Origin of the sequence: Mastigocladopsis repens PCC 10914, assembly GCF_000315565.1 — a bacterium.
Classification (GTDB): Bacteria; Cyanobacteriota; Cyanobacteriia; order Cyanobacteriales; family Nostocaceae; genus Mastigocladopsis; species Mastigocladopsis repens.
This window is the reverse complement of sequence record NZ_JH992901.1, coordinates 1,152,126-1,382,811: the sequence shown is the minus strand read 5'-3', so window position 1 is coordinate 1,382,811 and position 230,686 is coordinate 1,152,126. Positions and strand designations below refer to the sequence as shown.

186 protein-coding genes and 8 pseudogenes (2 of these 194 only partly in view) are annotated in these 230,686 nt (G+C 43.9%); 95 read left to right on the top strand and 99 right to left on the bottom strand.

The genetic code is table 11. The features are described from left to right. From MAS10914_RS0108370 to MAS10914_RS0108355, 4 genes are all read right to left on the bottom strand, one after another. A protein-coding gene (locus MAS10914_RS0108370; RefSeq protein WP_026082418.1) for a GDP-L-fucose synthase family protein crosses the window boundary here: on the bottom strand, positions 1 to 732 show its 5' portion. The gene continues 213 nt to the left of window position 1, outside the view; only the first 732 of its 945 coding nucleotides appear in the window; the start codon lies at positions 730 to 732; its stop codon lies beyond the left edge, outside the window. Positions 733 to 755: 23 nt separating this feature from the next. After that, positions 756 to 1,835 (bottom strand): GDP-mannose 4,6-dehydratase, encoded by a 1,080-nt coding sequence (gmd, locus tag MAS10914_RS0108365; RefSeq protein WP_017315471.1) that lies wholly within the window; start codon positions 1,833 to 1,835, stop codon positions 756 to 758. A gap of 1,100 nt (positions 1,836 to 2,935) precedes the next feature. Next, positions 2,936 to 3,700 carry a sugar transferase gene (locus tag MAS10914_RS29830; protein ID WP_033365724.1) on the bottom strand — a complete coding sequence of 255 codons (765 nt, stop codon included), beginning with the start codon at positions 3,698 to 3,700 and terminating at the stop codon, positions 2,936 to 2,938. Positions 3,701 to 4,023: 323 nt separating this feature from the next. Next, positions 4,024 to 5,163: a glycosyltransferase gene (locus MAS10914_RS0108355; RefSeq protein WP_026082417.1), complete on the bottom strand. Its 1,140-nt coding sequence runs from the start codon at positions 5,161 to 5,163 to the stop codon at positions 4,024 to 4,026. Positions 5,164 to 5,421: 258 nt separating this feature from the next. Between MAS10914_RS0108355 and MAS10914_RS0108350 the strand changes: the two genes are divergently transcribed. After that, a complete protein-coding gene (locus tag MAS10914_RS0108350; RefSeq protein WP_026082416.1) occupies positions 5,422 to 6,357 on the top strand; it encodes an NAD-dependent epimerase/dehydratase family protein in 936 nt (311 codons plus the stop codon). Between the two features lie 301 nt (positions 6,358 to 6,658). Here MAS10914_RS0108350 and MAS10914_RS0108345 read toward each other — a convergent pair whose 3' ends face one another. After that, entirely contained in the window at positions 6,659 to 6,874 is a 216-nt protein-coding gene (locus MAS10914_RS0108345) for a hypothetical protein (RefSeq protein WP_017315467.1), read from the bottom strand. 33 nt (positions 6,875 to 6,907) lie between these two features. Here MAS10914_RS0108345 and MAS10914_RS0108340 point away from each other — a divergent pair, with 33 nt between their 5' ends. Both MAS10914_RS0108340 and MAS10914_RS0108335 read left to right on the top strand, forming a co-directional pair. After that, complete coding sequence (locus MAS10914_RS0108340; protein ID WP_017315466.1) at positions 6,908 to 7,213, top strand: type II toxin-antitoxin system Phd/YefM family antitoxin; 306 nt, start codon at positions 6,908 to 6,910, stop codon at positions 7,211 to 7,213. Continuing rightward, positions 7,185 to 7,502, top strand: a complete 318-nt coding sequence (locus tag MAS10914_RS0108335; RefSeq protein WP_017315465.1) for a Txe/YoeB family addiction module toxin — start codon at positions 7,185 to 7,187, stop codon at positions 7,500 to 7,502. The genes MAS10914_RS0108340 and MAS10914_RS0108335 overlap by 29 nt, the downstream gene beginning before the upstream one ends. A gap of 4 nt (positions 7,503 to 7,506) precedes the next feature. Here MAS10914_RS0108335 and pgsA read toward each other — a convergent pair whose 3' ends face one another. After that, a complete protein-coding gene (gene pgsA, locus MAS10914_RS0108330) occupies positions 7,507 to 8,052 on the bottom strand; it encodes a CDP-diacylglycerol--glycerol-3-phosphate 3-phosphatidyltransferase (protein WP_017315464.1) in 546 nt (181 codons plus the stop codon). A 117-nt stretch (positions 8,053 to 8,169) separates the two neighbouring features. On the opposite strand from pgsA, the gene MAS10914_RS0108325 reads away from it, so the two are divergent. From MAS10914_RS0108325 to MAS10914_RS0108315, 3 genes are all read left to right on the top strand, one after another. Further along, a complete protein-coding gene (locus MAS10914_RS0108325) occupies positions 8,170 to 9,606 on the top strand; it encodes an aspartate ammonia-lyase (RefSeq protein WP_017315463.1) in 1,437 nt (478 codons plus the stop codon). Positions 9,607 to 9,679: 73 nt separating this feature from the next. Next, positions 9,680 to 10,651, top strand: coding sequence for a DUF362 domain-containing protein (locus MAS10914_RS0108320; protein ID WP_017315462.1), 972 nt, complete (start codon positions 9,680 to 9,682; stop codon positions 10,649 to 10,651). 913 nt (positions 10,652 to 11,564) lie between these two features. Further along, positions 11,565 to 11,753, top strand: a complete 189-nt coding sequence (locus MAS10914_RS0108315; RefSeq protein ID WP_017315461.1) for a hypothetical protein — start codon at positions 11,565 to 11,567, stop codon at positions 11,751 to 11,753. A gap of 1,046 nt (positions 11,754 to 12,799) precedes the next feature. Here the strand turns inward: MAS10914_RS0108315 and MAS10914_RS0108300 are convergent. From MAS10914_RS0108300 to MAS10914_RS0108290, 3 genes are all read right to left on the bottom strand, one after another. Next, positions 12,800 to 13,954 (bottom strand): hypothetical protein, encoded by a 1,155-nt coding sequence (locus MAS10914_RS0108300; RefSeq protein WP_017315458.1) that lies wholly within the window; start codon positions 13,952 to 13,954, stop codon positions 12,800 to 12,802. Positions 13,955 to 14,315: 361 nt separating this feature from the next. Next, positions 14,316 to 17,732, bottom strand: a complete 3,417-nt coding sequence (locus tag MAS10914_RS0108295) for an acetate and sugar kinases/Hsc70/actin family protein (RefSeq protein ID WP_017315457.1) — start codon at positions 17,730 to 17,732, stop codon at positions 14,316 to 14,318. Positions 17,733 to 17,943: 211 nt separating this feature from the next. Further along, positions 17,944 to 20,514, bottom strand: coding sequence for a dynamin family protein (locus MAS10914_RS0108290; RefSeq protein WP_017315456.1), 2,571 nt, complete (start codon positions 20,512 to 20,514; stop codon positions 17,944 to 17,946). A 347-nt stretch (positions 20,515 to 20,861) separates the two neighbouring features. Between MAS10914_RS0108290 and MAS10914_RS0108285 the strand changes: the two genes are divergently transcribed. The 7 genes from MAS10914_RS0108285 to MAS10914_RS0108255 all read left to right on the top strand — a co-directional run bounded on the left by MAS10914_RS0108285 (position 20,862) and on the right by MAS10914_RS0108255 (position 32,913). Beyond that, positions 20,862 to 22,148 carry a purple acid phosphatase family protein gene (locus tag MAS10914_RS0108285; protein ID WP_017315455.1) on the top strand — a complete coding sequence of 429 codons (1,287 nt, stop codon included), beginning with the start codon at positions 20,862 to 20,864 and terminating at the stop codon, positions 22,146 to 22,148. A gap of 414 nt (positions 22,149 to 22,562) precedes the next feature. Further along, entirely contained in the window at positions 22,563 to 23,921 is a 1,359-nt protein-coding gene (locus MAS10914_RS0108280; RefSeq protein ID WP_017315454.1) for a response regulator, read from the top strand. A gap of 291 nt (positions 23,922 to 24,212) precedes the next feature. Then, the gene (locus MAS10914_RS0108275) at positions 24,213 to 24,605 is read left to right on the top strand and encodes a response regulator transcription factor (protein ID WP_017315453.1); all 393 of its coding nucleotides are present in this window, start codon (positions 24,213 to 24,215) and stop codon (positions 24,603 to 24,605) included. A 60-nt stretch (positions 24,606 to 24,665) separates the two neighbouring features. Beyond that, on the top strand, positions 24,666 to 25,199 hold the full coding sequence (locus MAS10914_RS0108270) for a chemotaxis protein CheW (protein ID WP_017315452.1): 534 nt from the start codon (positions 24,666 to 24,668) through the stop codon (positions 25,197 to 25,199). 81 nt (positions 25,200 to 25,280) lie between these two features. Continuing rightward, positions 25,281 to 29,399, top strand: coding sequence for a GAF domain-containing protein (locus MAS10914_RS0108265; RefSeq protein WP_156818115.1), 4,119 nt, complete (start codon positions 25,281 to 25,283; stop codon positions 29,397 to 29,399). A 98-nt stretch (positions 29,400 to 29,497) separates the two neighbouring features. After that, positions 29,498 to 32,458, top strand: coding sequence for a hybrid sensor histidine kinase/response regulator (locus MAS10914_RS0108260; protein ID WP_017315450.1), 2,961 nt, complete (start codon positions 29,498 to 29,500; stop codon positions 32,456 to 32,458). After that, positions 32,458 to 32,913: a chemotaxis protein CheW gene (locus tag MAS10914_RS0108255; RefSeq protein WP_017315449.1), complete on the top strand. Its 456-nt coding sequence runs from the start codon at positions 32,458 to 32,460 to the stop codon at positions 32,911 to 32,913. The genes MAS10914_RS0108260 and MAS10914_RS0108255 overlap by 1 nt, the downstream gene beginning before the upstream one ends. 134 nt (positions 32,914 to 33,047) lie before the next feature. On the opposite strand, the gene MAS10914_RS0108250 is transcribed toward MAS10914_RS0108255, so the two are convergent. Together MAS10914_RS0108250 and MAS10914_RS0108245 are read right to left on the bottom strand one after the other, a co-directional pair. Next, on the bottom strand, positions 33,048 to 33,293 hold the full coding sequence (locus MAS10914_RS0108250) for a peptidoglycan-binding domain-containing protein (RefSeq protein ID WP_017315448.1): 246 nt from the start codon (positions 33,291 to 33,293) through the stop codon (positions 33,048 to 33,050). A gap of 193 nt (positions 33,294 to 33,486) precedes the next feature. Next, entirely contained in the window at positions 33,487 to 34,851 is a 1,365-nt protein-coding gene (locus tag MAS10914_RS0108245; protein WP_017315447.1) for a cytochrome P450, read from the bottom strand. Positions 34,852 to 35,800: 949 nt separating this feature from the next. Between MAS10914_RS0108245 and MAS10914_RS29825 the strand changes: the two genes are divergently transcribed. Then, positions 35,801 to 36,328 (top strand): MarR family winged helix-turn-helix transcriptional regulator, encoded by a 528-nt coding sequence (locus MAS10914_RS29825; protein ID WP_017315446.1) that lies wholly within the window; start codon positions 35,801 to 35,803, stop codon positions 36,326 to 36,328. A 287-nt stretch (positions 36,329 to 36,615) separates the two neighbouring features. Here the strand turns inward: MAS10914_RS29825 and rpsU (MAS10914_RS0108235) are convergent, their stop codons facing one another. The 8 genes and pseudogenes from rpsU (MAS10914_RS0108235) to MAS10914_RS0108200 form a co-directional block, all read right to left on the bottom strand. After that, positions 36,616 to 36,807: a 30S ribosomal protein S21 gene (rpsU, locus tag MAS10914_RS0108235; RefSeq protein WP_017315445.1), complete on the bottom strand. Its 192-nt coding sequence runs from the start codon at positions 36,805 to 36,807 to the stop codon at positions 36,616 to 36,618. A 162-nt stretch (positions 36,808 to 36,969) separates the two neighbouring features. Continuing rightward, entirely contained in the window at positions 36,970 to 37,278 is a 309-nt protein-coding gene (locus MAS10914_RS0108230; RefSeq protein WP_017315444.1) for an RNA recognition motif domain-containing protein, read from the bottom strand. Between the two features lie 333 nt (positions 37,279 to 37,611). Continuing rightward, positions 37,612 to 38,073: an ArsC/Spx/MgsR family protein gene (locus MAS10914_RS0108225; RefSeq protein ID WP_017315443.1), complete on the bottom strand. Its 462-nt coding sequence runs from the start codon at positions 38,071 to 38,073 to the stop codon at positions 37,612 to 37,614. Positions 38,074 to 38,210: 137 nt separating this feature from the next. Continuing rightward, on the bottom strand, positions 38,211 to 38,822 hold the full coding sequence (locus MAS10914_RS0108220) for a cysteine dioxygenase family protein (protein ID WP_017315442.1): 612 nt from the start codon (positions 38,820 to 38,822) through the stop codon (positions 38,211 to 38,213). Positions 38,823 to 38,864: 42 nt separating this feature from the next. Further along, a pseudogene (locus tag MAS10914_RS31510) lies at positions 38,865 to 39,346 on the bottom strand (hypothetical protein). Positions 39,347 to 39,407: 61 nt separating this feature from the next. Further along, entirely contained in the window at positions 39,408 to 40,001 is a 594-nt protein-coding gene (locus tag MAS10914_RS0108210) for a cytochrome c oxidase subunit 3 (RefSeq protein ID WP_026082414.1), read from the bottom strand. Between the two features lie 132 nt (positions 40,002 to 40,133). Beyond that, positions 40,134 to 41,828 (bottom strand): cytochrome c oxidase subunit I, encoded by a 1,695-nt coding sequence (gene ctaD / locus MAS10914_RS0108205; protein WP_017315440.1) that lies wholly within the window; start codon positions 41,826 to 41,828, stop codon positions 40,134 to 40,136. A 158-nt stretch (positions 41,829 to 41,986) separates the two neighbouring features. Continuing rightward, complete coding sequence (locus MAS10914_RS0108200; RefSeq protein ID WP_017315439.1) at positions 41,987 to 42,994, bottom strand: cytochrome c oxidase subunit II; 1,008 nt, start codon at positions 42,992 to 42,994, stop codon at positions 41,987 to 41,989. A gap of 205 nt (positions 42,995 to 43,199) precedes the next feature. Between MAS10914_RS0108200 and MAS10914_RS35430 the strand changes: the two genes are divergently transcribed. Next, positions 43,200 to 43,343: a hypothetical protein gene (locus tag MAS10914_RS35430; protein WP_232224130.1), complete on the top strand. Its 144-nt coding sequence runs from the start codon at positions 43,200 to 43,202 to the stop codon at positions 43,341 to 43,343. A 541-nt stretch (positions 43,344 to 43,884) separates the two neighbouring features. On the opposite strand, the gene fdxB is transcribed toward MAS10914_RS35430, so the two are convergent. After that, positions 43,885 to 44,178: a ferredoxin III, nif-specific gene (gene fdxB, locus MAS10914_RS0108195; RefSeq protein WP_017315438.1), complete on the bottom strand. Its 294-nt coding sequence runs from the start codon at positions 44,176 to 44,178 to the stop codon at positions 43,885 to 43,887. A gap of 971 nt (positions 44,179 to 45,149) precedes the next feature. Between fdxB and MAS10914_RS0108190 the strand changes: the two genes are divergently transcribed. The 3 genes from MAS10914_RS0108190 (at position 45,150) to MAS10914_RS29815 (ending at position 54,384) form a co-directional block, all read left to right on the top strand. After that, positions 45,150 to 46,739: a helix-turn-helix domain-containing protein gene (locus tag MAS10914_RS0108190; RefSeq protein ID WP_017315437.1), complete on the top strand. Its 1,590-nt coding sequence runs from the start codon at positions 45,150 to 45,152 to the stop codon at positions 46,737 to 46,739. A gap of 165 nt (positions 46,740 to 46,904) precedes the next feature. After that, positions 46,905 to 48,209, top strand: a complete 1,305-nt coding sequence (locus MAS10914_RS0108185; protein ID WP_026082413.1) for a P-loop NTPase fold protein — start codon at positions 46,905 to 46,907, stop codon at positions 48,207 to 48,209. A gap of 34 nt (positions 48,210 to 48,243) precedes the next feature. Continuing rightward, positions 48,244 to 54,384 carry a WD40 domain-containing protein gene (locus tag MAS10914_RS29815; RefSeq protein WP_017315435.1) on the top strand — a complete coding sequence of 2,047 codons (6,141 nt, stop codon included), beginning with the start codon at positions 48,244 to 48,246 and terminating at the stop codon, positions 54,382 to 54,384. An 84-nt stretch (positions 54,385 to 54,468) separates the two neighbouring features. Here MAS10914_RS29815 and MAS10914_RS0108175 read toward each other — a convergent pair whose 3' ends face one another. From MAS10914_RS0108175 to MAS10914_RS34020, 3 genes are all read right to left on the bottom strand, one after another. Beyond that, positions 54,469 to 55,119 (bottom strand): acetoacetate decarboxylase family protein, encoded by a 651-nt coding sequence (locus MAS10914_RS0108175; protein WP_017315434.1) that lies wholly within the window; start codon positions 55,117 to 55,119, stop codon positions 54,469 to 54,471. A gap of 472 nt (positions 55,120 to 55,591) precedes the next feature. Then, a complete protein-coding gene (gene dnaK, locus MAS10914_RS0108170) occupies positions 55,592 to 57,511 on the bottom strand; it encodes a molecular chaperone DnaK (RefSeq protein WP_017315433.1) in 1,920 nt (639 codons plus the stop codon). 75 nt (positions 57,512 to 57,586) lie between these two features. Then, positions 57,587 to 57,745, bottom strand: coding sequence for a hypothetical protein (locus MAS10914_RS34020; RefSeq protein ID WP_017315432.1), 159 nt, complete (start codon positions 57,743 to 57,745; stop codon positions 57,587 to 57,589). Positions 57,746 to 57,993: 248 nt separating this feature from the next. Between MAS10914_RS34020 and dusB the strand changes: the two genes are divergently transcribed. From dusB to MAS10914_RS34015, 6 genes are all read left to right on the top strand, one after another. Next, positions 57,994 to 59,046, top strand: a complete 1,053-nt coding sequence (dusB, locus tag MAS10914_RS0108160) for a tRNA dihydrouridine synthase DusB (protein ID WP_017315430.1) — start codon at positions 57,994 to 57,996, stop codon at positions 59,044 to 59,046. Between the two features lie 213 nt (positions 59,047 to 59,259). Continuing rightward, positions 59,260 to 59,400: a DUF6888 family protein gene (locus tag MAS10914_RS36615; RefSeq protein ID WP_408605856.1), complete on the top strand. Its 141-nt coding sequence runs from the start codon at positions 59,260 to 59,262 to the stop codon at positions 59,398 to 59,400. Then, positions 59,397 to 59,621 (top strand): DUF6887 family protein, encoded by a 225-nt coding sequence (locus MAS10914_RS0108155; protein WP_017315429.1) that lies wholly within the window; start codon positions 59,397 to 59,399, stop codon positions 59,619 to 59,621. The genes MAS10914_RS36615 and MAS10914_RS0108155 overlap by 4 nt, the downstream gene beginning before the upstream one ends. A 77-nt stretch (positions 59,622 to 59,698) precedes the next feature. Further along, positions 59,699 to 59,929: a hypothetical protein gene (locus tag MAS10914_RS0108150; protein WP_017315428.1), complete on the top strand. Its 231-nt coding sequence runs from the start codon at positions 59,699 to 59,701 to the stop codon at positions 59,927 to 59,929. Beyond that, a complete protein-coding gene (locus MAS10914_RS35425; protein WP_071599807.1) occupies positions 59,926 to 60,189 on the top strand; it encodes a ParE family toxin-like protein in 264 nt (87 codons plus the stop codon). Before MAS10914_RS0108150 ends, MAS10914_RS35425 begins: the two co-directional genes overlap by 4 nt. Beyond that, entirely contained in the window at positions 60,170 to 60,379 is a 210-nt protein-coding gene (locus MAS10914_RS34015) for a hypothetical protein (RefSeq protein WP_156818114.1), read from the top strand. Before MAS10914_RS35425 ends, MAS10914_RS34015 begins: the two co-directional genes overlap by 20 nt. Before the next feature lie 34 nt (positions 60,380 to 60,413). Here MAS10914_RS34015 and MAS10914_RS0108140 read toward each other — a convergent pair. Continuing rightward, positions 60,414 to 60,620, bottom strand: a pseudogene (locus tag MAS10914_RS0108140) (tyrosine-type recombinase/integrase); the annotation flags it as partial. 40 nt (positions 60,621 to 60,660) lie between these two features. Between MAS10914_RS0108140 and MAS10914_RS0108135 the strand changes: the two are divergent. From MAS10914_RS0108135 to MAS10914_RS0108120, 4 genes and pseudogenes are all read left to right on the top strand, one after another. Continuing rightward, positions 60,661 to 61,506: a hypothetical protein gene (locus tag MAS10914_RS0108135; protein ID WP_017315425.1), complete on the top strand. Its 846-nt coding sequence runs from the start codon at positions 60,661 to 60,663 to the stop codon at positions 61,504 to 61,506. Positions 61,507 to 61,975: 469 nt separating this feature from the next. Then, positions 61,976 to 62,167 (top strand): annotated as a pseudogene (locus MAS10914_RS35420) (BrnT family toxin); the annotation flags it as partial. Next, positions 62,157 to 62,441: a hypothetical protein gene (locus tag MAS10914_RS0108125; RefSeq protein ID WP_017315423.1), complete on the top strand. Its 285-nt coding sequence runs from the start codon at positions 62,157 to 62,159 to the stop codon at positions 62,439 to 62,441. The pseudogene MAS10914_RS35420 and the gene MAS10914_RS0108125, both read left to right, overlap by 11 nt. Positions 62,442 to 62,487: 46 nt before the next feature. Beyond that, positions 62,488 to 62,697, top strand: a complete 210-nt coding sequence (locus tag MAS10914_RS0108120) for a hypothetical protein (protein ID WP_026082412.1) — start codon at positions 62,488 to 62,490, stop codon at positions 62,695 to 62,697. On the opposite strand, the gene MAS10914_RS0108115 is transcribed toward MAS10914_RS0108120, so the two are convergent. Further along, the gene (locus MAS10914_RS0108115) at positions 62,687 to 64,333 is read right to left on the bottom strand and encodes an aminotransferase class I/II-fold pyridoxal phosphate-dependent enzyme (RefSeq protein ID WP_017315421.1); all 1,647 of its coding nucleotides are present in this window, start codon (positions 64,331 to 64,333) and stop codon (positions 62,687 to 62,689) included. The genes MAS10914_RS0108120 and MAS10914_RS0108115 overlap by 11 nt on opposite strands. Positions 64,334 to 64,500: 167 nt before the next feature. Between MAS10914_RS0108115 and MAS10914_RS0108110 the strand changes: the two genes are divergently transcribed. Both MAS10914_RS0108110 and ychF read left to right on the top strand, forming a co-directional pair. Further along, a complete protein-coding gene (locus tag MAS10914_RS0108110; protein ID WP_017315420.1) occupies positions 64,501 to 64,722 on the top strand; it encodes a hypothetical protein in 222 nt (73 codons plus the stop codon). A gap of 61 nt (positions 64,723 to 64,783) precedes the next feature. Then, positions 64,784 to 65,875 (top strand): redox-regulated ATPase YchF, encoded by a 1,092-nt coding sequence (gene ychF / locus MAS10914_RS0108105; protein WP_017315419.1) that lies wholly within the window; start codon positions 64,784 to 64,786, stop codon positions 65,873 to 65,875. 301 nt (positions 65,876 to 66,176) lie between these two features. On the opposite strand, the gene lysS is transcribed toward ychF, so the two are convergent. Beyond that, positions 66,177 to 67,703: a lysine--tRNA ligase gene (lysS, locus tag MAS10914_RS0108100; protein ID WP_017315418.1), complete on the bottom strand. Its 1,527-nt coding sequence runs from the start codon at positions 67,701 to 67,703 to the stop codon at positions 66,177 to 66,179. A 316-nt stretch (positions 67,704 to 68,019) separates the two neighbouring features. Between lysS and MAS10914_RS0108095 the strand changes: the two genes are divergently transcribed. Beyond that, positions 68,020 to 68,259, top strand: a complete 240-nt coding sequence (locus tag MAS10914_RS0108095) for a DUF2283 domain-containing protein (protein WP_017315417.1) — start codon at positions 68,020 to 68,022, stop codon at positions 68,257 to 68,259. A gap of 7 nt (positions 68,260 to 68,266) precedes the next feature. Beyond that, positions 68,267 to 69,145: a phosphotransferase family protein gene (locus MAS10914_RS0108090; RefSeq protein ID WP_017315416.1), complete on the top strand. Its 879-nt coding sequence runs from the start codon at positions 68,267 to 68,269 to the stop codon at positions 69,143 to 69,145. Between the two features lie 7 nt (positions 69,146 to 69,152). On the opposite strand, the gene MAS10914_RS0108085 is transcribed toward MAS10914_RS0108090, so the two are convergent. Continuing rightward, positions 69,153 to 70,130, bottom strand: a complete 978-nt coding sequence (locus tag MAS10914_RS0108085) for a M48 family metallopeptidase (RefSeq protein ID WP_017315415.1) — start codon at positions 70,128 to 70,130, stop codon at positions 69,153 to 69,155. Positions 70,131 to 70,542: 412 nt separating this feature from the next. On the opposite strand from MAS10914_RS0108085, the gene MAS10914_RS35415 reads away from it, so the two are divergent. From MAS10914_RS35415 to MAS10914_RS0108060, 5 genes are all read left to right on the top strand, one after another. Then, entirely contained in the window at positions 70,543 to 72,321 is a 1,779-nt protein-coding gene (locus MAS10914_RS35415; protein ID WP_017315414.1) for an ATP-dependent DNA helicase, read from the top strand. Between the two features lie 612 nt (positions 72,322 to 72,933). Then, on the top strand, positions 72,934 to 73,503 hold the full coding sequence (locus MAS10914_RS29805; protein ID WP_017315413.1) for a hypothetical protein: 570 nt from the start codon (positions 72,934 to 72,936) through the stop codon (positions 73,501 to 73,503). 140 nt (positions 73,504 to 73,643) lie between these two features. After that, the gene (locus MAS10914_RS0108070) at positions 73,644 to 75,977 is read left to right on the top strand and encodes a protein phosphatase 2C domain-containing protein (protein ID WP_017315412.1); all 2,334 of its coding nucleotides are present in this window, start codon (positions 73,644 to 73,646) and stop codon (positions 75,975 to 75,977) included. A gap of 198 nt (positions 75,978 to 76,175) precedes the next feature. After that, positions 76,176 to 77,765, top strand: a complete 1,590-nt coding sequence (locus MAS10914_RS0108065; protein WP_017315411.1) for a CHAT domain-containing protein — start codon at positions 76,176 to 76,178, stop codon at positions 77,763 to 77,765. A 149-nt stretch (positions 77,766 to 77,914) separates the two neighbouring features. Then, positions 77,915 to 78,562, top strand: coding sequence for a hypothetical protein (locus MAS10914_RS0108060; protein WP_017315410.1), 648 nt, complete (start codon positions 77,915 to 77,917; stop codon positions 78,560 to 78,562). 255 nt (positions 78,563 to 78,817) lie between these two features. Here MAS10914_RS0108060 and MAS10914_RS0108055 read toward each other — a convergent pair whose 3' ends face one another. From MAS10914_RS0108055 to MAS10914_RS0108015, 7 genes are all read right to left on the bottom strand, one after another. Further along, a complete protein-coding gene (locus MAS10914_RS0108055; RefSeq protein ID WP_017315409.1) occupies positions 78,818 to 80,218 on the bottom strand; it encodes a PrsW family glutamic-type intramembrane protease in 1,401 nt (466 codons plus the stop codon). A 221-nt stretch (positions 80,219 to 80,439) separates the two neighbouring features. Continuing rightward, positions 80,440 to 81,042, bottom strand: a complete 603-nt coding sequence (locus MAS10914_RS0108050; RefSeq protein WP_017315408.1) for a DJ-1/PfpI family protein — start codon at positions 81,040 to 81,042, stop codon at positions 80,440 to 80,442. Positions 81,043 to 81,237: 195 nt separating this feature from the next. Continuing rightward, entirely contained in the window at positions 81,238 to 81,690 is a 453-nt protein-coding gene (locus tag MAS10914_RS0108045) for a nitrate reductase associated protein (protein WP_017315407.1), read from the bottom strand. A gap of 26 nt (positions 81,691 to 81,716) precedes the next feature. Next, entirely contained in the window at positions 81,717 to 82,163 is a 447-nt protein-coding gene (locus MAS10914_RS0108040) for a phosphate-starvation-inducible PsiE family protein (protein WP_017315406.1), read from the bottom strand. Positions 82,164 to 82,299: 136 nt separating this feature from the next. Then, positions 82,300 to 84,525 carry a molybdopterin oxidoreductase family protein gene (locus MAS10914_RS0108035; protein WP_017315405.1) on the bottom strand — a complete coding sequence of 742 codons (2,226 nt, stop codon included), beginning with the start codon at positions 84,523 to 84,525 and terminating at the stop codon, positions 82,300 to 82,302. A gap of 495 nt (positions 84,526 to 85,020) precedes the next feature. Then, positions 85,021 to 86,523 (bottom strand): NarK family nitrate/nitrite MFS transporter, encoded by a 1,503-nt coding sequence (locus MAS10914_RS0108025; RefSeq protein WP_017315403.1) that lies wholly within the window; start codon positions 86,521 to 86,523, stop codon positions 85,021 to 85,023. A gap of 121 nt (positions 86,524 to 86,644) precedes the next feature. Continuing rightward, the gene (locus MAS10914_RS0108015) at positions 86,645 to 88,243 is read right to left on the bottom strand and encodes a ferredoxin--nitrite reductase (protein ID WP_017315401.1); all 1,599 of its coding nucleotides are present in this window, start codon (positions 88,241 to 88,243) and stop codon (positions 86,645 to 86,647) included. A gap of 550 nt (positions 88,244 to 88,793) precedes the next feature. On the opposite strand from MAS10914_RS0108015, the gene MAS10914_RS0108010 reads away from it, so the two are divergent. From MAS10914_RS0108010 to MAS10914_RS0108000, 3 genes are all read left to right on the top strand, one after another. Further along, positions 88,794 to 90,017 carry a HEAT repeat domain-containing protein gene (locus MAS10914_RS0108010; protein ID WP_017315400.1) on the top strand — a complete coding sequence of 408 codons (1,224 nt, stop codon included), beginning with the start codon at positions 88,794 to 88,796 and terminating at the stop codon, positions 90,015 to 90,017. Positions 90,018 to 90,323: 306 nt separating this feature from the next. After that, on the top strand, positions 90,324 to 91,274 hold the full coding sequence (locus MAS10914_RS0108005) for a LysR family transcriptional regulator (RefSeq protein WP_017315399.1): 951 nt from the start codon (positions 90,324 to 90,326) through the stop codon (positions 91,272 to 91,274). A 78-nt stretch (positions 91,275 to 91,352) separates the two neighbouring features. Next, positions 91,353 to 92,444 (top strand): anthranilate phosphoribosyltransferase family protein, encoded by a 1,092-nt coding sequence (locus MAS10914_RS0108000; protein WP_033365708.1) that lies wholly within the window; start codon positions 91,353 to 91,355, stop codon positions 92,442 to 92,444. A 115-nt stretch (positions 92,445 to 92,559) separates the two neighbouring features. On the opposite strand, the gene rpsU (MAS10914_RS0107995) is transcribed toward MAS10914_RS0108000, so the two are convergent. The 12 genes and pseudogenes from rpsU (MAS10914_RS0107995) to cysS form a co-directional block, all read right to left on the bottom strand. Further along, entirely contained in the window at positions 92,560 to 92,745 is a 186-nt protein-coding gene (gene rpsU / locus MAS10914_RS0107995) for a 30S ribosomal protein S21 (protein ID WP_017315397.1), read from the bottom strand. A 252-nt stretch (positions 92,746 to 92,997) separates the two neighbouring features. Next, positions 92,998 to 93,318, bottom strand: a complete 321-nt coding sequence (locus MAS10914_RS0107990; protein ID WP_017315396.1) for an RNA recognition motif domain-containing protein — start codon at positions 93,316 to 93,318, stop codon at positions 92,998 to 93,000. Positions 93,319 to 93,701: 383 nt separating this feature from the next. Next, positions 93,702 to 94,601: an MBL fold metallo-hydrolase gene (locus MAS10914_RS0107985; RefSeq protein ID WP_017315395.1), complete on the bottom strand. Its 900-nt coding sequence runs from the start codon at positions 94,599 to 94,601 to the stop codon at positions 93,702 to 93,704. 11 nt (positions 94,602 to 94,612) lie between these two features. Further along, entirely contained in the window at positions 94,613 to 94,996 is a 384-nt protein-coding gene (gene panD / locus MAS10914_RS0107980) for an aspartate 1-decarboxylase (protein ID WP_017315394.1), read from the bottom strand. A 125-nt stretch (positions 94,997 to 95,121) separates the two neighbouring features. Continuing rightward, on the bottom strand, positions 95,122 to 95,631 hold the full coding sequence (locus tag MAS10914_RS0107975; protein WP_017315393.1) for an inorganic diphosphatase: 510 nt from the start codon (positions 95,629 to 95,631) through the stop codon (positions 95,122 to 95,124). Between the two features lie 305 nt (positions 95,632 to 95,936). Next, positions 95,937 to 96,101: pseudogene (locus tag MAS10914_RS29800) on the bottom strand (transposase); the annotation flags it as partial. A gap of 242 nt (positions 96,102 to 96,343) precedes the next feature. Next, positions 96,344 to 96,949, bottom strand: coding sequence for a Uma2 family endonuclease (locus tag MAS10914_RS0107965; RefSeq protein WP_017315390.1), 606 nt, complete (start codon positions 96,947 to 96,949; stop codon positions 96,344 to 96,346). A gap of 522 nt (positions 96,950 to 97,471) precedes the next feature. Then, positions 97,472 to 97,969, bottom strand: coding sequence for a DUF427 domain-containing protein (locus MAS10914_RS0107955; protein WP_017315389.1), 498 nt, complete (start codon positions 97,967 to 97,969; stop codon positions 97,472 to 97,474). Positions 97,970 to 98,175: 206 nt separating this feature from the next. Next, positions 98,176 to 99,522, bottom strand: coding sequence for a TldD/PmbA family protein (locus tag MAS10914_RS0107950; RefSeq protein ID WP_017315388.1), 1,347 nt, complete (start codon positions 99,520 to 99,522; stop codon positions 98,176 to 98,178). A gap of 159 nt (positions 99,523 to 99,681) precedes the next feature. Then, entirely contained in the window at positions 99,682 to 101,124 is a 1,443-nt protein-coding gene (locus MAS10914_RS0107940; protein WP_017315386.1) for a TldD/PmbA family protein, read from the bottom strand. 298 nt (positions 101,125 to 101,422) lie between these two features. After that, a complete protein-coding gene (locus tag MAS10914_RS31500; RefSeq protein WP_332248799.1) occupies positions 101,423 to 101,728 on the bottom strand; it encodes a four helix bundle protein in 306 nt (101 codons plus the stop codon). A gap of 122 nt (positions 101,729 to 101,850) precedes the next feature. After that, positions 101,851 to 103,308 carry a cysteine--tRNA ligase gene (gene cysS, locus MAS10914_RS0107930; RefSeq protein WP_017315385.1) on the bottom strand — a complete coding sequence of 486 codons (1,458 nt, stop codon included), beginning with the start codon at positions 103,306 to 103,308 and terminating at the stop codon, positions 101,851 to 101,853. A 138-nt stretch (positions 103,309 to 103,446) separates the two neighbouring features. On the opposite strand from cysS, the gene MAS10914_RS0107925 reads away from it, so the two are divergent. From MAS10914_RS0107925 to MAS10914_RS0107910, 4 genes are all read left to right on the top strand, one after another. Next, entirely contained in the window at positions 103,447 to 104,577 is a 1,131-nt protein-coding gene (locus MAS10914_RS0107925; protein WP_026082411.1) for a CobW family GTP-binding protein, read from the top strand. A gap of 57 nt (positions 104,578 to 104,634) precedes the next feature. After that, a complete protein-coding gene (gene dtd / locus MAS10914_RS0107920) occupies positions 104,635 to 105,087 on the top strand; it encodes a D-aminoacyl-tRNA deacylase (RefSeq protein WP_017315383.1) in 453 nt (150 codons plus the stop codon). A 104-nt stretch (positions 105,088 to 105,191) separates the two neighbouring features. Next, positions 105,192 to 105,530 carry a photosystem II reaction center protein Psb28 gene (gene psb28 / locus MAS10914_RS0107915; RefSeq protein ID WP_017315382.1) on the top strand — a complete coding sequence of 113 codons (339 nt, stop codon included), beginning with the start codon at positions 105,192 to 105,194 and terminating at the stop codon, positions 105,528 to 105,530. Positions 105,531 to 105,630: 100 nt separating this feature from the next. Next, positions 105,631 to 106,134, top strand: coding sequence for a MogA/MoaB family molybdenum cofactor biosynthesis protein (locus tag MAS10914_RS0107910; protein WP_017315381.1), 504 nt, complete (start codon positions 105,631 to 105,633; stop codon positions 106,132 to 106,134). A gap of 104 nt (positions 106,135 to 106,238) precedes the next feature. Here MAS10914_RS0107910 and mraY read toward each other — a convergent pair whose 3' ends face one another. Both mraY and MAS10914_RS0107900 read right to left on the bottom strand, forming a co-directional pair. Then, a complete protein-coding gene (mraY, locus tag MAS10914_RS0107905; RefSeq protein WP_017315380.1) occupies positions 106,239 to 107,342 on the bottom strand; it encodes a phospho-N-acetylmuramoyl-pentapeptide-transferase in 1,104 nt (367 codons plus the stop codon). A gap of 79 nt (positions 107,343 to 107,421) precedes the next feature. Next, a complete protein-coding gene (locus MAS10914_RS0107900) occupies positions 107,422 to 107,655 on the bottom strand; it encodes a DUF3134 domain-containing protein (RefSeq protein ID WP_017315379.1) in 234 nt (77 codons plus the stop codon). A gap of 231 nt (positions 107,656 to 107,886) precedes the next feature. Between MAS10914_RS0107900 and MAS10914_RS0107895 the strand changes: the two genes are divergently transcribed. The 5 genes from MAS10914_RS0107895 (at position 107,887) to mdh (ending at position 112,005) form a co-directional block, all read left to right on the top strand. After that, on the top strand, positions 107,887 to 108,471 hold the full coding sequence (locus tag MAS10914_RS0107895) for a PAP/fibrillin family protein (protein ID WP_017315378.1): 585 nt from the start codon (positions 107,887 to 107,889) through the stop codon (positions 108,469 to 108,471). A 539-nt stretch (positions 108,472 to 109,010) separates the two neighbouring features. Beyond that, positions 109,011 to 109,223 carry a photosystem I reaction center subunit IV gene (locus tag MAS10914_RS0107890; RefSeq protein WP_017315377.1) on the top strand — a complete coding sequence of 71 codons (213 nt, stop codon included), beginning with the start codon at positions 109,011 to 109,013 and terminating at the stop codon, positions 109,221 to 109,223. 128 nt (positions 109,224 to 109,351) lie between these two features. Beyond that, the gene (locus tag MAS10914_RS0107885) at positions 109,352 to 110,236 is read left to right on the top strand and encodes a DNA-formamidopyrimidine glycosylase (RefSeq protein ID WP_017315376.1); all 885 of its coding nucleotides are present in this window, start codon (positions 109,352 to 109,354) and stop codon (positions 110,234 to 110,236) included. A 542-nt stretch (positions 110,237 to 110,778) separates the two neighbouring features. After that, positions 110,779 to 110,994 (top strand): NAD(P)H-quinone oxidoreductase subunit O, encoded by a 216-nt coding sequence (gene ndhO, locus MAS10914_RS0107880; protein ID WP_017315375.1) that lies wholly within the window; start codon positions 110,779 to 110,781, stop codon positions 110,992 to 110,994. Positions 110,995 to 111,024: 30 nt separating this feature from the next. Then, complete coding sequence (mdh, locus tag MAS10914_RS0107875; RefSeq protein ID WP_017315374.1) at positions 111,025 to 112,005, top strand: malate dehydrogenase; 981 nt, start codon at positions 111,025 to 111,027, stop codon at positions 112,003 to 112,005. Positions 112,006 to 112,135: 130 nt separating this feature from the next. On the opposite strand, the gene MAS10914_RS0107870 is transcribed toward mdh, so the two are convergent. Together MAS10914_RS0107870 and MAS10914_RS0107865 are read right to left on the bottom strand one after the other, a co-directional pair. After that, positions 112,136 to 112,561, bottom strand: a complete 426-nt coding sequence (locus MAS10914_RS0107870; RefSeq protein ID WP_017315373.1) for a hypothetical protein — start codon at positions 112,559 to 112,561, stop codon at positions 112,136 to 112,138. 113 nt (positions 112,562 to 112,674) lie between these two features. Then, positions 112,675 to 113,175 (bottom strand): hypothetical protein, encoded by a 501-nt coding sequence (locus tag MAS10914_RS0107865; RefSeq protein ID WP_017315372.1) that lies wholly within the window; start codon positions 113,173 to 113,175, stop codon positions 112,675 to 112,677. A gap of 696 nt (positions 113,176 to 113,871) precedes the next feature. Here MAS10914_RS0107865 and MAS10914_RS0107855 point away from each other — a divergent pair. Further along, a complete protein-coding gene (locus MAS10914_RS0107855; RefSeq protein ID WP_017315370.1) occupies positions 113,872 to 114,462 on the top strand; it encodes a Uma2 family endonuclease in 591 nt (196 codons plus the stop codon). Between the two features lie 45 nt (positions 114,463 to 114,507). On the opposite strand, the gene MAS10914_RS0107850 is transcribed toward MAS10914_RS0107855, so the two are convergent. Together MAS10914_RS0107850 and MAS10914_RS0107845 are read right to left on the bottom strand one after the other, a co-directional pair. After that, a complete protein-coding gene (locus MAS10914_RS0107850) occupies positions 114,508 to 114,963 on the bottom strand; it encodes a cupin domain-containing protein (protein ID WP_033365704.1) in 456 nt (151 codons plus the stop codon). Positions 114,964 to 115,082: 119 nt separating this feature from the next. After that, entirely contained in the window at positions 115,083 to 116,675 is a 1,593-nt protein-coding gene (locus MAS10914_RS0107845) for a glucose-6-phosphate isomerase (RefSeq protein WP_017315368.1), read from the bottom strand. 316 nt (positions 116,676 to 116,991) lie between these two features. Between MAS10914_RS0107845 and MAS10914_RS0107840 the strand changes: the two genes are divergently transcribed. Genes MAS10914_RS0107840 through MAS10914_RS0107830 form a run of 3 tightly spaced genes read left to right on the top strand, consistent with a single transcriptional unit; the run spans position 116,992 to position 119,132 of the window. Continuing rightward, positions 116,992 to 118,125 carry a branched-chain amino acid ABC transporter permease gene (locus tag MAS10914_RS0107840; protein WP_017315367.1) on the top strand — a complete coding sequence of 378 codons (1,134 nt, stop codon included), beginning with the start codon at positions 116,992 to 116,994 and terminating at the stop codon, positions 118,123 to 118,125. After that, positions 118,115 to 118,900, top strand: a complete 786-nt coding sequence (locus tag MAS10914_RS0107835) for an ABC transporter ATP-binding protein (RefSeq protein WP_017315366.1) — start codon at positions 118,115 to 118,117, stop codon at positions 118,898 to 118,900. Before MAS10914_RS0107840 ends, MAS10914_RS0107835 begins: the two co-directional genes overlap by 11 nt. Before the next feature lie 49 nt (positions 118,901 to 118,949). Further along, a complete protein-coding gene (locus tag MAS10914_RS0107830; RefSeq protein ID WP_017315365.1) occupies positions 118,950 to 119,132 on the top strand; it encodes a hypothetical protein in 183 nt (60 codons plus the stop codon). A 35-nt stretch (positions 119,133 to 119,167) separates the two neighbouring features. Here the strand turns inward: MAS10914_RS0107830 and MAS10914_RS0107825 are convergent, their stop codons facing one another. The 4 genes from MAS10914_RS0107825 to glpX form a co-directional block, all read right to left on the bottom strand. Further along, positions 119,168 to 119,710: a hypothetical protein gene (locus MAS10914_RS0107825; RefSeq protein WP_232224129.1), complete on the bottom strand. Its 543-nt coding sequence runs from the start codon at positions 119,708 to 119,710 to the stop codon at positions 119,168 to 119,170. Positions 119,711 to 120,205: 495 nt separating this feature from the next. After that, positions 120,206 to 123,175, bottom strand: a complete 2,970-nt coding sequence (locus tag MAS10914_RS0107820) for a UPF0182 family protein (RefSeq protein ID WP_017315363.1) — start codon at positions 123,173 to 123,175, stop codon at positions 120,206 to 120,208. Positions 123,176 to 123,266: 91 nt separating this feature from the next. After that, entirely contained in the window at positions 123,267 to 124,556 is a 1,290-nt protein-coding gene (locus MAS10914_RS0107815) for a glutamyl-tRNA reductase (protein WP_026082410.1), read from the bottom strand. A gap of 109 nt (positions 124,557 to 124,665) precedes the next feature. Continuing rightward, positions 124,666 to 125,703, bottom strand: a complete 1,038-nt coding sequence (gene glpX / locus MAS10914_RS0107810; RefSeq protein WP_017315361.1) for a class II fructose-bisphosphatase — start codon at positions 125,701 to 125,703, stop codon at positions 124,666 to 124,668. 456 nt (positions 125,704 to 126,159) lie between these two features. Between glpX and grxC the strand changes: the two genes are divergently transcribed. The 6 genes from grxC to grxD all read left to right on the top strand — a co-directional run bounded on the left by grxC (position 126,160) and on the right by grxD (position 129,861). Continuing rightward, positions 126,160 to 126,474, top strand: coding sequence for a glutaredoxin 3 (gene grxC / locus MAS10914_RS0107805; RefSeq protein ID WP_026082409.1), 315 nt, complete (start codon positions 126,160 to 126,162; stop codon positions 126,472 to 126,474). Positions 126,475 to 126,604: 130 nt separating this feature from the next. Then, positions 126,605 to 127,090 (top strand): tRNA adenosine(34) deaminase TadA, encoded by a 486-nt coding sequence (gene tadA, locus MAS10914_RS0107800; protein WP_071599806.1) that lies wholly within the window; start codon positions 126,605 to 126,607, stop codon positions 127,088 to 127,090. Positions 127,091 to 127,168: 78 nt separating this feature from the next. Further along, positions 127,169 to 127,975 (top strand): lysophospholipid acyltransferase family protein, encoded by an 807-nt coding sequence (locus MAS10914_RS0107795; RefSeq protein WP_017315358.1) that lies wholly within the window; start codon positions 127,169 to 127,171, stop codon positions 127,973 to 127,975. A gap of 252 nt (positions 127,976 to 128,227) precedes the next feature. After that, complete coding sequence (locus MAS10914_RS0107790) at positions 128,228 to 128,848, top strand: hypothetical protein (protein ID WP_017315357.1); 621 nt, start codon at positions 128,228 to 128,230, stop codon at positions 128,846 to 128,848. A 357-nt stretch (positions 128,849 to 129,205) separates the two neighbouring features. Continuing rightward, entirely contained in the window at positions 129,206 to 129,457 is a 252-nt protein-coding gene (locus MAS10914_RS0107785) for a BolA family protein (RefSeq protein ID WP_017315356.1), read from the top strand. 80 nt (positions 129,458 to 129,537) lie between these two features. After that, positions 129,538 to 129,861, top strand: coding sequence for a Grx4 family monothiol glutaredoxin (gene grxD, locus MAS10914_RS0107780; protein WP_017315355.1), 324 nt, complete (start codon positions 129,538 to 129,540; stop codon positions 129,859 to 129,861). A gap of 285 nt (positions 129,862 to 130,146) precedes the next feature. Here grxD and MAS10914_RS0107775 read toward each other — a convergent pair whose 3' ends face one another. After that, positions 130,147 to 130,389 carry a DUF6761 family protein gene (locus MAS10914_RS0107775; RefSeq protein ID WP_017315354.1) on the bottom strand — a complete coding sequence of 81 codons (243 nt, stop codon included), beginning with the start codon at positions 130,387 to 130,389 and terminating at the stop codon, positions 130,147 to 130,149. 560 nt (positions 130,390 to 130,949) lie between these two features. Here MAS10914_RS0107775 and MAS10914_RS0107770 point away from each other — a divergent pair. After that, positions 130,950 to 131,717, top strand: a complete 768-nt coding sequence (locus MAS10914_RS0107770; RefSeq protein WP_026082408.1) for a response regulator transcription factor — start codon at positions 130,950 to 130,952, stop codon at positions 131,715 to 131,717. 84 nt (positions 131,718 to 131,801) lie between these two features. Here MAS10914_RS0107770 and MAS10914_RS0107765 read toward each other — a convergent pair whose 3' ends face one another. From MAS10914_RS0107765 to MAS10914_RS0107745, 5 genes are all read right to left on the bottom strand, one after another. After that, positions 131,802 to 132,581, bottom strand: coding sequence for an ABC transporter ATP-binding protein (locus MAS10914_RS0107765; RefSeq protein WP_017315351.1), 780 nt, complete (start codon positions 132,579 to 132,581; stop codon positions 131,802 to 131,804). 150 nt (positions 132,582 to 132,731) lie between these two features. Beyond that, entirely contained in the window at positions 132,732 to 133,298 is a 567-nt protein-coding gene (locus MAS10914_RS0107760; RefSeq protein WP_017315350.1) for a hypothetical protein, read from the bottom strand. Positions 133,299 to 133,377: 79 nt separating this feature from the next. Continuing rightward, the gene (locus MAS10914_RS0107755) at positions 133,378 to 134,307 is read right to left on the bottom strand and encodes an RpnC/YadD family protein (protein ID WP_017315349.1); all 930 of its coding nucleotides are present in this window, start codon (positions 134,305 to 134,307) and stop codon (positions 133,378 to 133,380) included. Positions 134,308 to 134,317: 10 nt separating this feature from the next. Further along, positions 134,318 to 134,755 carry a DUF4079 domain-containing protein gene (locus MAS10914_RS0107750; protein WP_026082407.1) on the bottom strand — a complete coding sequence of 146 codons (438 nt, stop codon included), beginning with the start codon at positions 134,753 to 134,755 and terminating at the stop codon, positions 134,318 to 134,320. A gap of 123 nt (positions 134,756 to 134,878) precedes the next feature. Then, a complete protein-coding gene (locus tag MAS10914_RS0107745) occupies positions 134,879 to 135,271 on the bottom strand; it encodes a DUF1830 domain-containing protein (protein WP_017315347.1) in 393 nt (130 codons plus the stop codon). 535 nt (positions 135,272 to 135,806) lie between these two features. Here MAS10914_RS0107745 and MAS10914_RS0107735 point away from each other — a divergent pair. The 3 genes from MAS10914_RS0107735 (at position 135,807) to MAS10914_RS0107725 (ending at position 139,652) form a co-directional block, all read left to right on the top strand. Beyond that, positions 135,807 to 137,399 carry a photosystem II high light acclimation radical SAM protein gene (locus MAS10914_RS0107735; protein ID WP_026082406.1) on the top strand — a complete coding sequence of 531 codons (1,593 nt, stop codon included), beginning with the start codon at positions 135,807 to 135,809 and terminating at the stop codon, positions 137,397 to 137,399. Between the two features lie 93 nt (positions 137,400 to 137,492). After that, a complete protein-coding gene (locus MAS10914_RS0107730; RefSeq protein WP_017315344.1) occupies positions 137,493 to 138,890 on the top strand; it encodes a DICT sensory domain-containing protein in 1,398 nt (465 codons plus the stop codon). A gap of 123 nt (positions 138,891 to 139,013) precedes the next feature. Next, a complete protein-coding gene (locus tag MAS10914_RS0107725; protein WP_017315343.1) occupies positions 139,014 to 139,652 on the top strand; it encodes a pentapeptide repeat-containing protein in 639 nt (212 codons plus the stop codon). 213 nt (positions 139,653 to 139,865) lie between these two features. Here MAS10914_RS0107725 and MAS10914_RS0107720 read toward each other — a convergent pair whose 3' ends face one another. From MAS10914_RS0107720 to clpS, 5 genes are all read right to left on the bottom strand, one after another. After that, positions 139,866 to 140,567 carry a carbonic anhydrase gene (locus tag MAS10914_RS0107720; protein WP_017315342.1) on the bottom strand — a complete coding sequence of 234 codons (702 nt, stop codon included), beginning with the start codon at positions 140,565 to 140,567 and terminating at the stop codon, positions 139,866 to 139,868. 28 nt (positions 140,568 to 140,595) lie between these two features. Further along, positions 140,596 to 140,907: a P-II family nitrogen regulator gene (locus tag MAS10914_RS0107715; RefSeq protein ID WP_017315341.1), complete on the bottom strand. Its 312-nt coding sequence runs from the start codon at positions 140,905 to 140,907 to the stop codon at positions 140,596 to 140,598. A 4-nt stretch (positions 140,908 to 140,911) separates the two neighbouring features. After that, the gene (locus tag MAS10914_RS0107710; RefSeq protein ID WP_017315340.1) at positions 140,912 to 141,886 is read right to left on the bottom strand and encodes a sodium-dependent bicarbonate transport family permease; all 975 of its coding nucleotides are present in this window, start codon (positions 141,884 to 141,886) and stop codon (positions 140,912 to 140,914) included. Positions 141,887 to 142,286: 400 nt separating this feature from the next. Continuing rightward, the gene (locus MAS10914_RS0107705) at positions 142,287 to 143,069 is read right to left on the bottom strand and encodes a CPBP family intramembrane glutamic endopeptidase (protein WP_017315339.1); all 783 of its coding nucleotides are present in this window, start codon (positions 143,067 to 143,069) and stop codon (positions 142,287 to 142,289) included. Between the two features lie 69 nt (positions 143,070 to 143,138). Continuing rightward, positions 143,139 to 143,420: an ATP-dependent Clp protease adapter ClpS gene (gene clpS / locus MAS10914_RS0107700; protein WP_017315338.1), complete on the bottom strand. Its 282-nt coding sequence runs from the start codon at positions 143,418 to 143,420 to the stop codon at positions 143,139 to 143,141. Between the two features lie 281 nt (positions 143,421 to 143,701). Here clpS and MAS10914_RS0107695 point away from each other — a divergent pair, with 281 nt between their 5' ends. Continuing rightward, positions 143,702 to 144,058, top strand: a complete 357-nt coding sequence (locus MAS10914_RS0107695) for a hypothetical protein (protein WP_017315337.1) — start codon at positions 143,702 to 143,704, stop codon at positions 144,056 to 144,058. A 69-nt stretch (positions 144,059 to 144,127) separates the two neighbouring features. Here the strand turns inward: MAS10914_RS0107695 and MAS10914_RS0107690 are convergent. Together MAS10914_RS0107690 and MAS10914_RS0107685 are read right to left on the bottom strand one after the other, a co-directional pair. Beyond that, positions 144,128 to 144,343, bottom strand: a pseudogene (locus tag MAS10914_RS0107690) (aminotransferase class I/II-fold pyridoxal phosphate-dependent enzyme); the annotation flags it as partial. A gap of 441 nt (positions 144,344 to 144,784) precedes the next feature. After that, positions 144,785 to 144,991 (bottom strand): hypothetical protein, encoded by a 207-nt coding sequence (locus MAS10914_RS0107685; RefSeq protein ID WP_017315335.1) that lies wholly within the window; start codon positions 144,989 to 144,991, stop codon positions 144,785 to 144,787. 707 nt (positions 144,992 to 145,698) lie between these two features. On the opposite strand from MAS10914_RS0107685, the gene MAS10914_RS0107680 reads away from it, so the two are divergent. From MAS10914_RS0107680 to MAS10914_RS0107665, 4 genes are all read left to right on the top strand, one after another. Next, positions 145,699 to 146,064: an STAS domain-containing protein gene (locus tag MAS10914_RS0107680; RefSeq protein ID WP_017315334.1), complete on the top strand. Its 366-nt coding sequence runs from the start codon at positions 145,699 to 145,701 to the stop codon at positions 146,062 to 146,064. A gap of 100 nt (positions 146,065 to 146,164) precedes the next feature. Beyond that, complete coding sequence (locus MAS10914_RS0107675) at positions 146,165 to 148,927, top strand: TIGR03936 family radical SAM-associated protein (RefSeq protein WP_017315333.1); 2,763 nt, start codon at positions 146,165 to 146,167, stop codon at positions 148,925 to 148,927. A 760-nt stretch (positions 148,928 to 149,687) separates the two neighbouring features. Further along, a complete protein-coding gene (locus MAS10914_RS0107670) occupies positions 149,688 to 151,748 on the top strand; it encodes an Rne/Rng family ribonuclease (RefSeq protein WP_017315332.1) in 2,061 nt (686 codons plus the stop codon). A gap of 7 nt (positions 151,749 to 151,755) precedes the next feature. Continuing rightward, on the top strand, positions 151,756 to 152,436 hold the full coding sequence (locus MAS10914_RS0107665) for a ribonuclease HII (protein WP_017315331.1): 681 nt from the start codon (positions 151,756 to 151,758) through the stop codon (positions 152,434 to 152,436). Between the two features lie 839 nt (positions 152,437 to 153,275). Here the strand turns inward: MAS10914_RS0107665 and MAS10914_RS0107655 are convergent. Continuing rightward, on the bottom strand, positions 153,276 to 153,857 hold the full coding sequence (locus tag MAS10914_RS0107655; protein ID WP_026082404.1) for a DUF1997 domain-containing protein: 582 nt from the start codon (positions 153,855 to 153,857) through the stop codon (positions 153,276 to 153,278). Positions 153,858 to 154,038: 181 nt separating this feature from the next. Here MAS10914_RS0107655 and pheA point away from each other — a divergent pair, with 181 nt between their 5' ends. Further along, the gene (gene pheA, locus MAS10914_RS0107650; protein WP_017315328.1) at positions 154,039 to 154,932 is read left to right on the top strand and encodes a prephenate dehydratase; all 894 of its coding nucleotides are present in this window, start codon (positions 154,039 to 154,041) and stop codon (positions 154,930 to 154,932) included. 47 nt (positions 154,933 to 154,979) lie between these two features. Here the strand turns inward: pheA and MAS10914_RS0107645 are convergent, their stop codons facing one another. The 6 genes from MAS10914_RS0107645 to rpsG form a co-directional block, all read right to left on the bottom strand. After that, positions 154,980 to 155,630 carry an LON peptidase substrate-binding domain-containing protein gene (locus MAS10914_RS0107645; RefSeq protein ID WP_017315327.1) on the bottom strand — a complete coding sequence of 217 codons (651 nt, stop codon included), beginning with the start codon at positions 155,628 to 155,630 and terminating at the stop codon, positions 154,980 to 154,982. 330 nt (positions 155,631 to 155,960) lie between these two features. After that, complete coding sequence (locus MAS10914_RS0107640) at positions 155,961 to 156,209, bottom strand: hypothetical protein (RefSeq protein WP_017315326.1); 249 nt, start codon at positions 156,207 to 156,209, stop codon at positions 155,961 to 155,963. 161 nt (positions 156,210 to 156,370) lie between these two features. After that, complete coding sequence (gene rpsJ, locus MAS10914_RS0107635; RefSeq protein WP_010998474.1) at positions 156,371 to 156,688, bottom strand: 30S ribosomal protein S10; 318 nt, start codon at positions 156,686 to 156,688, stop codon at positions 156,371 to 156,373. A 188-nt stretch (positions 156,689 to 156,876) separates the two neighbouring features. After that, positions 156,877 to 158,106: an elongation factor Tu gene (gene tuf, locus MAS10914_RS0107630; RefSeq protein ID WP_017315325.1), complete on the bottom strand. Its 1,230-nt coding sequence runs from the start codon at positions 158,104 to 158,106 to the stop codon at positions 156,877 to 156,879. Between the two features lie 22 nt (positions 158,107 to 158,128). Next, on the bottom strand, positions 158,129 to 160,207 hold the full coding sequence (gene fusA / locus MAS10914_RS0107625) for an elongation factor G (protein WP_017315324.1): 2,079 nt from the start codon (positions 160,205 to 160,207) through the stop codon (positions 158,129 to 158,131). Positions 160,208 to 160,370: 163 nt separating this feature from the next. Then, complete coding sequence (rpsG, locus tag MAS10914_RS0107620; protein ID WP_017315323.1) at positions 160,371 to 160,841, bottom strand: 30S ribosomal protein S7; 471 nt, start codon at positions 160,839 to 160,841, stop codon at positions 160,371 to 160,373. A gap of 26 nt (positions 160,842 to 160,867) precedes the next feature. On the opposite strand from rpsG, the gene MAS10914_RS35410 reads away from it, so the two are divergent. Then, positions 160,868 to 161,104 (top strand): hypothetical protein, encoded by a 237-nt coding sequence (locus MAS10914_RS35410; RefSeq protein WP_232224128.1) that lies wholly within the window; start codon positions 160,868 to 160,870, stop codon positions 161,102 to 161,104. A gap of 328 nt (positions 161,105 to 161,432) precedes the next feature. Here MAS10914_RS35410 and rpsL read toward each other — a convergent pair whose 3' ends face one another. The 5 genes from rpsL to MAS10914_RS33995 form a co-directional block, all read right to left on the bottom strand. After that, positions 161,433 to 161,813 (bottom strand): 30S ribosomal protein S12, encoded by a 381-nt coding sequence (gene rpsL, locus MAS10914_RS0107615; RefSeq protein ID WP_017315322.1) that lies wholly within the window; start codon positions 161,811 to 161,813, stop codon positions 161,433 to 161,435. A 184-nt stretch (positions 161,814 to 161,997) separates the two neighbouring features. Then, complete coding sequence (locus MAS10914_RS0107610) at positions 161,998 to 162,360, bottom strand: HesB/IscA family protein (RefSeq protein WP_017315321.1); 363 nt, start codon at positions 162,358 to 162,360, stop codon at positions 161,998 to 162,000. 242 nt (positions 162,361 to 162,602) lie between these two features. Beyond that, the gene (locus MAS10914_RS0107605) at positions 162,603 to 163,034 is read right to left on the bottom strand and encodes a phosphomannose isomerase type II C-terminal cupin domain (protein ID WP_017315320.1); all 432 of its coding nucleotides are present in this window, start codon (positions 163,032 to 163,034) and stop codon (positions 162,603 to 162,605) included. Positions 163,035 to 163,292: 258 nt separating this feature from the next. Beyond that, positions 163,293 to 165,287, bottom strand: a complete 1,995-nt coding sequence (locus tag MAS10914_RS29780; protein WP_017315319.1) for a phosphodiester glycosidase family protein — start codon at positions 165,285 to 165,287, stop codon at positions 163,293 to 163,295. 175 nt (positions 165,288 to 165,462) lie between these two features. After that, entirely contained in the window at positions 165,463 to 165,672 is a 210-nt protein-coding gene (locus MAS10914_RS33995; protein WP_156818112.1) for a hypothetical protein, read from the bottom strand. Positions 165,673 to 166,382: 710 nt separating this feature from the next. On the opposite strand from MAS10914_RS33995, the gene gltB reads away from it, so the two are divergent. Beyond that, positions 166,383 to 171,101, top strand: a complete 4,719-nt coding sequence (gltB, locus tag MAS10914_RS0107595; RefSeq protein ID WP_017315318.1) for a glutamate synthase large subunit — start codon at positions 166,383 to 166,385, stop codon at positions 171,099 to 171,101. 326 nt (positions 171,102 to 171,427) lie between these two features. On the opposite strand, the gene MAS10914_RS0107590 is transcribed toward gltB, so the two are convergent. After that, complete coding sequence (locus MAS10914_RS0107590) at positions 171,428 to 172,342, bottom strand: polysaccharide deacetylase family protein (protein ID WP_026082403.1); 915 nt, start codon at positions 172,340 to 172,342, stop codon at positions 171,428 to 171,430. Positions 172,343 to 173,286: 944 nt separating this feature from the next. On the opposite strand from MAS10914_RS0107590, the pseudogene MAS10914_RS0107585 reads away from it, so the two are divergent. The 4 genes and pseudogenes from MAS10914_RS0107585 to MAS10914_RS29775 form a co-directional block, all read left to right on the top strand. Then, positions 173,287 to 173,454: pseudogene (locus MAS10914_RS0107585) on the top strand (IS4 family transposase); the annotation flags it as partial. Between the two features lie 141 nt (positions 173,455 to 173,595). Next, on the top strand, positions 173,596 to 174,198 hold the full coding sequence (locus MAS10914_RS0107580) for a TetR/AcrR family transcriptional regulator (RefSeq protein WP_017315315.1): 603 nt from the start codon (positions 173,596 to 173,598) through the stop codon (positions 174,196 to 174,198). Between the two features lie 13 nt (positions 174,199 to 174,211). After that, positions 174,212 to 175,768, top strand: coding sequence for an FAD-dependent monooxygenase (locus tag MAS10914_RS0107575; RefSeq protein ID WP_033365700.1), 1,557 nt, complete (start codon positions 174,212 to 174,214; stop codon positions 175,766 to 175,768). A gap of 61 nt (positions 175,769 to 175,829) precedes the next feature. After that, positions 175,830 to 176,156 (top strand): Rieske (2Fe-2S) protein, encoded by a 327-nt coding sequence (locus MAS10914_RS29775; RefSeq protein ID WP_017315313.1) that lies wholly within the window; start codon positions 175,830 to 175,832, stop codon positions 176,154 to 176,156. A 206-nt stretch (positions 176,157 to 176,362) separates the two neighbouring features. Here the strand turns inward: MAS10914_RS29775 and MAS10914_RS0107565 are convergent, their stop codons facing one another. From MAS10914_RS0107565 to MAS10914_RS0107550, 4 genes are all read right to left on the bottom strand, one after another. Then, a complete protein-coding gene (locus MAS10914_RS0107565; protein ID WP_017315312.1) occupies positions 176,363 to 177,637 on the bottom strand; it encodes a mannosyltransferase family protein in 1,275 nt (424 codons plus the stop codon). A 42-nt stretch (positions 177,638 to 177,679) separates the two neighbouring features. After that, on the bottom strand, positions 177,680 to 179,131 hold the full coding sequence (locus tag MAS10914_RS0107560; RefSeq protein ID WP_017315311.1) for an ArnT family glycosyltransferase: 1,452 nt from the start codon (positions 179,129 to 179,131) through the stop codon (positions 177,680 to 177,682). A 2-nt stretch (positions 179,132 to 179,133) separates the two neighbouring features. Next, on the bottom strand, positions 179,134 to 180,498 hold the full coding sequence (locus MAS10914_RS0107555; protein WP_051151144.1) for a DUF2079 domain-containing protein: 1,365 nt from the start codon (positions 180,496 to 180,498) through the stop codon (positions 179,134 to 179,136). A 263-nt stretch (positions 180,499 to 180,761) separates the two neighbouring features. Beyond that, positions 180,762 to 182,042 (bottom strand): mannosyltransferase family protein, encoded by a 1,281-nt coding sequence (locus MAS10914_RS0107550; RefSeq protein WP_017315309.1) that lies wholly within the window; start codon positions 182,040 to 182,042, stop codon positions 180,762 to 180,764. A 510-nt stretch (positions 182,043 to 182,552) separates the two neighbouring features. On the opposite strand from MAS10914_RS0107550, the gene MAS10914_RS0107545 reads away from it, so the two are divergent. Beyond that, positions 182,553 to 183,749: a 1-deoxy-D-xylulose-5-phosphate reductoisomerase gene (locus MAS10914_RS0107545; RefSeq protein WP_017315308.1), complete on the top strand. Its 1,197-nt coding sequence runs from the start codon at positions 182,553 to 182,555 to the stop codon at positions 183,747 to 183,749. 1,563 nt (positions 183,750 to 185,312) lie between these two features. Here the strand turns inward: MAS10914_RS0107545 and MAS10914_RS0107535 are convergent. After that, positions 185,313 to 185,813, bottom strand: coding sequence for an acyl-CoA thioesterase (locus tag MAS10914_RS0107535; protein ID WP_017315306.1), 501 nt, complete (start codon positions 185,811 to 185,813; stop codon positions 185,313 to 185,315). Between the two features lie 117 nt (positions 185,814 to 185,930). On the opposite strand from MAS10914_RS0107535, the gene MAS10914_RS0107530 reads away from it, so the two are divergent. Then, complete coding sequence (locus tag MAS10914_RS0107530; protein ID WP_017315305.1) at positions 185,931 to 188,015, top strand: CHAT domain-containing protein; 2,085 nt, start codon at positions 185,931 to 185,933, stop codon at positions 188,013 to 188,015. 223 nt (positions 188,016 to 188,238) lie between these two features. Here the strand turns inward: MAS10914_RS0107530 and MAS10914_RS0107525 are convergent, their stop codons facing one another. From MAS10914_RS0107525 to MAS10914_RS36375, 6 genes are all read right to left on the bottom strand, one after another. Then, positions 188,239 to 188,586, bottom strand: coding sequence for a DUF1815 family protein (locus tag MAS10914_RS0107525; RefSeq protein ID WP_017315304.1), 348 nt, complete (start codon positions 188,584 to 188,586; stop codon positions 188,239 to 188,241). Positions 188,587 to 189,538: 952 nt separating this feature from the next. Beyond that, positions 189,539 to 189,754 carry a DUF2839 domain-containing protein gene (locus tag MAS10914_RS0107520; protein WP_017315303.1) on the bottom strand — a complete coding sequence of 72 codons (216 nt, stop codon included), beginning with the start codon at positions 189,752 to 189,754 and terminating at the stop codon, positions 189,539 to 189,541. Between the two features lie 141 nt (positions 189,755 to 189,895). Further along, positions 189,896 to 190,321 (bottom strand): universal stress protein, encoded by a 426-nt coding sequence (locus tag MAS10914_RS0107515; protein ID WP_017315302.1) that lies wholly within the window; start codon positions 190,319 to 190,321, stop codon positions 189,896 to 189,898. A 177-nt stretch (positions 190,322 to 190,498) separates the two neighbouring features. After that, positions 190,499 to 191,800 carry a histidinol dehydrogenase gene (gene hisD / locus MAS10914_RS0107510; RefSeq protein ID WP_017315301.1) on the bottom strand — a complete coding sequence of 434 codons (1,302 nt, stop codon included), beginning with the start codon at positions 191,798 to 191,800 and terminating at the stop codon, positions 190,499 to 190,501. A gap of 763 nt (positions 191,801 to 192,563) precedes the next feature. Then, a complete protein-coding gene (locus MAS10914_RS36380) occupies positions 192,564 to 192,767 on the bottom strand; it encodes a hypothetical protein (protein ID WP_156818111.1) in 204 nt (67 codons plus the stop codon). A gap of 10 nt (positions 192,768 to 192,777) precedes the next feature. After that, positions 192,778 to 192,912 (bottom strand): hypothetical protein, encoded by a 135-nt coding sequence (locus tag MAS10914_RS36375; RefSeq protein WP_332248798.1) that lies wholly within the window; start codon positions 192,910 to 192,912, stop codon positions 192,778 to 192,780. 411 nt (positions 192,913 to 193,323) lie between these two features. On the opposite strand from MAS10914_RS36375, the gene MAS10914_RS0107500 reads away from it, so the two are divergent. Then, complete coding sequence (locus MAS10914_RS0107500; RefSeq protein WP_017315299.1) at positions 193,324 to 194,964, top strand: cellulase family glycosylhydrolase; 1,641 nt, start codon at positions 193,324 to 193,326, stop codon at positions 194,962 to 194,964. Between the two features lie 68 nt (positions 194,965 to 195,032). On the opposite strand, the gene MAS10914_RS0107495 is transcribed toward MAS10914_RS0107500, so the two are convergent. From MAS10914_RS0107495 to rpoB, 3 genes are all read right to left on the bottom strand, one after another. Beyond that, positions 195,033 to 199,118 (bottom strand): DNA-directed RNA polymerase subunit beta'', encoded by a 4,086-nt coding sequence (locus tag MAS10914_RS0107495; RefSeq protein ID WP_017315298.1) that lies wholly within the window; start codon positions 199,116 to 199,118, stop codon positions 195,033 to 195,035. Between the two features lie 109 nt (positions 199,119 to 199,227). Further along, entirely contained in the window at positions 199,228 to 201,105 is a 1,878-nt protein-coding gene (locus MAS10914_RS0107490) for a DNA-directed RNA polymerase subunit gamma (protein ID WP_017315297.1), read from the bottom strand. Between the two features lie 124 nt (positions 201,106 to 201,229). Beyond that, complete coding sequence (gene rpoB, locus MAS10914_RS0107485; protein WP_017315296.1) at positions 201,230 to 204,577, bottom strand: DNA-directed RNA polymerase subunit beta; 3,348 nt, start codon at positions 204,575 to 204,577, stop codon at positions 201,230 to 201,232. Between the two features lie 39 nt (positions 204,578 to 204,616). Between rpoB and MAS10914_RS33985 the strand changes: the two genes are divergently transcribed. After that, entirely contained in the window at positions 204,617 to 204,760 is a 144-nt protein-coding gene (locus MAS10914_RS33985) for a hypothetical protein (protein ID WP_156818110.1), read from the top strand. A gap of 573 nt (positions 204,761 to 205,333) precedes the next feature. Here the strand turns inward: MAS10914_RS33985 and MAS10914_RS0107475 are convergent. The 3 genes from MAS10914_RS0107475 to MAS10914_RS0107465 all read right to left on the bottom strand — a co-directional run bounded on the left by MAS10914_RS0107475 (position 205,334) and on the right by MAS10914_RS0107465 (position 208,004). Beyond that, entirely contained in the window at positions 205,334 to 206,119 is a 786-nt protein-coding gene (locus tag MAS10914_RS0107475) for a TatD family hydrolase (RefSeq protein ID WP_017315294.1), read from the bottom strand. Positions 206,120 to 206,196: 77 nt separating this feature from the next. Continuing rightward, the gene (rpsT, locus tag MAS10914_RS0107470) at positions 206,197 to 206,517 is read right to left on the bottom strand and encodes a 30S ribosomal protein S20 (RefSeq protein ID WP_017315293.1); all 321 of its coding nucleotides are present in this window, start codon (positions 206,515 to 206,517) and stop codon (positions 206,197 to 206,199) included. A 734-nt stretch (positions 206,518 to 207,251) separates the two neighbouring features. Next, entirely contained in the window at positions 207,252 to 208,004 is a 753-nt protein-coding gene (locus tag MAS10914_RS0107465; RefSeq protein ID WP_026082401.1) for a hypothetical protein, read from the bottom strand. Positions 208,005 to 208,219: 215 nt separating this feature from the next. Here MAS10914_RS0107465 and MAS10914_RS0107460 point away from each other — a divergent pair, with 215 nt between their 5' ends. From MAS10914_RS0107460 to MAS10914_RS0107385, 16 genes and pseudogenes are all read left to right on the top strand, one after another. After that, a complete protein-coding gene (locus tag MAS10914_RS0107460; RefSeq protein ID WP_017315291.1) occupies positions 208,220 to 210,346 on the top strand; it encodes a carbohydrate porin in 2,127 nt (708 codons plus the stop codon). Then, positions 210,343 to 212,724, top strand: a complete 2,382-nt coding sequence (locus MAS10914_RS0107455) for a tetratricopeptide repeat protein (protein WP_017315290.1) — start codon at positions 210,343 to 210,345, stop codon at positions 212,722 to 212,724. The genes MAS10914_RS0107460 and MAS10914_RS0107455 overlap by 4 nt, the downstream gene beginning before the upstream one ends. Positions 212,725 to 212,927: 203 nt before the next feature. Next, complete coding sequence (locus MAS10914_RS0107450; protein WP_017315289.1) at positions 212,928 to 214,070, top strand: glycosyl hydrolase family 8; 1,143 nt, start codon at positions 212,928 to 212,930, stop codon at positions 214,068 to 214,070. Between the two features lie 166 nt (positions 214,071 to 214,236). Beyond that, entirely contained in the window at positions 214,237 to 216,642 is a 2,406-nt protein-coding gene (locus tag MAS10914_RS0107445; RefSeq protein WP_017315288.1) for a cellulose biosynthesis cyclic di-GMP-binding regulatory protein BcsB, read from the top strand. Positions 216,643 to 216,949: 307 nt separating this feature from the next. Then, positions 216,950 to 219,544 (top strand): UDP-forming cellulose synthase catalytic subunit, encoded by a 2,595-nt coding sequence (gene bcsA / locus MAS10914_RS0107440; RefSeq protein ID WP_017315287.1) that lies wholly within the window; start codon positions 216,950 to 216,952, stop codon positions 219,542 to 219,544. A 93-nt stretch (positions 219,545 to 219,637) separates the two neighbouring features. Next, positions 219,638 to 219,873, top strand: a pseudogene (locus MAS10914_RS32670) (chloramphenicol acetyltransferase); the annotation flags it as partial. A gap of 90 nt (positions 219,874 to 219,963) precedes the next feature. Further along, positions 219,964 to 220,296 carry a hypothetical protein gene (locus MAS10914_RS0107435; RefSeq protein WP_017315286.1) on the top strand — a complete coding sequence of 111 codons (333 nt, stop codon included), beginning with the start codon at positions 219,964 to 219,966 and terminating at the stop codon, positions 220,294 to 220,296. A 67-nt stretch (positions 220,297 to 220,363) separates the two neighbouring features. Beyond that, complete coding sequence (locus MAS10914_RS0107430) at positions 220,364 to 220,909, top strand: GIY-YIG nuclease family protein (protein WP_017315285.1); 546 nt, start codon at positions 220,364 to 220,366, stop codon at positions 220,907 to 220,909. 389 nt (positions 220,910 to 221,298) lie between these two features. Further along, the gene (locus tag MAS10914_RS0107425; RefSeq protein WP_156818109.1) at positions 221,299 to 221,691 is read left to right on the top strand and encodes a hypothetical protein; all 393 of its coding nucleotides are present in this window, start codon (positions 221,299 to 221,301) and stop codon (positions 221,689 to 221,691) included. A gap of 669 nt (positions 221,692 to 222,360) precedes the next feature. Next, positions 222,361 to 222,567 (top strand): hypothetical protein, encoded by a 207-nt coding sequence (locus tag MAS10914_RS0107420; protein WP_232224127.1) that lies wholly within the window; start codon positions 222,361 to 222,363, stop codon positions 222,565 to 222,567. A 19-nt stretch (positions 222,568 to 222,586) separates the two neighbouring features. Next, positions 222,587 to 222,775, top strand: a complete 189-nt coding sequence (locus tag MAS10914_RS0107415; RefSeq protein ID WP_232224126.1) for a hypothetical protein — start codon at positions 222,587 to 222,589, stop codon at positions 222,773 to 222,775. 65 nt (positions 222,776 to 222,840) lie between these two features. After that, complete coding sequence (locus MAS10914_RS0107410) at positions 222,841 to 225,300, top strand: GH116 family glycosyl hydrolase (RefSeq protein WP_017315281.1); 2,460 nt, start codon at positions 222,841 to 222,843, stop codon at positions 225,298 to 225,300. 280 nt (positions 225,301 to 225,580) lie between these two features. Further along, complete coding sequence (locus tag MAS10914_RS0107405) at positions 225,581 to 225,802, top strand: hypothetical protein (protein WP_017315280.1); 222 nt, start codon at positions 225,581 to 225,583, stop codon at positions 225,800 to 225,802. A gap of 1,414 nt (positions 225,803 to 227,216) precedes the next feature. After that, positions 227,217 to 227,963 carry a hypothetical protein gene (locus MAS10914_RS0107400; protein WP_017315279.1) on the top strand — a complete coding sequence of 249 codons (747 nt, stop codon included), beginning with the start codon at positions 227,217 to 227,219 and terminating at the stop codon, positions 227,961 to 227,963. Positions 227,964 to 228,194: 231 nt separating this feature from the next. Beyond that, positions 228,195 to 228,664: pseudogene (locus tag MAS10914_RS31495) on the top strand (HetP family heterocyst commitment protein). A gap of 1,232 nt (positions 228,665 to 229,896) precedes the next feature. Then, positions 229,897 to 230,686, top strand: the 5' portion of a protein-coding gene (locus MAS10914_RS0107385) for a hypothetical protein (protein ID WP_017315276.1). It continues 137 nt past the right edge of the window; 790 of the gene's 927 nt are visible here — the first part of the coding sequence; the start codon lies at positions 229,897 to 229,899; the stop codon falls past the right edge of the window.

Here is a 230,686-nt window from a genome sequence, read left to right as displayed (position 1 = left end):
ACCAGTTCCTAAGTTTACGGGTTCAAGGTCGTTGTAGAGCTGAGTCCCCATGACAATACCCCGCGCCGCGTCTTCTGAATACAGAAACTCGCGGGTAGGACTACCATCGCCCCAAACTGGGAGTTTCTTTTCTCCCTTCATCTGCGCTTCATAAACTTTGCGAATGAGCGCTGGGATGACGTGAGAACTTCTGGGGTCAAAATTATCTTCCGGTCCGTATAAATTTACCGGTAGCAGGTAAATACCATTAAAGCCATATTGCTGACGGTAAGCTTGCAGTTGGACTAGAAGGGCTTTTTTTGCGATTCCGTAGGGAGCATTGGTTTCCTCTGGGTAGCCATTCCACAAATCATCTTCTTTGAATGGGACTGGGGTAAACTTGGGATAGGCGCAGATAGTACCAACGCATACGAATTTTTCTACTCCAGCTTGATAGGCTACATGAATTAACTGGGTTCCCATCATCAAGTTGTCGTAGAACAATTCAGCAGGTTTCTCGCGGTTCAGACCGATACCGCCAACATGAGCTGCCAAGTGGATCACAATGTCTTGCTGATCCACTGCACGTTGGCAATTTTCCAAAACACGTAAATCGCAATCACGCGATCGCGACACCGTAATCTTATCACGATCAGCTCCAGCCTGACATAGCTGATTTATCACCTGACGCCCCAAAAAACCAGCTCCACCAGTTACGAGAATTTTTTTGTTCTTCAGTTCTAAGGCGTTCATATTTTCTTCCTCGTTGGTGTACATCACAAGTGGAGCGCACCCAGTTCTTGGCGAATCATGGCATTATCCTGCAAAACTTTCGCGACTTTACCATTTGGCGAAGTCAGTCCTAACCCTTGGAGATCAGCTTCTACCATAATGGCTACCAGCTGCTCAAATGTTACTGATGGTTTCCAACCCAACTTTTGCCGCGCCTTAGTAGAATCACCAATCAACAAGTCTACTTCAGCTGGGCGCAGATAACGCTCGTCAAACTCTACATGATCTTGCCACTTAAGATTGACATAACCAAACGCCAGATCCAGAAACTCGCGTACTGTATGAGTTTCACCAGTAGCAATGACGTAATCGTCTGGCTGCTCCTGCTGGAGCATTAACCACATTGCCCTAACGTAATCTTTGGCATAGCCCCAGTCTCGCTTGGCATCAAGATTACCCATGTAAAGTTTTTTCTGTTTGCCGGCAACGATTCTGGCAACTGCCATTGTAATCTTGCGCGTGACAAACGTTTCCCCCCGTCTAGGTGATTCGTGGTTAAAAAGTATGCCATTGCAGGCGAACATATCGTAAGATTCACGGTAATTCACCGTTTGCCAATGAGCGTAAACCTTAGCACAAGCATAAGGACTACGGGGATAAAAGGGCGTGGTTTCTTTCTGCGGGATTTGTTGTACCAAGCCATACATTTCTGAAGAACCTGCTTGGTAAAATCGTACCTGAATGCCAGTGCGATGCTGGTAGTCACGAATTGCTTCTAACAAACGTAGTGTTCCCATTCCCACGGAATCCACTGTGTATTCAGGTGAATCAAAACTAACCCGTACATGGGATTGAGCGCCCAGGTTATAAATTTCTACTGGCTGGACTTCCTCTAGAATGCGGCGCAGCGTGGTACCATCCGTCAAGTCGCCATAGTGCAGAAACAACCGCACGCCCTCTTTGTGAGGATCTTCATAAATGTGATCTATGCGGTCGGTGTTGAAAGTGGAAGTCCGGCGGATTATACCATGGACTTCATATCCTTGCTCTAGCAAAAACTCACTCAGATATGAACCATCTTGACCAGTAATACCAGTAATCAACGCTCGCTTCTTTTGCGTCATGCTCTATTTTCCCTTGTCGTTACTGAATAGATAAATACAGGCGACCTGGTACAACCTAACAGGTAATTGCTCAATTTCCAAATGGGAAACCTACGAGTCTCACTTGCAGCCTCAGCGGATTGATATAAGTAAATCTGCCGATTCGTAAGTTTACAGCAAGCCCCCCTTAACTTATCTGGATTTTTTTATCTTATTATGTAAATTTTTTTTATCTTTACCAAAACTTCATCTAATGTCAATTTTTGTTAAAACTTTATTAAGAAGTAAGAAGATTAAGCTACTACAGAACGGCAGAAATACAGCGCAACTCATCTGAATGAAGTACTAATTTATCTGTGTCCATCTGTACGGCAGTTGCTATCTCCTGCGGAGACGCTGCGCGTAAGTCCGGAGGACAGGCTGCGCCAACACGTAGTGTGCGCTTTGCGCTTACAACGGGGGGCTTCGGGGTCCCCACGGAGTGGGGTTGGGGGGAGACCCCCCTATGCCTACGGCACGCGGCTTGGGCGTTAGCGGAGCTCCTCTGAAAGAGGCACGGGTTCACAGTCCCCAGAGCGCGGGAAACCCCTATGGCTGACGCCACGCCTTACGGCGAACGGGTATGCCTGAGCCTTCGGCACAGCTGCGCCGAACGGCACGCCTGACAGCGTTGGCGTAGCCTGTCCGCAGGACTTACGCCAGTTGCCCACTGGTCACACCGCCTGCAGGGCTGATTCACCGCAACGCACGCAAGAGTCCATCTGTGGTTCATTATTTCTTTGTGTACCTCACCCAATTGCAAACCGCTGTAACTAGACAGTTAGAAATAGGTTAAAACCCTAGTACCGCTGCGCGGAAGTCAAAAGTCAAAAAGCTGATTACGTGGGCTTTTCGCTGCTTTAGAATGATAGCTTTATTTTCGCCGCGTTGTACTAGTCATGAAAACCCTAATTATGTAAGTCTTCTTCTCTCCTAACTCCTGACGAATCACTCCTAGAATTAGGTAAATATTTAGTCTCAAGTCCAGAGTCAAACCACGGCTTGGCAACAATTGGTAATTAAAAAAAATCGTAATTCATAATGACTAGTTCAATTACGAATTACGAATGACGAATTACGAATTAATATGCACCATTATTTTTGGGCATAATAACAACACCAATGGTTTTAAAAATTATCCACCAATCCAGCCAAAAATTCCTGAATTTGGCATAATGCAGGTCTATTTGAACCCGTCGAGGATATGGAATATCATTGCGTCCTGAGACTTGCCACAATCCAGTGATTCCTGGTCGAATGGTTAAAATCTGGTCTATATGACAACCATACTTGGGTAGTTCTTCTGCTACTAAAGGTCGTGGACCGACAACACTCATATCTCCTTTTAAAACATTCCAGAATTGGGGAAATTCATCCAAGCTAGTCATTCGCAAAAAACGACCAATTTTCGTAATTCGCGGGTCGTGCTTGAGTTTAAAATTTGACTCAAATTCTTGACGCAAATGAGGTGATGTTTCCATTATTTGCACTAGAATTTCGTCGGCATTGGTTACCATCGTTCGGAATTTAATACAATTAAAAGGTTTGTAATTTTTACCAACCCTTTCCTGTACATAAAAAATTGGACCTTCTGAGCTTAAAGCAATCAGCAAGACCAAAATGAAGTACACAGGGGAAAACAAAATGAGAACCGACAGCGAAAACACAATGTCGAACAGTCGCTTGGTAAACTCTCCGTTTAAAACCTGAAAAGACAAACCTTTTGGTTGAACTTTAGGCGTCTTTTTCTGTTGATCGCGTTTGAAGAAAAGCCGTGAGCGTCTGTATGTTACCGAGGTGTTTGTCTCTGAAACACCTGCCCTTTTCCAAGGTAATAGGGCAGCCACATTTCTTGCAGTTGGGCGCAAAGACACTCTATGCGATTGCACTTTACTCTGCGCTGATTGCGCGGAACGCAATGCTCTAAAGGGCAATCGCCCGATTAACGGCAACCTTGCTTCAGTTGGTTGTGCCCGTCTTTGGGACAGGCGGACGCTGCTTTTAAAACAGCGTCCAGTACCGGGCGTACTACGCGATCGCTTCCCGGAGAGGAGTGAGCTCTGGGCAGTCATCATACTCCTTAACAATCCACACCACACATAGTCCCAATCTTAAAGCCAAAAGGAGGTGCTTCTGGGGGCAAATTTCCAAAAGCCGTAAAATAAAACCATCAGTTAGGTGATAGTTTTTGTGTACACATATTTAAAAAGTCTACGTAGCGCTGTGCAAAGATTTGCGAGGAAAACTGAGCAGCATGCACTCGCGCATATTCACGATGACTTTTTCCTTGATAAAGTTCAAATTTTTCTACTGCGTCTACCAATGCCTCCTCTGTTTGCTCCTTGAAGAATAAACCAGTCCCCTGATCGCCATGTTCGCGAATATCTCGCACAGTTTCTAGAGCACCACCTGCACCATAGGCGATAACTGGAGTCCCACAAGCTTGCGCTTCTACCAACGCAATGCCAAAATCTTCACAAGCTGCATAGACAAAACCCTTGGCATTAGCCATATATTTTTTTACTACATCATTGGGTTGCCACCCGAGTATTTGGATATTGGATTTTGCGAGGCTACGAATTTTTTCCATTTCTGGTCCTGTCCCAATTACTACTAAAGGTAGTTGCAATTTATTAAAAGCCCTAATTATCAAAGATACTTGTTTATAACTAACTAACCGGGAAACAGTCAGATAAAAATCCTCTTTTTGAAGCAAAAATGGAAAACTCTCGAGATTAACTGGTGGGTAAATCACTGTTGCTTCTCTGCGATAGCAGCGCCAAATACGACGAGCAGTATGCTTTGAGTTAGCAATAAAGTAATCAACACGATTCGCTGTCAACGCATCCCACTGGCGCAAACGATGCAGTACATACCGCGTCATCCACCCAGCTAAACCACTTCCTAATTTGCTTTCCCGAAGATAATCAAAAGTTAAGTCCCAAGCATAGCGCATGGGGCTGTGACAGTAGCAAATATGCAACTGTTCAGGAGTGGTCAGAACTCCTTTAGCAACAGCGTGGGATGAAGACAAAATGATGTCATACGCCCGTAAATCTAGTTGTTCAATTGCCAGTGGCAACAAAGGCAAGTATTTTTGTACACCATTACGAGCATATGGAAATTCCTGAAGAAATGTTGTGCCAATCTTCCGCTTATATAAGTAACTTTCCGGGTTAGTGGATTCAAAGTCAATAAGGGCGTACAAATCAGCATCGACGTGGTTGAGAATTTCTCGCACAACGAGTTCTGAACCACCAGTGGCTTTAGGTGTCAGCCATTCATGAACAAGGGCACATTTCAAGGGCACAGCTAACTGTAGTTGGTAGAGAACACGCAAGGCGAGAGTTAGAGGTTGGTTAACTGAAAGTTTCGCAGAAGAAAATCGAAAACGCCCAACTCTTAGTAGAAGTAGAGGACGTAAACCTTTTCCAAGAGGTTCCAGGGAAATACCGCAACCTGATAACCTCAAAGAGGGGACTGGGTACTAGGTATTGGGTACTAGGGAATGGGTATTTTTTTCCAGATCCTAGTCCCTTCATAAGGTAACTTAAGATTGGCAATGAGTATGCGAATTCTAATTGTGGGTGGTACGCGGTTCATTGGTGTCTACCTAACCAAACTGCTGGTAGAACAAGGACATGAAGTTGTACTATTTAATCGTGGCAATCGTCCTGCACCGATTGAGGGAGTAGAACAAATCACAGGCGATCGCACTGACGCTGCCCAGTTAAAAGAAAAATTATCGAACGAAAATTTTGATGCCATTTTTGACAACAACGGACGCGAACTTTCTGATACTCAACCATTGGCAGAAATTTTTCAAGACCGCGTACAACATTTTGTATACATGAGTTCTGCTGGAGTATATCTCAAATCCGACCAAATGCCCCATGTGGAAGGGGATGCTATCGATCCAAAAAGTCGCCACTTGGGTAAGCATGAAACAGAAGCTTATCTAACGCAACAGAACTTGCCCTTTACCTCAATTCGTCCCACCTACATTTACGGTCCCCTGAACTACAACGATTTGGAAGCCTGGTTTTTTGACAGACTTGTGAGAGGTCGCCCTATTCCCATTCCTGGTAATGGTTTACACATCACTCAGTTTGGTCATGTCAAAGACTTGGCAAAGGCAATGTCTAAAGTTTTGGGCAACTCTAAGGCGGTCAACCAGATTTACAATGTGTCGGGCGATCGCTTTGTCACTTTTGATGGTTTAGCCCGCGCCTGCGCCGTTGCTGCTGGCAAATCAGCTAATGAGATAAAAATTGTGCATTACGACCCGAAAAAATTTGATTTCGGTAAGCGCAAAGCTTTTCCACTGCGCCCACAACACTTTTTTGCTTCAGTAAATAAAGCGAAAACAGAATTAAACTGGCAACCTGAGTATGACCTGATTTCTGGTTTAAAAGACTCATTAGAGAATGATTATCTTGCTTCGGGGCGAGATAAAGCAGAAGTCGATTTTTATATGGATGAAGAAATTTTGCAGTCTGTTTAATTTAGTAATCTGTCAAGGCAAGTTTGAGGGGTAAAAAAAACGAACCGCTAAGACGCCAAGTGCGCTAAGAAAGAGGAAAAGAAGAGAAGTAAACTACCCCCACCTGCCTAACGGCTGAGGTGGGAGCTTTCAGAAGCCCTAGAAATATCGAATAAGTTTAGTTGAGGGTATTGCTTCGCAATGTTTTTTATTGGTCGCAATTCATCTCACCGTTACAGGCTTCGCCTTAACGGTGAGATGAATTGCGACATCCAAGATAGAAAGGTTGATTCAGCTTGTGCAAAGTTGCTGTGACAGAGTACTAGTGGTTGATCACATCAACAATACTTGGTAAACAAATTTGCACAACTTCTCTTAAACCTCTTTCTTTGTGTACTTTGCGGTAAGCTGCGGTACGTTGCTGCGCGTCTACGTTACCCCGCAAACTTTGGTCACGAAATACCAGAGTCCAGGGTTGTTCTGAGTATTTGGAGGTGGGCAGATTGCGATCGCAGTTGCCCTTGTAGGTCATCATCATCTAAGATATGTACATAAGTCTGTACATAAACGAATGCTGTCCTACAAAATTACATCCCCAACAGATGCCAGGAATGATTTTTTTAAGTTGTTAGACCTGGTGGTGGAAAATCATCAGGTTTACATTATTAACCGTCGTGATAATGAAAATGTCGCCTTGATTTCTGAGTCAGATTTGATGAGTTTGATAGAGACAGTTTATTTATTGCGATCGCCTGCAAATGCTCGTCGGTTAATGGATGCGATGGAGGAGTCTCAGACGGGGAAGATAAAACCTCAAACGATTCAAGAACTACAGCAGGAGTTGGGGATTGACCAAGAAGAAGAAAAAGATATCTGAGTCAGATGAGATTAAACCTGTTGTAGTTAATCGAAGTCCTGGTTTTAGTTCTACATTTAAGGAAGATTTAGCTTGGTGGTTCAAGCAAGATATCCACAAAGCCTCAAAAATTTTAGATTTGATCACCGCTGTGATGCAAGATCCATTCGAGGGAATTGGTAAACCAGAGCCATTAAAATATTTGGATGCAGATACTTGGTCACGCCGAATTGATCTAGAACACCGACTTGTTTATCGAGTGGGAAACACCCAAATTGATTTTTTAGCTTGTCGGTATCACTATCAATAAGACTCTACTCTTTAGCACCTAGCGAATTATCTGAAGTATTGATACTATCTTTTTGTGGGAGAAGATAAATTAAGCCAGAAATTAAAGTTAGGAGAACAGAAACCCAGAAGGCGATTATTGAGGGTAATTGCCACACTTGGGGTAGTGGTGCAATAAGAAGTGCGATCGCTACAATTTGACTGACTGTTTTCAGTTTGCCCCAAATATTTGCTCCCGTAATTTTAGGTTGACTGACGCGCCAACCTGCGATCGCTAACTCCCGCGCCAAGATCAGAAACACTCCCCAAGCAGGAATTTGTCCTAGTTCTATCAAAGCTAGTAACGGCGCAAGCACCAGCAATTTATCAACTAAAGGGTCAAGAAACTTGCCCAAGTCGCTGATTTGGTTAAGTTTCCGTGCTAAATAGCCGTCTAACCAATCAGTCAACGAGGCGACGAGAAAAATTGTTAAACAAATCCACCTAGCTTCGGGTGTTGGGTTGTGTAAACCATACAGCAGAAATGGTATTCCCAAAAGGCGAGAGAAGGTAATCCAGTTAGGTAAGGTCATAGAGTGTGGTTAGTGGTTAGTGGTTAGTAGTACTTTTTGACCACTAACTACTAACTAATGTACAGACGCGCCATGGCACGTCTCTACAATAACTAATGACTAATTTCAAACAATATCATGACTCAACAAATAGATTCCGAAGTGAGAATAGAACGCGATTCGATGGGCGATCGCCAACTACTTAGTAGCGCTTACTACGGTATTCAAACGCTCCGAGCAACAGAAAATTTCACAATCAGCGGCATAAAGCCTTTACCTACTTACGTAGACGCTTGCGTTTATATCAAAAAAGGTACAGCAATTGTCAATGGTGAATTAGGCTGTATTCCCCAAGATATCAGTCAGGCAATTGTGCAAGCGGCTGATGAAGTGCTTGCTGGAAAGTTCCGCGACCAATTTGTGGTAGATGTCTATCAAGCTGGTGCTGGGACTTCCCACCACATGAATGTCAACGAAGTCCTGGCAAATCGCGCTTTAGAAATTCTCGGTGAAGAAAAAGGCAATTACCAGCGCGTGAGTCCCAACGACCACGTTAACTACGGGCAGTCTACCAATGATGTAATTCCAACTGCAATTCGCATTGGTGGCTTATTGGCGTTATCAAAAACACTCCATCCAGCATTAGAAAAGGCAATAGCAGTACTGGAAGAAAAAGCCGAAGAATTCAAAGATATTGTCAGATCCGGCAGAACCCATATGCAAGATGCCGTCCCTGTGCGTTTGGGTGAGAATTTTCGCGCTTGGGCGCACATCCTCACAGAACACCAAAACCGCATCTACACAGCTTCTTCTGATTTAATGGTGCTGGGTTTGGGAGGGAGTGCAGCGGGTACGGGGTTAAACACCCACCCCCAGTATCGTGGTCTTGTGGTAAAAACGATTTCAGAGTTGATTAATTTCCCTCTAGAACCTGCACCCCACCTTATGGCAGCAATGCAGAGTATGGCACCATTCGTCAATGTTTCCGGTGCTTTACGCAACCTAGCGCAAGACTTAGTCAAAATATCTCATGACTTGCGTCTGATGGATTCGGGACCAAAAACTGGCTTAAAAGAAATTCAACTGCCGCCAGTGCAACCGGGTTCCTCGATTATGCCAGGGAAGTACAACCCAGTGATGGCAGAGATGACATCAATGGTGTGTTTTCAGGTGATGGGTTACGATAGTGCGATCGCCTTTGCGGCACAAGCAGGACAATTAGAACTAAATGTGATGATGCCCCTGATTGCCTATAACCTAATTCACAGCATTGAAATTCTTGGCAATACCATTGCCGCACTCACTGAACGCTGTATCAAGGGCATTACTGCCAACCGAGAACGTTGTTTAGCATACGCTGAAGGCAGTTTAGCTTTAGTAACGGCATTAAATACCCACATTGGTTATTTGAGTGCAGCTGCTGTAGCGAAAGAATCATTAGAAACTGGCAAATCTCTACGGCAGATTGTTTTGGAACGTGGACTAATGAGTGAAGCCCAATTAGCCAAGGTGTTAAACCTGGAACAAATGAGCGCGATTGTGCCTCTAAGTATGCAAGACGGCATATCGGAATAAAGAACAAAGAAGGAAGATAGAACTAAAGAATTCTTCCTTCTTTATTTTCCTCCAATTAGTTTTTTATTTGACCATGCAAACTCAAACACCGTCTGTCAGTCTCATTCGCGCCACTTCCTACGAACGGGAAGCACTGAGGGAATCTTTAGAAACGCTGCTAGAACCTTTGGGAGGAATGGCGGCGTTTGTGAAACCAGGAAACCGCGTCCTACTCAAACCAAATCTGCTGACAGGCGCACGTCCTGGTAAAGAGTGTACAACTCGTCCGGAAGTCGTTTACGCGATCGCCCAAATGGTCATTGAAGCAGGTGGCAAGCCATTTTTGGGGGATAGTCCTGCTTTTGGTAGTGCCAAGGGAGTCGCTGTGGCAAATGGCTATCAGCCTATTTTAGAAGAACTCAATCTCCCGATCATCGAATTTCACGCTCAACGTTACCAAACCGTCAGCGAAGAGTTTGACCATCTGCTACTGTGCAAAGAGGCAATGGAAGCAGATGTAGTCATTAACTTGCCTAAGGTAAAATCTCATGCCCAGCTGGTGCTTACTTTAGGGGTCAAAAACCTGTTTGGTTGCGTTCCAGGCAAGATGAAAGCTTGGTGGCATATGGAAGCAGGAAAAGACGCGAACCGATTTGGTGAAATGTTGGTGGAAACGGCTAGGGCAATTGATCCCGACTTAACCATAACAGACGGGATCATCGGTCATGAAGGCAATGGTCCCAGTGGCGGTGAACCTCGTCCACTGGGCATTTTGGCAGCATCACCAGATGTCTTTGCCTTGGATAGGGCAATGGTGGAAATCCTCAATGTTCCACCCGAACAAGTACCCACTGTCGCTGCATCAGTGCGGCTGGGGTTAGTTGGTGAACTGGAGGCTATCCACTTTCCCCACCTGCATCCCGACTTGCTGAAAATAGATAATTGGCGGCTACCAGACAAGTTCATACCCATCGATTTTGGAATGCCCCGCGTCATTAAGTCTACCTTTAAACATCTTTACATAAGATTTATCAAGGAACCTATAAGTGCATATGCAAGGCAATAGTTGGACTCAGCGCCTCATCCTAACAATAAGTGCAAACTCTGTTACAACAATTTCAAAATGGGCAGAGTAAGCTGTAAATACCCTCCGATTGCTTAACCAGACCGCCCTAATTAAGTGGCGGTTTTTTTCATTATTTATTAACCATTAGAACCAAAGCACATTTCAATGATATATTTTCGGTTGTATTTTAGGTGTGAAGCGATTCTTTGGGTATAAGGTGTAGGAGAATTTCTCAATTTTTCTTACTAAAAAGTACATAGGACTCTTGACTTATCAATGTTTACTTGGCAAGTTATCAAATTGTTGTATCCATTGACAACAATCTTTGGGTGCAATTGCTGACGAAGAGTTCATATAACTGCTCATTTATCTGTATTTATTCTTTGTGATTCTGCTGCCAAAAAACTCATCAATAGCCTCATTGTCCCCAAATATATCAACAAGTATAATTACTTAATTTATATTTCTATTTATCTTACTTATACTTACACAGTGGCTTTTCGGTATGCATTTAAGGTATTAAACAACAAGTGATAACAGCAAAATTTTCTCTATGTAAGAGTTTTGGGATAGTGAAATGGAGGAAATCTGACCTCTATCTAGTTCCAGTATGTATAGAATATTAGATAGAAAATTGTAAAATTTAATACTATTGAACAAGTTTATTCCGAAAGCAATAATGACATTGCAAAGTAAAGCACCCAGCGAGATTAATTGCAAAGTAGAAAATTAAATGTTTAATGCCAACTTTGTATCAAGTACTCCATGTATAAAAAAAATAGTATAATTAAGTTTAAAAATGATTGATATTATTTATTGATGAGCAGTATAATCTCAATAAATAGCTAAAATAGTAACTAGACTCTCTTAAAGAGAGCCAAACTAAAATTCAGGGAACGAAATTAAATTTTCTATGCATTCAACTACCCAATCTGCTGACTCTGCCCATACATACTCCCATCGATTGGCAGAGATTGTGGGAACTGCGATCGGTCTTTTAACTCTGACACTACCCTTGTTTGTCATTGCCCACTACTCTTCAAGCAGTGTTCAAAATGACCAGCAACCCATTACCTATAATCTAAAAGCAGATGCAGATTAAACAAAAGTTGAAAAGATAATGTCTGAACAAAGAAAGTATTGAAAGCAAAAATAGAAAACAGATTTTAAGCCAAAGAGGCTGTACAGAAATAATTAGGAAGAATCCAATGTGATGTTTTGTTTTGCGTTAGAAGGAGGACTTTACATGAAGTAGAGTCGTAACGACTTGATTAAGTCTTGACCTCTCCCCGCGAGTCTTTGCGACGGGGATTCTAAACTGTTGCTACAGGGAGGGCTGATAGCGAAGCGTGGTCTTAGCCATAGCCGCTCCCTTAAGCGCAAAGCGCACGCACTCGCGTTCGCTTTTTAGTTTTGGTTTCCCAGATACCAAATCTGGTAGCAAGGGTCAAAACTTGCATACAGACCTTGACTAAGCACAAGCCTAATTGTGTCTCTACTTTGCGAAGAATATTCGCTGCACCATTTAAATCAGCATTGGTTTTCAAATAAATGAACCACATATGCACTCATTTAAACCCTGTAGAGACTAGCAAGTGCAACGTCTGGACAATGTGGTCTATTTAGATGCAAATGGCTGTAAGTTTGGCTGTTGGTATCTGCATAAATGATTGAGTTGTTTTGCCGAGTGTTGCTTTTTGTTTCTGTCCCTGGTTCCAACCAAAGACAACTATCCCAATTTGATATTTGATGCAATGTTCCACAACTTATATCTTGCACCTATCGGGATAAACTAGGAGTAAGCGAATGAAGGGGGTAAAAGCGTAACATCAATTTGAGAAAACAGATACGCAGGAAAATGCAATATAAATTACTCTAAAAGGGGTGAAATAACGTAAGAAGAGTGAAAATCAGTACTTCTGCTTGAAAACGCGATCGCTCTGCTGAGTGATTTGCGTTGCCGACGCAAAACATGAGAGAAAGGGGGGTGAAATGCATATTAATTAAGCAAGAACATGGGCTTATTTATCGCTTGCTACTACAGATCTACCTGATTGGGGAGAAGCTGCACAACTTGCATTTCAAACAATATTTCCACAATTACTTCTGTCTTTTTTGCCAAATTATCTCACGAGTGTCTATCTTGACTCAAGAAGAACGGAAAAGTACGCGACCTGGAAGTACCTCATCGTTAATTTTGGCATAAACTCGCAGACATGCAGACACTTCCCCACGTACCCCACCAATATCTATTTGTAAATCGTCCTTTGACCAGTTAAAAACATCCGCATAAGTTCCCCATAACGGACGAACTTGGACATGATAACCAGCATGGCGGGTCTTCTCAACAACTTGGTCAAGAGTGCGTCGTGCTTCTTGTTGCAGTTTACCCCACCAAGAGTAACGGTCAGCACATGGCAAATACACCAAAGAGTGAATTGCTTCATCTAAGTCAAGTCTGGCACGCAAAGCGACAGTAGGATCGGTATTATCAGTAGTTGTTTGCACTCGCCGAAAGCGGTCTATCAATGCTGTGACATACTTAGACTTTTCTTTTTCATCATTCAAAGACCTGACACCAAATCTATCTACACTCTTCAGTGCGTGGTGCAAAGATAAATCTAGTTCAATAAATTGAAGACAAATAGAAACAACCCCAGCCAACAAATCAAGTTCCCCGCCGCGTGTTTCCACCATCAATCGCTGATCAAAATCAACTTGATCTGACAAGCACAACCCAGTCGCTTTGACCTTTCCTGTCAAACCAGGGTAAATCGATTCATTGCGGGTGAAGGGTAGTGACAAGTGAGATTCCTTATCTTCCATAGCACCTACTTTACTCGCCGCTGTCAAAATATACTGTAGCCAAGCATCAGCCGCCTTCTCAGGAACACGCAGCAGCAAACGTTGTATCTCGTTCCACAAATCAGCATCATTCATGCTAACAAATTGGTAGTGACCGATGTAGTTCGATAGTTCCCGATCTGATAGCAAAACTTCACCAATTTGTTTTAGTTTGAGTTCGCTTTTGAGTTCACTGGTAACAGGTTCTAACACATCTTCCCAAGAGGAACTCTCCTCAGTAGAAAAAACAGTCTCCTCATTCAAAGACTGCTGTTGAGATACTGGTTCCAAAAGTATATCTAATTCCCTCAGCAATTCTTGACAAGCACTGCTTCCTGGGTCTGTGGTGGCTGTTTTTAAACCTTCCTGTAATTGAGTCCGTAATCCGTGCAAACCCAACCGCAGTACCCAAGCTAAATTTGAGTTTTCAATTTTTAATAACTTGCTTAGGTGCTGCATAAATCCTCCATTTCGAGTTTTAAATTAAGTTTTGAGTGGACTCTTGGTAAAAGTCCAGACTTTATGATTTTTAACCACAGATGCACACGGATAAACACAGATAAATAATAAGTAGACTTCTTGCAAAAGTCCAAAAAAAATGAATAATTAACCGCAGATAAACGCAGATGGACGAGCCAGCGCCTTGCGGAGAGAAGTTGCAAGGAGGGTGTCCCCCGTTGTGGCGACTGGCGTGCAGATGAAATCTACTTATGCAAGAAGTCTAGTGTTCATCAGTGTTTATCTGTGGTTTAACTTCAAAGGAATTTATTTATGTAAGAGATTTAGTTTTGAGTTTTAATTTAATAACTCTTAACTCTCGTCAATGTTCTCCAGAAAACGGGTCACGTTCTGCCTTAACATCATTAGGTTGCGGTTGAAGAGTGTCTCGAAAAATGCATCCCTCTTGCTTGAGACATTCTGGATTGTTTGATGTCCAATAAGGTACTTCAAATGCATGCACTCTCAGGATACCTTTTTTGTTGAGAGAGACATAATATCGGCAAGGATACTCACTTTTGACTTCTGGTTCGGGTAATTCGCCAATGAGTTCCCACTTATTAGATTTTGGATTATGAAATTGGAAGTAGAAAGTATGTTTTCCACTGGTAGGAAACGGTGGTAATTCAGCAATTAAACCCATGATTTTTGGCTGTATAGCACCATCGTCATACCGAAAAACTCTCACATCCTTGCTATAGTCTTTGTCCGCATTAAATACGACAGTATGAGCATCTGTTTTCAGAGCATTTGCCGATTCAGCGACATTAACAGCAATATCGCAAACAACCTGACTCTCCTCAGAAATCACTTCTGATGTATTTATTGCTTTTGCCGCATCAATACAGGGAATATTCACAGGAATTAAATAGTGAGGATTTCCTCTACAAAGCAGCAAATCGATATCAAGCTTTTGATTAATTTCAAACTGGACTTTGATATAATTTTTAAAATCCTCCTCACTCATTTCCAGTTTTTTTCTTAGGGCATCACCGTTATAACTTCCCCAAAGTTGAGGTTTAATATTCTCAAAATCCTGACGAATGATGTTGTTTGTTAATTGCAAACCCTGCCAACTACTGCGAAATTTCGCCATAGCATCGTCAGCTTTGAGTTGATATAGTTCTTGACCCGCCTGAAAAATTGGATCTAAATTTCCTCCAATTACCTCCCTTTTAAAAGAGCATGGCAGAAAATAAAAGAGATTTTTGACATCAATATAAAGTTGGTTCGCTCCTCTACGTAGCAATTCTTTTGACTCTTTAGGAGCAAAACCCAGTTGTCTTAGTTTCTCTGCAAAACAAGCTCCAGCAGAGGTTGCCAACTTTGTATATTCGGGTTCAAAGGTAACTCGCTCTTCATTCCAAACAAAATAGTCAGACTTGCTAAATACCCGATAAAGTTCGCGCTCAACTAATTCAAGGTTGCAGGTTTTCCCCGATAAAATCAACCAATCTACTTGCTCTTTATTGTTTGGAGAAGCCAGGGAATTGGAAGGCATGTTTCCTAAAGCATTTTCTATTAATCCTTGGGCTATTCCAACTGCTTCTCGAATCACAGGAGAGACTGCTTTTTCAAATTGCTGGACTGTGAGCGTTACACTCAACTTATCCACAACTTCACTAGATAATTCAATATCATTTTGTTGCAGAAGTTCAGATATTTTTTGCCCATCTACAATGAAGATTGGTTCAGGTGCATCTTGTTGGCGCTTTTGACCTAGTGTCATTTTGGCATTTTCCGCCTGTTCCCAAAGGGTGTAAAAGGTTTGTGCGCGAGATGACGAATATTTCCAGCGGGTGAGTAGCACTTTCTCTGCTGCATTTAGAGCATCTTTGTAAGCGTCGCCTTCGCGAATTTCTTTATCCACACAAGCCAATAGGCTACCAGGTAAGAATTTGCCGTTATCAAGGAAGCGATCGCTCAACTCTTCTGGCTGCACTTTCAACACATCTTTTGGCAAACGTTCCTCAGTCACTGCTGTCAGCAAACAATCTGCGATCGCCGCCTTCAGCAACAGGAACAACCGCAGGGTAATTAACTCCCCACCCAACTGCAAATGACCGGAAGAACCCAATAATTTAGGAGTCAGTTTATAATAGCGTCCGCCGTCGCCTCGGTCTTCCCCAGGCTCAAAGGGGTTGATTTCTTCCAGTGTGAGGCGAATCAGCGCTAAATCGGTGGTTCCGCCACCAATATCCAAAACGAGGACATTTTGCCACCATTTGTCGCCATTGTAACGGCAGCGGGTTTTGAAAGATTCAATCCCCACATTCAAATCACCACCAAATTCTCGCCACAAAAAGAAGACGGCTACCGATATCGCTTCGTCGTAAGCCATCTGCACATCGTCTATATCCAGTTGTTTCACCAGGTTCTCAATCTCGCGGCGTACAAATGGTGAGGCGATCGTTGGGTAAGTGACCACTGCACGGTAAAATTTCCCCTCAGAACACTTACCTGGATAGCGTTGGCGGTAATTCTCAGTCAACGAAATCAGTTCTGCATAAGCAGATTGAAGCAACTTGTTAACCTCAATTGTGTCCTCTTTGCCGTTAAGCGTGACTTCAAAAGAGCGTTCTTGACCAAAATAGCGCTTGGGTGAATGGAGGAACCTCCCTTCAATGTCCTCCCCATTCCCAATGGTGTCTAATCTGTGCTGTCTAGCTTGTTCACCCAAGATGACTTTCACTTTTGCTGGGTCATCTTTTGGCAAAGAAGGTTCCAATTTGACGACTTCTAACTCACTGGGAATTTCATTGAGACGACGGTCTTTGTCCAGTTCTACAGGAATCAAACTTTGCCACTCTAGGGGAGGAACCCGAAAAACCTCGTGATATATCTGATTCAAACGTTTGCTAGCAGCGCGACGAAACCAATCTAAGCGTTTGCTCAAACAAATTTCTATCTGTCGGATAGCTTCCAGCAAATCAGCACTGTCAACACCCCGAAAGAGTTGTTCCCCCAAATTGTGGCGAGCAGAATCAGGGATGGAAACAAAATCTTTGCTCAGTTCAGTTAAAAACTTTTGCCACTCCTGCTCCCAAGCATTACGACCGATACCCATGACATCATCCACGGGACGTTGATTTAACCACGCCGCCATTCGTTCCCGTAACCGTACCTCTTGCTCACTAGGTAAACTATCTGGAGTAACGATGACCTTAGGGTCGTAGAGTGTGACTGTGGAATTAGACGTGCCAAAATCGATGGCAAACCAGCCAGGATAGGTAATTTCTGGCTTCTTGCTTTCTTGAACTGGTTCTGGTTTGTAAAAAGGTCCTGGTAATGGCAATGGTAGCGTATCTCTAACTGACATTTGTATTACGGTATCTTCGATAGGTGCATAAGTCCATATATTGCACTCAGCCGTAGCGTTTTTGCTTGTAGATAAATTTGGATTGCCCGTTTCATCTGAGTCAAAATACTCTACAGTGACTTGCAAAGAGCAGTTTACACCTGCTGGTAATAGCTCATCCCACCTACACTCGGTTTGCCTTAATCGCTGTGGTGTAGAAAGTCTGAGTAGTTTATTAGTACTAAAATTGACACTTTTATAGGCAGATTGTATTCCTGTTGCCAAGTCTGCTGGCGTTCCGCTTACAGAAATATCAATTCGGGAGACATGAGGTAAGTTGAAACTATCAGTAGGTTTAATTTCAATGACTGGCAGAAGTAATAAGTTGTTGTCTTTTGCACGCAGTTGATAGCGATTTAAAAGCTCAATTTTAACAGCCATTTCATCTATTCCTTGAAATTAAATTATGGTTATTAGTTAGTGATTAATGCTTAGTGGTATTTTGGTAGACAACTAACAACTAACTAATATAACTCTTGCAAAAGTATATATTTAAAAATTAGAACCACAGATGAACACAGATAATTCATCGGTGTTTATCTGTGTTCATCTGTGGTTTAATTTTCATTTCTCTTGACTTTTGCATTCTTGTTTAATGACTAATTTCCTCTGGATAAGAAATCGTTGGAATTTGGGAAAGAGTCTCTAGCCAGGGTGGAATAGGAGTAGAGGTTTGCTCTTGTGCAGAGGCTATGTGTCTCAGTAAAGGTTCGTGTTTTGACTTTAAAAGTTCTTGCAGATTGTCTACAATTTCCTTCAAAGCTCTAGAATAAGAAGATTTTACCTGTTTAGTTAACTGGCTCACGTACTGCACAAGGTGTAATCCTGCACTAGCAGTTATTTCGTCTCGCAGCCGTAAAACGGCAATTTGGTGATTGAAGGGTCTTGGAGGAACAGGAAACTGTTTATCAGGACTCCAATCAAAGATTTGACCGTTTTGATGCTTGTCGTCCTTGCGTGCTAGAGGGAATAAACTGTCAGCATTGATAGGAGCAGCACTACCAGCGAGTCCACTGTACTGGATGATGAGGTTTTGCCATTTAATAGCGGGGTCAATAGCACGTAAAAGGTTTCTGAAAAAGCGGACTTGACTTTTCCCAAATTTTTGCTCAATTTGCTGTTCCTTTTCCGGAAGCAAAATTGGACTCAGTTTTTCGCGTTCTAGTTGTACATCAGTAGATAATTTGCTAAACAGGTCTATAACCGCTTCTGTTGTACGCTCATGGGCGATCGCTTGCATTTCCTTAATAGTATTTACAAATGCCGCATAAAAATCATCGCTTTTAGTCGGAATCGAATCGTCAACTTCATCTTCTTCAAAAAAGCTTTCACTTTTTGTGAGGGAGATTGTTCCATTTTTAGTTCTATCCAACAGCAAAGTCCACTCGCTCCAATCAAAGAAGATTTTATTAGTTAACTCATCTTTAACAACATCGCTCACCGCTATACCGTTGCGGTTCTTCAAAATGGGCTGTTTCTCTAAATCTTCTTGAAATTGTCTATAGGTAGTGACTAAATTTTCAATCGCTTCCCGTAAGGTGACAAAAGCCGGGTTTTCCTCAACTGGTATGTAAGCAGGGATTTCCTCTAGCAGATTTTTTAGGTTATTCTGCTCTTTACGCAAAGCCTCAGCAGCCCTTTGAGTGTCTTGTAAAAGTTGCTTCATACCATGCACAGCAACATGCTCTTTGAGTAATGAACGCAAAGAGCCAATACCACCATCTTCAGCATAGTGGCTCAGTTGTTTATGCAGCGTACTGGAAGGAGGTAACATTTCACTCAATTGTTGCCATTTTTTCCGCAGTTCAGACTCTTCAGGTTTATTAGGTTTGTCCAGTTCGCTTAAGAATTCCCTTGAGCAAACGTGCAAAAGAGAAGAAAGTTCTGCCAGTTTAGTCAACCCATAAAGTTGCGACAGCAGAACAATATTCTTTCTTTCCGTAGTCAAATTGTTCGCACTGGCGATGGTTAGTTTGAGAATACTGAGGCGATCAAGAACAGCTTGTTCTGAAAGAAGAATCTCATATAAAAGGTCATCCATGGCGCGTTCATCGCTGCTTGTGAGGGGAATTTGATTGAAGCGCCCTACACCTACAATAATACGATCCCTGAGGTCTTGTCCCTTATCCCGTTCCAGCATACTGCGGATTTTTGCTGCGGTTGCACCGCCAGGATATCTCCCATTCAGCAACAGCAGGATAGTTTGTACATCTGTGAGTTCCCGCAAAGATAAAAAAGCATCCCTCACGCCAGAATCAGCAGCACCCAACCCCGGAAAGTCTAAAAGAACAAATTCATTTGTCCCCTGTAAAGAAGACAAATCCCAAATTTCTTTTGAGATCTCAACTGTGATATCTATGCGGCGAATCAGCGAGAAGCTATTGAGCAAGTCTATATCTGAGGGTTGAGCTAAATTCTCCCAGCGTCTAGGAACAGGTGGCAAACCCTCAAAGCTAAGTTCTAAGATATTCATGGGTGGCTCTGCGAGCCTCAGCCCCTTGTGAGCAGTGCTATTGTCAATCTGGTAACTTTTACCGCAGATATCTTCTCCGTAAACGCTGTACGTCCGGACGAAAACAACCAGTTCCCTGAGGAGAGAACGTAGTTCCAAGCTTTGGATCTTCCATGCTTGCTCGCACCATCTCAAGATACCGTTAATATCAATTTCTCTGATGGGGTGTAAACTTTTAAGAGCAGCAAGCTGTGCTGAAGGGAGTTCTGCGGCTTTTGCTCGTTGTTGGGCTTCCTCTAACATGAAGCGCAGACACTCTTTCACCCCTTCGTAAGAAAGATATTCAACTGTAAACTTGCCAATTTTCGTTGTCTGAAAGTCCGGTTGTTGAACAAGGTGGATAGCAGTGACGTTACCTGTGGTGGGGGTTTCACTGACTGGTAAAGCATCAGCGTAGCCAATCAGACTACCTAAAAGTAAGGTTTTTCCACTACTGAATTCCCCCATGATGCCGATTTTAACTGGCGAGGATGCAAGTTGTACCGTTCTTTGGGCAGCCTGCTCTAAGAGATGGAGACTTTCATAAAGGCTGCTAGGAACCCAGCTATCTTTTGAAGGTGGATTCTGCGAAACCAACTCAAGGCTCTGGATGATGGATTCCCCGTACTCTTTGTAGCAGCGCAATTTTTCTACTGCCATGTCGCTTTTCATACAATTTCCTGATTCAGAACCAAAATGATTTTTCCTTACTCTCAGTGACCTGAAACTCTAGCTGAATGTCCGTAAATACAAGATTTATAGCATCAACCACAGCTGTCTCTTATTTTTTTTAATATCAAAGATTAAACTTTACCAATTTCAGCCATTTGTTCCTTCCTAATGACAGCACTTAGAGGAGATTAATAAAATTAATCTTCAATCTGTAGGTGGCGTTAACGAAGTATAACGCACCAAGTGTTATGGCAACTTGGCAAAAATTAATGACACAATTTCTGTAAAATATTTGTAATAATTTAATTATTCTGTTAAAAAAATTAACATCGGATAGTGTTTCACCGATGATGCTAATCAATCTTGAGGCAGACAAAGGAACTTTCCTTGAGAATCTGCAAATTGTTCGGGGTCCATATCTACAGGTTGGCACAGAGTCTAGCATAATTATCCGCTGGGCTACTGATGCTCCTGTTCAAGGTAAAGTTTGGTATGCAACAAATCCACATAGCCTTGATTCAATGGAAGAAGAAACAACGATGACCTGTGACCACACCATCAAACTTACTGGACTCACGCCAGACACAAAGTATTATTACGCAATTGGGACATCACGGGGAGTACAAGCGGGGCAGACAGAAGATGACTTTTTTGTCACTGCACCATCACAAAACCTCATGCCTGAGCAAGTGCGACCCCTACGGATTTTGGTTTTAGGGGACGCGGGACGTGGGAATGACATAGCAGCGAGCGTGCGGGATGGCTACCTGAAATTTACGGGAACTCGCCATACTGACCTTTGGCTCATGCTTGGTGACAATGCCTACGATACTGGCACTTATGAAGAGTATCAGCGGGGAATATTTGAGATGTATCCCCAACTCCTACGCAGAAGTGTCCTTTGGACTGCGTTAGGCAATCATGACGCTGGAAGTGCTGATTCTTTGTTGCAGACAGGACCATACTATGAGCTTTTCACGATGCCGACTTGCGGGGAGGCTGGAGGTGTGCCGTCTGGAACCGCAGCGTATTACTCATTTGACTATGGCAATATCCATTTCATTTGTCTTGACTCCTTTGGTTGCACTCGCACTCCTGAAGGTGCAATGTTGACTTGGCTGGCACAGGATATAGGCGCATCTCAAAAGGATTGGAAGATTGCTTTCTGGCATCACCCTCCCTATACAAAGGGGTCACACGATTCAGATACCGAGATTGAGCTGATTGAAATGAGAGAACGTGCGCTTCCCATTTTAGAAGCAGCGGGTGTAGACATTGTGTTGGGTGGTCACAGTCACTCCTACGAGCGCTCCTACCTTATTGATGGGCATTATGGCACTTCGGACACCTTTACTCAAGAAATGAAAAAGGATGGAGGAAGTGGGCGAGAAGACGAATCAACATCTTACCAAAAACCTCTTCACGCTTCCCACTCGGGGGCGGTGTATATAGTTGCAGGTACTTCTGCTCTTGCTGACGAGGTAGTTCCGCATCCAGCAATGTATACATCACTGAGTATTCCTGGGTCACTTGTCTTGGATGTACACGGCAAGAGGCTTGATGTCAAATTTATTGATTGTCAAGGAAAAATTCAGGATCATTTCACCATAAACAGAACCATCGCCTTAGCTTGATAGTTATACCAAGTTGCAGTCATATTGTTCTATTGGAAAAAATATTTATTAGGATTGCTTACCTGAAGTGCTTCTTTTTCGCGCTTTTGGGTGAAAAGCTGAGATTCTTACAAAAGAATAGGATTTTGTAAACAATTGTAAAAAATATGGCTTGATTTGCAGTTTTAACGTGGACTAGATCAACTCATTTTTTTATTTCACCTAATGTTTAATATATTGTTTACAATTATTTAAAAAACCAGTGTTTTTTAAGTAAAATTACTGGTATAAGATTGAATTACGCTTATCTACCATAAGTAAAGTAGCGAGAAGCCTTCCTGTTTAGCAATAAACACTGAAAGCTAGAGATTGGGAATAACTGGGTGCAACTTACTTAATCAAAATAGGTGACTTTTAATTAAGGGAAATTACGTAATGCAACCAGGATTTCCAAGCTTTGCGAATATTGCCGAAAGGTTAGCAATATTAAGTCAGCAACGAGCAACAGGAGAGCTTATTTTGTCATCGGGTGATAACCAGTGGCATCTGTATCTCTTTTTGGGACGTGTGTTATACGCCACAGGAGGAGTTCACCGGGTTCGGCGTTGGCACAGAGCAGTGACGCAAGATTGTCCTGACTTAAAATTTGATGCTGCGCTCCTGAAAGAGGATGAACTTTGGGAATATCGCCTCCTTGAGCAGGGTCTGAGCCAAAACCAGTTAACCCTAACGCAGGCAAAAAGCATTATTAGCAAAATTGTTCATGAAGTTTTATTTACCCTCGTAAGACATTCAGACTCAAGAAGCCTTTGGTTGCCCAAAAAACTACATCCAATTGCGCTGATAGATATCAGGCAATCGTTACAAGCATCTGTAGATTTGTGGAAGCAATGGCAAAAAATCGGTCTACGAGAGCTTTGCCCCGACATGGCACCAATTTTTAAACAACCCAATTGTGAACAAAATTTAACGACTTCTAAAACTTTCTTCAGCCTCAGCCAGCTCGTCAATGGCGAAAACACTATTTGGGACATTGCCTTACAGATGAGACAAAGTGTGACGACTATAGCAACTGTCATACAGAATTTGGCTAACGAAGGTGTTCTAGAACTATTAACCGTCCCGGATTTACCTGACCCAGCTCCTCCAGTACCGATATCCTCGCCCTCAACCCCAAAACACATCCAACCTTCGGATGCTCTTATGGGTGACACAACATTGACTGCGTCATCTCAACACTTGCCAAATCTGACAAAAACTCATCCTCGCCATAGTTTACAGTTGAGAGAGGTTGAGGAATACAATTTCGTTGATTCAGTTCAAGCTACTCAACCTCTCTCAACCTTTGATTCTCCTTCCGTGAACTTAGTTCAACCTGAAGCGACTGGCTCTTTAATAGCCTACATTGATGACAGCTACAGCGACAGGGTGACAATGGATCACATTCTTACTCAAGCAGGCTATGAGTTTCTCAATATTCAAGACCCAGTCACAGCACTACCAATATTGCTAGAGCAGAAACCAAGCCTCATCTTCTTGGACTTGGTCATGCCGATTGCCAACGGCTATGAAATCTGTTCTCAAATTCGTCGCGTGTCGGCTTTCAAAAACACTCCTGTGATTATTCTTACGAGCAATGACGGTATAGTAGACAGGGTGCGAGCAAAGATGGTTGGCTCTTCTGGCTTTTTAGCAAAGCCCATCACCCCAGATAAGGTACTAAAAATTTTACAGAGGCATCTACCAAGTCTCACGCCTGTCAAAGTTGAGAGTCTAAAAACAGTTGAAGTTTAGTTTGTAGATGAGTAGATTTCAATCAACGAGAGTCAACAAGCAGTCATATATTAATGTGAAAAAGAAATTTAACACAAAGATACTAAAGAATAGTATTCTTATCAGATGAGAATTATTCAATTTTAATGAATTGCTTGGTTAAGCCTCTTCTTTTATTGCTAATAGATAATGGAATGTCTCATAAAAAAAGCTTATAAAGGAAATATTTTTTTATAAAAAATGATTCAAAATAACGTATTTTTTAGAAGCTCACTAAATATTTGAATAGTCTTGTATTCAGGGAATATTTGTATGACTACAGTCCTTTTAGTTGAAGATAGTTTAACAGAAACTCAAGTGTTAACCCGCTATCTCAAGCAAGCAGGTATAACAGTAGTCACTGCTTTTAGCAGTGAGGAGGCACGACTAAAGCTGCAATTTCAGACACCAGATCTGGTCATTCTTGATGTGATTTTGCCGGGTCAAAGTGGGTTTGAATTGTGCCGAGAACTCAAGACCAATGCTACTACCAAACGCATTCCAGTGGTGATATGTTCAACCAAAGGAACCGAAGCTGACAAACTCTGGGGTAAGATGTTGGGAGCTGATGCTTACATTCCTAAGCCAGTAGACCAGCAACAACTGGTTCAAACAATTCAGCAATTAACTTCCGGCTTTCAACAGCAGAGTGGGCGAATCAATTAAAAATTCCATTTTTTTAATTGAGTTGTTAATTACAAATGACGAATTATCTAAAGAGAATTTATGCAGACAGATAAGAAATCTGTACTAGCAGTGACTAGTCTTGACCCACTGGGACTAGAGCCACTACCCCCAGAAACCAAACTTTCTAAATTGCTTCGCTTTCCCCTTGGAATTCAAGATATTGGTCTATTGCCTCTAGAGCAAATTACAGAAATTATCAGGGTTAATTTAACAGAAATTCTACCTGTTCCTGAAATGCCTAGTTGCATTTTGGGAATTTGCAACTGGCGGGGAGAAATGCTGTGGCTTTTAGACTTAAACCATCTTGTTGGCTATCCTCCGCTCACTGCTGCAGTATCCCCTGTAGCAATGGTGGTTACGGTCAATCAATATACTGTGGGTTTAGTAGTGCCGCAAGTTGATGATATTGAGTTACACGACTTGCAACAACTTCAAAGAGCTTCATCTGGCTTATTTCCTCCCAAACTCCTGCCTTTTGTACTAGGGGCTTTGCCGAATGGCAGTACAGTTTTAGATGTCACAGGTATTACTCGGTATCCCCTGTGGCAGATACATCGAACAGGAGTTTCTTAAAAGTCTTGGATATCATTTCATTTCGACAGCTGAAGAAACCAAATTAATCAAGATAGGGATATGATCCCCAAGGATTTAGGTATGGTCTTACAGGATTTTGAGCAAACTGAGCAAATACTCAATTCTCAGTCCCAGAATGGCAATGGGGATGCTGGTTTCAAAGGGATGGAGCCACACCAAGCTTTGGAATTAGTGACAGCCATCAAAGCAGACCTCGAACAAATAGGATATTCGGTCAAACCTGAAGCTCAACAGAAAGTTCTCCATCTCGAAAAGTGGGTTCAACACTTGCAAACAGAGTATCAGGCTAATCTAGCTGTCACTGGTGAGCAAAACTTAAAGCACGAACGGCAAAAGTTATTTACCATCGTCAATCAAATGCGCCAAGCAGCAAATATTGACGACCTGTTGAGAACTACAGTAACTGCGGTTCGTAAGCTTTTACAGGTAGACCGGGTATTGATTTACCGTTTCCAGTCAGAAAACCAGGGCACGGTACTGGCTGAATCGATGGTGTCTGGTTATACTCCCAGCTTGGGACAGTCCTTAAGCGCCATCGCCTTTTGGGCAGCTCCCTCTGGGAGCATTGCCTTTGGCGGTGAAAATCAACAGGACTATCAGCAACAGCAAGTATTAGCCTTAGATGATATCCACGAAATAGCTCTAAGTCCCTACCAACTGCAACTGCTAACACAGTTCCAAGTTAAAGCTAGCCTGAGTCTGCCGATTGTGGTAAATGGGACGGAGAATTCCCTCAACGGAAGGAACCACGTAAAAGAATCCTCGCTGTGGGGCTTGCTCGTGGTGCAGCAATGCTCTGGTTCCCGCCAATGGCAGGAAGCTGAAATCAGCCTGCTTTACCAGATTGTCACCGAACTGACTCTCATCCTACAGCCAGCAGAATTTCGCGCCCAACTACAAAAACAGGCGCTCACAGAAAAAGTCATAGCCAAAGCGATAGACAAGATCCGCCAGTCCTTGAACTTGGAGACAATTTTCAAGACCACCGCTAAAGAAGTTCGACACCACCTCATGGCTGACCGGGTAGGTGTGTTTCGCTTTTATCCTGAATCCGGCTTTGATGATGGGGAATTTGTGTCTGAAGATGTGAAATCAGGCTATAGTTCAGCGCTGGCTGCAAAGGTTCACGACCACTGCTTTGGCGAACAGTATGCCGCTCACTACGCCAAAGGACAAATTCAGGCGGTTGCTGATATCTACAATGCAAACTTAAGCGATTGCCATATCGACATTCTGTCGCAGTTTCAAGTTCGAGCCAACCTCATTGTGCCGCTCCTGAAAGGACGTGAACTGTGGGGATTGCTATGCATTCATCAATGCAGTAACTCCCGTCAATGGCAGCAGGATGAGATTGAGTTTGCCAAACAGATTGCAGATCAGTTTAGCGTGGCTCTACAGCAGGCGGAGTACCTAGAGCAGCTACGGGAGCAATCCACCCAGATGACCAAAGTCGCAGAGCGAGATCGAGCGTTAGCGATCGTCTTCGACAAGATTCGCGCCTCTTTGGACATCAACACTATTTTCAAGACGACAACTCAAGAAGTCCGAGTTCTGGTGCAAGCTGAACGTGCGGTTATCTATCGCTTCGAGCCTGATTGGAGCGGTGAGTTTGTTGCCGAATCAGTATCCAGTGGATGGAAATCTCTGATGCAGGAGCAACTCGATAATCCTATCCTACGAGAAAATATCAGCGAATGCAGTGCAAAAATCCTGGGCGCTGGAAAAACTCGTGTTGCAGACACCTATCTGCAACAAACTCAAGGGGGATCATTTTCTCCAAAAGCAAACTTTAGGGTTGTGAGCGATATTTACCAAGCAGGGTTTTCACCTTGTTACATTGAGAGCTTGGAACGGTATCAAGCAAGAGCATATGTCATTGCTCCGATTGTCAAAGGAGAGAGGCTTTGGGGTCTGTTGGCGGTATATCAAAACTCTAATCCACGTCAGTGGGAAGAAGGAGAAATCACAGTTCTGACCCAAATTAGTAATCAACTGGGCATAGCCATACAGCAAGCAGAGTATCTCAAACAACTACAGGAGCAATCCACCCAGATAGCCAAAGCTGTAGAGCGAGAACGAGCAGCAGCCAAGGTGATCGATAAGATTCGCCAGACATCAGACATTGACACTATTTTCAAGACAACAACACAAGAAGTTAGGAAACTTCTGAGCGTGGAGCGAGTGACTGTTTATAAGTTTCGTCCAGATTATTTCGGTGACTTTATTGTTGAATCGGAGTCTGCGGGATGGCCCAAATTAGTCGGCAGTGGTTGGGAAGACCCTTATTTGAACGAACACCAAGGCGGCAGATTCCGCAACAATGAACCTTTTGTTGTGGATGATATCTACAATGGCAATCTCACCGATTGCCATGTAGAAGCCCTAGAGGAATTTGGAGTCAAATCCTGCATGGTGGTTTCTATATTCCAAGGACAGAAGCTCTGGGGTTTGTTGTCAGCGTTTCAACACAGTGGAGTACGGCACTGGGAAGAGGTGGAAGTCAAGGTACTCATGCAAATTGGCTCTCAGTTAGGAGTGGCTGTGCAGCAGGCTGAGTATATTGAGGAACTGCGCGTGCAGTCACAACAGTTAGCTAAGTCGGTCGAACAGGAGACAATTTACAGTAAACTGGTCTACCGACTCGGGTTAGCTCTGATTCAAGAGAATTTTTCACTGGACAACCTGTTAAAGTTGGCTGTTCAAGAATTACGCAGACAGTTGAAGACCGACAGGGTAGGTGTTTACCGCTTTGATCCTGACTGGAGCGGTGAATTTGTGGTCGAGGATGTTGGTAGCGATTGGGTCAGAGTTGTGGGAACTGAGCTAGCTCGAGCTGAAGATACCTATCTTCAAGAAACGAAGGGCGGTCGATATCGTCGCAAAGAAACTCTCAGTATAGAGAACGTCCGAACTTCTGGGCATCAGGAATGCCACATCCAAATACTGGAACGATGGGAAACTAAGGCTTATATGATTGCTCCCATCTTCAAAGGCGACCAACTCTGGGGGCTATTAGGAGCTTATCAAAATGATGGACCGCGTTCTTGGGAGCAGATAGATGTCAACTTACTAGCTCAGGTAGGGGTACAAATCGGTCTTGCCTTACAACAAGCGGAATACTTGGAGCAACTGAGAAATCAAGCACAGCAATTGACACAAGCAAGCGCAAGGGAAAGAGCCGCCAAAGAGCAACTCCAACGAGAGGTTATTCAGTTGCTGTCGGCAGTCCAACCAGCACTGCAAGGAAACCTCACAGTCCGGGCACCCATAACAGAAGGAGAAGTGGGGACGATCGCCGACGCCTACAATATCACCCTGCAAAGCCTGCGAAAAATCGTTATGCAGGTGCAGACAGCTTCGAGGAAACTTGCTCAAACCTCTCAAGTCAGCGAATCTTCTATCGTTGGTTTATCCACCCAAGCACAGCAGCAGTTTCAGTCTTTAACTCATGCTTTGGAACAAATCCAAACCATGGTCAATTCCACAAAAGCCGTAACAACGAATGCCCAACAAGTGGAACAAGCAGTGCAGGTGGCAAACCAAACCATTCAGCAAGGAGATGCGGCGATGAACCGCACTGTGGACGGAATTCTTGACATCCGAGAGACAGTGGCGGAAACCAGTCAGCGCCTCAAGCGCTTTTCGGAATCTTCTCAGAAGGTTTCCAAAGTCGTGAATTTGATTAGCAACTTTACAACTCAAACCCAACTGCTTGCCCTAAACGCCGCAATTGAAGCAACCAGAGCCGGACAATACGGGCGCGGTTTTGCCGTTGTCGCTGATGAGGTGCGTTCTTTAGCGCGTCAGTCTGCTGAAGCAGCTACTGAAATAGAGCAGCTGGTTGAGGACATCCAAAAAGGCACAGCAGAGGTTTCCATAGCAATGGAAAATGCCATTCAGCAGGTCGCGACAGGAACAACACAGGCACACGAAGCTCGTCAGAATCTGAACGCGATTGTTGCAGCCACAACCCAAATCAGCCAGCTTGTGGACAGTATCACCCAAGCAACGCAGGTACAAAGTCAGCAGATTGAATCAGTCACGCAAACCATGACAGACGTAGCAGCGATCGCTAACCAAACCAAGGAGGATTCCATCGACATTTCCACATCCTTTAAGGAACTCCTAGCAATGGCTCAAAACCTCCAGGATAGTGTTGACCAGTTCAAGGTTGATTAAAAGGTTAGTGGTGAGTGGTTAGTGGTTAGTAGGGATGCCAATTATTAACCACTAACTACTATCTACTAACTACTAACAGCCCATTTCCCTATTCCCCCATGAGCATAGATCCAACCATTCACGAGCAAATTTACCGCTACTTTCTCCAAGAAGCGCCGGAACTGTTGCAAGTTATAGAACAAGAATTGTTCAATCTTCGAGAAGACTTTAGTGTCAATAAAGTTTATACATTGATGCGTGCTACTCATACCCTTAAAGGAGCAGCAGCCAGCATAGGTTTGGAAACGATTAAAACCCTAGCTCACTCGTTGGAGGATATTTTTAGAGCAATTTGCCGACCCGACTTGTCCATTGATGCAGAAGTTGAAGGCTTACTCTTTGAGGGTTATGAGTGTTTGCGTTTAGCCTTAACTGCTCAATTGATGGGGGAGACGGTCAATGACTTTGAGGTGCTTGACCGCACCGCTGGTATTTTTGCCCAACTGCAAGAGAAGTTAGGAAACTGTTTTGGTCAAGAAACTCACATTCCCAGTTCACAAGAATTGGGCTTTGATTTAACACAGTCCATCTTTGAAGTAGGAGTCACCCAACGGTTAGACCAGCTAGCTACAGCCATAGCCACTGGCAATCCTGAAGAGGTTGCTACTCTGCTTAGGACTAAGGCAGAGGTTTTTCTCGGTTTAGCTGAATCTTTGAATTTACCGGGATTTGGAGCTATAGCTCAAGCGGTGCTTGCTACCTTGGACAACTCTCCTGAGCAAGCGTTGGTTATTGCCCGTGTTGCTTTGGCAAATTTCCAAGAAGCACGAACAGCCGTGCTAAATGGCGATAGAAGTGAAGGCGGTCAACCATCCTCAGCATTACAACAACTTAGCGGACTACACAACAATTCATTTCAACAGCCTCAAGATGTAACAGTTGATGCTCAACAGTCGGTCACTCAAATCACACTTGACACTGAATTGCAGACCCCTAAAGGTCAAATGACCGATGAACCAGAGTCTCTGCCCCCACCTTCCCAACCTCCCATCACCTCAACTCGCTCTGTCCGGGTTAATGTTGAGCATTTAGAACAACTGAATTACTTCATTGGAGAATTGCTCACAAACCAAAATCGTGAATCACTGCAAAACGAACAACTGTGGGTGAACGTTCGAGTACTCCTCACAAAACTACAGCAGCATCAGCAGTTGCTTAACCAACTACAGGATTTGTCCACTCGCCAGTTCAGTGTCCCACAACAACGACTGTTGGTGCGTGATGAGCAAGATAATGGACGTTTCGATTCTCTAGAACTAACAAGCTACAGCGAATTCCACAATCTCACTCAGTTGCTTTTGGAAGATTCCGTGCAATTAGGAGAAGCTACCGACGCGATTGAAATGTTTGCTCGTCAGTCTCAGGAGACTTTGGAAAAACAACGTCGGTTGTTGACTCATACCCGTGACTCCTTAATGGAAGCCCGGATGTTGCCCTTGGGACAATTGTTTGGACGTTTCCCCCGCCTTCTGCGTCAGTTAGAAGTTATGCATAAAAAGGAGGTAACACTAAATTGCCGTGGAAGTGATGCCCTAGTAGATAAAGCAGTGGTTGAAAAGCTGTATGATCCTGTGCTGCATCTACTTCGCAATGCCTTTGACCACGGGATTGAATCGCCTACAATCCGGCAAAACCAGGGTAAGCAGCCAGAGAAAGGTCAGATTGAAATCTGCGCTTACCATCAAGGCAGATACTTGGTGGTTGAAGTTCGCGATGATGGTCAAGGATTAGATTTTGAAAAGATTCGCGCCAAGGCGGTAGAACGTCAACTTGTTTCGCCGGAACAGGCTAGCACTCTTAATGAAGCCCAACTGACAGATTTTATTTTTGAACCAGGCTTTTCTACAGCTTCTAGTGTCAATGACCTCTCTGGGCGAGGCATTGGTCTTGATGTGGTTCGCACTCATTTGCAAGCCATCCGAGGTTCAGTTGCAGTTGATTCTCGACCCAATCAGGGTACAACATTCAAACTCCAAATTCCCCTGAGTTTAACGATCGCCAACTTGCTGCTGTGTCAAGCTGGAGACCAAACCTATGCCTTGTTTGCTAATTCTATCGAGGAAATTCTTATTCCTACACCTGACCAAATTCGGTCTTGGGAAGGAGGCAAAGTCCTCCGGCGGGGTAAGGGTGCTTCTGTGAAACTTATTCCTCTTTACCAACTCACGAAACTCCTGAATTATTTTTCATCCATTACTCAAGGGGCTATCTTCCCATCTAAGCAATCCTCTGTTTCTAAAGAACAGGGGATGCCGGTGATTCTCATTCGTTATCAAGAGAAACTTCTTGGTCTGGAAGTAGACCAGTTGCTAGGGGACCAGGAATTGGTTATCCGTCCTTTAGGTCAAATGATTGTAGCGCCCCGCTACATCTACGGCAGCAGTATTCTGCCTGATGGTCGGCTGACGTTGGTACTTGATGCTTCAGCATTGATGGAATGTTTGTCTCAACAGCAAACCGATAATGATGGAGATTGGGCCAAGCCCAGCGCCCTAAAGGGCGCTCGCCCTTTAGTTAGTTCAACACCCCTTATCCTTAAATCCACCCTAGAGCAACCGCGATTACTAGCCCAGGCTCGTGCTGCCTTACCGGAATCACCAAATCCTGACTCTAGGGAAAGACAAAAGCTCAGTATTCTCTTGGTGGATGATTCAATTACAACACGTCAAACATTGGCTTTTACCTTACAGAAGGCTGGGTATCAGGTACTTCAAGCAAGGGATGGTTACGAGGCGTTTGAACAACTTCGATACCATACAGACATCAAGTTAGTGTTCTGTGATATCGAAATGCCACGTATGAATGGGTTTGAGTTTCTGAAAAACCGTCAGCAAGACCCTGCTTTGGTAGATATTCCTGTCGTGATGCTAACTTCCCGCAGTAGCGAAAAGCACCGTTTGCTCGCTTTGCAGTTGGGAGCCAACGCTTATATTACCAAGCCTTATTTAGAGCATATGCTGTTGGCGACACTAGCAGATGTCCTTGAGAAAAATACTGGAGTAGCTACTGGGAGAGAGTAATGCACGACGAGTTACACTTAGACATGTTTATTGTTTTTAAAATTGCAGATTATCTCCTAGCGCTCCCGATTAGCAATGTGCTGAAGGTCGTGAATTTTTCAGCTGCAAATAGCAAAAGATTAACAACAATCGGGCTAGTCCAGCTAGGCAAGTACATGATTAAAGTTTTGGATTTGCATCAACAGTTAGACTTAGGTGGTTTACCTCACGAATGTGATAACCCATCTTTTATAGTGGTTGCACACGATTCACAAGGGGAACTCTATGGTATTTCGGTGAATGAACCACCCGATATCGTGGAATTACCGCCAGAAACGATTCGGTCTTTACCAAAGTCTAGCAGTCATGGCAAACCTATTATTGAGATGGTCAGCCATGTTGCTGTCTTATCTCAGGAAGATGTTACAAAAACAATCTTTTTGCTGGATTTGAAGCGTATTGCGGAACCTGTTTGACTGAATGGACAGAGTATAGGGCGTGAGGACGTAAAGCCTTGCGCCCTTAAATCTACACCCTTTTCAAAAAGAAAAATCTCCACCACTCTGGTAAGGATAGAGAAGGTGAGATAATTCCACTTAATAAACGCCGATTATTGTCTATTAGTTAACGCCTCCCAAGTTTGATAAGCCACAACTCCTGGAGGATCATTGACAAAATCACGAGAATTTTGGAAATCTTTAACAGCATTCTCTGTGTTCTGACCAAAAATCCCGTCAACTGCAATTGAGTAGCCATGAAAGTTGTCTAAAAGCAGTTGTAAAATCTTGACAGCATCCCCTTGCGTACCTCTACTCAATCTGGGCATATTAACAGTACCTAGAGCTTGTCCTGACATAAGGTTTAATTCCTTCCATAGAAAAAGAAGATCGCATCAAAGCGTCCTTCTTAGTCTTAATAGGTATCAGTAAAATTAACTTATGTATTGTAATTAAACTTTAGACGGTTGAACTATCACCATAGCGCTCTATTGCAAAACCTTCTTTTAGATGAACGTGGTTAAAGTGTGTACACAGAGCCTGAGAGTAGTCCTACCGCTTGGTCAGCAACATTTTCAAACCTGAATTGGGTCGTAGTGTCAAGCCAGGCAAGGGCTTTACTCGATGACTAGGAGGTAATAACGTCAGCCGAAACTTTTGGGCAATTGTTGCGAGAACCAAAACGGCTTGCATCATAGCAAAATATTTGCCGATACAGCCTCGCGCTCCCCCTCCAAAAGGGAAATAGGCGAATTTAGGCAAACGTTTAACTAAGTCGTTTGCCCAGCGCTCCGGTGTGAATATCTCTGGCTCCTCAAAAAAGCGGTGGTCACGGTGTATCATCCACGGGCATAAAAGTACGCTACCACCAGCAGGCAATGGATACCCAGCAATTTCACACTCGGACACAACTGTTCGACTTAAAAACCAGGTTGGCGGATATAACCGCAAGGACTCCATGACCACCATCTCTGCGTAACGCAACTGGGGCAAATCAGCAGGAGTTGGCTTCCTGTTACCTAATGATGTCTGCAATTCTGCTGTTAACTTCGCCTCTACTTCGGGATGCTGCGACAGCAGGTACCATGTCCACGACAGCGCTATTGATACAGTTTCACTACCAGCTACCAACAGAGTCATGACCTCATCTCGCAGCTCTTTGTCAGTCATGCAGATGCCGTTAGCATCCTGAATATATAGGAACATTGAGAGTAGGTCTTCCCTGTCCCCTCCTGTGATTCGTCGCCGCTGAATTATACTGTAAACAATGGCATCCAGCCGCTGAAGCGCTTTATGAAAGTGCAGTTTAGTAGGGGTCGGGAACCAAGACAAGGGAGAGAAAAACAGGCTATCGGCTCGGTCAAAACACTTGATACTTACCTCAATGGCAGTTTCCACATCATCTTCCTTGTTCGGCATATTACCTTGAAACAGGATTTTTGTTATGGTTTCTAGAGCCAAGCGCTTCATATCCTGGTAAATATACCGAGTTTGTCCATCTTGCCATGTTGTCAGCAGGTGGGTAGTGTATGCAACCATCAGTTCTCCATAATTAGCAAACCGCTGACGGTGGAAGCTAGGTTGAATCAGTTGTCGCTGGCGATGCCAAAAGTTTCCTTCACTCGTAACTAGTCCATTGCCCACAATAAGACGGAATATATTTCCAAAGTCAGGTTTGGCAAATTTGTTGCTCTTCTTAACTAAGACCTCCTCAATGTAGTCAGGATGGTTTAAGATATAAACAAAATCTTTGAAAAGTTGCACCCTAATAATATCCCCGTAGTTGCGATTACACCTATTTAAAAAGCCCAACGGGTCGCGGTAAAGTTCAGGAAGATTGCCGAGTATCGGATACCCTTTTGGTCCTGGTGGATAGCGCACAGAAGAAGATATGGGTGTCTGTGATACAAAGCTCATAAGCTATATTCCTTTTTGGTGTTTCAGCGTAGTAGTCACATCCGGCTTGCCTTGTGCTACTAGGTCAATTGCTGGAACCAAGCCATAATCACAATCAGGACTAGGGATATACACTGCTCTGTCTTGTCACCTGTCGAGCATCTTTGAGCAGTGCTTCCACACTCGCTGTTGTGTCAGTAAGCCGACATATTCGATAGCGGACGATAGAGAGATTTTCCGATTGCTTACAGCCGTTTGCATTTAAATAGACCACATTGCAATGAAAGTGCATGCTACGTCTGGACAGGGATTTCAATTTTGGTTATGTGGTTCATTTATTTGAAAACCGCTGTAAGCAGTCAGTTGAATTGCTCTGTGTTCCCCAATGGAGTACCTGATTTCCAAAACCCATACAAAAAGTAAGTACTTCTCTTGAGATAGGGATTTAGAAATGTCATTCCCGAAGCTAGTGGGGAGCAGTGATTAGGAAAATTCCCCCTTCTGGAATCCTTAAAGCATTAATGGTAAGATACAACACCTAATAATGATTCTGGATAGCGTGTTACATCCTTTTAAAAGTTCTTAAAAGCATTGTTATCAGAACTTTATTGCAGAGTAGATACAGATATTCACAGCTTTTAGACACTTAAAGTAGACAAAAGAGCAAAGTACCAACTCCAGAAAAATATCCGTAACTTTGCAGTGAGAATTGGTAGTTGAGAACAGACTCCTAGCACTCTCTCTAGCTGCTTCCACATACCGAATACCAACAAAAAATCGAACACTTTATCAGTAGGAAATTCCACTATCTTCGATTCTTCGTGGCGTAAGGGTTCAGCTAATCTTTTTCAATGAAACGATAAGTTGCTTAACGTCTGAACAATATGCATATGATAATATTATCCTAATGTAACCTGACTAATTTCTAATAGTAAAGCAACCTGACTATTGAGTCAAGAGGAAGGTTTTTGTGCTTGATGTGCCACCTGCTATTTCTGCGGAGCAATTTGAACATTGGCGAAAAGCCAATTTTCCGCAGTTACTTCTGCGGGCTACCCGATCACTCAACGCTCGCATCACCACCGAGATGCACAAGCGCGGACATGGGCAGTTGCGTAGTTCTCACTCTGCCTTACTCGCCAATTTGGACATAGAAGGAACTTGCCTTACAGAGTTAGCTGAACAGGCAGGTATGACCAAGCAGGCTATGGGAGAGTTGTTGATGGACTTAGAAGATAAAGGGTATGTCGAACGCCGATCAGATCCCATAGACCGAAGAGCAAAGCGTATCTACTTTACTGAGATTGGCCGTCGGGGACTACTGGATGCTTGGACGATTCTGCAAGAAGTGGAGGCAGAGTTTCGGGCTGTACTCGGAACGCAAGGTTTCCAATTGCTACGTACAGCGCTGATCATGACTCTGGAGCAAACTCATTTGCAAAAGCAGTTGGATTCAGGTTTCAAAGAGAAAGAACCAGGTTCAAAGGCTTGTCCGTAGTTTTGAATAAATACTTGGAGATTTAAACCAGGTAGGTGATAATTCGGTATATGGCAAACTTGTTTCATTCCAGAAGTCTTTTGGCTCTACCTGTTTAACTGCTAAAAACCCTCTCTTCTTCGTGTAAGCGCTAGAAGGGAGGGTAGAGTTATTTTGATGATAGGCAATTCTCATAACATAGACCTGGTGGTCTGCCAAGGAAACTTTGCTGGGTTAAGTAGGGTATAGTCGCTTGAGCTTGATCCGTGCATCCGTTGTGGGAGATAGCCATTACATAATTGTCCTCACTAACGGAAACGTCTCTTATACCGCTGCTGTCTGTGTCTAGCAACTGCTTTACGCTTGTGTTTCTCCAGAGGCGTTTCAAAGTGACGATGTTTCTTCATATCTGGAAAAATTCCCGCCTTGGAAACTTCTCGCTTAAATCGACGTAAGGCTGACTCAATTCCTTCATTTTCGCCCACAATTATTTGGGTCATTCTCTATTCCTACTAAATTGACTTAATTAGTGGTTGGATATAAACAATCAAGTAAAACACGAGCAAAAAAGGGCAGACTCGTTATCTGCCCAAAATACCCGAGAGTTAAATTCTTTCTTTAGGATGAAACATTGGAGAAGGAACCTAGTCTCATCTCAAAGCTTAGTAGCGTCGAGAGAATCCTCCACTATTGTTTCCCCGTCTACCACCACCAAACGAACCTCTGTCTTCGCGGGGTTTAGCCTTATTAACCTTCAAATTACGACCCATCCACTCAGCACCGTCAAGAGCCTCAATCGCTGCTGCTTCTTCTGCATCTGTTCCCATTTCTACAAATGCGAAACCTCGCACACGACCTGTTTCTCGGTCTGTAGGCAATTGAACACTCTTAACAGTTCCATATTCGACAAAAACCTGTTTGAGGTCATCTTGCTCGACCTCGTAGGATAGATTACCAACATAAATTGACATAAAACATCTCCAGAATCAGATGGTGTAGAGAGTTAGATTCGGAGAAACGCTTGTAAAGAGTTAACAACAAACTTCATAACCGAATATAATCCTTGATACTAAGAATAACATAAATCTAAACGTGATGTTGTCAAGGTTTGGGAAAATTCCAAAAACTGCTTAAATTGAGTAATTGCGGCTTTGACGGTTGTTTAGCACAGCACTAGTGCTTTGTCAAGCTAGATTTGATGGGTTTGTAGTTGGCGCTAAGCGCGTTCGCCGTCAGGCGTGCCGCAGGCTAGACAGCGCCAACTACAAACTACACTTACCCGCCATTTTTGGATTGACAGTCTACTAGTGCTTGCACGAACCTGGCTCATGGTTGTGTTCATGCTTGTGGGAACAGGTTTGCAGATCCTGGTTCATCAGCTTTTCACTAATTTCCTTAAGAGTTGCATCCTTAGGCTTTAAGCCAATCCAAGCATCTATAAGTTCGACATCGAAACCCACCTCACGGCGATCGCCCACTTGAATCAAAGGACGGCGAATTAACAGTGGATCTCTTAGCATGAGCACCAAGGCGGTTTCAGTATCTATTTGTTCAGGAACTATCTCTCCAGATTTTATCTTTGGAGCGGTACGATTAAACCATTCAGACACAGGGCGATCGCCAAAAAATGAGCGCAAACGTTCAATAGTCCAAGGTTCAGTAAGCAGATTGTAAGCTACCACCTCATGACCTGCGGCTGTTAGTAGAGTTTTTTGCTTAGTACCACCTTTACAGCCAGGTTTTTCATAGAAAATTACTCTTGCCATTTAAGTTTCTCCGTTATTAGTTATTGTAGAGACGCGCCATGGCGCGTCTCTACATCTTTGTCTCCTCCTCATCCCCCTCATCCCCCTCATCCCCCTCATCTCCCTCATCCCCCCTCTACCCCTGCCATTTCTAGTAGTTAAAAATTCCTAGCCAAATGGCTAACGGTGTCAAACTCCAAACGCTCTTGCATACGAGTTTCGCCATAAATATTAAAAGTCACAGTTGGTTGATCACCGACTGCTTCCACGCTATGAATTGCATTGGGAGCCAAGCTAATAATATCCCCTGGAAATAACGTTAACTCTCCCGTCCGTTCAATTTTGTCCTTAAATTCTGAATTGGGTGTACGCTGCCAAAATGTATTTTTCTCCTCTCCTTTTAACACGGCTACAACACCCCAAGTCCCGTGGTTGTGAATTGTCGATGGGGTTCCTGGTGCAAATGTTACGGTTTGCACGGTAAATGGAAAACCTAACTCATCATAAAGAAGGACAACTGAGATTCCTGTTTTAGAACAAGGCTCTAAATATCGACTTTGTACCCAGTAGGAGTTAACAATCAACCGCCTGACTAGCATCCGAATTTCTGGAAGATGGCTGCTTTCATCTTCAGCATCTTTGAGAACATCTTCCACTTCAGTCAGAAATCGATAGAAGCGATAATTATCTCTCAGTAAATCCCATGCTCTTACAGATTGACAGACTTGATACTGTCCGTCTTCAGTGACAAGCCAATCCCTTCCTTTCATAAGCGTTCAACCATACAATTAATGATAAATTGAATATAGAATTCATTCTTCTTCACTGGGTCGTGTCAGAATGTCATATAAAATTGCTGCTCCAAACTGATTTTTATCATCAATTTCCTTCACTTGAGCACTTATTTGTTTAGCTTTGTCTATTTCTCCCAGCTTTGCCAAGACCAATCCAGAAGCAGCATAAGCATTTAGATAAAGTCTTATTGTTGGCTCATCTTTGCGGCTCATCAATATTGGCTTAAGTTGCTCCCAACTATCTGGAAATAGCTCTGATAATTTAATTCTATCTATAACTTTAACTGCTGTTTGCAAAGCCATTGAATAATTATTTTTATAGAAAAAAATCTATAAGCTGCTACCAAAATGTCTGTCGAATCTTCAGTTTTGGCTAAAGCTTGGTTAATATACTTTTCTGATTCTGAAGTATTGTCCCAATTTGCTGCCGCCAATATCAACAACTGTTTGATATCGTCTGGAACCTGAAACCATGAAAATCTTTCTGCATCGACTTGCATAGCAATCTCCTTAAAGGAATGGGGAATAGATTTTACTAATTTTCTATTCCCGATTCTCGATTTAAAACTTGGTGAGAACGTACAGCAGGGTGAAGAGAATAATCCAGATGATGTCTACAAAGTGCCAGTAAATTTCTGCCATTTCAATGCCAGTGTGTTTGGTGGCAGAATAATGACCAGGACGACGGGAACGCCATAACACACCCAAAATCAACAACAGCCCCACAAAAACGTGCAAACCGTGGAACCCTGTCATTAAGTAAAAGCAGTTGGAAAAGACGTTGGTAGTCAGACCGTATCCCAAAGTCATGTACTCAACCACCTGACCAAGCAAGAAAATTGCGCCCATGATTGCGGTGATTTTGTACCACTTCCGCATTCCTTGGACATCATTCTTTTTAATTGCTGTATCGCCGAAGTGAATAACGAAACTACTGGAAACCAGAATGATCGTGTTAATTGTAGGCAACAATAACTCTACTTCGGTTCCTTCTGGAGGCCAAACTTCAGCACTGCCTCGGAAGAACAAGTAAGTGGCAAAAAATCCGCCGAACATCAGAGATTCGGAAATCAGGAACACTAACAGCCCCAAGACTCGCAAATCTGGATGATGTTCTTCGTGATGAACTGGACTCGTGGTTGTCGCTATAGCCATATTGTTTATGCTTTTGATTGTTTTGTGGGACGGGCGTCGCACTGCGTGTTGCACTCCGTCGCCCGTCTTGATCAAGGGCGGGCAGGATGCCCACCCCACAAGAACGGGAGCTGTGGGCATTAACTTTCCTGACTAAGCACCTACCTCAGTTGCAGCAGATGGGGGTATTTCAGCACTATGAGCATTCAAACCGTAGTCGTAGGGACCGTGAGTGACAACGGGCAATTCTTCCCAGTTTTCAACCAGAGGTGGCGAGCTGGTTGTCCATTCTAAGGTCAAAGCATTCCAAGGATTATCACTTGCCTTGCGTCCAGCAATCCAACTCCAAAGGATGTTGATGGTGAAGGGAATCACGGACGCACCTAAGATAAATGCACCAATGGTACAAATCTCATTGAGGGTGACAAACTGCGGGTCATACATTGCAACTCGTCGAGGCATTCCTTGCAAACCCAACTCGTGCATGGGTAGGAAGGTCAGATTCGTGCCGATGAAAGTGAGGATAAAGTGAACCCGACCCCAGGTTTCCTTCAGCATCCGCCCCGTCATTTTGGGGAACCAGTGATAGATTCCGGCGTAGATGCCAAATACGGAACCGCCAAACAAGACGTAGTGGAAATGCCCCACCACATAGTAAGTGTCGTGGACGTGAACATCAAAGGGGGCTGTTCCCATTGTCACGCCGCTCAAACCACCCATGACAAACATCGACAACAAGCCAATGGCGAACAGCATGGCAGATGTGAAGCGTATTTTACCGCCCCAGAGGGTAGCAACCCAGCCGAAAATTTTCACGCCAGTGGGAACGGCAACGATCAGGGTGGAGATAGTGAAGAACATCCGCATCCAACCGGGTGTACCGCTGGTAAACATATGATGTACCCAGACGAACAAACCGACGACGCAGATTGCCAAACTAGAATAGGCGATCGCCTTATATCCAAAGATTGGCTTGCGCGCGTGAACCGGAATCACCTCGGACATGATGCCGAAGATAGGCAGAATCATCAGATAAACTGCCGGGTGGGAATAGAACCAGAACAAATGTTGGTAGATAACAACGTTACCGCCTGCATCTGGTTTAAAGAACGAGGTGCCAAAGTTGAGGTCAAACAACAGCAACACTAAGCCTGCCGCTAACACGGGTGTGGAGAGTAGTGCAAGCACGGAGGTTGCTAAGATTGCCCAACAGAACAAGGGCAATTGGTCCCATTTCATGCTGGGAACCTTCATCTTCCAGATGGTGACTACAAAGTTCACCGAACCCAAAATCGAGGAAGTTCCCACGAGGACAATGGCAAGTATCCACAGCGTTTGCGCGGTGTTAGCCGTCACCAAGCTTAACGGTGGGTAAGCCGTCCAACCAGATTGCGAACCACCGAAGAAGAAGCTAGCCCCTAGCAGCAATCCTGCGGGTGGGTTTAACCAAAAGGCGATCGCATTCAGCTTGGGGAAAGCCATATCTCTAGCGCCAATCATTAATGGCACTAGATAGTTACCAAATCCGCCAATTGCACTGGGTACGATCCACAAAAAAATCATGATCGTCCCGTGATTCGTCATGAAAGCGTTGTAGAGGTTTGGATCGAGCAAATCTGATTCTGGTGTCGCCAGTTCTGCACGTATGGCAACAGCCATGAGTCCGCCGATCAGATAAAATACAAACGCCGTCACCAGGTATTGGATGCCAATAACCTTGTGGTCAACATTAAACGTGAAGTAGTCGTACCATTTCCACGCCTGATGATGTTCTGCATGGGCAACCACCTGAGTACCAGATTGATTGTCTTCGGGTGGAGTGTTTCGTGGAAGTTCTACTTGGGTCATATTTTTGTCCTATGTTGGTTGTTAGTTGTTAGTTGATAGTTGATGGTTGTTGGTTGTTGGTTGTAGAGACGCGCCATGGCGCGTCTCTACATTTGTTAGTTGTTGGTTATTCATTACCACTAACCACTACCTACTAACCACTACCTACTAACCACTAACTACTTACTCATGACTAATGACTGGAGAGTTGCTGTGTTCACCCCCATCTCTTGGGCGTAGGGAGCAAGAAACTCTGATGTTGATAAGTCTGCTGGATTAACTGCAACAGCTTCTTTCAAATCTTGCTTTTGACCAACCCGGTTTTCAGAGAGCCAGCTTTCAAACTCTTGAGGCGTGTGGACAATGACTTGTGACCTCATTGAGCCGTGGTAGCCGCCGCACAGTTCAGCACAAACTACGGGATATGTGCCTGGTTTCGTAGCGACAAATCGTAGTTCGGTAGGTATTCCAGGAATCGCATCTTGCTTCAGCCGGAATTGTGGCACCCAGAACGAGTGAATCACATCCGTTGCAGAAAGGTTGAGTTGCACGTCAGCACCGACTGGAACGTGTAATTCTCCAGCATTCACTCCACTATCCGGGTAGTCGAACAGCCAAGCAAACTGCATCCCCGTGACGTTGACAAGCAAGTCGGCTTTTTTGCCTTCTTCTTTAGGAGTCGCGCCAATGCCGATTTTTGGAGCTGCTGCTGGTGTTGCTGTTTGTGACTCATCCGAGTCCGCATCACTCAAGGTAGCAGCAATGGCACTTCCTGGAATTTGAGCAACATGAGCTGGGGAATGAGGCATATGAGGATGACTCCCCGGCTCAAACCCTCCCATTCGGTTAAAAACATCAACACTGTAGATTCCCAAGCAGAGGACGATAATCGATGGGATAGCCGTCCAAAAAACTTCTAAGGGAAAGTTACCTTCAACATGCACGCCATCCGTGTCATCCCCACGACGGCGGCGGTACTTAACCAAAAAAATCACAATGGTTCCTTCTACCACCAAAAACAGAGCTGTGGCAATGGAGACCATAATGCTAAAAAACCCGTCTACCAAAGGCGCTTGTTGCGATGCTTGCACCGGTAATAGATTGTGGTTTTGTCCAACCCAAATGCTGACAATTGTAACTAATATCCCAGCCACTAGAGTCCATAGTGAAACAGGAATTTGTTGCATAAATACCTGCTTTGTGAAACGTCGTTAAAGGTATATTTTTCTGAGTTTTACCCCAGTACACCACATCCTGTACTCTTGATATATGCTCTAAGCAAGGAAAGAGAATAGTTGTGTCTCTTGCTCACACGGCTAATCGCTACTAGCATCCTTGGTCATGTGTTCTTTGTGATTTCTTCAGTTTTCATGACTAGTAACTAATGACCCTATGGCTGACGCCACGCCTGACGGCGTAAGTCCTGCGGACAGGCTGCGCCAACACGTAGTGTGTGCTCTGCGCTTACGGGTATCTCCTTCAAAGACGGTTGACGTATGCCGTCGGAACGCTTTACGCTTACGCCAGTTGCCGTGAGAGCGGGCTAACCCTCCTGCAGCGCTGCCTCACGAATGATGCAATTAGCGGTTGTGTTAACCAAGTTTATTTTCTATGTTTTTCCTAGAAATTGTGGGGGAATTTTAAGATGTTTTAATTCTTCTCTTCCCCATACAAATTAAAACTATCTCTCAACTCCTAGTACTTCACCACTGGAATTTTGAAGGGTGCGTAGTAAGCACTCTTCGTACTTACTACAAACTCCGCAAAGTTGATGTGGCGCACTACTAGTACAGGAGCCTTGCACTTCAAGATAAACTAGTTGCAGAGGAGGCCACTGTTAGTTCTAGCAATTGATTAGGCTACCTCAGCAGCAATTTTTAATTTGTTAATAGCTGACAATTTCAGATTTACGGATTTGTTTAGTGTGAACTTTTTGCGTTTAGTTCCTGTAACTTCAAAAATTCCCCTCTAGTTACCTTGCTACTCAAGTCAGAAGCTGCTCTGTGAATGTACAGCCGAATTCACAACTTCGTCAAACAGCGGCTTCTTTAAGCTACCTCTGAACCACCCTAAAACTCTAGTTATTTAATGCAGCATGAGTATAGCAGTTCTTGGAACAAATTCGGGCACAAGCCTCACAACCCACGCAGTTTTCTTTGTTAGCAATTGTCATGACTTTTTTTTCAATTTCATCATCATCCTCATCTTCCACAAATTCTCCTTCTTCGTTCATTGCTTTTAAGAGGAGCACATTATGCCCACATATTTTAAAGCATCTGCCACAACCGATACATTTGTCCTGGTCAATTGCCTCAACAAATTTAGGTGTCCAAGTTTTACCACCAAAAGTTAATCCTGTTATCGTTGCCATAATTTACCTTCTGCGATCGTTACACATCAGTTTGACTTTTACGCTCATCCTAACATAATCTCATTTTCCTTTTTTGGAATTTCTATTATGTTTTTGAATTCAATTAAAATTTCATGACTTCCTAAACAATCTTTGATGAATTGTTATTATTAAACTTTTAAATGCAACTTCTTACTAAGAGTAGATAAAAAATATTAGGTTAGGTAAATATTCTGGCAAAACCAGGTTGGTTAACTATTAACAATCAACTATGATTAATAGTTATTAATGAGCAGCAATAAGTAAAGATAATTAATATCCTTGGAAGGAGTAGTGAAATCTTTACAAGTTATGAGAGTTTTGTTTAAAAAAAATAATGAGCAATTAAATAATATGTAAATCTACAGAACTAAATATCCTTAACTTCTATTTATCAAAGTAGATAATATGTGCTAAGTAAGTAGGCGAGAAAAAATCAAACTATGTAAAGAAAAGTAAAGCTTGAAAACTGGCTCGTAGCAAGCGCTTACTACATACCTTTAATTATTTACGCCGACCTACTTATTTCGGCAAATTGTATAGTTTATAACTAAATGAGTATTTAAGAATTATTAATACTTTTAATAAAGTAATAAAAACATGAATAACTGTCCACGATTAACAGTTGAATAACTATTTGAATAGAATGCAAAATTTGAAAAGTTTAACTATTAAGAATAATACCTATAAAATTAGGTTTCGCTCATTAGGAACACATCAAGAGAAAGATTTATGAAATGTTAGAAAGTAAGAAATTTTAAAAATTAGGCTCGGGTGACAAGCCTTAAATAGCTTCCAATTGGATGCGCGCTCCGCATAAAGATGTTATTAAGCCGTACGATCAACATTTATTATTGCCGTCAAATAATGTGGTAGTGAGTCGTGAATCAAGAGGACACATCCACGGGAGACTTGAGCCAGACATCTCAACGATTAAAGTAGGAAAAAGCCTTATGCCTTATACAATTCCTAATAACAGTTGCGTTGGATGTGACAACTGCCGTCCCCAATGTCCTACTGGTGCAATCAAATTAGAGAACAACGAGTACTGGATCGACCCAAGTCTTTGTAACAACTGCGAAGGTTATTATCCCGAACCCCAATGTGTAGTCGTTTGTCCCACTGATTCTCCCATCCCTATGCAGGCGAAAAAGGGGAGATGTAAAGTTGATTCAAGAGATGCCACCAGCCCAGATTTATTTGCTAACGGTAAAAGCAATCCCTTTGCATCGGCAATTGTCATTTGGGAAGCTTGCAATGTCTTAGCACAGCGAACCTCCCTACCTTGGGAAATTGATGAATACGGAAAGGCGTGTTATCGCCGACAAGTTAACCAAGGGCGAGGGGCGATCGCATTTCACATCGCCAAACCAAGCAATGGAAGCAAACTTGCAACAGAATTAGGCGTTGTTGAGGAGCTTGATATCAGAGCAGCTTGTATGCATTTGATTTTCGCAGCTTATGCTACAGCTTTAGATCAGCCTTGGGAGCAGAGTTTTACCATTGACGATCGCCAAATCGAGAAATATTTGGGGCTGGAGAAACGCAAAGACCTAAGTAAACCCGCCAAGTTGGCTTTAATGAAAAACTTGGTGCAGCAAACTTGCTCGCTGATCACCTCTATTAATTGGCCCCAACAAGGTCGAATTAAAGGATTTTCAGTCCAAGGAAGCCGCTTGTGGCATTTGGTAGACATTCAGCATTACTTTCAAGAAGATGACCAAGGGTGCAAATATCTGGTTGGACTCACTTTTAAAGTGAGAGCAGGTCTATGGGCGCAGTATTTCTTAAATAAACAAGGATGTAAGGAACGAAATACATTTTATCAATATGGCAGTCTGCCTAAATCTCTATTAACGACAGTCATGAGTATTTGGCAGCAACACGAAGGAGCAGCGCGACTGATGCTGTGGTTGCTGTTTAAAACCAAAATGGGCAAAGAACAGCGCATTACAGTTCCCACCTTGCTGCGTGTTGCTTACGGTGAAGAGAAAGTTACCCTTGCTTGCAGACAAAGGGAAGACCGCAAGCGGCTGCTGCGAACCTTTGAAAACGACTTGGAAGTTCTTAATCATTATGGGATGAAACCAAGTTTCGACCCCGTGACGTACCCATCAGAGATTCAACCGTTGTGGGCGAAATTGGTCAATCTTCCCGAAGATCCAGACGATGCTTTAGAATTTTGGATAAAGGACGCTAGCGGAGACAGACGGCTGACAGATAGAGGTCCCCGTGGCAAGTGGAACATGCTGATGAATGCCCGGATTTTATCGTTTACAGTACCCCCCGAATGGGAGCAACAAAGCACTGAATCTGAAAAAAAGCAGCGAACGACAAAAAACAGAACAAAATCAAAAACCACAGCTGGATATTTGCTAGGGGAACAGATTTTGCAGGCAAGAACAAATCTTAATCTTTCCCAAAGAGAATTAGCAAAACTAGCAGGTAAAAGTCAAAGCTGGATTCGAGATTTGGAAAATGGTCGCTTAAAGGCAAAGTTAGAAGACCAAGTTGTGCTAAGGAAAGTATTGGGTATTGCTTAATTCGGCTTAATTCGCCAGCGTGTTTTTTTCCGCTTTCAATGAGTGATTAGCCCAAAAATCCCCTGCGTAGAAGAACGCAGGGGGAGTGCCAATTTAAAATTTTTTTAGAAACACGTAACAGGGCTGGTGTAGATAATAGGGATAAGCCTTGTTGCGTGGTAGTTTATGATGCTGGATTTGCAGAAGTTTTACCAAGCTTGCAACCCAAGTAAGACCTTGGTAGTGAGCAATCCCTTGGATAGGCAATATTATATTGATTTCGCCTCAGTGCGGGGTGGCAGGATAATTGAAGAATTAAGGGAAAACATTACATTTTTTTCTCCTAATGAGCCAACGTGCGAACTATTCACGGGACATATCGGCTGCGGTAAATCTACAGAACTGTTGCGGCTCAAAGCAGAATTAGAGGAACAAGGCTTTCATGTCGTTTATTTCGAGTCCAGTCAAGACTTGGAAATGGGCGATGTGGATATTTCTGATATTATGCTAGCGATCGCCCGCCGAGTTAGTGAAAGTCTTGAGCGCCAGGAAAACCTGCAACTCAACGAACCCAAAGGTTTGAAAAGTTTATTAGTGGGTATCGCTAAACTCTTTCAAGTAGAATTGGAAGTATCTGCAGAAGCATCGCTCGGTATTGCCAAGATTACAGCCAAGGCAAAAGACAGCCCAGAACTCCGCAATAAGTTAAGAGAATATCTCGGACCCCGAACCAAAGGAATTTTAGACTCAATTAACGAAGAACTGTTGCAACCAGCTGTTGAGAAACTCAAGCAACGGGGCAAAAAAGGACTGGTTGTTATTGTCGATAATCTTGACCGCGTGGAGAATTCTCAAAAACCCTGGGGACGCCCGCAACCAGAATATCTGTTTGTAGACAGGGGCGAACAGTTACGTCAACTTCAGTGTCATGTTGTTTACACTATGCCCCTGTCGTTAAGGTTCTCCAATGACATTGAAAGATTAACCCAGCGGTTTATGGTCAATCCCAAGGTACTGCCAATGGTACCTGTGTTGCAACGAAACGGTAGTGTTTCTCACGAAGGGATGTATCTACTTAAACAGATGGTACTAGCAAGAGCCTTTCCTCATATATCGGAAGAGTACCGTTTCGATTTCATTAAAGATGTTTTTGACAGTTCAGAAACTTTAGAGCGATTGTGTTGCTTCAGTGGCGGTCATGTCCGTGAGTTACTGATGTTACTTTATGATTGGATTAAAAAAGAACGTCGACTTCCCCTTTCACAGAACATCTTGGAAATTGTGGTGAAAGCACGTAGCAATCAAATGAAGTTAGCAATTACAAATAATGAGTGGGAGTTGCTGCGACAGGTGGCAAAAGATAAGAAGGTGCGGGGAGACGAAGATTATCGCAGTTTAGTTCACAGTCGGTTTGTGTATGAATATTGCGACCCTGAAGGATCTTGGTTTGATATAAACCCGATTTTGGCAGAAGCAGCATCTAACCGCTAGCTGATGAGAGTAGGGGAAGTAGGGGGAGAATTTAATGACTAATATTATGAATCAGCAGGGGCAAATCGAAAATATTGCAGCTTTTAACGAAAATTCTCTAAAAGAGTTAAATTGGGCGATTGAAAGTTCCAAAGGAGAATTTTCGCTGATTTTGGCACACTGTAATTCTGCAAGTTTGCGACGGCGACTGACACAAGAATTGCAAGCATCCTGTCGTATGGAAATCCGTGAAATAGTTCTGCAGCAGCCTGTTACAACTCTCTACACAACGATTCAAGCAGAACTGGGTAACGAGCATCCCGAAGCAATAATTGTTTCTGGCTTAGAGTCGGTGAAGGCGATTGATTCTATGTTGACGGGTGCAAACCAAGTTAGGGAAGAGTTTCGCAAAAATTTTCCCTTTCCTATAGTGTTTTGGGTAACAGATGAGGTGCTGCAAAAGCTGATTCGTTTAGCGCCTGACTTCCAAAGCTGGACAACAACAGTTGAGTTCGCCATCCCTACTGAAGATTTGATGCAATGTATTCAGCAAACGGCTGATGAAGTCTTTGCCAAAGTTTTAGAGGTAGGTGCAGGGAGATTTCTTGACAACACCGCCCTTAACCTGGGAATAGGTTCTCCACGACGTACAGAATTGGAGTTAGCACGGGTAGAACTACAAAATCGTGGTGTAACGTTACATCCAGAAATTGAAGCGAGTTTAGAGTTTGTCTTAGGTCGAGATGCTCGTGGTTCAATGGAGCAGTCTCGGCAACATTACGAGCGTAGTTTAGCTATTTTGCAGCAAGCTGCATATCAGAACAAGGGGACAGAGGAAAGAACATCTCCCCACTCTCCACTTCCAAACTTGCTAGAACGCCGAGCTTGTCTCCTCTACTGCATGGGTTTGTGGTGGCGTACTTATGCTGTATTAAATCATGTGGAGAGCGATCACGCTCGTGCTACGGCTAAAGATTATTTTCAGGAATGTATAACCGTATTTGACCAAGCTAACCGTGAGGATTTGGTAGCCAATTTTATCAACGGTTTAGGAGCAGTACTGCAACGAATGCATTGCTGGGACGAGTTAGAAGCCGTTGCTCGTAGAGCAATATCTCTGCATCAAACTTATCCGCATCCATTTAGATTAGCAAGAGCTTATGGTTTCCAGGCTGAAGTCGCACTTGCTAAATCGGCTTGGAAAGAAGCTCAAGAAGCAGCACAGCAAGCTCTGGAGATTTTGGACAGTGCAGCATCCACTGCAGAAAAATCTGTATCATCGGCAACAATTGCCGATTTGGAATGGGAGCAATCCTCTCACCGAGGCTGGTATTTATTTGCTTTAGCGAGGGCGCAGATTGCACTTGGCGACAAAAAAGAAGCGATCGCTACTTTAGAAACAGCCAAAGCACAAACCAAACCGCAGTACGACCCAGAGCTTTACATTCTGGTTTTGTGCGAGTTACGCGACTGTTACTTTCAACAAGCTGAATATCTTAAAGCATTTCATATTAAATTAGAACTGCGATCCAGCGAGCAAACTTATGGTATCCGTGCTTTTATCGGTGCGGGACGGTTGCAGCCAAAGCAACAGGTAACAAACCCCGCTTTAGTACTCGTAGAACAGCAAGAGACAGTCGCCCAAGAAATCGCTGCGACAGGAAGAGAGCAAGATATCAAGCGCTTAGTTGAGCGCGTAGCCCGCCCAGATCACAAGCTGACGATTATTTACGGACAGTCTGGTGTGGGCAAAAGTTCAATTTTACAAGCTGGCTTAATACCAGTGTTGAAAAATAGAGCAATTGGTACACGTGATGTTGTACCAGTTCTACAGCAAGTTTATCCTGATTGGATTCGGGAATTGAGCGATCGCTTGAGTGAGGCACTTCTACAAAGGCGAACTTCTGCTCAAAACTCTTCCCCACAAGACAAGCAAGCAGCAGATACAGTTAAATCCATCCTTAATCAATTACAAATAAACGCTGACAACGAACTGCTGACAGTTTTAATTTTCGACCAATTTGAAGAATTTTTCTTCGTTTACAAAGATCCAAAACAAAGACTAACTTTTTATAACTTTTTGCGCGAATGCCTAGATGTTCCCCATGCCAGAGTTATCCTGTCCTTGCGGGAAGATTACTTATATTATCTCTTAGAATGTAATGACCGCCTGACAAATTTAGAAGTTATTAACAATAATATTCTTGATAAAGATATTCTTTATTACTTAGGTAATTTCTCCAGAAAAGATGCAAAAGCATTAATTGAAAGCTTTACTCAAACAACCAAATTATTATTAGAACCTGCACTTATTGATGCATTGGTAGAAGATTTAGCTGGTGACTTTGGCGAAATCCGTCCAATTGAACTACAGGTCGTGGGGACGCAACTGCAAACAGAGAAAATTACAACCCTAGCACAATATCAAGAACATGGTCCAAAAGAAGAACTTGTAGGAAAATTTTTAGAAGAAGTCGTCAAAGATTGCGGCACGGAAAACAAGCAAATTGCCAAATTGGTCTTGTATTTGCTAACAGATGAAAACAACACTCGTCCCCTAAAAACTCGTGCTGATTTGGAATTGGAGCTAGAGGTAAAAGCTGAAACACTCGATTTAGTTTTACTAATTTTAGTGAAATCGGGGTTAGTGTTTAAAGTGCCAGCAGTTCCTGCTGACCGCTATCAACTCGTGCATGATTATTTGGTTCCGTTTGTTCGCCAGCAACAATCACAGCGCTTAATTGCGGAGTTAGAGAAGGAGAGAGAGCAACGCAAGTTGACTGAAGCGAAGCTAAATGAAGTTTTGAAACAACAACTTCTAGAGGCGCGTAGAGGATTAGTTTGGAAAGTCTCATTAGGAGTCATCGCTGGGGGATTGGCAATATTCTTGCCACTGGTGTTAATCAATCAGAACAACACCCAAATTGTCTCTATGATTACCAAATCTCAAGGACTTCTTAAGTCTAATCGAGATTTAGATGGGCTAGTAGAAGGGTTAAGGGCAGGAAAACGACTAAAGCAATGGTGGTCAATTGGCATCAACCCTGAAACTAGGATGCAAGTAGTGACTGCACTACAAGATGTTGTGTACACCATAAGAGAGCGCAATACTCTAGAAGGGGATAGGGACCAACAAAGACATAGAGATAGTATCACCCGTGTAAGTTTCAGCCATGACGGAAAAATGGTGGCTTCTGGCAGTGCTGATGGTACATTAATTATCTGGAATCAAGACGGGAGCAAAAAACTTCCAATTCTTCATGCACATGATAAGGAAATTACCAGTATAAGTTTCAGCCCAGATAGTCAGAAGGTACTTACTGGCAGTGCGGACAAAACTGTTAAACTTTGGAGTTTAGATGGCAAAGAAATTAGAACCTTTAAAGGGCATAACGAACGTATCACCAGCATTAGTTTTAGTCCTGATGGTCAGAAGGTAGTTTCTGGCTGTGACGACAGCACAATAAAACTCTGGGGTCTCAATGGCGAAATAATCAAAAGCTTCGAGAAACATCAAAAAAGCATCACCAGCCTCAGCTTCAGTCCTGATGGTAAGCAAATTGCTTCTGCTAGTACAGACGGTACCGTAAAGCTTTGGAGTTTAGACGGCAAAGAAATCACAATTTGGAATGATCGCAACGAATTATTTAGTAGCGTTAGTTTCAGTCCCGACGGTCAAACCATCGCTGCAACAGGTTTAAATGGATCATCCCTCAAACTCTGGGGACGTAATGGCTCTTTGTTAAAAACCATTCCTACTTCTTATTCGGGCGAGCAGACGAGTTTCAGCCGTGACAGTCAGAGTATTGCCTGGGCTGGTTTAGTAGAAAGATTCTCGGTGGAAGATCAGGAAAGTACTATAAGTGTAAAACTCTCTAGGATGGATACGGGAGACATAACCACCTTGAAACTCCCAGGACATAAGAATAGAGTCATCAGCTTTAGTTTCAGCCCAGATCTTCATATGCTTGCCTCTGGCAGTGAGGATAAAACAGTGAAACTCTGGAATCTGGAAAAGAGGAGGAATTTCAAAATCCTCAATGACAGACAGCAAATAACTAATGTAAGTTTAAGTCCAAATAATCAGATAGTTGCAACTGTCACCAAAGTTAATGAATATCAGGATGACAAGAAGGTACAAATTTGGCAGCGTGACGGCACTTTGGTGACAACCCTGCCCGGACATAATTCAGCAGTTACTTTAAGTCCCAATAGTCAGATGTTAGTTTCCGCTAGTCAAGAGAGCAAAGTGCAACTCTGGCGGCAGGATGGCACTTTTCTCAAAACTCTTCAGGGGGAGGTTATCCGGGGGAGTTTTAGCTCTGATGGGCAAACCATTGCTTTAGTAAAGAACGACAACAGCATAGAATTATGGACAAGAAATGGCAAGCAGATCTCAACTCTCAAAGGACATAAAGATAAAATCTCTCAGATCATTTTTAGCCTTAGTGGAGAGACTGTTGCTACAGTCAGTCAGGATGGAATTATCAAACTTTGGCGACGAAATGGAAGCTTGATAACCTCCTTGAAAGGCGATGGAAATGAGAACTATGGAAATCAATTCCTTGATATTGGTTTTAGTCCTAATGGAGAAATACTTGCTCTTACTGACAGTTATGGAAGTCAAACTATAAAATTTCTGCGGCGCGACGGTAAAGTCATAAAGACTGTTCAGTCTGAAAATGGTATGTCAGTCGATTTCAGCCCAGACCGTGAGCTATTAACGATTAGCAAAAATGATTTTGGTGATACAAAAAAAGTAGTAGAACTTTGGCGTATTGATGGCACTTTCATCACAAAGCTTCAATCTCAAGGCGAGAATTACTCCACTTATACAAGTTACTTAGAAAAGACTTATTTCACACCTGATAGCCAAACAATAGTCTCTTTCAACAAAGGTAGGGTACAATTTTGGAGACGTGATGGTTCTCCAATTTCAACGCTTGATAAAAACGTAAGAGCTTTTAGTTCTGATTTCCAAACTTTAGTCACTATTGAAGGGAATAACAAGATAAAACTCTGGAAGCCAGATGGTACCATAATCAGAACTATTAAAGTTAAAAGCGAAAAAGCATATTTGGGAGATAACTATAATTATGCTGATTTCAGCTTTAGCCCAGACGGTAAAACCTTAGCTATCCAAACAAATCAAGATACTGTAGAACTTTGGCGAACTGATGGTACTTTTCTCAAAATGTTCTCAAATCTTAGTGATCGAGAAATTGAGCGGTTCAGTCACTTTTCCAATTTACAACACATGAGTTTTAGCTCAGATAGTCAAACCCTCGCCATTCGTACAGGTGAAAATGAGGTGCAATTCTGGAGAATTGATGGAAAGAAAAGCCTAACATTATCGTTGCAAAAAACTCTCAAGGGACGAAACAATTGGATTAAAGATGTTAGTTATATTCCTAAAAGCCAGATAATAACAATTGTTGAGGGTGATGATACAGTAAAACTTTGGCAGTTGCCTCATGAACTAGATAGGAAAGCACACCTTTTAAAGACTTTTCAAGGACATGGCAATCAGGTAATGAGTTTAAGTGTCAGCCCCAATGGTCAGATGATTGCCTCAGCAAGTAAGGACAAGACAGTGAAACTTTGGCAGCGTGATGGCAAGCTGCTTAGAACTTTTACAGGACATACAGACAAGGTTAACAGCATTAGTTTTAGTCCAAATGGTCAGCTACTTGCTTCAGCCAGTGATGACAAAACTGTCAAAATCTGGGAACCTAATGGCACAGTAATTAATACTTTTAAGGAGCATGTAAATGGGGTCGTGAATGTGAGTTTTAGCCGCGATGGCAAGTTGATAGCTTCTGCCAGTAAAGATAGTACAGTGAAAATCTGGACTCTGGAAGGTAAAGAAGTCAAAAACTTAAACAATGAGGAGCCTGTCACAAGTGCGAGTTTTAGTCCTGATGCTCGGTGGATTGCTTTAGCTGGTGAGAAAACAGTGAAACTTTGGAGCATTGATGGGACTTCGCCGATAACTTTCGAGCGCTTTGGTAGCCAGGATGTAAGTTTTAGTCCTGATGGCAAGAGTATTGCTGCTGCAGGTAATAACGGAGTTTCTTTGTGGGATTTTGACCTCAATGAACTTCTTAAGCACGGTTGCGATGCAGCACGTGATTATCTCAAGAATAACCCCAAGGTTCAAAAGAGCGATCGCACTCTTTGCGACGATATTAAGTAAACTACCTTGAGTATACTTACAAACAAAAAAGAGCGATCGCCTACTCGGTAATCAGCGTCAGGAAAACTCATACAGCAAACAATTTTACTGATAACTATACTCAACTGCCCTTTGTCCCACAACTTCCGGCGCACGCACTTTCAAACTCATCTGTTCGCAACGCACAGTTAACAAAGGTTGACCTAAGCCTATCGCAGAAAAAGGACTTTCACTAGGCACTTCTAACTTAGAACCAATAAACCCTATCCGCGATTCTAATTCAGCCGAGAAGTTCAGCAAATTCGTATCTTTTGCACTGAAACTAGATCCACCTAACCACTGTCGCCATGCGAAGGTTTGCTGCTTATAGTTCAGATTACACAATGTCCGATTTCCTTGGCGAACAGTGACACGTTCTCCTTTTTCCCAGGTAAAATCAGCTAATTCCTTGGGTAGCCCCCAAATCTCTCGACCACCTGCGACTGAATCAGGATTATCTACATAAATATGGGAAACCCAGCCACCGATCTTTCCCTGATAACCCACAAAGGCAGGTATGACAATCAATTCGCTGTACTCCAGCACCGAGCCATGCCCGTAATACGATAAATATACACCGCCAAGGGTTTTACCAGGAAATACAGAAATAATTTCTAATTCCCTCGGAATTAGGTGACGCACTCGGTCAATATTTATGAGATGCCCAGTTACGATCGCGTAGCCTTGAAGTGTCCAGGGAGCTTGTGGGTATGGCATTTTTCGCAAGTTTTGAATGAATAACTGAGTGTTGCTGAATCAAATTACGATTTATGTTGACATTACAAGCCCAATATAGAAAAGAGTTAGGACTAACTCACCATACTTGAGGTACAAATTACGCTTCCACACCCTTATACCAAATTGCCTTTGTTTGTCATTCTGACCGGAGCGAAGAATCTCACCAAAGACTTGGCTATACTGCGTTTTACTCAATATGAAACAATACTATTTATCCCAATTTGGTATTATATCATGTTCGCTTCATTGCCCATAATAAAACTTATTTGTAGTAAGGACTTCAGTCCTAGCTTGATCAGTAAATAGGACTAAAGTCCTCACTACGAAATTATTAGGGTTATATAACCGGACACGATATTACACCCTATCTTCACAAAAAAATTCCCACCCAAGAATCGTTTTGGATGGGGGATTTTGATTGTAGGGTGGGCAATGCCCACCAGAGCAATAACTACTTAGACTCAGTGAAATCGGCGTCAATCACATCGTCACCACTACCAGAGGAAGAAGCGCCACCACCAGAGGTGTCAGCACCACCAGCACCAGCAGCAGAACCATCGCCACCACCTGCTTGTTGATAAATATTGCTACCAACAGCAAAGAGCGCTTGTTGCAATTCTGGCATGAGCTTCTTGATCTGCTCGTCGTCTTCCTTGGAGACGGCATCGCGCAGGTCTTTCACCAAACCTTCTATCTTGGTCTTATCAGCAGCTGGGACTTTATCACCCAATTCTTGAATCTGCTTTTCGGCTTGGTATGACAAGGAGTCGGCTTGGTTCTTGCGGTCAATTTTCTCACGACGCTCTTTGTCGGCTGAGGCGTTTTTCTCCGCTTCGTTCACCATCCGCTCGACTTCGCTCTTATCGAGGGTGGAAGCGCCAGTAATACTGATAGACTGCTCCTTACCAGTACCTTTGTCCTTAGCGGTAACGTTGAGAATACCGTTGGCGTCAATATCGAAAATCACTTCGATTTGAGGGACACCGCGTGGTGCTGGGGGAATACCATCGAGACGGAAGGTACCCAAGCTCTTGTTGTCGTTTGACATCTCCCGTTCGCCTTGGAGGACGTGAATTTCCACGTTGGTTTGACCATCCACAGCGGTGGAGAAGACTTCTGACTTCTTGGTAGGAATTGTGGTGTTGCGGGGGATAATCTTGGTCATGACGCCACCCAAGGTTTCCACACCCAAGGACAGCGGTGTTACGTCTAACAGCAAGATACCAGTAACATCACCACCAAGCACACCAGCTTGAATTGCTGCACCAACTGCCACAACTTCATCGGGGTTGACGCTTTGGTTGGGGTCTTTAGCCAACACCTGCTTCACCACTTGTTGTACAGCTGGAATGCGGGTAGAACCACCAACTAATACAACTTCATCAATATCGTTCTTGCTTAATTTAGCATCGCGCAGCGCGTTCTCAACGGGAATTCGGCAGCGGTCAATTAAGTCAGAGCAGAGTTCTTCAAACTTGGCGCGAGTCAGGGTTGTATCCAGGTGCTTAGGACCATCCTGGGTAGCGGTAATAAATGGCAGGTTAATTTCCGCTTGGGTGACGCTGGAAAGCTCAATTTTCGCTTTTTCTGCGGCTTCAGTCAAACGCTGTAAAGCTTGTCTGTCTTTACGGAGGTCGATCCCTTCGTCTTTGCGGAACTGTTCAGCTAAGAAGTCAACAATCTTCTTGTCGAAGTCGTCACCACCAAGGTGGGTATCACCAGAGGTTGCTAACACTTCAAACACGCCGTCGCCAACTTCCAGAATGGATACGTCGAATGTACCACCACCAAGGTCAAACACGAGGATGGTTTCGTTGCTCTTCTTATCAAAGCCGTATGCCAAGGAAGCAGCGGTAGGTTCGTTGATAATCCGTAGGACTTCAATACCAGCAATTTTACCAGCGTCTTTGGTTGCTTGGCGCTGGGAGTCGTTGAAGTATGCAGGAACGGTGATCACCGCTTGAGTGACAGTTTCACCGATGTACTTGCTAGCATCTTCTACCAGCTTGCGAAGAACTTGTGCAGAAATTTCTTCCGGAGCAAAAGCCTTACCTGCTTGCGGACAATCAACTTTAACGTTACCGTTGCTGTCACGCACCACCTTGTAAGAAACTTCAGTCGCTTCGTGGGTAATTTCGTCGAACTTGCGTCCAATGAAACGTTTTACAGAATAAAAAGTGTTTTCGGGGTTCATCACCGCCTGGCGTTTGGCGATTTGACCAACCAAGCGATCGCCATTTTTTGCGAAGGCGACTACTGAAGGCGTTGTCCGAAAACCTTCCGCGTTGGCAATAACTGTGGGTTTACCACCTTCCATAACTGCCACGCAGGAGTTTGTCGTACCTAAGTCAATTCCAACTACTTTTGCCATTGTAGGTGCTGGCTCCGTATAACTACAAATGAATGAATGAGAGTATAAAGGGCTAAATTTTTGAACCAACTGGATTTAGAAAGCAGCCAGTTCAGCATGAATACCTTTGGTTTTACTTACTGCTGATATATATACTGAGCCTGTGTAGCCAGTCCATGAAGGGTGGTTTTCCGAACCTTGGTTAGGACGGTTATGCTGCAAAATTTTTCTTGTTTGTTCTTCTTGTTTCTTCATGGACTCAATTGCTTTCACTTTCTTTGTCTAATGTATGAGAATTAATACTAGGAGTAATTCGGGTGAACCGTATCGATAATGTGGTGTTTGCCGTCTTTAGGGAATGGAGAATGGCGGCTATTGATAGCGATTGGCAAAAGAATCAGACTAAAAAATGATATTCTGGCTACATCTTTCCTATTTCTAATCCCTAGTCGCTAATCCCCTGAGTACAATAGAAAAGCTTATGTGCCTCGACGACATGATATATGCTTACGCTGTCTCCTGATCTAAAAGCTAGACTTTCGACTCCTCTAAAAATTGGTTCTTTTGAGGTGAAAAGTCGGGTTCTCCAGTCGCCTTTGTCTGGGGTGACGGATATGGTATTTCGTCGGCTGGTGCGTCGTTATGCACCTGAGTCGATGATGTACACGGAGATGGTGAATGCAACAGGGTTGCATTATGTGAAGCAGTTGCCCAAAATCATGGAGGTAGACCGTAACGAGCGACCAATTAGTATTCAGTTGTTTGACTGTCGCCCTGATTTTCTGGCAGAAGCAGCGGTAAAGGCGGTTGAGGAAGGGGCTGATACCGTTGATATTAATATGGGTTGTCCGGTAAATAAAATTACCAAGAATGGTGGTGGCTCTTCGCTATTGCGTCAGCCAGAAGTTGCTGAGGCAATAGTTAGGGAAGTGGTGAAGGCGGTTGATGTCCCTGTAACCGTTAAAACCCGTATTGGTTGGAACGACAAGGAAATTACCATTCTCGACTTTGCCAAGCGAATGCAGGATGCGGGGGCGCAAATGATTACCGTGCATGGACGTACTCGCGCCCAAGGGTACAATGGCAATGCCCGCTGGGAATGGATTGCCCGCGTTAAGGAAATTCTTGAGATTCCAGTGATTGGTAATGGAGATATTTTCTCGGTTGAGGCGGCGGTAAAGTGTTTGGAACAAACTGGCGCGGATGGGATCATGTGTTCGCGCGGGACTTTGGGTTATCCGTTTTTGGTGGGAGAAGTTGATTACTTCTTGAAAACAGGAGAACAGTTACCGCCACCAACTCCAATTCAGCTTTTGGAATGTGCGAAGGAACATTTACAAGCTTTGTATGAATACAAGGGTGATAGAGGTGTGCGTCAAGCACGTAAGCACATGACTTGGTATGCAAAAGGTTTCGCTGGTGCTGCTGATTTACGTGGAAAGTTGAGCGTGATTGAAACTGTGCAGCAAGGTATAGATTTGATTGATCGGGCGATCGCACTGTTGGCGAATGGGTATGAACTCGTCGAAGAAAATCAGTTGGCGATCGCCCAGTAAATGATGGGATGGGGGGTGCGATTCACCTGCGCTCACGCTACGCTAACCCATCATGGGTCAACTGGACATTTGGAACGACTCAAAAGAATGGGTCTTGAAGCCAACAGACTCCGAGAGAAATAGGCTGCGGAAGGTGCTATACTCTGCGCTCCGGAGAGGTAATGAGGAGGGAGAATTATTCCTACGCCGGAACAAAAGACGCAGTGCTTTATTTTGTGCTGCTGGTTTACTAAGCTTTACTTGCCCATTAATGTGGTTCGTATAGATCAGCGAACAGGGAATGTGTTCTTCTTAGCAGGTGAGGAGAATATCATTGAGATATATCCGAATGGCAGATGGAGGTATGTGCAATGAGCAAACCTAACTTTCAGGCAATGAGTCAAAAAGATTTACATGCCTATGTTTTAGCTCATCGTGATGATCAAGAAGCATTTTATGCGTATGTGGACAAGTTACATGCAGAGGCTAACTGGGTTGAAATGCCACCTTTACAGTCTTTAGAGGACTTGGAAAACTATCCTGAATTTCTTGAGCGTGTTCGCAATGGTTCGGAACCACAAGATAATGCCGTCTAACAATCGCGTTGGTTGAACAGTTAGGCGACAATTGGTGCTAGCTTTAAAAACAGAATGTCGCATCAAAGCAGCACACTATGTCGTCCCCAGCAATCACTACAGTAGTAAAGATGATGGAGTCTTTACCTGTTGATGTACAGGATCAAGTTGCAGAGCACCTTCGAGAGTACATCAATGAGTTACAAGATGAAATTCAATGGAGCAAATCCTTCGAGAGAACGCAGCAAAAACTTGTAGCTGCTGCACAACGCGCCAAACAAGAAATTGCTGAGGGGAAAGCGACTACACTGGACTACGACCAGTTATGAAGTCCGCCGTGCTTCCCTCATTTTGGGTTGAATATCGGCGTTTCAGTGATGATGTCAGACAAAGTGCCAGGAAAGCTTATCGGTTATGGGCACAGAATCCATTTCATCCATCTTTGCATTTCAAGTGTATCAATAGCCAGGAAGATATTTGGTCTGTGAGAGTAACGCGGGGTTATCGAGCACTTGGAGTACTAGAAAGTGATACAGTCACATGGTTTTGGATCGGTAGCCACGACGATTATGAGCGCTTCTTCTCGTAAGTTGGCAGTAGCCCAACACTTCACTGCATCGGAACGCCTGGTGAAGGTGTCGGCTGTGTCCTTTGAGGTTGTCCACCGTCCGGTGAGAGCCACCGTTATGCCGCAAGGCGAGCAGTGGGGGCAATTATTTGAGAAGGCAGTGTGTAGAGCGATTGGGCACAGCCCAGTGCCGGAGGCAATCGCCCAATAAGGGATGCGATTGGGTGCGATGGGGCGGAGCCACGCTACGCTAACGCATCATAGGTCAAGTGGACTGCGATCGTCTCTACACCAAGGTTTAGAACATGGGTATAAATCATTATGGTTTTCATCTCCTTATACCCCAGCAACTCTTGCATTATGCGGATGTCATAGCCATTTTGTCGCAAAATTGTCGCAAAACTGTGGCGAAACGTGTAACAACTTACCCGTTTTTCCATCTTCGCCGCCCGAAACGCCTGTTTCTATGACTTTTATAAACCAGAGGTATGTATGTCGGAAGTGAGATTAGAAATCTCCTATGAACAGACAAGATCTTTAGTAATTGAAGCATTAGGGTCTTCTGGCGGGGGACAAGTAACAAGTCTCCACTCCAACATTGCAAGGTTAGTTGTTGAAAAAGGTATTGCACCAAACCCTGATGCAAACTCACGAACTAGTTACATCAATCGCTCATATGAACTTCCTCAAAAGTATAAAACTTGGATTGAAGATATTATTTGGGACTTAATAATGGAGGGTTTGGTTTGCCCCGGACGAGGAGATGGACTCAACGAGGGTTTACCTTGGTATCACATTTCAGAGTATGGAAAGACTGTTCTTAGAAGTCAACCGCCGCAGCCCTATGATCCAGATGGTTACTTGGCTAGAGTGCAGGCTATACCCAACATTGAAAGCATCATACTTGCTTATTTGGAGGAGAGCTTAAAAACCTTCCGAATTCACTGTCTTCTGTCATCTGTTATCACGTTAGGATGTGCTTCTGAAAAGGCTATCTTACTCTTGATTGACACTTGCGAGAATGCAATATCAAATCCTACAGACAAAGCTGATTTTGCAAAAAAGACAGATACTATCTCGATTAAAAGAAAACATGATGAATTTCAAAACCTCCTAAAGACTAAAATCATTTCAGCTTTGCCATACGACATTAAGGATAACTTAGATAACTACTTGACTGGTCTTTTCTCCATCATTAGGAGTCACAGAAATGATGCAGGTCATCCGACAGGGAAAGTCATACAAAGAGAGCATCTCTACTCATACTTGGTAGTTTTTCCTTCATATCTAGAAAAGGTCTACAGTCTCATAGATTGGCTTAGTAAAAACACTATCTAGATATGCTTGCAAAATTTCAGCAGCCTAACATCTCATTGGAGCGGACGGACGAAAGCCTCTGGTGCGGTTGCAAAGGTTATCTGCCGCCGCTGATCTTAGCCGTGAGGCTGCTCTTAGTCCTCTGTGGGGGCAGCGCTTCGAGGTTGTCTATGGGAAGCTTAGTACACGTTACCATAAGAGGGGGTTCGCAATTCGCCTCAGGGATGAACCATAGTCGAGAGTTGTCAACATTTTGATTTCCGACCCCTATTAATGACGAGTTGTACTTAGTGTGAACTTGGCGCTGCAAGCTCTGCCTTAGGTATAGACTGATTTAAATACGTATTGACAATGTAAATACATCCTGCCTACACTTGAAGGTATGGACGTGTATTTTGTGCTAAACAGCATTACCTTTGTTTGGAATGAGGAGAAAGCTCGAAACAATCCTAGCAAGCACGATGGGATCACATTCTAGCAAGCTGCAGAAGCCTTCTTTGATCCGTTTCTAGTTGTGGTCGATGCCAGTCGCAACGATGAAGCACGAGATGCGATTATCGGGATGGATAGACGATGGAATCTGCTATACGTTGTTCACATTGAATTTGACGACGAAGACGTGATTCCGATTATTTCGGCTCGTAAAGCAACACGCCAGGAACGTGAATACTATGAAAGCTGAAACATTGAAAAAGCGATTAGATAAAAATCGTCCTATGACCACGGTTACTATTCGCATTCCTGAAGATGTGATAGAGGATCTAAAACAATTAGCCCCGTTACTCGGATTTTCGGGGTATCAACCATTGATTCGAGCGTACATTGGTCAGGGACTTCGAGCAGATATTGAGCGATTGGAGAGCGACACTGTTTCTGCATTAGTTGCAAGTCTAAAACGTCACGGTGTAACTGATGAAGTGATTCATGAAGCCCTTAGCGAAATCACACATAAGTAAGTAGTTCAACTTGTTATCGTAGTCAGCCGCCCAACACTAGATGGATATGTTAAAAAAACTTTGGGCTACCGTTCGGCAAGGAAAAATTGAACTGCTGGAATCAGGGGAACTACCTGAAGGAACAAGAGTGCTGGTAACACTTCTTCCTGATCATGAAGCTGAGTTTTGGCTTCAATCCAGCCAAACATCACTTGATGCAGTTTGGGATAACGCCGAGGATGATGTTTATGCCCAACAGACTAAAGTTAGACTTTGACAACCTTGAGTGTCTTTAAGCTAGTATCCGCACAACCGCTGATAAATCCACCCATGATCTGAATCTGTTGCAAGTATTCTAAAGCAGCCTGGGTAATGATTTCACCGGGCATCAACACAGGAATTCCCGGAGGATAAGGACAAAGGATTTCAGCACAAATGCGTTCCGTAGTTTCTTGGATGGGTAACGTTTCTGTTGCAGCGAAAAAAGCTTCACGGGGCGATATACGCACAGAATTTTCCATCATAAAAAGATTATCCCATAAAACCTTACTTCTTTTTTCCCCTATCTCCACAGAAGCTTTCGAGTTTGAAGGTGAGGTCATCGCCAACTTGCTAAAAGCTTGCACCAGCTGCTCAATATCCTCCTGGGTGTTGCCCAGACTAATGATAAAAGTGAGATGTTGTAGCGAAGCAAATTCTGCTGTTACACCTAGCTGTTGGTCGAGAATTTCTTCGGCGGCAAATCCAGTCAAACCTAAGCCCGAAACGGTGACGGTTAATCGTGTTTTGTCTAAAGCAAACCTTTCCCCAACCCCTCCAGCAACAAAAGCTGCTCCTTGTCCCTCTGCTTGTAGGAGGGGGTTAGGGGGAGGTGGGGAGGGGCTAAAATATTCCCCCTTCCCTATTAGGGGGTTAGGGGGGGTTAGGTTTGTTGAGCTAGGGAAGATATCCAAAACCGATAACCCAGGAATTTGGCTAATCCGGGTTCTTGCCTCATCTGCTAGTTGCAATGTGCGCGACATCAACTCTTTGCCGTGCAGTGCCATCTGTTGACGTGCTGCATCGAGGGAAGCTAGAAGTAAATAACTGGGACTGGTAGATTGGACGAGCTGCAATGCTTTACTGATGCGATCGCCTTTGGTGGCATCGCCTAGCGTGTGCCTTGCCCAATCGCCATCTATCCTGTCACCTTGAACGTGCAGCATTGACGCTTGAGTTAATGCTCCCAGTGTTTTATGTATGGATTGTACGGATAAATCAGCACCTGCGGCTAACGCTGGGGTGGGTAGTTCGGGATGAAAGGCGAAGTGTGCGCCGTGTGCTTCGTCTACAAGCAACGGAATATTGTATTGATGGGCAAGGGAGGCGATCGCCTTTACATCTCCACAAACACCGTAATATGTGGGGTAAACCATAAACACTGCTTTCGCATCGGGATGGTGTTCCAATGCTGCTTGTACGGCGTTGGGAGTTATACTGTGAGCAATATCTAAAACTGGGTCATATTCTGGATTCACAAAAATTGGGATAGCGCCAGAGAGAATTAAGCCTGCGATCGCTGAGGAATGGACATTGCGAGGCAAAATAATTTTATCTCCACTGCCACAGGTAGCGAGAATTGCCGCCTCAATTCCACACGTGGAACCATTGACAAGAAACCAAGTTTGTGAAGCGCCAAAGGCTTCCGCTGCTAATTGCTGCGCTTGTTGGATAACGCTTTCGGGTGCAAAGAGGTTGTCTAATTCTGCTAATTCTGGTATATCGGCGCGGAATGTAGCTTTGCCAAAAAAATCAGCCAAGGATTGAGAAATTCCTTGTCCTCTCTTGTGTCCTGGGGTGTAAAAAGCAGCATGAGGACGTTCTGCACAAGCTTTTAAGGTGTCTAATAAGGGTGTTTGATTTTGATTGAGCATTTTGAGGATGCCTTACGGATGTAACGGATAGTTTATCTCGCGTTTCTACGGTTAACTGATCCGTTAAATCTGTTATTTCATCTATTGCAAATAGCCATATGGGGAGATGTCGGCAGCGTCTGTTGTCATCTAGCTTGGAAAAGTCGCATGATTTAAGTAGACTTACCATGATTTATCCCAGTCCTGGTCCTTTACCTGAGCCACAGATTCCAAATCCTGATCCATCACCGACACCAAGCATTCCCCAACCTATACCAGGACCTGTACCGGAACCCGTACCATCTCCCGTTCCCGAACCAGTTCCAACACCAGTACCAGAACCTGTACCGAGTCCCATTCCCCAGACAGTTCCAGCACCAATTCCTCAAACAGTTCCTGGACCTGTTTGAAACTCTTTGCAGGTAGTCTTAAGATAACGTTTGGTACAAACTCCAAAATTTCAAATTTAAAATGCTACGAGCCGGAATTGTCGGACTCCCTAACGTTGGAAAATCTACTTTGTTTAATGCCTTGGTTGCTAACGCCAAGGCAGAAGCAGCCAATTTTCCTTTTTGCACGATTGAACCGAATGTCGGCGTTGTCTCTGTGCCGGATGAGCGGTTAAATGTTTTAGCAAAGATTTCCTCCGCGAAACAAATTGTTCCGGCGCGTGTTGAGTTTGTAGATATTGCCGGTTTAGTCAAAGGTGCTAGTCAAGGTGAAGGACTAGGTAATCAATTTTTGTCCCACATCCGGGAAGTTGATGCAATTGTTCATGTGGTGCGTTGTTTTGAGAATGATGATATTATCCACGTTGCCGGTTCAGTTGATCCAGCACGAGATATTGAAATCATCAATTTAGAGCTTGGTTTAGCCGATTTGTCACAAATTGAACGGCGGATAGAACGTACCCGCAAACAAGCTCGTACTAGTAAAGAAGGACAAATTGAATTAGCATTACTAGAAAAATTAGCTGCTGCATTAAATGAAGGTCAATCAGTTAGGCAAGTGAGTTTGACCGAAGAAGAAGCAGAGATTATTAAACCACTAGAACTGCTGACTCTTAAGCCAATTATCTATGCTGCTAACGTGTCAGAAGATGATTTAGCAACAGGTAATGAATTTGTGGAAAAAGTGCGGCAAATTGCATCTAATGAAAATGCACAAGTTGTCATTGTTTCTGCACAGGTTGAAGCAGAGTTAATTGAATTACCAGAAGAAGAAAGAACTGAGTTTTTAGCTTCTTTAGGTGTAGAAGAAGGCGGTTTAAAATCGTTAATTCGTGCTACTTACACTCTGTTAGGGTTGCGTACTTATTTCACAACTGGTGAAAAAGAAACCCGCGCTTGGACTATTCACGCTGGGATGTCCGCACCACAAGCAGCAGGAGTAATTCACACTGATTTTGAACGCGGATTTATTCGGGCTGAGACAGTTGCTTATAATGATTTAGTAACAGCTGGTTCGATGAATGGTGCGAAGGAAAAAGGGTTAGTTCGCAGTGAAGGAAAAGATTACGTTGTGCAAGAAGGCGATGTAATGCTGTTCCGATTTAATGTGTAATGTAACCGAAATTCTCATCAGAAACCTGGTTTTTTAAAGAGACCGGGTTTCTTAGTGGGTTTTAAGATTTAACTCCATGAATACCCAAGAAGGGTGATATTTTTCAGGAATTTCACTTTCAGCATAAGGGGCGCTCTCCTGAAATCTAAGGCTATGATAAAGCGCCTGTGCTTCCTTTGCAAAAGGGGCTGTGTCTAAGCGGATTCTTGAATAACCTATTTCGCCAGCTTCACGAATAATAGCTTGACCAATTAACCTGGTTAAGATAGTGCGTTAGGCTTCGCCCTAACGCAGCGTATGATTATGTAGTCGATTCCGGGGATGATTCGGATTTTTCAGGTTTGAGTAGTGGGAATGCGATCGCATCACGAATACTCGCGCAGTCTGTTAACAACATCACCAACCTGTCAATCCCAATACCTAACCCACCTGTGGGAGGCATACCATATTCCAACGCTGTCAAGAAGTCTTCATCCACCCCCTGCGCTTCCAAATCACCAGCAGCTTTTCTTGCAGCTTGGGCTTCCAAACGTTGACGCTGATCAATAGGATCGGTTAATTCTGAGAAACTGTTGGCAGTTTCCCGCCCTACAACATATAACTCAAATCGCTCCACCAAACCAGGCTGAGAACGGTGCGGTTTTGCCAGTGGCGAAATTTCCACTGGAAAATCGGTGACAAAAGTAGGCTGAATTAAGTTTTCCTCTACCTTTTGCTCAAACGCTTCATTCAGCAGCCTGCCAATTGAGGGACAACCTTCGATACCTTCCAAACCTGCATTTTTACAGGCTGCTTTTGCCTCTTCTAGAGTTTGGAACGAGTTGAGATCTAAACCTGTATATTCCTTCACCAAATCGTGCATTGTCACACGTCGCCAAGGGGGAGTTAAATCGATTGGCGTGCCTTGATAGGTGATTTGTAGCGTGGCGAGAACCTCTTGGGCGACGGTAGTAATAATACCCTCCGTCAACGCCATCATGTCGTTGTAATCGGCATAAGCTTGGTAAATTTCAATTGAGGTAAATTCGGGGTTATGACGGGTAGAAATTCCCTCATTGCGGAAAATCCGTCCCAGTTCAAACACCTTTTCAAACCCACCCACAATCAAGCGCTTAAGATGGAGTTCTGTCGCAATTCGTAAATACAACTCTATCTCTAGAGTGTTGTGGTAAGTGACGAATGGACGGGCATCTGCACCCCCCGCTTCTGCTAGGAGAACGGGAGTTTCAATTTCAATAAAACCACGCTCTTCCAGGTAACGACGAATACCAGCCGTGATTTGAGCGCGACGGCGGAATGTTTGCCGGACTTCAGGGTTCACTATCAAGTCAACATAACGCTGACGGTATCTTTTAGCAACATCCGTCAACCCATGCCATTTGTCGGGTAAGGGCAACAGGGATTTCGTTAAGATAGTATATTTTTTAACAAAAACAGATAACTCGCCCTTTTCAGTCCGTTTGATTGTCCCCTTTGCACCCAAGATGTCGCCAACATCTGTAAGTTGCTTCAGGTGGTTAAAAGCATCAGCATCAACATCTGACATGCTTTCTTGAATGCGGTTTTTTTCCAGATAAAGCTGAATTGTGCCGGTTTCATCTTCCAAGGTGAAGAAAGCCAGTTTACCGAAAACGCGACGCGCCATGATGCGTCCAGCAATGGTTACTTCCAAATCAACTTCTTCACCATTGGGCAATTCGGCAAATTTTTCCTGCAATTGAGCTGCGTGATGGGTGGACTCCCAATGGTAGGCGTAGGGGTTGATTCCCAATTGCCTCAGTTGTTCTACTTTTTCCAGCCGCGTAGCACGGATATCTTCTTCCGACATGATTGACGAACTAAATAGGGCAAGACTTCATTATTGTATGTAATTGTAAGAGTAGCTGTAGCTTTGTCAGACGACAACCTAAAAACTAACAATACTACATTCGATTAATATTGATTTTCGCTCTTTTCCTTCAACACGAAATAAGCCAGCAAGCGAATGACTGTGTCTGTGGATTTTTAAGAATCTATCATCAAAAGGCGGTTTTACTGTTGTAGAGCGTACAAAGTTACGTTAGCATTCACTGCTATAAACAGCAGCATAGGCTCTTGGTAGCTGACCTCATCAAGAAAATGCAGCAAGAGAAATTAGAAATTATATGCATGCAAAGTTACAGTTTGAATATGATCGCTCTGCTGACACCCTGTATATCAACAAGCTTCCCCCGTACCCAGAGCAAGAACCGGCAGAAATTGAGTATGGTGTGATTGCTCGTCTAAACCCTAATACCGGTGAAATTGAAAATCTAGAAATTCTGTTCTTTTCCAAAAGGCTATCCGAGGAACCCCTTTTGGAACTGCCACTGATAGCAGATTTTCACTTTGCACCAACTACATAATCTATCGATGAATTGCCAGGAACTTTATCTACAAAGCCTTGTTGATACCTATCCTCACTTTCCGCTTTGCTCAGTCCGGTTCAACAACTCTGGTCAAAACAATGATGTTCTTATCATTAACGAAACGTTTATATTTCGTTTTCCTAAGCACACCCATGCCGTCAAACAACTCGAAATTGAAACCGCTATCCTCTGCGAACTCCAAAATTACATTACACTAGAGATCCCCAACCCGAGTTTCAAGAATTTAGAATCCCTTACGGTGGGTCAAACGTTTATTGGCTACCAAATGATTTCAGGGGAACCACTTTGGCACAAAACGCTCGTCCTAATTCAGGATGACAAAACTCTTGATGGTCTAGCAGCCCAATTAGCCAATTTCCTGAAAGAATTACACAGCGTACCGATAAGAAAAGCGCTCGCTCGTGAACTACCTCTTTATGATCAGCATAGTCAGTGGGCTGACTTGTACGCTCGCATCCAAGAAAAGCTCTTTCCTCATATGCGTCACCAGGCAAAGGATTGGGTAGTTAGTCATTTTGAAACATTCTTGAGCAATCTAGGTCATTTTAAATATGAGCCGATTCTCAAGCATGGCGATTTTGGTACAAGCAATATTCTATTTGATCCAAAGACTCAGAGCATTAGCGGTGTTGTCGATTTTGGTGAGGCTGGTCTTGGCGATCCAGCCTATGATTTTGCAGGTATCCTCAGTGGATATGGCGAGTCTTTTCTGCGACGGTTTTACAAAACTTACCCGGAAATTGAGTCTTTCTGGGAGCGCATCTGGTTTTACAAAGGAACCTTTGCTCTACTAGAGGCATTATTTGGGATTGAAAATAATGACAAAGAAGCATTCTCGAGCGGTATCGACGCTTACGTGTAATAAATCCCTACTCAGACTCAGACCTTCTTATCCGATCCATTTCCCTTTGCAATTCTTCAATTTGGCGGCGCAAAGCTTCTACTTCTTCATTTTGGGCGGTCTGTGTCTGTGCTTCTACATTGACTGCTCCCGCAGCGGTTGCTCGCTGATAATTGCCTCTCTTGATTTGCTGATATTCGTCTGATTCTGCCCACTGCCGCAGGTAGTGGATGCGTTCCACGGCGAAAGGATGACTGAGCATTGTACCCTGAGCGCCATTGTAAATCAAGAATTTATATATTTGGTTCAGTCCATCTGCATCAAGTGCCTGATAGTCTTCTGACTGACGGATAAACTCTTGCAAACTGCATTCGTTGGCATATTTGATACTTCCTCCCGAAACTTTCATCATAGAAGTCATTACAGGGTTTAAATCATCCATCACCAACAACGCGGCTCGGTCTGCTGATAACTCGGCTTTACGCCGCCATTCATAAAAAGCGTAAATTAAACCTTGAGTGACAAAATTACCTATGCCGAAGGTCAATTCCCCGATGGCAGAAGCAGCACTCATCGCCCACATCGCCATTTGAATTAAAATAGTATGACCACATTTAATATGCCCCAGTTCATGGGCTAGCACCGCCCTAATTTCGGCTTCGTTTAGCAAGTCTAATATCCCTGTGTTTATGACTATATAAGGATGCTCTTGCCCCAGCGCGTAGCTATTTGCCAGGGGATTTTGCACTAAGAACAGTGCAGGTTCTGGGTAAATATCCAAATCCCGTACACATTCGCGAAACATTTGGTAAATAGTGGAATATTGGCGTGGCCCAACTTGGATGGTGTTACCCATTAGATAGACTAACTGCGGGCGTTCTACAAAAAATTCCACAAATTTACGGGCGATAAAATCAAATCCTGGCAAACTGCGTAAGGCAAGTTCTGCTTGGCGATCTAGAGGATGCCTGAAGGCTTCGCTGGAAATTCCTGTGTAAGTTGGCATAATTCAGGGTATTTCGTTAGTAGTTAGTGGCTCACCCGAAGGGTCTTGGGGTTTCCCCCCCCATGAGCAACTGGTGAGACAGCCCTGTAAGCCCTATGTCCGCAGGACTTACGTGTTAGCGTGGCATGAAGTGCCATAGGAGGATCCCTTCGGGTATCTCCTCCCCAGAGGCTGCCCCTATGCCTACGGCACGCTTTGCGCTTACGCCAGAGCAGGCACGAGGGAAACCCTCCTACAGTACTGGCTCCTCCCCAGGGGACTGCTCACCCAAAGGGTTAGTCGTTAGTGGTTGATGGTTAGTGCTTAATATAACAATCAACAACTAACACTTAACAACTAACACAAGAAACTAACAACATAATAGAAGTGGGGCTATTACTGTAAAAAATTATTTTGTATGGGATAAGAGCGTGTGATTGAAGCAGAAGTTCATTTGTCACTACATAACTTCCTGCGATCGCAGGCGGGTTTCCCTTCCTGGCCACATCATTTAACGATGGCAAGGTTGGTAGCTCGTGCTTTGCGCCTAGAGCGTAGCGCCCTGATTCAAGTAGGAGCGGCTTCCGGCTATCAAGGGCGGTATCGCACCAGCTTTGTGGCATCGGCATTGATGTGGCGCGGTCCTGTAATTATTGTTGCTCCCCAAGCCGTACAGCAACGACTGGCAAAAGTGGAAATACCCCACCTACAGCAGTGGTTGCAAGTCAACAAAGCAATTAGAACAGGTGACGCTTGGCCTGGTGGTGAATTCCAAGGACTCCTCCTGGTATCTCCAGAAGCTTGGTTAAAAGCGCAACTTGCGTCTTGCGAGAATTTCCCTAGTGGGATTCCCACAATTATTGATGGGGTGGACGATTTGGAAGATTGGGTGCGTCATCAGCTCACTGTGACCTTAGAAGCAGATGATTGGGAGGAACTCATGCTTGCGTGCCCAAACCAAGCTGAGGTTATACGTTCTACACGGGTGCAACTCACTCACGAACTGTTCAAGCATCCTGCAAATCCCTATGAGTGTTATCTGATTTCTCAAGCAGAAGAAGAAATTTTGCTCCGTCTGTATTCGGCTATAGATAGATCCAGCCTACCCGATGCTTGGAAAAAGTTCTGGCAGCAATTTCAACACAGACGTGAAATTCCCCATCTCCCCATCTCCCCATTGCCCCCCAACCCCAACACTAATCCTCTCAAGTCGACACCGCCCACGCAGTTGGCTCCTCCGTGGGAACCCTTAGCCCCCCCTTCGGGTGTCTCCTCCCCAGAGGCTGCGCCAACACACTCGCCCGGGTCGGGAAACCCTCCCGCAGCACCGCAGTTTCTACATGAGGGAAACCCGCCTCCGAACTACTCGCTGTCTCACCATCTCCCCATCTCCCCATCCCTGCTATGGGCAACTATTGCCCGTCGTCAAGGTTTATTTTCTTTGCACTGTACCCCCATTGAATTAGGAAAAATACTATCGCCAATATGGAGTCGCCAACCTGTGGTGTTCATTGGCAATGCCTTAGAACCGGAAACTGAAGCTCCCCTATTCCGCCAGCGCTTAGGGTTGGACGACGACTTGACTTGCGTCAAGTTTTCCTCTGATAGCCAAACAGAAGCGATTCAATTATATGTACCGTATCAGTTACCCCTACCCAACACGCCAGAGTTTCAACCAGCATTTATTCACAAAGTTCTGACGCTGGTGTGCTTAAGCGCTACATCACCAGGATTGACAGTTGTACTCGTGGGAGATGTACCGCTGAAATCCCAGGTGGGGACAACTCTTGCTTCTGAGTTTGGTTCACGGGTGCAGGTGGAAAAAACTTGTTTGGATGAAAATGGTATTTTGGTGAGCGGTTGGGAATTTTGGCGCGAGCATCAAAAGGTTTTGCCTGCTCCCCAGCTTTTGGTTATCGCGACTTTACCCCTACCATCTCTAGAAAATCCCTTAGTGGCAGGTAGGGTGGCACACTACAAACGCTTGCATCAGGATTGGTTCCGTTTGTACTTGTTGCCAATGGCTCTGAATGAATTGCAAAGAGCGATCGCTCCGTTGCGAGAAAGTAAAGGCATTGTTGCTTTGCTCGATAGCCGTGTCATTATCCGTAGCTACGGTGCTCAAGTTTTGACTGCCCTCAGTCCCTTGGCACGCATTAACTACCTCGATCCCAATCTGTTTTCTTCTGCCAGAGAAGACGATTCCGCATAACAATGCTTTAAGGTGGTTTAGTCTTCGTATTTTATTTCAAATTGGTATCACCTGAAATTCCTGCAAAATGTAGGATAAAAGCGCCGAAAAAACTGGTGATTTAAAACACAGTTTCTTATACAGAAGGCATTGAACCGGGAAAGTAAGAAGAACAAACAGATGCAGAATGCAGAACACAGAATATCCCCACGGATTCCATCCGGAGGATTTAACAACAAAAGAATTTTTTGTTCTCTCGCGTTTAAATTCCGCAGCATAGGACCGCAACTCTTAACCAGAACTCCACAACCTCTACTCAAATTCACCCTTCAAAATTCTGACTACTGAGTTCTGAGTTCTGAGTACTTTTTCGGTGATTAAGCTTTTACAAAGTTGTCTTGAATTTTTGCTTGATGAATGAATTTTTTGTAAAGTACTCTCTCCTCTAACTGTTTCCCTATACCGTATTTGCGAGTACATTTAGTGCGTCTCATTGCTTGCCTGGGAAAGGTTTCAACAAAATTAGGGAGGAGTCAAAGAACTGAAATCCCAGAGAAATGATGAGCCTAAATGAGGGGATTGACTAATAATTTTACACGCATTTATAATGCTAAATAGCGTGTAAAACTATTGATGAAACAAGTCATTATTATCAAGCTAAAATTAGATTGCACTTCAAAGCAAAAACAATTGCTAGGGAGTGCAAATTTAGCATATAGAGATGGCTTGAATTATACCTCAGTACGGGCATTTGAGATGCGAAAAACCTCAAATGCTCACCAACTGCAACAAGCAATTTATTACGAGTTGCGCTCCAGATGTAACCTGGCATCGCAAATGGCTTGTAATATCCCCCGCCAAGTAACACGCGCCAGGAAAAATGCTCTTCACCAGAAACATTATAAAGACCTAAACCAGCCACCTAAATACGTTACTCGCACCTGTAGCCGCAAGGACGGCAGAGATTTTTCATTTCTTCATGAAAAAGTCAGCGCTATTACCTTGAAAGGTCGGATCAAGGTAAATTACCTAGGAGACTTAAAGCATATTGAGTTAATCAGCTCCACAAAAGCTGATATTGCTAGAGCCACAAGACGGTTAAAAGCTGATATGAAGCACTGGATTGCGAAACAAAATGTAACACCTCACTTCTGGCGGTGGGCTGTAGATTCAAGCCCCTGTTCTGCGATAGAAGTGGAGTAATTGATAACTCTTAGTATCTTAAGTTTCGTTCGCAAGTTAAAATCGTGATCCAAAATTGGATATATCAGATATGAGCGGTCAAGAGTGCCGCTGCCAATGCTGTTGAAAAAAATGCCAATCTGCCGATCAGTGCGAAGATTATGGAAAATGACGCGGCGACGCTCTACTGTCCAAATGAACTTTGTCAAGCTCCAAACCCGCTTACACACAAGTTCTGCCAGCGATGCTCCACACCCCTACCAAAACGTTTCCTTTGGGCTGTGGCAGATGGGCAGAACCTGGCTAACTCGGGAGAATTATTAGGCGATCGCTATTTGGTCATCAGCAAGGCGCTGCTTTTAGATACCAAGCCTGGTTTATTACCCCAAACGCCAGATGTAGAGCATTTACAGGCAATCAAACCTTATTTGCGGCTATTTCCCTACCGCTTGCATGTACCGCAAGTGTATGGAGTGTTACCTCTGGTTAACGGCATCTCTAAGAAAGAAATATTACTTTTAGAAAAACCTCCGCTTTGTGTCCTGGATAGTACAACTTCTTTAGAAGTGCAGCTCGAGAGTGAGTTAACCACTGCTTGGTCGAGGGCAACATCAATGCGGCAACTCAACTGGCTGTGGCAGATGGCTCATTTGTGGCAACCTCTAGTAAGTGAAGGCGTAGCCTCGAGCTTACTTAACCCAGAGTTAGTCAGGGTAGAAGGATCGTTGGTACGCTTGTTGGAATTACGTTATGACAATCAAACTTCCCCTGGGTTCCCCCAACTTGGGAAATTTTGGCAGCAGTTACAACCAGAAGCCAAAGGGGCAATCGCCGAATTTTTGAGTGAAATTTGCCGTTCTCTGATGGCGGGAGAGATAAATTCTGGGGAGCAACTTGTTGCAGTTTTAGATAAAGGGTTGGCAGAAGTCGGGCAATCGCAAACACCCACGATCAAAATTGCTACCAAGAGCGATACCGGACCTAGTCGCCAACGTAATGAAGATGCTTGTTATCCCCCGAGTGGCAGCGTTATCAGCAAACCACCTCAGCCTACAGTTCTAGCTATCGTTTGTGACGGCATTGGCGGACACGAGGGAGGCAATGTCGCATCAAATTTAGCCATTGAAACCATCCAGCAGCAGCTGAATGACCTGACACAATTGCCCTCTGACGATAGAGACCCAGCAATTCTACTTGGGGACTTAGAAAGGGCAGCCGCATCTGCTAACGACAAAATCAGCCAGCGCAACGACAACGAACATCGGCAGGGGCGTCAACGCATGGGCACAACCCTAGTCATGGCATTGCCCATTGCCCACCAAATGTACATTGCCCACGTTGGTGATAGTCGTGCTTACTGGATTACACGCCACGGCTGCTATCAAGTGACTATAGATGACGATGTTGCCTCCCGCGAGGTACGGTTGGGCTATGCCACATACCGGGATGCAGTACAACAGGGAGCATCTGGGTCTTTGGTGCAAGCATTGGGCATGAATGCCAGCAATTCATTGCATCCGACGGCACAACGGTTTATTCTCGACGAAGACTGCGTTTTCCTACTGTGTTCTGACGGGTTGAGTGACTTTGACCGCGTGGAGCAATATTGGGAGACAGAAATTTTACCAATCCTTACCGAGAAAACTGATGTAGCAAATGCAATAGAAACTTTATTAGAAATTGCCAATAATCAAAATGGGCACGATAATGTCACGATCGCTCTAGTACACTGCCAAGTAAAATACTCAGAACCAAAATCAACCCTCAAAACCGTCCTTAGTGACCTCTCCTCAATACAAGCAGCTTCAGCCTCTAACAGATCACCAAGAACGGCACAAGCCACACTAAACCTTCGCCAAAACCAGAAAACTCGCGTCGTCCCAACCAGCAAGCCCGCCAAAGGTCTAAACGTGCCGCTACAGCTGTTTGTGATTTTACTGCTGTTTGTGGCAAGTGGTGTAATGGGATACTTGTGGCGCCTGGGATTGCTACCTATCCCGAAATTCCCTGCTTCTTTTCCGATAGGAAGTCCTACGAACGGCGCACCATCTGCGCTGCCACCTTTGACCAGTGGTTCTCCTAGCAGTTCGGGCAATTCTGATGTGAATCCAAAACGGGTGCTTGTGGCAAACAGCGAAATAACATTCAGCAACCGTATCGCCCAAAGAGGTAGTGTTTTGCAGATTATCGACACTCCTAAAACACCAGTCGTTCCCGAACAGGCAAATCAAGAAACTTGGGTACACTTACGGGTCTGCTCAATTATAGGGGGAGCAAGTTCATCAAACTCACAAACAACTTCTTCTACAGTTAAAAAACCTTTACTCAGCCCAGGAGATGAAGTCGGAATTCCATTCTCCAAATTTCAATCATTGAATGTCCGCACAGCTGAATCAAGTGTGGCAAACCAATGTCAACCACCACAAGATACTTCTATCCCCCCTGTTGAAGAATCAGCAGCCCAGTCTAAGCCAACGTCTGTGCCTAAGGAGTGAGGTATTAAAATCGGTGACACCCGTTAGCTCAACAGCAGCACTGCGTCAAAAACTCGATAAACTGATAGAAGCCTGAAATAATACAGGTAAGTACTTTAAATAAAAAACTCGAAAGGCAAAAATTGTTGCCTTTTAAAATTTCTATTTTAAATTAATTATTTGATTTTACCTTTTGGATTAACTAAGATTAACGAATCCATGCCATCCCTTAACCTGGCGATCGCCCGTCTCGTCAACACCGGCACTGACAGTTTCGCCATTTGGGTGGTGAATGCTCCCTATCCCAGTGGCTATGTTCTGCATGATTGTGTATGGCTTCCACATCTGTCTCAAGCATGGCTTGAGTGGCAGCAAATGTTTGCTGGTCACAGCCGCTTGGATATTTCCCCAAGAGGAACCCCCAAAGAGGCAAATCCTCTGCCTCTAGATTTTGTTGTACCAACTTCCGGTCAGACAACCAGTTACAGCAGCCGTCTCATGCAATACTTGGGCATTAGCTTGTGGAGTTGGGTATTTGACGGACCAATTCTTAATAGCTTTGAACGCAGTCGTGGGATTGCTATGGGTCAGCATACACGTTTGCGCGTGCTACTGGAAATTCGTGACCCAGATCTGATTGCTCTGCCTTGGGAAATCATGCAGCGCGAACCTGGTCAATCTGCCATTTCTCTGTCGCAACACATCCTATTTAGTCGTACTACAAGTGAAGTCGAACCCCTACCGTATTTACGATCAGACCAGGCGTTAAACATACTGCTGGTTTTAGGTGAAGAGGAAAAGCAGCTGCAACTTGAACAAGAAGCCGCTATCCTAGAACAAACCCTTTCCAATGGCTCTGTTGTAGCTAACAATTACGGTGCCTGTGCACCCTGTATGGTACACACTCTCCTACAACCAACTCCACAGGAGTTGATTCAACAGCTAGAAACCAAGGCATACAACGTCTTGTTTTACGCTGGTCACGGTCAGAAAGGACCAGACGGAGGGTTACTGTTTTTGCGACCGGGTATGACCCTCAACGGGATGGAATTAGCCCAAGTTTTGACCCGTACTGGTGTGAAACTGACAGTTTTCAACGCTTGTTGGGGAGCACAGCCGGATGCTGTTCATCACCAGGCTATGGCCCACAGTAGTTTAGCAGAAGTGCTCATTCGTCAAGGTGTGCCTGCGGTTTTGGCGATGCGTGATGAAATAGCACCTCATGAAAGCCACACTTTTATTCACGCCTTTGCTGGTGCTTTGCGAAAGCGATTGCCAATTGATGAAGCTGTTGCCGAAGCAAGGCAACAACTCCTGGCACTTTACAAGTTCAATCAACCCGCTTGGACATTGCCGATTCTCTACCTACATCCAGACTACAATGGAGAAATTATCAGAAGTTTTGATGAGGGGATTACAGAACTACCAGAAACGTCTATTCCTGGGATCGCTTCAATGCTTCCTCATGCTTGTTTGCGATCGCTATTACTAGGGGGGAAAACCTGGTCATTGCGACCTGGTGTCACTCGCATTGGTCGCACGGCAGACAACGATATTGTGATTCCAGAACCTTCGGTTTCAAAACGCCACGCTGAGATATTATGTCGGAATACTCTGACAGAAGGTTCCCCTGTACGAACCTATTACCTGCAAGATTTATCCACCTACGGTACAACTTGGGTTTTGCAAGCTAATGATTGGCAACAAATCCATCGTCAGGAAGTCCCTTTACACTCCGGCATGCAGTTAAAGTTTGGTAGTACGAAAAGTCAACCTTGGGTGTTCATCATTGAACATGCCTCGGTTTAAGGTTTGTTAGAAGAATGGATTTTCCCACCTGAGCTTAACCGAATAAACCAGCAGTTTTTGGTAGAACAGCATTCTTTTTGCGGAAAAAAGATTCTGGCAGCTGTAGCTGTCAATACCGCTACTAAATAATTATTAATCGGGAGCGACACATGGCTAAGAAAACCAACGGTTCAGAAACTTCTAATTCTATACCGTCTCAAGTAGAATTAGAGCTTTTAGAGGTTCTGCTGGCAGCAGATGATGAGACATATCCTTGGAATCCTGCAGATGAAGAATCAGAAAACTATTTTGCACAAATAGAACAGCAGTTCCAGTTGGAGGATGTCCTTGATGAAGAACTGACAACACGCTCACAAGCTTTTTACAATCGCCTAGACACTCTTTGGTCTAATAATTTCAATTCAAAACACTACAAGTGTAATACAAAACCTTCTGTCTTAGCGACTCTTCAAAAAAATTTACATGCTGGTTTTCCTGCTAGTGTGCCTCAAGATTGGATAACCGCAATTGCCCAGAAAGCTGCAGAGATTTTTAGTTCAGGACAATCTAAAGGCGAGCAACTGGTTGAGTGTGTTCAATCTGTATTACCGAATTGGGAAACAGATGACCTTTTGGTAATGGCGCGTCCTTTTGCCTACGCCATGAGAAGCGGCGAACGGCAAAACGTAAATTCTGTGGTCGATAATGTTGGCAATCGTGAGTGGACAAATTTATCAGAAATCGAGAAGGCAAAAGTTAGTTTAGCAGTTGCTTATCAAGCGCTCAATCAGCTAGATAACTTTCAGGAGGAAGCCTAATAACTGCTTTGTGTTTGCTGCTTTAATTCCGTTGTGCCTGCAAGCGGCAATTTTGTTGCTTATCTCATCTCAAAATGCAGAGATTTTCTTGTTTCTCATGTAGACTTAGTGAGTCCCAAACCGAGCATCATCTATCTAAAGACATAAAAACCAAGTTGAGAGCAGCAATAATAGCCGCTTGTGGATTGAAGAATGAATGATGAATGAATCATTCGTCCTGTTATCTCCCTGATCTTCCTCATCTCCTCGCACTCTTTACTTAGGACCGAGAAAACGGGTAGCGAAATTTTGTGATCGGTTTGGTGAAAGCGCCCTAGCTTTAAGAATAGCTGCCATCAAAAAGGCGTAAGATAGCACCCCAACAATCACCAACAGCAAACCGTTGATCACTCCCGTTACGTTCCACAAAGCGTGTAGTCCGGCTGCTGTCAGATAACCAACTAGCAAAATCTGCCAACTTTTAGAAGGCTTAAGTACAGCTAACCCGATAAAATATCCCAGATATCCACTGTAAGCCATGTGTCCGGCAACAGAACCGAGAATTCGTGGAATCAGTAGTTGCAAACCCACAAGTTGACCAGTTCCTAATCCCGACTGTGCTGAAACACTTTGAGTAATAGTTGGCACATATTGTCCCAGCGTTTCTAATAGGGTAAAGCCTACAGCAGAAGCCGTTCCCAGCAGAATACCATCAAGAGGTTCGGCGACACCGATACGTTCCCGCCACGGCGAGCGTAGTCCCTTACCAATGAGAAACGCCGCGAGTACAGGTATTGCCTTCAGTAATTCCTCCATCAAGCCTGCGCCAAAAAACATTCGCATCAGCAACTCTGTGAAGGTGATAGATTCCTGTTCTGAAGGCTGGCTCCCCGGTAAGAGAACGCGAAACACAAAGATAAACAAGTCTAATACGGGAGTGAGCAAAATCACCGACGTCGCCAACGCCGACGCAAACAGCACCCACCAAGGCTTTGGCTTACCACATAACTGGTAAATAAAGTAGTAAGCAGCGGAAGCGATATAAATGGCGACAATGACTTGATTTGCTTGTGGTTGACCGACTGTAGCAAACATCAGGACCACAAAGATAACTGTGAGCATTCCCGGGATCAGGTAAGCTTTACGAGTTAAATCCTTGCCAGTAGAAATAATGGGAAACAGCTGAGTGAAGCTCAAAGAATCTGGTGGTTTTGGGGGAGGTTGATAATACGCCGAGGTTGGTGTTGGATAACTATTCGCTGGGGGAAGCGGTATAGCTGCTGCTGGGGCGATCGCAGTCGCTTGTTGATAGTTGAGTTCACACTCAAAAACAAATTGTGGACCATCATGACCCAGAGTAATGTAATCTCCGCTCATCAATTGCTGACAACCCTGCAACCGTTGTCCGTTCAAGTAGGTGCCATTGGCACTATTCAAATCACAGATTAACCAACTATCTTCCGCATCTGGGGATGAAGAGAGAGGACGAACCGCCGCATGACGACGAGAGACCATGCGGTATAACATGGCATCCAACACAAGTTGGCAGCTGGGATCACGTCCAATGACTACCTCTTGACTGGGGAGCAGCGAGTAGCTAGTTTCTGCTCCAAAAGACGCTCCAATACCAGACACTTGCCGCAGGATTGCATTCTGTCTTGCGTTTTTGCCTGTCATCAAGTTACAGGGTGTTTCTAAACTATTTCTTAAAACAATTTGGCAGTAGGACTTAACCGTAGCCACAACAGCAGAATTGCTAAATCCACTATAGCTTCAGTCACTGCTTATCAATGAGAAATTAAAAAAATCAAAATAAACCCAGAGTTTACATAATTTAAGAAAAGGCAGCTATGCTGAAGAAATATCGCTTAGGTACTTCTGCCTTGTCCTTGTCAAAACTAAAGAGCAGCAGCCATTTCCAGATGCTCAATCTTCGTGCCAAGTAGCTTGAGAAATTCTGCCAACCAAAGGGGATGAGCAGGCCACGCTGGTGCTGTTACTAAATTACCATCAACGACGACCTCATCGGCTGGGACATCCATGTAGGTGCCGCCTGCACGCCACACATCGGGACTACAGGCAGGGTAAGCAGTACACTTCTTACCTTGCAGAACATCAGCCGCAGCCAATAACTGCAAACCGTGGCAAATAGCAGCAATGGGTTTGTTTGCGTGGGCAAAGTGGCGGGTGATTTCTAGCACCTTGCTATTGAGGCGAATATATTCAGGTGCGCGTCCTCCAGGAATGACCAAGGCATCATATGTTTCTGCTTTAACCTCCGCAAGAGAGGCATTGAGAGTAAAATTGTGACCAGGTTTTTCGCTGTAAGTTTGGTCCCCTTCAAAATCGTGGACAGCAGTTCTCACTTTTTCTCCAGCTTTTTTATCCGGACAAACTGCATGAACCGTATGTCCCACCATTTGCAAAGCTTGGAAGGGAACCATTACCTCGTAGTCTTCTACATAGTCCCCAACGAGCATCAAAATTTTTTTAGCTGCCATTTTTTTTAGTCATATTAGTCATAAATTATTAGTAAATAATAATTTGTATTTGGATGTGTTAGATGTAATATCCTAAAATTTTTTTCAAATGGCAATACTTTTCGCAGTGTAAAATACTACCTAAATAAGTAGTATGAAAGAATTGTAACGTATTTAAAAGTTTTGCACTCAACCATATGTCTTACCAATGACTAATCAAAGCAAATGAAATTCCTTCAAAGCTTTGGGAAAATTTTGATTTTCATGTCCAGGACGGCTAAGTTTAATCAGGGCAAAACGTTGTAAGGGAGTTAATTCTGCCCACTGTTGAGGCGAAAGGGTGACATTAAATTCTTGGGCTTTTTCCTGAATATTGATTGGGACAGTGTTAGCATCCGCCCACGCGGGATGCGGTTCAATGGGCAGCGGGGCAGGTAGTGTACCAGTATGTTGTAGAATTAGATTCTGAAGATATTCTTTGTATGCTTGAATTTCGGCTTCCGTAGTGCAAGGTAATTGGACCAAAGCTTCACGCTCACCTATAGTCAAATGGCTCCAATCAGATAACTTTAACTTGATGCCAGAAGTATCAAGTTTGCATCTCACCTGCATAGGAATACAACGCAGGGAATCAACAAAATCCGCTTCAAATTGAAAAAACTCTACCATAGTATTCTATTTATTATTTGATATGTTTATTTATTACTAGTACGAATTATCAAATAACTAATTGATAAGGCGAGAATGGCAATTCCTAGACCAATGATATCAATCCCTGTCACTTTTTCTAAATCAAGAATAATAATTTTTCTAGCTACAGCAATTAGGGAAGTAACAATAACTAATTCAACTTGTAAAACGTGTTTTTTGAGATAACCAGTGATATTTTCTAAAATTTCTAAAGCAATTAAAATATTCAAAAATAAACCAAAAACTTTATACAATGTTATATTAAACTTCCCATATGATGTAACAAATAATTCTTTAAACAGAAAAACTGCTAAATCCGCAATTGATACCAAAATTACCAGCACCATCAAAAGAGATAGAACTTTGGAAACTATCACCTCTATATTTTCAATGAGGTGCATAAAGTTCTCATCCTTGTTGGCTTCTGTAATTCGCTTGAGTATTTTTCTCATCTGCCGCACCCCATTCTAGAGTAATCGGGACTGGGCACTGGGAACTGCCAAAGTCAAAAGTTAACAGGCAAAAGAAAGAGTTTTTTAATTTTTACTTTCCTAATCCCCATGCCCCCAATCCCTAATACCCAGCAGCTTACCATTCTAAGGGTTGCAGTTGATAATCATTAACTTTTAACTCAACAGTAACTGGCACTAACTGTACCGCACAAGCTTTTAATTCCGGTTGCCCAGAGCCAGGGCAAGATTCTGGATGAGTGAGGGCGTTGGCTTCGGCATTGTCTGCCCAAAGCGTACCCCAGTGCATTGGGACAAACACCGTACCGGGAGCAATTGCTCTTGTCACTTTTGCTGGGAACCTAGCTTTTCCCCGACGCGATCGCACTTCCACCAACTGATTTTCTGCAATTCCCAACCCAGCAGCATCACGGGGATGAATCTCAATAAACGGTTCGGGATGCAAGGAGCGAGTTTTTTCAATTCGACCGGTACGTGTCTGGGTGTGCCAATGCCCATAAAGTCGCCCATTCGTCAGGACAAAAGGATAATTAGGATCTGGTGGTTCTGCCAATCCCCGCGAGTGATATGCTGCAAAGCGAGCGCGTCCATCTGGGGTATGAAAGCGCAAATCTGTGTAAAGCCTTTTGGAGTGAGGGGGATGAGGAGGATGAGGAGGCGAAACTGCTCCCTCATCTTCCCCACCTCCCTCTTCCGGGTGGGGCCACTGAGTGGGACCTTGCGCCCGTAATTGCTCGTGACTGATACCCGTCATATTGCAAGGGCGATCGCGAGTCAGTTTGACAAACTCAGCGTAAACTTCAGATGAGTTGGCAAAGGCAAACTCTTGGACAAAACCAAGCCTGCGACCAACTTCTGCAAAGATTTCCCAATCTGCTTTAGCTTCTCCAGGAGGTTGACGAAATGCTGGACATAGCGTTACCACTCGTTCCGAATTGGTCATGACACCAGTTTTCTCACTCCATTGCGCAGCTGGTAGCAGAACGTGAGCATAAGCAGCGGTTTCTGTGGGGTAGTAGGCGTCTTGGTAGATGGTAAAAGGCGATCGCAACAACGCCCTCTTAGTCCTCTCCAAATCCGGCATACTTACAGCAGGATTCGTTGCTGCAACCCACAGTAACCCCACAGTTCCATTTTCCAGCCCAACAATCATGTCCCAAGCGGTCAGACCTGGATTGGGCGAAATTTGTCCTGGCTTAAGCCCCCAAATCTGCTCAACTTCCGCGCGGTGTTGAGGGTTTTTCACCACCCGATAACCAGGTAATAAGTGCGATAAACCTCCAGCTTCCCTTCCTCCCATAGCGTTTGGCTGACCTGTGAGGGAGAAAGGTCCTGCGCCTGGCTTGCCAATTTGTCCGGTCATCAGGTGCAGGTTAATAATAGTTCTCACCTTAGCCGTGCCTTCTGAGGATTGATTGACACCCATTGACCACAGAGAAAGCACCCGTTTAGATTGACCCCAGTACTTGGCTGCTGTTTCTAAATCTTCAATGCTGATCCCACATTGACGAGCCACCACTTCGGGAGGATAGTGGCGAATCACCTCAGCGTATGCAGGAAAATTGCTGGTACAGTCGTCCATAAACAAAGTATCTATGTAACCCCAACGCATCAACAAGTGAGCGATACCGTTCAACAAGTCGATATCTGTACCAGGACGAATGGCTAAATGGAGGTCAGCGGCTTCTGCGGTCTGTGTCCGACGGGGATCGACCACAATCATTTTGACTTTGCGGTTCTTTTTGTGGTACTTCTCCAATCTGTTGAAAAGAATCGGGTGACATTCAGCCGTATTGGTGCCAATTAAAAACGCACAGTCAGTTAACTCTAAGTCTTCATAACAGCATGGGGGACCATCCGCGCCAAAGCTTTGAATGTAGCCAGCCACAGCACTGGACATACATAAGCGCGAGTTAGCATCAAAATTATTGCTCCTCAGACACCCTTTGAGGAGTTTTTGAGCTATGTAGTAGTCTTCGGTTTGAAACTGCCCAGAACCATACATACATATGGCTTCTGGTCCAGTGGTAAAGCGCACGGTTTGAATGCGTTTGACGATGATATTAAAAGCTTCATCCCAACTGACGCGCCGAAACTCCTGATCCAAAGAGTCTCGTACCATTGGGTAGTGGAGTCTGTTTTTGTCTAACGACTCTGCGATCGTCGCGCCTTTGACGCAAATCATGCCCTGACTCGATGGATGCGCTTTGTCGCCTCTCACCCGCCAAATTGGATTTCCTTGGCTATCTCGATGAGTCGCTTTGCCTAGTTGCGCTGGCGGAGAAACTTCTAGTCCACAGCCAACACCACAGTAAGGACAGAGGGTTTTGGTAATTTCAGTCATGGTAACTGCACCATGTTCATAAATTGTTTAAATGTTTGGTTTGTAAAAGAGCCGTTCCAGCTAATTACTATGTTTTTAAACCTTGTTTATTCAGTTGATAGCACTGGCAAAATTCTGGAGATTCTGGTTGAAAAAAACTGAAACTTTAAGGTTTCAGTTTTACTTAATCTAGTTAGCTTATTGTTAACTAGTCTTTGCTAAGGTATTTCTACTTGATTAAATATTAAAATTGCTATAAAAAATGTTTTTCCTGATACAGAAGCTCATGTTTTATTATTTTATTAACCTATTTTTATGATGGGATTTATTTCAACCATTAATTATTTTTATTAAGGAAAATCACTTGTATTCAACGCGTACAAAATCATGTTTTTGGTGACTCTTCTAAAAAAGAGTAGTTTGGAATAATAAACCACAGATGAACACAGATAAACACAGATGTTTTATCTGCGTTTATCTGCGTTTATCTGCGGTTCTAATAACCCTTATTTCATTTTATTCTTCTGCTAAGATTGTGGGTTTTTGAGTTGCGGTTTCTGGCTGTTCACCTTCATAGGCAGCAGCAAATGAATCCTTTGGTTCTTTGAGGAAGAAGGCACACATAAAAGCACAAATCAGAGCGGATATACCCATTGTGGTAAACAGCATTGGTGCGTCGGTTAAGCTGAAAATTGTCAGATAAACGACAGCTCCAAAATTCCCATAAGCTCCCACATTGCCTGCAATTTGTCCGGTAGCTTCCTTTTTAATTAAGGGTACAATGCCGTAGGTTGCACCGCAACCAGCCTGAGCAAAGTAGGCAGCAAGCATAGTGACGGCAATTGCGACTGGAAGAGACCAACTGCCGTTAATATAATGTGCCATCAAATAGCTAACTCCAATGCCAGCAGAGATAATAGTCATTGTCCATTTACGGGAGCCAAATTTATCAGAAATTAAACCTCCACTGGGACGAGAAATTAAGTTTAAAAAGGGATAAGTGGCGGCAATCATCCCAGCTATCACGTGTTCTAAACCAAAAGTTTTTTCAAAAAACGCAGGCAACATGGAAACGGCAGCAAGTTCAGAACCAAAGTTAGTTACATAAGTAAATTCAAGTAAAGCAACTTGACTAAACTGATAGCGTTCGGAGGGAGCGTAAGTTTTTTTGCCAATCAGAAGTTCTTTGTTGACCTGCCAAGCTTTATATGTTTGGTAAGCAAACAATCCTGCTAACAGCACCCAAACCAGATACATTTGAGTCAGATTTAAAAAATGAATATTCTTTTGCTCCAAGCGCCAAGCTAATAAACCCAAGGCGAAAATTAAACCAAAATTCGAGACAATCATCGCCCAGAAACTTTTGACACTGGTCACTTCCAGGGCACCATTTTTCTTGGGTCGCTTGTAGACTTTGCCAGGAGGTGTGTCTTGGACGCTGTTGAAATAAATCACGCCGTAGATAGCAGCAATAATCCCTGTGAGGGCGATCGCAAACCGCCAGTTAGAAGCGCCACCAGTCATAAAGCTAGCAGCAACTGCAATTGTCGGTAGGGTAAACTCTGCCCCGAAAGCACCAAAGTTGCCCCAACCGCCATAAATGCCTTGGGCAATTCCAATCTCCTTTGGTGGAAACCATTCCGACACCATCCGAATTCCTACCACAAACCCAGCGCCAACAATTCCCATCAGCAGACGACTGATGACGAGATGGTTAAAATTCTGCGACAGCGCTGTCGCAAAACAGGGAACAGCAGTAAAAATCAGCAGTATTGAGTAGGTAATCCTCGGACCAAAACGATCTAGAAGCATACCAATGATCAGCCGCGCGGGAATTGTCAGGGCAAGGTTGCAGATGCCCAAAGTTTTAATTTGCTCAGGTGCCAGATTAAGTTGCTTGCCAATGGTTGTCGCAAAGGGAGCAAAGTTAAACCAACAAACAAAGGTGAGAAAGAAAGCAAGCCAAGAGAGATGCAAGATGCGATAGCGACCGTTGAATGAAAATAATCCTTTAAGCATTGAGCTTCCCCAAAAAATTGAAAAATTGCATAAGTAAACTCACGGGCAATGGTGCAATTGCCCAAATTGGTACTTGCCTCGTAGTAAGCGCTTGAGCGCTTACTACTAACCCATTACCCATTCAAACTGTGACTGCTTCTCGTAAGCGTGCGCCAAAATGTTCAATCAGCAGTTCGCGTAATACTGGTAGCAAGTCTTCGCAGGGAATGCCTTTAGTAACACAAATTCCCAAATGTGCGTCTTTGCCAACTTTGCCGCCCATGTAAATATCAACCCCATCGACAGCTTTACCATTTTTGCGAGCTTTGGTTCCCATCAAGCCGATATCTGCAACTTGCGGCTGTCCGCAGGAGTTAGGGCAACCGGTCCAGTGAATTCGCACAGGATGAGTGAGTTCGACTTCCGCTTCCAATGCTTTTATTATTGCCAAAGCGCGGTTTTTAGTTTCTATTAAGGCAAAGTTACAAAATTGCGCGCCTGTGCAAGAGACTAGCGCTCTTGTCAATGGGGCGGGGTTTATTGTAAACCTGTTAAGCAGAGGGTCTATTAAAAATGTTGCCAGTCGCGAGTCAGGAATGTTGGGGATCAAAAAGTTTTGCTCAACTGAGAACCGGATTTCGCCGCTACCGTAAACTTCCGCCAGACGGGCAATTTCAAACATATCCTCGGCATACAACCGACCAACAGGAACGTGCAGCCCTACGTAGTTTAATCCTGGTTGTTTTTGTTTGTATACCCCGATGTGGTCGCGTTTTTCCCAGTCGATTTCATCATGCGCTGCTGCGCTGATCAATGACTTACCAAGTTGCTTTTCGACTTCTGCGCGGAACTTTTCTATTCCCCATTCGTCAATTAACCACATCAAACGGGATTTTTGCCGATTGGCGCGTAAACCGTGGTCACGAAAAACTTCTAAAACTGCTCTGCACAAAGCGACGACATCCTCTGGAGGTACCCAAGCATTTAAGGGAATAGCCGCCTCACAGCGCTTGGCAGAAAAGAACCCACCGACGAGAACATTAAACCCAAATCGACGTGAGGAAGATTCTTTCCCCCCTTCCCCTATTCCCCCACTCCCCCTCTCCTTTTGGAAGGCGGGAACGAAAGCCAAATCGTTGATTTCTGCGTGAACTGAATTATCCCGTCCACCAGTAATCGCAATGTTAAACTTGCGTGGCAGGTTGGTAAACTCAGGGTTGCCAACACCATTGTTGGTGATCATCTCTTGAATTTGTTGCACCAACTCTCGCGTGTCGAACAATTCATCTGCATCTAACCCTGCTACTGGATCACCTGTAATGTTGCGGACATTATCCATCCCGGACTGCACGGTAGTTAAGCCAACCGCACGAAATTTATCAAAGATATTTGGTAAATCTTCTATTCGGATGCCTCGCAGTTGGATATTCTGTCTGGTAGTAATATCAGCGCAGCCGTCGTCACCGTAACGCTGCACCACTTCAGCTAGCACGCGCATTTGCTCGCAACTGAGAATACCATTAGGCATCCGCATCCGCATCATAAACTTACCCGGAGTGACTGGACGAAAAAACACGCCCACCCACTTTAGCCGATGGTCGCGGTCAGTTTCATCCATAGCCTCCCAGCCAAGAGAGGCAAATTTTTCTATCTCCGCTTTAACGGCAAGTCCATCTTTTTCTGCCTTGAATTTCTCAAACTTGTTTAAGCTGGCTGTGGTGGTAGTTGCTGGGTCTGTCATGAGCTGAACTCAATTGCAAAGTGCTAATTCCAGAAAACTTGTGCAGGTCGTTGCTCAACATCAACTTGTCACCTCATAACACCTGGTTTTTATGGGTTTATGAGGTCTATAGTAGAAAAAAAGTGTATTTTTTGGTGTTTACATACTTGCCACAGCAATCCGTTCAGAATTGTGAACTTGCCTGTTATGACTGATAGTGGATAGTGGATAGTGGGAAACAACTACCAACTAACTACTAACAGCCCAAACGCAAAATTTCACAAATGAAATGAGATTCCTGTAGGAACAATCTGTTTCTGCGCCGTTTGGATGCAGATTGTGTAATTGTTCTTTGTATCCTTACCTTAAGGTTGCAAAGCCATTTAAATCGTATATTTGGTTACGAAATTTTAGGTAAGTTGATGAAAATGTATCAAACTGATGCAATTTTTGCATAAAAATTAGCACAGAAGGGACGCAAAACGCTCTATTTCCGGGAATTGCAGTTAATTTACACAGGAAGGGCAAAATAGTTCTGGTGAAGCAAATCTAGTTGGGAATCAAATAGACTGTGAACAACATCAATCAGCTTCTAGTACAAGCGCAGGCGGCATACGATGCAGCTAATTGGTCATTGCTGATTCAATGCTTGCAACAGTTGACTCAAAAAGAGGATTCAGAACATCTGGAGATAGTTAAAAATCAAGAACATCTGCTGCAACTAGCACTCTCAGTTCTAGACGTAGGGGATTTTCAGCAACGTTGGGAAATTGCTAAGGTGTTCTCCCGCTTAGGAACTATTGCCATCCCCCCCCTGATTGATATTTTAGAAAATGAAGACGCAGACGAAGAGTTGCGCGCTTATGCAGCACGGATTTTGGGGGATTTGAAAAACCCAGATGCGATTGCGTCTTTGGTGGAATTACTGAAAACTAATGAAAGTGAGGAACTTAAGGAGATAGCCGCAGCTGCCCTGGGGCAAATGGGTACTGTTGCTATTGCCCCCCTGAGAGAACTTTTAGCAGAGGAAGAGACTCGGCTGTTAGCAACTCAAATGCTCTCCTACATTCGCCAAAAAGAAACTATCACACCTCTGTTGAGCGTAGTGCAAGATTCTCAAGTTGCTGTGCGTGCTGTAGCGATTGAAGCACTCAGCAGCTTTCATGATGACCGCGTGCAAACAGTGCTTCTTAATGCTTTGAATGATGTTGCTGCCCCAGTTAGGCGGGAAGCTGTACTTGGTTTGGGCGTTCGCCCTGACTTATGCGAAACATTAGATTTGGTGGCGAAACTGCAACCGAGGCTTTATGACATTAACCAAGACGTTTGTTGTGCTGCAGCAGTCGCCCTTTCTAGGATGGGTTGCGATGCTGCGGCACAGCAATTATTTCAGGTTTTGGTGTCGCCCAATACACCAATTCGGCTGCAACTCGAAGTTATCCGCGCTTTAAGTTGGGTAGGGACACTATCCAGCTTAGAGTATCTGCAAACAGCACTTCATCAACTACAATCACTGACTCTATGGCAGGAAATTGTGACCGTTTTGGGGCGAGTCAGCGGTTCGGTGTTAACCGACAAAGCAGCAGAAATTTTGCTAGAAATATTACCGCACAACCATCCAGCAGTTGAGATTGCCAGCATCAGAAGTGCGATCGCCCTGTCTTTGGGGCAGTTAGGGAAAATGCAAGCAATTGATGCATTAATCGAGATGTTGGCAGATCAAGATGCTCAAGTGAGGCTACACGCAAGCGCTGCACTGAGGAAATTAGCTCCCGAAAAAGAGTGGGGGGAGTAGGGGTGATGGGGATACAGCCCCTTGTCTGTTGTCTGCGTATCCTCAAGGTGACTACTTCTGTCATATGTTACATTTTATTAATTTATAGTGTTGGTTTATACGTTTTTTAAGAGAAAAATTACTACTCTTTCGTAGCAGATACGGGGAAATAAACAGTGAAACTACTTATTTTAATGCAAGAGATACACACATCATAACTGTAAAAAAAATTCTTAGCAAAAATGAGATGTAACAAACAGTACTAATTCACGATTGAAAGTACGTTAACTTAATGAAGGCCTTAAGTGTAATTCAGGCTACATCAACATGCGATTAGAGCAGTTGCAAGCCTTTCTGGCGATCTCAGAAACTGGCAGCTTTCAGCGAGCAGCACGAAAATGTGGTGTCACCCAATCGACTATCAGTCGGCAAATTCAGGCTATGGAAGGAGATTTGGGGTTGGAACTCTTTCACAGAACGAGTCAGGCAAAGCTGACATTGGCGGGTGAACGCTTGCTGCCTCGCGCTCGTAAAATTTGCCAAGAGTGGCATAGTGCTACGCAGGAAATAGCTGATTTATTGGCAGGAAAGCAGCCAGAACTTTGTGTAGCGGCGATTCACTCGCTATGTGCCTATTACCTGCCACCAGTTTTGCAAAAATTTTGTCATGATTATCCACATGTACAATTGCGGGTAACATCACTAGGTAGTGATCGGGCATTGAAAGTCCTCAAAGATGGACTAGTGGATTTGGCAATAGTGATGAATAATCGCTTCTTAACAGCTAGTAAAGAAATGATGGTAGAAGTGCTGTACGATGAACCAATAGAAGTTTTGGTTGCGAACAATCACCCGCTAGCGCAATATGAACGCATCCCTTGGTCGGAGTTAATTCGTTATCCCCAAGTTGTATTTAAGGATGGTTACGGGATGCAACGCTTGATCCAGGATAGATTTGATCGCTTAGAAGCCACACTGCAAGCGGCTTTAGAAGTCAATACCCTGGATGCTTTCCGGGGAGTTGTACGCCAAGGAGAACTTGTGGCTATGTTACCGCATTCGGCATTAGTTGAAGCACGTATTGATCCCAGCCTTGCAGTTCGTCCGTTAGCCTGCAACAATAATAGTTCTTTACCCAACAGTTCTAGTTTGACTCGCCAGGTCGTTATGGTCACGACTCAAGACCGACTTCAGATTCCTCCCATTCAACACTTTTGGCAGTTGGTTAGGGACAATGTACCACCGCTATTTCACTCTGTTGCACACTCGGCTTGTTAGCTAATTCGTCATTAGTCATTAGTCATTTGTTATAAATTATAAACTTTTGACAAAGGATAAATGACAAAGGACAAAAATATGAGCAAAGAATTTAGAGATTTATTAAAAAAGGTAGGCAGTGGTGAGCATACTGCGGAGAATTTAACTCGTGCTGAAGCAGCCACAGCAACCAAGATGATGCTGCAGGCAGAAGCAACCCCTGCCCAAATTGGCGCGTTTTTAATTGCTCACCGCATCAAACGTCCAACAGCCCAAGAGTTAGCGGGAATGTTGGATGCATACGATGAACTAGGACCAAAACTACAACCAGTCGCCAGCGAACGACCAGTGATAGTTTTAGGTGTACCTTATGATGGCAGGACTCGTACAGCACCCATCAGCCCCGTAACGGCTTTGCTCTTAGCAGCAAGTGGACAACCAGTGGTTATGCACGGTGGAGATCGTTTGCCCACAAAGTACGGAGTCCCACTGGTAGAGATTTGGCAGGGGTTAGGAGTTGATTGGACTAGACTGTCACTAGAGAAGACTCAGTGGGTGTTTGAGAACACTGGAATTGGCTTTGTTTATACTCCTCAGCATTTTCCCTTAACTAACAAGATCTGGGAGTACCGCGACCAGCTTGGCAAGCGCCCGCCCTTGGCGACAATGGAACTCATCTGGTGCCCTTATGCAGGAAATGCTCATATAGTTGCTGGGTTTGTTCATCCTCCCACAGAAGCATTGTTCCAAGGTACTGTGGCGTTGCGAGGGGTGACACAATTGACAATGGTGAAGGGGTTGGAGGGGAGCTGCGATTTACCCCGCGATCGCACTGCTATTATCGGGCTAGTCACAAGTCCAACACCGGATGAAACAGGCATTGTACCGATAGAACGGTTGCACTTAACGCCTCGTGATTATGGATTTACTACCAAGAATGTACCCCTCGCTAGCACTGAAGAAATGATTGCTGATATGCGGGGGGTATTGGATGGCAAACCCTCCGACCTCATGGAAACAGCCTTGTGGAATGGGGGGTTTTACCTGTGGCGTTGTGGAATTTGTTCTGATCTACGCAAGGGTGTAGCCAAGGCTGAGGAATTGTTAACTAGTGGTATGGTTGCTCAGAAACTGCAAGAACTTTCTCAGGCAGTAAATTCAGTGTCTAGAGCAGTGTTTCAGCCTGCATAAAAGGCTCATCTTCCTCAGCTTGTTACCAGATATCACTTCTTTTGTAGTTAATGTCAACATGACAGCCCCTTGGGGGGCATCAGAACAAAACACATAGCAAGATAGTTATCCTTATTTAGTGGAAGTGTCTCTTACGCTGCTTTGAGCGGGCGACTGCTTTGCGTTTGTGTTTTTGCAGAGGCGTTTCAAAGTGACGATGTTTCTTGAGGTCTGGAAAAATCCCCGCTTTGGAAACTTGTCGCTTAAATCGACGTAAGGCTGACTCAATTCCTTCATTTTCGCCTACAACTATTTGGGTCATTCTCTCTCCTATTAAGTTGAATTAATTGATGACTGGCATATAAACAATATTAGTAACTCGTGAGCAAAAAAGGGCAGACAAAGAGTCTGCCCTTCAGACCCCAGAGTTAAATCCTTTAGTCTAGGATTAAACACTTAAAGAAGGAGCTTGGCTGGGTACAGCAAGTCTCCTTCTCCACGGATAAATCGAGGGGATAGTCTGATAACCCAAAAAGCCTGACTCCTTTTGCCGCTACATAACTCATCTCCAAGCTTAGTAGCGTCGAGAGTATCCTCCTCCTCCTCCTCCTCTATTGTTTCCCCCCCGTCTACCACCAGACGAACCTCCCTCTGTCTTGGGCTTAGCTTTATTCACTTTAAGGTTACGACCCATCCATTCAGCGCCATCAAGAGCATCAATCGCCGCTGTTTCTTCAGCCTCTGTTCCCATTTCTACAAAGGCAAAACCTCTCTTTTGACCAGTTTCCCTGTCTATAGCTACTTGAACTCTCTTAACAGTTCCATATTCTAAAAAGACCTCTTTGAGGTCTTCTTCTTCAACATCATAAGATAGATTGCCGACAAAAATTGACATAGAACCTCTCCAGAATCAAGGGGTGTAGAGATTAGATTCGGAGAGACGACTACAACACTAGCCACACAGCCGAAAATAATTCTCACTCTTCTAAAGATAACATAGAAAACTTGATTACACTTGCAAAAGCAGGGTCAAATCTAGTAAACTTATGATAAAATCTCTACTATTATTAAATACTATTTAAACCTAAAAGTTCAATAAAGTAAGGGTTTTATCAGATCCTTTTTTGCTACTAGTGGCAGCATTGCTATATTTGCCTCAACTATGGGTGCGGTTGCTAAAAAACTGCAAGCACTAAATCAGTCCGTGAATTAGGATTCACAATTAGTTGATAGCCAGTAGTTATTATTTATTATTTATTAGAAAGAATTAACAACTAATTACACAATAGGTACAACTAAACCTTCTCGAGCTAGTAATGCTTTAGGAAAGACAGATTTAACTTCAACCTGAACTTGATCTAGAAAATCATCATGGTCATCTGGGTGATGATGAGATATGACTAACCGTTTTACTTCAACAGTTTTAGCCAAATCCACGGCTGCTTCCCAGTGGAAGTCAGGGTCATGATAATTGCGGGAAGCTGGGGGAGCATAGGTTGCATTAGCAATGAGTAAATCAACGCCTTTTGTAAATTGTGCTATGCATCCTTGATCCACTTCAGTTGCTCTGTTAGGCAAATCTGTTACATAGGCAACACTGTGCTCTTTCCAAGAGACTCGATAGCCAATTGATTTTTGATAGTGATTAATAATTGCTGTTGTAATAGTAACATCATCAATCTTCACAACCTTAGCTGATGTCAAATGATGGAAGTGCAATTGAGACTGCATCATCTGTAAAGGATAAGGGAAGTGTGGCTGGAGCATTTGGTCATACAGGCATTGTTTAATCGAAGCTCCATTTAATGCGGCTGTCCCATAAATGTGGAAGCAATTTTCGCGCATGAATGCGGGGGCAAAAAAGGGAAATCCTTGGATGCGATTTGATTGGGAGTTGGTAAAAAATAAATGGGCTTCTAACATCGGCTGTCTTTGCAGCCAACTTTTTCCAAGTAGGCGTAAGCCAGTACCTCCATCAAAAACCAAGTGTTTCCCGGCTACCTGCATCTCTACACAAGCAGTATTGCCCCCATATCGGCTGGTGTTGCTGGCTGGTGTGGGAATTAAACCCCGCACCCCCCAAAATTTCACCACAAATTCCGACCCTTGGCTAAGAAGCTGAGTGGGTTGCTCTTGAATTACGTGGCTTTGAGGAGGCAACAGCTCAAAATGTGACATATTTCTTGAGGTTAGGTCTTACTGAGCAGATCATCGTAACGCCGCACTTCTAACAGTCGGTTTTTTTCGTCCACAATGACCACAGTAGGAGAGTGTGTTTTTAACTCTTCCGCAGTGAACAGCCCATAAGACATTATAATCAAGCGATCGCCGGTAATGCCTAAACGTGCCGCCGCCCCATTTAACTCAATTGCTCCTGAATTGGCTGGAGCTGAGATTGCATAGGTGATGAAGCGCTCGCCATTGGTAACGTTCACGACATACACCTGCTCGAATGGTAAGATTCCAGCTTTATCCAACAGAAGTTGGTCTATGCTGATACTTCCTACATAGTTGATATTTGCCGCTGTGAGCGTGCAGTTGTGAATTTTTGCCAAAAGAAGCGTGCGCTGCATTGAGTTTCAGTTATCAGTCATCAGTTACCAGTCTAGACAATAACCAACTGATTACTGTTCACTGTTTACTAGCTCTAGGTAGTGAAAATGTCTCTGGTGGTTTCAGAATCTGAATCTCAGCCTTTTTAGCGACCTGCTTTAATGCACTTTTCCACTAAAGGCAAGACTTTATCAACATCCTGCCACCCAAGAATCTCTGTCACCTTTTTCTCCAAATTTTTATATGTGCGGAAAAATTCTGCTATTTCATCGAGTCGGTGTGGTGCGAGGTCTTTCAGGGATTTGACAGAGGAGTAGCGCGGATCTTTGTCAGGAACGCAAAGAATTTTCTCATCGCGATCGCCTCCGTCTATCATCTCTAGCATACCGATTGGTCTTGCTGCAATGACACACCCTGGGAAGGTTGGCTCATCAATGAGCACCATACCATCGAGCGGATCGCCATCATCTGCCAAGGTATTGGGTACAAAGCCATAGTCATATGGGTACTGTACCGATGAATAAAGTACCCGGTCTAGGGCAAAAGCTTGCAATTCTTTGTCGTATTCGTATTTGTTCTTACTCCCGCCTGGAATTTCAATCAGAACGTTAATCAGACCAGATTTAGGTTGGGCAGGAATACGGGATAAGTCCACAACAAAACTCCTCAGCTAACAGTGAATTATGGGCGCTCCATGCTTAGCTCCCCAGTGAATTTTAGGCTAAGATGGGCTGCTATATAAAACTTATACAAACGCCCTATATTATTGCATTTATCGTTCACTTCTTGCAGCTTTTGGAATTTTGGTAGCTCTCGTAATCTGCTAGGAACTGCAAATGGGGAGTTGGGGAGAGTAGGAGATAAAGGGGGACAAGGAGGACACTTGCGTGCAAACAGAAGTTGGCTTGGCGGAAGCCACCGTAAGAGGATGTTTGAAAAGTTATGAGGGCGCAAATTTTCTGCCAATCGCTTTACCATAATCCGGATCATAGCGAGGTAGATAAATGTCTGCGCTGTTTCAGGGAGTAGCTCGTAGTCTTTATTCAATCGCCGGCACCAAACTAGCCAACCGAAGGTTCGCTCCACCACCCAGCGCTTGGGCAGCAAGACAAATCCCTTGCGTTCTTTGGGTCGCACTACTACTTGCACAATCCAACTGCACAAGTCCATTACGGGGACGACCACCGGGTTTGGGGGTTGGTATCAACCCGCTAATCAGTTCAAATTGATCTAGAGTCAGGTTGCTGGGGTAAGCTTTACTCATCGCTCTCAATGGTGCTGTACCTATCTATTTACAGCTTATGCCTTGAGGGCTTTTTTTACTGCCTTACGGACTTTTCAAACATCCTCTCAGCATTTTGTAACACTCAACGAGGCAAAATGCCATCTAAGCGAAGTTGAAGACCAGGCAAAAGCGGTGAGTTAATTGGTTGATTTAATTGGTATTTTTGTTGAGTATAGGTATCTTCAACCAATTGACAGACGGTGAAGGTTGGTTGTTTGGCTTTACCAATAAATGCCACACCCCCCAATCCTCGATAATCTATAATCCAATATTCAGGAATACCTAAGAGCGCATATTCCTCAACTTTTCGAGCATAGTCGGTTTCCCAGTTGGTGCTAACAACTTCAACCACCAGTTTAATCGAGCGTCCCAGCGTAATGACAGGTTCTCGCTCCCAAAGAGGTTCACGGTGGAGAACAGTTTCATCAAGAATCACGACATCAGGACGACGAACCGTAGCAGCATCTGCAAAGGGGTAAATTAAACAAGTGCGAGGAATAAACCAGGGAAGTTGTTCTCCAACAAGGTAAATACCAATTTGGGTCGCAACTTTGCCACTCACCGTTTCGTGGGGACCTGTGGGTTCCATGTCAATGAGTTCTCCGTCTGCCAGTTCGTAGCGGGGATTATCTCGGTATTGGGTGAGAAAATCTTCAAAGGTGAGGGTTTTTGGGGAGATATATGTCATTGTGTTAATCTCCTGAAGGCATTGTTTTGATTATATTCAATCAGCAAAATGGCTCCTTGCTTTCTCAATTTGCCTAATTGCTTTCTCATTTCAGTAATTCACGCATTCATTTTTGTGTTTTCCGCAAACAAAATGGCTCCTTGCTTTCTCAATTTGCCTAATTGTTTTCTCATTTCAGTAATTCACGCATTCATTTTTGTGTTTTCCGCAAACAAAATGGCTCCTTGCTTTCTCAATTGGGCTGTCTGCTGATTCATTTCACTAAGTCATTGAGCCAATCTCCTGAACGCAGAGTTATTTTGATAATAAGTTAGAAGCAAACCACCATTGCCCCCAACGCCAAGAGCGTTAGTGGTTTGTCACAAATGATTTAGGACTGCTATAATTCCAATTTGATGAATTCGTTTAACTCATAAAATGACTGTGTGTGCGGGCAAGTAAAGAAAAAAGTATGCTGAGACTTGGCGATCGCTTCCTGCAAGAGCTACTGTCATTCTTGTCCTAAAGAAACAGGCTTTCACCTCACCATCCCCAAGAACCGGGAGCACCTTTGAAAGGTCCAACAATATCGCTAGTTACCCAACCACCATAAAAATTTCCTGGTTGCGGTTGCACTTTTTCTCCATCGACATAGCAAGCATCCATAACGTGAGCGTAAAAAGCGACATATTCCTTGATTGATGCAAAAGCGGGTGTGGGATCAGGATAAAACCATGCAGCATTCTGGACTTCTTTCTCACCGACACGGATTGTGTAGTAACCAGCGCGTCCCTTCCACTCACAAAAACTAGATTGTGGTGTGAGCAAGAGATACTCCATTTTGATATCCTCAGGCGGGATGTAGTAACTAGGTGGGTGGCTGGTTTCTAAAAAACGCTGGCCATGATGAGTATCTGCAAGAGTGACACCGTTAAAGATAATTTGGATATGTTTGTTGGTCTCCTCAAGCCGAGGCGGACGGGGATAGTCCCACACTGATTCTTGTCCGGGAGCAGGTTCAATGCGTTGAGGTCTAAACATTTTGGATTTTATGATTAGATTTAGAACCACAGATGCACACAGATTAACACAGATGATTTATCTGTGTGCATCTGTGTGCATCTGTGGTTTCATTATTACTTTTGTAAATAAGTAATTCCACATAATTCTTATACAGAAAGGAGGTTTTCAAATCACCTTTTCTCTTAATAACCGGGTTTCTCAAAAGAAGCCTTTGCGTAGTCTCACTACAATGTATAAGTAAAATCTTCTACCAACATACCAGGAACCATACTGCCTCCTAGTTGGCGACTATCGTAAGTTCCTACTTCAGGGACGAATTCTTGGAAATTTGTCAAATCTACGAGATTTTCTCCCCAAAACCGATAAAGACTTTCATCAAAACGCAAATTTTCAATAGGGGCGAGAATTTCGCCACCTTCCACCCAAAAACAGGCATAACGAGTCATACCTGTAATTCGACCAGTGGGGCGATCGCTCCAATTCAAGTAATGTAAATTAGATACATACAATCCTGTCTTTAAACTAGGAAGAATTTCCTCAAGTTTTAAATGACCCGGACTCACTTCTGGCACACGTAAAGCCTCATAACCATTAGCGCCGTTAGCAGTTTTTTGATATTCCTTAGCAGTGCGAGAATTGACTAGGGTATTTACCAAAACTCCCTTTTCTATGACGGGTAATTCTGGTGCAGCCATTTCTCCCAATTCATTAAATCGCGGCACCAACCCTCGTTGAAAGTTTTCTTTCACATTAAATGCGCTAGACAACTGCTTTTCGTTGCGCCACAGTAAAGCTAAAGCACTGCCGCCTTGTTGTAAATCAGCTTCACTCACTCCTCCCCAAGAAAGCATAACCAATAAATCAGCAACTGCTGCTGGTGCAAAGTAAGTTTTGTACTGACCGCGTGGTAATTCTTTGACAGGACGAGAAAGTAATTTTAGTTGTCTTTTCGCATCGTTGATTTTGGCTGCATAAGCTTCATGATTCCAATCACTACCAGCAAAAGTTCCTTTAACGGCTTGTCCTTCGGTCGTGAATATAGAATAGTCCAATGTAAAAGTATCAGTACTAAACCAATGCTTTTGACCACTGGAATCGGCATAAGCTTTAATGACAACTCCTCCAGCGTATATACCCGCAAAATCTAATTCTGCAACTAGTTCCAGCACCTTTGGCACGACCATTTCATTAGCCAATAAATTCCCCAAATGAACTTCTCGACTAGTATTGGTTGCTGATGGTAATACCAAATATCGATCTATGGGTAACTGGGGAAGTTCGTCACGTAGTTCTTGCAAAGCTTTATATGCCAAGAGCCAATCTACTTGGCAATTTCCAGTAAATGGAAACTGCTGAGAACTACTGCGCTGATTTTGCATCAAAGTCAGTTCAATCCAACCATCAGCGACACAACCTGTTTGTCGCACCTTGGCATGATTGAAACGAGTAAATTGACTGCGCTCACTGCTGAGTTTTACAGTGAATTGTTCACTTTCTTCTTTCTTATCCAGCAGAGTTTCAATGAGTTGGTTAAAGCTGACTTCTAAGGCAGATAGTTCTTCGTGTTGCATGGGCATTACAAATGGTGGGGGAGTGGGGAGTGGGGGAGTGGGGGAGTGGGGGAGTGGGGGAGTGGAGGAGTGGAGGAGTGGGGAAAGTCAATGAAGAATGACTCACTCTTTAAGCTTGGTTTTTATTAATTACTGCATACTTAATCTCCCCCCTCCTGTTCAACTCCCGCCGCCAAAAACTTCGACATTACCAAATACACAAACGGGTGAACCATGTCCTACCCATATCGCTTGGTTTGGTTCTCCTTTACCACAATAAGGAGTCCCATACATTTCCCAAGTCGATGAGTTCCCTACTTGTACTAAGCTGTGCCAAAACTCTGGAGTCGTGGCTCTATAGTTGGGATTGCGGAGGGTTTTGGTAAGTTTGCCGTTTTCAATCAATTTAGCGTACTCGCAACCAAACTGAAATTTATAGCGGCGATCGTCAATTGACCAGGAACGATTGGATTCCATGTAAACACCGTGTTCTAGACCAGCAATGATTTCCTCAAACGAGGCTTCTCCTGGCTCTAAATTCAAGTTCGCCATCCGGTCGATGGCTGGTCGATTCCAAGAGCAAGCACGGGCACAGGCGACTCCTGGTACACCTGCTCTTGCTTGGCTTTCCAGACTGCCCAAACCTCGCATGAGAACACCTTCTTTGATTAAATACTCGCGCGTTGCCACAGCACCTGTATCATCAAAGCCATAGCTAGCAAATTCACCAGGCACGGTGGGGTCAAAGGTAATATTCATCATAGGAGAACCATACACCAAAGTGCCGAAATCACTCTTATTGACAAAGCTACCTCCGGCGTAATTGCGTTCATCTCCCAAAATGCGGTCAATTTCTACAGGATGCCCAACGCTTTCGTGGATTTGCAGCATCATCTGGTCTGGGGCTAAGACCAAAGGAGTGCGCGTTTTTGGGCATTCTTCTGCTGTTAACAGTTCTATCGCTTGTTCGCCAATTTGCTGTACCCGAAGCCCCAAGTCCGCTTCTTGGAAAAGTTCGAGTCCGCCTTGGTAACAGTTTGCTTGCCAGCCGTTGTTGCTACGTTGCTGGACAATCGCCCCATCTTGTGAAGTAGCACCGTAATGAGTGCCAAAAAACATGAATTTTTGATAAACCTCAGAGCCGTTGCTGCTGACAAACCAAGTTTCCCTTTCGCTGAGACTGGCAAGAGCTGTGGTTTGTACAATCTGGTCAGAGACTTTTAGGGTCTGGCAAATGCGGACAAGTAAATCGTTGATTTCTCCCGGACTGAGAGCATCTAACGATTCGAGAAACGGGGATGTATACTGACCGATAACTTTAGGGCGCTCTCTGGCTGCTTGAAACGGATATATCCACCACTCACTGGCAACGAGTGCTTGTTTATACGCAGTTTTAGCAGCAGATTGCAGGTCTTGTACTTGCAGGGAATTGGTAGCTGCATACCCTATACAGCCGTTGACCATGACTTCCAGCATGGCTCCTATAGTAGAGGATTTGCTGTTGCTTTGAGGTATACCGTCACGAACATGACGGTTATAAGAAGTCTCTTTGACGACTCTAATACCGAGCCAATCAGCAGGTAGATTTATTTGAGCAATAGCCTTGGTGAGTTCAGACCACATAACAATTCAAAATTCACGCATTCAAAGTTCAAAATTCAAGAAATTACCAACAAAGAACTCAGTAGTCAGAATATTAAACGCGCTCTTCGAGCATGAATTAAGAGTTCTGGTCTTGAGTCTTGGTATAGCGCCCCCGGATTTATCCTTTGGAGACCAAGAAAGTCTTTCCTTATTAAATCAAGCGGATTCTATCCGTGGGGATATTCTGATTACTGTGTTCTGTGTTCTGCGTTCTTCTTAATTTTGATGGTTTTGTTTGGTTTTAACGGCGATGGCAGCAATTATCCGAATTAACTCGTTAATTTCCCCTAGAACAGATAATAAACGACTTTCTGGCATGAATCTCAGTCGCCATCAAAAGTCTTATCCAGTATCTGGTTTCTTTTGCTTCTTTTAAAGCAATTTCTAGCTTGTTAACAAAATCTGCTGTACTCTGTGCCGATTGGGATTCTTCAACATTTGCCCCAATTGATGTTCCAGACTTTATTAACTGTTTGGATAGTGTTTGTGCCACTCCCGGACTTTCATCTAATACCTTGCATTTAACGATACGGACAGCAAACTCAAACGTCCTATCTGTAATTGCTTTATTTGGACTCGTCATTTTGTACTTTGTTATTCATTTTGTTCGCGTAGTGTGCCCGCAGGGCATACTTTGAATTTTATGCCTCCTGCGGAGGAGCTGCGAATTGCGCGTAGCGTGTCCGTAGGAGATATTTTGAATTTTTAGTTGCGGTGCCATCTGGTGCCTTCACGACTATCAATGAGGGTAATACCTTGTGCTTGTAGTTCGTCACGAACGCGATCGGCTTCAGCAAAATTCTTCGCTTTACGCGCATCCTGCCTTTTGTGAATCAACGCTTCTATTTCCGCATCGCTTATACCGCTACTTTCGGGTGTTTCCACTTCCATCTTGGCTTCTAAACCCAGAACTTGAGCTAATGTAACAAGAGTCTGCCACTGCAACAGTAACTCATTGGGCGGTACCTCAGTTTTTCCCTCATGCACTAGGAGATTTCCCTCACGACGCAGTTCTTTGGCTAATTCAAACAGGACTGCTAAACCACCGGGGAAATTAAAGTCATCATTGACAGCTTCTTGGAAGCGCTCAATGTATGATGCAAAGAATTTTTCTCCATTCCCCTTGTCCTCTATTTCCCAACCCAGTTGTTTACCGTACTGTTCACCGAAGAGCAAACCTTCTTTGATTGTTTGCCAGCCGTTTGTTGCTGCGGCGATCGCTTCATCGGTAAAATCAATTGGCTTGCGGTAATGCGCTTGCAGGACAAACAACCGTAGCGCCACTGGGTCAACTCCTCGATCCAGTAATTCGCGAATCGTGATAAAGTTGCCCAAAGACTTGGACATTTTTTCCCCATCCACCTTCACCATGCCGTTGTGCATCCAGTAATGCGCCAATGGTTGTCCCGTCACAGCTTCTGACTGAGCGATTTCATTTTCATGATGGGGGAAAATTAAGTCAGCACCTCCAGCGTGAATATCAATTGTCTCACCCAGGCGATCGCGCACCATTGCGGAGCATTCAATATGCCACCCCGGACGACCTTCACCCCAAGGTGATTCCCACGCGGGTTCTCCCGGTTTTGCTGCTTTCCACAATGCAAAGTCAAATGGGTCTTTCTTCTTCTGATACTCTGGATCGTCCACATTCACCCGCTCACTGGCTCCGGCTTGCATATCTTCTAATTTGCGTCCGGAAAGTTTACCATATTCACGGAATTGGTGGACTGCGTAGTAAACATCGCCCTGAGCAGGGTAAGCGAAGCCTTTATTTTCCAACTCATGAATGAGCCGCACAATGCCATTCATCGTGTGAGTCGCACGAGGATACTCATCGGCATCTTTAATTCCAAGCCGCCTCATATCCTCAAAATATGCTTGAATAAAGCGCTCAGAGACAGCCTCCATTGATGAGTTTTCTTGCCGCGCTCGGTTGAGAATCTTGTCATCAATATCGGTAAAATTTTGGATGAAGCGCACTTCATAGTTGAGAAATTGGAGGTATCGACGCACGACATCCCAAACAATGCAAGCTCTGGCATGACCCAAATGACAGTAGTCGTACACTGTCACGCCGCAGTAATACATCTTAACTTTTCCGGATTCGACGGTTTTAAAGGGTTCCTGACGACGGGTGAGTGTATTGTAAACAGTTAGGGTCATAACCAAGTGATACTGCTGAAATAGAGATACGTAATAATAGGGGAGGTTAGCTGGGATGAAATACCAGCATCCCTATGCTAGTGTTTTCTGTACTCTATGCGCTACATTCTTCTACTTTGACTTTTTCACAGCATCGCTATGCAAGCAGTTAGTTCCGAATCAAAATCAATGGATGCGCCGAAACACGGATTACCAGTAACAATTATTACTGGATTTCTCGGTAGCGGTAAGACGACTTTACTTAATCATATCCTGACCAATCAGCAGGGACTGAAAACCGCTGTTTTAGTGAATGAATTTGGTGAAATAGGCATCGATAACGAGTTAATTATCTCCACTGACGATAATAACAGTATGGTGGAGTTGAGTAACGGTTGTATCTGCTGCACTATAAATAGTGATTTGGTCGATGCCGTTTACAAAGTTTTGGAACGCCAAGACAAAATAGATTATCTCGTTGTGGAAACAACTGGACTGGCAGATCCCCTACCAGTTGCTCTCACATTTCTTGGCACAGAGTTACGCGATTTAACTCGTCTGGATTCAATTATTACTGTCGTAGACGCGGCAAATTATAGCCTGGATTTATTCAATTCCCAGGCGGCTTATAGCCAAATTGCCTATGGTGATGTGATTCTGCTGAACAAAACGGATTTAGTTTCTCAAGCAGAGTTAGAGACGCTGGAAGCAAAAATTCGGGAAGTTAAGGAAGGAGCGAGAATTATTCGCACCGCAAGGTCTCAAGTCCCACTCCCCTTAATTCTCAGCGTCGGTCTATTTGAGACAGACAAGTATTTTGATGATGTTACCGATGAGCATGGTCATGACCATCACCATGATGAGCATGACCATGAACATGAACACCATCATCACGACCATGACCACTCTGAATGTGGTCATGACCACGAGCACGAACATCACCATCACCATCATTCTGACCATTTAGAAAATGATGGTTTTACTTCATTGTCTTTCCAAAGTGACAAACCTTTTGCTATTAGGAAGTTTCAACATTTCTTAGATAACCAACTCCCTGAGACTATCTTCCGCGCTAAAGGGATTATGTGGTTTGATGAAAGTCCTAAACGTCATATTTTCCACCTTTGCGGTAAACGTTTTACTTTGGATGATGATGAGTGGAAAGGTGAGAAGAAAAACCAGTTGGTGCTAATAGGTCAAAATCTCGATCATGAGACTTTGCTAAAACAACTGGAAAACTGCGTCTGTCTTCCTTCGACCACTCGCGGTCAAGGTTTTGGGAAAAAATGAAGTGTAAAGGATGAAGGATAAAGTATACATAACACTTCATCCTTTATCCTTTTATATATGCGCGTCATTATCCAGAGAGTCAAATTATCTCAAGTGAGTGTTAACGGTGAAATTGTCGGCAAAATTGGACGGGGACTAAACTTGCTCGTCGGTATTGCTGATACTGATACCAATGCTGAACTTGACTGGATGGTGCGTAAGTGTCTGGAATTGCGACTGTTTCCCGATGAGGAAGGAGGCGACCGTTGGCAAAAATCTGTACAAGAAATTGGCGGCGAGTTGCTGGTCGTGAGTCAGTTCACGCTTTACGGCGACTGTCGCAAAGGTCGCCGTCCCTCCTTTGACCGTTCAGCAGCCCCTCAAGCAGCAGAAGATTTGTATAACCGCTTTGTTGGCAAGTTAAGGGAAAGTGGTTTGCGAGTGGAAACAGGTCAATTTGGGGCAATGATGCAAGTCTTTATTGAGAATGACGGTCCTGTTACTTTGTTACTAGAGCGAGAAACAATATAAGGGTTTATACGGAAAGTAAAAATATCGGCAGCAGCTAGACTGCTAAGTACTAAATGGTGAGAAAATATTAAATTAACCATAACAAAAGTTTAAATTCACTTATCATGGCTCAAATTCAGTTTTCCAGAGGTCTGAGCGAAGAAGTTATTCCAGACGTGCGCCTGACGCGATCGCGCAGTGGTGATAGCGCAACAGCGACGTTTATCTTCCAAAATCCCAAGGCTTTGAGTAACGACAATACCGAAGAAATCACCGGGATGTACTTGATTGACGAAGAAGGGGAAATTGTTACCCGTGAAGTTAAGGGGAAATTTGTCAACGGCAAACCAGAAGCATTAGAAGCAGTTTATCTAATGAAATCCAAAGAAGAGTGGGAGCGCTTTATGCGGTTTATGGAGCGTTATGCTGAAGAAAATGGTCTGGAATTTAGTAAATCAGAATAAACAGTCATTGGTCATCGGTTAGTGGTTAGTAGTTAGTAGTTAGTAGGACAACCAACAACTAACAACTAACAACTAACAAAAGACAAACAAAAGTTTACCTATGACGCACATACCTCACCCAGACTCCCCAGCCATAACAGTAACTTGTGCTGTCGTAACCGTTAGCGATACACGTTCCCCAGAAACAGACAAAAGTGGTCAGCTTATTCAAGAATTACTCTGCAATGCTAACCATTCAGTAGAAGCTTACACAATTGTCAAAGATGAACCCATGCAGATTCACGAGCAGATGGAACTGCTGGGTAAACACCCAAGCCTGGATGTTCTGATTTTCAATGGTGGCACAGGTATTGCGTCGAGGGATACCACCTATGATACTATTGAAAACTTGCTAGAAAAAATCCTGCCTGGGTTTGGTGAGCTATTCCGCTTTTTAAGTTATCAAGAAATTGGTTCGCGAGCTATTGCATCTCGCGCTGTTGCTGGTGTTTATCAACAGAAACTCATCTTTTCCCTTCCTGGTTCTAGCAATGCTGTACGACTGGCTATGGAAAAACTAATTTTGCCAGAACTTGTTCATTTAGTGGGACAATTGCGTAAGTGAGTAAAGACGTAATGCCTCACTCCTTATACAAAATTTAGTCATAAAAAACAACCCCCTCTAGTTGAGGAGGTGATTATTATTTATTCAGTTAATTCCTGAAATCATCACAACCGACCAATCGTCAAACTGATAACAGCTAAAATTGTACTAACTACATAGAACACAGCAACGACTTGCAGTTCTGACCAGCCAGAAAGTTCTAGATGATGGTGTAACGGTGCCATCTTGAACAAACGCTTGCCTTTGCCATCAGGACCTTTGGTAGCTTTGTAGTAGCTAACCTGTGCCATCACGGAAAGGGTTTCTACGAAGAAGATTCCACTGAGAATGAACAGTGCTACTAGGCTATTAGTTAGCAGTCCCACTGCAGCTAAAGCCCCTCCCAACGCCAAGGAACCAGTATCTCCCATGAAAACACGGGCTGGATTCCGGTTATGAGCTAGGAATCCTAAACAACTGCCACTCATACAAGCACAAAAAACCATCAATCCAGCCGAGGAGGGTGCAATCAAGGCACCTAATGCTAGCAGTGCGATCGCCACCGTTCCTGCTGCCAAGCCATCAATACCATCAGTCAGATTAGTGGCGTTACTTTCTGCCACTAATACGAAACCAGCTAGAGGCCAGAAAAGTAACCCCAAGGGTAGAGAAAAACCCAAGGGCAAAGCAATAGTTGTAATATTAAAAGGCTGATGAAAAAGCAGCCACAGACAGAATGCTACCGCAAAACTGATTTGTAAAGCTAATTTTATCCGAGGAGATATACCTTTATTAGACTTGCGGCGCAGAATTTGCCAGTCATCTATCCAGCCAATGAATCCGTAGCTTAATGTCAAAGTAGAAACGGCGAGCACATCTGTCGCAAAGTGAGACCATACACAGGCAGCTATCACTGCCACAGGGACAAAGAAAATGCCCCCCATGGTTGGGGTTCCTGCTTTTTTCAGATGGGCTTGAGGACCATCCTCACGGATAATTTGTCCGGTTTTCAATGCTTGCAGCATTGGTACTGCCCAGAAGCCAGCGGCGGCTGAAGCCAGCGCGCAGAATAAAAATGGCAAGGTGAGCGACATACCTTGCCAAGGCAATCTATTCGCTGCCCAATCTAACATCAGTGCTGATACACCCAGACCTACACCCAGTAGAGAGACCAGACCTATGCCATTAATAGTGCTTAATCCTTGGTCAGGAGATAATTTTGCGTCCACAGAAACTTCCCTTCACTCCACACTTGCAAAACTAAACAATTTGGACTATCTATGCCAATATACCTTCAGCCAGAATTAGTTACTCCTCATCTGGAGGGGCATCATCATCGAAGTCATATTCGCCAATTCCATCCTCAGCACTTAAAAATTCCGATATTTCTTCTTCCTCGTCAGCCAAATCAGGCTCATGAACATCACGGGCTATCAGACGACCGCTAGATTTCAACCAGTCCAGTAGGGAGGACTCTTGCTTTAATGGAATGACAGATGCTCGATGGAGACGGGGGACTTCACGCAATGGAGAATTTAGCATATCTTACCAAGACAATATAAGGGAACAGTTACTAGACACTTAGAGTCTATCACTTGATACAGCACGATTTACTTGTTAATTCAACTCTTTCAATCAAAAATCCGACAATTTTTATTTATTTTATTTATTTATTTAATTGAGTAGGCAAAACCTCAAAGCTAATTAGTTATTTGTATGGGGCTATACAGGGATTATTTTTCTTAATACTGGTATTTTAGAGGTGACATGATCATGTTAGAAAAAGCCAATCTTTTAGAAGCAATTGCTGGTAAAAATCGTGGATTACTAGCAACTGAGCAGGACAGACAAGGTATTTTGGTAGCAATTGCAAATTTGGAAGATATAAATCCTACACCGCGCCCAATTGAATCTACACATTTGCTAAATGGCAATTGGCGACTCATTTATACCACTAGTAAGGCTCTATTAAATCTTGATAACCTACCCTTCTACAAACTTGGTCAAATTTATCAGTATATCCGCGTAGAAAATAATAGCGTTTATAACATAGCTGAGATTTATGGGTTACCTTTTGTTGAAGGTATAGTCAGCGTTGCTGCAAAATTTGAGCCAGTTTCAGGTCGGCGCGTCAACGTTAAATTTGAGCGGTCAATTATCAGCTTACAACGTTTAATAGGTTACGACTCTCCAGAGAGTTTTATCCAACAAATTGAAGTCGGTCAAAAACTCACTGCAATTGATTTTCCTTTAAATAGTAATGAACAACAAGGCTGGTTGGATATCACGTATATAGATGACAATTTGCGTATTGGAAGAGGTAACGAGGGGAGCGTGTTTGTCTTGACAAAAGCATAATATTCTCCCAAAAAAGTGCTTGCGACCAATGAGGTTATGCGATCCCAATAACTTTGTCAAGAAGGTTTTACATCTTTTTTGAAGAATCTGAAATGAGGAATAGGTCACAGGTCGTAGGTGGGAGTTAAATGTACTCTATACCTTATTCCCTGTAACCATCCCTAGCACCTGATAACCAATCCCCTGGGTTTTAGGTTCTGCACCCTGTGAGTAACCTATTCCCTCTTTACTCCGAATGACGAAAATTGACTGTGTAAGTTCCCTCCCAAAGCAACTGCCTTAACTTAATTGCCAACCCAATACTTCTCTGATAAGACCGCCCACAGGGCTTGCCTGCGTAGCTAGGCTGGCTTAGTATGTGTGCCCATAAACTCCCCGCCATGGCCAGGTGATGGCTACCCTTAACCGAGAAGTATTAATTGCCAACCCCTCAGCAAGATAAATAACTTAACAAAGCCTCTTGGTGAGACCTCCTGGTTGTAGAGTGAAATCAATTAGCCTTATATATTGGCAATTGATAACTCAAAGGGAAGAAACTCATGGTTCAACGTGGTTCTAAAGTACGTATTCTCCGCCGGGAATCCTACTGGTATCAGGATTTAGGAACCGTAGCGTCTATTGATCAAAGCGGTATCAAATACCCAGTCATTGTCCGTTTTAACAAGGTAAATTACGCTGGCGTCAACACCAATAACTTTGGTCTGGAAGAACTAATAGAGGTTGAACCTCCAACGGCAAAGGCGAAGAAGTAGCAGGCTCACGCCAGATATGATAGGGGGATGAGGAAGATGAAGAAGATGAGGCGAATGAGGAAGTTATCCCCCTCATCAGGCTTATCTTTCTCTTTCTATCTCCCCCATCTGCTTATCTCCCATAAAAGATGCCTGAACTGCCTGAAGTTGAAACAGTCCGACGGGGTTTGAATCAATTGACCCTTAACCAGGAAATTACGGGTGGGGATGTGCTGCTTCATCGCACAGTCGCCTACCCGTTTTCACCAGAAGAGTTTTTAACTGGAATCAAAGGGAATGCCATCCTAACTTGGCATCGTCGCGGCAAATATCTCCTAGCCGAACTCAAGAAAGTAGGGGAAATAGGGGAAATGGAGGGAGAAAAGACTCCCCTGACTCCAGAAGCTGGCTGGCTGGGTGTTCATCTGCGAATGACAGGTCAACTCCTGTGGCTACATCCAGATGAATCGTTACACAAGCACACCCGAGTCAGATTATTTTTTGGAGATGAACGCGAATTACGCTTTGTTGACCAGCGTACCTTTGGTCAAATGTGGTGGGTTCCTCCAGGAGTTGCACTCCAAAGCATTATTACAGGTTTGGGGAAACTAGCAGTAGACCCCTTTTCACCCGAATTTACTGTCGAGTATTTAGCAAGCAAGCTGCGAAACCGTCGCCGTCCTGTAAAGACGGCTCTTTTAGATCAATCAGTGGTAGCGGGATTAGGTAATATCTATGCTGACGAAGCGCTGTTTCTCAGTGGAGTTCTGCCAGAAACCTTGGGTACAGATTTGCAGCGAGAGCAAATTGAGCGTTTGCACTCCTGTATCATTCAAGTTTTAAAAGCAAGCATTGAGGCTGGTGGGACAACTTTCAGTAATTTCCTGAATGTGAAGGGAATCAACGGTAACTACGGTCAAGTTGCCTGGGTTTACAACCGCACTGGAGAACCCTGTCGAGTTTGTGGTACGGCAATTGCACGAACTCGGTTAGCTGGACGTTCAAGTCACTATTGTGTCAATTGTCAACGATAAGCAATTTAAAAGTAAAAATAAAAAAGATTGCAACCAAATAGTGAACAGCTTAAGGTATAAAAATTAATGTACTTTTTGCTGATACCATTTTGATTTAGGATTCTAAATTGTTGATTGGCGCAGATGAAAGCAGATTCTTATCTCAAAATCATCTGCGTATATCTGCGTGCGTCTAAAGTTATCAACTTTAGATATTGAAATGGGCTATTAAGTAACTAGTAGTTTGCCAATCCAAAAATGACGGGTAAGTGTAGTTTGTAGTTGGCGCTTTAGCGCTAAAGCGCCAACTACAAACCTCACAAAGTTTGTATGGTGGACTACTAGCTGCAAATAAACGTAACTATATTGACCGGGTGTAAGGGTATAAAGGAAATTCACTATTCAAAATTCAAAATTCACAATGTGGGGGCGCATGGCACTGCGTCCCTACTCCAACTCTCAAAGAGACTTCCCGACACAGCTAGAAGGCAACTGCTTGCTCTACAAGGACTTCGAGCGAGCTAAGATCCTGAGTACAACAATTTTACTCAAGAGGGTAACTCATGGCTGTAAAAAGAGGAGATATGGTTCGCGCTATCCGCGAGAAGCTGGAAAACAGTCTAGAAGCACAAGCCAGTGACTCACGCTTTCCTTCCTATTTATTTGAAACCAAGGGCGAAATTGTAGACATCAAAGGTGATTATGCCCTTGTGAAGTTCGGGAAAGTGCCAACACCAAATATGTGGTTACGTCTGGATCAACTTGAAGAATTTAAATAACATTCAACCATTAGCAGAGGCGCTGCAATTATGAGCTATTCCCCTTCCTCCCCAAATATGTGTCATTCACCCCGTGTCACCGTTATCGGTGCTGGTAAGGTTGGTAGTACCTTAGCGCAACGCATTGCCGAAAAAAATTTGGCAGATGTCGTATTGCTTGATATTGTCGAGGGTATGCCCCGAGGACTGGCGCTGGATTTGATGGAGGCAAGGGGAATTGAACTACACAATCGTCGAATTATCGGTACAAACGACTATGCTGACACATCTAGTTCTGATGTAGTCGTCATTACGGCAGGGTTTCCCCGCAAACCCGGCATGACTCGGGATGATTTGCTCCTGACAAATGCAAAGATTGTGGTGGAAGCCGCAAAAAAAGCAATTGCTTATTCTCCCGATGCTATATATATAGTTGTCACAAATCCCTTGGATGTGATGACTTATTTAGCATGGCAAGCCACAGGATTACCATGCGATCGCATTATGGGTATGGCTGGCGTGTTAGACTCAGCACGTTTAGAAACCTTTATTGCGATGGAATTGGGGGCTTGTCCTCAAGATGTCAACGCGATGGTACTGGGTAGCCACGGAGATTTAATGGTGCCCTTACCGCGTTATGCGACTGTCAATGGTGTTCCGATTACAGAATTGCTGGATGTACCCACAATTGAGCGATTGGTACAACGTACCCGTAACGGTGGTGCAGAAATTGTGCAACTGATGCAGACAGGTAGTGCTTTTTTTGCTCCCGCTTCTTCTACTTGCGTGATGGTGGAATCAATATTGCTGAATCAGTCGCGCCTGTTGCCAGTGGCGGCGTATCTTCAAGGAGAATATGGTTTAAACGATATTTTTATTGGTGTTCCCTGTCGCTTAGGACGTGGTGGAATTGAGAAAGTGGTGGAATTGAAACTCTCTGAAGCAGAAAAAAATGCTTTGCATACTTGCGCGCGAGAAGTACGTAAGAATCTTGACAGAGCAAAGGAAATTTTTGCTGGTGTCAGTAGGTGATATTATTTCCTTATAATTACCCATAACTAACAAAAAGACTCATTGCCTCATTCTCCCGGAAAGGGGGGATGAGGAACGAGTCTGCGTTTTGCTACGCTGTCATTAATAAAGATTTGTTTTTCCGCTTTAACTAGCGGTAATCTTGATCTGCCGGGTCGCCGTATGGGTCTTCACTAGCTGGACGGACGTTGCCAAACTGCCCGTATTCATTAGCCGGGTCGCCGTATGGGTCTTGGCTAGCTGGGATGGCGTTTCCGTAGTAATTTTGGTCAGCGGGGTCGCCGTATGGGTCTTGGCTAGCTGGGATGGCGTTTCCGTAGTAATCTTGGTCAGCGGGGTCGCCGTATGGATCTTGACTTGCTGGAATAGCGTTACCGTAGTAATTTTGGTCAGCAGGGTCGCCGTATGGGTCTTGGCTGGCTGGAATAGCGTTACCGTAGTAATTTTGGTCAGCGGGGTCGCCGTATGGGTCTTGGCTAGCTGGACTTACCTCGCGGTCATCTTCGTTTGACCCAACAAACAAATCCTTTGCCTTTCGCAAAAAGTCGTCTACCATGACTTATCTCCTTATTATTTACGTGGTTAATTGTGCCGTTGTCGTTTCTGTCGTTTTGGATTCCCTGTCTTTTGTAGGCGACTATGTTTTATTCTGACCAAGCGGCTTTTTGTTTAATATGTCGGCGCTTCTTGTGGAGCGATGTCAGTTAAGGTGCGACCAGTGCTACGCCCGTTATAACCTTGAAAATCCTGATACCGTTGTGCTTCTGACTCTGGAACTCGAATTCCTTCAGATGGAGGTGTTACCCAGTGAGGGCGACCTTGAGCATCGCGGTAGTATACACGCCCGTTCTTAGAAAGATAATACTTACCCTGCGCTCCCTCTCCTTGAGCATTCTTTCGCTGGTTGTAGAGATAGTATAGAGCAGCGGCTCCCACCAAGGTTATTCCTATTTTCTGCCCCGTAGACAATCCCCTCTTAGCTTGTTGGGGTTGGTTTGCGGGGGCTGGATTATTCACATTTCTACCAACTGTATCATCAACAGGTGGCGGTGGCGCAGCAGTTTGGGAACCTCCACCACAACTACTCAGCATCGGTAGTGTTAGTAATGCCGAAAGAAAAACCGCTACCGGAAGCGGAGCTTTTTTACGCTTTGGAGATATCGTGTTCATTGTGTTTCCTCATCACCCTGCCTTTGCTAGATGCCGTGCTGTTGTAATTAACAACAGTGAGGGAATTGCTGTGATTTTTCATAGAACAGAAATAACCTAGCCGTCCTTTGACATCAGCACAGGAAGACCATTTGATTGCAATGATGATGCAATTTCTCAAGTTATTCATCTTGCCTTTGAGGGAATCTGCATTCATCCTCAAGAAATATGCGGTTAATTTAGTAACAATACTTTTCTTGTATTTACTGAAATATGAGCTTAATCAAAAAATTTGGTGAAGCGTTAGGAGTAGCGATCGCATTCTCTAAAAGCAAATAATTATGTAAACCCTTTAGTCAAATTGGCTTTTGGCGTTACTTTATATACAGATACAAGAGCTTAACTGGTTGGCGATCGCACTCAGTTGTTTGTTTCACCCACCTATGTTTAGATTTATCCAAGATTGGTTCCTACCACTGCTATTAATTCAGAGTGGCTAGCATTACAGCAATTCAAAGAAGAAATTTTAAACATATATCTCTTCCTTGTATTATTAGATGAGCGCCAAGCAGGTCGAATCCCAGCATGGAAAGGCATTCGGATTGTTAGGGAAAGAATTGAAGATTAACAACATAAATTTTATTTTTACAAATACAGAATTAAGTTCCCTCTCTCCTTAGCGAAAATATTCTTATAGTAAAAACGCTCCCACAAATCATGCAAACCTACCAAGAACAGCGAAACTACTCTCCAGAAGAATATTTACAACTAGAAGAAACCGCAGAGTCCAAAAGTGAGTATATTGACGGTCTAATCATCCCTATGGCTGGTGGAACGACGAATCATAACCGGATAGCGCTCAATGTCAGTACTGAATTAAATTTTGCTTTTAAACACCAAAATTTTGAAGTTTTCATGGGTGATGTGCGTTTGTGGATACCCCAGAAGCGAATGTACACCTACCCAGATGTGATGGTGATAGCTGGTGAACCGGAATATGACAATAATCGCACTGATACAATTACTAACCCTATAGTGATTATTGAAGTTTTGTCAGATTCAACCGCTGGTTATGACAGAGAGGGAAAATTTCATGCTTATAAGACAATTCCTTCATTAGCGGAATATGTCTTGATTGACCAAACTCGGATCAATATTGAGCAATATTTTAAAACGGCAAAAAAGCGATGGTCTATTTCTGAATATGATGAAGAAGATGAAAGTATTACTTTCGCCTCAATACCGTTTCAAATATCTCTAGCAGATGTGTACAATAAAGTAAAATTCCCAAAGATACAAAAAAATTAGGGTGAGCTATTTGCTCACCCTGAACAGTAAACTAACCTCAACAATTTATACTGGTGTCGCGCCATAAGTCGTTGTTTCTTCCAAACTTCTCAACGCTGCTTTTGCTGCTTCTAAGTCATAAGGAAATGGTCTTCCACAAGTGACATAATCTCGTTCTTGGGGAGGTCTATGACGAAGCACAGCATTTACCACAACACATGGTTCTGAACGCAAATTAATGACACCATGTAAGACTCCTGGCGGAATTTTGACGACGACTGGATGGTCTTCGCTTAAAGGAATATACTGGTATTGCTTATTAAGTAAAGTGACAAGTACAAACCGCCCCTTCACAACGAGTATTTGATCAGTTTGCGATTTGTGTACAAATAAATCATCCACTGTATTGGGTGGAATTTGCACCAGCATTGTTTCATGACTGGTTTGAGGTGTGAAGAACTCACTCATCCCACCCTTAATTGACTCTAATTGACGGATTTCGATTCCCCTAAATTGATTCATAACGATAGCCGAAAAGAGCATCTTAGATTGAAGTTGTCTCTCCAATCTAAGATGCTCAAAATTAAATTTTTGTGGCTTGTGCAACAAAAATTACACAAAATGTGGTAGAGAGGCTAAATTTACGAAGTAGCGATAGAAACCTTTAAACTGCTGGGTTCTCCAAGATTTCCTTGCAGCACCACTCCCCGCTGATTTGCGTGTAAATGACGCAAAATCTTGTAAATTGCCTCAATTTGCTCTGTTGCGCCTGCTTTTTGAGCAACTTGCTCTAGGGAAAGGGCTGTTTTTTCTGTTTGCAAAACTTCCACAACTCGTTTTTGCAAATCAAGAATGACAGCGGCGGCTTTTTTACCAGCTTCTACACCTGGTTGATGGTAGGCGTTAATGTTAACTAAGCTGGCATAAAAACCTACAGCGCGCTCGTATAAAGCAATTAACGCTCCCACTGTGCGGGCATTAACTTGGGGAATCGTCACAGTAATCGAGTCACGCTGGTTTTCATAAAGTGCTTGTCGGGTTCCTTGGAGAAAACCAGAGAGATAATCGCCTGCTGTGATTCCAGGCTCAATTTCTGTAGATGGACCGTTGCGGTCTTCCAAAACTTCAATGAAGGTGGCAAAGAAATTTGGCACACCCTCGCGCAACTGCTGGACGTAAGCGTGTTGATCCGTTGAGCCTTTGTTACCATAAACAGCAATACCTTGGTAAACGGTGTTGCCTTCTAGGTCTTTCTCCTTACCCAAGGATTCCATCACCAGCTGTTGCAAATACCGACTGAATAAAAGTAGGCTGTCCTTGTAAGGTAAAACAACCATATCTTTTTCACCCCGTCCATTGCCAGCATAATACCAGGACAAGGCTAACAATGCGGCCGGGTTCTGTTTAATATCAGGTACGCGAGTGGCATCATCCATCTCTTTGGCACCCTCAAGCATAGGGAGAATCTCGATGCCTTGCAATGCTGCTGGTAACAACCCCACAGCAGATAACTCTGAAGTGCGTCCTCCCACCCAGTCGAACATGGGAAATCTTGCCAGCCAACCTTCAGATTTTGCTTGTTCGTCCAGCTTACTCCCTGGCATGGTAATGGCGATCGCATAGTGAGCAAAGTCCAAATTCTGTCCGGCGTAAGCCTTTTTGACTTCAATCATGCCATTACGCGGTTCTGGCGTTCCCCCAGACTTGGAGATAACCAAGACCAAAGTGCTGGCAAGTTTGTTTCTCAAATGAGTCAAAATGCGGTCAATTCCTGCTGGATCACTATTGTCAATAAAGTGAATTGCTAAAGGTGGGAAGTCTGGGGCTAAAGCTTCAGCAACAAATTGTGGACCCAAAGCAGAACCACCAATACCAATGGAAATAATATCGGTGAAGCGAGGAGCTTTTGGGGTGTGAATTGCACCTGTGTGGATTTTTTCGGCAAATACTTCGATTTGCTCTATACTATCAACAATTTCTTGTGTGAGTTCTGGCGTGGGAGCTAAATCGGGATTTCGTAGCCAGTAGTGTCCAACCATGCGGTTTTCATCCGGGTTGGCGATCGCACCCTTCTCAAGTTCCGCCATATCCGCAAAAGCTTTTTCAAACTTCGGCTGTACCTTCTCTATGAAGGCATCATCAAATCGCATCCGGCTCACATCGAGGTATAGTCCCAATCCTTCATGGAAATATATCCATTGCTGGTATCTTTGCCAAAGTGCCGTAGCGTCCATAGGGAAATCTCAAGTAAAGTGATTTTCAAAAACAAGTTTAAGCCAAGGTGCAGCTTTCCCGTGTCTACCTTATACAGTTTTAAGTGTTGGCTGAATTCTTCACCCTAAACATCTAGCATAGGTATGACCTCGCTGACGCTCAAATTCAAAATTCAAGATTATTTATGGAGAGCTAAAAAAGATTCCAGCGCTACAGGAGGTGACACACTTAGTGCGTAAGTGCAGCGTGCCTTAAGCTTATGGCGAATAAAGTTGACACGCAACAATTTTACAATGGGACGAGAAGACACAGGGAATAACTTATAACTAATTACTTATGGTTGAATATCTCATTTTCTTAACGATTTCTACCGCAATTTTTGCTCTGTTCGGTCTGGGACTAAACTTGCAGTGGGGCTTTACGGGCTTGATTAACTTTGGTCATGTTGCCTTTATGACGCTGGGCGCGTACACCACTGTTTTGTTAAGTTTAAAAGGTCTTCCCCTGTTGCTGTCAGCACTGATTGGGGCAGTTGTCGCAGCGTTGTTGGGCTTGGCAATTGGTTTCTCGACTTTGCGCTTGCGGGAAGATTACCTGGCAATTGTGACCATCGGCGTTGGTGAACTGATTCGTCTTGTTGTGAATAACCAGGATTTACCTGTTGGTAACGAGTGGAGGGCTGGGGCGTTTGGTGTGCAAAGTTATCCCATACCCCTAGCAACTCTTGTGCCCAATCTGTTTATCAAACTTTTGCTGATTGGTGTGTTGACACTACTTGCTGCTATCACTTTATGGCAGTTGTGGCACTGGATTCGAGCTTCTCAGGTATCAGATGTTGCTAATTCCCAGAAGAAAGTAGGTGACAAGCAACAATTCATCTCACGCCTAGTTATAGGAGTTTTGTTGGCACTATTAATAGTGGCTATTTACATATCTGGCGTTATCGCCTTATATGACTACAACCCGACAGCGGGTTTAATGCTGTTGTCACTCATCGCATTAGCTTTTGTCTTCTGGCGGCTGGAAATTTTAGTGCGATCGCCTTGGGGTCGAGTTCTCAAAGCCATCCGCGAAGACGAAGAAGTTCCCAAGGCATTAGGAAAAAATGTCTTTTGGTATAAACTACAATCGCTGATGCTAGGTGGTGCGATCGCAGGAATTGCAGGTGCTCTCATCGCATGGCAACTTTCCGCAATTTACCCAAATAATTTTGAGCCACAGGAGACTTTCAACGCTTGGATTATCGTGATTTTAGGCGGTTCTGGTAATAATCTCGGTACAATCTTGGGAGCAATAATTTACTTTATTTACTACGAAGGGACGCGCAACTTGGACAAAATTATCCCTCTAGATTCAGACCGTTTAAGTGCATTGCGGATCATGATCATAGGTTTGATTTTGATGGTACTGATGATTTGGCGTCCTCAAGGGATCTTAGGGAAAAAGGAGGAACTCACCCTTGGAAAATAACAAGTCATCCCAATTTCCTCTACTGTCTGCAAGTGGACTTTGCAAAAACTTTGGTGGTATCAAGGCAGTAGATAGCGCCGAAATTCAAGTGTTAAGTGGTAGCATTACAGGCTTGATTGGTCCTAATGGTGCAGGCAAAACGACATTATTTAACTTATTATCAAACTTTATCCGTCCAGACAAAGGACGGGTGACGTTCGATGGCGAACCCATACAGAACTTGCAACCATACCAAATTGCCCAGATGGGAATGGTACGTACCTTTCAAGTTGCCCGAACTCTGTCGCGGTTGTCGGTGATGGAAAATATGCTGCTAGCAGCACAAAAACAAACAGGCGAGAACTTTTGGCACGTACAATTCCAACAACACAAAATCACTCAGGAAGAAAAAGAACTCCGAGAACGGGCGTTGTTGCTGTTAGAGTCGGTGGGATTGGCGCACAAAGCATATGATTACGCTGGAGGGTTATCTGGTGGACAGCGTAAGCTGCTGGAGATGGGACGGGCGCTTATGACCGACCCCAAATTAATTTTGTTAGATGAACCAGCCGCTGGGGTAAATCCCAGACTGATTGATGAGATATGCGATCGCATTACCGCTTGGAATAGGAATGGTATGACATTTCTGATCATCGAGCATAATATGGATGTGATCATGTCGTTATGCAATCAAGTTTGGGTGCTAGCCGAAGGGCGAAATCTGGCTGACGGAACCCCAGAAGAAATTCAGCGCAATTCAAAAGTTTTAGAAGCTTATCTGGGGAAGTCAGAGTAGAGGTGACAAATTTTTCAAGGGTAAAACTCGCGTGCAAGCTAGGTGATCAGTGGCTGCGTTAGTATCGCCTTTTTTTCAGCAAGCTGTAGTGGTTGAGCCACTACGAATGGCGTATATAGCAATACGCTTGCTGATAAGATTGTTTGTTGGTGCAATTGCCTCTGTAGAGACGTTGCAGTGGAACGTCTCTACACCCATAGGATGGGCACAAAAACCTTTACTTGAACGCTAGTGAATTACAAAGGAAGCTGCGGGGCATCATTTAGCTCAAGCATCAGTAGCAGAAGCCTGTTTACCATACTTTTGAGTTAATCCCAAAGCAGATTGAGCTGAAGGGAATGTAGAAGTCGCTGTTTGCACAGATAATTGATTCACTGTTATCGGTTGAGACTCATATTCTGTATTAGTAATGACCAGTGGTTTGGTAATGACTTGAGAAATTGTGGGTTCATTTCCACTGTTAGTGGATACGGGTGGCGCAGTCTCTGTAGCAAAATTTGCATTTGCACCAGATGTGGTTACTTGAGTTTCGATCTGATCTTCCTCTAGAAACCATCTCAGTTGAGAAAGCATCGGATTGGATGGTGAAAGCTTAATCGCCTGAATTTGAGAATCTTTTTCTTCTAACAGCTTTTGGAGGTTGGACAACTGCTTGTCTAACTTAGAAGATTGATGTAAAGATTGTTGCCATCCCCACAGTACTGCACCCGAAAGTCCTAGTCCTAGACTGAATGCTGCTCCCACTCCGGGAGAAACAATATCCTTGATTTCGCCATAGAAAATTTCTTGACCCTCGACTTGGATCTTCATAGGCTTAGACCCTTGCAGGGCTAAGAGCAACATAAATGAAGCAAAGAGTGTACCCGATATCACTACGGTCGGCAGTAAGATTTTTTTGAGCATAACGAAAACCTACTGGTATCCAGTGTAAAGACAACTTAGATAATCAAAGAGCTGCACCCTTGCTCAAAGACTTTATCTGCTGCCTGAAAAATTTAAAAATCCCAAGTAAGGGCAACAGTAAGATGTGGATTATACTGACTTTCTCATCCAAAGTTAGTAAATTAGTTGAATACTTGTTTGTATATTTTTGATGAATTACACACGAATTTTATAAAGTTTTTGTATTTTTTGTTTTGTCAATCCTAGAAAATACTGATTTTTAGTGGATTAGAACTCTTTTGTAACTAATGCTAAATACGGAGATCATTCTTTAAGGCTGCGTGATAATACGCAATTGCCTTGACTCGTTTCAATTCACCGCATCCCACGCGCGTACGAGTGTCCTTTGTCCAATGCAATTATTTACTGCACTGGACGCACAATTGCGGGTGTTGTAGGTCGATTTTGCTGGAAGATTGCAGCCAATGCTTGTTCCAAAGTTTCTGCCATGACAATGCGGTTATTGTAGGCAACAATAACCCTAACAAACGTTGGCAGGCTATTTTGTTCAGCTTCTATATAGAGGGGTTCGACGTACAGAAGGGAACGTTCAATGGGAATCACCAACAGATTTCCTTGAATTGCCCTTGAACCTTGACGGTTCCACAGAGAAATTTGCTGGGAAATAAGTGGATCTTGGTTAATCAAAGCTTCAATTTGTTCTGTGCCATAAACCAACTGCTGCTTAGGAAACTCATAAAGCAACAACTTGCCGTATTCTTGCCCATCAGAACGCGCCGCTAACCAAGCAATTAAATTTGCGCGTTGTACAGGCGTAAAGGGAAGTAGTAAGATGAACTCTTCTGATTGTGCTTGAGGTAGTTTCAAAATCAGGTAGTAAGGCTCTACCTGCTGCTGTTTACTACCGTAAATCTCGTTAGGGATTTGCCACAAGTCTTCCCGGTTGTAAAAAACCTGTGAATCTGTCATGTGATATGTGAGCAATCGCTCAGATTGGATACGGAAAAGGTCTTGTGGATACCGGATATGGCTACGCAGAGCAACTGGCATATCGTCTAACGGTTGTAGCAAGTTGGGGAAGATAGCCCCTAAAGTATGAAGAATTGGGTCTATTGGATCGGCAATATAGAAATTGACAGTGCCATTGTAGGCATCAATGACAACTTTGACAGAATTACGGATATAATTAAATCCATGTTTACCTGGGTCAGAATACGGGTAGCGATCGCTTGTAGTGTAAGCATCAATAATCCAGTAAAGATAAGTGTTTTCACCTTTGATATCTGTTTGTCCCCCATCTGCTGCAACTAAGTAGGGGTCGCTATCGTATCGTAAAAAAGGAGCGATCGCTTGCACTCGTTCTTTGATATTGCGGCGATACAACAGCTTTGTTTGCGGTGTAAAATTACGCGTCAGCAGCATCTGCCAATCTCTCAGATACTCGGCAAACAGCAAGCGCCGCCACATAGCACCAATGAAAATGCCTCCGCGTCCATCGTAGACGTTATAGACATTATCATTACTGCTGGGATAGTCTAATTCTTGGGTTTTTGTCCCCGTCATCACATAAGTGTTGGTAATTTCCCCATAGTAAATACGCGGTTGACCAATGGGAATACTTGAGCGAACTGATTCATTCGATATCTGCACCGAACCCTGATGACTCGTGTCATCAACTCCAATATTTTGGACGTAGTAATAAGGTAATCCGCCTGGGGCTACAACATTCACGGGACTGAGTGTAAAGCCATAGCCGTGAGTATAGATCAGATGTTTGTTGACCCACGTCTGTGCTTGTTGGGGAACGTCGCCATAGTCTAGTTCCCGCGCTGCTATGATTGTTTGTTGCTTTTCAGTGCTGTTTTCTTGTTTCAGGGTGTAGCGGTCAATGTCAGCACCGGGAAATTTGTAGTAAGGTCTAATTTGTTGCAACTGGCGGTTGCTTTCTAGAAGGGGGCGTGTATCCCACAACCGAATATTGCGAATTGTGAGGTTATTTTCTTGCAAATCAGCCGCAGTCAGTTGACCTCGCGGGTCAAAAGTTCTCGCTTCTATGGCGTTTAAATTAAATCCTTTTCTTGTAAGGGCGATGGTACGCTCAAGGTAGGGGCGTTCGCGAGTTAACTCATTTGGTTGCACGACTAAGCGTTGTACAACTATTGGTAAGATTTCGCCAGAAACCGCCGCCACTGCTATATATAATCCCAACGCGTAAATCAGTTGGGGTGGATAAGGACTTGGTTTGAAACTTGTTTTTCTTGCTCTTGACAAAACAATCATTCGCAGTAGCAAGTAAACTGCCATCGCCACTGCCAAAAGGCTCAATCCGGTATATATTGGCAACAGCACCTTAACATCGGTGTAGCTAGCACCATAGATAACGCCACGGGTGGAATACAACAGTTCGTAGCGTGCATTCCAATAATGCAGGGCAATACTCAACATGAACAAGCTACTTAAGGCGTTTAAGTGGAGTCGTTGCGGTACAGAAAACCCGGCAAATCTTCCCTCACTCAGACTATTTGCCGAATACAGGTAAATGAGGGCTACTGCAGCGACGCTAAAGAGAAACAGCCCTACTATCCAAAATGCCAATAATTCCCAAATCGGCAGGGAGAATACATAAAAGCTAATATCTCGGTGAAATAGAGGATCGGTTTGGTTAAAACTTGTGGCATGGAAATACTGTAAGACTTGATCCCAGTGTGCTGACAATAGAAAACCCAGCAGCAAACAGATCAGTAGTGCGATCGCTCTTAAGCAAAACTCATGATGAATTAAAATTGCAATTGTCAACACCAGCAGTAAACCCAACTGCACAATGGGGAAGGCAATCTGCTGGATTTGTATTTGCTGCAAAACCTGCTGTACCCAAGCTGGCAAAGGCAACGGCGTGCTAGGTAGTTGAATATTTGGACGCCACAAATTTAAGGCTTGCTGACCATAGTAAATAAGTATCAACCCTGTCAGCGCACTCAATACTATCACTATTGGCAACAGCAAATGCAATCTCAGTGCTGAGTCCTGAGTACTAAGTACGACGGAGGATGAGAGGACTTGGGGTTTTCTTTGAGGAGATGGAGAAAATAGAACATTCGCAGAAGTTCTCCCCATCTCCCCATCTCCTTGTTGGGGATACTTCAGCCTAGAGGCGACAATAAAATTGCTTAATAAAAAACCGACTGAGGTGAAGAAGACAAGTGCCCATACCCCTAGTTGCGTCAAGACGCGTAACCAAAATTCTCGTAAATATCCAACTTCACCAAACCAAAACACTTCTGCTGCTAAGTGGCTTGTTAAATCAAAAAACAGCCATAACCCCAACAGCAAAACAAGCGGTCGAAAAATGTGGTTTCCTAACCGGAGTGACATAACAATTGCTTGTTAGTGGATAGTAGATAGTAGTTAGTGGTTGACAACTACCAACTACCAACTACCAACCAACCCCCAATCTAAAATCCGTTTAACTATACTGTTCACCACCTACATCTAGGTTAAACAACATTTGCAGAGTCTGCATACAGTGACGTCTTGCCTCAACATCTTGCTGAGCTCGCAGTTGTACCATAGGGTCATGTAAAATTTTGTTAACAATTCCCCGTGTTAAGGCTTCGATAACTTCTTGATGTTTTTCGGCAAATTCTGAACCCAATCTTGACAAAGCTTTTTCTAGTTCTTGTTCGCGGATAGTTTCAACTTTGTTCCGCAAACAGCTAATAGTCGTGACAGTTTCGAGCGATCGCCACCAAACATCGAAAGCTTCCACCTCCTCTTCTAAGAGTTTCTCTGCTTCCTGTGCCATTTTACGGCGGCTCTCTTGGTTTTGCGCGACCACTGCCTTTAAGTCATCCACATTAAACGCCTGCACGTTTGTCAGTGCATTTACATCGGCATGAACATTGCGCGGTACAGAAATATCAATCAACATCAAAGCTTGGCTAGGTTCTAAAACCATCTCCAATTTAGCGCGGTCAATAATCGGCTCAGTCGCTGATGTACTTGTAAACACTAAATCACTTTCGGCAATCACTGAAACCATTTCTGATAGCAGACACGTTCTTATGGATTGTTCGGGGAACTGCTTGACCAATTCCTCCGCCCGTGCGAGAGAACGATTTAAGATACAAATTTTTTCAGTGCCTTTAGATACTAAGTGTTGTACGAGCAACCGCGACATTTTGCCAGCACCCAGAATGACCACACGACATGCCGCTAAATTTGCCAATTTCATCTGCGCCAACTCCACAGCAGCAGAACTGATAGAGACTGCACCAGTGCCAATGCTGGTTTCAGTTCGTACCCGCTTACCCGCTGTAATGGCTTGTTTAAATAAGCGATTCAAAACCGTTTTAATACCGTTGTATTGCTGTCCCAATTTGTGAGTATTCTTCACCTGAGCCAGAATTTGACCTTCTCCGAGTACGAGGCTATCTAAACCAGCGGCAACACGCATCAAGTGCATGACAGCATCTTGATGTAGCAAAACAAACAAATGTTGCCGCAAAGAGGTGACTGGCAACTTACTGTGTTCTGAAAGAAATTGGGTAACTTCTCGGATTCCCTGTTCGGTTTCGTGAGTAACAACGTAAATTTCCAGACGGTTACAAGTGCTCAGTATTGCGACTTCTTCAATATGAGGATAGCCAAGCAGGTGCGCGATCGCGCCTTCGGTTTGTGGTTCTGGAATACTCAGTTTTTCCCGAACTTCGACTGGGGCTGTTTTATGGCTTAACCCCACCACAGCTATATGCATATTTGTCATTTTTATCAGTCGTTTATTATTTGTCCTAAGCCTTTAGTCATCATTCGTTAGCCAATGACTAATGTACAGACGCGCCATGGCGCGTCTGTACAACTAATGACTACCGCAATTGCAGAATCTTCGGCTCATCAAACAAATGAATTGTATCGACAAATCGAGCAGTTCGCGATTGACTGGAAATCACTAAACTTTGAGTTCTTGCGCCGCCGTTAAAGAAGCGGACACCTTCCATCAAAGTTCCGGGGGTGATGCCACAAGCTGCGAACAGCACTGTCTCGCCAGAAGCCAGTTCCTCGGCATTGTAAACTCGGTCTGGTTCTGTAATGCCCATTTCGTTGAGCCGTGCGATGTTGCCTTCTTTGCTTTCCCCAATCAGACCTGTTTTCACTACTTCTGGATCGTAGATCAACTGCCCCTGGAAGTGTCCACCCAAAGCACGGAGAGCAGCAGCAGAAATAACACCTTCGGGTGCAGCACCAATTCCCATGAGTGCGTGGATGTTGGTACCAGCAAAGGCACAGGAAATAGCAGCAGAAACGTCACCATCGCTAATTAGTCGCACTCTAGCGCCTGCTTGCCGGATTTCCTGAATCAACTCTTTGTGGCGGGGACGATCCATAACCACGACCACCAATTCTTCCACGGCGCGCCCTAAGCACTCAGAGAGAATCTTGAGGTTTTGAGTGGGAGTTTTGTTAATATCAACATGACCGCGTGCTGGGGGTGGAGCCGCGAGCTTTCTCATGTAAAAGTCAGGCGCAGCAAATAAACCGCCTTTTTGAGAAATTGCCAACACTGCCATTGATCCATTTTGACCGTATGCCACCAGGTTAGTACCTTCGCATGGGTCAACAGCGATGTCAATTTCAATTAATTCATCGGGGTTGCAGTAGTTTTTGGCATCTGGTTGGGTACAGATACCGACTTCTTCCCCAATGTAGAGCATGGGAGCTTCGTCTCGTTCGCCTTCGCCGATAACGATGCGACCACGCATATAAATTTTGTTCATCCGTTCCCGCATGGCTTCTACAGCCACTTGGTCAGCCGTATTTTTTTCACCTTTTCCCATCCAGCGGGAAGAGGCAATGGCGGCTTGCTCAACAACCTCAATAATTTCTAACCCAAGTGTATTTTCCACAAACTCTGCCCTCTCAATTGCTTGATTTCGCGTCGTTCCAGAAACCTGTTTCAGTCTTCAAGTCTACCAAAGGGCGGATACCTATGGAAAATAGTCTCTACTTGCGTATATGTTAAGTTTTGCTTCTAATGTCCGGTGTAGGCGCATTATGTACAACTCATACTTTAATTTTTCACTGCCCCTAAAGCTTTCAGCGTCGCAAGAGTCGCTTGGGTTAAACCTGTAACACCAGTAATATTCATGCCCTCGTAGAGTCATCAATTATCATCGTTTTTTCACAACGACCTGTAAGGATGAAATTTTTCTGGCAAAAATACAACAACTCAAATCCTCGGTTAGAACGCACAGCGACGATTTTTTTAGCACTCAAGGGCGATGACTTCCTGCCGTCTCTCTCTAAACAGTCATGAACTAGGCTAGAGACAGATGAAAACGATTCATAAGAAAAAAAGCATGATGTTGAATTTTTTGAACTCCCTATTCAATCGCCATCCACAGCGCATAAAAGCCGCCGTTGAAATCTACACCTGGCAAACATGCCCTTATTGCATTCGTGCCAAAATGCTGTTGTGGTGGAAAGGCGTGAAATTCAATGAATACAAAATTGATGGTAACGAAGCAGCCAGAGCGAAGATGGCAGAACGTGCCAACGGACGGCGCACAGTTCCGCAGATTTTTATTAACAACCAACACATCGGCGGTTGTGATGACCTTTATCAGCTAGATTCGCAAGGTCAGTTAGATCCCCTCCTCGCTCAACCTGTTGTTTAGAAAAAGGAACAAGGGGACGCGGGGACAGGGGCAAAGAGAACACGCAGACGCAAAGACGTGAAGACAGTTTGATCCACCCCATGATCCCACCTCCCTATCTCCCCTTGTCCTCTTTGTTACGACTAAAAAAATGCCCATTGAGTACCCGGAATATCTTATACATCGGCAATGGATGAGTTACGCCTTAGACTTGGCACAAGTTGCGGGCGATGCGGATGAAGTCCCCGTGGGCGCTGTTATTATTGATTCATCTGGAAGTTTGATTGCAGAAGGAGAAAACAGAAAAGAACGCGACAATGACCCTATAGCTCACGCGGAAATTATTGCTATCAGAGCAGCCGCTCAAAGGTTACAAACTTGGCGTCTTAACCAATGCACCCTTTACGTTACTTTGGAACCGTGCCCAATGTGTGCGGGCGCTATTGTACAGGCGCGTATAGGACTTTTAGTCTATGGGGTGGACGATCCCAAAACTGGTGCAATTCGTACTGTCGCCAATATCCCTGATAGTGCTGCTTCCAATCACCGCCTGCGAGTCATTGGCGGTATTTTAGAGTCTGCCTGTCGTCAGCAATTGCAAGCTTGGTTTACTCATCGGCGACATATCTCTAACTAACGGACAGAGGGAAAAGTGTCCAGTTGGTGCTACACAAGTCAGGGAAGAAAATCTACGGTGTATTTAACAGAGTTTTGAATGTATTCAACCCAACAGCCAGCAGCCACCGTCATGATTGAGTTTAACTCTTCCTCCGATACTTCTTGTGATAATCCTGCTACGACGCCAGCAAATGCTAAGGTGGCTCACATTACTACCTCTCGGATTTCTCCTTGGTTAAGCCATGTGGCATATTTCTTGGGCGGTCACTTTCTTCTACCGTTATTCTTTGGGGACATTAGAGTCACTGGACAAGAAAACCTTCCCAATACTGGTCCTATTATCCTTGCGCCCACCCATCGGGCGCGTTGGGATCCTTTGCTCTTAGCATACGCAACTGGTCGGTGTGCGACGGGACGAGATTTGCGATTTATGGTAACCATCACTGAGTGCCAAGGGTTGCAAGGCTGGTTTGTCCGACGCTTAGGAGGCTTTTCTGTAGATCCTCAACAACCTTCAATCACGACTCTTCGTCATAGTGTTGAACTCCTTGAACATGGGGAAACTTTAGTTATTTACCCAGAGGGTGGCATTTTTCGCGATGGAAAAGTTCACCCATTAAAGCCTGGAATAGCTCGTCTGGCTTTGAGTACGGAATTCAGTCATCCTGGATTAGGTATAAAAATCATACCTGTCAGCATTAATTACAGCCAACAATTACCTGCATGGGGTACTGATGTGAGTATTCATATTGGACACCCAATAGAAGTCGCAGATTACACTAGAGGAGCTTTGAAACACAATGCTAAGCGTCTTACGACTGACTTAACAATGGCTCTCCAAAAATTAAGCCATCACGAATCAAAAGTCAGTTGTCGAGCATTTGCAGAAATGCCCAATTCTTGATTTGTCCTTTGTCTTTGTCATCGCTCATGACTAAATACCTAAAGTCGATTCCCTGGTATTGAGTCGCCCTAAGTCTTGTGATGCCAAATCAATAACCCACAATTGCTAGTGCCTCGCTGATATGGGTTTAATCGATTTTCACTTTAAAATCAGGGAAACTTAATATACGGCTGTTTGGTCAAAGTTCAAAACAGAGTTAAGATACCCGAAGTTTCTATAACTGTTTTTTAGTGATCCTTACTAAATGACCTCATGAACTTGTCTGCAACCGTTCCCATATTTCGCTTCACTTCTTTAGCAGTAATAGCAGCCCTCAGTCTGCTCTCACCTGTCAATGCTCAGGTAAATCTACCAAGTGGCTCTAGCCAACCACAACCTATTGATCCCAACGATCCAAATAACCTCCGTCCAACAGGACAAAATAATAGCCTTTTGAGCCTTGAGGGGGGGAAGCGTTTAATGACAGAGGCTGGTAATGCAGTTTCTTCCCAAAACTATGATGCAGCTGCAAAGAAACTTCAAGAAGCCCGAACCGTTTTTAATCAGCTCTCTAATTTCTATCAAGAGCTGAACTCTAGCTTTTCTGGAATTGACAATAGAGTTGCTGATACCCAGCGGAAAAAGGCATTAGAAACTGCCCAAATGCGGGATGAAGCCACCTACCAGCTAGCATTAGTACATAGAGCGCAAAATAAGCCTGAATTAGCAGTACCATTGCTCATTCAAATAGTTAAGAGCCAAAACCCAACACGGGATTTAGGTAAAAAAGCTTATCAGCAGTTGTTGGAGTTGGGCTTTGTTGATGCTCCGTTTCCTAAAGGGGGTAGCAGCGCCTCTTCCCCCTCTCCCTCTTCCCCCTCCCAGAAGAAATAATCAAATTACCTCTGTTCTCACCTCCTCACCTCCTCACCTCCTCACCTCCTCACCTCCTCACCTCCTCACCTCCCCATTCAGTTGAATGGTAGAATGAGAATACTATCGATGGTGGGGACTCTTGATATTTGAATCCCTATTAAGGTTTGAAGTAGATGTGGTCAACTGTTACACATTGAATTTGTGTGATATTAGCAGCTAAGATGTCTACCAAAAGTAGGTTGTATAATTTTGAATTTTGTGCCTCCTGCGGAGGATGTGCGAATTGCACATAGCATACACGTAGGGCATGTTTTGAATTGCCCTGATGCGGAGGTTAAAATCCCTATTAGGGTTTGACATTATTTAGGAATTGCGATGATTAGTCCGCAGCAAGTTGAGGAAATGATCAAGGGAGAACTGCCTGACGCTCAAGTTCAAGTGCAAGACTTGACTGGAGGCGGGGACCACTATCAAGTGACAGTAGTTTCATCGCAGTTTGCAGGTAAAGGACTGGTGCAACAGCACCAGTTGGTCTATGGTGCCCTTAGGCAAGCCATGTCTAGTGAAGCGATCCATGCCTTGGCACTAAAAACCTATACTCCCGAATCTTGGCAAAATAGTCATTAGTTATCAGTAAAGACTAATGACTAAGGGCAAAAGACAATATCAGCAATTAGACTAAGAGCAAATCAGGAAACAAAAAGACGATGACCCCAGAACTCAAAGAGCAACTTGATAATTTGATGCAGCAAAACAAGATTTTGGTGTTTATGAAGGGAACCAAGTTAATGCCCATGTGTGGTTTCTCCAACAACGTCGTGCAAATACTAAATACCTTGGGAGTTCCCTTCGAGACGGTTAATATTTTGGATGACGCCGAACTCCGCCAAGGAATTAAAGAATATTCCAACTGGCCAACAATTCCCCAAGTGTATATAAACGGTCAATTTGTTGGGGGTTCAGATATCTTAATTGAACTGTACCAGAAAGGCGAATTGCAGCAAATGGTGGAAGTTGCACTGGCTTCATGAAGTTAAGCTTCTCATAATTAGCAGTTAGCTTTCAGCAAAAACAATCCTAAAGATCCAGCGTTGCAGGAGGGTTTCCTTCTAGCAACGCTGGTCTTACTGAGATTTAAGTGATGAGTGTGCTAATGAGTCAGCACACTCATTACTTATGACTCGTTGTTCAGGACTACTTAGCTGTAATTGTAAAGAAATATATCCAAATTGCCAGACCACTGGTATGCAGATAATTATATATGTTATGATCATCTGCGTTGCTGTGGGGATACTATTTAGAACTGAGAACAGGTTTTAATAGTAATCCGGTTGTGGTTGCGTCATCGTAAAGTTAGAAACATCGTGCAAGTAGCGATTAGCCTCCTCTTCTAAGCGATGAATCAGATACGGTTCAATGGCGTTACCGTGTCGCAGTGCGGCTATATAGCCGTCCAAATACATCCGCATATCATCGGTACGATAGCCGCGATTCCATAACTCGACGAAGGCGTCCGTTAATCTTTGGTAATAGCGGATGGTTTGTGTGTCTTGGAGCATAACTGCTGGCAGAAAACTGTTTGGAATAGAGAATGGTAATTTATCGAAGCTCAGATGTGAAGTCTCACTTTCAGTTTGGCATTAACTAAAAGAAGATATCTCCCCCAAAGGGAAATCTCACGAGCAGCTAAAGACTATCTCGATCCTATTCCAGAAAAGTGGGAATATGATTATCAAGTAAGCTATTGTTATAATTATTTCAACCAATAGCCAGTCTACCGTGAGGGGTGTAGGTATCAATCTATCCAACACTATCGAATCTGCTTGCACCATAAAGCTGAAAAACTCTTTTGGTAACGGTTAGCTTGTTTGGTGACACTTTTTTGGTCAATAGCACCCCTTTTTGAGCAGGATATTTCATCAAAAACATTTTCACTTAGTCTAACAAAAATTTAAGAATATTACTAACTTGGCTTTGGGCAAGGCACGAATTAAACACCTTGCCAGTATTGGTATTAGTAAATATGAAGCCAATAGCAATTGAAGTAACAAGGATTACAAAACCTAAGACATAGGCTTTGTTACTTTGAAAGTCATGCACGCTAAGGGGTCTTGCCACCGTGGGTTCGGTTTGTATTGAAATCATTGAGGGAAATCCCCATCTGAGGTCATTGCTTGGCTGGCACTTGCAACAACTGGACTATCGGGTGCATCAAGCTGCAAGTATCTATCAAGCTAGAGAAGTGTTTTTAAGCCATCAACCAACACTGGTCATTCTTGATGCTGATTTACCTGATGGTGATGGCATTGAGTTCTGCCGTTGGTTGCATCGTCAGCAACAGCCTTTAATCTTAATGCTATCTGCTCGGAGTAATGAAGCTGATATCGTCGCTGGTTTGAAAGCGGGAGCAGATGACTACCTCAGCAAACCTTTTGGGATGCAAGAGTTTCTTGCACGGGTTGAGGCAATTATTCGCCGTAAGCGCACACCCGTTGCACCTGCTTACTTGGATTATGGCGCTCTGCAAATTGATTTAGTACAGCGACGCGTTCGCTTCCAAGGAGAGTTTATTGACTTAACACCACAGGAATTCAGTTTACTATACGTTTTAGCACAAGCTGGAGGAGTGCCTTTGAGTAGGTCTGAACTACTACGCCGTGCTTGGCCCGATGCCATAGACAACCCACGTACCATTGATACCCATGTACTATCATTGCGGAAAAAAGTTGAATTAGATCCGCGCCAACCTAGTTTGATTCAAACTATCCGCAATGTAGGATACCGATTTAACACAGAAATTTTAAATGCTAATCTTCCAGATTTACCACCAAAGTTACCTAAACAGAGGTTCACCAATCAACGCTCAACGATTAGTACTCAGAGGTAAGGGGAATGGGTAGTGGTTAGTGGGTAGTGGATAGTGGCAAAGAAAAGCTAATAACCAACAACCAATAACTAACAACTAACAACTTTAAAATCCAAATTCATCTTGCGCCTTTGCTTGCGTCAAGCTTTCTCGTAAGTTAGCCCAGCTGATCTCAGATGCTTCTTGATTGACAAGTAAGCGACCTTGCTGTAAGTACAATAACCGTGTACAAAACTTCTGGGCTAGCTCTAGCTGGTGGTTTACCATAAAAACCGTTGTTTGATAACTTTGAGCAAGCTGGTTTAAAATTTCTATAAGATTCTTAGCACTACCTGCGTCTAGGGCAGAGGTTGGCTCATCTAACAATAAAATTTTCGGTTGAATAACTAAACCACGAGCGATCGCCACGAGTTGTCGTTGACCCGCAGAAAGTTGGACCTCAGTTCGTCCAAACCATTCATCTGGAATTTGCAACTGTTCTATCGAGTGACTCACACGTTGCTCAATTGTCTGTTTGGGTAAACCACGCAAAACCAGGGGATAAGCGATCGCTTCTTTGACGGTCATTCCCAACAGCTTGGACTCTTGCAGTACCAGTGTCACTAAGGAGCGTAGCTGCAATACAGGAATTTGGCGATACTCTTGATTTTCCAGATAGATTTTACCGCTCGTAGGTGTACTTAAACGGTTCAGGAGGCGTAATAAATGAGTTTTTCCTGCACCCGATGGTCCAACAATAGCAACTCGTTCTCCCTCAAATACCTCAAAGGAAATATCCTGCAATATTGGGTGTCCCAGCGGGTTACTCTTCCCCTGAGTTTTCAGGTTGGCAAACAGGCTGACTTGTTCTAAGCGCAGTTGTGTTTTGGGGGTAAGTTTCCCCATCTGCGTGTTTTGTTGAATCTCCAAATTGAACCCTTGTATGATGATTGTCCTTAGCAACGGATAAAATAACGGATGAGTTATTCGTGCGACGACAAAAAGATAGGATAGCCGCGACTTCCGCTACAAAATCCTGTACCTGTGATATTTTTTTTAATTTATGTTACCTTGCGCTAATGCTGTGGCGATTGTCCAGCCATCAACCAACAGCAGCAACAGTGTAAAACCAAGTAAAATTAAATACATCCAAGGTTGTGCTAAAGGATAGACATCTGTGGTGTCTATGCCTGTCCTTTCTTGCACAAGTTTCACCAAACGAGCAAATCCGGCTACACGCATTGGTAGTAGATAAGCTTGTCCTTCCTTGCTCAGGAAGTAGTAAACTAGTCCTCCTTGACCCGTAGTGCGGAGTTTTAACTCTTTTACTTCAGACCAAGGTAAAGACCAGCCTTTACGAAAAAAACGCGGAACCCATTTAGGATAAGTGACCTGAATTCCTTGGTCATCTAAAATCACGCGTTCGCTCAACGCTGCATATAGGGCAATAAAACCAATAACTATGCCCACCCACAAAAGCGCTGGCGTTACGGGCGCACCTGTTACCTGAGAAAGGAAAGGTAATGGTGTGGTAAGTGCCACATATAAAGACAACAAGGTGATTCTAATTAAAGGGGAGAGACGAAAAATAGAAGACGAAGTATCGGCTGAGTTGGCTGTCACGGCTTAATCACATATTGTGTTTTCAGTAAATACTAACTAGGTATAATGAAGAGGCAATTATTATTAAAGATTATCGTTATCAATTTCTGTCAGCACCAAACCTAGTTAACAATTCTTGGCGCGATAATTCCAGCAACAAGGGGCTATATTCTTCTGGTGGTAACTGTAGTATTGTCTCAACTACTCCCAAGAGTTCTGCATCTAGAGTCCCAAATCGAACTCTTAGCAAGTTTTCCACCACTAAGCGTTGTCCTTCTTGTCGTCCTTCTTGTCGTCCTTCTTGTCGTCCTTCTTGTCGTCCTTCTTGTAAGGTAGCTTCGCGCCATTCTGAATAAGCTTGGGACAAGTTCATAATTAACTCCTGGTCATCTTCAGTTAAATTTCCCTGATTTATCAGAGTGATACGCCAACTAGCAAGCAGTTGTTGGACGTTCTGACGTAATGGGTTATTTCTTGGAAGTGCTAGTAATTCACTAACGGCTTGGCGTTGGGTTTCTCCCTTACCTAACATCCTCAGCAAAAGAGTCTCCTGTGTTAGAGGTAACTGGTTAATTGCTACTACAGATGTCCTCAACGCTTTAGCCAGAAAGTAAACTCCAGGTTGCCAATTCTCTAAATCTAATGTAGCGCCAAAATCATGAAGCAAATTTTCCGATGCAGAAGTTGCCAAAATCCATAGGCGAGGTAAATCATCTTCTGGTAAGGAAGTACTCTCACGCCTTGCTTTGCGCTGCAACTCGCCATAGTAAGAAAATAGTTTGAGGATACAATTACGTACCTCAGTTTTATTAGGTTGATTGCGAAAGGGTTCGAGCAACGAAACCCCCGTCGCAATTTTACCAAGTAACCCCATTTGCAGGTCAGCTTTGGAAGATGGCGCAGGGAAAAACAAAATATCAACTTGTCGAACTTCATCAGTTATTTCGCGACTTACTTCTACCTTCCCTAAAGGAGAAAGTAATTCTTCTAGATATTGCTTGGCGAACTGGTCGTGAGGCTGTCGGGTCATTTGTGACTCATTATGGTAAATACTTTTGTACCACACTCCAGCCTGTAAGCGATACCCAGATGAAGCCACAGAACAGGGCAATGTTAGCGCTAATATGAAGACGTCTTGCCCAAGATCGTCCCGCATTGATGAGTAATGCACTCCCACCAGACAGCAAAACTAGCACCACTACTATCAACCCAGCAATTAAGTGTGGCGAGTGTCCCAAGGAACCAAAGTGACCTAAAGTACCGATAATACCAATGAGTAGCAGAAGCAGCACTAAACTTACCATGCAACTGCCGATTAAGTAGTGAAGAGAACGCAACCAGCTAGGTCGTTCTTGCTGTAGTCTTCTGGTACGAAATATCCAAATACCCGTTACCGCCAATAGCAAATACGCTAGTAGCGATAAACCCATCGACCATGCTGCTATTTTCCACAGCCAAAGAAAAGTAGGTAGATCCATAGTAAACATTGTAGATAATATAGAGACGTGCCATGGCACGTCTCTACAGATAGATAACTAAATCTAATAAACAAAAAAGGGCTGCTGACTTCAGCAACCCTCAAACTAAGCAAAATTGTTTTTTTAATCAATGGATACTAAACCAGCGACTTGTAAAGGTTTGATGAAATCTCCGGTTGTTGTATGAATTTGCACAATTGGTTTTTTATTGATAGAGTCGATTGCTGGTTGTGAGTTTGTATCAAACTCATAAATGCTAGGTTCATTGATTGCAAGGCGATCGCACGGAATCGTATCCGATAAAATTGCACTTGCCATCATGCCGGTATGAATCTCGAGTTGAGCTTCTCTCGGAGCTTCAAACACTAACCTTTGTCCAGGAAAAACAACCCGTTCAAAGTACCAGTTGGGAATATTTGAGATGCGAGCCACCTGTATTTTGCTTGTGGCATTAACGTAGCAGCAGAACATCTTACCCGATTGCTCAGGTGGTAGAGGATCTAATATTTGAGCCATAACTGCTGAGGAGCTTTACGCCACTATTTTATATTACACCAGTCAACCTAGCACTGGCTGATCCCCAGCTGCTGTAACCCCGACTACCAACTGAAGTTTTCTATATTATTTCTATCTTAAGATATGGGTGTATATGAAAAATTTGTAAAAATCTATGCCTTTTCCGCAATTGTACATTATGGTCGGGCAAATATAATGTTCGCCGGTTCACAAAAAAATAACGAAGGGAGAAATCGAGTTGCCTTTGGTGCGCCTCTACCCCATAACCAAGATATGTGGATCATCGCTTTGCAAAGAGAGTTGATATTATTGTAAAGCTATCATCTAGAAAAAATCTTTATAATTTTATAATATTTATATCTATAAATTATGTATTTCATGGTTAAGTTGATTTAGCTATTTCCACTGCTATCAACAAAAAAACGGAGTAATCAATAATTGGCTTAAATGTCAAGTAATATTAAGATATAGGACAAAAACAAAATAAACACTTCTTTAAAAGCTATTACTCTCGCTTTCCCTTGAAAACAGCAAGATGGAAGTTAAAAGACCTGTAATGGACAACCGAATTCTCTACGTTCGCCTTCCTTGTAACCCCATCTTTCCAATTGGGGTAATTTATCTTGCAGATCACGTCCACAAGCTGTTTGATACCATAGAACAGCGGATTTTTGATTTGGGGACAGTACCACCTCTAGATTATGCTGCTGCCCTGGATAAGTGTATAGATGAATTCAAGCCCACACTACTAGTGTATTCGTGGCGGGATATTCAAATTTATGCGCCTGTTGGTGGACGTGGCGGTAACCCATTGCAATATTCCTTCGAGTTTTTCTACTCCCGCAATCCATTACTCAAGATAAAAGGGGCTATTGGTTTGTTGCGGATTGCGTCGGGATACTACGGTGAGTTGTGGCGGAATTTGGGCTTAATTAAACGGGGCATTAAACGCGCTAAACGTTATAACCCCCATGCTCGGGTGATTGTCGGTGGTGGTGCTGTCAGCGTCTTTTACGAGCAAGTGGGTAAAAGCTTACCCAAGGGAACAATTGTTTCGGTGGGAGAAGGCGAAACCCTGCTGACAAAACTTTTAAGCGCTCAAGAATTTCGCGATGAAAGGTGTTATGTCGTAGGAGAAGATAAACCACGCGATCGCCTGATTCACGAACAACCCGCTCCTCTAGAAAAAACTGCTTGCGACTACAACTATATTGAAAGCATCTGGCCGGAATTTAACTATTACCTGCAAGAACAAGACTTTTATATAGGTGTCCAAACTAAGCGTGGTTGTCCCCACAACTGCTGTTATTGCGTCTACACTGTCGTCGAAGGCAAACAAGTACGCATCAACCCAGCGGAGGAAGTCGTTGCTGAGATGCGGCAATTGTACGATCGCGGCATTCGTAACTTCTGGTTTACCGATGCCCAATTTATCCCAGCGCGAAAATTTATGAGCGATGCTGTAGAACTCTTACAGAAAATCATCGATTCTGGCATGACAGATATCCACTGGGCAGCATACATCAGAGCCGACAACCTCACACCAGAGTTGTGTGACTTGATGGCGAAAACCGGGATGAACTACTTTGAAATTGGTATTACCAGTGGTTCTCAAGAACTCGTGCGGAAAATGCGGATGGGTTACAACCTACGAACAGTTTTGCAAAACTGCCGCGACTTGAAAGCCGCTGGATTCAACGACTTAGTTTCTGTCAATTACTCATTTAACGTCATTGACGAACGTCTTGAAACCATCCGCCAAACCATAGCCTACCACCGTGAACTCGAACGCATCTTCGGTGCGGATAAAGTCGAACCTGCGATTTTCTTCATCGGTTTGCAACCCCATACCCACCTCGAAGAATACGCCTTCAAAGAAAATATTCTTAAACCAGGGTATGATCCGATGAACATTACACCTTGGACTGTCCAGAAAATGCTCTGGAACCCCGAACCCCTCGGTTCATTCTTTGGTGAAGTCTGTTTGCAAGCATGGCGACAAAACCCTAATGACTTCGGACGCGAAGTTATGAAAATTTTAGAAGAAAAGCTGGGTTGTGCCGACTTAGAAGAAGCACTTTCTTCACCCGTTGAGACGAAAGAAAAACAACTAGTAAGCGTATCATAGAAGACATGATGAGGAAGATGAAGATGTTGCTTCCTCATCGCCTTCATTTCCTCTGCGCCCTCTGCGCCTTTGCGGTTCATTTTAAGAAATCTCATGTTAGAAGGCTCAATTTTACAAAAGCTAGAAACAGCCCATCGCCATAGTAAAAGACCAATTCAATACGGCGTTTACTATAAAAACACTCTGGTTTCCCTGTGCCATGCGTTGGAAGATCACATCTTAAGTGACGACAGTACACCCTTAGTCATCACAGCCTTCCAACGGGGGAAATGGTATCTGCAAGAAGCCGAAAGATATGCAGATATCGCCAAAAAAGCCAGCCAAGTTGCTATCATGGCTTCCCCGGATACAGGCTTTGCCGAACATCCTACAAGCCAGCTGCCGAATGTGAACATAGTCGCCATAGATCCAGGCGATCCAGTGGCGCAGGAGTGGCATCTCATTATCTTATCACCCAATTACACAGCAATGGTAATTTGTCAAGAATTATCAGAAGCTGATTATGGTTCCACCGGGCTACCCGCATCAGACGTAGAGCGCAAATTCTATGGATTGTGGACATTTGAGCCAGAGTTAGTGCAAGAAACAGCTCAATTAGCAATTTCCCACATCGAAAGCTACAATTCAGAACTGGCAAAAGAACTCAAGGCACACAAAGACACCATTCAACCTCGTCTTGCCACTCCAGAAGACCTGAGTTCAGTGGTTTCCCGCGTCGTAGATTACTTGCAAACCGGGCAAGTGAATATATCCGTATCTACACAGACTCGGCATCAAGCACTAGATCGCAATTTAGTTTCTAACGAAATTCAAGCATTTTTGCGGATGGCGCAAATGATAGATGCTGCTGATATAACCAATCCAATGGCAGCAGCGGAAGTTGTGGCACTCTGTGAAATAATGGCGCAACTTTTAGATCTTCCCGCATGGCAAACGAAACGTCTACGCCTTGCAGGGTTGCTGCAACGTATAGATCCATTACAAAGAGCCGAAAGCGTTCTTTCTCCTGGGACTTCCACCCGCTACCAAGAAGATGCGCCCAGTAGTCCCTTGAGTTGTCCCTTAGTACCAGGAGCGCAAGTTTTACGAACAATGCCACGACTGCGAGCGATCGCACAAATTATTACACATCAAACCGAATGGTGGGATGGTACAGGGGAACCAGCGGGGTTAGCTGGGGATGAAATTCCCTTGGAGTCAAGAATTTTGGCATTAGTCGCCGACTTCCAGTGGCGCGTGAATCAGAAGAAAACGTCTCAGTTCAGTCGGGAGGAGATATTTGCTCAAGCTCTAGAAGAGAGTAAACAATTACAATCGTACCGCTTTGACCCCAAACTTGTAGATACACTAACTTTGTTAGTCATGGGTTTGCAACAAGGACTGGACTTACCCTTGATGTCACCCAAAGTTAGCACTGGTATGTGGCTGCTTAATAGTAGGCTAGATAGCGAAAGTAAGACTGGTGAGCAGATGAGTACTTACGGCAAATAAAGCAACGGCTAGCCTGTAGCATAACGAATGTCACGGATAAGTTATCTGTATTCACCCAGATAAATCATCCGTCACTAACTTTTACGCGAAATTTATGAATTATTTTGATTGTGTTTCAACCATATGAATATTGAAGAAATTCGCTTAGGAAAACTCAAACATCTGCCAGGAGCTTCTTTAGAAGACGAGGATTTATCAAATGCTGATTTAAGTCGCGTCAATCTTGCTGGTGCTCACCTTGTCGGCACAACTTTTACAGGTTCCAAACTCGAAGGTGGACATTTAGAAGGTGCAAATTTGATGGGAGCCAACCTTGTAGAAACCGACTTGCGAGCAAACCTGATGGGAGCAAATTTGATGCAAGCAGATTTGACGAGTGCTGACTTGCGGGGTAGCAATTTGCGTGGCGCTAACTTAATGGGAGCAAGACTGAGTGAAGTGTCGTTTGTAGGTGCTTTTTTGAGTGGTGCCAATTTGATGAATGTCAATTTACAAGGTGTTGATTTTCGAGGTGCTGACTTACGAGGTGCGAATTTGACTGGGGCTAATCTCAAAGGTGCAGACTTGAGTCGCGCAGATTTGCAAGGAGCTTTGTTGAGTGAGACTAATCTAGAAGAAGCCGACTTGCGCTCTGCAAATCTTGCTGGTGCGAATTTGACGGGTGCGAATTTACTATGTGCAGAACTAGAAGGTGCTAATTTAAGTGGCGTGAATTTAGAGCGAGCGTGTTTGGTGGGAACAGTACTTGAGATGGCTTCGTGAGGAGTGGAAAAAGCAAAAGAAGCCTTTTCCACTGTTATAATTTTTGCAGGTGAAGCAGGGAAAAAGTTGTGAGTCTACTGACAGGGTATCGTTACGCGAGCTTTTTTTGACTTTCCAAACATCCTCTTAGGCTGAAATAGCAGATGTTCTCAATCTTCAAGCAATCAATTATCGCATCTGGGTTTGAGAAGATGCGTTGTCATCTGTGTCAAATTAGGTAATGATAGTTACCCTCCCCGTATCCAAGTCATAACGACCTCCCACAATTTTCAATTTGTCGGACTGCAACCGCTCAGTTAAGAGTGGCGAGCGCTTCAACCGTTCAATTTGATAGTACACATTTGCAACCACAGCGTTTTCAACCGCATCACCCGACTGATCCTTGACCTGTTCCACGGCTGGCTTAATTGCCTTAACAAAGCTACCAATCTCACCGAGCAGCGCTTTGTTTTGTACAGCTGCAGTAACTGCCCCACATCGCTCATGACCTAGTACCATTAGCAAAGGAGTATCCAACAAGGCAACCGCATATTCAATACTGCCGATCGCCTCAGGCGTGGCAATATTTCCGGCAATCCGAACATCAAAGATGTCTCCAATGCCATAATCAAAAATAATTTCTGCGGGAACTCGTGAATCGGCACAACTCAAGATGGTTGCAAATGGATGTTGAGCTTGAGCGACTTCCTGCAACCGCCCTTGGGATTGATCAGGATGTTGAGATTGATGCTGAATAAACCGCTGATTTCCCTCCATCAGCTTTTGCAATGCGGCATCAGGACTGAGGGATTGAGGAGATCCAGGGGGCAATTCAGCAGCTTGAACCTGTTCAACTGGAGAAAGTAAATCACTAGCAGTGACCACCAAACCAAATGCCCCTGTAACTCCCAACTTCAAGAAGTCACGACGTTCCATGAAATGCTTCCTTGGGTTCATGATTTTCTCACATCGACGCGACACATTTTACGGAGCGAATCTCCATGACATCCGAGATGTAACAGGTGCCTCCAAACTTATTGAGCAGGGGTCTAATGTTTTCCACAACAGGCTTCATTTGCTCAGGCATACAGAATGCGATAATGTAAACATTATCAAGCATTGTCATGTCTAAATCTTCCGTCGTTCCTCGTAATCCTTTACCAGCAACATTTCGGATCACAACATGACCGTGTACACCTGACTTGTCTAAACTATCTAAAATTTTGCCAAGCTCAAACGAGTTGGCGATAATTTCTATCTTTTTAACCACGTGCATATTATTACCTCCACAACAAGTTAATTCCGTACAAATAGAGCGGAATTCCCACAATAATATTGAACGGAAATGTCACTGCTAGAGCAGTAGAAACATAAAGACTGGGATTCGCTTCCGGAACGGTCATCCGCATAGCTGCTGGGACAGCGATGTAAGAGGCACTGGCACACAGCACAGCAAACAAAAGTGCATCTCCCTTAGGCATACCAATAAATTTGGCAATCAGTAACCCAATGCCTGCATTGAGTATTGGAATTAGTATCGCAAACGAAATGAGGAAAAATCCGGTTTTTTGCAAGTCTTTAATTCTTCGGGCAGCAACCAATCCCATGTCCAGTAAAAAGAACGTAAGAACCCCATAAAACAACCCCTGAGTAAAGGGTTCCAAAACTTGCCAACCGTGTTCTCCAGTCAAGAATCCAATCACCAGGCTACCGACCAGGAGAAAGACTGAACTGTTCAAAAATGCCTCTTGCAACACTTCAGACCAGGCGAAGTCTCGTGGTTTTCCTTGCTCGATAGTAAATAGATTTACCAGAATGAGACCAACAATAATGGCTGGAGATTCCATCAGGGCAAGGGCTGCCACCATGTAGCCATCAAAAGCAATGCCAAGCTCAGTTAAAAAGGCACTCGCCGTGATGAAGGTGACAGCACTGATGGAGCCATAGGTTGCGGCGATCGCGGCAGCATCATAAGTATCTAACTTCAGCTTGAGAATAAAAAAGGTGTAAATTGGGACTAAACACGCCATTAACATGGCTGCAAAGAGTGTCAGAACCACTTCCTGAGTAATTCCACTTTTGATTAGTTCGACTCCCCCCTTAAACCCGATCGCAAACAGCAGATAAAGCGACAGGAGTTTGGGCACAGGTGCAGGAATTTCCAAATCGGACTTGACAAAAACGGCAGTCATCCCCAAGAAGAAAAACAGGACTGGCGGATTCAGGATGTTGGATATGATCAAACTGCCATCCATGTCCATCCCTCCTCGTGCTGATGAAAGTTAAAATTTAAAAAACTTTGCATTGTAAAAAACTTATGCAACCCTTGAATCATGAGTATCGCGTACTGTTACCTCATGTCAATTGGGTGATGATGTATCTCTAGAATTCTTAGGCACCCGAAGATACTGGAAGACGTGAAATGCACCATTATCAACTTGGAGCAGATGTCTATCATCCGGATAGACCGCAGCAAATTAGACTTCTTGAAAAAGTCAATTATCTTTAAAAATAAACCACAGATAAACACAGATGCACACCGATGAATTATCTGTGTTTATCGGTGTGCATCTGTGGTTCTATATAACAAAATATACTTTTGCAAGAGGTCTATTTAGCTCGTAGTTGCGCCCAAGCGCAACTACAAACCCATTTCTAATTCTTAACTGCTCGCCTTCTCATCGACAACGCCAGCACGCTTAAAAGTAATAGACCCATAACCCCTGCTAGTGGATTACGATCAATTCCTGTCATCCACTCGGGCACTTTTTTTGTATACGTAATTAAATCGCCCACGTTAACAATGTAATAACCCCAAATCAAACCCGCGTGGTATCCAATGGGTAAACCAAGCCTTCCCCTACGCCAACGCTTTCCCCATACCTGCGTTAACCCCAATATGACTAAGGCTGGGAATTGAGGTAGTATGTGAATAATCGCTTCTAGCGGCTTAATAAAGTGCAATGCAGCATAAGCGATCGCACTTGCCCAAAGCGCAAGACTTTGGCTGTAATCTCGTTGCAACTCATCCAGCAACCAGCCTCGGAATAATAATTCTTCAGCAAACCCAACGCCCAAGGCAACAATTAAACTCTCTAAAATCAGTTTGAGAAAAAAAACTTTAGGTTGTTGCCACACTAACCAACCTAAGCTACCTTGTAACCCAAACAAAATTAGAACTCCAATAATCCCAATAGCCAAACCGCGCAGCAGTTCTACACCATTGAGTCGCGTCAGTTCTAAGCCATAATGCCGTAGGATCTGGGGTTGATTATAAACGTGGTTGCCCCATAGTCTGAGTAGAATGATAAACTCAACATACAGCAGTACCATTGTCAAGATACTAACTAAGTTGGTATCAGACACAAGTAAATAAATTGGTGCAGCGAAAGGCAACCACAGTATCAACAAAGTAAATATAAATGCTCCCAGCCTCATAGGGGCAGGAGACTGGGACAGATGGAGGAGATTTTTTTTGAACAACGTAATCTATTGCCTAAGACCTTTTTATTCTTCAGGTTCAATTGTGCTAGTCAAACCATGATTTTTCAAGGTTTCGCAATAGAACTCGGCGTGTTCTTGAGCGCAAGTAATGACTAAGGCTAGCCCGTTGGTATGTGCTTCCATCATGATACTAACAGCCTGAGGTTGAGTGAGGTTTGGTACTGTGGTTAGTAGAACCTGCACCACATACTCCATAGGGTTGTACTCGTCATTATGGAGCAAAACGCGATATCGAGGCGCTAGCTTGCGGGATGTTGAACGCTTCTCTATGGTTTCGACAGACACGGTTTTTTGCTCTTTTCTGGCTGAATGACTACAACAGAAATTTTTGTCTAAAAATTGCTTAACACTTATTAACCCATTCTATAGCATACACCTGCAAATATGGGGGTAGTCAAAATTTTTGCTATTTTGGGCTGATGGCTGCACAGGCTTGACGAAAAATTCGCTCTTCAAAATCCAAAATTTACAACGTATAAGCACAAGGTTGCCGCGCCCCTACACCTTATCCCCTTAAAATTGAAGAACCAGTAACAATAGAGTAGTCGCCATTAAACCGCGTGACTATGGAGATGACCCCGGATTTTCAAGCAGGACAAATTGTGTCTTTAGAGCATGGCGACAGAAGGCTGTATGCAGAAGTTATTCAAGTGGTAGTTTCCCGTCAGTTGTGCTGGGTGCGTCCTTTACTGCTGGTCGCCTTCACTCAAGAAACGCCGCTCATAACTGACCTGCGAGATGCTTCTGACCTGCTTTGGTCTGTCAATTTATTTGAACCAGCCTTAGACACAGAAGTCATTAGTTTTTTGAGTCAGGTTTTGGCAAAAGAACCAAAACTTGGATATGCCTCTGTTGCCAAGCAACACCTCAATCAGTTTATTCACGAAATTTGGCAAGCACAAAAAGAAAGTTCTGAGTGCTGAGTACTTAGCACGGTAGCGAATGCCTGTATCCTTCTGCTTACAGAAAGCTACCAATTCCTCAAAAAATTCTCACGTTGCAACTGCCTCAGTAGGATTATTGGGATAGTTTATCCTTAGCAACTTAGCCTTTTGATCTACTTCTTTAGGAATATCGTTTAGGGTAGGCAAAAATTTATTTTCTGCCTTTAGGCGCATGGCATAAGGTTCAGCATCGGTAAAAATTGTAGCTGTACGGTAGACGGAATAACCTATATCTGGTATCAGGGTGTATTCTTCCACTTCAACAAAAGCAAAAAATCTAAGGAACCCTTTAGTACTTCAGTAAGATGGACAAGTATGTATTAAAGGTTTATGAATGATTTCATGTATGAGCTAGATGAGATCAGCAGGTTTTGAATTCTTCAGCTACCCCTTTACCATAGAGGGAATATTAACTCTATTGAGCAAACTGCTTCTCCTGTTTGCAGTCAATCCCATCAAATAGAGTAGGGAGGGTTTTTTATAAGGGTCTAGCAAAGTCTATGACGAGGAATACAAACTCATCCAGATGCGGAAGCACTGTCTTTACCGTTTATGCCTTGCTATGACATATAAAGTTAAGCTTACCAAAAAAATAGTCAGTAGTGATACTGTTATGAGAATTTCTGTTGCTTATCTTGAAGGTGGATTGCTTTAATCTTTACCTTAATTAACTACATTTCAGTAATTAGCCATGATGCCAAGCGTTCAGGAGCAGTAGCCTACACTTGAAACCAACTGAACGCGACCGGCGTCCATTTCTGCCATCAATAGTTCCAAAGCTTCGTAGTCAACATCAGAAATATAACCCATTTCTGTCAGTTCTGAGTTGATTTCATCTTCTATTTCTGGAGTCAACTTTTTAATGTCAAGAGCTTTTTCTACCAATAAGCGAATAGAATATTTTGTTTTCATAAAGATTACACCTGCTATATAAATAGTTATTATCCAGGGTAACATCTGGTATAAAAAGTGATCCAAATATCGCTATAGCAGTGACCAAGATCACAACCATTTGAAAACTTAGCTCACTATCGAGTCAACTGTCCGCCAAGAATGAAGGTTTAAAGAGAAGGTTGTTAGCTTGACACTTACTTAGGCAAAAATCAATTGAAATTTTAGGATAAATAAGGTTTATAAAGAAAACAAGCTATTTATAGCAGAATAAAGGCGTCAGTCGTCAGACTATCCCCTCAGTGTACGCTGCGCGTTAACGCAGTTCCGACCTAGGAGGCACAGAAGTAAAACAGGCGTTATATCTGGCTTTGAGACCGAAGTTTTGTACCTTACTCATCCGCAAACGGCTGTAAGCTAATCGTCATTCATTTTTCCAGGATGATTCGCTTGTAGTAAAGGGTTCAGCCCTAGCTCTATGCAACTTGAATGCTCATTAGCTTATTCTCTGCTTGTGCAGGGGGTTGTGGAGATTATATTTGCTTCACAAGGAAAAAATGTATATTTATACACAAATCACCCAGTGTTTGGGACAATCTTTAAACAGCAATGCTATAGCAATAAAGATTCAGCAAAGAAAACTAAGACGAATGGTCGATGTGAGAGAAAAAAGTTTATGTTCAAATACATCTAACTTTAAAGTTCAATAACTTTAATAGGATGTAACAATGCAAGCAGTACTAGACTATCCAAAAATAACTGTTATTAGTCCTCAAGGCTGCCTAAATGCCAAAAACGCTTTGGAATTTGAAACAAACTTAACAAAAGCGCTAGCACAAGATGGAATTTCTATCTTGCTGGTGAATTTAGAGTATGTAGAATCATTAGACAGTAAAGGTTTGATGGCATTAGTGTCGGCACTCAAACTGGCTCAAAAGCTGGGACGGCGCTTCAGCCTTTGCACGGTTCCACCGTCACTCAAAATTATATTTGAACTTACCCAACTAGATCAGATATTTGAGATATTTCAAGGTCAAGCCGCGTTTGAAGCTGCTTGCCTCTCCACAGAAGACGCAACACTGACCTATGCCTAAAAAAGTTTTCAACTTAAAACGAGTGACTCTCTGGAAACACCTAATCAATGCTAAGGTTGGAGGTGAGTAGCTGTAATTAAGGTAGCTAAAAGATAGCACAGTGGCTGTTGCAGTAGAAAAGTTAATCACATCGGATATTGTAAAGCCAGCTCGTTACTTAGGTAACGAGCTCCTAGCAGTTCATAAGCCTTGGGATAAGGCAGAGATCCGCTGGGTCTTAACATACCCAGAGGTGTATGAAGTGGGCGCATCCAATTTAGGGCACATTATCCTCTATAATATTTTGAATGCCCAGCCGCGCCAGTTATGCGATCGCGCTTACCTACCAGGACCAGACCTAGCAGCAAAACTACGAGCAACACAGACACCGTTGTTTGCCGTAGAGTCAAGGCGATCGCTCTGCAATTTTGACATTTTAGGCTTTAGCCTCAGTTATGAACTCGGAGCAACCAACATTCTAGAAATGTTGGACTTGGCTGGTATTCCCCTAACTTGGCGAGAACGCTTGGAGGCGGAAACAAAGGGAGCAGGGGAAGTAGGGGAAGCAGGGGGAGAAAATACTCCCTCATCTCCCCCATCCTTTTGTTACCCCTTAATTTTTGCGGGGGGACAGACGGCGACATCAAATCCTGAACCTTACGCCGACTTCTTCGACTTCTTTGCCTTAGGAGATGGCGAGGAACTACTGCCAGAAATTGGCTTAGTGTTGGAAGAAGGTAAAAAAGCTTGCCTTAGCCGTAAAGAACTGTTGCTAGACTTAGCGCAGATACCAGGCGTCTATGTTCCCCTGTTTTACGACATGGCAGAGGATGGTTCAGTTCATCCCAATCGTCCAGAAGTCCCAAAACGAATTGTGCGGAGGGTGGCGACCCCAATACCAGCGTATTCTATTGGGCTAGTGCCCTACGTGGAGCCAGTGCATGATCGGCTGAGAATCGAAATTCGTCGCGGTTGTACTCGAGGCTGTCGCTTTTGCCAACCAGGAATGCTCACTCGACCAGCGCGGGATGTGGAACCAGCGGATGTCGTGGAAGCAATAGATTCAGGAATGCGGCAAACCGGTTACAATGAGTTTTCGTTACTCTCCCTGAGCTGTTCTGATTATTTATCCCTGCCGGCAGTGGGGATGGAAATAAAAAATCGGTTAAAGGACGAAAATATTTCCCTTGCTTTACCAAGCCAACGAGTTGACAGATTTGATGAAAATATCGCCAAAATCTTGGGCGGTACGCGCCAAGGAGGACTGACCTTTGCTCCAGAAGCAGGAACCCAACGGATGCGAGATATAGTTAACAAGGGTTTGACAAACGAAGAACTGCTGCGGGGTGTAAAAACAGCTTGGGAACAAGGCTGGGACAAAATTAAACTCTATTTCATGATTGGCTTGCCAGGTGAAACCGATGCCGATGTATTAGGCATTGCGGAAACGGTCAGCTGGTTACAACGGGAGTGTCGGGGAAAAGGCAGAAGACCGCTATCATTTAACTTAACCATTTCTAACTTTACGCCCAAGCCCCATACACCTTTTCAGTGGCACTCGGTTTCCACAACTGAGTTTGAGCGCAAGCAAGAATTACTGCGGCAAGCATTCCGCCGAATCAAAGGAGTAAAGGTGAATTTCACCGATGTCCGCATTTCGGCTATGGAAGATTTTATTGGAAGAGGCGATCGCTCTCTCGCCCCAGTCGTGCGACGTGCTTGGGAATTGGGAGCAGGCATGGATTCTTGGTATGATAATGTCGAAAAGGCATTCTCAGCTTGGGGACAAGCCATTTGCGAAGCTGGCTTAGACTGGAAATACCGTCTAGTTGAGCAGGGTGAGTGGAATTTGTTTGCAACAGGAGTAGGGCAAGTAGGGCAAGTAGAGCAAGTAGGGCAAGTAGAGCAAGTAGGGCAAGTAGGGGGAGACAAGATAATCTCTTCTTCTTCCTCCAATCCCTCGACCCCCCCCTCCCTCGACGCACCTCTACCTTGGGACTACATTGACACTGGCATTGACAAAAAATGGCTCAAGGAAGACTTGCAACGTGCCCTAGAAGCAGCAACTGTACCAGATTGCTCTTTTGAAGGTTGTTCTCACTGTGGTGTCTGCGGCATAGACTTTGGTCATAATGTTGTGATTTCGCCGCCTTCTATCCCAGAATTTGCTGGTGAATTTGCCCCGAATACTACCAAGGCACAACGGCTACGCGTCTGGTTTGGTAAGCAAGGCGGTATGGCTTTGGTAGGACATCTAGATTTGATGCGCTTATTTGATAGAGCCATGCGGCGAGCAGGATTGCCAGTTTCTTTGACTGGTGGCTTTCATCCCACCCCCCGTATTTCCATTGCATATGCCTTGCCTTTAGGAGTGACTAGCAGCGGTGAAATTGTCGATTTTGAGCTAACACAGCTAGTTGATGTGGAAACTTTCCGCCAAAAACTCGCTGATACTCTGCCGTCAGACATTCCTATCTATCAGGTGGAACAGCTGGATTTAAAAGCCAGTTCTGCTAATCAAGTTCTGGAAGCTGCGGAGTATCTGATTACTGTCTCTTGTCTGGAGGAAGCTACACCTGCACAATGGCAAGACTGGATTGACGCTATCAAAGCCAAAGATGAGATTTGGTGGGAACACACAACCAAGTCAGGCAAAACTCAGTTGGTAAATCTGCGCGATCGCTTGTTTGAGTTAGAATTATTTAAGTCACCAAAACGCCCAGAGCATCAGGAATCTACAGTCATCCTGCGTTATGTAGGTAGCTGTCGTCATGACGGGGTGCTGTTGCGTCCCGAACAAATCCTGTTTATGCTAAAAGAAGTAGCAGGTACGGAATTTCATCTGCTGCAAATTCATCGGAATCGGCTAGTTTTGGGAGTTTAATTCCCAGGGGGCAATTTGCTAGTGATTGCCCTTTTGTAGCATATTTTGGGAATTGATTTTTAACAAGGTTGCGTTAGAATGAGATGAAGAGAAATTTTCTGGCGCTGCATTGAGTGAACTGATTCACTACCCTGGTACTCAGGGCGCAAAAGCAAAGGTATTAGAGTGCAACTTCTAGGGTTTTTTATCCCAGACAAACTAAGGCAGATTAAATAACACTCCCTTTCAGCTCGGCTCGTGAATCAGCAATCACCAACAACAAGCTTCGTCGGCTTCTCTGATTCTATGATTTTTAAAACTAATTTGAACGCCCAATCCACAATTAAGTAGTGCCGAGTACCGAGTACCGTAGACGCCCAAAGGGCGGTGAGACAGCGCTATGCAGGAGGGTTTCCCGCTCTCACGGCGACTGCGTTAGGACAGACCCAAAGGGCTTCCCGAAGGGTTTGTTGAGTAAAGCCTCAAGGATGAATCCAGGGGTTAGCAAACTCACAAATCAGGACTCGTAACTCAGGACTCTCCAAGGAGAGGGTATTGCATCAAAAATTAACCACGGACGGGTGATTTAATTGCTTAAATAATATGCAGCCGTTCTGGAAGAATCAGGCGTGTAAACGCAGTCGAGAGCGTAAATAGCTCCCTAGGTTTGAGCGAAGAATCGCAATTTTTACCAGCAGCGCATGGCTGGGCTTGTCGGGGCGAGAGGTATAACAAACCCCCAAGTCTGTTTATGCTGCCAGTTTTTGAGGAAAATAATTGAATGCCAAAACAAATTATCATCGCGGAACAGCATCAAATTGCTGCAGTATTTTCTGAAGACCAAATACAGGAACTTGTTGTAGCCACAGGTCATCACCAAATAGGTGATATCTACTTGGGAGTAGTGGAAAATGTACTACCAGGGATAGATGCGGCTTTTGTGAATATTGGAGATCCAGAACGGAATGGTTTTATTCATGTCACTGACTTAGGACCATTAAAGCTGAGACGCACAGCAGCAGCTATTACAGAATTATTAGCGCCCCAGCAAAAAGTCTTAGTGCAAGTGATGAAGGAGCCAACGGGTACCAAAGGACCAAGGCTCACAGGGAACATCACTTTGCCCGGACGCTATGTAGTATTGATGCCATACGGTCGGGGTGTCAATTTATCACGTCGAATTAAAAGTGAAAGTGAGCGCAACCGTTTGCGGGCGTTAGCGATTTTAATTAAACCAGCAGGAATGGGTTTACTGGTTCGCACTGAAGCAGAGGGCAAACCGGAAGAAGCAATTATCGAAGATTTAGAATCGCTGCAAAGGCAATGGGAAGCGATTCAGCAAGAAGCACAATCAACACGTCCCCCAGCGCTGCTGAATCGAGACGATGATTTTATCCAGCGCGTGCTGCGTGATATGTACGGCGCAGATGTGAATAGGATTGTGGTAGACTCCAGTACTGGTTTGAAGCGGGTGAAGCAGTACTTGCAGAACTGGAGTGGCGGGCAAACACCACAGGGGTTGTTAATCGACCATCACCGCGATCGCACTCCCATTTTAGAGTACTTCCGTATTAATGCTGCAATTAAAGAAGCCCTCAAACCAAGAGTAGACCTACCTTCTGGAGGCTACATCATTATCCAGCCGACAGAAGCATTAACAGTGATAGATGTCAACTCTGGCTCGTTTACGCGCTCGGCAACGGCGAGAGAAACTGTTTTATGGACGAACTGCGAAGCTGCAACAGAAATTGCCCGTCAGTTGCGGTTGCGGAATATTGCAGGGGTAATTGTCGTTGATTTTATTGATATGGAATCGCGGCGTGACCAACTGCATGTTCTAGAACATTTCAACAAAGCACTGAAAGCGGACAAAGCTCGTCCCCAAATTGCCCAACTTACCGAGTTGGGTTTGGTTGAACTTACCCGCAAGCGTCAAGGTCAAAATATTTACGAATTGTTTGGTAAACTTTGCCCAACGTGCGGCGGTTTAGGGCACACTGTCCATTTACCCGGAGAAACAGAAAGCCGACCGCTAGCACCTACAGAATTGCCAGAGCGCTTTGTATCCTCCTTGCCTCATAGGGAACCACGTCTGCCAGTTGCTCGACCGACTGAACAACGAGAAACCTTTGAAGGATATGGGGAAGTATATGAGAGTGACAATGACTTAACTGCCTCAAATTTGGTCAATCATCCCAGCTATCATGAAATTGGCGATAGCAGAAAGCGTCGTACCCGTCGTAGTACTCGCCTAGAGAGGGTGAATGGAGGGAATGGCAAAGATGAGCCAAGGGTTGCAGCTAACTCTCTGGCGTTTCTCCACGAGCCAGACTTGGAAATGGATGATGAGCCAGAACTTGGAGCCGCATCAGCGATACCCGCACCCAGTATTAGCAAACCTTCTTGGGGTGATAGAGCCGAGCGTGGCAAAGTGATGAAGGTAGAGCCAGTCAAGCCAGTGGTAGAACCACCAGAGATTGTGACTGTAGAAATGTCATCCGAGGAACAGGATGTCTACGCCCAGATGGGAGTTTCTCCCTTGGAGAAGTTAGGTCGGGAAGTTAAAAATCCCAAGTCTGTGATTATCAATGTCACCTTGCCTGGGTATAGTCCTGCTACAACGACTGAATCAACCTCAGAATCACCTGCCCCCCAAAGAGCAAGCAGCGTTGTTACAGTCGAGCCACCAAGCGAACCTGAGCTAGAAGTTGCAGCTGATGTACCGGATATTGCTGTGATGACGGATGAAAGTGAAGCTAGCGAAAGCTTAAGCGATAAGCGCCGCCGTCGCCGTCGCTCTTCCTCTGTGGAAACAGGTGAATCCACTGCATCAGAAAGTTAACAAACTTATGATAGAAAAGGAGCAAGCTGTCACTTCTATTGGGTCGCCAGCACTCATGAAACAGATGAGGTGGCTGGAGTTTTCCTCGCTGTCAAACATTCAAGGGCTGATAGCAGGCGTGGATGAAGTGGGGCGAGGATCTTTGTTTGGTCCTGTAGTAGCAGCAGCAGTGATCCTCCCAGATAGGGCTTTGCCAGAACTCATAGCAGCTGAAATTAGAGATAGTAAAAAGCTGTCTAGTTCTCAAAGAGTGCAGTTGCAAGCGCGAATTTGTGCCCTGGCTATAGACTGGAAAATCGGTTTTGCAACACCCGCTGAGATTGACCAGATGAATATTCTCCAAGCAACAATGCTAGCAATGAAGCGGGCTGTTCTCAAGCTAAAGGTGCAGCCTGCTTTGTGTTTAATAGATGGCAATCAGTTAGTAAAAGACTTGCTACTGCCGCAACAAACGATAGTAAAGGGGGATGAGCGCTCTGTTGCTATTGCCGCTGCTAGTATTGTTGCTAAAGTTTGGCGTGACGACCTAATACTTCGCCTCGCCTTAAAGTACCCCCTGTATGACTTGGAACGCAACAAGGGTTATGGCAGTAAGCGACATCTGATGGCACTGCAACAGTACGGACCTTCACCGTTACATCGCCAGTCCTTTCGTCCATGTCAGAATACTGTACTGAGATCCCATTGAGCGTGTTTTTAAACAAGCCAGAGAAAACAAATGTCCCAATTTGGGAAAGAGGTTAGGGGTAAGGATTCTGATGCAAATTTAATTTCTATCTTGGATGTCGCAAGAGGACTCCCGTTACAGGCTTCGCCTTAACGGTGAGATGAATTGCGACCAATAAAAAACATGGCTTCGCAATACCTTGGTGTAGTAGAATATACTTGACACCAAAAAAGTTAGGGTTAGGCAAGATTGGTGTTTCTCCACCAAACAACTCGCATCACCAAAAGGAAATACCTGATGAACAGGGGGGTCGAATGTTGTGAATCAGACAAACGATACATCAGAATAAGTATTTTGTGACTGCGGTCGGGCAGCCCGTGGTAGTAAAACAGATGCTTGTGGAGGGGAATCTGTCGGGGTCAGTGCCTGTGGGAGAGTTTTTAACTCGTTATACCACAGTGGGCTAGAAAAACCTGTTGAAGCAAGAATCTCCCTTCACAGGCTTCGCCTGTGAAGGTGAGAGTGTCAAACAGCATCCATGCAAATGGTGGCAGAAAGTGGCTTTCTCAATTTTGAATTTTCAGATTTTGAATTATGTATTGAGAGGAGTTTACATTATGTGATGCAGCTGGTTGCGTTTCTTGAAACCTGATATAACCACAGATTTATACAGGTAAACACAGATTTCTTAACGATAGAATCCCAACAAGTTCATAAAGATTCCACACGTTCGCGCCTAAGCGCAAGGACAAGCCATAAAGCCATGCATTTATGAAAGGCTATTTTACATCTGCGTGTATCTGTGTACATCTGTGGCTTAAACTCAATCATGTGTTTATCAATACTAAAGAGTATCACTATTACTCTGGATTAAGGAGCGGGATATTTTCATTATCAACTCCTGTATCTCCGGTCTGAGATATTATCCAACAGCGATAATCTACGAGAAGCTGATGCAGCAATCTTTGCTTAATTGTCAACAAAACGCTCTTGAGTAAACCATTGCCAGCTGCTTCTAAAATTGCTTTGGGCATATAGGAAAACGGTGGTGGTAACTCTACCAACACTTCTAAATCTGCTCTTCCTTTAAGAAGGGTGCTAGTAGCTTGCTGATGGGGAGACAAATACCCTTTTAAATTTAGATCAAAGCGCTGGTTAATATACTCTACACCCAAAATTTCACAACCTAGCGATCGCACACAAATTGTTCCATTTGATTCAGCCCAGACTTTCATATCTACAGTTGGTTGAATGCTAAGTGACATAAAGTTGAGAGGACGCATTTTCAAGCGAAAAACTTCCGTACTAAGGTGCTGAATACGGGTAGGATCAACTAAAGCGTTAACCAAGCGTTGGGGCTGACGCAAATAGTGCTGAATCGGAATAGGCTGCTCTGGAATAGCAATTTCAACCGATTGAGAGGCAGTAAACCGAGTATGCATGAGCATATTAAAATATGTGTTAAATAATTGTAATATCTTCTTAAGAAATTGTGTTATCAGTCATTGGTCATGAGTTATTAGTCAGATCATTTAGTCATTAGTGTGGAAAGAAGTTTATTATGTCTGATTACGAGTCAGAAAACTCAATACAAATCGAACTATCCACACAAAACTAAATTCCATGACCCTATCTATTGCACATTTAGGACCTCCTGGCACTTACGCAGAACAAGCAGCTCTTCTTTATCTCAACTGGCTTACTAAAAGTACGGGAGTTGAAGCTATCCTATGCCCTTATCCCAGCATCGCTCAGACATTGCGAGCCGTCGATAAAAGCCAGGTACATTTAGCTGTTGTGCCTGTGGAAAATTCTATTGAAGGCAGTGTAACTATGACGCTAGATACACTGTGGCAGCTAGATAGTTTACAAATTCAGTTGGCTTTGATCATACCAATCGCTCATACATTAATCTCCTGCGCTCAGAGTTTGGAGGACATCAAAATAGTTTATTCTCACCCACAAGCCCTAGCACAATGTCAGGTATGGTTGGAGCGGTTTCTCCCGAATGTACAGCTTATTCCAACGAATTCCACTACTGAAGCATTAGTGCAACTGGAGCAGGACTTAACTGTAGCCGCTATCTCATCTCAACGAGCAGCGCAACTATACAACCTGCCTATGATAGCTAGCGGTATTAACGACTATCCCGAAAACTGTACTCGCTTTTGGGTGATTAGCCAAGGTCATATGGCAGCCTCTCGTCCCACAGCTATAGAACGTGCTAGTCACACGTCCCTTGCTTTTAGTACTCCGGCTAATATACCTGGAGCGCTGGTAAAACCGCTGCAAGTGTTCGCCGCTCTAGGCATTAACCTCAGTAAAATTGAGTCTCGCCCGACAAAGCGTTCTCTGGGGGAATACCTATTTTTTCTAGATATGGAAGCAGATGCATCTGAACCACAAGTGCAATCTGCTTTAGCAGAAATATCCCCCTACACAGAGATATTAAAAATCTTTGGGAGTTACAACGTACTGCCTATCAGCGCCCTCAATGGAGGTGTGAGTGGTTCATAGTTAGTTGTTACTGAATTGATGACTACTAACTACTTACCACTCACCATTCACAACTTCTGATTAAAGGTGTCTTTGAGAACGGTACGAGCTGCCAAGTGATTGCGAGTTGAAGTGAGAATTTCTGCTTCCCGTTCTAGACGAGCAGCGGTGTCCTGCATTTCTAACAATATCTGCTGCTCTGTAGCAACACCGTATAGGTTACTTGCTACCCAGTAAGATAGCTCTATTGGTAAATCTGGCAAATCTTCTGGCAGTTCAATGTTTTGTTCAGTTAACTTGGCAGACAGACGCACGACATCTCTAAGTAGTTGTTCTACATCAGTTGCCAAAGGTCTTAAATCGTTTGCAGGGGAGTGGTCTTCGATCCATTCCACTAACCCGACTCGATATGGCTTTTCACGAACATACTTTATGAGGCGAAATCTTTGTTGACCCAATGTCAGCATCTTCATTCGGTCATCTGGTAGTCGTTGATAATGAATGACTTCCGCACAGCAGCCAACGTTAGCAATTGTGCCTCTCATCGGATCTACCATCAAGACCCCGAACCTGCGATCGCTCTCCAAAATTGTGTTCATCATTATTCGGTAGCGAAATTCAAAGATGTGCAGGGGTAAGGGTCTTGTCGGAAATAGAACTACTTCCGGTAACGGGAACAGAGGTAGTTCGCAAACTGCAATTTTAGAAGAGGATGTCATTGTTACCTTGGTATAAATTTAATCTTAAAAAGCTTTTCTTCTCTGCTTTTCCCGTACCTTTTCTACATTCTATCATCTTGTTTCAGAGCTCAAAAAAGCCTTGAGATATATTTCTTCAAGGCTTTGTCTTGATTTATACAAAATAATATCTTTTTAAGAAGAACTCAGTTATCAGAACTCAGAACTCAGAATACATCCTCACGGATCAACGAAGGGGGAAGGGATCTGGGGGGTATTTAATTCCTGTACCTATCGTTCCCTTGTTCTGTTTTCTTTCTTTGCATCAATGAATAATGGTGCTAGTATCCTTTTTGCTGTTTATCATTCTGACTACTGAGTTCTACGTTCTGAAGTTCTTTCTTTGGTCAGTTGTTGGTGAGTCAGTGCGTTGCGGGGGTCTCCCCCCAACCCTAACGCCAGTCCGCACCCTGCGGGAAGCCGCTGCGCGTCTACAACAAGTCGGGAGACCCTACGCCCGTCGCCTGCGGAGGAGCGAGTGCCGTCTTGAGGTCTCACGCCACTCCCCTCAAGTCGGGAAACCCTAACGCCCGTCGCCTGCGGAGGGAAACCCTGCTGCATAGCGCTGGCTCCTCCCGTGAGGGTTCCAGAGCAAACCGTTGTAGCAACTGACGTTGACGCAGCCTCTGCTGAGGAGATACCCGAAGGGTTGTTAGTTGTTGGTCATAAGTTGTTAGAGAGTATAACTAACCACGAATAAATAACTACTAACAAATAACTAGTTACAGCTTAACTTCGATGTCCACACCAGATGGGAGATCCAGTTTCATTAAGGCATCAATAGTTTTAGAAGAAGGCTGGTAGATGTCTATAATCCGACGATGGGTACGGGTTTCAAAATGTTCCCGTGAGTCCTTATCTACGTGAGGAGATCGCAACACACAGTAGATTTTGCGTTTTGTGGGTAAAGGAATAGGTCCTATAGCTGTAGCATTGGTGCGGTTAGCTGTGTCTACAATCTTCTCGCAAGATGTATCCAATAAGCGGCGGTCAAATGCTTGTAAGCGAATTCTAATCTTTTGCTGCTGTAGAGTTGCCATCTTAAATTTTCCAGGTTCTAATGAGTTGTAATTAGGGATTGGGAATTCGAGACTAGCGACAGGGAAAGAACTTTTTCAATCCCTAATCGCTAGTCTCCATTACTTGTATGTAGCGCGTAGATTGACGCCAAAAGAGCAGAGATGTATTATACCATCTCTGCTCCTTTTTTAGTTAAGGTGCAAAGGTGCTATTTGACGATTTTGGAAACGACACCAGCACCAATGGTACGACCGCCTTCACGAATAGCAAAGCGCATTCCTTGCTCAATAGCGATCGCGTTGATCAGTTCCACCGTCACCTTGATGCGGTCTCCGGGCATGACCATTTCCGCCTCACTGCCATCATCAGCAGTGAAGGTTTTGATGGTGCCAGTCACATCGGTTGTCCGCACGTAGAACTGAGGACGGTAGCCTGCGAAGAAGGGAGTTTTCCGACCGCCTTCTTTTTCTGTCAGGACGTACACTTCACCTTCAAATTGGGTGTGAGGGGTAATAGAACCAGGCTTAGCGATTACCATACCCCGTTCAATATCAGCTTTCTGGATACCACGCAACAGTATTCCGGCGTTATCCCCAGCCATACCTTCATCAAGGCTCTTCTTGAACATCTCGATACCAGTTACGGTAGTGCTGCGAGTGGCTTTAATGCCCACCAGTTCCACGTTATCGCCGATTTTGACTTTACCCCGCTCAATACGTCCGGTAGCTACGGTACCACGACCTGTGATCGAGAACACGTCTTCCACTGCCATCAAGAAGGGCTTATCCACATCGCGCTCAGGTGTAGGGATGAAAGAATCTACAGCATCCATCAATGCGTAGATTTTATCTACCCACTCATTCTCACCCCGCTGCGTCTTGCCGTTCTTAGTCATGACTTCCAGCGCTTGTAAACCAGAACCTGTGACAATTGGAATGTCATCACCAGGGAATTGGTAGCTAGACAGCAATTCACGTACTTCCAATTCCACCAATTCCAAAAGTTCTTCGTCGTCCACCATGTCTTGTTTGTTCAAGAAGACGACTAGGCTAGGAACACCTACCTGTCTTGCCAACAGGATGTGTTCGCGGGTTTGAGGCATTGGACCGTCAGCCGCAGAAACCACCAGAATAGCACCATCCATCTGAGCAGCGCCAGTGATCATGTTCTTCACATAGTCAGCGTGCCCAGGACAATCTACGTGAGCATAGTGCCGATTTTGGGTTTCATACTCTACGTGAGCGGTGTTGATGGTAATACCCCGTGCCTTTTCTTCCGGAGCTGCATCGATTTCATCGTACTTCCTTGCCTGCGCCTGACCAAGAGCCGCCAGGGTCATAGTGATGGCTGCCGTTAACGTGGTTTTACCGTGGTCAACGTGGCCAATAGTACCGATGTTAACGTGGGGTTTATTCCGTTCAAACTTTGCGCGTGCCATGAATGCTAATTTCCTTTTCTAATTAAGCGTTCCCTTTGCTTTTAGCTATGATTGCCTCAGCCACGTTGCGAGGCACTTCTTCATAGTTGCTAAACTCCATTGAGAAGATGCCCCGACCTTGGGTCTTCGACCGGATATCAGTAGCGTAGCCAAACATTTCTGCCAATGGGACTTTCGCAGTCACTTTAGCAAGACCCTGCTCAGATCCCATCCCCTCAATTTGCCCACGACGGGAATTGAGGTCGCCCATCACATCCCCAAGGAAGTTTTCAGGAACTTCTACCTCAACTTTCATCATAGGCTCTAACAAGACGGGTGCAGCTTTCATCACTGCTTCCTTCATCGCCATTGAGCCAGCGATTTTGAAAGCCATTTCTGAAGAGTCTACATCGTGATAAGACCCATCAACCAGCGTCGCTTTGACGTCAATGAGCGGATATCCTGCTAGAACACCTGATTCGCAGCTTTCCTTCATTCCCTGTTCTGCTGGTCCAATGTACTCTTTGGGTACGCTACCGCCAACAATCTTAGAGACGAATTCAAAGCCTGTTCCTGGTTGTCCTGGCTCCAAGTCAATCACAACGTGACCGTACTGACCTTTACCACCGCTTTGGCGGATGAATTTACCTTCAACTCTATTGACTGGCTTGCGAATTGTTTCACGATAAGCGACTTGCGGCGCACCGACATTCGCTTCCACTTTGAATTCGCGTAACATCCGGTCTACCAGAATCTCTAGGTGGAGTTCTCCCATCCCTGCAATCACGGTTTGGTTGGTTTCCGGATCGACGTGAACGCGGAAGGTTGGGTCTTCTTCCGAGAGAGATTGCAGAGCCTTGGACAGTTTGTCCATGTCGTTCTTGGTTTTGGGTTCAACCGCTACCGAGATTACAGGCTCAGGAATAAATAGGGATTCCAGAATCACTGGTGAGTTTTCATCAGTCAGTGTGTCACCTGTCAAGGTGTCTTTCAATCCCAAGGCGGCTCCCAAATCCCCAGCCCGTAGTTCATCGACATCTATCCGGTCATCTGCTTTCAAAACCACTAAACGAGAAATCCGTTCTTTCTTGTTCTTAGTGGCGTTGAGGACGTAGCTGCCCTTCTTCAGAACACCGGAATAAACACGAACAAAGGTCAGGCGACCGTAGGGGTCTGCCATAATCTTGAATGCCAGAGCCGACAACGGTTCGTTGTCGTCGGCATGGCGCTCAACAGCTTCGCCATTTGGCAGTGTACCTTGAATTGGTGGTACTTCGGTGGGTGCTGGCAGGTAATCCACCACCGCATCCAATAACAGCTGTACACCTTTGTTTTTGAATGCCGAACCGCAAAGCATTGGCACAATAGTACCTGCAACCGTGCCTTTACGTAGAGCTGTGCGGATTTCGTCTTCGGTAAGTTCCTCGCCTTCGAAGTACTTGGTCATCAGGTTATCATCGGTTTCCGCTACCGCTTCAATTAGTTTGGTGCGGTACTCTTCTACCTGAGAGCGCATATCTTCTGGGATCTCCGTTTCTTGGATATCGGTTCCCTGGTCGTTTGTGTACATATATGCACACATCTTCACTAGGTCAACGATCCCCTTGAAGTCGCTTTCACTACCAATGGGCAACTGAATTGCTATGGCATTTGTCCGCAGGCGATCGCGCACTTGCTCGTAAACTTTGTAGAAGTTGGCGCCAGTGCGATCCATCTTGTTCACAAAAACGATGCGAGGCACTTTATACCGATCTGCCTGACGCCATACTGTTTCTGTTTGCGGTTGCACGCCACCTACAGAACATAAAACTGTAATTACACCGTCTAGTACCCGCATGGAACGTTCTACTTCAATTGTGAAGTCTACGTGTCCTGGGGTATCAATAATGTTAACTTGATAATTTTTCCAACTGGTACTAATAGCAGCAGCAGTGATAGTAATTCCCCGCTCCCGCTCTTGTTCCATCCAGTCAGTTACAGCGGTTCCTTCATGGACTTCACCAATTTTATGAATTATCCCAGAGTAAAATAATATTCTCTCTGTTGTAGTTGTTTTGCCCGCATCTATATGCGCCGCAATACCAATATTGCGTACTCTCTCTAGCGGGTTTGTACGTGCCACAGCTGCCTCCTATAGTTTTTGGCTCATGATATCTTGTATATTACACTTTGTTAAGATATTATACTTTTACGGAAAACCGTCTTTTTCCAGTAAATACACGATCTATCGCTCTTCAATTACGATATATCACCCTTGTAGAGACGCGCCATGGCGCGTCTTTACATCAATAACGATAGTGAGCAAAGGCTTTGTTAGCTTCTGCCATGCGGTGCGTTTCTTCCCGCTTACGAATCGCGTTCCCGGTTTCGTTGGCAGCATCCATCAATTCATTTGCCAGCCTGCTTGCCATTGTACGACCTGGTCTTGCCCTTGAAAACTGCACCAACCAACGCATTGCTAAGGTTGTACCCCGTTCGGCACGCACTTCCATAGGGACTTGGTAGGTTGCCCCACCAACTCGACGAGCTTTGACTTCTACCAAAGGCGTGGCGTTACGCACAGCTCTTTCAAAGGTTTCCAACGGATCGCCACCAGTCCGTTCCTCAATTGTTTTCATGGCAGCATAAACAATGCGTGCGGCAAGAGATTTTTTGCCATGACGCATTATCCGCCTAATTATCATGCTGACAAGACGACTGTTATACACCGAGTCAGGCGGAACCGGACGCTTTTGAATAACACCACGACGAGACATACTTAACCTTCAGTTCTAAATTGGCAATGAGACTATATGCTATATGCTATCGAACACCAGAAGCTCTGAACGGCGAATGCCGTCGTCACACTTTCTTCAGCTGTTTCACTACAATTGCAGTTACGCTGACTGGTAAAAATTGCTACCCTCAACTAGATGAGGCGACAAAATTATATACTGTGACTGACTCTATTCATCAAACTTCCACAAGCAAGTACATAATTGCTGGGCGTGTTGATGTCATACAGTTTCGCGTACTTTGAGCTTTACATCGGCAGATACAGTTGGTCAGTCTTATTAAACTCCCTGTACCAGTTTCACGCTTAGTCTGCCTGACCGACCGATGGGTGTTACCAGAAAAATCCTCGCAGCGCTTTTATCCCGACTCTAAGCCAAGTTTTGAACAAACACAAGCTCATCCTAGAGCCGAATCCGCCTAGGAAACTTATCTGACTTAATTTCTGCAAATAGGCGCCTTAAGCTTACTTATGATGACTGTCTTTACAGAACTATAGCCAAAAGCGCTTTCACCATATAGAAGGAAGAACTAGATGCGATTAATCGGAGTTTATACGATTAATCACACCCAATCTACTGTTTAGGTTTAGGACGCTTTGTTCCATATTTGGAACGACCTTGCTTACGGTCTTTGACTCCGGCTGTATCTAAAGTGCCACGGATAATGTGGTATCTCACGCCTGGTAAGTCCTTGACACGACCGCCGCGAATCATCACAACAGAGTGTTCTTGCAAGTTATGACCAATCCCTGGAATGTAAGCTGTGACTTCAAATCCAGAGGTCAATCTTACCCTTGCTACTTTGCGTAGAGCTGAGTTTGGCTTTTTCGGTGTGGTTGTGTATACTCTGGTACAAACACCCCGACGTTGAGGGCATTGTTTTAGAGCTGGGGACTTGGTTTTCTGACGCGCTTGTTCGCGTTCGTTACGTATGAGCTGCTGTATAGTTGGCATGAGTTACAGCGCGAGAAGCTGCCTATAGTCTAAGTTTTAACAAATCCTAATTATATCTTTTTTTATGGTTTTGTGTCAAACTTTTTCGTCATTATTTTTCTTCCCCTATTCCTCCATTTCCCCCTACACTCTTCCAGGCGTATAGGCGCAAGCCTGTTTCCTTTCTACGGTTCAACACTAACCGCTATGTTCTATGAGTTGTTGAAAAGGAGTTACCACATCCACAAGTCGCATTTGCCTGGGGGTTGTAAAAACGAAAACCACCGCCCATCAAATCCTCTGAATAATCCAAAGTCATCCCGTTGATATATTGTAAGCTTTCGGCGTCTATGACGACTTGAATACCTTGAGAGTCAAAAACGAGAGCGCCCCCTTGGGGTGGCTCCTCCGCGCCATCGGCGCTCTGTAAAGCTGCATTAAAGGACATATCATAATACCACCCGGAACACCCACCAGGTTTAACAGCCAAACGAAATAAGACGTTTGGGTGCTGCTTTGATTTTAATCGTCTTATTTCATCTGCGGCAGCATGACTCAATTGAATCATAAAAGTGACAATACAATAGAAAACCCTATTCTCATATTACAAGGGGGTTAATACATGAGCGAAAAAATTAGCTAAGAAACCCGGTTCTTTGAAGAAACCGGGTTTCTCAAAAATTAGCATACTTTGGGGTACTTTCAATTCCTGCCTAATATTAGGAGGAACTTTCTATAGATATATTCAATTTTTAAATCAAAGCCGTTAAAGCAGTGCAGACGACTTTCCTAATTTCGATTTCGATAGCGTTATGATTGGTTTTTATCTTCAATACGGGCGTAGTCGTCCTGGTAGCGGACAATATCATCTTCTCCTAAGTATTCCCCATTTTGAACTTCAATCAACACTAAGGGAATCACGCCAGGATTCTCTAATCGATGAGTTGTACACTGGGGTACATAGGTTGACTGATTATTGCTCAGCAATATTTCTAGATCACCACAGACTACCTTGGCTGTACCAGAGACAACAATCCAGTGTTCGCTACGGTGGTGATGCATTTGTAAGCTGAGGCGGTGTCCGGGCTTAACTTCAATGCGCTTGATTTTATATCCACGCCCTTCTTCTAAAACAGTAAATGAACCCCAGGGGCGAAGTTCGGTTGCAGCCACACCTCTTGGGGTGATAGCTGGTGGAAGGGGCAGTGTGTTAGTTTGTGTTGCTTCTTGAAATTGAGCCATATTTACCTCATGTTGTGACACAACAAACCGTCAGTACTTTGTAACCATTAATGGAAAAAAAGGCGTGATGTTGCAACCGTGGAAATGAGCAATTCATGCCACTTTGCCAAAGATAGCAAAATCAGGCGGTGGGGTGTCATAAATAACCCATGAAACTTGTGCCTCTACACCAAGTCTTCATCAAGTCACAAGGCAACTTATTCTAAGCTTCAAAGTCAAGAGTCTAGGGTAAAATTAATTGCTCTGAACTTTTGACTTTTAATTGCGGACTTCGCGTAGACCCCCTTCAGGCGGCTTGTTGTAGGGTAGAGACAAGAAAATACCAATCCCGTTGTGAACGCGAGCAACAGTATTAGGAGAACGGTCAAGGAGTTGCCCTCCCAAGTAAAGACTGGTAGAACTGCCCCCATCCAAATTGAGAGCATTTACGCATCCCAAAAGTCGCATTAACTGGGCGTGTTCTGCTAAGGTAGGTCCTGCACCGCCAGCGCGATTATGTACAGCTGCAATCATCAGATTTCCTGTTGTCGTTGTGCAGATACCGCTACGAACAGCCTTTTGAGCGATAAAGGCATCGCTAAATTTTTCGGCTTTGGCATCTAGAACAATTTGACGATTTTGCAGTAGCAGTGGCCCTGCTCCTAAAATGTGAGGGTAACGGCTAAAATCACCAGGGGCAGTGGAACTAGTCATCCTTACAGATGAACCAACGGATAAAGCAGAGGCATTGCTCGTAGCCTTACCGCGTAATGTTAGCAGGTGGCCATCCTGTGGTATTGGAATAGCAGTTTCCCCAGCTTTATCTGCTGTTAGCTGATTGATAACCTGGTTTTTCTGTATGACAAGAATGATTTCGTTGTCAGTTAGGGGAGTATAGGTTGCTCCCCATGCAGGCGTGTAACGGGCAATACCACTCTGAACATAGCCACTATTGAGAGTCAAAATTGGCAACTGTACCTTATTGCTGCCAATCAGAGTTTCTCGTAGGTTGAGACGACCAATGTAAAATTGCCCAGAATCATTCCACGCGATCGCTCCCCGATTCAGAATCGGACTTGACAACCATTGACCATCCCGACGAATTGCACCCAGAGGTAATTGGTTATTACGGTTAAAAAAGCCACCATTAATGGCTGCAACTGCCGAGTCTTGTTGTGCCGTTTGAATCAGGGGAGCAGTACCTACTAAGGTGTTAGTCGTTGTCCAAATAGGTTTCAGTTTTATCCCGTAGCTGCGAGGATTAATTTCTAACCATACAACTGGAAAGCGTTCTTGACCTAAATTCACAAACTGCTGTCGCCAGCGTAACCCTGGTGCCCATGCAATATTTCTCTCCACCATTGCATCAGGTCGAATTTCAATGATCAGACGATTGGGGTTAGATACAGTACTAACCCGGGGAGCTAACCCTAAGGGAACGCTGAGACGAATTATTGTTTGATTATTAGCCACTTCTACTTGTTGAATCAGTGGTTCGGACGTTTGTGTCGATGGTGAGGCATTGTCCCCTAATCCTCCTACTTCCCCCTGTATTGGCGGAGTGTAGCGTTCTACCAAAACCGGGTCGGCTATTCCATCAAGGGTAATCGTCCACTCTCTATTAAGTGGCGAGGAGAGGGAGACAGACGCGGGGAGTTTTGTTAAGGAATTCTCTGTGTCCTCTGTCGTTGGAGAAAATTGGGGTTGCGGTTTTCTTACTGGTAGCCCTTGTGTGATTTGCCAGGGAGTTGGGCGATCCAAATCTAGAATAATGCGAGTGCCTACAGGTTGCTTGTCCTGATAAATATTTGTGACTTTGGTGGTAGGTGTGGTGATGATTAACGTATTTCCATTGGCTTGCATCTCCCATCTAGCTGTTTTTGCGAAATTTGTAATATCTAGATAGCGATATCCTTTTGTTAGTAAACTAGTTAAAACCAGTGGTTTAGTATGAGATGAAAACCACTGTATTGGTTGTCTCGCTGCATTGCTACTGTCTAATAAATCTACGCCAAATAATTGCCTAACTGCCCCGTCACTGAGATGAATACTCAACAAGCCTGTTTTTCCGCGTTGCTGCAACCAAGCCCCAGACAAAATGCGACCATTGAGAGAAATTTGGGTACCATAGGAAATTACCCCTAATAAAGCAGGAGGTGGAGGTGACTTTTGACTAAGAAGACCCACAGAATTCTCTGTGTTCCCTTTGTTCGCGTCTGTATGTCCCTGTGTCCCCGTGTCAGTCTCTAATAAGGACTGCGCTTTTGCATTCATACAGGTAGCTGTTAAGCATAGTACTGTCAAAAGTATGGATGACAGGAAAACCATGAGAAACCTGCTATTGCCCTTATTGACAGTATCGCTCGGGTGTTGTTGTGGGCAAAAGGTTGGTATTTCTCCCATAATTCGCAATTTACTTCTGAAAAGAATTCCTTAAGGTATTGAATAACTATTGAATAACTATTGTCGGGTGTAGGGCAAATTCTGAATGACTTAAATATACCCTTCTGGTGATGCCTCCGGCACGCCTAGAGGCACGCCAGGCAGTGGCTGCCCTCGTGTAGCGAGCAGTTCTCTTGGAGGGTAACCCTGCCGTAAGAAACTGCGCTAATGGTGTCACCACCAGACCTAGTTTTAACCAAGAAGCAGAGTGAGTCATTTGTAAAAATCAAAAAATAAGAACATGAGTTCTGAACTAGAACGGAATGTGATATTGTATATATGGGCTTTTTGTCGCTTTAAAAAAAACAAAAAAATTATCGATATAAACCTTAAAATTACGGGTGCTAACTAAGATAAGCGCTACTCAATTATGACAGCAGTCTGTTAGTTATCAAAATAGAAGTGATGAAGTTTGCCATGCTTGCTCAAAATTGCTATGCAGGTAAAGTTATTCTGGTAGCAACATAATTGACAAAGATGAGTCAATAAAAATTTAGAAAAAACTAAGGATAAATAGGATAGGAATTGTCAAATGGACATATAGTGTAATACGCTGATTTTATTGCCGAATCGGGACAATTTTAGATTTAAAAGTAGTGAAGCCATATGTTTGAGTTTTTTTCAGGTAAGCCGTTAAGGGCTAGACCTGGAAACTAGCCTTCCTTAAGGAACAGAGAATTGAGGAAATACATACCTTTAGAATCATAGACAAAAAACTGCTGAGGCAAAAGTAGTTTGTTTAACTCAGCATAAATACATAGAAAAATAACGAGAAAATTTTAACACGGGTCAAACAGCGATAAAACCCGAAGTTAAAATTTTTTTTCCCTAATTTTCAGTGATTCTGTATTTCTCCATCTCGAGATTTAGCAAAATTTTCCTAACAAGAAGTAGCAAAAATCGTAACTAAGACGTCAGGGATAGTCTATGAATAAAAAATGGATGAATCAAGAACAGAAAATGACATCATCAGATACTTCCCTAGGAAGTATCTATCCAGGACAAAGATGGCTCGTAGAGGAACGAGATGCATGTGGTGTGGGTTTTATTGCCCATCGCCAAAACTATGCTAGCCATGAAATAGTAGAAAAAGCTTTGGCTGCTTTGACCTGCTTAGAACACCGGGGTGGTTGTAGTGCAGATCAAGATTCTGGTGATGGGGCGGGAATATTGACCGCGATACCCTGGACGTTGTTCCAACAAGATTTAGCGGGGCGGGGAATACAACTTCCCACCACCGAAAATATTGTCGTGGGCATGATATTTTTACCGCAAGACAAAAGCGCAGCTCAAAAAGCGCGTGCAACTGTTGAGCAAGTCGTACAAGAGGAGAATTTGAATGTACTGGGCTGGCGAGAAGTGCCAGTACAGCCTCAATTATTGGGGGTACAAGCAAGAGACAATCAACCTCAAATTGAACAAATTTTCTTAGCCTCCCAAGACAAAAGCGGCGATGAACTCGAACGTCAACTGTATATTACCCGCCGTCGAATTGGTAAAGCTGTTCGCAATTTCCTCAACTGCAACTGGTCAGAAGACTTTTATATCTGCTCCCTGTCGAGCCGCACAATCGTTTACAAAGGCATGGTGCGATCGGCAGTCTTGGGAGACTTTTATCTCGATTTAAAAAATCCGGCATACACAAGCGCATGGGCTGTATACCACCGCCGCTTTAGTACCAATACCATGCCCAAATGGCCCTTGGCTCAACCGATGCGGCTTTTGGGTCACAACGGAGAAATCAACACCCTGTTGGGTAACATCAACTGGATGATGGCACGAGAAGCCAGTTTGAATCATCCAATCTGGGGAGAACGCATTGATGAATTGAAACCGTTTGTCTACATTGACAACAGTGACTCAGCCACCTTAGACAACGTGTTGGAGTTGCTGGTGCGTTCTGGACGCAGCCCACTGGAAGCCTTAATGATTATGGTTCCAGAAGCATACCAGAATCAGCCAGAGTTGCGTAATTCCCCTGAGATCATAGATTTCTACGAATACTACAGCGGTCTGCAAGAAGCATGGGATGGACCAGCATTGCTGGTGTTTAGTGATGGGCAAAAAGTTGGTGCAACACTAGACCGCAATGGCTTAAGACCAGCTCGTTATTGCATTACCAAGGATGACTATATTGTTGTGGCTTCTGAAGCAGGAGTGGTGAACATAGACGAAGCCAACATTCTGGAAAAAGGCAGACTTGGTCCAGGGCAAATGATTGCTGTGGATTTAGAAACAAAAGAGGTGCTGAAGAATTGGGAGATTAAACAGCGTATTGCCCAAAGCAAACCATATGGGGAATGGGTGCGCCAGCATCGCCAAGAACTCAAGCAACTCGTGAGTGATCAGTCGTTAGTCGTTAATGGTAACGGTGTCAATGGTAACGGGCATTCCACAAATAACAACCCACAACCTGCAGCTACTAACATCGACAGACAAGCCCTACTGCGGCAGCAAATTGCTTTTGGTTACACCACAGAAGACGTGGAAATGGTCATTGAGCCAATGGCAAAAGAAGGCAAAGAGGCGACTTTCTGCATGGGAGACGATATTCCTTTAGCAGTGCTGTCAGAAAAACCCCATCTGCTTTATGACTACTTCAAACAGCGCTTTGCTCAAGTAACGAACCCACCGATTGATCCCCTGAGAGAAAGCCTGGTGATGTCCTTGAAAGTAGAACTGGGTGAGCGGGGTAACTTACTGGAACCAAAGCCAGAATATGCACGTAGACTGAAACTAGATTCACCAGTGCTGCATGAGGCAGAATTGGAGGCTATCAAGCTGTCGGGATTTGCCACAGCCCAGTTGTCAACTCTGTTTGAAATAGCCGCAGGTCCAGAAGGATTAAAAGCAGCCGTTGAGTCTTTGCAAGCACAAGCGGCTGAATCGGTGCGGGCAGGAGCTAAGATACTGATCTTGAGCGATAGGGTAGGTCATGGCATTGATACTGAATCCACCTATATTCCCCCTCTACTAGCCGTAGGTGCGGTACACCATCACCTCATCCGCGAAGGACTGCGGATGAAAACATCTCTCGTAGTTGATACTGCCCAATGCTGGAGTACACATCACTTTGCGTGTCTTATTGGGTATGGTGCAGCTGCTATTTGCCCGTATTTGGCTTTGGATAGCGTACGTGATTGGTGGCTTGACCCCAAGACCCAACAGTTTATGGAGCGGGGTAAAATCACTGCCATTAGCTTGGAGCAAGCTTTCGCCAACTATCGCAAGGCAGTAGAGGGGGGTTTGCTGAAGATTCTCTCCAAGATGGGGATTTCCTTGCTCTCCAGTTATCAAGCAGCGCAAATCTTTGAGGCAATTGGTATTGGTCAGGATTTATTAGAGCTGGGATTTTATGGCACAACTTCTCGCATCGGTGGTCTTAGTGTCACAGAACTGGCGCAAGAAGTGCTGGCTTTCCATAGTAAGGCTTTCCCGGATCTGGCAACCAAGAAGCTAGAAAATTACGGGTTTGTCCAGTACCGTCGTGGCGGCGAGTATCACATGAATAGCCCAGAACTGGCAAAGGCGCTGCACAAAGCAGTCGCTGGCACAAACTACGACCACTACGAAGTTTATAAGAAGCACCTGGAAAATAGACCAGTCACGGCGTTGCGTGACTTGCTGGATTTCCAAAGCGATCGCTCACCTATTTCGATTGAAGAAGTTGAGTCGGTGAGTGAGATTGTCAAGCGCTTTTGTACTGGTGGAATGTCACTGGGAGCGTTATCACGGGAAGCTCATGAAACTTTGGCCATCGCCATGAATCGTCTTGGTGGTAAATCCAATTCTGGGGAAGGTGGTGAAGATCCAGTGCGTTTCCCACGCTTGGATGATGTAGACGAGACAGGTCACTCACCAACCCTACCGCACTTAAAAGGATTACAAAACGGCGATACGGCTTCCAGCTCGATTAAGCAAGTCGCATCGGGACGCTTTGGTGTGACACCAGAGTACCTAATGAGCGCCAAACAAATTGAAATCAAAATCGCCCAAGGTGCAAAACCAGGGGAAGGTGGACAGCTACCAGGACCAAAGGTCAGCCCATACATTGCCATGTTGCGGCGTTCTAAGCCTGGTGTGACGCTGATTTCACCACCACCACACCACGATATCTATTCGATTGAAGACCTAGCGCAGTTAATCTTTGACTTGCACCAAATTAACCCGAAAGCTCAAGTTTCGGTGAAGTTGGTCGCAGAAATCGGTATCGGGACGATCGCCGCTGGTGTGGCAAAAGCTAACGCCGATATCATCCAAGTTTCCGGTCATGATGGCGGTACAGGAGCTTCCCCACTGAGTTCTATAAAACACGCGGGTTCACCCTGGGAACTCGGTTTAACTGAAGTGCATCGCGTGTTGATGGAAAATAGCCTGCGCGATCGCGTGATTTTGCGCGTAGATGGTGGCTTAAAGACTGGTTGGGATGTGCTGATGGGCGCATTGATGGGCGCAGAAGAATTTGGTTTTGGTTCCATTGCCATGATTGCCGAAGGGTGTATCATGGCACGAGTCTGTCATATGAACACCTGTCCTGTAGGTGTTGCTACCCAGAAAGAAGAACTGCGAGAGCGGTTTAGTGGAAAGCCAGAAGATGTTGTCAACTTCTTCTACTTTATTGCCCAAGAAGTCCGTAGTCTTCTAGCAAGGCTTGGCTACCGTTCCTTGTCAGAAGTCGTTGGACGAGCCGATTTAATGAAGCTTAGAGAAGACGCACATATCACAAAGACGCAAGCGCTGAACCTGGACTGCTTGCTTCAGTTACCAGAGACAAAAGAAAACCGCAGTTGGTTGGTGCATGAAGAAGTTCACAGCAACGGCGTGGTTTTGGATGACCAGTTAGTTGCTGATCCCGACATTCAAGCTGCCATCCGCAACCAGTCTGCTGTCACCAAAACATTGGCGGTAGTCAACACCGACAGAACTATTGGCGCACGGTTAGCAGGTGTGATTGCTTCCCAATATGGTGACAATGGCTTTGAAGGGCAAATTAACCTCAACTTTAAAGGAAGCGTCGGACAAAGCTTTGGTGCCTTCAATCTTCCCGGCATGATTCTCACCCTTGAAGGGGAGGCAAACGACTATGTTGGTAAGGGGATGAATGGTGGTGAAATCATCATCAAGCCCCCAGTAAATGCCACATATAACCCTGCACAAAACGTGATCATTGGCAATACCTGCCTCTACGGTGCTACTGGTGGCATCTTGTTTGCTCAAGGTTTAGCCGGAGAACGCTTTGCTGTGCGTAACTCCAAAGGGACAGCGGTGATTGAGGGTGCTGGGGATCACTGCTGCGAGTACATGACTGGTGGCGTGGTTGTTGTTTTGGGGAAGGTAGGACGCAACGTCGCAGCCGGCATGACTGGCGGACTGGCATACTTCTTAGATGAAGATGGGATGTTCCCTGAGTTAGTCAACCGAGAAATTGTCAAACTCCAGCGAGTCATAACCTCAGCTGGTGAGAAGCAACTGCAAGAATTAATCAGAGCTTCTGCTGAACGCACCAATTCACAAAAAGCGAAGATGATTTTAGAGAACTGGCAAGAATTCTTACCCAAGTTCTGGCAATTGGTTCCGCCTTCTGAGGCTGATAGTCCACAAGCAAATCCCCAAGCTGCGGAGGAAAAACAGCTTGTTAGTTATTAGACTTCTTGCAAAAGTCTGTATTTAATATTTAGAACCACAGATGGACACAGATAAATTATCTGTGTTTATCTGTGTTTATCTGTGGTTTTATTTTCATAGCAATTGACTTTTGGACTCTTGTTTAATGATTATTAGTTAACAGAATTATGTACCAATACCGTTCAGATAAGACCAGAATCCTTATCAGGAAAACAATGTAGAGACGCGCCATGGCGCGTCTCTACACACGTGATTTTTTATACATCAATCTTAACTGAACCGTATTGAATTATGTACTAGTTTTAGATTTTAGTAATTAATAATTATTAATGACTAATAACTAATAGCTATTGCTTTTTCTTGACTGCCGCCAACTGTAGTTCTTGGTCTTCTATTTCTAATAGTTCTGGAATAGTAACAAAGCGATAGCCTTGCTTTCTAAAATTACTAATAATCTGTGGCAAAGCTTGCACAGTTTTGGCACGATTTCCACCACCATCATGCATTAACACAATTCCACCGGGTTTTGAATCTTTCATTATGTTATGAATTAACCTAGGTACAGCAGGGCGGCTGTAGTCTATGGAGTCAGCAGACCACATGACAACAGTATAGTTTCTGCTCTTAGCATAAGCAGATAATCCATTATGCATTATTCCACCAGGGGGTCTAAACAAAGTTGTTTTCGCACCTGTAAGTTGATAGATTAAGTTTGTCGTGCTATCAATTTCAAATGCCGCTGCCTGTGGATTAAAGTAGTGATACCAATGATGCCAAGTATGGTTGCCAATGACGTGACCTTCTGCGACGATGCGTTTTCCTAAGTCTGGGTGATTCTTTAGCATCTGTCCGACGACAAAGAATGTAGCTTTTATATTATTTTTTTTCAAGATATCTAGAACCTCTGTGGTTGACTCACCCCAAGGACCATCATCGAAGGTGAGAGCAATAACTTTCTCCCCTTTCGTCAGTTTTGCATTCTCAATAATTGCACCTTGAAAGCGCGACGGTACAGTATAGGAAAACCCCTTTGTTTTTGCTTGTTGCTGCCAACTTGTCAGCATTGCAGCCTTGAATTTTTCAATGCGCTGTTGAGTTCCTACTTTGGCTGCTGTATCCTTTACATTTATAGCTGGTTTTGTCTGAGCTTCTGAAGCATTTGGGTTTATGGGCATTACTAAACCAATGCTTAAACTGGCACAAAAGCCCACCAGGGCAATCAATATTCCATGCGACCAAACATACGACTTATTCGTTTCCACGTCAAAGCTCCTTAAGGTGGAATCATGAGTTATGTATCTGACGGTGTGCTGTAGCACAATTTCTCTCGATACTAGATATTAGATACTCAGGCGCTTTCTGGTAATCCTGAAAATTTGAATACAGATTAACAGAAATAAAAAAAATAAGCTGATAAATAATATAGGTTTAAATAAAACCAAGATTACTAAGCTCTAAACTAACATAGGTAGTAATAGTTGGAAGTCGAATAAATCATTGGCATAAACCATGTTTTGTGTTGTTTTATTTGAAATTTGATTTGCATAAATGCCAGTGGATATCCTACAACTAAACACTATTTGAATCTGAAAAAATCAGTTAAATTTTTAACTGATTTTTTATTGCTATTAGCCCAAGCCTAAGTAGTAGACGTAATCCATCTCAATAGAGTTTCATATTGTCAAAGGTAACTTTTTCTGGAACGCAGAGTTTACCAATAACAATGCTTTCCTCAGCTAAACCATGCTGAGTTTTTGATGTAACATTTCTTTTGGTGCTACTGTTTCAGCTATAGAACCTACAGGTTATTTTGAATTATTTGGTAGCTTTAGCGTTGAATTTATAACCACAACTTTATTACGGTTATTACATCATTCTTATTCGAATTAAATATATATGTTTTCAGTACAAATACGGAATTTATTAAAGATTTCATGAATTTATCGGGTTTAATTATGAAATAATTTGCTTTTATTAAAGCATATTATTTTTCAATAATGTGCGTTACTATAACACTAATAAATAAATAATTTTCATAGACACAGAAAATTTTGTATTTTAAAGATACTATGAAGTTAAGTTGAAATAAACTTAAACAACTTTGCTCCAAGTACTTGATTTTGCTTGAGAGCGCCTCACGAGGGGTAAATCAAAAATCAAAAGTCAAAAGTCAAAAGTATTAAACCCCCTCTTTTTGATTATCATTATTTCTCTAGAGATGATTTATCGCGGTCTGTACCATTTCAGCGTTGCTTATGACAAAGGTAAAGCTGATGACCCAGTTAAATACTTTGCTGCCTCAGAGAATCAAGACTTAGGCGTGGTTAAATATCTCCGAAAGCCTGTCTCCAAGCTGGATTTGTCGCCTTTTCCCGCACCCTCTTGACAAAAGTGCATTTACTCTAACCTCTCACGAGTGGTTGAGACAGGGGTTTGGAGCAGTAGTTGAGGATTGAGCAATTGATAAACTTTTGCATCCTCTTCCCTCACTCAGAGAAGTTGCGCTAGAATTTCATTGAGTGAGCGTTCAATCAACTTTTTGCAAGTGAAGAATCTACGACAACAACAGGCAGCAGCGCAGCGCGATCACCTCGTTGATACAGCGCTGGAGTTGTTTGCCCAGAAGGGATACGATGCCACGAGCATTAAGCAGATCTCTACAGCAGCAGGGGTTGCTGCAGGATTGTTGTATCACTACTTTCCTAGCAAAAGCGAAGTTCTTAGAGCCGTTTGGGAGCGGCATAGCTTTTTACCAGAACTGCGGGCATTGCTAGAAGTAGAGCACGAGCAAGAGGCTGCTTACGTTCTCAGGCACATAGCAGATAGTTTTTCGGCAATGCTTGATCGCAAAGAACCGCTCTTTCGACTGATGGTGCGGGAAAGCCAGAGCAACCCGGAAGTTGCTGACTGTCTTCAAGCCATTGTCGGGGAAGGTGTTAAGGCATTGGCAGCATATTTGGAAACCCGTATTCAGTTTGGTGAGTTGCGATCGCACGATACAACACTCACCGCCAGAATGCTGCTGGGAACCGTATTTACAACTCATGTAGCTCGGTTACCCAACCGTTCATGGGAAACCTTAGTCGATCAATTGTTGCATGGCATTAGCGCTCAATAAGCAGGTGAAAACTATGGAAACAACACTCACAACGGATGTAATTATTGTCGGCGCTGGTCCCACGGGACTTTCTCTGGCGATACAGTTGATGCGTTACAACATAAATTTTGTGATTTTCGACCCGAAGGAAGGAGTGACTGAGCTATCTAAAGCGTTGGTCGTGCATGCTCGAACTTTGGAAATTTATGATCAAATCGGGTTGGCAGAGAAAGCAGTTGCAGGGGGCGAACGGTTGCAGAAAGGGGTTTTGACGCATGATGGCAAAGTTAGCACTCGCCTCGATTTTTCGGATTTTGGTGGACAGTTTAGCCCGTTTCCATTCCTCCTGATTTTTGAGCAGAGTAAAAATGAGCGTCTGCTTTATGACTATCTCCAGCAACACGGGCAATCTGTTCAGTGGCAGACCGAGCTGGAAAGTTTAACGCAAGATGCCAATGGAGTGAACGCAGTTGTTAGAACCAAAAGCGGTGAGATACAAACGATCAAAGCTGCTTATCTCGTTGGCTGTGATGGTGCAAGCAGTCCGACTCGACACGCTTTAGGTTTGAATTTTTGTGGGTCAACTCAGCCGCGATTGTTTTATGTTGCAGATGTGCAAATGGAATTTCCAGGGGATAGGAATGCCTTTAATGCAGTGATGGGTGAAGATTCCTTTGTGTTGATTGTGCCCATGCAAGGTGACAACCGTTGGCGATTGATTGGCAATTTACCAGAATACGAAAGCCAGCTCGATCAGGAGATTCTATTTGATGCGATCGAGGCAAAAGTAAAACGACTCACCCAAGTCTCAATGGACATTACGAAGGTGCATTGGTTCTCGTCTTACAAAGTCCATACGCGGCGGGCAGAAACGTTCTCGTCAGGGAGGTGTTTTTTAGCGGGAGATGCGGCTCACATTCACACTCCTGCAGGTGGTCAGGGAATGAATACAGGCATTCAAGATGCTTATAATTTGGCTTGGAAGCTGGCATTTGTACTCCAAGGAAAGGCACAGAATTCGCTGCTTGAGACGTACAGTGAAGAACGAGTGGCAAATGCGATACGGCTACTGCAAACAACCGATCAGTTCTTTGATGTGGCAGCCAGCGATCGCTGGTATTTGCGCTTCTTCCGGGGTAACATTTTGCCCACACTGGCAAGCCTAGTCAGCCAGTTTAGCCCTGCTAAAGAGTTTTTGTTTCCGGTTGTTTCTCAAATTGCATTGAACTATGAGGGTAGCTCTTTAAGCCAGCATCAGCAGAGATCCAAATTTGAGGTGAAAGCGGGCGATCGAATGCCCTACTTTTTAATCGAGGGCGAGAATATCTACAATCAACTTCGTGCCCCCAAATTTCATTTACTGATCTTCTCTGACGGACAACATGACAATAGCAGTTTGAAACTCGATGCTGAATATGCAGATTGCGTTGAGCTTCATGTCGTTCCACTTTATCCAAGAGCGGTTGAGATTTTTGGCAGTAAACAATCTTTTCAGGTGTTGTTGCGACCCGACCACTACATCGCACTTCTCTCTCCAGATTGTTCTTTAAACCATCTCACTGCCTACTTTAAACAGGCAATCAAATTGTAGACATCAATTGTCGATCACGAAGTAACCTTGCAGTTTTACACCATTAGAGAGAATCAAGACCATGAACTATGTCTATGTTGCATCCGTCGCAGACGTTCAACCTGGCAAAATGAAAGCGATCGTCGTCGAAAGCAAGGAAATATTGCTTGTAAATGTTGGCGGACAAATTTTTGCAATGCAGCGATTTTGTCCCCATGCGGGTGCTGATCTATGCGCTGGCAAAATTGTTGATTCTAAAGTAATATGTCCGAAACACAATGCTGCTTTTGATCTCGCCACGGGGGAAGCAGTTGATAAAGCGAAGTTGCTGTTTCTGAAGTTTCCGACGAAGCGTACGGAAACCTATAGAGTTAAAGTTGAGAACAATTCAATCTTCGTAGAAGCTTGATCATAGACAAACAGATAGACAGATAGTGTTTACTCTGCCAAATTAAGCCACGATGTAGTGCTGTCATTGCAAGGTGTCAAGATGCTACAAAGCACTCGTGAGAGGTTAGAGTAAATGCACTTTTGTCAAGAGGGTGCGGGAAAAGGTGACAAATCCAGCTTGGAGACAGTTTGACTTTTGACTTCCAAAGCAGCGGTACTAAACTTTTACCCTACCCAAAGTTCTTGGGCGAATCGAATAGAGAAGCTGGCAAGTATAATGGCGAAGAAAAACAGAGTTATGTATCCCCAACGAGGATGGTGGGATAACAACACTCCTAGTGCTACGCTCGCTGATGCAATGCCGTAAACAAGACGACTCAATGACCAAGTTCCTCCGGATGCTAGCAGTAAAGCAAGACCGCAAAAGCCATAGAAAACAGCAACTGGAGTCAGTTGAGTAGGTAATTTCCATAACAGGTAAGCACTGCCAAAGACAGTGGCTGTGTTAATAAAAGGATCGCCAGCCAGTATCCACAAAAGAAAGACTAAAGCAGCAAAGCCGTAGTCCACTTTTTGTGAACCTAACTTTTGGCGGAAGTGCCATAAGCAGTAGCCGATGCCAAGAATCATTACAAAACATAGAGGATGCAGAGGGTCTTTAATCGAGCCATGCTTCCAATTCCATGTGCCAATTGCTATTTGCATCAACATTTTCCACCAAGCCTGCCAATCAAACCCCAGTGAGGATCGCCATCCCCGTTGTGCATGGATAAACCCCAAAGGATCGCCAAAATGAATTGCACAGTACAGGGTAAACAGAAGCACTCCAATTGCAGTGCCAAAACCAGCAATGTAGGCAATCAAGGGTCTACGCTGTTTCCAAGCTGCTAACAAAAATGCAGGGATCAGCGCTAATCCTGTGGGACGTGTTGCTGTTGCCATCGCACCCCAAAGGACAGTCCAGCCATATTGTTGTTTATCAAAAGCTTGCAAAGCAGCCGTACTCAACAATAAATAGAGTCCCTCGGTGTAAATGACAGTGCCAAACATCGACAACGGACACCAAGCCACGACTGCTGTTGTCCATCGCGCTGCTGGTTTGCCATGATGGTCCTCTACCCAAAAGTAGAGACAGTAAAGCGCCGCCAAAAATGCTAGGCTGCTCACGAGCGTACCTGCCACTTCAAATGGCAAGCCTAGGCTCATAAAACCCCGAACGATTAAAGGGAACAGAGGAAAAAAGGCAAGGTTGTGTCCTTTGCCATCATTGGCAAATTCATATCCGGAAGTTGCTATTGAGTGGTAATGTACACTATCCCATGCATCAAATACCTCCCAACCAAATTTAGGGGCAATACCTCCCGGTGGCGCTGGGAGGTTGGGAGCAACCAGCAACATGGCAGTCCAGATGAATAATCGACTGACAAGCCACATCGTTGCTGGAAACAGTAAGGGATTGGTCCATAAAACTTTGCTTGCAGATATTAGACCTTTAGCCATAAGCTTGAGTGTTGATAGCGACTTGTTCCTTTGAGGATCCTCCTACATCTTCAGGGCTGATAATATGTAATGTTCTGTAATACCTTTTTCATCTGTATAAGTTTTTGAGTAATTTTTATTGATATAAGCTATAAGTTGGCTATCACTCTTGATTTGTCCAGTCCACCTAGCAAGGACAATTTGCTCAGGACGATATTTCTGTAAAACAGCAAGTAGTTCTTTTGATGTCAAATCTCTTGAGTGCAGTCGTTTATAGGACATCACTGCAATTTCTGGAGGAACGCGTAAACCAGCATAAAAAGCGTAGATGGGGCGATCTGTAAATACCCAATGGGTAGAATCTTTGTATTTTAAAACAAGTTGCATGGCTTCCAACTTGTTAGGGGGTCTGCCTTTTGGATTTGCAGGAGTTGCAACCACTAAGACAATAAAAAGGACGACTGCCAAGCTAGGAAAGATGAGTTTTTTGATGTTTGCTGATTTGAAATTTTTCGAGAGCAAATCAAGTAATAAAGCAACTCCATAACCAGCCAACCAGCATATAGGAATAGCAAGTAAAGGGTAGTGGTGGTACCAAATTGGTTTATGGTTGAGAATAAATAGTAGAGATGTTCCTAACCAGGTTAAGGGAAAAAGCCCTTCTCTTCGTTTTTTTAAAAAGATTGCCAATATGCCGATTAGCGCTAAAAATATATAGTCATAATCTTGACTCATCATACGAGGTAGATAATTAATATTATTAAAATTAACCAATTCTTTTTCTATCGGTTGATTCAAGTGAGATTGTAAGAGTTGGTCAAAGTTTGAAAATTGTTGATATGATAAGCCAATTATTATATAAATAACACTAAGAGTCCCTAGCCAAAGCACAAAAGGATTAAACCAAAGTTTTTTTTGCTGAATTGCTTTGAGGTTGAAATTTAAAATAGAAAAGAGTATCAAAGGTAGAAGAATGATAGTAAATAGTTTGGTTTGTAACGAGAGTGCCAGTAAGCCGCCAGATAAAATAATAAAAGAGTTGTGAAAACGTTCTTTATAGAGAGTGAGAAAATAAATAGAAAGCATTGCTAGTGAAAGTGATGGAATACCAATCATCACAGAAATGCTAAGTCGAATGTATAACCAAGAAGTGAATAGTAAAAGTGTGGCTACTAGCGCTGGTAGAATTCCCAGGTCACGACGGATGATTTGAAAAAAGCACCATAGCAATAGTGCTGAAAACAGCATGACTAGAAAGCGTGCAGCAAAGACTGACTCCCCAAACAAAGTAAACCATTGTGATAACAGGACTGTGAAAAGGGGTGGTTGGTCGTTCCAAATTTGAGTATAAAGAGAAAACCCTTGCGAATAAAGAAGAGTTTTTATCAAATTCAGACCTTCATCGTAATCAAGTTCAAAAGTTTGGGTGATTGGCTTGAACCTAATTGCAAGTAAAAAGCCAGCAATAAGAAAAATAATGAGCAGGTGAAAGAGAAAATTTTTCAGTTTGGGCATACTCAAGTTGCTTTTGACTTTTTCACAAATAAATAAACGTCGTCACGCTGGTAGCCCAGTTGAAAAAATTGGTTCTTTTTCAATTGATTGACTAAGTTAGCAGCAAACTCTGGATTACGAGTACCGTCTGGGTGGCGCACATTGAGCAGTATATACTCATATCGTCCGATACCAGAGGGTGGACCAGTTATATCATCTACAAAGTGGATAGTAGGTCGGTGCGATAAATGGGGGGCGATACTATGGGTTGTCAAAACAGCGCCTTGGGTGTGAACTTGCGCGATCGCTTGCTGTGTTGCTTGCCAATTATCTACGGATCTGAAATACCGCGACCAAATGTATCCATACTTTGCAAGCACCATGAAAGCCACTAATGTCCATAGGATAATTGCCCGTCTGGTACGAAGCCATCCCGAACCCGCAGCTAGACTAGAAATAACCGCTAATATCAAAAAGGGCAGGATCGGCAAAGAATACTGGTGGATTAAATCTCGTTGTGCCTGTTTATCTGAAAGAATATTCAAAACCAAGGCAGGAATAGCACTCACCAAAGGAGTGAGATGTCTTGGTGCAAGTCCCCAAATAACAGGTGCAACTAACAATGCCAAATATTCTAGGGAATCTAGTGAAAAGACTCTCCCCAGTACTAATCCTGGTTTCAGCGCTAGATTTCTAGCAATTTCTAAAGTTGAGTCACCTAAGTAAGTATAACGTGCTACAGCAGCCACCTCATGATTGCTGTAATGGGGAATAATTATTTGAGTCGCAATCAAAAACCAGCCAACACCGACAATGAGCGCGAATATACCGCAAAAACGGCGTCTTTCAAACACCAACAGCCAGACCCCCATCGCCGCCACTGTCAGTGATAACACTGCTTTACAGCCTAAAATAAAGACAACCCCTACACAAAACCAAACCACCTGATCTAAGCGCGCTGCTAACACGACTCCTAGAAAGACGGGGACAGCCATCACTTCTGGGTGGAATTCAAACAGGTTGACATTAAAAACCAGTGGGTACAGCAAGTAAACTGCTGCTATTGTGATTGCTTGGCTTTCCTTCAGCCCTGCGTTAAGGGCAATAAACCAGGTAGGCAATGCACCCAAAGCTAATGTTACTGCTTGGACAGCTAATAACCAGTAAGGACTTGGGTGAATCTTGTACAGTAAAGCTAATGGATAGACAGCCCAAGCAGCATGATTGCCCATGTGATGAAAGCCCAAAAAAGAAGAAATAGGTGGCTTTCCTTGGCTAATAAGGTAAACGACTTGGTCGTAAATTCCCAAGTCGAGAACCCCCGACTGAAACAGGGTATGTCGTAAACTACTGCACCCCAGTAGAATTAGGGCACTTATGCCACTCATCCAAACAACAGTACCAATATTGACAGTCGATTTTTTCACTGCTATTTAAATTTCGCTGATATTTAATAACGTCAGGTATTAGACTTCTTGCAAAAGTCCAAAAAAAAGAGTAATTAACCACAGATGGACACAGATGGACACAGATGGAACTCACATTCCGCAACAGGTCTATGATCGATTATTTAGTTGACGCTTGATTGGGTTGCGGGGTTGCAATTAACCATCTGTGTCCAATTTCTGCCTGTTAGTTACCACGCATTCAATTACCCTACCCAAAGTTCTTGGGCAAATTTAAGAGCCAGTCTGGCAAGTAACATAGCAAACACGCCCAGACTTAGGTATCCTTGACGAGGATGGCGAGACAGGAACACACCAAAAGCTACGCTGAGTGACACAATACCGTAAGCCAGACGACCCAAGGAAATTGTGCCTCCAGAGGCAAGCAGTAAACTGATCCCACACAAGCCATAGACAACAGTGACTGGGGTTAATTGAGTGCGTAGTTGCCATAACATATAACTGCCACCCAAGACCATAACTGCGTTAAGTAAGTTATAGATAAACCAATCATCTGCCAGTATCAACGAAAACAAGATTAAACTATAGAACCCGTAGACAACGAGAGAACTAAGATGCTTGCGGAAGCGCCATAAACAGTAACCATAGCTAACAACAAGGCCAAAAAGCAGGGGCTGCAAGGAGTTTTTCATCCCAAGATGCTGATAAGATGTGCCGATAGTAATTTGCAGCAGCATATCCAACCAACCTTGCCAATCAAACCCAAATGAGGGTCGCCATCCCCGTTGTGCATGAATAAATCCAAAGGCGTCACCAAATTGAATTGCACAGTACAGGCTAAACAGAAGCACTCCAATTGCAGTGGCAAACCCAGCAACATACGCAATAAAGGGTCGGCGCTGTTTCCATGCTGCTAACAAAAATGCAGGTATAAGTGCCAATCCCGTGGGACGTGTTGCCGTTGCCATTGCACCCCAAAGGATAGTCCACCGATATTGCTGTTTATCAAAGGCGCGCAAAGCCGCTGTACTCAAGAGTAAATATAGCCCCTCGGTGTAAATGACTGTACCGAACATGGACAACGGACACCAAGCCACTACAGATGTTGTCCAACGCGCCTCCTTTGGGCCATAATGCTCCTCTACCCAAAAGTAGATACAGTAAAGCGCTGCAAAAAATGCCAAGTTATTTATGAGCGTACCTGCTACTTCAAATGGCAAACCAAGGCTCATGAAAACCCGAATGACTAAGGGGAATAGGGGAAAAAATGCAAGATTGTGTTGTTTCCCATCATTGGCAAATTCGTAACCGGATGTTGCGATCGCGTGATAATGTATACTATCCCATCCATCAAACACCTCCCAGCCAAATTGAGGGGCAATCCCGTTTGATGATGCGCTCAGGTGTGGAGCAACCAGCATCATAGCAGTCCAGATTAATAATCGGCTAACAAGCCAAATTGCCCCAGGGAAAAGAAAATCATTTTTCCATACAACTTTTCTGATAAATATTTGAATTTCAGCCATAAGCTTGAGTGTTGTTCAAACTCCTCTATGTATCCATGTACCTATGGCTGTGAGTCGGCAATTTACTAGTAATATTTGGTACATTAAACTCCTCCACCACAATAAGAAACCACTAGAAAATAAACAGATTTGAGTAAGTTTTCAGCTATTTACTATCAGTGGTTAGAATTTAGCTGATATTGATATTATCCTAGGCAATTATATTTAACCATATAGTGTTTATATACACATTTTTTGGCAAATGAAAATTGACTTGGAGAGGTCTGTAGGGGAAATCAATTCAAAATATGCCCTACGGGTACGCTACGCGAACAGAAATTTATTTATATTCCCACATCTTATTGCCCTTTGCATATCTTCATTTTTGGAGAAAATTGCTCAATTCCTCTCCCCAATACTGGCTTTGCTCTCTACCCTATCAGCCTCTACGAGTAAATTTAGATGCCTAGCCGCTTATTTGTGCATCCTAAGCAATTTATATTAATGTTGTCTGTTAATTGTTAAACAATTGTGAAAGCAATAACTCTTCTTGGTTCCACTGGTTCTATCGGTACTCAAACTTTAGACATTGTGGCTCAGTACCCCGAGCAATTTCGGATTGTGGGGTTAGCAGCTGGGAACAATGTAGAATTGTTGGCTTCTCAGATTCGGCAGTTTCGACCAACCATAGCAGCTATTTGCACAGAGGAAAAGTTACCAGCACTTAAAGAAGCAATCAAAGACGTTACTCCCCAGCCGATTCTACTTGCTGGCGAGGCTGGAGTCATTGAAGTTGCCCGCTACGGAGATGCCGAAACCGTTGTTACGGGTATCGTTGGTTGCGCTGGTTTGTTACCTACTATTGCAGCTATTGAAGCTGGTAAAGATATCGCCTTAGCGAACAAGGAAACCTTAATTGCTGGGGGTCCTGTTGTTTTACCACTTATCGAAAAATACGGTGTAAAATTACTCCCGGCCGATTCTGAACATTCTGCTATATTTCAATGTCTACAAGGTGTCCCATCTGGAGGTTTACGCCGTATTTTACTGACCGCCTCCGGTGGTGCTTTCCGTGATTGGACAGTAGAAAAGTTAGCAGAGGTCACAGTCGCTGATGCCCTGAAGCATCCAAACTGGTCGATGGGGCGTAAAATCACTGTTGACTCTGCCACTTTAATGAATAAGGGTTTGGAAGTGATTGAGGCACACTTCCTCTTTGGGTTGGATTACGAGAATATCGAGATTGTCATTCATCCCCAAAGTATTATTCATTCGCTGATTGAATTGCAAGATACCTCGGTTCTCGCCCAACTCGGTTGGCCTGATATGCGCTTACCCTTACTGTATGCTTTATCTTGGCCTGATCGCATTTACACCAATTGGGAACGGCTAGATTTAGTAAAAATTGGCAGTTTAACCTTCCGTGAACCAGATCATCAGAAGTATCCTTGCATGAAATTAGCTTATGCAGCGCTGAGAGCGGGTGGTTCCATGCCTGCTGTATTAAATGCAGCTAATGAGCAAGCCGTGGCTTTGTTTTTAGAAGAAAAAATTCAGTTTTTAGATATTCCTCGGTGTATCGAATCGGTGTGTGATCGCCACGCAAACGATAACCGTTCAAATCCTTCTTTAGATGACATTGTGGTAGCAGATACATGGGCAAGACAGGAAGTTTTAAAAGTAACTGAAAAGCTTGAAACTTGTTCACGTATAATATCGTTGCGATAAACCAGTACTAGTAACGGTAGATTTTTATTGCGTCTCTGTTCAGCGTTCAGCTTACTGCTGAACGCTAAATTATTTTGATTCGTAATTTTTACTTTATTGCAAAGTATAAGAAGACAAATATATAGGCTATTGTCTATTATGTGTTTTACTAATTAGCAATTCAGGGATAACTTGTTCTGCCGTAGAACTACGTAATGAGAGATTCAGTATATTCCCCTTTTGAACTCATCTAATGTCATCTCAATTCAGCTACGTGAGCTTGAAGTCACTTCTTACTAATTCATCTGTTTTATACAAATTTACTGGTAAAAAGCTAGGACTTACGCACTGTACAAATTGACCATCCTATGTAAAACGAGATTTGGGCGTTTCAGACTATTGATGATCGCCCTAAAACAAATAGTTCATCGCTTGTTAAAGTAGACAAATCTAACTTTAAAGCCTGAAATTTACAACTTCATAATTGATGGTTTCTGTCAATGCGTAAGTCCTAAAAGCTTTACTGTAAGGACTTCAGGTTACAAAAAGTGCAAATTGTGGACGCGACAGGTTACTACAGTGGTAGGGTATCTTTTTCAACTAAAGCAACATGAAAAAGTCTAATTTTCCGGCATACCAAATAGCGCTAATTGCTATGTTTTCCCTTTAGCAGAACTTGTCTAGCGACTGTATAAAAAAAAATCTATAAATTAGGAAATTAAATATATATAGGAATTCGTAAATTAAATTTTAATTTACGTCTAAAGAAAAATGTACAAAATATCAATTTTAAAATTGTTTTATTGTATAGTGAGCGCAGAACAATTACAGGAAAAAGTTGAAGTAAACTAAACATTCTCACCAAAACAGCGCTGAGCAATGAGGAGCTTTTCGCTTGCGAAGGTGTCCTCTGTTGACATGACTGGTGTTGCCGAGTACTGAGTTTAACGTTGCACATTTGCACTCTTTGAGCAGCAAATTAATCCTATGCTGCGGACTTTAGTTATGGAGAAAAAAATTTTTCTTCCTTGCTCAATCCCTTGACTTTAGTTGTGGAGTTCCACTCAGGAACGCCACTTGCTATCTCCTCCTGCCAGACGCTACGCATTCGCCGTAAGGCGTGCGCTTGCGCTTACGCCAATAGGACTGGACTCACCAGTCGCGCCCGAGAGCGGGCTAACCCTCCTGGAGCTTACGCTCTACAACACAGTGGTTCCTCAACACTCAGTACTACTGAATTTGTAAAGAGAGCCTTCATTGGTAAGATTCTGTTGAAAGAGGTGTATCTATGTTTGCCACTCTGATAGTGTCTTGGATTGTCTTTTTACTATTAGTAAAAATAGTGAAAACGACAAGGAAAACAGCGTTTATTACTGCCACTACTATTGTTTTATTGGATGCTGGTTTGGGGATTAGTCCTAAAGATATTTGGCATCAAATAATACAGTCAGTTCAAACTGTATCTCCTGTCGTTAGGATTAGGTAATATCATTCTGTTTTTAGAGTGTTAGTTGTTAGTTGTTAATTGTTAGTTGTCAAAAAATCCCACTAACGACTAACTACTAACAACTAACTATCTAAGCATTACTTATTTGTTGACTCTGAAAGCCGTGCCAAAGCATCCTTGACAGTTGTAGGCAACTGACGCATCACCTTGCCTCTTTCACGATCTAATGCCACTAAAGTCACCTTAGCAGTGACATATAAGTCTTGCCTATCTGGTGATTCAATTGTATAACCCCAGTTAATGCGGACGCCAGTTACCTCAGCCATGCGCGTTTTTACCACCGCTGCCATACCCAACTGAAGAGGACGGTGATAGCGTATTGAGAGTTCTACAACAGGTAAATCACAGCCCAAAGCTACCAGATCAGCGTATTCGATACCAATGGCTCGCAAGCATTCCACCCGCGCTTCTTCTAACCAAGCTATGTAGGAACCGTGCCAGACAATGCCTGCATAGTCTGTATGATGCGGGTTGACTCTTATAAGATATTCAAACCAATTTTCCAAGGAACTGCTTGCTGGAGTGTCAATGGCACTGGTTGGTGGAAGTTGTGGTTGTTGTGATTTTTCCTCTGACATATAAAGGTTTTTTGCAACTAAAGAGAGATTTTCCAAATCTGGAATAGCATAAAGTTAGACGTTTTGTGCAATTTCTTCATTTAGCTCCCTCACTTGCGTTCTATAGGGAGGTTTTTTATGCACGTTCCTAATCGCTATTTCAGTGTTGTTCTTGTCACGGTGCTGATTTCTCTGAGTTCTGGAATGGCATTCCCAGGAACTCGTCTGGTGAATGCAAATGCAACATCGCAGCCAAATTCGAGAAAAACTGCTCAGGTTTTACCCCAAAACAATAGTCAATCTCAGGTCAGGCGGCTAAACCAAGAGGGTATTAAACTCTCTGAGCAAGGTCAGTTTGCAGAAGCATTGCAGACATTAGAAAAGGCGTTAGCCATGAGCCAAGAAAATGAGGAACGCTCTGTGAATGCTGCAACGTTGAACAACATTGGTAGAGTTTACCAAAATCAAGGCCGATATTCGCAAGCACTGAAATATTATCTGCAAGCTTTAAGTCTTAACAAAGAACTTCAGGTTAACGAAAAAACTCCAGGGCAAGCTCATATTGCCTTAGGCAAAACCTACAGCAATTTGGGTTACTTATTTGAGCGGCTTCAAAAACCCGAGTTAGCAATTTTCTTCTACAAGCATTGCGTTATCAATCGTGAGAAAGTTCGTCTCAACCCAGCAGCGTTTTCTGTACCGCAAATAGATGCTTACAACCTGAGTGTTGCTCAGACATACCGCACTTTAGGTGAAGCATTACTCAAGGGCAAGCGTATCCAGGAAGCGATACGGATTATGGATTTAGTCAAAGTGGAAGAACTCGAAGAGTATCTCCATAACGTCCAGGGTAATGAACAGACTGCCAAAGGTATTGAGGTGGTGCCAGCAGAACGACAAATTAAACAGAAGATGGAAAAAACCTTGGGTGATGCCGTTGCACTAGGTAAAGAACTGGAAACACTGCGCCAGATTCCTCCCCAAAAGCGAACACCCCAACAGAAAAAGCGGATTGAGGAATTGGTGGCGACTCAGCAGAAAATTCTGGATGAATTCTATGATTTTATCTCAACTGCCGTAGTGACAGCACAGGTGGATCAAATCAGCCGCACAGCAAGGCAGCAAAATTTGGATCTTGAAAGTCTCAATGCGATTCGGGATAATTTAGCACGATTGCCAGAAAAATCTGTACTGCTCTACCCACTAGTTTTAAAAGACAGTTTGGAATTAATCCTGGTGACTCCTGAATCACCGCCAATTCATCGCACTGTTGCTGTCAAACGAGAAAAAGTCTACCAAACAATTGCTGCTTTCCGCCAAGCCTTACAGAATCCCACTCAAGAGGCAAAACAACCTGCACGCCAGTTATATGAGTGGTTAATCAAACCAATAGAAAATGACCTCAAGCAAGCAGGTACACAAACCCTGATTTACGCACCTGATGACCAGCTGCGCTACATTCCTCTTTCTGCTTTGTATGATGGAAAACAATGGCTCGTGCAGGGTTTTGGTGTGAACCACATCACCGCAGCCAGCCTGACTAACTTTAACACTGTCAGGAAATCTAATGTGCGCGTTTTAGCTGCTGCCTTCACCAAAGGTAGTTATGAACTCAAAGTGGCTAATCGTCAGCTTACCTTTTCTGGGTTGCCTTTTGCGGAGCGAGAAGTGGAAACTTTAGCAGCTACCGTCCCAGGAACAAAAACAATTTTAGATGATGCCTTTAGCCCCAAGACGACTGTGCCGCAAATGGACGATTATACAATTGTTCATCTGGCAACCCATGCGGCGTTTGTTGTAGGTGAGCCGGAAGATTCCTTTATCTTGTTTGGGAATGGCGATCGCGCCAACCTCAGAGATGTCGCTACCTGGTCTTTACCTCGTGTTGATTTGGTCGTGTTAAGTGCTTGTGAAACCGGCTTGGGAGGAAAGTTAGGTAACGGAGAAGAAATTTTGGGATTTGGTTACCAGATTCAAAAAACCGGCGCTCGATCTGCTATTGCTTCGTTATGGGCTGTCGATGACGGCGGTACCCAGTCTATGATGAGTTCTTTTTATGCGTTGCTGCCCTCTGGCAAGTTGACAAAAGCTCAAGCTTTGCGACAAGCTCAAATTGCTTTGATTACAGGAGATTTGCCTCAAGCTCAACAGCAAAGCATCGGTGGTAGCCTCACTCACCCCTACTATTGGGCACCGTTTATTCTAATTGGGAATGGTTTGTAATTCTATTCGCTTGCTCGCTGATGTGCATTGACACTCTGGTGGCAATTGTTAAGATGCTGTAGATACTCAACAGGTATTATGGCGCCACTATCACAATATAAATGGCAGCAATGTCAATTTGCTTTGAAATAATGTATTGAAGTTATGAGTTACGAGTTATTAGTTACTAGTTACAATTCTTTAACTGCTAACTTTTAACTCTGAACTCCTAACTTTTTAGTCTCTAACACCGCTTCGCGAGGGTTTTATTTCCTACACAGGTTTGTATGGGATGCTGCTTGACTATATTGGCAAGTTCCTGTAGCTGGTTTACTGCCTCTGCGCCCTCTAACTTCATTAATTCGCGGTCATCCCGCATTTCCGTCCAAGTGATCCCGTAATCAGATACTAAAAACCGAATCAGGTGGTTTTCTCCCAGGCTAACCATAAACGAAGCACTATTCATTTGGTCTCCGCAGGTATAGCAGGATGCAGGATACCCTCGCCTCTCCAAGACGATTGCTAAAGCTTGCAAGTTCATTACCAAGTCTTGGACAAATTGCCGATGTTGTTGTGCTAGTCTTAGAAACACTTTTTCCCTCCAAACACCACAGTTATTTGAGTTGCTTTTATATTTTCTTTAGATTTTCGCACCAACTGGTATTGTAAACTATCCATTACAATTCATAGATACATATATATTCATGAATTGGCTACCTAGCTTAGGGTAGTCGTTATAAATTTTGCCTGTCGTATCAAACTATTCAGTTTGCAGACCTAAAATATCGGAAAGAATGACTCAACTTTATCTTCTCTTTACAGAGTTCTGTCAGGGTAGATGGTCAATTAACGCAATCCGCTTTAAGAGTAACTTATATTTGGTACAAGTCAACTCTAGAAAATACCGATATTGCATTTTTATCGGCTACTTATAGGTAAAATTGCTAACATCTATTACTACAAAGCAGTTAAGCGTCTTTTCAGACTTTGGAGGACGTAGTTAGCTTGTAAAATATTTGACATTAGTTAAGCAGGGCAAAAATTTTGAGCTATCTACACCAACTTCTCCAGGCGCTATGGTGAAACTGCTAGATGCTCGTGGCAATTTGAGATTCTCAATAAGGATAGGTAACTGCTTTTAAAGTAACTATTTATACAAGAAGCTTCCCCATTTCCTAACCCACAATCTCAAGTGTAAAACCCAAATAGTTTGACTTAACACTGACAATAACTGAATTCAAGATAACCATGTTGCCATTTCGGCAGATATTTTCATGGCACCCTTTTAAGTAGTCACTGATACTTATTTAAAGAGCAACTTAAGAGAATTACACATATTTTTTTGAATAGTGTAAAGCCTCAAAAGTACGAAAAAGTGTTGATACAAATAGTTTTTTTACATATAAATTAATCTAATCAACTGAATAAGTATACATTATATACTCTTTTCTAGAGAACTTATAGTAAATAAATTAACAAATAAGAAACTAAGACAGCCAAGTTAACCTGGCTGTCTTGTGTATGAGAATTATCCTAGCTTAGGTTTAGACAACTTGCCACCAACCGAAAGCTGGACCAATAAAACGAACTGTCACCCAAGCGGCAATCAAACCGCCAATACCAAACCAGGCAAGGCGAGTTGACAATTTTACGAGTTTTTCTGCTTGGATTTTGGTGATCGGAACCCACGGCAAGATCCTGGTTGTATCTTGACCGTATTTTTCTCCCAGTGCGGCTTTACGACGCTTTGCTTCGCCCATAGTGTTAAAAATGAATTCTTGCTAAGGCTGATAATAGCGCTTGCTTGGAGGCGAGTGCTAGAAAATATGCAAAAATCAAAAGTTAAAACTGACATGATAATTTTGGGGTGATTATAGTCATTGCTTTTCCCCCTACCTATTTCATCTAGGCTTGACGACTAACACAGAACAATTGGCTTCTTCCACGACTTGAGAGCTAACAGAACCTTGGACAATTCGCTTCATACCAGTTAACCCACGACTGCCAATGATAATCAACTCAGCCTGATAGATATTAGCAAGGCGAATAATCTCTTCTGCTGGGTCGCCAGTGACAAGTTCTATATCACTTTCTACTGGCAATATTGTTTGGTACGATTGGAGCCGTTTTTCAATATGGAAATAAGAAAACGCTGGTGACTCTTGGTGAGGACGGTCGACGGGTAGTTCCATCTCTGACTCTGGTGTAGGAAACACATGGCAGAGAATGACTTTGCTATCTTTTGGCAGCACCAATTCCTGTACCGTCTGAATGACTCTGTCTGCAAGTTCCGACTCATCCAGAGCAACCAAAATAGTCTTTAGCACCGATGTCATCTCCACAAGAGTAGACCTTTTACATATGTAACTGGCAAAAGAGAATAATGGCTACACTAACTATGCCCAAGTAGACACAGGTTTGTATAGCCTTAAACTTTAAGTTTGAACCTATAAGCTGAGTTTTGCCAAATGTCTCCGGAAAAAATTAATAATTCAAATTCAAAATTACTCTTCCTTTTGAACTCGGCGTCTTACAGACTCAGCGTGAGAAGGTAAGCCTTCAGCTGTTGCCAGCACATCAATTGCGCCAGACACCTTTTCTAGTGCAGTTTGGGAGTATTGGATAATACTAGAGTGTTTCATGAAAGTTTCGACTCCTAATGCTGAGGCATAGCGAGCAGCACCAGAAGTTGGTAGGGTGTGGTTAGGTCCTGCCAAATAATCTCCTACAGCTTCTGGTGTAGAATACCCCAAGAATATGGCACCCGCATTCCGAATAAGTGGTAGTAGCTCCCAAGGGTCTTTTACTTCCAACTCTAAGTGTTCAGGGGCAAATTCATTTGAGAGTTCCGCTGCTGCTTCCAAGGATTCTACAATCACTATCAAACCGTAGTGAGCGATCGCCTTTTCTGTCAGCAAGCGCCTTGGGTGATCCACAAGCTGTCTTTCCACCGCCACTTGTACGTTCTTTGCTAAAGCCGTATCCGTGGTTAGCAAAATTGCCGCTGCCATTGGGTCATGTTCGGCTTGCGCTAACAAGTCAGCAGCTACGTGTACAGGATTTGCGGTTTCATCAGCAATAATCAGGACTTCGCTTGGTCCTGCTAAGGAATCGATACCTACAGTGCCATAGACGAGTTTTTTTGCCAAAGTTACATAAATATTACCTGGACCTGTGATTATATTAACTTTAGGAATCGTTTCTGTACCATAGGCTAAAGCAGCGATCGCCTGTGCGCCTCCAACGCGATAAATTTCTTGCACCCCAGCCTCTTGTGCTGCCACCAGCACTGCTGAGTTAATCGCTTTCTCAGCTCCTGGTGGTGTTACCATCACCACACGCGGTACACCCGCTACCTTTGCCGGAATTGCATTCATCAACACCGTGCTTGGATAGGCGGCGCGACCACCCGGTACATATAATCCTGCTCTGTCTACTGGCGTGTAGCGCTTACCCAACACGACCTCATCATCGCCAAATTGTACCCAACTTTTGGGAACTCGCTGACGGTGAAACGCTTCGATTTGGCTGCTAGCAAGCCTGATAGCCTGGAGCAATTCCTTTGATACCTGTTGGTAGGCTGCATCCAGTTCTGAGCCTGTCACGCGCAGTTCTTCTGGCTTGAGGGTTTGCTTATCGAATTCGGTTGTGTAATGCAGTACAGCTTTATCACCTTGGCGCTTCACTGCCTGCAACACTTCCCGCACTGTTGCTTCTTTGTGAACCACCTGTTCATCATTGGTGCGATCGCAGATCCGTTGTAGTTCTGCTCTAACGTCTGCCTGCTGAGTAATAATTCGCAGCATGGAGTAAGGACAATGCCAACTTGAGAAAATTCTTGGGGCGAGAATGAGTTTTGCTCCTTCCCCAAAGGGGTGCAAAGCTAACCCGAACTCTCTTCTCTAGCTTAACCTGGATTTTTTTGATACTTCCACAGCTTTCAGCACATGTTTTGTGTGAGAAGGCAACTAAAATTGCGATATTTTTATTGATTTTTTGGCTCTCCCTAGCAGCAGGAGACCTAAACTAGCTCTGCACAGGGAGCAGGCGTGCCAGTTCCCGATATCCTCATAGCTCTAACTCCCAAACTTCCAGGAGGTCATCTGTCTGTTTTTTTTGTCCAGTCCCTCCTTTGAATTCTGGGTATGGTCTGAGTATGATTTTTGCCTATTTTTTTACTTTACTTACCAACATATTTACAGAAGCGATGTGCCTAGTTTCTAGATTTGAACTTCAGCAGTTCAGAGAACTCTACCTACTGTACTACATCCCTCTTACGGAGGAAGTATATCGGCAGTCTTTCGTTATCAGTTAATCGCCCTAACTGAACTTAGGGGTTTCAACTAAAACTTTTTAACTGATAACTCATTCAGTTAATCTCTTATATGAGAGTATTTCATTATATCATCTTTCTAAGATTGACGACAAACGACACAAAGAAACTGGTTGCTTAGACCAAATTTCCAGTTAAACTCAACGGGAGTCGCTATCCGAAGTTGTCAACTTAATGCCTCGCTTGGCAAAAATATTAACTCACCTTTGGCGATTACTGGTTGTAGCGCAGTGCCCTTACGGGCAATCGCATTGGCGATAAGAATTCGGCTCATGAGATAAAACCTCCTGCGGAGGTTCTTCAAGTGGAATCACAATCGTAAAAGTCGAGCCACCGCCAAGTCGGCTGACTAGTTTAACCTGACCACTGTGAGCTTGGGCGATCGCTGTGACGTTCACAATGACGGTGGCTATCGGCTTTAGCCCCGGCAAAACGTTCAAAAATCGGTTACTAGTTGGTAAAAGCAATGCCAGGTCCTGTGTCACGCACCCAGAAACGAGCTTTACCTTTACTAAGAGCAGACCCAAGGGAAATGATATCCTTTTGCGTTGTATGCTGAGTTGCATTCTGAGCTAAATTCATCATTGCTTAAGTCAATCGTTGGCGGTTAGCTGCAATTTGTCCCGTCTTTTTGAGATCCACACACTGAAAAGTTTTTACTCTACGTCTAACCGCAACTTTGTGTCTGCTTCCCAATCAATTAAATTGTTTTCATTCTCTAAAACATCTGTCTATTAAAAGCGATGCTATCATTCTCATCCATGAACCATTTTTAGATCACTTAGCATCGCTATTGAGTATGCTGATTTATACAGCAATTGTTCTTCTAACGGTAATACTATTAGCATCGATATCTCGGTGATTAAGAGACTCATCTCATTTTATTTTTTTCTTTTTAAAAGAAAACATTACACATAAGAGAGTTGCTTAATTGATATCCTCAAAGGTTGTGGTTCTTTGGGTTAGACATATTCTTGTCAGTAAGGAAACTATAGTATGCAATACGTCCACAAAAAGAAAAGAAAAAAATTGAAATTTCATGACCAATTCTTCATATTCTCAATAGCTATAGTGGTATTTTTTCTGATTCTCATTGTAAATTTACCTGTCCGCAGCCAAGTCAATGTGGTAAACGCTCTTATGACCATGGAATTACCACTTTCAACTCATGGCGCAAAAATTATTGATGCCAAAGGTCAGCAAGTGTTGCTTAAAGGTATTAACTGGTTTGGCATGGAAACAGAGACGCACGTACCTCACGGCTTGTGGAAGCGAGATTATAAGGAGATACTGGCGCAGATTGGAAGCTTGGGATATAACCTGATTCGGTTGCCTTATTCTGTGGAAGCACTACGCTCACATAGTGTTAGCGGTATTGACTTCAGTCTTGGTAACAATAAAGAACTTGAGGGGAAAACCCCAATAGAGATCATGGACTTAATTATTCAGGAAGCCGAACGCCAAGGGTTACTCGTTCTTCTTGATAGCCACCGTTTGAGCGATAAGCACATTTCACAATTGTGGTATGAAGACGGCTTCACAGAAGCAGACTGGATTAATACCTGGAAAATGTTAGCCCATAGATATAAAACTCAAACAAACGTTATTGGTGCAGACCTAAAAAACGAACCCCACGGACAAGCAAGCTGGGGTACTAATGATTTAGCTACAGACTGGCAACTGGCAGCACAGCGGGCTGGTAATGCTATTCTTGATATCAATCCTAACTGGCTAATTGTTGTAGAAGGGGTAGAAAAGAACGTTCCCGGACAAAAGCTGCCCAAGCATTGGCAGGGAGGCAATTTAGAAGGAGTGAAGCGCTACCCAGTACGTTTATCTCGTCGCAATAAGCTCGTGTATTCTCCCCACGAATACGGTCCTGGAGTTGCAGATCAGCCTTGGTTTTCTGACCCAAAATTTCCCAACAATCTTATAAATCGCTGGCAAATAGGATTTCACTATATTTCTAGTCAAAATATTGCGCCCATTTTTATTGGAGAGTTTGGTGGACGGCAAGTAGATACAACTTCTAAAGAAGGAATTTGGCAGAACGAATTTGTGAAATATATTAAACAGAAAAAAGTGAGTTTTGCCTACTGGAGTTTGAATCCCAACAGTGCTGATACAGGCGGTATCTTATTAGATGATTGGTTAAGTATTGATACAGGTAAACAGCAATTACTTTCCCAACTGCTGTCAGTTAATTTTACTCAAGTAGTACCTGTGCAGAGGAGTAGAGGAGTGGGGGAAGTCAGGAAAGTAGGGGGAGGAAATACTCCCTCATTTTCTTTTTCCTCCTCATCTCCTCCCCGTGTCTCCGTGTCCTCCTCCCAACTGATAGTCACATCTAATATCTACACAAATTGGCAAAAGGGATTTTGTGTCAACTTCAAAATTATGAATCAGGGTAGTACTAAGATTAACGATTGGCAGATGACTTTTGATATGAAACAGGCTGCCATTAATAACTCTTGGAACGGTAAGTTTAAACCTCAAGGAGCGACACAGTATGTTGTCACTCCTCTAGACTGGGGACGAGTGATTGAGCCAAATCAAGTACACGAGCTAGGTTTTTGCGCCAATAAACTTGGTTCCGACTACCAGCCAACGGAAGTAAGAGTGAAGAAGGAAGAGTGAAGAAAGAAGATGGAAGAAGAAACAAACTCTTATTTGATCTTCTATCTTCTGTCTTCTATCTTCTTTCCTTACTCGTCGTCTTCTTCGTATTCGTCGTCTTCTTCGTATTCGTCTTCTACGAGGTCATCAACATCAGTTTCGCTACTAGAAGGAAGAATCAAATCATCCTCATCCAAAATGGACGTTTCTGAACCACGTCTGTTACCAAATCCATCCCCTCCAAGAGTGGGAGAATCTAATTGGTAGCTCCGGGCTGTACGGTCATCCAGCACCATATCCAGTGGATCGTCAACTTCATCCAAGACACTGGTACTCATATCAGCAGTATAGTCCTCGATGGTACCAGGTTCTTCATAAGCATTAAACCCAGTGCCGGCGGGAATCAATCGTCCGATAATTACGTTTTCTTTCAAGCCGCGCAACCAGTCGGATTTGCCTTCGATTGCAGCCTCAGTCAAAACGCGCGTTGTTTCTTGGAAGGATGCAGCGGAAATAAAGCTATCGGTATTCAACGATGCTTTGGTAATCCCCAATAGGACTGGGGTGTACTGTGCCCGTGCGCCACCAGTGATTGCCATCGCTTCGTTGACTTGCTCGATTTGGCGCAACTCTACCAATTCTCCAGGGAGCATGCTGGTGTCACCACCATCGTCCACTCGTACTTTCGAGGTCATCTGGCGGACAATCACTTCAATGTGCTTGTCGGCAATATCAATACCTTGGGACTGATACACAGACTGTACTTCGTTTACCAAGAACGTCTGTACTTTTTGCAAGGCATGGCTAGCACAGACATAAATTCCTTCCTCAGAACCTAAGTTGAAGAAGATTTCCAAAATTTCATGGGGATTAGAAGGACCATCGGTCAATGCTTGTCCCGCTGTAATTTGCGCCCCATCTGGGACTATCAAGTTTTGTCCTGGTCCTAGAGGATAATCCGTGACCACGCCATTGGATTCGATGACTTTGATAGCAATCGCTTCATCGCCATCGCTGTAAACGACTTTGACTTCTCCAGCACGACGTGCTAAAATGCATGCTTCTTTGGGCTTACGAGCTTCCAGGAGTTCCTCAATTCTCGGCAAACCTTGAATGATGTCTCCAGTCTTGGCGCGTTCAAATACTAGCAACACCAAGTTATCACCGCGCTGTACCAAATCGCCGTCGTCTACCTGCAACACAGCGCCTGCACTGACGCGATAGGGACGACCAACGCGAAGTGTAACCGAGTAGTTCTGAGTGGTGAGTGCTGATTCTTCAGTAGGCGTAACTTCTGCTTGTGGCTTCTCAACTCTTCTTTCTCCCTTCTGCACTGCCACAACTTGCCCAGATTCCTCGGCGAAGACTCCAGGGGCAATTTCTACACCCTCTACTACCAAATCACCGACTTTGACCTTAGCTGGGGCTGATAGATTCATCGTAGTCACGTCAGTATGGCGTAACACTAAACAGCGGCGAACTGCCTCAGTTCCTTTTTGCACGCCCCGCACGATACCGCCTTCTTTACACAATATCTGGGTACGTGCTATTACGGCTCCTGGTGCAATTGTTTGTCCATCCTCTACTTCCAAGCTTGTTTGGGTACTGCCTTGGGTCGCGTCAGCGGCTATATCCCGACGAAGCACTAAGGATTCCAAAATAACCAGCTGCAAGCGCTGAATTTCTGGGTCATTGGCGTCCGCTACCAATTCAATATCTGCTGCCAAGGGGGAAGCATTGTGGTCTTGTTCGCCTTCCTGCTCAATCTCCAACACGAGCTGGGTTCGCAGCAGTTCCACACCTTCAACGGTCTTGACTCGTTCAGAATCTTTATAAGGCAGACGCTGCACTGCTCGCAGTTGAATCGAACGACCTGTTTGTTGACTAACTGATGTAGTTGATGGCACATCAGGATTGTTCGGTACGGCAAACTCGACGACCGGACGGCTCAACAATGCTGGACCTTCTGGTGATTCCACATACTCGATGTAGCGCAACTCTGTAAAGATTTGCCCTAACAATTCTTCACCTGGTTGAACAAAGGTGCCATCTTTGCCCATCACTGCTTCTGGATCATCCACCATCAGCAGTTCCCCTGGCTTAATGACCACTTCCCGCAGAATGTCGTTTTTCTGGGTGACTTCTATCACACCACTGTTTTGGCAGAAGATATCTTTCACCACTTCGGTGCCTGCTTCGATAAACTGACCGTCTTCTACCATCAGCAGAGAGATATCTTTGTTCACTTCATGGGTTTCTTCAGGAATCCAGAGGAGGGTACCTCCCTGTACCACCTCGTAACCCAGCTTTGCCTTACCTTTTTTCTGGACTTCCACAGCGGCGTATTTCAGCAAGCCACCAGTGGTTGTGCGATAGCGGTCATCAATCAACTCGGCGACCACCTGACCATTTTGGACTTTGGTGCCTGGGGTTGCTCTGAGGTTAAAGACCTGGTTATTTCCAGTCGTGACTAAGTAATTGTTGCGACCTTGAGAGGCTTGCGCTGTCACAGTTGCTTGGTCTAGAACCACAGAAGCAGTGATGATTTCGATTTCCCGCGTGCCTTTACCTGGTGTAGCTTCGGGTAAGCGCACAACACCACCATGCAATGTCGTTAACTTGGTTTCTGCCAAGACACCATTGCTGTCTATGGTATCGCCGTTGTTAACCACCAATTCTGCTCCTGGGGGTAAGTTATAAACTTCCCCTGACAAAATCCAAATCAATCCACCTCGCGCTGCTGTGGTAGTGGTGTTACCCTGACGGTCTGTTTTTTGTTCTGGCACAACATCAGCAAACTTGACTTCCCCAGCCATATCAGAAGCGACATCTTTAACTGCTTTTTCTGTATTGACACGAGTTGTACGTCCACCAATGGCAACCTCAGCCAACAGCTGACCCTTCTTGATTTTCTGCCCATCAACAACGTAGAGCGTTGAACCTTGGGTAACGGCAATTTCTTGGTTAGTTGGGGAGGCAGATTTGTCTGTGGCGACTTCTAAAATAATGTTGCCATTGGCTTCTACGTACTGAGCATCTTCCCCGTGACGGGTGCGGTAGGGTCTTGTCCGCAATTTGCGGGGAATACGGATGGTACCATCGGTTTCGGAGCGGACTTGTCTGGCCACTTCACCAGTGAATACACCACCAGTGTGGAAGGTACGCATTGTCAGCTGAGTCCCTGGTTCACCAATACTTTGTGCCGCAATGATACCCACAGCTTCGCCTAGATCTACCATCTTGGCGTGTGCCAAACTCCAGCCATAGCAATGTTGGCAGACAGACCGCGCGGCTTCACAAGTGAGGGGCGATCGCACAACGACTTCTTGGACTCCCGCCTTTTCAATTTCCTTTGCCAGTTCATCGGAAACGGGGGTATTGCGTTCTGCTATAACTTCGCCTGTCTTTGGATGCACGACATCCTCTCCAATGGCTCGTCCGAGCAACCTTGTGGAGAGATTAATCAAGGTTTTCTCGCCTTCTTTCATTGCCCGCAAGGGAATTCCCCTGGTGGTACCGCAGTCAAATTCCCGAATAATCACATCTTGAGATACGTCCACTAACCGGCGGGTCAGATAACCAGAGTCTGCCGTCCGCAACGCGGTATCTACCAATCCTTTTCTCGCACCGTAAGAGGAAATAATGTATTCTGTTACGGTCAATCCTTCACGGAAGTTTGTTTTGATGGGTAGGTCAATAATTTCCCCTTGGGGGTCTGCCATCAGTCCGCGCATACCCACCAATTGCCGCACTTGGGAGATGTTACCCCTAGCTCCGGAAAATGCCATCATGTACACGGAGTTGAGGGGATTTGTCTTTTTGAAGTGAGTAACGACTTCATCTTTGAGAGCTTCTGAAGTTCCGTTCCAAGTGTCAATCACTTTTTGGAATCGCTCAACTTCGGTAATTTCTCCCCGTTGGTAACGTTCTTCAGTCGCACGAATTTCAGCTTCGGCAGCTTCTAGGAGCGATCGCTTGGAAGGCGGAACCATCAAATCATCAACGCTGATAGAAACCCCTGCTTTAGTGGCATAGCGGAATCCCAAATCTTTTAATTTGTCCGCCATCACTGCTGTCCGCGCCGTACCGTAATGCGTAAACGACCAAGAAATCAGGTTCCTCAGTTGACCTTTGTCAACGACGCGATTCCGAAAAATCATTTTGTCATTAGTCATTAGTCATTAGTCCTTAGTCAAGGGTCAAGAGTCAAGGGTCAAGAGTCAAGAGTCAAGAGTCCAAAGTTTTTTGACTCTTGAGTTTTTGACTGATGACTTTGCGTAGCGATTAACTAGCGATCGCTTCTTGAATCGCTTTATTGTAAATAACGCGACCTGGCGTTGTGCGGATATACTGAGAAACCATGTTTCCTTGAGCATCTTCTCGGAGTCGGCGGTACTTATACATTATCGTCCGGCTACCATCGTCGTTTGGTATCACTTCAACTGGCTCTGTATCTGGTTCAGGTGACTCAACTTCACCGTCATACCGTACATAAATATACGCATGCAGCTCGATTTGCTTCTGCTCGTAAGCCATAATGACGTCATCTAGAGAAGCAAAGTACCGCCCTGCGCCCTTTGTGGCATAGGGATTTTCGGCGGTTAAGTAATACGCCCCTAACACCATGTCCTGGCTAGGTGTAATAATTGGTCTACCAGTTGCTGGGGACAAAATATTGTTAGAAGCCAGCATCAGTAACCGCGCTTCCGCTTGAGATTCCAAAGATAACGGTACGTGTACCGCCATTTGGTCTCCGTCAAAGTCAGCATTAAATGCTGGACAAACGAGCGGGTGCAGCTGAATTGCTCTCCCTTCCACCAAAATTGGTTCAAAAGCCTGAATACCCAGACGGTGCAAAGTCGGCGCACGGTTGAGCATAACTGGGTGTCCTTCAATCACTTCTTCTAGAACATCCCAAACACTCGGATCAGAACGAGATATCAACTTTTTCGCGGCTTTGATATTATTCACCATTCCGCTACGAATCAGCCGATTGATGACAAACGGTTGAAATAGCTCAATTGCCATTTCTCGTGGCAAACCGCACTGGTGGATGTTGAGTTTTGGTCCTACCACAATGACGGAACGTCCTGAGTAGTCAACCCGTTTCCCTAGCAAGTTTTGGCGGAAACGTCCTTGCTTACCTTCAATGATGTCTGACAAAGATTTCAGGGGTCGGTTATTTGCCCCGACGACCGTGCGTCCCCGACGACCGTTGTCAATTAAGGCGTCCACCGCTTCTTGCAGCATCCGCTTTTCGTTACGAACGATAATCTCAGGAGCTAAAATTTCTTGTAGGCGTGCCAGACGGTTGTTGCGGTTAATCACACGGCGATATAAATCGTTCAAATCGCTGGTGGCAAATCGTCCACCGTCCAACTGCACCATAGGACGCAAGTCTGGGGGAATGACAGGAATCACACTCATGACCATCCACTCAGGTTTCGATCCGGTGGCGATGAAGTTGTCAATAACCCGCAGCCGCTTAATCAGCTTTGCCCGCTTTTGACCTTTGGCGGTACCAATTTCTTCCCGCAAAGATTCAGCTTCTTGCTCCAATTGGATATCGGCGAGTAACCGCAGTAAGGCTTCTGCACCAATACCGACTTCTACCCCTTGGAGCGTAGAATCTTCGCTATAAATTTGGTCTTCGATTTCCAGCCACTGGTCTTCACTGAGGAGCTGTTTGTAAGTTAATGTTTCAGCATTGCCAGGACTAAGAACAACATAGGAATTGAAATAGACAATTTGTTCTACATCCCGCAAGGGCATATCCAACAGAATGGAGATATAACTGGGAATGCCTTTGAGATACCAAACGTGAGCGACTGGTGCGGCAAGTTTAATGTAACCCATGCGGTGACGGCGCACTCGCGATTCTGTGACTTCCACGCCACACCGCTCACAGACAATTCCTCTGTGACGCACTCTTTTATACTTGCCACAATGACATTCCCAATCTTTGGCCGGTCCAAAGATGCGCTCGCAGAACAAGCCATCCATCTCGGGTTTTAAAGTCCGGTAATTTATCGTCTCTGGCTTGGTGACTTCACCGACTACCTGACCGTTAGGTAAAGTTCTTTCACCCCAGATCCGAATGCGTTCTGGTGATGCCAAGCCGATTTTTACGTAGTCAAACTGATTTGTTTGGGCTGGTCTCATCTTTGTCTAAACTGTGTTCTAATTTATGACTTCATAAGGAACACGGACATAATGCCGTGCTGGTGTGAGGTATTCAGTTGTTAGTGGTGTGTAGTAAGCGATGGCAGCGCTTACTACACACCTTTTACTCCTCGTCTTCCATTGACTCGCGGGACAAGGATTCATAGGTTGGACGTGGAGGCGTACGACGGTTTCCTTGGTCTGCCATCAAATCGACTTCGACATCCAAAGAACTACCATCTGCCTGTGTCTCTACCTTGTGTACGGCAATATCTAAGCCTAGTGACTGTAGTTCTCGCATCAACACTTTGAAGGATTCTGGTGTTCCGGGTCTAGGAATTGACTTACCTTTAACGATCGCATTTAGGGCTTCATTCCGTCCTTGCATATCGTCTGATTTCACGGTGAGCAACTCCTGTAAGGTATAAGCAGCACCAAAGGCTTCCAATGCCCACACCTCCATTTCACCGAACCGCTGACCACCTTGCTGTGCTTTACCACCCAACGGCTGCTGGGTAACGAGTGAGTATGGACCTGTGGACCGGGCGTGGATCTTGTCGTCCACCAAGTGAACCAACTTCAGCATATAAGCCACACCCACAGTGACTGGTTTGTCAAAGGGTTCGCCAGTACGACCGTCGTACACCATGATTTTGCCAGAGTCATCCGGGTTATAGACCCAGGTTTTGCCTGTTTCGTCCCGTGCTTCTTGCAACTTGCCATGTACTATACTGCGAGATGACTCTTCGCCATACATTTCGTCGAAAGGAGTCAGCTTAAACCGCACTCCTAGGTTGTGACCAGCCCAACCCAACAGACACTCAAACACCTGTCCAACGTTCATCCGACTGGGTACGCCCAAGGGGTTGAGTACGATGTCCACTGGTGAACCATCTGGCAAGTACGGCATATCTTCCATTGGCAAGATTTTGGAAATAATACCTTTGTTACCGTGGCGTCCTGCCATTTTGTCGCCGACTTGGATTTTGCGCTTCTGTGCGACATACACCCGGACGACCATATTTGCGCCAGGTGGTAGTTCATCGCCTTGTTCGCGGGTAAACAAGCGCACATCTACGACACGTCCTTTTTCACCATTGGGAACTCTTAGGGAGTTGTCACGAACATCTCGGGCTTTTTCACCGAAAATCGCCCGCAGCAGCTTTTCTTCTGGTGGCTGGTCAGATTCCCCTTTGGGTGTCACTTTACCTACCAATATATCCCCAGATTCTACCCATGCCCCAATGCGAATGATTCCCTGTTCATCCAACTGGCGCAAGGCGTCTTCCCCTACGTTAGGAATTTCTCTGGTGATTTCTTCGGGTCCGAGCTTGGTTTGTCTTGCCTCAATTTCATATTTTTCTATGTGTATTGAGGTGTAGATATCATCCTGCACCAGCCGTTCAGAAATCAAAATCGCGTCTTCGTAGTTGTAGCCTTCCCAAGGCATATAGGCGACGACGATGTTTTGTCCTAGTGCCAATTCACCGCCTTCGGTGGAGGAACCATCCGCCAGCACTTGACCTGCTACAACCCGTTCGCCCATATACACCAAGGGTTTCTGGTTGAGACAGGTGTCTTGGTTGGAGCGATGGTACTTGGAAATGGTGTACCTAATTTCTGGATTGTTGAGTCTGGTAGGATTTTCTCGTGAGGAGGTCCCCTCTGTTGGGGGAAGTGTCCGTGGACGTACGCGAATTTCTGTGGCGTCTACATAAGTGATTTCCCCGTCGGTGCGCGATATGATCACCATACCGGAGTCTCTTGCCGCCTGAGCTTCTAAGCCTGTTCCCACCAAAGGTCGCTCTGGTTTAAGCAGGGGGACTGCTTGCCGTTGCATATTCGATCCCATTAGGGCGCGGTTAGCGTCGTCATGCTCCAAGAAGGGAATCATACTGGTAGCAACAGAGACAATCTGCACAGGAGAGATTGCCACATAGTCCACTTGTTCTGGTGTGGTTGTGGAGAATTCCTGGCGATAACGCACTGTCACCTGAGGTCCGATGATGTCACCGTTTTCATCAACGGGCAAGTCGCCTGCGGCAACCCGCAGGTCATCTTCTTCGTCTGCGGTCATATACACAGGTGGTAAGTCAAACCGTACCCGTCCGTTTTCTACAGGTCTGTAGGGGGTTTCTAAGAAGCCATACTGGTTCACGCGAGCATGGGTTGCCAAGGAACCAATCAAACCAGCGTTGGGACCTTCTGGAGTTTCAACGGGGCAAATTCGCCCGTAGTGGGATGGGTGAATATCTCGTACTGCAAAACCTGCACGTTCGCGGGTTAGACCTCCCGGACCAAGTGCCGAAAGACGACGTTTGTGGGTCAGTTCTGCCAGAGGATTTGTCTGATCCATGAACTGCGATAATTGGCTAGACCCAAAGAATTCTTTAATGGCTGCTACCAAGGGTTTGGGGTTTACCAAAGAAGCTGGGGTTAGCACTTCAGCATCGGAGACAGTCATCCTTTCGCGAATGATACGTTCCAAGCGGTTTAAACCGACCCGCACTTGGTTTTGCAGCAATTCCCCCACGCTTCTGACGCGGCGGTTACCTAAGTGGTCGATGTCGTCAGTGTTACCAATATCAAACTCAAGGTTGATCAGGTAATCTACTGCTGCCAAAATATCTTGGGGAGTCAAGACGCGCATTGTTTCTGGCACTTGCAAGCGCAGTTTCTTGTTAAGTTTGTAACGTCCGACGCGACCGAGGTCGTAGCGTTTGGGGTCAAAAAACCGCGAATCTAGAAGTTGTTGTCCTCCCAACACTGTGGGTGGTTCACCAGGACGGAGTTTACGATATAACTCCATGAGGGCTTCTTCTTCGGAAAATTGCCCTTCTTTTTCAATTGTTTTTTGGAAGTATTCTGGGTGGCGCAGGGCGTCAAATATTTCGTTATCTGACAACCCAAGGGCTTTGAGGAGAACTTGTGCTGACAATTTACGGGTTTTGTCGATGCGTACCCACACTAAGTCGTTACGGTCTGTTTCAAATTTCAGCCATGCTCCCCGGTTTGGGATTAAGCTCGCTGAATAGGTACGCCGCCCGTTTTTATCGATTTCTGATTTGTAGTAGACTCCTGGCGATCGCACTATCTGGTTGACAATCACCCGCTCGGCACCGTTGATAATAAACGTGCCTCGGTCAGTCATCAAAGGCAAATCCCCAATAAAGACTTCTTGCTCTTTGATTTCTCCTGTTTCTTTGTTAATTAAACGAGTGGGGACATACATTTGTACCGCGTATGTACTGTCACGTCGTTTTGCTTCGTCAACATTGTACTTTGGCTCTTTGAGCTTGTAGTTCTGACCCAAAAAGTGTAGCTCTAGTTTGCCTGTGTAATCTGTGATCGGACTAAAGGAGTTAAGTTCTTCTATCAGCCCTTCTTCCAGAAACCAGCGGAAGCTAGAACGCTGGATTTCAATCAAGTCTGGCAACAAAAAGGCGGGTTCCATAATTGTTTCGTTAGTCATGCCTCTACCTTTATCAACCTAAGTTTTACTTAATAGTGTGTGGGAACTTCTCCTTACACCGCCTACTCTCCAGCAGGTACGGGCTTGCCGGAGCAATTAAAGCCGCAAATGATTTTGGCAACAGGGCAATTGCTTCTTTTGGAGCCAAAGGCTGCCAACTTCCACCAACTATTGACTTCATAAGCAAAATCAAATGGTGTAACTTTTTTTTAGTCTGTTTTGCTTTCCTCACTTCCCCCTCTAAAAAGCTCATTACTTCACATACGCAGTTTCACACTGTTATGGCTTGCACAGAACTATTTGTGTTTAACCCCAGAGGGATAATATCCTTATGCTCAGAGGAAAATATTCCCCTGAGCCTGCTCTATGTATGGATAGCTTGTCTTGGCGGGTGGTGATCACAAGGCAATTTCGTTTAACAATTTTCTATAGGTAAAATATGAAGTCACTTGCTAGAGGATAGGGTATCTAAAGGATGAACTATGAAGTATGAAATGAAATATGGAGTCTTTCATCTTTTATCTTTTCTTTCATCCTTTAGACTTTATTAGGTTCTAGTCATTATGGAATAAGAGCATCCAATTGTGGAGATGAGAGGATGGTCAATTTACTAGCGTTACTCAACTGTAGAATTCAATAGTTGCTTCCTTAACCATTATGACTTATGCAAACCTGTTTTGGAGGAAATAATATTACCATATTTTTGTCCTCCTGGAGTTCCATGTTTTTTATAAGTTTCCCCACTAAGGGGATGTCCTATACTGTTAAGCCAAATAATTCACACGCATTTTTTGTTGTCAGAGATGCGATCGCATCTGTTGTTTCCCCCCGCACTCTGGCGACCTGCTCTGCTACATAGCGAATGTACGCAGGCTCATTGCGTCGTTCGCCTCGCTTAGGAACCGGTGCCAGAAAAGGACAATCCGTCTCAATCAACAGCCGATCACTCCTGACCATAGCAGCTGATTCTTGAATTTGTTTGGCGCCCTTAAAGGTCACGGTTCCGCTAAAACTGATGTAAAAGCCCAAGTCAATAAACCATTGGGTTTCTTCTGGGTTTCCACCCCAGCAGTGCATGACACCCCGCACACTTTCTCCTTTGAGGTTCTTCCATTTTTGCAGCACTTCCCTAACCTCTGACGCTGCATTGCGGCAGTGGATAATCACGGGTAAGTTGAGTTCAGTGGCGATTTCTAAATGTGTCTCAAATGCCATTCGCTGTTGCTCGTAGTTATCTGCTTTATAAAAATCCAGCCCTGTTTCCCCAATTGCTACCACTTTAGAGTCAGAACTAGCTAAAGATAATATCTCTTTAGCTGTCTTTTCATTCCATTTTCCTGCATCTAAAGGATGCAAGCCCACGGCAAAGCTTAGTTCGGGAAAACGGTGAGCTAGAGCTTGAATGCTGGAAAACTCCGATGGCTCTACGCAAGAGTGTACTAAGCGCACGACGCCTGCTTGTTGCCATCGCGCTCGCACCGCTTCTAAATCTGGCTGGAAAACATCAAAGTTGACGTGAACGTGGGTATCAAAAAGCTGCATCTTACCTTATTAGTCATTGGAAGTTAGTCATTAGTCATTAGTCATCGGCTAAAGACCAAGGACTAAGAACCTAAAGGCTACTCAGCTGTTGCTGCTGGTGCAGTTGCTGCTGGTTGTGTACGTGTTTTTAGCCTTTGAGCCAATTTTGACTTTTTTCGGGCTCCGTTGTTAGGATGAAGTACACCCCGTTTTACGGCTCTGTCGATTTTGCTATAAGCTTCCGACATTCGAGCAAGGACTTCTTGTTTTGATTCTGGGCTAGGGTTAGCCGCATAAGTTTCTACAGCAACGAAGTATTTTTTCATTAGTGTCTTCACTGCCGATTTATATGCTTTGTTACGCAGTCGGTTTCGTTCTGCGATTTCGGCACGTTTGAGAGCAGACTTTGTATTCGCCACAGTCAGTTCCAGAAAGACTATTGATATGTAAACACACTACTAGGCTTACTAATATAGCACCATTATTGCCAATGTTAAGATGCTAGACAAAAATTTCACCAAGTCTCCTACATAGAGCAGGAGTGGGGGTGTAGAGTTGTAAGCCCTTAGAGGGGCTAGGCATTCCACTTATACCGGTCTAGGGGGATAAGGATGTAGTAAAAGATATGTTCAATTTTGATTTTGATTCTTCTATACCCCCATACTCCCTATACTCTATTTTGGATAATCCCCATATCTATATATAGAAAAAGCTTTTTCAAAATCATATTGTCATCTTACGAAGAAATCCGACGGATTCCCCTACAACCCTAAATTTTAATATTTTTTTAAAATTTAATTTTATTTTTTAAGTTAAAAAAAGGTGAGCTTAAGTAGTAGTTGTGACATAAGTGTTACCCTGGTTATAAAAATCAGGTTTAACTACAGAATTTTACTGAGAGCAGAATTTCGTTTTCATAAAAACTTATATGATTTTGGCTTAGTAAGTTTGAGATTCGAGATTAAAGGGAGTTTCTCAATTTACCAAAACTTTAATAATTTCATACTGAAGAAAAAGCGCCAGATAGATTTAAAATATACTATGATTCTCCTAACAGATATGAAGTCAGGTGAGTGTAAAACTCAGGCGCTCTTTTTGAGAGTGGAGATTTAAAAGGTTTTAAGGGTGCATTAGTTTGTCCGCCTGTAGTCAGTTAGCGTAGAAATTCAGAAGGTTTCAAGGGTGCATTAGTCTGACTGAATTTACCTGAGCGCAGGAAAGAAGCGTTTGAGGTCAAGATTGGCACTTGAATTGGAGATTGATATCCCAAGGTATTATTCAAATCTTCTGGTTGCAGACGAGGAGGTGTTGTTTTCCGCACGGGTAGGGATATCGGCATGGTTTGACGTGCTTGTACGTAAATTTCACCTTCGTTAGTAAAGCGAAGCTGTTTACCTTCAAGCTGCAAGTTAGATTTCTTTAACTGACCAGCAGGCTCGAAGGTGGCTATAAAGATGACGTTACTGTCTGGACGCAGTTTCATTTGTACTTCATGAGCTTGCCAAACTTCCTGAAATTGACCATTGGGTGTCACTTGCCAAAGATTTAGGTTTGCCTGCCACTGTCCCTGTTTCACTTCAACAATTTGGCGAGCCAGAATTGAACGGTTATTGTTCGCTGGATCATTCAAAAATCCTATTTGTTGTCCTTCTATTGGAATCAAATAGCGAACTGCTGCGATCGCAATTAGGCTCGAGTCAGGTAGATTTGTACTACCTACGACGTTGTATACACCATTACTGTTTGTTGGTTCCACGCTTTTAATGTCTAGCTGCACTTCTTCTTGTGCTTTTTTATTACAGCCATAACTGACCGTTAGCAGCAGCAAGGAAATACCTGCCAGGGTAGCAGTCGCCGATAATTTTTTAAAATTATGGCAAATAAGCTGGAAATATAGACTAAACATAGAAAAATCGGGATTTTGTCCAATGAAAAACCACATAGAGTATATTTTCACCTATTTTCTAATACATAAACCGGAAAAACAAAAAGCTTCACTACCTCTTAACCAAGTTAATTAACAATCCAAAATTTGCATAATTTCGTCAAAAATACTTACAGTTTTTGATAAAGTGGCGACATCTAACAACAAAAAAATTTAGTTATTTATCAGCTAGACTAATGAAGCCCCCAGTATTAGATTGTTATAAATTTACTCTGCCCCAACAGTGGAATAGGGCTTATTTTCTGCTTCAGACTGCCTCCATCTCAATTTTGTGGATACTAGCAGTGAATGATGCATGTTTAGCTCAACAAAACCCACACAATCAACAGTCGAGAGACTTCAATTTTCAGGAATTACTACAAGTACCCAAATCACCTTTACCCAGCAAGCAACAACAGTTGGAGTCCCAAATAGAACCTCCACCACCTAGGACATCAGGGCAAGCAACTGGTGTTGCAGTCGCACCGAGAGCAAAATCTTCGTCTGAAAGTGTATACCAATATCCAGCAGATGATCTTAAGCAGTTGGAGAGTCGCTTTATCCAGCAGCAAATGCCTGGAAAAGTACCTTCACCCCCACGGAATTCGGTTCCACGGCGTTCTACTGTGATGGCACAACAAGCCCAGGAAAACATTCGTCAAGTTTCTGGAGTGAATGTGGGACAAGCAAACAGCCAAGCGGCTCCTCTCTCACGACCTCCAAGTACGACGATCACGCAAGAATTCACTGCACCATCTGCACCCACCTTTAATCAAGTACTCAACACTCAACCACAACAAGCTCCTCTACCACCACTTCCAGGCACTCCCACATCTCATCAGTTACTCAACTCTCAAGCAGTAACGCACTCCTCAGTTCCCAACACATCCACACCAACGTTCAATCAACTCCTCAACTCTCAAGCAGCAACACAGTTCTCAGTTCCCAACACCCCAGCATCAACCTCCAACCAACTCCTCAACTGCCAAGTTGTCTCATCATCACCAATTGCCGGCTCTAGGACGCCTACCTTCAACCAACTCTTGAACTGCGAAGCGGCAACACACTCATCAATTCCGGGCACTCCAGCAACTCACTCTCATCAACTTTTGAACTGCCAAGTCGTCTCTTCGCTATCCGCCGGAACTCCCACACCAACCTCGAACCCATTCCTGAACTGCCAAGTCGTCTCTTCGCCACCAGTTGCCCAAACAGCACCAACAGCACAAAGGCAAGAATTTCCAACAACTCCCACAACTCCTGCACAGCCATCGGCAATACCACCAAATACTCCACAACCAATAGATAGAAATCGCCCCTCAAACAGAAGCACAGCTTTGCGAGAACCCTCTTTACAACTTCAAGGAGTCTACATTACCCAAGGAGACGATACCGCAGCACGGGCGCGACTTTCAGGAGTGTATCCGCTCACTCCCCAAGTCTTATTTGGGGCAACCTTGGATTTGGTGAGTGGAGAAAATATCCTAGTTGATTCCCGTGGTGATGGGTTGAACATCAACGAGCTTTACCTTGCAACTTCTTTAGGAGGGTTGCCCAATCTACGTTTTGTCTTGGGTCAGCTAGACTTAACGTCTTATTTCGACCGGAACAGCTTTGCTAAAGACGGGGCAAGCCAATTTTTTAATCCTACGTTCCAGACAAACCCAGCATTGGCTGCAACAGGAATTGCTTCCCGCCCTGGTTTGCTTGTGAACTGGAGTGTGACCGATAATATCGAAGCGAAGGCAGCGGTTTTTTCGTCTTCAGACAAAATCAGTGATTTTGCCTTAGATGCATTTGCCGGAGAAATCGCCATTCGTTATGGGAATGCGATTATTCGCGGGACTTATGCCAGCGATCGCGACGCTGGAGTTGGCGATACTTTCCCTGAAAGCTATGGGATTGCGAGGAATACACAAAGCACAATCTTTGGAACGCAAGACGACGACCGCGAAGAAGCGTACGGTTTGAATGCTGAAGTTTTTATTCCCAATTTGAAATTAGGTCTTTTCGGACGATACGGTCGCTACGAAAATCGCGATTTGGGAGAAGGTGCAGATACTTATTCATTTGGATTTAGCTTTTTGGATTTATTTACGCCTGATGACAGATTAGGGCTAGCTTACGGACGTGCTTTATCGAATGACAGCCTGCGTGAAGGAGATACGCCAGATGTGTTAGAGCTTTACTACGATTTTAAATTTCTGCCTAATCTAAGATTCGGTTTTACGGTTCAAGGACGAGATAATTTTGAGGAAACAGTTCTGGGTATTAGGGTGCGTTCAGAGTTTAATGTGACTCCAAGACGGAGAGGATCTCAATGAGCCAAAAGCACAAAGACAAAGGCAATCCCTGCTCAAACTTGCGAACGAGTGTAAAAGATATTAAAACGAAAAGCTTTTCTAATCTGTTTGTGATTACTGTTTCATTTTTCCTTTTGACTCACTTAGTCAATGTACCGTTGTTGAATAACATTGCTCCTGCTCTAGCTCAGAAGTCTTCTTCAGCAGTGCAACGAGGTTACAATCTTCTCAAAAAAGGGTGGGTCAATGATGCAATTAAAGCCTTTGGGCAAGCTTTAAAGCAAAACCCGCAATCTTTGCAAGCCAAGGTAGGGTTAGCAATCTCCTATAACCGTGCTGGACGTATTACCGAGGCATGGAAGAGTTATCAACAGGTGCTGGCGCAAGACCCCAACAACCAAAGTGCGCTCAAGATTGTGGGGATAATGGCAACTTATCGCCCAGAGTGGCAAGCACGAGGAATTGAAGCTCTCAACACTTTATTAAAGTTAAATCCCAACGATATACAAGCCCGTTCTTATCGTGCTTTGTTGTACACCTATGAAGGAAAGTTGAGCGAGTCGCTCGTAGACTACCAGATAGTGTTGGCAAACAATCCCACACCTGAAGCTATCATTGGTGCAGCTCAAGCTTATAGTTATAGCCGCAATTACCAAAAAGCCTTGGAATTATTCAAGCGTTATCAAACAACTGGCAAACCCATCACCGGGTTGGCTACAGTAGCCTACGCTAGCACCCTACGAGAAACAGGCAATCCAAGAGCAGCAGTACAGATTTTAAAAGAGCAGTTGCAGCGTTCCAAAACACTCAACCAAGTAGCCATTGAAACGCGAGCCGAACTTGCTAAAGCGTATGTTGCTAATCAACAGTCAGAGCAAGCTTTAGCGGTATTAGAGCCTATACAAAATAGACCAGATGCGATTTTACCTCTAGCACGTTCTCTCAATGAAATTCGTACCTCGACCAATAACCCCGCCATAGCACAGCAAGTTGCCACTCTTTACCGTCAAGCACTTGCCAACACTCCCAACCCCTCACCAGCCTTGTTGCGAGAAGCCGGTGATGTTTTCACGGGTTTACCCCAAGGAGAGCAAATAGCACTGCAGCTCTATCGCCAAGCGGCATCACAGTCACCGAATGATAAAAGTTTAGTCCTGCGGCAGTTAGCCCTAGAAAATGAACTGGGGCTGCTTGCCAAAAACGACTTGAAAAAACGTTTGATTGCTGAACTTGAACCTTTACCTTCAGATCCGGTGCAATTACAACAGATAGCTCTTGCCCTAGCAGACATTGATGCTCCCGATCCGGAACTTCTGCCTGTATATCAAACTATTTCACCAAAGATAGACGTACCATTTTTAAATTTCCGCATCGCTCAGATTTATCTACAACTTAATGACACACATGGCGCAAGACAAGCTTTGGCAGCCTATACAGCAACACCTGAAGGAGCAAAAAGCCTCGCACCCCAGTTGCTAGCAGCAGAAATTGAGCGACGGGAGGGCAACTTAGAAGCCAGCGCCCAACGCTTCCAAGCTGTGTTGGCAACTAAGTTAGGAAGTGATGATGTCACTGAAGGTGCTTTGCGCGGACTGGCGGGTGTGCGAGTGCAGCAAAGACGGTTTGATGAGGCTTTAGCAGCTTATGACGAATTGATAGCGCGTCAACCCCAGAATGTGACGACTCAGTTAGGGCGTACTAGTATTGCCTATCAAGGGAAGAAACTTTCTGAACAAGAAGCGGAAGCTGTTCTCAACAATTGGTTAGCAACACAACCTGCAACGAATACGCCGCCAGAACTCTTTAGTTTAGTGGGAGTACTACCAGCACAACCACAGCGTCAATCTCTGTATAATTACTTAATTCAAGTTGACCCCAGCTATTTACCAGTGCAGTTGCGGTTGGTGCAAGTGATAGCAAAACGCAATCCCACTGAAGCACAAGCGCGGGTGAAACAGTTGATTGCTCGCCTCCCTAACAATGTGAACACATACCAGTTGCAAGGAGAGTTAGCACGAGCGATCGGTGATTTAGATTTGGCTGGCAAGGCTTACGAAAATATCTTGGCGCAGCAACCAGATAACCTAGATGCCCTTGCCACTTTAGGGGGAATTCGTTTTCAACAGCGACGCTTTGAGGCGGCACAACAAATTTATTCGCAAGTTGTCGCCCAAAAACCGCAAGATAAAGACGCACGCCGCGCCCTTGCTGGCTTAAGTGCTATTCAAGACCAGCCCCTGACAGCGCTCTCACAGCTTGAGCAACTGGAACTAGAACAAATTTCCCAAGGCACAACTGATACTGAAGTGTCTCGGCAGAGCCAGCAAATACAAGAAGACTTCCTGCAACGGCGTGGTTTTCAGCCACCTTGGGAGAACTATGAACGCAGAGGGAAATGAAGGTGATGGGGTGACGGTTACTTCTTCTTTCCCCACCTCCCAATCTCCCCACCTCCCCTTATCCCCCTTGTCCTTTCGTAAAAATGCGATACCTAGCGAAATTGGCAGTTATTGTTAGCATGATTGTTCTCAGCGCTTGTAATTTAGGATACTCAATAATAAAGAGGGAAGTATCGGATTATAGGAGTCCGGCAGCAACAGCTATGCCATTGAATAGTAGCGAAATCTCAGTATTTCTCGCTGCTTTACCTAAATCCACTCCTAACCGAGAGTTGCTAGCCCAAAGTTGGGAAACCTACCGCCAGAGATTTATCCAGGATGATGGGCGGGTTATTGATTATGAAGCGAGCGATCGCTCCACAAGTGAAGGTCAGGCATATGCCATGTTGCGAGCAGTACTGATCAATGACCCTGCAACTTTTGCCTTGACCTTGAACTGGGGAGAAAATAACCTTCAGCGACAAATAAACAGCAAACGGACAGACAACTTGTGGGCGTGGAAGTGGGGACGAAATACAGATGGTAACTGGGGTGCGATCGATAGCAACTTTGCTAGTGATGGTGATATTGATGCCATTACTGCTCTGATTCTTGCCTCTCGACGTTGGAATCGTCCTGAATACCTCGACCTAGCAAAAGCTAAACTGCAAGATTTGTGGAACCTTTCCACCGCAGTAGGACACGAGGGTAAGCGCTATTTGCTACCAGGTCCTGTGGCTGCATTTGTTCCGAATGCCTCAACCCTTTACCTCAACCCCTCTTACTTCGCTCCCTATGCTTTTCGGTTATTTGCCCAAGTAGATCCGAAGCATGATTGGTTGAGCTTGGTAGACACCAGCTACGAAGTCCTAGAAAAATCAGCGCCACTTTCCGCCGTTGGTTTGCCCAGTGACTGGGTAGCCCAAGATACCAAAACAGGGACATACCAATCCTTACCGCAGTCTAGCCAACTTCAGACTCTGTATGGCTTTGATGCTTATCGAGTTTGGTGGCGTTTGTCGCTAGATGCTGCATGGTTCAAATCACCGCAAGCGCGACGCTATCTCCAAACACGCAGTCAATATCTGCAAAAGCTGTGGCGCGAACAATCGCGTTTACCAGCACGCATTGACCTGAAGGGCAAAGGATTGGTGGATTATGAAGCAACATCGCAATACGCTATGCTTTACACCGCTTGGGACTTAGTAGAACCACGGCTAGCTCAGGAGTTATTTATGAAGAAAGTGCTACCTCAATACAAACAGGGCATTTGGGATGACAAATCTGCTTATTATACACAAAATTTGGCTTGGTTAGGTATATTGCCTCCCTCAGTACTTCCGCAGCAACTCCTAAAAGCGAAGTAGCAGTAAGATTTTTATTGATAATGCTGAAAAACAATAAACAATGGGGTTCATTTTTGATGTATAAAAATAACAAATTTTCAAGTAGTAAATTTAGCTAACAAAAACTCCGTAAATTACAACCAAAGATTGAAAATTTCTCCACTCTCTCTAATAATCACACTGTCATATGAAGCAGTTATTCCACTCCCAACTCAGTACAAAAGCAATTATTTTTACTTCTTGCTTATTACTGTTTCCTGGTTCATTGACCAGCGCTCAAGCTCAGAATAAAGAAGATTTGCAACAGCAGGATTCGCAGTCTCGAGAATTTTTCCAGCAGCAAAAGTATCCAGGGCAACAGCGGCAACAGCAGACTATTTTGTTAGCTCAAGCAACTCAACCCAAAGCTGACCGCAAAGACAAGGAAGACAAAAAAGAGGCTGCTGATGCAAAGAATCTAATAACGTACAACCTCGAATTTAATCGCAGTCCGATTGTTGGTAACCGTTTGCGCCTACGAGGAATTAATGCGGAAGGTCGTCTTGGCTTTAACCGTCCTCGTGGCTGGAAAATCGCAAAGGTGCAAGCTTTAATTCGGTTCCAGCACTCACCATCACTCTATGCCAAACGTTCTAACCTAACGGTACTCGTCAATGACACTGCTGTAGGCAGCGTATCGCTCAACCGCGAACAGTCCCAAGTCGCGCAGGTGCTCATCAATATCAATCCTAAACTGCTTCAGGATTACAACGAAATTAAGTTTGTAGCGCAGCAGAATAGCTCACAAGAATGTACTGACCCTCATGACCCCGAATTGTGGACGGAGATTCTGCCAGATTCTAAATTAATTTTTAGTTTCCAACGGCAGCCGATTCCCCTCAACTTTAGCCGCTATCCCTATCCCTTCTTTGATCAACTAGGCTTAGAAACTAATCGTATTGTTTACTTACAACCAAGTCAGACGAGTCAATACTGGTTGACAGCAGCAGCTCGTTTGCAGGCAGTATTTGGCAGACTTGCAGATTTTCGCCCAATAGAAACGAGCCTGGTTTCTAATATAGGTAGTGTGAAGCCTGAACAACGGCTGGTCATTATTGGTACTCCTAGCGAACAACCGGTTTTAGCCTCTTTGAAATTACCCCTTTCTGTTGCTGGTACTGAAATTCTCGATATTAATGAAAAGCCAGTTCCAGAGGACACAGGGGTGTTAATTGCAACCACGACTAAAAAAGAGGGTGGCACCCCCGTCTTGATTGCGACTGGTAATGGACCAAAAGGTGTGGCTAAGGCAGTACAGTTTTTGGTGCAGCCTGACTTGCGAAAAATGGGCACGGGTTCAGTCGTTTTTGTCAATCAAGTTAAGGAAGTGATAGCACCTGAACCTCGACAGTGGCCTCGTTATATTCCAGAGGAAAATAACTTTAGACTCAGCGACATGAAAACACCGCTTAATGGTGAGCCGTTTGGTGATGTGGCGGTACGTGGTTCAGCAGCACCGCCTATTGAAATTGATTTCCACGCCTTACCTGATGACAGATTTGTGCGTGGCAGTTCTATGAACTTAGTTTATAGCTATGGTCCGCAGATGAACTCCAGAACCTCGGCGCTAGAAGTGTTACTCGACGGTAAATACATCGGTGGCGCACGTCTAACTTCAGACTCTGGAGAAACTCGCCAAAGCTTGAGAGTTGATTTACCAGCGCACTTACTACGCCCCAACTCTCTACTCCAGATATTCTTCCGGATGAATCCCAAAGAACCATTTGACAAGCAAAATTGTATTAGCGCACCAGACCAACAATTAATAGGTACACTTCATGCTGAAACTAGCTTCGATTTAAAACGGGAAACTTCCGTACAGCTACCAGATTTGGGTTTGTTGCAATTTGGTTTTCCGTTTGCTGCACCTCAAGATTTATCTAAAACGGCGATCGTTTTGCCACAAAGCCCGTCTAATACAGATATACTCACCTTGCTTGCGTTGAGTGAACGCCTGGGGCGGCTCAGTCAAGCAGATTCTGTAAAACTCCAGGTTTATAAGCCCGAATCAATTCCTGACTCAGTTCGCAAGAATGAGCATCTTGTAGGAATTGGTACGCGAGACAAGTTTCCTTTCCCTGAAGTCTTTAAATCCACTGGCTTAAACTTGAGCCAAGCATTCTCCCGTGTATCGGCTCAAGGTACGATTCAAACCCCACAAGATTCACAAGGAATGATTAAGCAAATTATTTCTCCTTGGAGCAAGGAGCGAACTATTCTGGCATTAACAGCTCAAACGGAAACTGGCTTAGAGCGAGTGCGCCAAGTAGTCAATCAAGACTCGTTATTTTTCCAACTCAAACAGGATACAGTGCTGATTGGCAGCGATAAGAAAAATCCGGCTCCTTACGAGCCAGATGCTTATCAACTAGAGTTTTTCCGCAGTGCTTCCTCAAGAACTCGTGTAGAAAATACCAATTTACTCAGTAAGACATCGCGCTTGCTCCAGGAAAATTGGCTACTCCTACCTGTTGGTATTGTTGGTGTGTCGCTTCTACTTTATGGTATTGTCCAGTTGTATTTAAAGCGCCTTGCTCTTGCTGATAGGAATTAAAAGCGTTGTCATAAACCAATACAGTTGAGTTAAGAGTTATTTGTAACAATTGCATTTGTGTCCAGACGTGACGTGAGTTGCCGTGAAAGTGGGCTAACCCTCTCTAGAACGCTGGCTCGTCATGGCACTTCTGGACAATTAAGAATAAGGAATCACACTTACAAAAAGTCTTATTACCAACCGTATTGTGTCATAAACTGCCGACTATTGATGAGTTCGTAGTAAGTGATTAAGCGCTGACTACATCAGCAATTACTAAATCCAAAATTCTCCAGCCAAATTCTCAATCTAAAATTCAAAGTCAAAAATGTCTTCATTAAATTCTCCTCAAAGACAGCGTTTTAACTTAAGCAGATGGCTCATTGATATCACGCCCCAATTTTTTGACCGCGCTTTAGAAAATGTGGGTGTGAAACAGTTTAAGTGGCTTGTTTTGTTACTGTTGCTGCTTTCAATTCCACTGATTATTACCCCGCTACGAGTATGGCAGCAAGCAGTCATTGCATTGTTTTTTGTGATACTTGGTCAATTGGTTATGCAAGCCGAGGAACAAGAGTCTTCTCTTGAAATCAGCCAGTATTATCACCTGTTTATGGTGTGGCTCAGTTTCGTAACAACACTGCGTTACTTATACTACCGCACAAGCTATACTCTCAACTTTGATGGCTTGCTCAACAGCATTGCTTGCTTACTACTATATTCTGCCGAGCTGTACGCTATTCTAACTTTGGCATTGGCATACTTTCAAACTTTAAAAATAAAAGAGCGCCAGCCAGTTGATCTTTCCACCATTCCTCACCAAGAGTGGTTCACTGTTGATATCTACATCCCCACCTTCAACGAAGATGTTGAAATTGTTCGCAAGACCGCGTTAGCAGCAATAGCGTGCGATTATGCTCCCGGTAAAAAAACAGTTTATATCCTAGATGATGGTCGTCCGAGAAGATATAAAGAAAATGACCCGCGCCGAGAAAAGTTCCGGGCAAGAAGAGAACAGATACGGCAAATGTGTGAAGAAATTGGCTGCATTCATCTGACGCGGGACAACAACAACCACGCTAAAGCTGGTAATATCAATAACGCCTTTCGCAACACTGACGGCGACTTAGTTTTGATTTTAGACTGCGACCACATCCCATCGCGTCAATTTCTGCTAGATACAGTGGGCTTTTTCTACGACCCAAAGGTTTCGTTTGTCCAAACCCCTCACTGGTTCTATAACCCCGACCCCTTCGAGCGCAATTTGCTCACAGGCGGTAAAATCCCTGTGGGCAATGAACTGTTTTACAAAGTGCTGCAAAAAGGCAACGATTTTTGGAATGCTGCTTTTTTCTGCGGTTCAGCGGCTGTAATCCGTAAGTCCCATGCCTTGGAAGTTGGGGGAATTGCGGTTGAAACTGTGACAGAAGATTGTCACACAGCACTACGGTTACACTCTCGTGGTTACAAATCGGTCTATTACGACAAAATTATGGTGGCTGGTTTAGCTCCAGACACGTTTTCTTCCTATGTGGGTCAACAGGTGCGCTGGGCAAGGGGCATGGCGCAGATTCTGCGACTGGAAAACCCTCTGTTTAATTCCAGCTTGAAATTAACGGTTCCTCAACGAATTTGTTATTTTAGTGCGACTTCGCACTTCTTGTACGGGTATCCTCGGCTGATATATGCAATTGTTCCCACGCTGTTCTTATTGTTTGGCATTAACCCCATCCGAGGTCTAGGTTTGGAAACTCTAGCCTACGCCGTACCGCATATTCTCCTCGCCCTATTCACCAACCACCTCATCTACAAAAATGTCCGTTTTTCGTTTTGGAACGAAATTTTTGAATTTGTGATGGCTTTCCAAGCAGGGTGGGTGACGATGTTAGCGCTCATTAACCCCAATCTTGGTTCCTTTAACGTCACTGATAAAGGGGTGAACGTTACTAAGCGTACTTTTGACTGGCAGTCAATGCGTGGTCTTATCGTGGTAGCGGCGTTCGTTTTTACTTCCTTATTTGCCGTTCCCTACTGGTTGTTGCTTCGTCCAGAGGATTGGCAAGCAGTCTTGGTCAACACTTTATGGTCAGGTTTTAACCTCATTCTGCTAATAGCGGCATTGCTAGTGGGGTTTGAGCAGCCGCAGGTGCGTTCTTCCCATCGTTTGCAGCGACGCCTTAGAGTCCTTGTTTCTAGTAGCAACCAGACATTCAAGGGCGAAACAGTTAATATTTCAGAAACTGGGGCATTGATTTCTTTGGAATCCTGGCCTAACTTACCGGATGAAATCGATGTTGAGATTATGGGAGATTCTACTACTCGCACCTCCCTAACAGGACGGGTTGTACGAATCTCGCCTGTAAGTGATACGGAAACCCTTTTGGCAATTGACTTTGTCAATCCCAGCCGTGCCCAAATGGATAACTTAATCCTGATTTTGTATTCTGATGTGCGTGAATGGTATTCCCAGAAGCGCCAGTCCATAGACAAACCAATTGCTTCCCTTGGGTTCCTTGTCACCAGTCTGACTCGCTCTTTACGTGAGATCAAACCAATCACCCGTAACCAGATACGCAAGCAGGTTAACGCCATCGGTGAACTCTACTGGGATGGTCATTTCTTCCCTGGAATTGCTACGGAACTAGGGGTAACAGGTTTACGTCTGGAAATATGGGGTAAAAGAGCTAAATCTGGTGACAGAGTGCTTGGACAAGAGGACTTGCACAAGATGGGAAATATCAAACCACTCGTTGGTTTGCTCTTGAGTCGAGATGAGGGGAACCCCTCACCTAGTAAGTTGGTTGCTGAAATTTGTAGGGTACAAGAAGACATAAATGGCAAGCTCGTCATTGATTTGGATTTTCCAACAAAATTCAAGCAACGCCAAGATACCAAAATTAAGCAGCTTTTGCAGGTGTTGTAGAATCGGTTATTTTGAAGCAGCGAGTTTATCCCTGAGGAATCGCTGCTTTTTTCGGTAACTTAGTAGAAAAGTCAGCAATTCTTCTGTGCTGTGATGCAATATCCCGATGCGAGAGTCCCACACCCAATGCAGGGTTTCCCCAGGTTTGTTTCATCAAAAATGTTGTCTCGAATCCAAATATCATCATTGGGGATTATAGGTATTACGATGACCCGGAAGACTCAGAAAATTTTGAGCGCAACGTGCTTTACCACTATCCGTTTATCGGCAACAAGCTGATCATCGGAAGGTTTTGCGCTTTAGCCACAGGCGTAAAATTCATCATGAGCAGTTGGGCTTTTCATAGAAGGCTCACGATGTATTAAAATGTCTCCAATGCTCTCTGATTTTTCAGCCATAACCAAGTACCTGGAAGTAAAATGCCTTTGAAAATTGTTAAGAATTTTGATGCGAGTTTTACTCTCGAACCACAAGCTCAAGAAATGTTATTTCAATTATTGACTGGAGAAGCTTTCCTGCATCAAATCACCCAACAGTTGAAATGCGAAAAGGTTGAATTTTTAGAATTGCTTTTTCAACCAGTGCCTTACAGTCTAGCCACTCCTAAAGGTATGCCAGTAGAATTTGAAAAGTATTATGAATCTGAAGAGTACGCCATCATTAATGTACCGCCAAATTTTATGTTCAATGCCAAAATTTTCAAACCTAGTCGCCTTTGTGCAATTTATCACATAGTCATTAGTCAGGAATGATTTTTTTTTGAAAATGAACTCATTAATAAATACAAATTAGTAAATTTTGATTTTTTGAACTTAATCTATGACTACAGAAACTAATCTTCCTTCTTTATCAACTTTGGAATACATTCCCTTCATTGACGGAAACGGTCAGTTGCCCGAACAATTACAGGGTAAAATTGGGGTATACGCAATTTTTGATCAAGAAAAAGTGCTGCAATTTGTAGGATATTCCCGCGATGTTTATCTCAGCCTCAAGCAGCACTTAGTACGTCAACCGCAACATTGCTATTGGGTGAAAGCCCAAACAATTGAACGTCCCAATCGTACAGTTTTAGAAAACATCGAGCATACCTGGATTGCTGAAAATGGCAGTGTGCCATCGGGAAATGCACAAAGCAAGGACAAATGGACGCAGTCTATAGATGCCAAAGCAGTCATGACACCTGAAGAACAGGCAAAATATGACAATCCTGCAAATGATGAAATGGCGCAAACCAAAATCATTAAAAATGTGGCACGACGAGTAGAGGCTGAAATTTTAGCAGTTTTAGAAGTCCGTGGTTTACAAACACAAATTCGCTTCAATCCTAAGTTGAAAGAAAACGGTTTACTAGATTTGAAATAAGGGCGCTACACATTTACTGTAACTGAGTCTGGAGGTATGGGGGTGTAGGGTCTTACCCACATTTTTACTTGCATCTCCTTATCTCCTAATTTGGCATTTTGGCAACTACATCCGTTTTGTCAGGAGTATCGTAGGTGTTAATAGGTTATTGCACCAAAATGCACACATCAGAAGGCTTGAACCTCCTCTTCCTGGTTCACGACCGGGTTTAGTATTGCAGGACGCTAAATCAGCGCCAACCGTTATGCCTTCATGATTTGCATCCTCCCCAGGCTTATCACCTGGGGCTTTCTTTGGGTAATTTAACCTAATGGAATTTAACTAGTACCAATCTTAGTTTTTTTTATTCACTTCCTTTTTTCCTGTTCTTCTTTTTCAAGGATGTAAATGTGGTTAAGCGAATTCAGATTATCGGGGAGCATCATGTGAGCATCAGTGATGAACGAGGCAGTGGAAGATTCTGCCGAGAGATGTTGACATTAGCTAATCAATACTTCATCAAGAAAGTATCTATGTGGGATGGTAGTTTTCCCATGAAGGGTAGCCAAACATCATCCCCTCGACTGGGAAATCAGCAAATTTCCACTCCAAATGATTTGTCCTCAAAGCAAGCGGGAATAATATTATCTGCTTGGCAAAGCATCAAACAAAATCTAGCAGCCATCCCCAACCTATTTACAGGTTATTCAGGTGTATCGGCATTGGTTGTGGAATTTTTGCAGAAAATGTGGGTTGACACCCCTCTCTCTTTTACAAACAATCTGGGTCTACAATTAATTTAGGCAGTTAATCGGAGCGTTTGTGTTTGCAGGTGACTACATATCTCGTGGTATCTGTTCTATATCTCCAGCCATTAAGTAGCTTTTTGGTTGGTTGAAGGTTCCATTTGGTTTGATGCAGACATTGAAGCAGAGCGGCCTTCTGTAAGGCATTGTTTTGATAGTGGCTCAGAGGAAATGCTCTTAACATCTACTCGAAAAGTTCTAGTCAGGGTTTTAAGGGAAACACCTAGCTCACGAGCCAACCTAGTTGCGTTATGAAATGGCGGGACTTTTTCCCGGTTCCCCAATTGCCAAATGTATGAAAACTTAGATTTAACTGACAACTCAACTCTTCCTCAGAGAGATTGAGGCGTTCTCCTCAAAGTTTTCATGGTTGGTTTTAGTCCCGTGTTCACGCACATTTTAACACTAAAGTGTGAACAATATAGTGTTAAAAAACAAAATTATTAACACTTCTTCTTGTGAGTTGGAAGATAACAGTAAGGCAATGACTACCAGTTTAGTGCCTCTCTATAGAAATTAGACTTTTCCTTAGAGTCATATCCTAGCCACTATGCTCACGCAAGTATGAACTGTGCGAGCAAACACAAGTGTTGGTCTTGCGCTGCGTCTTGTTACCGTAAAATGCAGAGATTGATCTGGTCACGTCATAAGCATCTACTGATGACTATGACGGCAATATTGATCCATCGAAAAAAGGGCGTTGCTGATTCCATGTATGAAAATGATTTTGGTATTATCCAAAATCCTTGTAGAGACGTAGCAGTGCTACGTCTGGACATCCGAATTCATACTTCAATTCAGCAACGCCGAAAAAAGAAACAGACATCAATTCTGTTGATTGCAACAGTCTCAATTGGTGGTCTGTGGACGTAATAAAAGGGAGGTTCTCTTGTTGAAGCGACAAACTAAAACATACCGTACTGCTCTTGCTCCGTGGGCTGTTGTCCGCTGGTTTTCACCCACTCAGCGAATTGTGATTAGCAGATTCCGTAGTCGCAGCGATGCCGATGGTCATCTTGCGGTGTTACAGCGGCACATACCAGACGCTGATTTACGAGTGATTGTCGAAATGGAAGATTAACTTAGAACTTTGGGCATCACTTACGGATGTAGCAATAGATGCACTGAACGCTGTATAATCAAACGATGACAAAACTGCCACCTTCCGTCATTCCCTTTTGCACTTGGAGTCGTCCCATCGGTTTAGGCTGGGACAAACCCTACACAGTCCGCTATGCCAGCAATATTGATGATGGTCCTTGGCACGGGATGCCTTTAGGCGGCTTTGGTGCAGGTTGTATCGGTCGTTCCTCGCGAGGAGACTTTAATTTGTGGCACATTGATGGCGGTGAACATGTTTTCAAAAACATCCCCGCCTGTCAATTCAGTGTGTTTGAATCATCTGGCTCATCCTCGCAAGCTTACGCTTTATGTACTGAACCTCCTGAAGATGGAAGCCTCAAAACATGGCAGTGGTATCCAGCGAGTCGAGGCGTAGGGGAAGAAAAGACGACCTCATCTCCCCACTCCCCACTCCCCAAAACGACGGGAACTTATCACGCACTGTACCCTCGTAGCTGGTTTGTTTATGAAGGAGTATTTCAAGCAGAGTTAACCTGTGAGCAGTTCTCTCCTATTTGGGTAGGAAATTATCAAGAAACAAGCTATCCAGTAGCGGTGTTTTTATGGACTGCACACAACCCTACGAATGCACCTATTAGTCTCAGCATCATGTTCACCTGGCAAAATATGGTGGGCTGGTTTACTAATGCCCTGAAATCTCCTGAGGTTCGGGTACGGGATGACGGGAGTCCGGTTTATGAGTATCAGCCACGTTTGGGCGAAAGTCTAGATAACTCTAATCAGCTCGTTGAAAATAGCGAAAGTATTGGACTGTTGTTGGAGCGGGTGAGTATCAATGAACCTGTTCAAGAGGGCGAGGGACAGTGGTGCATTGCCACTCGGAAACATCCTAGCGTTAAAGTATACTACCATACCCGTTGGAACCCAATTGGGACGGGTGAACAAGTATGGCAAAGTTTTGCCCAAAACGGCTCTTTGCCTAATGATGTAGATAATACTCCAGCCGCAGAGGGTGAACAAATAGGGGTGGCTCTTGCTGTACATTTCACTCTCCAAGGGGGCGAAACTCTAGAAATTCCCTTCGCCCTTGCTTGGGATTTGCCTGTAACAGAATTTGCAGCCGAAGTTACCTATTTCCGCAGATACACTGACTTTTTTGGTCGGAGTGGTCAGAATGCTTGGACAATAGCATCCGCTGGTTTAGCAGAATATCAAACTTGGCAACAGCAGATACAAACTTGGCAACAGCCGATTCTTGATCGCCAAGAGTTGCCTGATTGGTTCAAAATGGCTCTGTTTAATGAACTATATAACCTCACTAGTGGTGGGACTCTCTGGACTGCGGCAACGGAGCGCGACCCCATCGGTCAGTTCGCCGTGCTAGAGTGCTTAGATTACCGCTGGTATGAAAGTTTGGATGTGCGGCTTTACGGTTCTTTTGGGTTGTTGATGCTGTTTCCTGAACTAGAGAAGGCGGTGATTCGTGCCTTTGCACGGGCAATTCCCACTCATGATGACACTCCCCGTGTTATTGGCTACTATTACACCATCGGGGCAGACAGTCCAATCGCAGTCCGTAAAATAGCAGGTGCAACTCCTCACGACTTAGGCGCACCCAACGAACACGTCTGGGAAAAAACGAATTATACAAGTTATCAAGATTGCAACCTTTGGAAAGATTTAGGTTGTGATTTTGTGTTGCAAGTATACCGAGACTTTCTGCTAACGGGTGCTGACGATGTGGAATTCCTTGCAGACTGTTGGAATGCTGTTGTACAAACTTTAAACTATCTCAAGACGTTTGACAAAGATGGGGATGGTATACCTGAAAATTCTGGTGCGCCTGACCAAACTTTTGATGACTGGCGCTTGCTGGGAGTGAGTGCATATTGTGGTGGGTTGTGGTTGGCGGCGTTGGAGGGGGCGATCGCTATTTGTGATGTTTTAACCAACCGCAGGGACGCGGAGAATACAGAGGAGTTGGTGCAGCAAAAGTCTATCTATGAAGCTTGGCTTGCACAGTCTCGCCCTGTTTATCAAGAAAAACTTTGGAATGGGCAATACTATCGCTTGGATAGTGCGAGTGGTTCTGATGTGCTGATGGCAGACCAGTTATGTGGGCAATTTTATGCTCGTCTGTTGGGGTTGTCAGATATTGTACCAGTTGAGTGCGCCCTTTCTGCCTTGAAAACTGTTTACGATGCTTGCTTCCTCAAGTTTCACAATGGCAAGTTCGGTGCGGCTAATGGTGTTCGTCCTGATGGTTCATCAGAAAACCCTAACGCGACTCATCCTTTGGAAGTTTGGACGGGGATAAATTTTGGGTTAGCTGCAATTCTTGTGCAGATGGGAATGAAGGATGAAGCTTTTAGGACTGCATACGCTGTGGTGCAGCAAGTTTATGACAATGGGCTACAATTCCGCACACCGGAAGCTATCACCCCTGTGGGTACTTTCCGCGCCAGTACTTATCTGCGGGCTATGGCAATTTGGGCAATTTATCTAGTCATTAATCAGCAATAGGTTACATATTTTTCCCTCTTTCCTGTTCTCTATCCCCTTTTTAAAATTCCGATTCTGCTCTTAATATCTCAAGTCGTTTTTACCTGTCATATGATATTTCTTTCACCTCTTTTCCGGACTTGAGCCACTAATCATAGAAGTAATAATTGGGACTTATAGAATATGTCGAATAGCACTGAGTTCTGGGGACTCAGCTCAAGGGTTTTTGTTTAAAAAGCTAAATACTGGGAGTTTTAGACACACAAACAACTAGTAATGCAAAGAAAAGAACTGATAAACGATGAACTCCTTTTCGTCGTTAAGAGTTCAGGGAGAGCAAAACTATATAAGTAAACAGCAACCTCCCCTAGCAAGCCCAGCTAGTATCAACTTTTTGAGGCTATTTGTAGAGGATACGAGTTTAGTATCAGAGTTTAGTCAAATTTGGGTTGTTTGTGAGTTTCAGCTAGGTGACGATTTCAATACCTACAATCCAAATAAGGAATTTGATGGATGGACATGATATTGCTCATGTTTCGCCCTAATCATTGCGAAGTCAGTTGGGCGTGGTATGGCAAGAAGGAGGCAGCGCTGTGGTAGCCACTGCTGCCAGAGTTCTTCTATTGGTTCCTATCGTTCCTAGTACAGAACCACAGAAATAACTAGACAGTTAAAAATGGGTTAAAACCCTGATTATGTAAATCTTTTTCTCCCCTGACTCCTGACTTCTGGCACTAGGCAATGAGCGCTGAGTCATTTTCCTTCCTATACGACTTCTCTACATCCTAACTAAGTACTTAAAACTGTGTACTGCTGAACTGTGTCAGTTAGATTTTAAAATCCACGCAAATATTTTCTAAATCTAGTTACGAACATTCTGTGCAACTTGTGTTTTTTCTATTTTCAAAGTAAATAAATATGCACAGTAGTCGCAACCTGCTACTTTTCCTTTGTTAAAAACCCTTAGCAAGTGTTTTGTTCTATCCAAGAACCGCTACTTGTAAAAGCTATAAAATTATACCACAAAATTGTAGCTAAACAACATTTAGCCAGTTTTTAATTAATGATTATTGTGCAACATAGATAACAAATTGATTGTAAATTGGCAATCACATATTAAAGCAAAACCCTGACTTTACGTGGATATTAACTCACATAACGAAAACAAGACATTTTCCGGAAATTGTAAAAAGGATTATCAGAATTTGACTCTAGTAAAGATTGTCTAAATGCTACTCATGCTGATATATTTTAAAAGTGTTAGGACATTTAGTAACGGTAAAAATTATCCTAAGTCTAGGGAAGAGAAAAGTTCTAAATCAAAGCTGAATGAGGGGTATCACCCCCCAATATTTAACAAGTAAGGGACAAAACGTAAACGAGATAATACTTAAGTAAATATAGAAACACATTCAGTAAAATTCATTGATAAAATGCTAAATTAGCAGATGACATTTACAAGAAAAAATAGTATAAATACGAATATTGGTATTAAGGAATAGGGAAGTTTTTTTTCTAGACAACCCTAAATAGTGTGCAATTTTACTTAAAAACTCCTAATTTTCTGGTATAAAGCAGGAAGATAATTTTATCATAAAAAATCCTGGAATTAGGAGTGAGTGAAATTTGAAGAAGATAAAAATGCATCTACTGAAAGCCAGACAAAGACTTTTTCATATCAGACATAAGACATGGAGAAAGTAAATTTAAGCCTGTGCCAATGCAAAGCAAAAGTTACAGTCGATAAGTCACCAGCAACTGAACGGTATTCAAAGACAACTTCCAAGGTTCATCACCCTCACTTGTATAGTGTCCGTCTGTATACGTTGCTTTTTTACAAACTAGCTGCTGAATTTGATTTCTGAGTTAACATAATTCCGACTTAGCAGCAAAAAGACTTGAATAAAAAGTCAGGTTTGGGATCATCAGGACAGCTCATGAACAGTATCATCAGGTCAAATGCAATCGAAACCTCAAGCCAAACAGAGAATTCAGGGATTCATTTTCATAACTTGTATCCCTACTGTGATTTGGTTTCTCAAAAGGTCTTCATCTACGCAGGTAATGTAGCTTCAACAAAAGAGGCTCTACCAGAAGCATCTACAGATACGCATATCGTCAGAATTACAAACTCTCAAATAGCCTCTAAAAATACAGGCTATGGGTTTACATTCTTACAAGTGTTGCGCGAACAACTACCTTTAACCTTTGCTCATCTAGTCACACTGAGGAGCATGGCTTTTTTGACGGCTGTAGTTGTTTGGGCGTGGACAGGAAAGATTGAACAGGTCAGTCACGTTCGAGGAAAATTTGTAGCATCAGGCGAGCCGCAGAAACATCAGCTACAACATTTCGGCAAAGTCATTAATACTGCGATTGAAGATGCTCAAAAGTTGAAACCGCGTCAGGTCGTCGCAGAATTAGACAGGGAAATCTTGAGTTCAGAAGTGGAAGTGCAAAAGCAACATCCAGCAGCCGACCAAATGCAGTTCAACCGCATCAAAGATTTGATGGCTCGGACTCGAATGCTTGCTCTAACTGCTGTGGAAATTAGAGCACACGAGAACCAAGCTGGTATAGGAGCATTCAGCAAACTCGAAGCATATCTAACGAGAGGTTTCAGTACCAGTTCAAAGACCGTATCTATTTTTCCAACTGCTAAACCCCTTCAGAAATTGGGTTAGATGCATCGAGTGAAAGTTGCATTGGCTAGTGACAATCTCACAAATAAGATAAAAATCATCAAATTAAAAGCAGGTCAAACAGCCACTGCAAAATAATTCTCCACCGCCATATCGCTGATATTTTCCTTAAGGATATGCACACAGGCGAAAGCAATTGATCAACCTTCAATTGAGCTACAAACAACCAAAGAAACTGACAGACTCATTCACTTTTACCACAACATAAACACTATGAACCAAAGCATTTCTGGCAGTAGCAACTTAGATAAAAAACTTCATCCTGAACAATTTGACCAAGTCGTTGAGGCGATTTTGGCAGGTAAGTATTCCTGGGCTTGTGTTCTCTTGCTGCGTTTCGCAGGCTACAATCCTCTACATTACATTCCCTACCGCACTTACAACCGGCTACTCAAAGAGAATTCCCAAGTTGGCAGGTCAAATAAACACCAAAACGAAAATATCAAAATTGCTAAACTACCCTCCGACAACAGGTCTGAAAGTCGTGTTACACCAACAAGCTGCTTGAGCAAAATTAAAGACATAGCTTATCTTGAGGTAGTTGGCAAGAAAAAAACAGAAATTCGTGGCGGTAATTTGGAGCAATGGTTAACAACACAAGTTCACGAATATGAATCCACCAATTCTGAAATCGCTCCAGAAACAATCAATATTTTTCCTTAAGATTCTGTGAATTCAATTAATAAATACTGGGAGTCAATCGATACTGGAAAAAGACAGTTGATTGAGTTGCTTAGTGTCTGCCATGCTGATTTAACCTCTAGAGCATGGCAGTTTTTTAGATAAAAAAATGAAATAATTAAAGATTTTTTTATGCCAAAATGGCAATCTTATACAAAGGATTTTGTATAAATTATAAATAACATCAGAAAATTGATTGATGCTTAAAGTTCATTCTAAAGGAGATAATAAATGATTATAAAGAGTTATTGTTGAGCGTAAAACATATTGGGCTGATTGCTGAAGCGGTCAGTAACCACTGGAGTAAATAACTCATACATATAGACTGACAGATCTAACGTTGCTGGTGGTGGTTCTTTTTCTCAAAAAGTCTGAGCAAAGAGAAATTGGAGCGGTATCTTCCCCCAATCCAAACTTCGACGGCTGCTACCTATCCTCTAGAGGTTGTAGTAATCCTGACAGAACTTTCAGTGGGAAAAATGAAAAAGCAACGCTAAACTGTTGTCTTGGCTGGTAAAACTTATAGCGCTTTCGCTTCTCTGTTAATGATTGTCATCCTAGTCCTCCCAACTAGGATTATCGCTGCTTAGTAAACTTGCAATTTATGCACAAATGACTGGAAGCTCAAAAAATTGATAGGCTTCCAGTTTTTATTTTTAATAATATCAAGATGGCAATTTGAATAAGGAGGTTTCCCTCCTTTGCAAACTAAACCCTGAGTCCTTACGGACACGCTGCGCGTTAGCAAAGCTCCTCCGCAGGAGGCACGGAGGGTCTCCCCCGTTGAAGCAACTGGCATCGGTGCCGACTTGTAAGCCCTATGTCCTCTGGACTTACGCGTAGCGTCTCCTTAGGAGTTAGCAACTGGCGCGCCATTTCCAATCGCCAGGTATTTTGGCTTTTATATTTTTTTAGTAAAAATTCTCATAAAATTGCATAAACTTTCCAAAATATCTAGCTATATTGCTCTAGTTTTATTCCATAAAAATGGTATCATCAAACACTTGATACCAGCTATGGCTGTAGTATTAAAGCCTTTTTGTTCAGTTGTTAATATAACTGCGGCTAAAAATTATTTTGTAGAAAAAATGAGAGATTTTATGTAACTTTAGTAAAAACCGTTGGGAAATTGCGGAATTGCAGCAGTTCTATATGTATAATTTCTTAGTTACCTAACTAAGTACTTAAGTGAGCTAGGTAGGTAGAGAATCAAACAAAATATTAAGAGGCTTTTATGAAGCAATATCTGGGATTTACTAAACGGTTTTCACTCCTGTTTACTCCGTTGGTAGCTAGTTCTGTGCTCTTCACCTCACCGAGTCAAGCTGCTACTTTTGCTTTTTCTGATGGGGAATTAAGTTTTACAAATTTTAGTGGCAGTATTTCCACAGAATTTAATAGTGACAATAATGGTGAGACTAAAGCTATTACTTTGGATAACGACGATTTTGTAGATTTCCAAAATAATCCTGTAGTAGAAACGTCAGATTCTCCAGCAAACGCATTTACTGATGTTGTCAGTTCAGTGAGTGGTGACGGTAGAAATTACATAGGACTCGTAAAAAGCGAATCGGAAATTGTCGGGAATTTTGATATAGGCGCTGGTCAAACTTTTTCTTTTAACTTTTCTTCTTTTCTAGACTTGGGTACAGAAATAGATACATCTCCAGCAGAGAATGCCCAAGCTAATGGAGAAATTTCTTTCTATTTGTTCGATACTTCAAACATATCTGAACAAGCTCTACCAGACTTCCTAGATAATTTGTTAGATAACCCAAGCAGCATTAACACAAGCGCTTTTTCCTTCTTTTCTCTTGATGGGAATGTAAACACTCTTGGTGATGATTCTATTACCAGTCAAAATAGCCAAGATATTACCTTAACCGATAATTTCACGTTTGTTAGTTCTGGAGGTAATCAAGAATTAGTTACAGCTTCTTTTGCAGGTTCTTTCCAACGCTATTTTGATAACTCAGCAAATATCACATTAATTGCAACAAGGAGAAGTGAAGCTAGAGTGACAG

Bases quoted from the DNA above. Each gene is read 5' to 3' on its own strand.
- gmd (WP_017315471.1), bottom strand. From the start codon at position 1,835: ATGACGCAAAAGAAGCGAGCGTTGATTACTGGTATTACTGGTCAAGAT.
- MAS10914_RS0108350 (WP_026082416.1), top strand. From the start codon at position 5,422: ATGCGAATTCTAATTGTGGGTGGTACGCGGTTCATTGGTGTCTACCTA.
- MAS10914_RS0108345 (WP_017315467.1), bottom strand. From the start codon at position 6,874: ATGATGATGACCTACAAGGGCAACTGCGATCGCAATCTGCCCACCTCC.
- MAS10914_RS0108340 (WP_017315466.1), top strand. From the start codon at position 6,908: ATGCTGTCCTACAAAATTACATCCCCAACAGATGCCAGGAATGATTTT.
- pgsA (WP_017315464.1), bottom strand. From the start codon at position 8,052: ATGACCTTACCTAACTGGATTACCTTCTCTCGCCTTTTGGGAATACCA.
- MAS10914_RS0108325 (WP_017315463.1), top strand. From the start codon at position 8,170: ATGACTCAACAAATAGATTCCGAAGTGAGAATAGAACGCGATTCGATG.
- MAS10914_RS0108320 (WP_017315462.1), top strand. From the start codon at position 9,680: ATGCAAACTCAAACACCGTCTGTCAGTCTCATTCGCGCCACTTCCTAC.
- MAS10914_RS0108315 (WP_017315461.1), top strand. From the start codon at position 11,565: ATGCATTCAACTACCCAATCTGCTGACTCTGCCCATACATACTCCCAT.
- MAS10914_RS0108300 (WP_017315458.1), bottom strand. From the start codon at position 13,954: ATGCAGCACCTAAGCAAGTTATTAAAAATTGAAAACTCAAATTTAGCT.
- MAS10914_RS0108295 (WP_017315457.1), bottom strand. From the start codon at position 17,732: ATGGCTGTTAAAATTGAGCTTTTAAATCGCTATCAACTGCGTGCAAAA.
- MAS10914_RS0108290 (WP_017315456.1), bottom strand. From the start codon at position 20,514: ATGAAAAGCGACATGGCAGTAGAAAAATTGCGCTGCTACAAAGAGTAC.
- MAS10914_RS0108285 (WP_017315455.1), top strand. From the start codon at position 20,862: ATGATGCTAATCAATCTTGAGGCAGACAAAGGAACTTTCCTTGAGAAT.
- MAS10914_RS0108280 (WP_017315454.1), top strand. From the start codon at position 22,563: ATGCAACCAGGATTTCCAAGCTTTGCGAATATTGCCGAAAGGTTAGCA.
- MAS10914_RS0108275 (WP_017315453.1), top strand. From the start codon at position 24,213: ATGACTACAGTCCTTTTAGTTGAAGATAGTTTAACAGAAACTCAAGTG.
- MAS10914_RS0108270 (WP_017315452.1), top strand. From the start codon at position 24,666: ATGCAGACAGATAAGAAATCTGTACTAGCAGTGACTAGTCTTGACCCA.
- MAS10914_RS0108265 (WP_156818115.1), top strand. From the start codon at position 25,281: ATGGTCTTACAGGATTTTGAGCAAACTGAGCAAATACTCAATTCTCAG.
- MAS10914_RS0108260 (WP_017315450.1), top strand. From the start codon at position 29,498: ATGAGCATAGATCCAACCATTCACGAGCAAATTTACCGCTACTTTCTC.
- MAS10914_RS0108255 (WP_017315449.1), top strand. From the start codon at position 32,458: ATGCACGACGAGTTACACTTAGACATGTTTATTGTTTTTAAAATTGCA.
- MAS10914_RS0108250 (WP_017315448.1), bottom strand. From the start codon at position 33,293: ATGTCAGGACAAGCTCTAGGTACTGTTAATATGCCCAGATTGAGTAGA.
- MAS10914_RS0108245 (WP_017315447.1), bottom strand. From the start codon at position 34,851: ATGAGCTTTGTATCACAGACACCCATATCTTCTTCTGTGCGCTATCCA.
- rpsU (WP_017315445.1), bottom strand. From the start codon at position 36,807: ATGACCCAAATAATTGTGGGCGAAAATGAAGGAATTGAGTCAGCCTTA.
- MAS10914_RS0108230 (WP_017315444.1), bottom strand. From the start codon at position 37,278: ATGTCAATTTATGTTGGTAATCTATCCTACGAGGTCGAGCAAGATGAC.
- MAS10914_RS0108225 (WP_017315443.1), bottom strand. From the start codon at position 38,073: ATGGCAAGAGTAATTTTCTATGAAAAACCTGGCTGTAAAGGTGGTACT.
- MAS10914_RS0108220 (WP_017315442.1), bottom strand. From the start codon at position 38,822: ATGAAAGGAAGGGATTGGCTTGTCACTGAAGACGGACAGTATCAAGTC.
- MAS10914_RS0108210 (WP_026082414.1), bottom strand. From the start codon at position 40,001: ATGGCTATAGCGACAACCACGAGTCCAGTTCATCACGAAGAACATCAT.
- ctaD (WP_017315440.1), bottom strand. From the start codon at position 41,828: ATGACCCAAGTAGAACTTCCACGAAACACTCCACCCGAAGACAATCAA.
- MAS10914_RS0108200 (WP_017315439.1), bottom strand. From the start codon at position 42,994: ATGCAACAAATTCCTGTTTCACTATGGACTCTAGTGGCTGGGATATTA.
- MAS10914_RS35430 (WP_232224130.1), top strand. From the start codon at position 43,200: ATGGCTGACGCCACGCCTGACGGCGTAAGTCCTGCGGACAGGCTGCGC.
- fdxB (WP_017315438.1), bottom strand. From the start codon at position 44,178: ATGGCAACGATAACAGGATTAACTTTTGGTGGTAAAACTTGGACACCT.
- MAS10914_RS0108190 (WP_017315437.1), top strand. From the start codon at position 45,150: ATGCCTTATACAATTCCTAATAACAGTTGCGTTGGATGTGACAACTGC.
- MAS10914_RS0108185 (WP_026082413.1), top strand. From the start codon at position 46,905: ATGATGCTGGATTTGCAGAAGTTTTACCAAGCTTGCAACCCAAGTAAG.
- MAS10914_RS29815 (WP_017315435.1), top strand. From the start codon at position 48,244: ATGACTAATATTATGAATCAGCAGGGGCAAATCGAAAATATTGCAGCT.
- MAS10914_RS0108175 (WP_017315434.1), bottom strand. From the start codon at position 55,119: ATGCCATACCCACAAGCTCCCTGGACACTTCAAGGCTACGCGATCGTA.
- dnaK (WP_017315433.1), bottom strand. From the start codon at position 57,511: ATGGCAAAAGTAGTTGGAATTGACTTAGGTACGACAAACTCCTGCGTG.
- MAS10914_RS34020 (WP_017315432.1), bottom strand. From the start codon at position 57,745: ATGAAGAAACAAGAAGAACAAACAAGAAAAATTTTGCAGCATAACCGT.
- dusB (WP_017315430.1), top strand. From the start codon at position 57,994: ATGCTTACGCTGTCTCCTGATCTAAAAGCTAGACTTTCGACTCCTCTA.
- MAS10914_RS0108155 (WP_017315429.1), top strand. From the start codon at position 59,397: ATGAGCAAACCTAACTTTCAGGCAATGAGTCAAAAAGATTTACATGCC.
- MAS10914_RS0108150 (WP_017315428.1), top strand. From the start codon at position 59,699: ATGTCGTCCCCAGCAATCACTACAGTAGTAAAGATGATGGAGTCTTTA.
- MAS10914_RS35425 (WP_071599807.1), top strand. From the start codon at position 59,926: ATGAAGTCCGCCGTGCTTCCCTCATTTTGGGTTGAATATCGGCGTTTC.
- MAS10914_RS34015 (WP_156818114.1), top strand. From the start codon at position 60,170: ATGAGCGCTTCTTCTCGTAAGTTGGCAGTAGCCCAACACTTCACTGCA.
- MAS10914_RS0108135 (WP_017315425.1), top strand. From the start codon at position 60,661: ATGTCGGAAGTGAGATTAGAAATCTCCTATGAACAGACAAGATCTTTA.
- MAS10914_RS0108125 (WP_017315423.1), top strand. From the start codon at position 62,157: ATGAAAGCTGAAACATTGAAAAAGCGATTAGATAAAAATCGTCCTATG.
- MAS10914_RS0108120 (WP_026082412.1), top strand. From the start codon at position 62,488: ATGTTAAAAAAACTTTGGGCTACCGTTCGGCAAGGAAAAATTGAACTG.
- MAS10914_RS0108115 (WP_017315421.1), bottom strand. From the start codon at position 64,333: ATGCTCAATCAAAATCAAACACCCTTATTAGACACCTTAAAAGCTTGT.
- MAS10914_RS0108110 (WP_017315420.1), top strand. From the start codon at position 64,501: ATGATTTATCCCAGTCCTGGTCCTTTACCTGAGCCACAGATTCCAAAT.
- ychF (WP_017315419.1), top strand. From the start codon at position 64,784: ATGCTACGAGCCGGAATTGTCGGACTCCCTAACGTTGGAAAATCTACT.
- lysS (WP_017315418.1), bottom strand. From the start codon at position 67,703: ATGTCGGAAGAAGATATCCGTGCTACGCGGCTGGAAAAAGTAGAACAA.
- MAS10914_RS0108095 (WP_017315417.1), top strand. From the start codon at position 68,020: ATGCATGCAAAGTTACAGTTTGAATATGATCGCTCTGCTGACACCCTG.
- MAS10914_RS0108090 (WP_017315416.1), top strand. From the start codon at position 68,267: ATGAATTGCCAGGAACTTTATCTACAAAGCCTTGTTGATACCTATCCT.
- MAS10914_RS0108085 (WP_017315415.1), bottom strand. From the start codon at position 70,130: ATGCCAACTTACACAGGAATTTCCAGCGAAGCCTTCAGGCATCCTCTA.
- MAS10914_RS29805 (WP_017315413.1), top strand. From the start codon at position 72,934: ATGAAACAAGTCATTATTATCAAGCTAAAATTAGATTGCACTTCAAAG.
- MAS10914_RS0108070 (WP_017315412.1), top strand. From the start codon at position 73,644: ATGGAAAATGACGCGGCGACGCTCTACTGTCCAAATGAACTTTGTCAA.
- MAS10914_RS0108065 (WP_017315411.1), top strand. From the start codon at position 76,176: ATGCCATCCCTTAACCTGGCGATCGCCCGTCTCGTCAACACCGGCACT.
- MAS10914_RS0108060 (WP_017315410.1), top strand. From the start codon at position 77,915: ATGGCTAAGAAAACCAACGGTTCAGAAACTTCTAATTCTATACCGTCT.
- MAS10914_RS0108055 (WP_017315409.1), bottom strand. From the start codon at position 80,218: ATGACAGGCAAAAACGCAAGACAGAATGCAATCCTGCGGCAAGTGTCT.
- MAS10914_RS0108050 (WP_017315408.1), bottom strand. From the start codon at position 81,042: ATGGCAGCTAAAAAAATTTTGATGCTCGTTGGGGACTATGTAGAAGAC.
- MAS10914_RS0108045 (WP_017315407.1), bottom strand. From the start codon at position 81,690: ATGGTAGAGTTTTTTCAATTTGAAGCGGATTTTGTTGATTCCCTGCGT.
- MAS10914_RS0108040 (WP_017315406.1), bottom strand. From the start codon at position 82,163: ATGAGAAAAATACTCAAGCGAATTACAGAAGCCAACAAGGATGAGAAC.
- MAS10914_RS0108035 (WP_017315405.1), bottom strand. From the start codon at position 84,525: ATGACTGAAATTACCAAAACCCTCTGTCCTTACTGTGGTGTTGGCTGT.
- MAS10914_RS0108025 (WP_017315403.1), bottom strand. From the start codon at position 86,523: ATGCTTAAAGGATTATTTTCATTCAACGGTCGCTATCGCATCTTGCAT.
- MAS10914_RS0108015 (WP_017315401.1), bottom strand. From the start codon at position 88,243: ATGACAGACCCAGCAACTACCACCACAGCCAGCTTAAACAAGTTTGAG.
- MAS10914_RS0108005 (WP_017315399.1), top strand. From the start codon at position 90,324: ATGCGATTAGAGCAGTTGCAAGCCTTTCTGGCGATCTCAGAAACTGGC.
- MAS10914_RS0108000 (WP_033365708.1), top strand. From the start codon at position 91,353: ATGAGCAAAGAATTTAGAGATTTATTAAAAAAGGTAGGCAGTGGTGAG.
- rpsU (WP_017315397.1), bottom strand. From the start codon at position 92,745: ATGACCCAAATAGTTGTAGGCGAAAATGAAGGAATTGAGTCAGCCTTA.
- MAS10914_RS0107990 (WP_017315396.1), bottom strand. From the start codon at position 93,318: ATGTCAATTTTTGTCGGCAATCTATCTTATGATGTTGAAGAAGAAGAC.
- MAS10914_RS0107985 (WP_017315395.1), bottom strand. From the start codon at position 94,601: ATGTCACATTTTGAGCTGTTGCCTCCTCAAAGCCACGTAATTCAAGAG.
- panD (WP_017315394.1), bottom strand. From the start codon at position 94,996: ATGCAGCGCACGCTTCTTTTGGCAAAAATTCACAACTGCACGCTCACA.
- MAS10914_RS0107965 (WP_017315390.1), bottom strand. From the start codon at position 96,949: ATGACATATATCTCCCCAAAAACCCTCACCTTTGAAGATTTTCTCACC.
- MAS10914_RS0107955 (WP_017315389.1), bottom strand. From the start codon at position 97,969: ATGTTTAGACCTCAACGCATTGAACCTGCTCCCGGACAAGAATCAGTG.
- MAS10914_RS0107950 (WP_017315388.1), bottom strand. From the start codon at position 99,522: ATGCAACACGAAGAACTATCTGCCTTAGAAGTCAGCTTTAACCAACTC.
- MAS10914_RS0107940 (WP_017315386.1), bottom strand. From the start codon at position 101,124: ATGTGGTCTGAACTCACCAAGGCTATTGCTCAAATAAATCTACCTGCT.
- MAS10914_RS31500 (WP_332248799.1), bottom strand. From the start codon at position 101,728: ATGACGAGTCCAAATAAAGCAATTACAGATAGGACGTTTGAGTTTGCT.
- cysS (WP_017315385.1), bottom strand. From the start codon at position 103,308: ATGACCCTAACTGTTTACAATACACTCACCCGTCGTCAGGAACCCTTT.
- MAS10914_RS0107925 (WP_026082411.1), top strand. From the start codon at position 103,447: ATGCAAGCAGTTAGTTCCGAATCAAAATCAATGGATGCGCCGAAACAC.
- dtd (WP_017315383.1), top strand. From the start codon at position 104,635: ATGCGCGTCATTATCCAGAGAGTCAAATTATCTCAAGTGAGTGTTAAC.
- psb28 (WP_017315382.1), top strand. From the start codon at position 105,192: ATGGCTCAAATTCAGTTTTCCAGAGGTCTGAGCGAAGAAGTTATTCCA.
- MAS10914_RS0107910 (WP_017315381.1), top strand. From the start codon at position 105,631: ATGACGCACATACCTCACCCAGACTCCCCAGCCATAACAGTAACTTGT.
- MAS10914_RS0107900 (WP_017315379.1), bottom strand. From the start codon at position 107,655: ATGCTAAATTCTCCATTGCGTGAAGTCCCCCGTCTCCATCGAGCATCT.
- MAS10914_RS0107895 (WP_017315378.1), top strand. From the start codon at position 107,887: ATGTTAGAAAAAGCCAATCTTTTAGAAGCAATTGCTGGTAAAAATCGT.
- MAS10914_RS0107890 (WP_017315377.1), top strand. From the start codon at position 109,011: ATGGTTCAACGTGGTTCTAAAGTACGTATTCTCCGCCGGGAATCCTAC.
- MAS10914_RS0107885 (WP_017315376.1), top strand. From the start codon at position 109,352: ATGCCTGAACTGCCTGAAGTTGAAACAGTCCGACGGGGTTTGAATCAA.
- ndhO (WP_017315375.1), top strand. From the start codon at position 110,779: ATGGCTGTAAAAAGAGGAGATATGGTTCGCGCTATCCGCGAGAAGCTG.
- mdh (WP_017315374.1), top strand. From the start codon at position 111,025: ATGAGCTATTCCCCTTCCTCCCCAAATATGTGTCATTCACCCCGTGTC.
- MAS10914_RS0107870 (WP_017315373.1), bottom strand. From the start codon at position 112,561: ATGGTAGACGACTTTTTGCGAAAGGCAAAGGATTTGTTTGTTGGGTCA.
- MAS10914_RS0107865 (WP_017315372.1), bottom strand. From the start codon at position 113,175: ATGAACACGATATCTCCAAAGCGTAAAAAAGCTCCGCTTCCGGTAGCG.
- MAS10914_RS0107855 (WP_017315370.1), top strand. From the start codon at position 113,872: ATGCAAACCTACCAAGAACAGCGAAACTACTCTCCAGAAGAATATTTA.
- MAS10914_RS0107850 (WP_033365704.1), bottom strand. From the start codon at position 114,963: ATGAATCAATTTAGGGGAATCGAAATCCGTCAATTAGAGTCAATTAAG.
- MAS10914_RS0107845 (WP_017315368.1), bottom strand. From the start codon at position 116,675: ATGGACGCTACGGCACTTTGGCAAAGATACCAGCAATGGATATATTTC.
- MAS10914_RS0107840 (WP_017315367.1), top strand. From the start codon at position 116,992: ATGGTTGAATATCTCATTTTCTTAACGATTTCTACCGCAATTTTTGCT.
- MAS10914_RS0107825 (WP_232224129.1), bottom strand. From the start codon at position 119,710: ATGAAGATCCAAGTCGAGGGTCAAGAAATTTTCTATGGCGAAATCAAG.
- MAS10914_RS0107820 (WP_017315363.1), bottom strand. From the start codon at position 123,175: ATGTCACTCCGGTTAGGAAACCACATTTTTCGACCGCTTGTTTTGCTG.
- MAS10914_RS0107815 (WP_026082410.1), bottom strand. From the start codon at position 124,556: ATGCATATAGCTGTGGTGGGGTTAAGCCATAAAACAGCCCCAGTCGAA.
- grxC (WP_026082409.1), top strand. From the start codon at position 126,160: ATGTTGAATTTTTTGAACTCCCTATTCAATCGCCATCCACAGCGCATA.
- tadA (WP_071599806.1), top strand. From the start codon at position 126,605: ATGCCCATTGAGTACCCGGAATATCTTATACATCGGCAATGGATGAGT.
- MAS10914_RS0107795 (WP_017315358.1), top strand. From the start codon at position 127,169: ATGTATTCAACCCAACAGCCAGCAGCCACCGTCATGATTGAGTTTAAC.
- MAS10914_RS0107790 (WP_017315357.1), top strand. From the start codon at position 128,228: ATGAACTTGTCTGCAACCGTTCCCATATTTCGCTTCACTTCTTTAGCA.
- MAS10914_RS0107785 (WP_017315356.1), top strand. From the start codon at position 129,206: ATGATTAGTCCGCAGCAAGTTGAGGAAATGATCAAGGGAGAACTGCCT.
- grxD (WP_017315355.1), top strand. From the start codon at position 129,538: ATGACCCCAGAACTCAAAGAGCAACTTGATAATTTGATGCAGCAAAAC.
- MAS10914_RS0107775 (WP_017315354.1), bottom strand. From the start codon at position 130,389: ATGCTCCAAGACACACAAACCATCCGCTATTACCAAAGATTAACGGAC.
- MAS10914_RS0107765 (WP_017315351.1), bottom strand. From the start codon at position 132,581: ATGGGGAAACTTACCCCCAAAACACAACTGCGCTTAGAACAAGTCAGC.
- MAS10914_RS0107755 (WP_017315349.1), bottom strand. From the start codon at position 134,307: ATGACCCGACAGCCTCACGACCAGTTCGCCAAGCAATATCTAGAAGAA.
- MAS10914_RS0107750 (WP_026082407.1), bottom strand. From the start codon at position 134,755: ATGGATCTACCTACTTTTCTTTGGCTGTGGAAAATAGCAGCATGGTCG.
- MAS10914_RS0107745 (WP_017315347.1), bottom strand. From the start codon at position 135,271: ATGGCTCAAATATTAGATCCTCTACCACCTGAGCAATCGGGTAAGATG.
- MAS10914_RS0107735 (WP_026082406.1), top strand. From the start codon at position 135,807: ATGGAAGTTAAAAGACCTGTAATGGACAACCGAATTCTCTACGTTCGC.
- MAS10914_RS0107730 (WP_017315344.1), top strand. From the start codon at position 137,493: ATGTTAGAAGGCTCAATTTTACAAAAGCTAGAAACAGCCCATCGCCAT.
- MAS10914_RS0107725 (WP_017315343.1), top strand. From the start codon at position 139,014: ATGAATATTGAAGAAATTCGCTTAGGAAAACTCAAACATCTGCCAGGA.
- MAS10914_RS0107720 (WP_017315342.1), bottom strand. From the start codon at position 140,567: ATGGAACGTCGTGACTTCTTGAAGTTGGGAGTTACAGGGGCATTTGGT.
- MAS10914_RS0107715 (WP_017315341.1), bottom strand. From the start codon at position 140,907: ATGCACGTGGTTAAAAAGATAGAAATTATCGCCAACTCGTTTGAGCTT.
- MAS10914_RS0107710 (WP_017315340.1), bottom strand. From the start codon at position 141,886: ATGGATGGCAGTTTGATCATATCCAACATCCTGAATCCGCCAGTCCTG.
- MAS10914_RS0107705 (WP_017315339.1), bottom strand. From the start codon at position 143,069: ATGAGGCTGGGAGCATTTATATTTACTTTGTTGATACTGTGGTTGCCT.
- MAS10914_RS0107695 (WP_017315337.1), top strand. From the start codon at position 143,702: ATGGAGATGACCCCGGATTTTCAAGCAGGACAAATTGTGTCTTTAGAG.
- MAS10914_RS0107685 (WP_017315335.1), bottom strand. From the start codon at position 144,991: ATGAAAACAAAATATTCTATTCGCTTATTGGTAGAAAAAGCTCTTGAC.
- MAS10914_RS0107680 (WP_017315334.1), top strand. From the start codon at position 145,699: ATGCAAGCAGTACTAGACTATCCAAAAATAACTGTTATTAGTCCTCAA.
- MAS10914_RS0107670 (WP_017315332.1), top strand. From the start codon at position 149,688: ATGCCAAAACAAATTATCATCGCGGAACAGCATCAAATTGCTGCAGTA.
- MAS10914_RS0107665 (WP_017315331.1), top strand. From the start codon at position 151,756: ATGATAGAAAAGGAGCAAGCTGTCACTTCTATTGGGTCGCCAGCACTC.
- MAS10914_RS0107655 (WP_026082404.1), bottom strand. From the start codon at position 153,857: ATGCATACTCGGTTTACTGCCTCTCAATCGGTTGAAATTGCTATTCCA.
- pheA (WP_017315328.1), top strand. From the start codon at position 154,039: ATGACCCTATCTATTGCACATTTAGGACCTCCTGGCACTTACGCAGAA.
- MAS10914_RS0107645 (WP_017315327.1), bottom strand. From the start codon at position 155,630: ATGACATCCTCTTCTAAAATTGCAGTTTGCGAACTACCTCTGTTCCCG.
- MAS10914_RS0107640 (WP_017315326.1), bottom strand. From the start codon at position 156,209: ATGCAGCAGGGTTTCCCTCCGCAGGCGACGGGCGTTAGGGTTTCCCGA.
- rpsJ (WP_010998474.1), bottom strand. From the start codon at position 156,688: ATGGCAACTCTACAGCAGCAAAAGATTAGAATTCGCTTACAAGCATTT.
- tuf (WP_017315325.1), bottom strand. From the start codon at position 158,106: ATGGCACGCGCAAAGTTTGAACGGAATAAACCCCACGTTAACATCGGT.
- rpsG (WP_017315323.1), bottom strand. From the start codon at position 160,841: ATGTCTCGTCGTGGTGTTATTCAAAAGCGTCCGGTTCCGCCTGACTCG.
- MAS10914_RS35410 (WP_232224128.1), top strand. From the start codon at position 160,868: ATGAGACTATATGCTATATGCTATCGAACACCAGAAGCTCTGAACGGC.
- rpsL (WP_017315322.1), bottom strand. From the start codon at position 161,813: ATGCCAACTATACAGCAGCTCATACGTAACGAACGCGAACAAGCGCGT.
- MAS10914_RS0107610 (WP_017315321.1), bottom strand. From the start codon at position 162,360: ATGATTCAATTGAGTCATGCTGCCGCAGATGAAATAAGACGATTAAAA.
- MAS10914_RS0107605 (WP_017315320.1), bottom strand. From the start codon at position 163,034: ATGGCTCAATTTCAAGAAGCAACACAAACTAACACACTGCCCCTTCCA.
- MAS10914_RS29780 (WP_017315319.1), bottom strand. From the start codon at position 165,287: ATGAATGCAAAAGCGCAGTCCTTATTAGAGACTGACACGGGGACACAG.
- MAS10914_RS33995 (WP_156818112.1), bottom strand. From the start codon at position 165,672: ATGACTCACTCTGCTTCTTGGTTAAAACTAGGTCTGGTGGTGACACCA.
- gltB (WP_017315318.1), top strand. From the start codon at position 166,383: ATGAATAAAAAATGGATGAATCAAGAACAGAAAATGACATCATCAGAT.
- MAS10914_RS0107575 (WP_033365700.1), top strand. From the start codon at position 174,212: ATGGAAACAACACTCACAACGGATGTAATTATTGTCGGCGCTGGTCCC.
- MAS10914_RS29775 (WP_017315313.1), top strand. From the start codon at position 175,830: ATGAACTATGTCTATGTTGCATCCGTCGCAGACGTTCAACCTGGCAAA.
- MAS10914_RS0107565 (WP_017315312.1), bottom strand. From the start codon at position 177,637: ATGGCTAAAGGTCTAATATCTGCAAGCAAAGTTTTATGGACCAATCCC.
- MAS10914_RS0107560 (WP_017315311.1), bottom strand. From the start codon at position 179,131: ATGCCCAAACTGAAAAATTTTCTCTTTCACCTGCTCATTATTTTTCTT.
- MAS10914_RS0107555 (WP_051151144.1), bottom strand. From the start codon at position 180,498: ATGAGTGGCATAAGTGCCCTAATTCTACTGGGGTGCAGTAGTTTACGA.
- MAS10914_RS0107550 (WP_017315309.1), bottom strand. From the start codon at position 182,042: ATGGCTGAAATTCAAATATTTATCAGAAAAGTTGTATGGAAAAATGAT.
- MAS10914_RS0107535 (WP_017315306.1), bottom strand. From the start codon at position 185,813: ATGTCAGAGGAAAAATCACAACAACCACAACTTCCACCAACCAGTGCC.
- MAS10914_RS0107530 (WP_017315305.1), top strand. From the start codon at position 185,931: ATGCACGTTCCTAATCGCTATTTCAGTGTTGTTCTTGTCACGGTGCTG.
- MAS10914_RS0107520 (WP_017315303.1), bottom strand. From the start codon at position 189,754: ATGGGCGAAGCAAAGCGTCGTAAAGCCGCACTGGGAGAAAAATACGGT.
- hisD (WP_017315301.1), bottom strand. From the start codon at position 191,800: ATGCTGCGAATTATTACTCAGCAGGCAGACGTTAGAGCAGAACTACAA.
- MAS10914_RS36375 (WP_332248798.1), bottom strand. From the start codon at position 192,912: ATGATGAATTTAGCTCAGAATGCAACTCAGCATACAACGCAAAAGGAT.
- MAS10914_RS0107500 (WP_017315299.1), top strand. From the start codon at position 193,324: ATGCAATACGTCCACAAAAAGAAAAGAAAAAAATTGAAATTTCATGAC.
- MAS10914_RS0107495 (WP_017315298.1), bottom strand. From the start codon at position 199,118: ATGACTAATGACAAAATGATTTTTCGGAATCGCGTCGTTGACAAAGGT.
- MAS10914_RS0107490 (WP_017315297.1), bottom strand. From the start codon at position 201,105: ATGAGACCAGCCCAAACAAATCAGTTTGACTACGTAAAAATCGGCTTG.
- rpoB (WP_017315296.1), bottom strand. From the start codon at position 204,577: ATGACTAACGAAACAATTATGGAACCCGCCTTTTTGTTGCCAGACTTG.
- MAS10914_RS0107475 (WP_017315294.1), bottom strand. From the start codon at position 206,119: ATGCAGCTTTTTGATACCCACGTTCACGTCAACTTTGATGTTTTCCAG.
- MAS10914_RS0107465 (WP_026082401.1), bottom strand. From the start codon at position 208,004: ATGTTTAGTCTATATTTCCAGCTTATTTGCCATAATTTTAAAAAATTA.
- MAS10914_RS0107460 (WP_017315291.1), top strand. From the start codon at position 208,220: ATGAAGCCCCCAGTATTAGATTGTTATAAATTTACTCTGCCCCAACAG.
- MAS10914_RS0107455 (WP_017315290.1), top strand. From the start codon at position 210,343: ATGAGCCAAAAGCACAAAGACAAAGGCAATCCCTGCTCAAACTTGCGA.
- MAS10914_RS0107450 (WP_017315289.1), top strand. From the start codon at position 212,928: ATGCCATTGAATAGTAGCGAAATCTCAGTATTTCTCGCTGCTTTACCT.
- MAS10914_RS0107445 (WP_017315288.1), top strand. From the start codon at position 214,237: ATGAAGCAGTTATTCCACTCCCAACTCAGTACAAAAGCAATTATTTTT.
- bcsA (WP_017315287.1), top strand. From the start codon at position 216,950: ATGTCTTCATTAAATTCTCCTCAAAGACAGCGTTTTAACTTAAGCAGA.
- MAS10914_RS0107435 (WP_017315286.1), top strand. From the start codon at position 219,964: ATGCCTTTGAAAATTGTTAAGAATTTTGATGCGAGTTTTACTCTCGAA.
- MAS10914_RS0107430 (WP_017315285.1), top strand. From the start codon at position 220,364: ATGACTACAGAAACTAATCTTCCTTCTTTATCAACTTTGGAATACATT.
- MAS10914_RS0107420 (WP_232224127.1), top strand. From the start codon at position 222,361: ATGACGGCAATATTGATCCATCGAAAAAAGGGCGTTGCTGATTCCATG.
- MAS10914_RS0107410 (WP_017315281.1), top strand. From the start codon at position 222,841: ATGACAAAACTGCCACCTTCCGTCATTCCCTTTTGCACTTGGAGTCGT.
- MAS10914_RS0107405 (WP_017315280.1), top strand. From the start codon at position 225,581: ATGAACTCCTTTTCGTCGTTAAGAGTTCAGGGAGAGCAAAACTATATA.
- MAS10914_RS0107400 (WP_017315279.1), top strand. From the start codon at position 227,217: ATGAACAGTATCATCAGGTCAAATGCAATCGAAACCTCAAGCCAAACA.